This window comes from Tenacibaculum ovolyticum DSM 18103, assembly GCF_000430545.1.
Taxonomy (GTDB): domain Bacteria; phylum Bacteroidota; class Bacteroidia; order Flavobacteriales; family Flavobacteriaceae; genus Polaribacter; species Polaribacter ovolyticus.
In genome coordinates this window covers 1-230,686 of the sequence record NZ_AUMF01000010.1, presented here as the reverse complement: position 1 = coordinate 230,686, position 230,686 = coordinate 1, and the positions used below count along the sequence as shown (strand labels likewise).

General features: G+C 28.7%; 221 protein-coding genes, 7 tRNA genes and 3 pseudogenes (1 of these 231 cut by a window edge). 119 read left to right on the top strand and 112 right to left on the bottom strand.

The genetic code is table 11. The features are described 5' to 3' along the window. Positions 1 to 173, bottom strand: the 5' portion of a protein-coding gene (locus H518_RS0103505) for a Smr/MutS family protein (RefSeq protein WP_028887785.1). 376 nt of this gene lie to the left of the window's left edge; 173 of the gene's 549 nt are visible here — the first part of the coding sequence; the start codon lies at positions 171 to 173; its stop codon lies off the left edge, out of view. An 82-nt stretch (positions 174 to 255) separates the two neighbouring features. On the opposite strand from H518_RS0103505, the gene H518_RS0103500 reads away from it, so the two are divergent. After that, on the top strand, positions 256 to 888 hold the full coding sequence (locus H518_RS0103500) for a low molecular weight phosphatase family protein (RefSeq protein WP_028887784.1): 633 nt from the start codon (positions 256 to 258) through the stop codon (positions 886 to 888). A 9-nt stretch (positions 889 to 897) separates the two neighbouring features. Here H518_RS0103500 and ppk2 (H518_RS0103495) read toward each other — a convergent pair whose 3' ends face one another. Both ppk2 (H518_RS0103495) and ppk2 (H518_RS0103490) read right to left on the bottom strand, forming a co-directional pair. Next, positions 898 to 1,677, bottom strand: a complete 780-nt coding sequence (ppk2, locus tag H518_RS0103495; RefSeq protein WP_028887783.1) for a polyphosphate kinase 2 — start codon at positions 1,675 to 1,677, stop codon at positions 898 to 900. 1 nt (position 1,678) lies between these two features. Further along, positions 1,679 to 2,536 (bottom strand): polyphosphate kinase 2, encoded by an 858-nt coding sequence (gene ppk2 / locus H518_RS0103490; protein WP_028887782.1) that lies wholly within the window; start codon positions 2,534 to 2,536, stop codon positions 1,679 to 1,681. A gap of 66 nt (positions 2,537 to 2,602) precedes the next feature. On the opposite strand from ppk2 (H518_RS0103490), the gene H518_RS0103485 reads away from it, so the two are divergent. Together H518_RS0103485 and dnaN are read left to right on the top strand one after the other, a co-directional pair. Then, the gene (locus tag H518_RS0103485; protein ID WP_028887781.1) at positions 2,603 to 3,553 is read left to right on the top strand and encodes a lipid A deacylase LpxR family protein; all 951 of its coding nucleotides are present in this window, start codon (positions 2,603 to 2,605) and stop codon (positions 3,551 to 3,553) included. An 84-nt stretch (positions 3,554 to 3,637) separates the two neighbouring features. Next, positions 3,638 to 4,756, top strand: coding sequence for a DNA polymerase III subunit beta (dnaN, locus tag H518_RS0103480; protein ID WP_028887780.1), 1,119 nt, complete (start codon positions 3,638 to 3,640; stop codon positions 4,754 to 4,756). 75 nt (positions 4,757 to 4,831) lie between these two features. Here dnaN and H518_RS0103475 read toward each other — a convergent pair whose 3' ends face one another. Then, positions 4,832 to 5,794 (bottom strand): hypothetical protein, encoded by a 963-nt coding sequence (locus tag H518_RS0103475; RefSeq protein WP_155995147.1) that lies wholly within the window; start codon positions 5,792 to 5,794, stop codon positions 4,832 to 4,834. A 343-nt stretch (positions 5,795 to 6,137) separates the two neighbouring features. Between H518_RS0103475 and H518_RS0103470 the strand changes: the two genes are divergently transcribed. The 8 genes from H518_RS0103470 (at position 6,138) to H518_RS0103435 (ending at position 12,871) form a co-directional block, all read left to right on the top strand. After that, positions 6,138 to 6,902 carry a ParA family protein gene (locus H518_RS0103470; RefSeq protein ID WP_028887778.1) on the top strand — a complete coding sequence of 255 codons (765 nt, stop codon included), beginning with the start codon at positions 6,138 to 6,140 and terminating at the stop codon, positions 6,900 to 6,902. A 9-nt stretch (positions 6,903 to 6,911) separates the two neighbouring features. After that, positions 6,912 to 7,799: a ParB/RepB/Spo0J family partition protein gene (locus H518_RS0103465; protein ID WP_028887777.1), complete on the top strand. Its 888-nt coding sequence runs from the start codon at positions 6,912 to 6,914 to the stop codon at positions 7,797 to 7,799. 42 nt (positions 7,800 to 7,841) lie between these two features. After that, positions 7,842 to 8,378 carry a DUF5683 domain-containing protein gene (locus tag H518_RS0103460; protein WP_231891970.1) on the top strand — a complete coding sequence of 179 codons (537 nt, stop codon included), beginning with the start codon at positions 7,842 to 7,844 and terminating at the stop codon, positions 8,376 to 8,378. Between the two features lies 1 nt (position 8,379). Continuing rightward, on the top strand, positions 8,380 to 9,081 hold the full coding sequence (gene dapB, locus H518_RS0103455; protein ID WP_028887775.1) for a 4-hydroxy-tetrahydrodipicolinate reductase: 702 nt from the start codon (positions 8,380 to 8,382) through the stop codon (positions 9,079 to 9,081). A gap of 80 nt (positions 9,082 to 9,161) precedes the next feature. Continuing rightward, entirely contained in the window at positions 9,162 to 10,742 is a 1,581-nt protein-coding gene (gene lepB / locus H518_RS0103450) for a signal peptidase I (RefSeq protein ID WP_028887774.1), read from the top strand. 7 nt (positions 10,743 to 10,749) lie between these two features. After that, positions 10,750 to 11,361, top strand: coding sequence for a WbqC family protein (locus H518_RS0103445; RefSeq protein WP_028887773.1), 612 nt, complete (start codon positions 10,750 to 10,752; stop codon positions 11,359 to 11,361). Between the two features lie 129 nt (positions 11,362 to 11,490). Then, positions 11,491 to 12,063, top strand: coding sequence for a Crp/Fnr family transcriptional regulator (locus tag H518_RS20360; RefSeq protein WP_051263650.1), 573 nt, complete (start codon positions 11,491 to 11,493; stop codon positions 12,061 to 12,063). A 220-nt stretch (positions 12,064 to 12,283) separates the two neighbouring features. Continuing rightward, positions 12,284 to 12,871 carry a Crp/Fnr family transcriptional regulator gene (locus H518_RS0103435; protein WP_028887772.1) on the top strand — a complete coding sequence of 196 codons (588 nt, stop codon included), beginning with the start codon at positions 12,284 to 12,286 and terminating at the stop codon, positions 12,869 to 12,871. 42 nt (positions 12,872 to 12,913) lie between these two features. Here the strand turns inward: H518_RS0103435 and H518_RS0103430 are convergent, their stop codons facing one another. Genes H518_RS0103430 through H518_RS0103405 form a run of 6 tightly spaced genes read right to left on the bottom strand, consistent with a single transcriptional unit; the run spans position 12,914 to position 19,602 of the window. Then, on the bottom strand, positions 12,914 to 14,416 hold the full coding sequence (locus tag H518_RS0103430; RefSeq protein ID WP_028887771.1) for a lipopolysaccharide biosynthesis protein: 1,503 nt from the start codon (positions 14,414 to 14,416) through the stop codon (positions 12,914 to 12,916). A gap of 1 nt (position 14,417) precedes the next feature. Beyond that, on the bottom strand, positions 14,418 to 15,503 hold the full coding sequence (gene wecB / locus H518_RS0103425) for a non-hydrolyzing UDP-N-acetylglucosamine 2-epimerase (RefSeq protein WP_028887770.1): 1,086 nt from the start codon (positions 15,501 to 15,503) through the stop codon (positions 14,418 to 14,420). Beyond that, complete coding sequence (locus H518_RS0103420) at positions 15,500 to 16,780, bottom strand: glycosyltransferase family 4 protein (protein WP_043706408.1); 1,281 nt, start codon at positions 16,778 to 16,780, stop codon at positions 15,500 to 15,502. The genes wecB (H518_RS0103425) and H518_RS0103420 overlap by 4 nt, the downstream gene beginning before the upstream one ends. A 1-nt stretch (position 16,781) precedes the next feature. Beyond that, the gene (locus H518_RS0103415; RefSeq protein ID WP_028887768.1) at positions 16,782 to 17,996 is read right to left on the bottom strand and encodes a glycosyltransferase; all 1,215 of its coding nucleotides are present in this window, start codon (positions 17,994 to 17,996) and stop codon (positions 16,782 to 16,784) included. Then, a complete protein-coding gene (gene wecB / locus H518_RS0103410) occupies positions 17,993 to 19,081 on the bottom strand; it encodes a non-hydrolyzing UDP-N-acetylglucosamine 2-epimerase (RefSeq protein WP_043706407.1) in 1,089 nt (362 codons plus the stop codon). The genes H518_RS0103415 and wecB (H518_RS0103410) overlap by 4 nt, the downstream gene beginning before the upstream one ends. Positions 19,082 to 19,083: 2 nt before the next feature. Next, positions 19,084 to 19,602 (bottom strand): class I SAM-dependent methyltransferase, encoded by a 519-nt coding sequence (locus H518_RS0103405; RefSeq protein ID WP_028887766.1) that lies wholly within the window; start codon positions 19,600 to 19,602, stop codon positions 19,084 to 19,086. 323 nt (positions 19,603 to 19,925) lie between these two features. Here H518_RS0103405 and H518_RS0103400 point away from each other — a divergent pair, with 323 nt between their 5' ends. Beyond that, positions 19,926 to 21,611 carry a helix-turn-helix domain-containing protein gene (locus H518_RS0103400; RefSeq protein WP_028887765.1) on the top strand — a complete coding sequence of 562 codons (1,686 nt, stop codon included), beginning with the start codon at positions 19,926 to 19,928 and terminating at the stop codon, positions 21,609 to 21,611. Positions 21,612 to 21,613: 2 nt separating this feature from the next. Here H518_RS0103400 and H518_RS0103395 read toward each other — a convergent pair whose 3' ends face one another. Next, complete coding sequence (locus H518_RS0103395; RefSeq protein ID WP_028887764.1) at positions 21,614 to 24,019, bottom strand: YfhO family protein; 2,406 nt, start codon at positions 24,017 to 24,019, stop codon at positions 21,614 to 21,616. Between the two features lie 2 nt (positions 24,020 to 24,021). Then, positions 24,022 to 24,303, bottom strand: a complete 282-nt coding sequence (locus tag H518_RS0103390) for a DUF4834 family protein (protein ID WP_231891984.1) — start codon at positions 24,301 to 24,303, stop codon at positions 24,022 to 24,024. A gap of 137 nt (positions 24,304 to 24,440) precedes the next feature. On the opposite strand from H518_RS0103390, the gene H518_RS20355 reads away from it, so the two are divergent. From H518_RS20355 to H518_RS0103355, 7 genes are all read left to right on the top strand, one after another. Continuing rightward, a complete protein-coding gene (locus H518_RS20355; protein WP_051263649.1) occupies positions 24,441 to 25,835 on the top strand; it encodes a transporter in 1,395 nt (464 codons plus the stop codon). Between the two features lie 18 nt (positions 25,836 to 25,853). Beyond that, the gene (locus tag H518_RS0103380) at positions 25,854 to 26,972 is read left to right on the top strand and encodes a GNAT family N-acetyltransferase (protein ID WP_028887762.1); all 1,119 of its coding nucleotides are present in this window, start codon (positions 25,854 to 25,856) and stop codon (positions 26,970 to 26,972) included. Continuing rightward, positions 26,972 to 27,682: a 16S rRNA (uracil(1498)-N(3))-methyltransferase gene (locus tag H518_RS0103375; protein ID WP_028887761.1), complete on the top strand. Its 711-nt coding sequence runs from the start codon at positions 26,972 to 26,974 to the stop codon at positions 27,680 to 27,682. The genes H518_RS0103380 and H518_RS0103375 overlap by 1 nt, the downstream gene beginning before the upstream one ends. 40 nt (positions 27,683 to 27,722) lie before the next feature. Next, positions 27,723 to 28,883, top strand: coding sequence for a helix-turn-helix domain-containing protein (locus H518_RS0103370; protein WP_028887760.1), 1,161 nt, complete (start codon positions 27,723 to 27,725; stop codon positions 28,881 to 28,883). A gap of 260 nt (positions 28,884 to 29,143) precedes the next feature. Further along, a complete protein-coding gene (locus H518_RS0103365) occupies positions 29,144 to 29,785 on the top strand; it encodes a DUF4159 domain-containing protein (protein WP_028887759.1) in 642 nt (213 codons plus the stop codon). Further along, positions 29,769 to 30,686 carry a bile acid:sodium symporter family protein gene (locus tag H518_RS0103360; RefSeq protein ID WP_028887758.1) on the top strand — a complete coding sequence of 306 codons (918 nt, stop codon included), beginning with the start codon at positions 29,769 to 29,771 and terminating at the stop codon, positions 30,684 to 30,686. Before H518_RS0103365 ends, H518_RS0103360 begins: the two co-directional genes overlap by 17 nt. Continuing rightward, positions 30,686 to 31,732, top strand: a complete 1,047-nt coding sequence (locus H518_RS0103355; protein WP_051263648.1) for a lysophospholipid acyltransferase family protein — start codon at positions 30,686 to 30,688, stop codon at positions 31,730 to 31,732. Before H518_RS0103360 ends, H518_RS0103355 begins: the two co-directional genes overlap by 1 nt. A 42-nt stretch (positions 31,733 to 31,774) precedes the next feature. Here H518_RS0103355 and H518_RS0103350 read toward each other — a convergent pair whose 3' ends face one another. The 4 genes from H518_RS0103350 to H518_RS0103335 all read right to left on the bottom strand — a co-directional run bounded on the left by H518_RS0103350 (position 31,775) and on the right by H518_RS0103335 (position 36,981). Continuing rightward, positions 31,775 to 34,693, bottom strand: a complete 2,919-nt coding sequence (locus H518_RS0103350; protein WP_028887756.1) for a glycoside hydrolase family 3 N-terminal domain-containing protein — start codon at positions 34,691 to 34,693, stop codon at positions 31,775 to 31,777. A gap of 35 nt (positions 34,694 to 34,728) precedes the next feature. After that, on the bottom strand, positions 34,729 to 35,214 hold the full coding sequence (locus H518_RS0103345) for a hypothetical protein (RefSeq protein WP_028887755.1): 486 nt from the start codon (positions 35,212 to 35,214) through the stop codon (positions 34,729 to 34,731). A 71-nt stretch (positions 35,215 to 35,285) separates the two neighbouring features. Then, a complete protein-coding gene (locus tag H518_RS0103340) occupies positions 35,286 to 36,113 on the bottom strand; it encodes a 3'-5' exonuclease (RefSeq protein ID WP_028887754.1) in 828 nt (275 codons plus the stop codon). A 13-nt stretch (positions 36,114 to 36,126) separates the two neighbouring features. Next, positions 36,127 to 36,981 carry a PPK2 family polyphosphate kinase gene (locus H518_RS0103335; RefSeq protein ID WP_028887753.1) on the bottom strand — a complete coding sequence of 285 codons (855 nt, stop codon included), beginning with the start codon at positions 36,979 to 36,981 and terminating at the stop codon, positions 36,127 to 36,129. Positions 36,982 to 37,128: 147 nt separating this feature from the next. On the opposite strand from H518_RS0103335, the gene H518_RS0103330 reads away from it, so the two are divergent. Next, positions 37,129 to 37,638, top strand: coding sequence for a flavodoxin family protein (locus H518_RS0103330; protein WP_028887752.1), 510 nt, complete (start codon positions 37,129 to 37,131; stop codon positions 37,636 to 37,638). A 39-nt stretch (positions 37,639 to 37,677) separates the two neighbouring features. Here H518_RS0103330 and H518_RS0103325 read toward each other — a convergent pair whose 3' ends face one another. From H518_RS0103325 to H518_RS19140, 7 genes are all read right to left on the bottom strand, one after another. Further along, positions 37,678 to 38,601 (bottom strand): AraC family transcriptional regulator, encoded by a 924-nt coding sequence (locus H518_RS0103325; protein ID WP_028887751.1) that lies wholly within the window; start codon positions 38,599 to 38,601, stop codon positions 37,678 to 37,680. Between the two features lie 129 nt (positions 38,602 to 38,730). Then, on the bottom strand, positions 38,731 to 39,732 hold the full coding sequence (locus H518_RS0103320; RefSeq protein ID WP_028887750.1) for an NADP-dependent oxidoreductase: 1,002 nt from the start codon (positions 39,730 to 39,732) through the stop codon (positions 38,731 to 38,733). A 93-nt stretch (positions 39,733 to 39,825) separates the two neighbouring features. Next, positions 39,826 to 40,563, bottom strand: a complete 738-nt coding sequence (locus tag H518_RS0103315; RefSeq protein ID WP_028887749.1) for a helix-turn-helix domain-containing protein — start codon at positions 40,561 to 40,563, stop codon at positions 39,826 to 39,828. A gap of 248 nt (positions 40,564 to 40,811) precedes the next feature. After that, positions 40,812 to 41,228, bottom strand: a complete 417-nt coding sequence (locus H518_RS0103310; RefSeq protein ID WP_028887748.1) for a DUF2147 domain-containing protein — start codon at positions 41,226 to 41,228, stop codon at positions 40,812 to 40,814. A gap of 290 nt (positions 41,229 to 41,518) precedes the next feature. Then, positions 41,519 to 43,537, bottom strand: coding sequence for a T9SS type A sorting domain-containing protein (locus tag H518_RS0103305; RefSeq protein WP_028887747.1), 2,019 nt, complete (start codon positions 43,535 to 43,537; stop codon positions 41,519 to 41,521). A gap of 347 nt (positions 43,538 to 43,884) precedes the next feature. Continuing rightward, positions 43,885 to 44,568 carry a nucleoside/nucleotide kinase family protein gene (locus H518_RS0103300; RefSeq protein WP_028887746.1) on the bottom strand — a complete coding sequence of 228 codons (684 nt, stop codon included), beginning with the start codon at positions 44,566 to 44,568 and terminating at the stop codon, positions 43,885 to 43,887. 159 nt (positions 44,569 to 44,727) lie between these two features. Further along, positions 44,728 to 45,375, bottom strand: a complete 648-nt coding sequence (locus tag H518_RS19140; protein WP_081411147.1) for a LysR family transcriptional regulator — start codon at positions 45,373 to 45,375, stop codon at positions 44,728 to 44,730. A gap of 108 nt (positions 45,376 to 45,483) precedes the next feature. On the opposite strand from H518_RS19140, the gene H518_RS0103290 reads away from it, so the two are divergent. Together H518_RS0103290 and H518_RS21590 are read left to right on the top strand one after the other, a co-directional pair. After that, a complete protein-coding gene (locus H518_RS0103290; RefSeq protein WP_051263647.1) occupies positions 45,484 to 46,113 on the top strand; it encodes a LysE family translocator in 630 nt (209 codons plus the stop codon). Positions 46,114 to 46,196: 83 nt separating this feature from the next. Then, a pseudogene (locus H518_RS21590) lies at positions 46,197 to 46,318 on the top strand (IS110 family transposase); the annotation flags it as partial. Between the two features lie 11 nt (positions 46,319 to 46,329). Here H518_RS21590 and H518_RS0103285 read toward each other — a convergent pair. The 16 genes from H518_RS0103285 to H518_RS0103205 all read right to left on the bottom strand — a co-directional run bounded on the left by H518_RS0103285 (position 46,330) and on the right by H518_RS0103205 (position 56,215). Continuing rightward, positions 46,330 to 46,773, bottom strand: a complete 444-nt coding sequence (locus tag H518_RS0103285) for a hypothetical protein (protein ID WP_028887744.1) — start codon at positions 46,771 to 46,773, stop codon at positions 46,330 to 46,332. Continuing rightward, positions 46,773 to 46,991: a hypothetical protein gene (locus H518_RS0103280; protein WP_028887743.1), complete on the bottom strand. Its 219-nt coding sequence runs from the start codon at positions 46,989 to 46,991 to the stop codon at positions 46,773 to 46,775. Before H518_RS0103280 ends, H518_RS0103285 begins: the two co-directional genes overlap by 1 nt. 273 nt (positions 46,992 to 47,264) lie before the next feature. Beyond that, positions 47,265 to 47,462 carry a carboxypeptidase regulatory-like domain-containing protein gene (locus tag H518_RS0103275; protein ID WP_028887742.1) on the bottom strand — a complete coding sequence of 66 codons (198 nt, stop codon included), beginning with the start codon at positions 47,460 to 47,462 and terminating at the stop codon, positions 47,265 to 47,267. Then, positions 47,462 to 47,692, bottom strand: coding sequence for a hypothetical protein (locus tag H518_RS0103270; RefSeq protein WP_028887741.1), 231 nt, complete (start codon positions 47,690 to 47,692; stop codon positions 47,462 to 47,464). The genes H518_RS0103275 and H518_RS0103270 overlap by 1 nt, the downstream gene beginning before the upstream one ends. A gap of 424 nt (positions 47,693 to 48,116) precedes the next feature. After that, positions 48,117 to 48,278 (bottom strand): hypothetical protein, encoded by a 162-nt coding sequence (locus H518_RS21025; protein WP_155995145.1) that lies wholly within the window; start codon positions 48,276 to 48,278, stop codon positions 48,117 to 48,119. Positions 48,279 to 48,445: 167 nt separating this feature from the next. Beyond that, complete coding sequence (locus H518_RS0103255) at positions 48,446 to 48,799, bottom strand: hypothetical protein (protein WP_028887739.1); 354 nt, start codon at positions 48,797 to 48,799, stop codon at positions 48,446 to 48,448. Further along, positions 48,796 to 49,188, bottom strand: a complete 393-nt coding sequence (locus tag H518_RS0103250; RefSeq protein WP_028887738.1) for a hypothetical protein — start codon at positions 49,186 to 49,188, stop codon at positions 48,796 to 48,798. The genes H518_RS0103255 and H518_RS0103250 overlap by 4 nt, the downstream gene beginning before the upstream one ends. A gap of 24 nt (positions 49,189 to 49,212) precedes the next feature. After that, a complete protein-coding gene (locus H518_RS0103245) occupies positions 49,213 to 50,631 on the bottom strand; it encodes a hypothetical protein (RefSeq protein WP_028887737.1) in 1,419 nt (472 codons plus the stop codon). 652 nt (positions 50,632 to 51,283) lie between these two features. Then, a complete protein-coding gene (locus H518_RS0103240) occupies positions 51,284 to 51,859 on the bottom strand; it encodes an SUKH-4 family immunity protein (protein ID WP_028887736.1) in 576 nt (191 codons plus the stop codon). 172 nt (positions 51,860 to 52,031) lie between these two features. Beyond that, a complete protein-coding gene (locus H518_RS21020) occupies positions 52,032 to 52,169 on the bottom strand; it encodes a hypothetical protein (RefSeq protein WP_155995143.1) in 138 nt (45 codons plus the stop codon). 22 nt (positions 52,170 to 52,191) lie between these two features. Further along, positions 52,192 to 52,683 (bottom strand): hypothetical protein, encoded by a 492-nt coding sequence (locus tag H518_RS0103230; protein WP_028887735.1) that lies wholly within the window; start codon positions 52,681 to 52,683, stop codon positions 52,192 to 52,194. A gap of 211 nt (positions 52,684 to 52,894) precedes the next feature. Beyond that, the gene (locus H518_RS0103225; protein ID WP_028887734.1) at positions 52,895 to 53,389 is read right to left on the bottom strand and encodes a hypothetical protein; all 495 of its coding nucleotides are present in this window, start codon (positions 53,387 to 53,389) and stop codon (positions 52,895 to 52,897) included. A gap of 339 nt (positions 53,390 to 53,728) precedes the next feature. After that, positions 53,729 to 54,250 (bottom strand): hypothetical protein, encoded by a 522-nt coding sequence (locus H518_RS0103220; protein WP_028887733.1) that lies wholly within the window; start codon positions 54,248 to 54,250, stop codon positions 53,729 to 53,731. Beyond that, the gene (locus tag H518_RS0103215; RefSeq protein ID WP_028887732.1) at positions 54,247 to 54,606 is read right to left on the bottom strand and encodes a hypothetical protein; all 360 of its coding nucleotides are present in this window, start codon (positions 54,604 to 54,606) and stop codon (positions 54,247 to 54,249) included. The genes H518_RS0103220 and H518_RS0103215 overlap by 4 nt, the downstream gene beginning before the upstream one ends. A gap of 1 nt (position 54,607) precedes the next feature. Beyond that, positions 54,608 to 54,916 (bottom strand): hypothetical protein, encoded by a 309-nt coding sequence (locus H518_RS0103210; protein ID WP_028887731.1) that lies wholly within the window; start codon positions 54,914 to 54,916, stop codon positions 54,608 to 54,610. Between the two features lie 3 nt (positions 54,917 to 54,919). Further along, positions 54,920 to 56,215 (bottom strand): NAD(P)/FAD-dependent oxidoreductase, encoded by a 1,296-nt coding sequence (locus H518_RS0103205; RefSeq protein WP_028887730.1) that lies wholly within the window; start codon positions 56,213 to 56,215, stop codon positions 54,920 to 54,922. A 110-nt stretch (positions 56,216 to 56,325) separates the two neighbouring features. On the opposite strand from H518_RS0103205, the gene H518_RS0103200 reads away from it, so the two are divergent. After that, complete coding sequence (locus H518_RS0103200) at positions 56,326 to 56,757, top strand: DUF7738 domain-containing protein (protein WP_028887729.1); 432 nt, start codon at positions 56,326 to 56,328, stop codon at positions 56,755 to 56,757. On the opposite strand, the gene H518_RS0103195 is transcribed toward H518_RS0103200, so the two are convergent. Both H518_RS0103195 and H518_RS0103190 read right to left on the bottom strand, forming a co-directional pair. Next, complete coding sequence (locus H518_RS0103195) at positions 56,752 to 57,282, bottom strand: hypothetical protein (RefSeq protein WP_028887728.1); 531 nt, start codon at positions 57,280 to 57,282, stop codon at positions 56,752 to 56,754. The two genes, H518_RS0103200 and H518_RS0103195, sit on opposite strands and share 6 nt — an antisense overlap. After that, on the bottom strand, positions 57,283 to 58,038 hold the full coding sequence (locus H518_RS0103190) for a helix-turn-helix domain-containing protein (protein WP_028887727.1): 756 nt from the start codon (positions 58,036 to 58,038) through the stop codon (positions 57,283 to 57,285). A gap of 237 nt (positions 58,039 to 58,275) precedes the next feature. Between H518_RS0103190 and H518_RS0103185 the strand changes: the two genes are divergently transcribed. The 5 genes from H518_RS0103185 (at position 58,276) to H518_RS0103165 (ending at position 67,213) form a co-directional block, all read left to right on the top strand. Next, positions 58,276 to 58,671 carry a type III secretion system chaperone family protein gene (locus H518_RS0103185; protein ID WP_028887726.1) on the top strand — a complete coding sequence of 132 codons (396 nt, stop codon included), beginning with the start codon at positions 58,276 to 58,278 and terminating at the stop codon, positions 58,669 to 58,671. A 4-nt stretch (positions 58,672 to 58,675) separates the two neighbouring features. Beyond that, positions 58,676 to 59,389: a PspA/IM30 family protein gene (locus tag H518_RS0103180; RefSeq protein ID WP_028887725.1), complete on the top strand. Its 714-nt coding sequence runs from the start codon at positions 58,676 to 58,678 to the stop codon at positions 59,387 to 59,389. Positions 59,390 to 59,391: 2 nt separating this feature from the next. Continuing rightward, on the top strand, positions 59,392 to 60,114 hold the full coding sequence (locus tag H518_RS0103175) for a hypothetical protein (RefSeq protein WP_028887724.1): 723 nt from the start codon (positions 59,392 to 59,394) through the stop codon (positions 60,112 to 60,114). Positions 60,115 to 60,135: 21 nt separating this feature from the next. Next, positions 60,136 to 62,202 (top strand): flotillin family protein, encoded by a 2,067-nt coding sequence (locus H518_RS0103170; RefSeq protein ID WP_028887723.1) that lies wholly within the window; start codon positions 60,136 to 60,138, stop codon positions 62,200 to 62,202. 154 nt (positions 62,203 to 62,356) lie between these two features. Further along, positions 62,357 to 67,213 (top strand): DNA repair ATPase, encoded by a 4,857-nt coding sequence (locus H518_RS0103165; protein ID WP_028887722.1) that lies wholly within the window; start codon positions 62,357 to 62,359, stop codon positions 67,211 to 67,213. A gap of 81 nt (positions 67,214 to 67,294) precedes the next feature. On the opposite strand, the gene H518_RS0103160 is transcribed toward H518_RS0103165, so the two are convergent. The 6 genes from H518_RS0103160 to H518_RS0103135 all read right to left on the bottom strand — a co-directional run bounded on the left by H518_RS0103160 (position 67,295) and on the right by H518_RS0103135 (position 75,468). Further along, positions 67,295 to 67,612: a hypothetical protein gene (locus tag H518_RS0103160; RefSeq protein WP_028887721.1), complete on the bottom strand. Its 318-nt coding sequence runs from the start codon at positions 67,610 to 67,612 to the stop codon at positions 67,295 to 67,297. Positions 67,613 to 67,737: 125 nt separating this feature from the next. Continuing rightward, positions 67,738 to 68,478 carry a LytR/AlgR family response regulator transcription factor gene (locus H518_RS0103155; RefSeq protein ID WP_043706404.1) on the bottom strand — a complete coding sequence of 247 codons (741 nt, stop codon included), beginning with the start codon at positions 68,476 to 68,478 and terminating at the stop codon, positions 67,738 to 67,740. Continuing rightward, positions 68,471 to 69,700 (bottom strand): sensor histidine kinase, encoded by a 1,230-nt coding sequence (locus H518_RS0103150; protein ID WP_028887719.1) that lies wholly within the window; start codon positions 69,698 to 69,700, stop codon positions 68,471 to 68,473. Before H518_RS0103150 ends, H518_RS0103155 begins: the two co-directional genes overlap by 8 nt. Before the next feature lie 130 nt (positions 69,701 to 69,830). Then, complete coding sequence (locus H518_RS0103145) at positions 69,831 to 72,716, bottom strand: sensor histidine kinase (protein WP_155995141.1); 2,886 nt, start codon at positions 72,714 to 72,716, stop codon at positions 69,831 to 69,833. Positions 72,717 to 72,827: 111 nt separating this feature from the next. Continuing rightward, on the bottom strand, positions 72,828 to 74,723 hold the full coding sequence (dnaK, locus tag H518_RS0103140) for a molecular chaperone DnaK (RefSeq protein ID WP_028887717.1): 1,896 nt from the start codon (positions 74,721 to 74,723) through the stop codon (positions 72,828 to 72,830). A 130-nt stretch (positions 74,724 to 74,853) separates the two neighbouring features. After that, the gene (locus H518_RS0103135) at positions 74,854 to 75,468 is read right to left on the bottom strand and encodes an NUDIX hydrolase (RefSeq protein ID WP_028887716.1); all 615 of its coding nucleotides are present in this window, start codon (positions 75,466 to 75,468) and stop codon (positions 74,854 to 74,856) included. 2 nt (positions 75,469 to 75,470) lie between these two features. Here H518_RS0103135 and pyrE point away from each other — a divergent pair, with 2 nt between their 5' ends. Together pyrE and H518_RS0103125 are read left to right on the top strand one after the other, a co-directional pair. Next, a complete protein-coding gene (gene pyrE, locus H518_RS0103130; protein WP_028887715.1) occupies positions 75,471 to 76,112 on the top strand; it encodes an orotate phosphoribosyltransferase in 642 nt (213 codons plus the stop codon). A gap of 15 nt (positions 76,113 to 76,127) precedes the next feature. Then, a complete protein-coding gene (locus H518_RS0103125; protein ID WP_028887714.1) occupies positions 76,128 to 76,517 on the top strand; it encodes an orotate phosphoribosyltransferase in 390 nt (129 codons plus the stop codon). Position 76,518: 1 nt separating this feature from the next. On the opposite strand, the gene H518_RS0103120 is transcribed toward H518_RS0103125, so the two are convergent. Then, positions 76,519 to 77,250 (bottom strand): biotin--[acetyl-CoA-carboxylase] ligase, encoded by a 732-nt coding sequence (locus H518_RS0103120; RefSeq protein WP_028887713.1) that lies wholly within the window; start codon positions 77,248 to 77,250, stop codon positions 76,519 to 76,521. A gap of 85 nt (positions 77,251 to 77,335) precedes the next feature. Here H518_RS0103120 and rsfS point away from each other — a divergent pair, with 85 nt between their 5' ends. Genes rsfS through H518_RS0103090 form a run of 6 tightly spaced genes read left to right on the top strand, consistent with a single transcriptional unit; the run spans position 77,336 to position 81,984 of the window. After that, positions 77,336 to 77,704, top strand: a complete 369-nt coding sequence (rsfS, locus tag H518_RS0103115; RefSeq protein ID WP_028887712.1) for a ribosome silencing factor — start codon at positions 77,336 to 77,338, stop codon at positions 77,702 to 77,704. A 28-nt stretch (positions 77,705 to 77,732) separates the two neighbouring features. Next, complete coding sequence (ftsH, locus tag H518_RS19135; protein WP_043706423.1) at positions 77,733 to 79,661, top strand: ATP-dependent zinc metalloprotease FtsH; 1,929 nt, start codon at positions 77,733 to 77,735, stop codon at positions 79,659 to 79,661. Positions 79,662 to 79,670: 9 nt separating this feature from the next. After that, entirely contained in the window at positions 79,671 to 80,261 is a 591-nt protein-coding gene (locus H518_RS0103105; protein ID WP_028887711.1) for an LUD domain-containing protein, read from the top strand. 3 nt (positions 80,262 to 80,264) lie between these two features. Next, positions 80,265 to 81,059 (top strand): phosphatidate cytidylyltransferase, encoded by a 795-nt coding sequence (locus H518_RS0103100; RefSeq protein WP_028887710.1) that lies wholly within the window; start codon positions 80,265 to 80,267, stop codon positions 81,057 to 81,059. A 29-nt stretch (positions 81,060 to 81,088) separates the two neighbouring features. Then, entirely contained in the window at positions 81,089 to 81,346 is a 258-nt protein-coding gene (locus tag H518_RS0103095) for an acyl-CoA-binding protein (protein ID WP_028887709.1), read from the top strand. Between the two features lie 5 nt (positions 81,347 to 81,351). Next, positions 81,352 to 81,984 (top strand): YceI family protein, encoded by a 633-nt coding sequence (locus H518_RS0103090; protein WP_028887708.1) that lies wholly within the window; start codon positions 81,352 to 81,354, stop codon positions 81,982 to 81,984. A 226-nt stretch (positions 81,985 to 82,210) separates the two neighbouring features. Here H518_RS0103090 and H518_RS0103085 read toward each other — a convergent pair whose 3' ends face one another. The 3 genes from H518_RS0103085 to H518_RS0103075 form a co-directional block, all read right to left on the bottom strand. Then, a complete protein-coding gene (locus tag H518_RS0103085) occupies positions 82,211 to 82,582 on the bottom strand; it encodes a hypothetical protein (protein WP_028887707.1) in 372 nt (123 codons plus the stop codon). 160 nt (positions 82,583 to 82,742) lie between these two features. Beyond that, the gene (locus H518_RS0103080; protein WP_028887706.1) at positions 82,743 to 83,543 is read right to left on the bottom strand and encodes a class I SAM-dependent methyltransferase; all 801 of its coding nucleotides are present in this window, start codon (positions 83,541 to 83,543) and stop codon (positions 82,743 to 82,745) included. Between the two features lie 69 nt (positions 83,544 to 83,612). Beyond that, the gene (locus H518_RS0103075) at positions 83,613 to 85,160 is read right to left on the bottom strand and encodes a peptide MFS transporter (RefSeq protein WP_028887705.1); all 1,548 of its coding nucleotides are present in this window, start codon (positions 85,158 to 85,160) and stop codon (positions 83,613 to 83,615) included. Positions 85,161 to 85,349: 189 nt separating this feature from the next. On the opposite strand from H518_RS0103075, the gene H518_RS0103070 reads away from it, so the two are divergent. From H518_RS0103070 to H518_RS0103040, 7 genes are all read left to right on the top strand, one after another. Continuing rightward, on the top strand, positions 85,350 to 86,033 hold the full coding sequence (locus tag H518_RS0103070) for a TetR/AcrR family transcriptional regulator (protein WP_028887704.1): 684 nt from the start codon (positions 85,350 to 85,352) through the stop codon (positions 86,031 to 86,033). Beyond that, a complete protein-coding gene (locus H518_RS0103065) occupies positions 86,020 to 87,684 on the top strand; it encodes a peptidase domain-containing ABC transporter (protein ID WP_205618003.1) in 1,665 nt (554 codons plus the stop codon). Before H518_RS0103070 ends, H518_RS0103065 begins: the two co-directional genes overlap by 14 nt. Positions 87,685 to 87,697: 13 nt before the next feature. After that, complete coding sequence (locus H518_RS0103060; RefSeq protein WP_028887702.1) at positions 87,698 to 89,053, top strand: HlyD family secretion protein; 1,356 nt, start codon at positions 87,698 to 87,700, stop codon at positions 89,051 to 89,053. Then, positions 89,053 to 90,450 carry a TolC family protein gene (locus tag H518_RS0103055; RefSeq protein WP_028887701.1) on the top strand — a complete coding sequence of 466 codons (1,398 nt, stop codon included), beginning with the start codon at positions 89,053 to 89,055 and terminating at the stop codon, positions 90,448 to 90,450. The genes H518_RS0103060 and H518_RS0103055 overlap by 1 nt, the downstream gene beginning before the upstream one ends. A gap of 621 nt (positions 90,451 to 91,071) precedes the next feature. Beyond that, on the top strand, positions 91,072 to 92,226 hold the full coding sequence (locus H518_RS0103050; RefSeq protein WP_028887700.1) for a N(5)-(carboxyethyl)ornithine synthase: 1,155 nt from the start codon (positions 91,072 to 91,074) through the stop codon (positions 92,224 to 92,226). A gap of 87 nt (positions 92,227 to 92,313) precedes the next feature. Continuing rightward, entirely contained in the window at positions 92,314 to 93,381 is a 1,068-nt protein-coding gene (locus H518_RS0103045) for a methyltransferase (RefSeq protein WP_028887699.1), read from the top strand. A 90-nt stretch (positions 93,382 to 93,471) separates the two neighbouring features. Then, entirely contained in the window at positions 93,472 to 94,089 is a 618-nt protein-coding gene (locus H518_RS0103040; protein ID WP_028887698.1) for a 2OG-Fe(II) oxygenase, read from the top strand. 284 nt (positions 94,090 to 94,373) lie between these two features. Here the strand turns inward: H518_RS0103040 and H518_RS0103035 are convergent, their stop codons facing one another. The 18 genes from H518_RS0103035 to kynU form a co-directional block, all read right to left on the bottom strand. Continuing rightward, positions 94,374 to 94,787, bottom strand: coding sequence for a hypothetical protein (locus H518_RS0103035; RefSeq protein WP_155995139.1), 414 nt, complete (start codon positions 94,785 to 94,787; stop codon positions 94,374 to 94,376). A gap of 88 nt (positions 94,788 to 94,875) precedes the next feature. Further along, positions 94,876 to 95,310 (bottom strand): hypothetical protein, encoded by a 435-nt coding sequence (locus tag H518_RS0103030; protein WP_155995137.1) that lies wholly within the window; start codon positions 95,308 to 95,310, stop codon positions 94,876 to 94,878. Between the two features lie 368 nt (positions 95,311 to 95,678). Then, complete coding sequence (locus tag H518_RS19130) at positions 95,679 to 96,779, bottom strand: hypothetical protein (RefSeq protein ID WP_043706401.1); 1,101 nt, start codon at positions 96,777 to 96,779, stop codon at positions 95,679 to 95,681. An 84-nt stretch (positions 96,780 to 96,863) separates the two neighbouring features. Next, on the bottom strand, positions 96,864 to 97,493 hold the full coding sequence (locus H518_RS0103020) for a hypothetical protein (protein ID WP_043706400.1): 630 nt from the start codon (positions 97,491 to 97,493) through the stop codon (positions 96,864 to 96,866). A 47-nt stretch (positions 97,494 to 97,540) separates the two neighbouring features. Then, a complete protein-coding gene (locus H518_RS0103015; RefSeq protein ID WP_028887694.1) occupies positions 97,541 to 98,626 on the bottom strand; it encodes an amidohydrolase family protein in 1,086 nt (361 codons plus the stop codon). A gap of 138 nt (positions 98,627 to 98,764) precedes the next feature. Then, positions 98,765 to 99,295 (bottom strand): 3-hydroxyanthranilate 3,4-dioxygenase, encoded by a 531-nt coding sequence (locus H518_RS0103010; protein WP_028887693.1) that lies wholly within the window; start codon positions 99,293 to 99,295, stop codon positions 98,765 to 98,767. 186 nt (positions 99,296 to 99,481) lie between these two features. Continuing rightward, complete coding sequence (locus H518_RS0103005; RefSeq protein WP_028887692.1) at positions 99,482 to 100,051, bottom strand: hypothetical protein; 570 nt, start codon at positions 100,049 to 100,051, stop codon at positions 99,482 to 99,484. 68 nt (positions 100,052 to 100,119) lie between these two features. Further along, positions 100,120 to 100,896 (bottom strand): SDR family oxidoreductase, encoded by a 777-nt coding sequence (locus H518_RS0103000; protein WP_028887691.1) that lies wholly within the window; start codon positions 100,894 to 100,896, stop codon positions 100,120 to 100,122. Positions 100,897 to 100,906: 10 nt separating this feature from the next. Beyond that, positions 100,907 to 101,464, bottom strand: a complete 558-nt coding sequence (locus H518_RS0102995; protein WP_028887690.1) for a cysteine hydrolase family protein — start codon at positions 101,462 to 101,464, stop codon at positions 100,907 to 100,909. 12 nt (positions 101,465 to 101,476) lie between these two features. Beyond that, entirely contained in the window at positions 101,477 to 101,692 is a 216-nt protein-coding gene (locus H518_RS21015) for a DUF6500 family protein (RefSeq protein WP_028887689.1), read from the bottom strand. Positions 101,693 to 101,789: 97 nt separating this feature from the next. Next, positions 101,790 to 103,232 carry an aldehyde dehydrogenase gene (locus H518_RS0102985; protein ID WP_028887688.1) on the bottom strand — a complete coding sequence of 481 codons (1,443 nt, stop codon included), beginning with the start codon at positions 103,230 to 103,232 and terminating at the stop codon, positions 101,790 to 101,792. Between the two features lies 1 nt (position 103,233). Then, complete coding sequence (locus H518_RS0102980; RefSeq protein ID WP_028887687.1) at positions 103,234 to 103,887, bottom strand: hypothetical protein; 654 nt, start codon at positions 103,885 to 103,887, stop codon at positions 103,234 to 103,236. Further along, the gene (locus tag H518_RS0102975; RefSeq protein WP_028887686.1) at positions 103,888 to 104,301 is read right to left on the bottom strand and encodes a RidA family protein; all 414 of its coding nucleotides are present in this window, start codon (positions 104,299 to 104,301) and stop codon (positions 103,888 to 103,890) included. A gap of 49 nt (positions 104,302 to 104,350) precedes the next feature. Continuing rightward, positions 104,351 to 104,872: a DUF1697 domain-containing protein gene (locus H518_RS0102970; protein ID WP_028887685.1), complete on the bottom strand. Its 522-nt coding sequence runs from the start codon at positions 104,870 to 104,872 to the stop codon at positions 104,351 to 104,353. 77 nt (positions 104,873 to 104,949) lie between these two features. After that, entirely contained in the window at positions 104,950 to 105,267 is a 318-nt protein-coding gene (locus H518_RS0102965) for a GIY-YIG nuclease family protein (protein WP_028887684.1), read from the bottom strand. 135 nt (positions 105,268 to 105,402) lie between these two features. After that, a complete protein-coding gene (locus tag H518_RS0102960) occupies positions 105,403 to 106,797 on the bottom strand; it encodes an FAD-dependent oxidoreductase (RefSeq protein WP_028887683.1) in 1,395 nt (464 codons plus the stop codon). Then, positions 106,790 to 107,617 carry a class D beta-lactamase gene (blaOXA, locus tag H518_RS0102955; protein WP_407635130.1) on the bottom strand — a complete coding sequence of 276 codons (828 nt, stop codon included), beginning with the start codon at positions 107,615 to 107,617 and terminating at the stop codon, positions 106,790 to 106,792. The genes H518_RS0102960 and blaOXA overlap by 8 nt, the downstream gene beginning before the upstream one ends. A 32-nt stretch (positions 107,618 to 107,649) precedes the next feature. Continuing rightward, the gene (kynU, locus tag H518_RS0102950) at positions 107,650 to 108,909 is read right to left on the bottom strand and encodes a kynureninase (protein ID WP_028887681.1); all 1,260 of its coding nucleotides are present in this window, start codon (positions 108,907 to 108,909) and stop codon (positions 107,650 to 107,652) included. A gap of 154 nt (positions 108,910 to 109,063) precedes the next feature. Between kynU and H518_RS19125 the strand changes: the two genes are divergently transcribed. Beyond that, positions 109,064 to 109,837: an IclR family transcriptional regulator gene (locus tag H518_RS19125; RefSeq protein ID WP_155995135.1), complete on the top strand. Its 774-nt coding sequence runs from the start codon at positions 109,064 to 109,066 to the stop codon at positions 109,835 to 109,837. 50 nt (positions 109,838 to 109,887) lie between these two features. On the opposite strand, the gene serA is transcribed toward H518_RS19125, so the two are convergent. Further along, entirely contained in the window at positions 109,888 to 111,780 is a 1,893-nt protein-coding gene (gene serA / locus H518_RS0102940) for a phosphoglycerate dehydrogenase (RefSeq protein ID WP_028887680.1), read from the bottom strand. A gap of 213 nt (positions 111,781 to 111,993) precedes the next feature. Next, positions 111,994 to 112,809 (bottom strand): membrane protein, encoded by an 816-nt coding sequence (locus tag H518_RS0102935; RefSeq protein WP_028887679.1) that lies wholly within the window; start codon positions 112,807 to 112,809, stop codon positions 111,994 to 111,996. A 131-nt stretch (positions 112,810 to 112,940) separates the two neighbouring features. On the opposite strand from H518_RS0102935, the gene gcvP reads away from it, so the two are divergent. Further along, positions 112,941 to 115,769 carry an aminomethyl-transferring glycine dehydrogenase gene (gene gcvP / locus H518_RS0102930; protein WP_028887678.1) on the top strand — a complete coding sequence of 943 codons (2,829 nt, stop codon included), beginning with the start codon at positions 112,941 to 112,943 and terminating at the stop codon, positions 115,767 to 115,769. Positions 115,770 to 115,840: 71 nt separating this feature from the next. Here gcvP and H518_RS0102925 read toward each other — a convergent pair whose 3' ends face one another. After that, complete coding sequence (locus H518_RS0102925) at positions 115,841 to 116,626, bottom strand: DUF2541 family protein (protein ID WP_155995133.1); 786 nt, start codon at positions 116,624 to 116,626, stop codon at positions 115,841 to 115,843. Positions 116,627 to 117,028: 402 nt separating this feature from the next. Between H518_RS0102925 and H518_RS0102920 the strand changes: the two are divergent. The 4 genes and pseudogenes from H518_RS0102920 to H518_RS0102905 all read left to right on the top strand — a co-directional run. Continuing rightward, positions 117,029 to 117,441: pseudogene (locus tag H518_RS0102920) on the top strand (aminomethyl-transferring glycine dehydrogenase); the annotation flags it as partial. A 110-nt stretch (positions 117,442 to 117,551) separates the two neighbouring features. After that, positions 117,552 to 117,692 (top strand): annotated as a pseudogene (locus H518_RS20735) (tyrosine-type recombinase/integrase); the annotation flags it as partial. A 58-nt stretch (positions 117,693 to 117,750) separates the two neighbouring features. After that, positions 117,751 to 118,500: a hypothetical protein gene (locus H518_RS0102915; protein ID WP_028887675.1), complete on the top strand. Its 750-nt coding sequence runs from the start codon at positions 117,751 to 117,753 to the stop codon at positions 118,498 to 118,500. 215 nt (positions 118,501 to 118,715) lie between these two features. Beyond that, positions 118,716 to 119,375: a hypothetical protein gene (locus tag H518_RS0102905; RefSeq protein ID WP_028887674.1), complete on the top strand. Its 660-nt coding sequence runs from the start codon at positions 118,716 to 118,718 to the stop codon at positions 119,373 to 119,375. 206 nt (positions 119,376 to 119,581) lie between these two features. Here H518_RS0102905 and H518_RS0102900 read toward each other — a convergent pair whose 3' ends face one another. The 3 genes from H518_RS0102900 to H518_RS0102890 form a co-directional block, all read right to left on the bottom strand. Beyond that, positions 119,582 to 120,427 carry an AraC family transcriptional regulator gene (locus tag H518_RS0102900; protein WP_028887673.1) on the bottom strand — a complete coding sequence of 282 codons (846 nt, stop codon included), beginning with the start codon at positions 120,425 to 120,427 and terminating at the stop codon, positions 119,582 to 119,584. Positions 120,428 to 120,705: 278 nt separating this feature from the next. After that, positions 120,706 to 121,551 (bottom strand): AraC family transcriptional regulator, encoded by an 846-nt coding sequence (locus H518_RS0102895; RefSeq protein WP_028887672.1) that lies wholly within the window; start codon positions 121,549 to 121,551, stop codon positions 120,706 to 120,708. 104 nt (positions 121,552 to 121,655) lie between these two features. Continuing rightward, positions 121,656 to 122,501: an AraC family transcriptional regulator gene (locus H518_RS0102890; protein WP_028887671.1), complete on the bottom strand. Its 846-nt coding sequence runs from the start codon at positions 122,499 to 122,501 to the stop codon at positions 121,656 to 121,658. Between the two features lie 95 nt (positions 122,502 to 122,596). Between H518_RS0102890 and H518_RS0102885 the strand changes: the two genes are divergently transcribed. From H518_RS0102885 to H518_RS0102780, 22 genes are all read left to right on the top strand, one after another. Continuing rightward, on the top strand, positions 122,597 to 123,256 hold the full coding sequence (locus H518_RS0102885; protein WP_028887670.1) for an NAD(P)H-dependent oxidoreductase: 660 nt from the start codon (positions 122,597 to 122,599) through the stop codon (positions 123,254 to 123,256). Between the two features lie 8 nt (positions 123,257 to 123,264). Beyond that, positions 123,265 to 125,037 (top strand): polysaccharide deacetylase family protein, encoded by a 1,773-nt coding sequence (locus H518_RS21370; RefSeq protein WP_081411144.1) that lies wholly within the window; start codon positions 123,265 to 123,267, stop codon positions 125,035 to 125,037. Between the two features lie 4 nt (positions 125,038 to 125,041). Continuing rightward, positions 125,042 to 125,461: a DoxX family membrane protein gene (locus H518_RS0102875; protein WP_028887669.1), complete on the top strand. Its 420-nt coding sequence runs from the start codon at positions 125,042 to 125,044 to the stop codon at positions 125,459 to 125,461. Beyond that, entirely contained in the window at positions 125,451 to 125,834 is a 384-nt protein-coding gene (locus tag H518_RS0102870; protein WP_051263646.1) for a cupin domain-containing protein, read from the top strand. The genes H518_RS0102875 and H518_RS0102870 overlap by 11 nt, the downstream gene beginning before the upstream one ends. A gap of 1 nt (position 125,835) precedes the next feature. Beyond that, positions 125,836 to 126,327, top strand: coding sequence for a DUF1097 domain-containing protein (locus H518_RS0102865; protein WP_028887667.1), 492 nt, complete (start codon positions 125,836 to 125,838; stop codon positions 126,325 to 126,327). Positions 126,328 to 126,339: 12 nt separating this feature from the next. Further along, the gene (locus H518_RS0102860) at positions 126,340 to 127,443 is read left to right on the top strand and encodes an alkene reductase (RefSeq protein WP_028887666.1); all 1,104 of its coding nucleotides are present in this window, start codon (positions 126,340 to 126,342) and stop codon (positions 127,441 to 127,443) included. Between the two features lie 842 nt (positions 127,444 to 128,285). Beyond that, positions 128,286 to 129,806, top strand: coding sequence for an SGNH/GDSL hydrolase family protein (locus tag H518_RS0102855; protein ID WP_028887665.1), 1,521 nt, complete (start codon positions 128,286 to 128,288; stop codon positions 129,804 to 129,806). 126 nt (positions 129,807 to 129,932) lie between these two features. Further along, entirely contained in the window at positions 129,933 to 131,393 is a 1,461-nt protein-coding gene (locus H518_RS0102850; RefSeq protein WP_028887664.1) for a hypothetical protein, read from the top strand. 126 nt (positions 131,394 to 131,519) lie between these two features. After that, positions 131,520 to 132,242: a hypothetical protein gene (locus H518_RS0102845; protein WP_028887663.1), complete on the top strand. Its 723-nt coding sequence runs from the start codon at positions 131,520 to 131,522 to the stop codon at positions 132,240 to 132,242. A gap of 13 nt (positions 132,243 to 132,255) precedes the next feature. After that, positions 132,256 to 133,017 (top strand): hypothetical protein, encoded by a 762-nt coding sequence (locus H518_RS0102840; RefSeq protein WP_162143102.1) that lies wholly within the window; start codon positions 132,256 to 132,258, stop codon positions 133,015 to 133,017. Positions 133,018 to 133,209: 192 nt separating this feature from the next. Continuing rightward, entirely contained in the window at positions 133,210 to 134,211 is a 1,002-nt protein-coding gene (locus H518_RS0102835) for a ligand-gated ion channel (protein WP_028887661.1), read from the top strand. 310 nt (positions 134,212 to 134,521) lie between these two features. Next, positions 134,522 to 135,655 carry a hypothetical protein gene (locus tag H518_RS19115; protein WP_051263645.1) on the top strand — a complete coding sequence of 378 codons (1,134 nt, stop codon included), beginning with the start codon at positions 134,522 to 134,524 and terminating at the stop codon, positions 135,653 to 135,655. Between the two features lie 218 nt (positions 135,656 to 135,873). After that, a complete protein-coding gene (locus tag H518_RS0102825; RefSeq protein WP_028887660.1) occupies positions 135,874 to 136,803 on the top strand; it encodes a hypothetical protein in 930 nt (309 codons plus the stop codon). An 816-nt stretch (positions 136,804 to 137,619) separates the two neighbouring features. After that, complete coding sequence (locus H518_RS21005) at positions 137,620 to 137,826, top strand: hypothetical protein (protein WP_155995131.1); 207 nt, start codon at positions 137,620 to 137,622, stop codon at positions 137,824 to 137,826. A gap of 718 nt (positions 137,827 to 138,544) precedes the next feature. After that, complete coding sequence (locus tag H518_RS0102815; RefSeq protein ID WP_028887658.1) at positions 138,545 to 139,450, top strand: bifunctional helix-turn-helix transcriptional regulator/GNAT family N-acetyltransferase; 906 nt, start codon at positions 138,545 to 138,547, stop codon at positions 139,448 to 139,450. A 241-nt stretch (positions 139,451 to 139,691) separates the two neighbouring features. Next, positions 139,692 to 140,177 (top strand): tetratricopeptide repeat protein, encoded by a 486-nt coding sequence (locus H518_RS0102810; protein ID WP_028887657.1) that lies wholly within the window; start codon positions 139,692 to 139,694, stop codon positions 140,175 to 140,177. Positions 140,178 to 140,976: 799 nt separating this feature from the next. Next, a complete protein-coding gene (locus H518_RS0102805) occupies positions 140,977 to 141,522 on the top strand; it encodes a TetR/AcrR family transcriptional regulator (RefSeq protein ID WP_028887656.1) in 546 nt (181 codons plus the stop codon). Positions 141,523 to 141,643: 121 nt separating this feature from the next. Then, entirely contained in the window at positions 141,644 to 142,561 is a 918-nt protein-coding gene (locus H518_RS0102800) for an NAD(P)/FAD-dependent oxidoreductase (protein WP_028887655.1), read from the top strand. Next, a complete protein-coding gene (locus H518_RS21000) occupies positions 142,561 to 142,728 on the top strand; it encodes a hypothetical protein (RefSeq protein ID WP_155995129.1) in 168 nt (55 codons plus the stop codon). Before H518_RS0102800 ends, H518_RS21000 begins: the two co-directional genes overlap by 1 nt. A 378-nt stretch (positions 142,729 to 143,106) precedes the next feature. Continuing rightward, on the top strand, positions 143,107 to 143,769 hold the full coding sequence (ribB, locus tag H518_RS0102790) for a 3,4-dihydroxy-2-butanone-4-phosphate synthase (RefSeq protein ID WP_028887654.1): 663 nt from the start codon (positions 143,107 to 143,109) through the stop codon (positions 143,767 to 143,769). Beyond that, on the top strand, positions 143,770 to 144,360 hold the full coding sequence (locus H518_RS0102785) for a Crp/Fnr family transcriptional regulator (protein ID WP_028887653.1): 591 nt from the start codon (positions 143,770 to 143,772) through the stop codon (positions 144,358 to 144,360). A gap of 216 nt (positions 144,361 to 144,576) precedes the next feature. Then, positions 144,577 to 145,728, top strand: a complete 1,152-nt coding sequence (locus H518_RS0102780; RefSeq protein ID WP_028887652.1) for a serine hydrolase domain-containing protein — start codon at positions 144,577 to 144,579, stop codon at positions 145,726 to 145,728. Positions 145,729 to 146,105: 377 nt separating this feature from the next. Here the strand turns inward: H518_RS0102780 and H518_RS19110 are convergent, their stop codons facing one another. Next, entirely contained in the window at positions 146,106 to 146,720 is a 615-nt protein-coding gene (locus H518_RS19110; protein ID WP_051263644.1) for an FMN-dependent NADH-azoreductase, read from the bottom strand. A 118-nt stretch (positions 146,721 to 146,838) separates the two neighbouring features. Between H518_RS19110 and H518_RS0102770 the strand changes: the two genes are divergently transcribed. From H518_RS0102770 to H518_RS0102650, 24 genes are all read left to right on the top strand, one after another. Beyond that, positions 146,839 to 147,204 (top strand): winged helix-turn-helix transcriptional regulator, encoded by a 366-nt coding sequence (locus tag H518_RS0102770; protein ID WP_028887651.1) that lies wholly within the window; start codon positions 146,839 to 146,841, stop codon positions 147,202 to 147,204. A gap of 374 nt (positions 147,205 to 147,578) precedes the next feature. Then, on the top strand, positions 147,579 to 148,163 hold the full coding sequence (locus H518_RS0102765) for a Crp/Fnr family transcriptional regulator (RefSeq protein ID WP_028887650.1): 585 nt from the start codon (positions 147,579 to 147,581) through the stop codon (positions 148,161 to 148,163). A 96-nt stretch (positions 148,164 to 148,259) separates the two neighbouring features. Then, positions 148,260 to 148,613: a nuclear transport factor 2 family protein gene (locus tag H518_RS0102760; RefSeq protein ID WP_028887649.1), complete on the top strand. Its 354-nt coding sequence runs from the start codon at positions 148,260 to 148,262 to the stop codon at positions 148,611 to 148,613. Positions 148,614 to 148,654: 41 nt separating this feature from the next. Continuing rightward, positions 148,655 to 149,230, top strand: coding sequence for a YceI family protein (locus tag H518_RS0102755; RefSeq protein ID WP_028887648.1), 576 nt, complete (start codon positions 148,655 to 148,657; stop codon positions 149,228 to 149,230). Between the two features lie 163 nt (positions 149,231 to 149,393). Next, on the top strand, positions 149,394 to 149,978 hold the full coding sequence (locus H518_RS0102750) for a hypothetical protein (RefSeq protein WP_028887647.1): 585 nt from the start codon (positions 149,394 to 149,396) through the stop codon (positions 149,976 to 149,978). Positions 149,979 to 149,989: 11 nt separating this feature from the next. After that, on the top strand, positions 149,990 to 150,778 hold the full coding sequence (locus H518_RS0102745; protein WP_051263643.1) for a YegJ family protein: 789 nt from the start codon (positions 149,990 to 149,992) through the stop codon (positions 150,776 to 150,778). Between the two features lie 190 nt (positions 150,779 to 150,968). Continuing rightward, entirely contained in the window at positions 150,969 to 151,565 is a 597-nt protein-coding gene (locus H518_RS0102740; protein WP_231891986.1) for a Crp/Fnr family transcriptional regulator, read from the top strand. Positions 151,566 to 151,642: 77 nt separating this feature from the next. Further along, the gene (locus tag H518_RS0102735; protein ID WP_028887644.1) at positions 151,643 to 152,266 is read left to right on the top strand and encodes an NAD(P)H-dependent oxidoreductase; all 624 of its coding nucleotides are present in this window, start codon (positions 151,643 to 151,645) and stop codon (positions 152,264 to 152,266) included. A 178-nt stretch (positions 152,267 to 152,444) separates the two neighbouring features. Continuing rightward, positions 152,445 to 152,897, top strand: a complete 453-nt coding sequence (locus H518_RS0102730; RefSeq protein WP_043706398.1) for a DMT family transporter — start codon at positions 152,445 to 152,447, stop codon at positions 152,895 to 152,897. Then, positions 152,894 to 153,637, top strand: a complete 744-nt coding sequence (locus tag H518_RS0102725) for a GNAT family N-acetyltransferase (protein ID WP_028887642.1) — start codon at positions 152,894 to 152,896, stop codon at positions 153,635 to 153,637. The genes H518_RS0102730 and H518_RS0102725 overlap by 4 nt, the downstream gene beginning before the upstream one ends. A gap of 265 nt (positions 153,638 to 153,902) precedes the next feature. Further along, positions 153,903 to 154,598, top strand: coding sequence for a hypothetical protein (locus H518_RS0102720; RefSeq protein ID WP_028887641.1), 696 nt, complete (start codon positions 153,903 to 153,905; stop codon positions 154,596 to 154,598). A gap of 93 nt (positions 154,599 to 154,691) precedes the next feature. Continuing rightward, positions 154,692 to 155,426: a hypothetical protein gene (locus H518_RS0102715; protein WP_028887640.1), complete on the top strand. Its 735-nt coding sequence runs from the start codon at positions 154,692 to 154,694 to the stop codon at positions 155,424 to 155,426. 142 nt (positions 155,427 to 155,568) lie between these two features. Then, entirely contained in the window at positions 155,569 to 156,711 is a 1,143-nt protein-coding gene (locus tag H518_RS0102710) for a sterol desaturase family protein (protein ID WP_028887639.1), read from the top strand. Between the two features lie 180 nt (positions 156,712 to 156,891). Beyond that, entirely contained in the window at positions 156,892 to 157,833 is a 942-nt protein-coding gene (locus H518_RS0102705) for an MBL fold metallo-hydrolase (RefSeq protein WP_028887638.1), read from the top strand. A gap of 121 nt (positions 157,834 to 157,954) precedes the next feature. After that, positions 157,955 to 158,764 (top strand): subclass B1 metallo-beta-lactamase, encoded by an 810-nt coding sequence (gene bla / locus H518_RS0102700; protein WP_028887637.1) that lies wholly within the window; start codon positions 157,955 to 157,957, stop codon positions 158,762 to 158,764. A 124-nt stretch (positions 158,765 to 158,888) separates the two neighbouring features. After that, positions 158,889 to 159,470 (top strand): Crp/Fnr family transcriptional regulator, encoded by a 582-nt coding sequence (locus H518_RS19105; RefSeq protein ID WP_043706394.1) that lies wholly within the window; start codon positions 158,889 to 158,891, stop codon positions 159,468 to 159,470. Between the two features lie 70 nt (positions 159,471 to 159,540). Continuing rightward, entirely contained in the window at positions 159,541 to 159,981 is a 441-nt protein-coding gene (locus H518_RS0102690; protein WP_028887636.1) for a DUF6463 family protein, read from the top strand. A 134-nt stretch (positions 159,982 to 160,115) separates the two neighbouring features. Beyond that, positions 160,116 to 160,277: a hypothetical protein gene (locus H518_RS0102685; RefSeq protein ID WP_155995127.1), complete on the top strand. Its 162-nt coding sequence runs from the start codon at positions 160,116 to 160,118 to the stop codon at positions 160,275 to 160,277. 2,379 nt (positions 160,278 to 162,656) lie between these two features. After that, the gene (locus H518_RS0102675) at positions 162,657 to 162,872 is read left to right on the top strand and encodes a hypothetical protein (RefSeq protein WP_028887634.1); all 216 of its coding nucleotides are present in this window, start codon (positions 162,657 to 162,659) and stop codon (positions 162,870 to 162,872) included. Positions 162,873 to 162,902: 30 nt separating this feature from the next. After that, positions 162,903 to 163,988 carry a hypothetical protein gene (locus H518_RS0102670; RefSeq protein ID WP_028887633.1) on the top strand — a complete coding sequence of 362 codons (1,086 nt, stop codon included), beginning with the start codon at positions 162,903 to 162,905 and terminating at the stop codon, positions 163,986 to 163,988. Positions 163,989 to 164,087: 99 nt separating this feature from the next. Beyond that, the gene (locus tag H518_RS0102665; protein WP_162143101.1) at positions 164,088 to 166,076 is read left to right on the top strand and encodes a sensor histidine kinase; all 1,989 of its coding nucleotides are present in this window, start codon (positions 164,088 to 164,090) and stop codon (positions 166,074 to 166,076) included. A 5-nt stretch (positions 166,077 to 166,081) separates the two neighbouring features. Beyond that, the gene (locus H518_RS0102660) at positions 166,082 to 166,933 is read left to right on the top strand and encodes a metallophosphoesterase (protein ID WP_028887631.1); all 852 of its coding nucleotides are present in this window, start codon (positions 166,082 to 166,084) and stop codon (positions 166,931 to 166,933) included. Further along, positions 166,926 to 167,675 carry a LytR/AlgR family response regulator transcription factor gene (locus H518_RS0102655; protein WP_028887630.1) on the top strand — a complete coding sequence of 250 codons (750 nt, stop codon included), beginning with the start codon at positions 166,926 to 166,928 and terminating at the stop codon, positions 167,673 to 167,675. The genes H518_RS0102660 and H518_RS0102655 overlap by 8 nt, the downstream gene beginning before the upstream one ends. A gap of 91 nt (positions 167,676 to 167,766) precedes the next feature. Next, positions 167,767 to 168,324 carry a YqgE/AlgH family protein gene (locus H518_RS0102650; protein WP_028887629.1) on the top strand — a complete coding sequence of 186 codons (558 nt, stop codon included), beginning with the start codon at positions 167,767 to 167,769 and terminating at the stop codon, positions 168,322 to 168,324. Here the strand turns inward: H518_RS0102650 and H518_RS0102645 are convergent. Beyond that, complete coding sequence (locus tag H518_RS0102645) at positions 168,321 to 169,151, bottom strand: aminotransferase class IV (RefSeq protein ID WP_028887628.1); 831 nt, start codon at positions 169,149 to 169,151, stop codon at positions 168,321 to 168,323. The two genes, H518_RS0102650 and H518_RS0102645, sit on opposite strands and share 4 nt — an antisense overlap. A 97-nt stretch (positions 169,152 to 169,248) precedes the next feature. Further along, positions 169,249 to 169,632, bottom strand: coding sequence for an START-like domain-containing protein (locus H518_RS0102640; RefSeq protein WP_028887627.1), 384 nt, complete (start codon positions 169,630 to 169,632; stop codon positions 169,249 to 169,251). Positions 169,633 to 169,737: 105 nt separating this feature from the next. Here H518_RS0102640 and H518_RS0102635 point away from each other — a divergent pair. Then, positions 169,738 to 169,811, top strand: a tRNA-Met gene (locus tag H518_RS0102635). A gap of 358 nt (positions 169,812 to 170,169) precedes the next feature. After that, positions 170,170 to 171,495 (top strand): hypothetical protein, encoded by a 1,326-nt coding sequence (locus H518_RS21325; RefSeq protein ID WP_051263642.1) that lies wholly within the window; start codon positions 170,170 to 170,172, stop codon positions 171,493 to 171,495. A gap of 200 nt (positions 171,496 to 171,695) precedes the next feature. On the opposite strand, the gene H518_RS0102625 is transcribed toward H518_RS21325, so the two are convergent. The 3 genes from H518_RS0102625 to H518_RS0102615 form a co-directional block, all read right to left on the bottom strand. After that, positions 171,696 to 172,337 (bottom strand): hypothetical protein, encoded by a 642-nt coding sequence (locus H518_RS0102625; RefSeq protein ID WP_028887626.1) that lies wholly within the window; start codon positions 172,335 to 172,337, stop codon positions 171,696 to 171,698. A 19-nt stretch (positions 172,338 to 172,356) separates the two neighbouring features. Next, complete coding sequence (locus tag H518_RS20990) at positions 172,357 to 172,530, bottom strand: hypothetical protein (protein WP_155995125.1); 174 nt, start codon at positions 172,528 to 172,530, stop codon at positions 172,357 to 172,359. 68 nt (positions 172,531 to 172,598) lie between these two features. Further along, the gene (locus H518_RS0102615; RefSeq protein WP_028887625.1) at positions 172,599 to 173,240 is read right to left on the bottom strand and encodes a response regulator transcription factor; all 642 of its coding nucleotides are present in this window, start codon (positions 173,238 to 173,240) and stop codon (positions 172,599 to 172,601) included. Between the two features lie 2,785 nt (positions 173,241 to 176,025). Here H518_RS0102615 and H518_RS20985 point away from each other — a divergent pair. The 6 genes from H518_RS20985 to H518_RS0102580 all read left to right on the top strand — a co-directional run bounded on the left by H518_RS20985 (position 176,026) and on the right by H518_RS0102580 (position 180,763). Further along, the gene (locus H518_RS20985) at positions 176,026 to 176,178 is read left to right on the top strand and encodes a hypothetical protein (protein ID WP_155995123.1); all 153 of its coding nucleotides are present in this window, start codon (positions 176,026 to 176,028) and stop codon (positions 176,176 to 176,178) included. A 2,114-nt stretch (positions 176,179 to 178,292) separates the two neighbouring features. Continuing rightward, positions 178,293 to 178,520, top strand: coding sequence for a hypothetical protein (locus H518_RS0102600; protein WP_028887624.1), 228 nt, complete (start codon positions 178,293 to 178,295; stop codon positions 178,518 to 178,520). Between the two features lie 1,082 nt (positions 178,521 to 179,602). Next, positions 179,603 to 179,767, top strand: coding sequence for a hypothetical protein (locus H518_RS20980; RefSeq protein ID WP_155995121.1), 165 nt, complete (start codon positions 179,603 to 179,605; stop codon positions 179,765 to 179,767). Between the two features lie 263 nt (positions 179,768 to 180,030). Then, positions 180,031 to 180,477 carry a GNAT family N-acetyltransferase gene (locus H518_RS0102590; protein WP_028887623.1) on the top strand — a complete coding sequence of 149 codons (447 nt, stop codon included), beginning with the start codon at positions 180,031 to 180,033 and terminating at the stop codon, positions 180,475 to 180,477. Between the two features lie 98 nt (positions 180,478 to 180,575). Then, positions 180,576 to 180,648: transfer RNA gene (locus tag H518_RS0102585), tRNA-Gly, on the top strand. Positions 180,649 to 180,690: 42 nt separating this feature from the next. Next, positions 180,691 to 180,763, top strand: a tRNA-Gly gene (locus tag H518_RS0102580). Between the two features lie 44 nt (positions 180,764 to 180,807). Here the strand turns inward: H518_RS0102580 and H518_RS0102575 are convergent. Further along, positions 180,808 to 181,455, bottom strand: coding sequence for a rhomboid family intramembrane serine protease (locus tag H518_RS0102575; protein WP_043706392.1), 648 nt, complete (start codon positions 181,453 to 181,455; stop codon positions 180,808 to 180,810). A gap of 90 nt (positions 181,456 to 181,545) precedes the next feature. Between H518_RS0102575 and H518_RS0102570 the strand changes: the two genes are divergently transcribed. Both H518_RS0102570 and H518_RS20975 read left to right on the top strand, forming a co-directional pair. Further along, positions 181,546 to 182,457, top strand: coding sequence for a lysophospholipid acyltransferase family protein (locus H518_RS0102570; RefSeq protein WP_028887621.1), 912 nt, complete (start codon positions 181,546 to 181,548; stop codon positions 182,455 to 182,457). Positions 182,458 to 182,585: 128 nt separating this feature from the next. Next, positions 182,586 to 182,723: a hypothetical protein gene (locus tag H518_RS20975; RefSeq protein ID WP_155995119.1), complete on the top strand. Its 138-nt coding sequence runs from the start codon at positions 182,586 to 182,588 to the stop codon at positions 182,721 to 182,723. A 1,046-nt stretch (positions 182,724 to 183,769) separates the two neighbouring features. Here the strand turns inward: H518_RS20975 and H518_RS0102560 are convergent. From H518_RS0102560 to H518_RS0102515, 10 genes are all read right to left on the bottom strand, one after another. Next, on the bottom strand, positions 183,770 to 183,955 hold the full coding sequence (locus tag H518_RS0102560) for a hypothetical protein (RefSeq protein ID WP_162143100.1): 186 nt from the start codon (positions 183,953 to 183,955) through the stop codon (positions 183,770 to 183,772). Between the two features lie 141 nt (positions 183,956 to 184,096). Continuing rightward, the gene (locus H518_RS0102555) at positions 184,097 to 184,801 is read right to left on the bottom strand and encodes a hypothetical protein (protein WP_155995117.1); all 705 of its coding nucleotides are present in this window, start codon (positions 184,799 to 184,801) and stop codon (positions 184,097 to 184,099) included. Then, a complete protein-coding gene (locus H518_RS20970; RefSeq protein ID WP_155995115.1) occupies positions 184,758 to 184,919 on the bottom strand; it encodes a hypothetical protein in 162 nt (53 codons plus the stop codon). The genes H518_RS0102555 and H518_RS20970 overlap by 44 nt, the downstream gene beginning before the upstream one ends. Positions 184,920 to 184,988: 69 nt before the next feature. Further along, positions 184,989 to 185,690 carry a response regulator transcription factor gene (locus H518_RS0102545; RefSeq protein WP_162143099.1) on the bottom strand — a complete coding sequence of 234 codons (702 nt, stop codon included), beginning with the start codon at positions 185,688 to 185,690 and terminating at the stop codon, positions 184,989 to 184,991. A 309-nt stretch (positions 185,691 to 185,999) separates the two neighbouring features. Continuing rightward, positions 186,000 to 186,788 carry a DNA/RNA non-specific endonuclease gene (locus H518_RS20345; protein WP_051263641.1) on the bottom strand — a complete coding sequence of 263 codons (789 nt, stop codon included), beginning with the start codon at positions 186,786 to 186,788 and terminating at the stop codon, positions 186,000 to 186,002. Positions 186,789 to 186,792: 4 nt separating this feature from the next. Further along, positions 186,793 to 187,167, bottom strand: coding sequence for a hypothetical protein (locus H518_RS0102535; protein ID WP_028887617.1), 375 nt, complete (start codon positions 187,165 to 187,167; stop codon positions 186,793 to 186,795). A gap of 211 nt (positions 187,168 to 187,378) precedes the next feature. After that, entirely contained in the window at positions 187,379 to 188,617 is a 1,239-nt protein-coding gene (locus tag H518_RS0102530) for a tyrosine-type recombinase/integrase (protein ID WP_028887616.1), read from the bottom strand. A gap of 109 nt (positions 188,618 to 188,726) precedes the next feature. Continuing rightward, positions 188,727 to 188,802, bottom strand: a tRNA-His gene (locus H518_RS0102525). A 55-nt stretch (positions 188,803 to 188,857) separates the two neighbouring features. Then, positions 188,858 to 189,574, bottom strand: coding sequence for a bacillithiol biosynthesis deacetylase BshB1 (gene bshB1, locus H518_RS0102520; protein WP_028887615.1), 717 nt, complete (start codon positions 189,572 to 189,574; stop codon positions 188,858 to 188,860). Positions 189,575 to 189,613: 39 nt separating this feature from the next. Beyond that, positions 189,614 to 191,023 (bottom strand): MATE family efflux transporter, encoded by a 1,410-nt coding sequence (locus H518_RS0102515; protein WP_028887614.1) that lies wholly within the window; start codon positions 191,021 to 191,023, stop codon positions 189,614 to 189,616. A gap of 171 nt (positions 191,024 to 191,194) precedes the next feature. Between H518_RS0102515 and H518_RS0102510 the strand changes: the two genes are divergently transcribed. From H518_RS0102510 to H518_RS0102495, 4 genes are all read left to right on the top strand, one after another. Then, positions 191,195 to 191,953, top strand: a complete 759-nt coding sequence (locus H518_RS0102510) for a Rossmann-like and DUF2520 domain-containing protein (protein WP_028887613.1) — start codon at positions 191,195 to 191,197, stop codon at positions 191,951 to 191,953. After that, complete coding sequence (locus H518_RS0102505) at positions 191,937 to 192,464, top strand: KdsC family phosphatase (protein WP_028887612.1); 528 nt, start codon at positions 191,937 to 191,939, stop codon at positions 192,462 to 192,464. Before H518_RS0102510 ends, H518_RS0102505 begins: the two co-directional genes overlap by 17 nt. 44 nt (positions 192,465 to 192,508) lie before the next feature. Then, complete coding sequence (locus H518_RS0102500; protein WP_028887611.1) at positions 192,509 to 192,931, top strand: DUF2147 domain-containing protein; 423 nt, start codon at positions 192,509 to 192,511, stop codon at positions 192,929 to 192,931. Positions 192,932 to 193,241: 310 nt separating this feature from the next. Beyond that, a complete protein-coding gene (locus H518_RS0102495; RefSeq protein ID WP_162143098.1) occupies positions 193,242 to 193,796 on the top strand; it encodes a sugar transferase in 555 nt (184 codons plus the stop codon). 179 nt (positions 193,797 to 193,975) lie between these two features. Here H518_RS0102495 and H518_RS0102490 read toward each other — a convergent pair whose 3' ends face one another. The 3 genes from H518_RS0102490 to H518_RS0102480 form a co-directional block, all read right to left on the bottom strand. After that, the gene (locus tag H518_RS0102490; RefSeq protein WP_240472485.1) at positions 193,976 to 194,533 is read right to left on the bottom strand and encodes a methyltransferase; all 558 of its coding nucleotides are present in this window, start codon (positions 194,531 to 194,533) and stop codon (positions 193,976 to 193,978) included. Positions 194,534 to 194,639: 106 nt separating this feature from the next. After that, positions 194,640 to 196,178: a B12-binding domain-containing radical SAM protein gene (locus H518_RS0102485; protein ID WP_028887608.1), complete on the bottom strand. Its 1,539-nt coding sequence runs from the start codon at positions 196,176 to 196,178 to the stop codon at positions 194,640 to 194,642. A 2-nt stretch (positions 196,179 to 196,180) separates the two neighbouring features. Beyond that, a complete protein-coding gene (locus tag H518_RS0102480) occupies positions 196,181 to 197,257 on the bottom strand; it encodes a radical SAM protein (protein ID WP_028887607.1) in 1,077 nt (358 codons plus the stop codon). Between the two features lie 126 nt (positions 197,258 to 197,383). Between H518_RS0102480 and H518_RS0102475 the strand changes: the two genes are divergently transcribed. Further along, positions 197,384 to 198,487 (top strand): glycosyltransferase family 4 protein, encoded by a 1,104-nt coding sequence (locus H518_RS0102475; protein WP_028887606.1) that lies wholly within the window; start codon positions 197,384 to 197,386, stop codon positions 198,485 to 198,487. Here the strand turns inward: H518_RS0102475 and H518_RS0102470 are convergent. The 9 genes from H518_RS0102470 to H518_RS0102430 form a co-directional block, all read right to left on the bottom strand. After that, positions 198,470 to 200,149, bottom strand: a complete 1,680-nt coding sequence (locus H518_RS0102470) for an ATP-binding cassette domain-containing protein (RefSeq protein ID WP_081411142.1) — start codon at positions 200,147 to 200,149, stop codon at positions 198,470 to 198,472. The two genes, H518_RS0102475 and H518_RS0102470, sit on opposite strands and share 18 nt — an antisense overlap. 1 nt (position 200,150) lies before the next feature. Continuing rightward, complete coding sequence (locus tag H518_RS0102465) at positions 200,151 to 201,206, bottom strand: glycosyltransferase (protein ID WP_028887604.1); 1,056 nt, start codon at positions 201,204 to 201,206, stop codon at positions 200,151 to 200,153. Positions 201,207 to 201,369: 163 nt separating this feature from the next. Beyond that, a complete protein-coding gene (locus H518_RS0102460; protein ID WP_028887603.1) occupies positions 201,370 to 202,128 on the bottom strand; it encodes a methyltransferase domain-containing protein in 759 nt (252 codons plus the stop codon). Then, positions 202,125 to 203,516 carry a B12-binding domain-containing radical SAM protein gene (locus tag H518_RS0102455; RefSeq protein WP_028887602.1) on the bottom strand — a complete coding sequence of 464 codons (1,392 nt, stop codon included), beginning with the start codon at positions 203,514 to 203,516 and terminating at the stop codon, positions 202,125 to 202,127. Before H518_RS0102455 ends, H518_RS0102460 begins: the two co-directional genes overlap by 4 nt. Then, on the bottom strand, positions 203,513 to 204,295 hold the full coding sequence (locus tag H518_RS0102450) for a class I SAM-dependent methyltransferase (RefSeq protein WP_028887601.1): 783 nt from the start codon (positions 204,293 to 204,295) through the stop codon (positions 203,513 to 203,515). The genes H518_RS0102455 and H518_RS0102450 overlap by 4 nt, the downstream gene beginning before the upstream one ends. Beyond that, positions 204,288 to 205,754, bottom strand: coding sequence for a B12-binding domain-containing radical SAM protein (locus tag H518_RS0102445; protein WP_028887600.1), 1,467 nt, complete (start codon positions 205,752 to 205,754; stop codon positions 204,288 to 204,290). Before H518_RS0102445 ends, H518_RS0102450 begins: the two co-directional genes overlap by 8 nt. Further along, positions 205,747 to 206,649, bottom strand: coding sequence for a nucleotidyltransferase domain-containing protein (locus tag H518_RS0102440; protein WP_028887599.1), 903 nt, complete (start codon positions 206,647 to 206,649; stop codon positions 205,747 to 205,749). The genes H518_RS0102445 and H518_RS0102440 overlap by 8 nt, the downstream gene beginning before the upstream one ends. Beyond that, complete coding sequence (locus H518_RS0102435; RefSeq protein WP_028887598.1) at positions 206,646 to 207,467, bottom strand: glycosyltransferase family protein; 822 nt, start codon at positions 207,465 to 207,467, stop codon at positions 206,646 to 206,648. The genes H518_RS0102440 and H518_RS0102435 overlap by 4 nt, the downstream gene beginning before the upstream one ends. A gap of 1,618 nt (positions 207,468 to 209,085) precedes the next feature. Further along, positions 209,086 to 209,274, bottom strand: a complete 189-nt coding sequence (locus H518_RS0102430) for a hypothetical protein (RefSeq protein WP_028887597.1) — start codon at positions 209,272 to 209,274, stop codon at positions 209,086 to 209,088. A 63-nt stretch (positions 209,275 to 209,337) separates the two neighbouring features. Between H518_RS0102430 and H518_RS20340 the strand changes: the two genes are divergently transcribed. Beyond that, positions 209,338 to 209,775 (top strand): hypothetical protein, encoded by a 438-nt coding sequence (locus H518_RS20340; RefSeq protein WP_051263640.1) that lies wholly within the window; start codon positions 209,338 to 209,340, stop codon positions 209,773 to 209,775. A 434-nt stretch (positions 209,776 to 210,209) separates the two neighbouring features. Beyond that, the gene (locus tag H518_RS20335; RefSeq protein WP_155995113.1) at positions 210,210 to 210,644 is read left to right on the top strand and encodes a hypothetical protein; all 435 of its coding nucleotides are present in this window, start codon (positions 210,210 to 210,212) and stop codon (positions 210,642 to 210,644) included. Between the two features lie 110 nt (positions 210,645 to 210,754). On the opposite strand, the gene H518_RS0102415 is transcribed toward H518_RS20335, so the two are convergent. Further along, positions 210,755 to 211,213: a hypothetical protein gene (locus H518_RS0102415; RefSeq protein WP_155995111.1), complete on the bottom strand. Its 459-nt coding sequence runs from the start codon at positions 211,211 to 211,213 to the stop codon at positions 210,755 to 210,757. A 115-nt stretch (positions 211,214 to 211,328) separates the two neighbouring features. After that, positions 211,329 to 215,117, bottom strand: coding sequence for a transglutaminase domain-containing protein (locus H518_RS0102410; protein ID WP_081411141.1), 3,789 nt, complete (start codon positions 215,115 to 215,117; stop codon positions 211,329 to 211,331). 347 nt (positions 215,118 to 215,464) lie between these two features. On the opposite strand from H518_RS0102410, the gene cas1 reads away from it, so the two are divergent. Then, the gene (cas1, locus tag H518_RS19080) at positions 215,465 to 216,097 is read left to right on the top strand and encodes a type II CRISPR-associated endonuclease Cas1 (protein WP_081411149.1); all 633 of its coding nucleotides are present in this window, start codon (positions 215,465 to 215,467) and stop codon (positions 216,095 to 216,097) included. Between the two features lie 36 nt (positions 216,098 to 216,133). Here the strand turns inward: cas1 and H518_RS0102400 are convergent. The 4 genes from H518_RS0102400 to H518_RS0102385 all read right to left on the bottom strand — a co-directional run bounded on the left by H518_RS0102400 (position 216,134) and on the right by H518_RS0102385 (position 218,559). Next, positions 216,134 to 216,207 (bottom strand) — tRNA-Arg (locus H518_RS0102400). A gap of 29 nt (positions 216,208 to 216,236) precedes the next feature. Beyond that, a tRNA-Pro gene (locus H518_RS0102395) sits at positions 216,237 to 216,311 on the bottom strand. A gap of 15 nt (positions 216,312 to 216,326) precedes the next feature. Further along, a tRNA-Ser gene (locus H518_RS0102390) sits at positions 216,327 to 216,410 on the bottom strand. Positions 216,411 to 216,510: 100 nt separating this feature from the next. Then, a complete protein-coding gene (locus tag H518_RS0102385) occupies positions 216,511 to 218,559 on the bottom strand; it encodes an HD family phosphohydrolase (RefSeq protein WP_028887594.1) in 2,049 nt (682 codons plus the stop codon). Between the two features lie 105 nt (positions 218,560 to 218,664). Here H518_RS0102385 and H518_RS0102380 point away from each other — a divergent pair, with 105 nt between their 5' ends. Together H518_RS0102380 and H518_RS0102375 are read left to right on the top strand one after the other, a co-directional pair. Beyond that, a complete protein-coding gene (locus H518_RS0102380; protein WP_028887593.1) occupies positions 218,665 to 219,840 on the top strand; it encodes an acetyl-CoA C-acyltransferase in 1,176 nt (391 codons plus the stop codon). Positions 219,841 to 219,858: 18 nt separating this feature from the next. Next, positions 219,859 to 220,632, top strand: coding sequence for a C40 family peptidase (locus tag H518_RS0102375; protein WP_028887592.1), 774 nt, complete (start codon positions 219,859 to 219,861; stop codon positions 220,630 to 220,632). A gap of 95 nt (positions 220,633 to 220,727) precedes the next feature. On the opposite strand, the gene H518_RS0102370 is transcribed toward H518_RS0102375, so the two are convergent. Together H518_RS0102370 and gyrA are read right to left on the bottom strand one after the other, a co-directional pair. Next, on the bottom strand, positions 220,728 to 221,963 hold the full coding sequence (locus H518_RS0102370; protein ID WP_028887591.1) for a tetratricopeptide repeat protein: 1,236 nt from the start codon (positions 221,961 to 221,963) through the stop codon (positions 220,728 to 220,730). A gap of 22 nt (positions 221,964 to 221,985) precedes the next feature. After that, complete coding sequence (gene gyrA, locus H518_RS0102365; RefSeq protein ID WP_028887590.1) at positions 221,986 to 224,505, bottom strand: DNA gyrase subunit A; 2,520 nt, start codon at positions 224,503 to 224,505, stop codon at positions 221,986 to 221,988. Positions 224,506 to 224,813: 308 nt separating this feature from the next. On the opposite strand from gyrA, the gene H518_RS0102360 reads away from it, so the two are divergent. From H518_RS0102360 to H518_RS21550, 4 genes are all read left to right on the top strand, one after another. After that, positions 224,814 to 227,369 (top strand): ATP-dependent Clp protease ATP-binding subunit, encoded by a 2,556-nt coding sequence (locus tag H518_RS0102360; RefSeq protein ID WP_028887589.1) that lies wholly within the window; start codon positions 224,814 to 224,816, stop codon positions 227,367 to 227,369. 212 nt (positions 227,370 to 227,581) lie between these two features. Then, positions 227,582 to 228,961 carry a TlpA family protein disulfide reductase gene (locus H518_RS0102355; protein ID WP_028887588.1) on the top strand — a complete coding sequence of 460 codons (1,380 nt, stop codon included), beginning with the start codon at positions 227,582 to 227,584 and terminating at the stop codon, positions 228,959 to 228,961. 118 nt (positions 228,962 to 229,079) lie between these two features. Further along, positions 229,080 to 230,465, top strand: a complete 1,386-nt coding sequence (locus H518_RS0102350; RefSeq protein WP_028887587.1) for a TlpA family protein disulfide reductase — start codon at positions 229,080 to 229,082, stop codon at positions 230,463 to 230,465. A 76-nt stretch (positions 230,466 to 230,541) separates the two neighbouring features. Continuing rightward, positions 230,542 to 230,686: transposase (locus H518_RS21550; protein WP_043706388.1), on the top strand; the 145-nt coding region annotated here is incomplete at its 3' end.

The following is a 230,686-nucleotide window of genomic DNA, read 5'->3' as shown; positions in this document are numbered from 1 at the left end:
TATCTACTCAACTCATTCTGATCTACCTTAATCTTTACTAATTCGTGTGAAAAAAAAGAATACACCATTCCATCTACATCTTTAACAAAAAACAGACTATCTTCTTTTCTTATTATAATCCCCCTAATATCAGCATCTAAAACCGCTACTTTATTACCTATTTCTAAACACATTCTTAACCTTTACTTAATTAACCAAAAGAGTTTTACAGCGTATTTTTGCAGCAAATACACGCTGCAAAAGAACTGTAAAAAAATGATAAACACTAAAAATATTAGCACAAAAATATTCTTTGAAGAAGCTAAAAGAGAAATAATTATCAGCAATGATCGTAAAGAACTACTTACGGATATTGCCGATGTAATTATTAGCGAATATCTAGACCGTGAAAAAATTAACTTAAACTTTATTTGCACACACAATTCTAGAAGAAGTCAATTTGCACAAGCTTGGAGTTTTTTTGCTGTTGAATATTTTGAATTGAATAATATCTTCACCTATTCTGGAGGTACAGAAACCACTGCTTTTCACAGAAATACTGTAAAATCTTTACAAAAAACAGGTTTTACTTTTAATGTTATCGATTTTTCTCATCAAAATCCACGATACCTAATTTCATTCAAAGATTCTAAAAAATCTATTTTAGGTTTTTCTAAAACATACGACAACCCTGACAATAGCTATCCGTATATTGCCATTACAACTTGTGATAGCGCTGATGAAAACTGCCCATTTATACCTGATGCTATCAGCAGATTCCACTTACCTTACTCAGACCCTAAAAGCGCTGATAATACCGATTTAGTTTCTGAGACTTATTTAAACACAAGTAAACAAATTGCAGGTGAGATTCATTTTATTTTCGATATTATAAAAGACAATATATAAACTGTATAATTACACTACCGTATCCTTATCATAAGGAATACTATCTAATACATGATTTATAACATTAATACGTGCTATTGTTTTTCGATTAGCACGTATTACTTTCCATGGTGATATTTCGGTATTTGTTTTCGAAAACATCTCTCTCTTATACCCTGTATAATCATCCCAAAGTTCTTGTGCCTTTTTATCAACAGCAGTCATCTTCCATTGTTTTAAAGGATTGTCTTTAATATCTCTAAATCGTTTTGCCTGTTCTTTTTTATTAATAGACATATATATTTTAACCAATCGAATACCCGATTCTAAAATCATTCTTTCAAAATCATTAACCTGATTCATAAACACTTGATACTCTTCTTGAGTACAAAACCCATTTACAGGCTCAACAACCGCTCTATTATACCAACTTCTATCAAAAAAAACAATTTCACCAGCTTTAGGAAACTGCTCTACATATCTTTGAAAATACCATTGTGTTTTCTCATCTTCATTAGGTTTCGGTAAAGCTATAATTCGCATATGACGCGGATTAATTCTTTCTGTAATTCGACGAATTGCACCACCTTTCCCTGCTGCATCTCTACCTTCAAAAATAATAATAATGCGTTCGTTTTGGTTTATAGCCCAAGTTTGTAAACGAATTAACTCTACTTGTAATTTTTTTAATTTACGTTCATAATCAACATACCTAACCGCTCTCTCTAAATTAAAAGGCTTAGATAAAATTGCTTTCAATCCTTTATTTGAATTAAGCTTATTTACATCTTTTTTTGTTAATTTCTCCATATTAATCTAAATGTTTTACTGAACGATAATAACGCATTACAATATTAGGGTCAGGATTTGTCATTATTTTATGCGTTTCACCTTCTTGATAATCAAACTGCGACAACACATGACGTATACACTCTATTCTAGCCTTCTTTTTATCATTTGTTTTTACAACTATCCAAGGACTGTATGTGGTATGTGTTTTACTAAACATTTCATCCCTATAAAAAGTATAATCACGCCACAATTCTTGCCCTTTTTTATCAACTGGACTAAACTTCCACCTTTTTAAAGGATCATCGTTTCGAGCATCGAATCTACGCATTTGCTCATCTTTAGATATCGATAACCAAAACTTAATAATAATTACACCATCTTCATATAACATATGTTCAAATTCTGGCACCTGTACTAAAAACTTCTTATATTCTTCTTTCGTACAGAATCCCATTACTGGCTCAACAACAGCCCTATTATACCAACTTCTATCAAAAAAAACAATTTCACCAGGATTTGGCAATTCTTTAATATATCGCTGAAAATACCATTGCCCTTTCTCTATCACAGTAGGTTTATTTAACGCCACCAAACGCATAGAACGAGGGTTTAAATGCTCCATAAATCGACGAATATTCCCTCCTTTTCCTGCTGCATCTCTCCCTTCAAAAACAACAGCGACACGTTTATTCTTTTTAGCCACCCATTGCTGAAGCTTCACCAACTCAACCTGAAGTTCTTTTAACTCCTTTTCGTATGCTATTTTATCTCTAACTTTATCAATAGAGACTCCTTTTTTATCAATCAACGTCAACAATTCTTCATTTGTTGAAACGCTTTCAAAATCATCAATTGTAAGTTTTGGTTTATTCCCCATGTAATTTAAGTTGCATTACTAATAATTTAAGCTTAACATTGCTAAAATAAGACGATATTAACTGCTATGAAACAAAAAATATTATTTTTATTTATCATACTATTCACCTCTATCAATATTTTCTCTCAACGAAAATACAGTAAAGAGTTTAGTTTTTTAAATGATAATGATTTATATATATCTACATCTCAGGATAGATATTACACTAACGGAATGTTTTTTACGTATCGATATTTAAGTACAAAAAACGCTAAAAATATAGAAAAAAAAACATTTAATATTCAAATTGGTCATCATATGTACACTCCTTTTAAAGCAACTGTGCAACAACATGATAATCACGACAGGCCTTTTGCGGGATACGCTTTTGGAAGCTTCGGTATAAATTATTTTTATAAAAATGAATCAATCTTAAAAATAGCAATGCAAGTAGGTACTCTTGGCCCTTCTGCGGTTAGTAAAGAATTACAAGATTTTATTCATGATATCTATGGATACAAAAAAGCTATTGGTTGGAAATATCAGATTGCAGATGCTTTTGCTCTAAACTTAAACATTGACTACACAAAAAGCTTAACAAAAGATAACTACCTAGATCTAAACTGGGTAAACAATCTAAAAATAGGAACCGTATATAGTGACTTTTCTACAGGTTTTTATGGGCGCATTGGATTAAAACCATTGCAAAAAATAATAAACTCTATTGCTTTTAATGGTAATTTAAATAGTAAAACCACAAATTTCAATAACGAAATTGAATCTTTTATATACATAAAACCGATGCTAAGCTATACAGCTTACGATGCTACTATTCAAGGAAGTTTCTTAAACAACAACAGCCCTATTACTTTTGAAATTGAACCTTTTAAATTTACTACTGAGATAGGTATACGTTTTACTTTAAATAGATTCAATTTTGGTTACGCTATAAATTATCATACAAAAAAATTAAAAAGCATACGTGTACCTAAAGGTAATTTTTATGGTACAATACAGTTAAATTATCAATTTAATTAATTATTTATTATGGTTAAAAAAATAATTTTTAAAACCATCAAATTAAGATATATTTGTAAATATAATAAACAGAAACTATACTAAATGAAATTTATCGTATCTAGCTCTCAGTTATTAAAACAACTACAAGTTTTAGGAGGAGTTATAAACAGCAACAATACATTACCTATTTTAGACAATTTCTTGTTTGAATTAGCGAACAACGAACTTCAAATATCTTCATCTGATCTTGAAACTACCATGACTTCGGTTGTAGAAGTAGAAAGTACAGATTCGGGGTCGATTGCTATTAATGCTCGTTTATTATTAGACACCTTAAAAACATTCCCTGAGCAGCCTCTTACTTTTAAAGCTGAAAGTGATAGTACTATTGAAATTATTTCGGAACAAGGTAAATACGACATGGCGTATTTTAGTGGAGAAGAATTCCCTAAAGCTGTTGAATTACCTTCGCCTAGCAGTACTGAAATTCCATCACAAATTTTAGCTACAGCTATTTCTAAAACAATTTTCGCAGCTGGTAATGATGATTTAAGACCAGTAATGAGCGGAGTATTTTTTCAATTCAATTCAAAAGAATTAACTTTTGTTGCTACCGATGCTCATAAATTAGTTAAATATACACGTACAGATGTTACTGCTGATAAGTCAGCGGAATTTATCATGCCAAAAAAACCTTTAAACTTATTAAAAGGTATTTTAAATGGTTCTGACGAAAATGTTACTATTGAATACAATGACACCAATGCTAAGTTTAACTTTGGAAATGTTGTTTTAGTTTGTCGTTTAATTGATGGTAAATACCCAAATTACGAAGCTGTAATACCTAAAGAGAATCCAAATAAATTAACTGTTGATAGAGCTTCATTTTTAAACTCAGTTAAACGTGTTTCTATTTTCTCTAGCAAAACAACACATCAAATTCGTTTAAAAATGGCAGGAACAGAATTAAATATTTCTGCTGAAGACTTAGACTACTCTAATAAAGCTGACGAACGTTTACAATGCGACTATCAAGGAGATGATATGCAAATTGGGTTTAACTCACGTTTTTTAAGCGAAATGTTAAATAACTTAAGCGCTAACGACGTTTTAATTGAAATGTCTTTACCAAACCGTGCAGGAATTTTAACTCCTATTGATGGTACCGATGAAGGTGAACAAGTTACAATGTTAGTAATGCCGGTAATGCTGAATAGCTAAACCTTAAAAACATAAACAAGAAAGACCGTTTAAATTATATTTAAACGGTCTTTTTCATTAAAAAAAATGCCTTTTCTAGTAGTTTACAACCTTAAAAGCAGTATTTCCATACCATTCTGCCCAATGCTCAGTATAGCCATCTACTGCTGTATAATGAAATAAGGCAGGAGTACCTACACAGAATTCATAAATTTTCATCACTTCATTTGTATGATTTGATATATTATCAAATAAAGGACTCCTGTTCATTCTGATATTAGTCCCAACAATTTTTGCCTGATAAGCTACTCCAAACTTTAACCTATTGTTTGTTTTAACGGTTACCCAAGTATTCCAAAACCACACCTTTCTATATTGTTCTGTTTTGGTTTTTGCACCAATAGAACTATAAAAATACCAATGCTGATCAAATTGTTCAAGTCTCATTTTCACACTTCTATCATTTGAAAACGACTCATGACGAACAATTCCTCTTGAGGAATATTCTTTTTTATTATTACCATGCTTATATACTTTTAAGAATTTATTATATATAATCGTTTTTTGATCAGAAACTTTAATCTTTCCTACTTTGTAATCTAACAAAAATGATTCAATTTCATTTTCATTACCATGTTTGTAAGTATAAACAAACTCTCCATCTATTCTATAAATAGCCCCTTCAATACTAATTTCTCCATTTTTATTTAATAGATATAACAGCATACTATCACTAGAATTTACTTCTACAACTTCTTTTTTATTTAATTGATATTTTTCAGCTTCATCTGCCTCAATATTATACGCTAACAATAAAGAAACCCTACCACTTCTATCAAAATCTGATTTAGACAACTCTATCAAATCTTGACCAGACTCAATTGATTCTTTAATAAAAATTTCTAATTCTTTAAACGATGAAAAAGAGAGTATTCTTCCATCCTCTCTGAAAAGAACTTCATTAGTTAACTTTTCTTTTTCTACAATATTTTCATCTTCGTTGCTTTGACATGCTACAGTTACAATACTTAACATTAATAATAATAAATACCTATTCATAATAATTGATTTTTAATTTAAATCCCCCTACTCTTTCGCTTTTCGGTTTACGCGATACATTCTTACCTTTTTTTTAGCAGATAAAACTATATTCACTTCTTTTAACTAGTATTAAAAAGAATTTCCACAAAACTACTTTCTTCTTAACATAAAATAGTGGTATAAAAAATGGAGATTAACAGGTGGTAAAGACGGAGATTAATAGGGGAAAAAAACATAACAGATTTGTTTTTTCTGTAAAATTTAAACACTAATAATTAAATTATAGTTTTTGTTAACATCTTTAGCTTTAAAAAATGATAAATAATTGTAAATTTACCTCTTTCAAACTTTTTAAATTACAATGGGTAAAATAATAGCAATTGCAAATCAAAAAGGTGGTGTAGGTAAAACTACGACTACTGTAAATTTAGCAGCATCATTAGGTGTTTTAGAAAAGAGAGTCTTATTAATTGATGCCGACCCACAAGCAAACGCTACTTCTGGTTTAGGTTTAGATGTAGATAGTGTTGAGTTCGGAACGTATCAAGTTTTAGAACACACCATATCGGCTAAAGAAACTATTCTAAAAACAGAATCTCCAAATGTTGATTTAATTCCAGCACATATTGATCTTGTTGCTATTGAAATAGAATTAGTAGACAAACAAGAAAGAGAGTTTATGTTAAAAAAAGCATTAAACGAACTTAAAGATGACTATGATTATATTTTAATTGATTGCGCACCTTCTTTAGGTTTAATCACCTTAAACTCTTTAGTTGCTGCAGATTCAGTTATAATACCTATTCAATGTGAATATTTTGCTTTAGAAGGTTTAGGTAAATTATTAAACACGATTAAAAGTGTTCAAAAAATACATAACCCCGATTTAGACATAGAAGGTTTATTGCTTACTATGTTTGATTCTCGTTTACGTCTTTCTAATCAGGTCGTAGAAGAAGTAAAAAAACACTTCAGTTCAATGGTTTTTGAAACAATTGTTCATAGAAATATTCGTTTAAGTGAAGCACCAAGTTACGGTGAAAGTATAATTTCATACGATGCAACCAGTAAAGGTGCTGTAAATTACTTAAATTTGGCAAACGAAATCTTAACAAAAAACGCATAATTACTGTAAATGGCAAAAGCAACTAAAAAACGAGCTTTAGGAAGAGGTTTATCAGCTTTATTAACAGAAACTGCTGAAGTAAATTCAGCGGAAGATAAAAACGCAGATAAGCTAGTAGGAAATATTATTGAAATCGAATTGAGTTCTATAGAAGTAAACCCTTTTCAACCTAGAACTTATTTTGATGAAGAAGCCTTACGAGAATTAGCAAACTCGATAGAACAATTAGGTGTTATACAACCTATTACAGTTAGAAAACTAGCAAACAACTCGTTTCAATTAGTTTCTGGAGAACGTCGTTTTAGGGCTTCTAAATTAATCGGTAATAAAACCGTTCCTGCTTACATTCGTTTAGCAAATGATCAAGAAATGCTAGAAATGGCATTAGTTGAAAATATTCAACGTAAAAATCTTGATCCTATTGAAGTAGCACTTTCTTACCAACGTTTAATTGATGAAATTCAATTAACCCAAGAAGAGCTAAGTACTAGAGTAGGAAAAAAACGTTCGACTGTTACCAATTATTTACGTTTATTAAAATTAGATCCTATTATTCAAACAGGAATGCGTGATAGTTTTATATCTATGGGACATGGTCGTGCACTTATTAGTGTTGATAGTAATTCTGATCAATTAAATATTTACGAAAAAATAGTTCGAGACAAATTATCGGTTCGCCAAACTGAAGAATTAGTTAAAAATATAAAAGCAGGTACTGTTGCTAAAACAGCAAAAAAGAAAACACTACCTAACTTTGTTTCTGAAGGAGTAAAAGATATTAGCAACTATTTTGGTAATAAAATAGATGTTAGTGTTAACAATCGTGGTAAAGGAAAAATCTCTATCCCTTTTGACTCTGAAGAAGATTTTAATCGCATTAAAAACTTATTAAAATAAGTGAATAATCGTACTATCATACTTTTTTTATTTAGTTTTTTTTTGAGTCAAATTTTATTTGCTCAAAAAGATTCTACAGCTATAAAAGTAAAACAATTACAAATAGTAAGTAATAAATACAACCCTTTGTCGCCAAGTAAAGCAGCATTTTACTCTGCTATTTTTCCTGGTGGAGGGCAAATTTATAATAAAAAATACTGGAAAGCTCCAATTGTTTGGGCTGCTATGGGTACTAGTGCTTATTATTATATAAATAACAGCAACGAATACGATAGATACAGAACGGCCTTTAGACTTAGAAAACAAGGGTTAAAAGATGAATTTACCGATGTAGACGGAAATACTTTAATATCTACACCTGGTTTAGAAAACGCACAAAAAGTACTTCGTAAGAACAGAGATTTATCGCTTTTAACAGGTATCTTATTATATGTTTTACAAATTGTTGAGGCTAGTGTAAATGCACACCTATTACAATTTGATACTACTGATAATTTATCTTTAAAGCCAATGGTATATCCAGACCCGCTTTTTATAGAATCTCCTAAAGTAGGTTTAACACTTAAATATTCTTTTTAAAATGAAAATAGCCTTACTTGGTTATGGTAGAATGGGTAAAGAAATTGAAAAAATTGCTTTACAAAGAGGCCATGAAATTATAATAAAAACTTCTGAAAAAGAAGGTTACGACATTACTGAAGCTGATGTAGCAATTGATTTTAGCGTTCCTTCTTCTGCTTTTGATAATATTAGTAACTGTATAAACAATCAAATTCCTGTAATTTCAGGAACAACAGGTTGGCTTGATAAATATGATTCTATAGTTGAATTGTGTAATCAGAAAAAAGGTGCTTTTATTTACGCTTCTAATTTTAGCTTAGGTGTAAATGTTTTCTTTGAGCTAAATAAACAATTAGCTAAAATGATGAATGCATTAGAGCAGTATAATGTTTCTATTGAAGAAATTCATCACACAAAAAAACTAGATGCCCCAAGCGGAACAGCAATTACATTAGCTGAAGGTATTATAGAAAACACGAACAAAAATAATTGGGAATTAGAGACTTTAACTTCTGAAAAAAACATCCCTATTACTGCTATTAGAACTCCAGATGTACCTGGTACGCATACTACCACATACAAATCAGTTGTTGATACTATTGACATTAAGCACACAGCTCATAATAGACAAGGATTTGCTTTAGGTGCAGTTATTGCCGCTGAATGGTTAGTTAATAAAACTGGTGTTTACACCATGAGAGATGTGTTAAACTTAGGTTAATTACGTAACAATCTTAAAAAAAAAGACACTAATAATATTGAATTTCATTCCTTAATACAGGAAAACAAAATATACGCATTATGACATTTACCGAATGGTTTATATTCTTTTTAATAATACAAGTAATTCATTTTTTAGGAACTTGGAAATTATATATTAAAGCAGGAAGACAAGCTTGGGAAGCTGCTATACCTGTTTACAATGCCATTGTTTTAATGCAAATAATAAACCGTTCGAAATGGTGGGTTATTTTATTATTTGTTCCAATAGTTAATTTATTAATGTTTCCTATTATTTGGATAGAAACCTGTAGAAGCTTTGGCTTTAACAAGCGAAAAGACACCTTATTAGCAGTCTTTACATTAGGTTTATACATATACTACATCAATTACATTACAGATACAGCGTATATTGAAAACAGAAGTTTACAACCAAGATCTCCTTTAGGTGAATGGGTAAGTTCTATTGCTTTTGCTATTATCGCTGCAACCATAGTACACACCTACTTTATGCAGCCTTATACCATACCTACTTCTTCTTTAGAAAAAACATTATTAGTTGGTGATTATTTATTTGTTAGTAAATTTCATTACGGTGCTCGTATACCTAGTACAACAGTAGCTGCGCCAATGGCACACGACACAGTACCTCTTTTAGGAACAAAATCGTTCTTATCTGACAACAAAAATAAAGATGGTTTTTTAAATAAACTCTCTTTACCATACATGCGTTTACCAGGTTTTCAAAACATTAAGCGTAATGACATTGTTGTTTTTAGCTGGCCTGCAGACACTTTAAAAACAATGTGGGGTGATCGCTCGGGAGAAGCAACTTATAAACCTATTGATAAACGAACAAATTATGTAAAAAGAGCAACAGGTATTGCTGGTGATACACTAGAGGTTCGTGACGGTTATGTATTTATAAACGGAAAAAAAACAGTTTTACCAGATAGGGCAAAGCCACAGTGGTATTTTATAGTTGATACTGATGGAAAACAATTACCGCAAACTGTAATAAGAGAATATAATAAAAATAGAGAAGGTAAAATGTCAAACGACGGCCTTTACTACTTTAATCTTACAGATAAAGAAGCAGCGACATTAGCTAAGAACCCTTTAGTAAAAAGTATAGAAAAACGCTTACAACCAAGTGGAAATTACGATAAATCTGTTTTTCCACATAACCCAAAATACGCTTGGTCTCATGATAATTTTGGACCTATTTACATCCCTAAAAAAGGAACTACTGTTGCATTAAATGAGAATACAATACCTTTTTATGAGCAAATCATTAGAAGATACGAAAATAATGATTTAACAATTTTTGGTGATGTTATTTTTATCAACGGTAAAAAAGCTGAAAGCTACACTTTTAAGCAAGATTACTATTGGATGATGGGAGACAATCGCCAGAACTCATTAGATGCAAGAAACTGGGGATATGTACCTTTTGACCATGTAGTTGGTAAACCTGTATTAATCTGGTTAAGTTGGGATCCTAATGCACCAAGTTTTATAGCTAAAATAAAATCTATTCGTTGGGATAGAATGTTCACCACTGTAGGTGGTAGCGGTAAACCGACTTCTTATTTATGGTTAGCATTACTTCTAATTATTGGATATACTGCTTATAGTTTTTATAAAGGCAAAAAGAAATAGATTTATAATGTCACTTTTTATACCAACATATTTTGCTCCTATTTCACAATATGCTGCAATCTACAAAACAGATGCTGTTATTTTTGAATTTGAAGATAATTACCAAAAGCAAACTTATAGAAATAGGTGCTATATTTATGGAGCTAACGGAAAGTTAACCTTAAATATACCTGTAAAGCATGTATTAAATGAAGGTAGAAAGAAAACGAAAGACACTTTAGTTGAAAATGATATTCAATGGCAGCAACAACACTTTAAATCATTATTATCAGCATATCGTACATCTCCTTTTTTTGAGTTCTTTGAAGATGATATCTCTAAAATATTTAGCAAGAAATACAAATACTTGCAAGATGTAAATATAGATACGCATCTATTTATTACTGACGCATTGCAATTAAACACTTCTTTTTCTAAAACAACAGCGTATGATGTAACGCCTAGTATTACTGATTATAGAAACTTAGCACTTGCTAAAAAAGGAGTTGAGATTGAAGTCGATACTTATATTCAAATGTTTGATGATAAACATGGCTTCATCCCTAACTTATCTATTTTAGACTTACTTTTTATGGAAGGTCCAAACGCTATTAGTTTTTTAGAAAAAATTAATTTTTAATAAAAAAATAGTTTTTTTGCTCTCCTATTAAATTTAACTTAATAAAAACTTAAATTTAATCCATTTTAATTTATTTTTTATTTTTCAGTAAAAAATGTAAATTTGAGAGAACTACAATACTCTCTCATTATGAACTTTTTCAGAAATTTTGTTTTTAATATTCATCACGTTTCAGAAAGTTCTTTTACCAAGCTTAATAAATTAACACAACCAAAAAAGCTTCTTAAAAATCAAGAGCTTGTTCGTTTAGGACAAATACCAACTAATTTTTATATTTTAAGAAAAGGAATAATTAGAGCTTATATTATAGATGAAAAAGGAAAAGAACATACTAAAACCATATACACCCCTGTAATTACTTCAGGTAACTTAGGAGCTTTAATTAAACAAGAACCCTCTAATTTAATTTATGAATGCCTCACCGAGTGTGATGTTTTAGAATGTAATTATGCCTCCTTTTATAACTTAACATTGTTACATCATGATTTATCAATTTTTCACCATAGAGTTTTAGAAGCAATACACATTAGAGAAGAAAAGAAAATATTAGAGCTTTTAATGTTAAACGCTACACAACGATATGAAAAACTAAAAGAAAGATTTCCTAAAATTGATAATCTAATTAATCAATACCATATTGCCTCCTATTTAAATATAACGCCAGTTCAATTAAGTAGAGTTCGAAAAAATTACAGAAATTAGTTTTTATAAACACATGTTAATGTAAAACCTACAAATATCAAATATATTTGTAATGTAATTAACAAGTTACATTTATCACTTTTATGTGATTTTCTTAAAACATTCAGACAAGCCCAAAATGAGCATGTCTGACTTTTCATGTCTTTCATTTTATTTTTTATAAAAAAAACCTTAAATTTAGCTACCTTATTTAAGGTTAACTTGTTAATTCCATTTTTTTATGAATAGTGATATTGAAAATTTTCTTTCTCAGTATATTGATTTGTCTGAAAACATGATTTCACTTTTCAAAGAAATAATTACCTATATAGAGTTAGAGCCTTTTGATTTCCTAACTAGAACAAATGAAAATTCTACTTCATTTTTTATTGTAAAAACAGGTATCGTTAGATCTTATTTACAAAGTGAATCTGGAAAAGAAATTACTAGAACTTTTTTTCTTCCTGGTCAACTAACGGGAAACATAGCTGCCTTAATAAAGAAGGCTCCTTCAAATTTAAACTACCAAGCTTTAACAAAGATTACTGCTTATAAAGGTGATTTTTTTAAGTTTAAAGAACTAGTTTTAAAACACCATAAGCTTAGTTTATTATATGTAAAAACCCTCGAAAGTACTTATTTAAAAACCGAAAGTTTAATTCTAGAAATCTCTACCTATAGTGCTACTGAGAGGTATTTAATGTTAAAAAAAATAGTTCCAGATATAGATAATATAATTGCGCAACGCTACATAGCTTCTTACCTTAATGTTTCACCTGTACAATTAAGTCGAATTAAAAAAAATCTTAGCATACTTCAATTAAAATAATTCTTAAAAACTAGTTTAAGAGGCTCTAATTAAAGACTAATTTTATTTTATAAATCTATTCACTAAACTATTTATTTGATCAGAAATAGTCAATTTGAACACTACAAATAGATATACAGGAATAATTATAAGACTCTTTAAAATAATGTTTACAATCGGATCTATTCTAAAGCTTCTAATTGAAAATTCTGGTACCGAGAAATTCCAAAAATAAGAACCTAAAAATAATACAATAATAATTAAAACCATTTGTAAAGTTTTCAGGGTATATGGAAACATTTTTAACTTCTTATTTACAAACCAAAGTTTAAAGGCATTAAAAGTTACCACAGATAATAAGGTTGCTAAAGCTAAACCCTCTGTTCCCATACCTATATCATTGTAGAGAAAAATATTTAAATAGGTAACCATAAACGCCATTCCAACGCCAATTGGCATGGTAATTCTATAAAATTTTGAGTTTTGAATAATTGCACCATTATTTCCTAAAGACATCATAAATAATTTCCCTCCAGAAATTAATAAAACCACTAAACCACCTCCTGCATAATTTTTATTTGGCATTATTTTAAACAACTCATCAACATTACAGTTAACCAATATAAAAAACAAACCACCAACCAATAATAAATTAATAGCACTTTTATGATACAAACTATTAGTTTCTTTATCATTATTTTCATTAATAGCCTTTGAAGTTAATGGCTGTAAGATTTGCCCCATTGCTCTACTTGGTGCTTCAATAAAACTTCCTATAAACAAAGCTACCGCATAATATGCAGCTGTTGCAAAACCATCTTTACCAGGTATCATTATTTTATCGATATCTAAAACAAGTGCCCCTGCACTCCCTGCCAAAAGAATGTAAAAAGAGTAACGTAATACTTCTTTAAAATTATTAGGTATTGAAAAACTTAATTTAGGAGTATATAATTTAAAAGCATAAACTAACATTAATAATGTTCGTACTACATAGGCAAAAGCCATATAATATAAAAATTCTTGTTTGCTAATAAATTCAAAATGCACAGCAAATAATAATACCATAATAACTGCTCTATTATAAAGCTCTTTTAAAACAGTACCAAAAACAGATTGCATTTGCACTTTTGCCCACGAATAAAAAACTTCGAAATAAGCACAGCAAACAGCAATAATGTAAATATAAATAGTGTAATTTTCTATAATTAAATTGCCTTCAACATTACTTTTTGAAATATAACTCATAATTAAATTATGAAAAACATCCCAACAAAAACCAATAGGTAATGCTATTAATAAGGGTAAAAAAAGTACGGAACTTAAAAAGCTGTCTTTTTCTTTTTTAGTTTTATAGGCTGTGAAAAACTTAACAATAGTAAATTGAATTCCTAACGCCATTATTGGCATTAATAAATTTGATGCAGAAAATACGTAAGTTGCTAAACCGTAATATTCATCTTTTAAAAACCTTGAATATAAAACGATAGTGTTTATTCCTCCAATTAAAAATCCTAAATAGATAATTATGGTATTTTTAAGTGATTGCTTTAATACGATTCCCAATTTACGCGTTTATTAATTTGATGATTGATTGATATATTTTTTCGCCAACATTATTACCGTATAATGCTTCTTTAAAGTTTTTTGTTTCTTTTAAAAACTCAGCATATGCATTACTTATTTCTTGCGGGTTTGTTGCGGTTATTTTAGCATAACCATTCGTTACAAGCTCTGTCCATTCAGTTTCTTCTCTTGCTATAATACAGTGTTTTTTATTAAAAAAGGCCTCTTTTTGTAGTCCGCCACTATCGGTGACAACCAAAGCACAATTTTTTAAAAGCTCTAACATATCAAAATAACCAACAGGGTTTATAAATGTAATTTTCGGCTTTAAACCATATAAATCAAGCATTTTTTTTGTTCGAGGATGCAACGGCATTACTACTTGCTTAGTTTTATGTATTTCTTCTAATCCTAAAAAAACATTGGCTAACTTTTCTTTATCATCCGTATTTTCCTGACGATGAATAGTAGCTAATACAAACTCATTTACTGTTAAGTTTAATGATTTAATAACACTTGATTTCTCTTCAGAAAAAGCCCCGTAAAACTCCACTGCATCTTTCATGATGTCTCCATGTTGCTCAACCTTAATCTCTAAGTTTTCAAAACCTTCTTGCTTTAAATTAGCAACAGCAACTTCTGTTGGACAGCTTAATAAATCTGCAATCCTGTCAGTTACAATACGATTTATTTCTTCTGGCATTTGCATATTAAATGATCGCAAACCAGCCTCAATATGTATTACTTTAATATGTAGTTTCTTCGCAGCTAAAGCACCTGCAATAGTAGAATTTGTATCTCCATAAACAACAATTGCATCAGGTTTTTCTGTTAGCAAAATCTCTTCAATTTTTTCTAACATCTGCCCTGTCATAGCTCCATGATTTAAACCATTTATGTTTAAATTATATTTTGGCTTAGGTATTTGCATTTCATCAAAAAAAACTGCGCTCATATTAGCATCAAAATGCTGTCCTGTATGTACAATAACCTCTTCAATTTCCTTGTGACTATTTATCACTCTACTTAGCACTGCTCCTTTTACAAATTGAGGTCGAGCTCCTAATATGGTAACTATTTTTTTCAAGAATTTACTACTTGTTTTAGTATTACTGATAATTGTTTGGTTAACTCCTTACGATGATATTGTTCAATATCTTTTGAAGACACCTGCAATGTATTTTCTTTATAACTTTTATATAAACTTAAAACCGTTCTTTTAATTGTTTCTTTATCGTTAAAATCAACAATAGTTCCCGAATTTGTATTTTTTAAAATTACTGCTAAATCTCCATCTTCAGGTCCAATCGCTAAGATAGGTCGTTTTGCTTGTAAATACTCAAAAATTTTACCTGTTATGATTCCTTTAGCACTTGGCACATTATTTACAGCAAGCAATAATACTTGTGAATTACGCTGATATTGTTGTACTTCTTTATGTGGTACGTAATTTATTTTTTCAACGCTTTTAAATTCATATTTATCTAAATCAGTTACTACATCATCAGATAATTCCCCTATTAACTTTATCTCTAAATCGTTTTTAAAAGCATTATTTTCTTCAGATAATTCAGACAATGCCTTCCACAATATTTTCGGATTTCTATCCGAATTCATTAAACCAATATGTGTTATCGAGAATTTTGTATCTAAAGCAGGTACAATTTTCTCATTTTCTTCCGAATCATACCCATTAGTTACCACATGAATATTATTTGAAAACGTTTTATAATTCGCTTTCATTGTTTCACCAACAACCAAAGATGCATCTGCATTTGCTAAAACTTCTTGCTCTAATTGATGATGTTTTTTTATTGATTTTTTTGTTAATGGTAATTGATGGAAATAATCAATAGCTGTCCACGGATCACGAAAATCAGCAATCCACTTTACATTTGTTTTTTTCTTTAACGCTAAACCTATTAAGTGTAAACTATGCGGTGGCCCTGTAGTTATAATTGCATCAATTTTATTTTCTTTCAGGTATTTTTCTAAATATTTCACAGAAGGTTTTATCCAAAATTTTCTAGCATCTGGAATAAAATAATTTGCTCTAACGTATTGTAATATTTTCCCAAAAAAGGTAGGATTAGGATTTAAAAAACCAGCACTTGTTTTAGTTTCTTTCTTTTTAAAGATTGATAAAAAATTATTAGGTTCCCAAATAGTTTTCTTTAAAACTTCTATATTTTTTGGTATATCACTTTTTAACGATTCATCAATAATAGGGTACTTAGCTTCATCAACCGTATACACAACTGGTTCTATATTAAAATCACGTAAATATTTTACAAATTTTAACCAACGCTGCACTCCTGAACCACCTGCGGGTACCCAATAATAAGTTATTATTAATACTTTCAAATTAAATATGTGTATATAAACTATGTAATTTCAAGCTTTCCTCTTCCCAGTTTTCTCCTTGATTCATTACTGCATCAAAAGCGTTATCTTTCTTATAATTTAGTAAATTACCTTTTTGATGAATCATAACAACCTTATCAGTAAAATCATTAACATCATCTGCTTTAAAAACTACTCCACAATCGTATTTCTCAACAATTCTTTTTAAAGGTTTACAAGAACTTACTAATAACAAACTCTTACTCATCATTATTTGAAATAATTTATGAGGTATCGTATTGTCGGTATGCTCGTTTGATTTATGAGGAATTATATTGATGTTAGATTCTTGCATAATGGTTGAAACTTCGTTAAAAGGTCGGTAACCAACAAATTTCACATTATTCTCAACTTTATATTCTCTAGTAATTTCTTTTAATTTTGTTTCGACAGCAAAACTTCCTTTACCTATTAGAAAAAGAGTAGCATTAGGTATTTTAGCTACAATTTGAGGCATTGCTTTAATAGCCGTATCAATTCCTCTGTGAGGTCCAAACCCACCTACGTATGTTATTGAAAAATCTTTGGGATTGATTATATTTTGTGCTACTGAATTTAAAAAATTGCTAGCAAATTCTTTTTTCTCAAAATTAGAAATAACCACTAACTTATTAGGGTTAATATTAAAATTAGTAATTAATTTTTGTTTCATTTCTTCTACTACACAAATAATAGTATCGTACTTTTTACAATATTTTCTTTCTTTATAAGACCATAAAATAGGGTTCATAAAAATAAAATTCTTTAGTTTTATTATTGGATTTTTTTTCCATAAAAACCAAGTTTTTAAAGCCTCTGGATAATTTTCATGCATATCTAAAATTACTTTTTTAACTTTAGATTTAAACAGATAACCTGTACCCGCTAATGGTAAATCATGAATATGAAGATATTCAATACTATATTGCTTCATTGCCTTCTTTATTCCGAAGAAAAAAAGAAGATTTATATTAAAAATGCTTTCAAAGATATCATGTAAACCTTTTTTAGAATTCGAATAATTAGTACCTATTCTAAAAACATTTACTCCATTAATCTTTTCAGTTTTATCATCGTTTTTTTTACGTGGACAAATAACCACCACTTTATTACCGCTATTAACTAACGATTCAGCTTCTTTTCTTACCCTTATATCATTAGGATAAGAAGCATCTACAACCATAGCTATATAACTCATGATAAAAAATCAATACATTTTTTTAAGATACGCCCCGTTGCATACCCATCCCATAAATCTGGAACTTGACCTTCTTTAAATAATTTGTTTTCTATACTATTTAAATGACTTACAATCTTTTCATTATCAAAAGACATTAAAACATTTGTTCCTTTTGTTATTGTACTAGGTCTTTCTGTATTTTCCCTCAAAGTAATACATGGTATTTTTTGAAAAGTAGTTTCTTCTTGAATTCCTCCACTATCTGTAACTACACAAAAAGCATATTTCACTAATTTTTGAAATGCAAAATAGTTTTGTGGCGGAATAATTTTTAACCCTTTAATAGTTTCTAAAGAATCGAATAATTTGTTTTTAATAAAACTATTTTCTGTTCTAGGATGTAATGAAAATACTACATTATAATTTTCAGTAATATTCTTTAACAGACTTATTATTTTATGAAGACTTTCTTCACCATCTACATTTCTTGGTCTGTGCATGGTTATTAGAATATATTTTTTATATTCAATTTCCTCTAGTATTGTTGATGCTTCAATTTGCTCTTCAAAATGAACAAGTGTATCAATCATCGTGTTACCAACATAAGCTATTTGGTTGTCTGATTTCCCTATATTTTTTAAATTTTCAATACCACTTTCTTCAGTTACAAAACAAATATCAGAAATTTCATCAGTTATAATTCTATTAATTTCCTCTGGCATTTCTCTATCTAAACTTCTTAGTCCACTTTCTACATGTCCTAATTTCACATTTAGTTTATTAGCAGTAATTGAAGCTGCTAAAGTTGAATTTACATCTCCTACAGATAGTAATAAATGAGGTTTAAAATTATTTATTACTTCTTCTAGTTTAATCATAATCTCTCCGATTAAACTATTAGGTGTTTTTCCATTTATATTTAAAAAATAATCTACTTCTATATTAAATTGTTTTAAAAAAATAGCTGACATTTTTTCATCATAATGTTGACCAGTATGTACTATTTTTAGGTCAATATTCTGTAGTGCTGCTTGTTTTTTAAATTGCGTAATTTTCACAAAATTGGGTCTTGTACCCACAACAATCAAAATTCTCTTTCTCATTTCTATTTCTTTTTAGCGTATACTGCGTAATACCTTGGTGTATATCTTCTTAAAATGGGTCTAAAACCTATTTGATTAATTGGGCTTGTCCATTTTTCGGTATCTTCAATTTCCCAACCAGACTTTTCTAATAACCAATCATACTGCCAATCTTCAAATTCATGATAATGTCTATCCCACATATCTGTCTTGCTTCTATAAGCACTTTTAAACCATAACTTTAATGGAACCGTAGTTATAATTTTAGTTGCCTCAATTGCTTTTAACACATTAAAAGGAGCTAATAAATGTTCAAAAATTTCAAAAGCTGTTACTACATCTATCTTATGTTTTTTCACTAACTCAGGCATTAAATCTAAATCCTCACCGTTAGTATTATAAACAGTATAACCGTGTTTCTCCATAATTTCAGTAAAAGGGTTTCTAACGCCTAAATCTAAAATTACAGCAGGGGCTGGAATGTTTTTTTGCAAAAACTCAATAGTATGCTTATATCTTTTTATTGGAAGTTTATTATACATTTATCCATTTTTAAGCAAATGTATTACTATTTCAGTATTACTAACAAAAAAAAGGATAAAGAGTTATATAGGTCAGTAGTTATTTAAAATTATATCGTTATTTATATCTCTTTTAATTTTCTTAATGTTAAAAATCTACAAACTAAAAAACAAAAAACTCCAAACATTATTTACTCACCTTTTTCATGAAAACCTTTTTAAAAAGAAGAATCACTTTTTAAATAATATTTTAAGAATAGCGTAAAACACATCTTAATTTGAGTATCTAAAGCTTAATATTTATAGTATATTTGGGTCTTGGATACAAAAAAATCAAAATTTTAATGAATTTAAGGATCTACGTACTTTTATTATTTTCATTAATTAGCTTAGAAGTTTTTTCTCAAGAAGTCGACTTAGATTCGTTTTACTTAGAAAAAATGATTTTTTATAGAAACACAAATATCGACAGCTCTTTTTTTTACAGTAAAAAGCTTAGTGAATCAAATGATTTATGTTATAAAACAAAAGCAATTTCAGGTAAATTTTATGGCTTATATAGATTAAAAAAATACAAAGAATCTGAAAAACTTGTTAAACAAGTAATTAGTATAATCGACTCTTTAGACAAAAAAGACATTTGTTTTATTGACTTAAAGAAATCTGCTTTAAACAGATTGTTTTGGATTAAAAAAAATCAAGAAAAATACGATGAAGCTTATAATGTACTTATAAAATTTGAAGACTTAATAGTAAATTACCCTTTAAAAAATAAAAAAAGCATTAGAGATAATTTAGGTTTAATTTTAAACAAAGCAACTATTAAAAACAAACTCGACTTACCTGAAGATGCTCTAAAAGTATTACGCAACACTTGTTCAAAAATTAATACACCTATTACAAAGGATCTAAAAAATGATTCTTATTATAAAGAATGGAAAGCTAATATTTTAAATTGCTTGGGTAATACATTTATGAAATTAAATGTTAAGACTAATCAACCTAGACACCTTGATTCTGCTGCTTATTATTTTAACAAATCTTTTCTCGTAACAAAGTCATTTGTGCCTCTACATAAAGATTCTGAAATCTTTTATAGCTTAAGGAAAACCAAGGTTTTAATTGCTAAAAAAAACTATCAAAAAGCTCTTGCTGAAATTAATAATTATTCAAAAATAAGCAACGGATATAAATATAAACATCGAGAATATTTTCAAAAATCAGTATGTTATCATAACCTTAAAATAGCAGATTCAGCTATTTTTTATGCCAAAAAATTAATTAACGATCAAAATGAAAAGTGCAGACGAAGTAAACTAATTACTGTATCTACTATTTTATCTAATCAATACAATAAACTAAATAAAATAGATAGTGCATATAAATATTCTCAACTTACTTTAAATCAATATAATTTAGCTAGAGCTGATAAAGAAAAAACATTTAATTCTTTATATAAAAATGATTACAATAAAGCACAGCAATTAAATACCGAGATAAAAAAAAGAGAATCTAACAAGTACAAAAAATTAATAATTTATTTTATTAGTTTTCTAATCATCCTCTTTGTTCTTCTTTTTGTATTTTTAAGAAAGGAAAAAAAACAAAAAGAAGAGCTCTTAGCTAAAATTAAGGATAGAAAACTTAATGAAGCAGAGAAAAAAGAATATAATATTGATCAAATATTAGAAACTAAAATTATTAATAAGGTTGAAGAAATAAACAAAGATTTGTCTTTTTTAAAATCAGATTTTTCAATATCAACTATTGCTGATAGTTTAAAAACAAACACTACTTATATTTCTTTTGTTTTTAATAAACATAACGAAGAATCTTTTTCTCAATACTATACCAAACGTAAAATCGAATATATTATTAATCAATTAAAAACCAATGCGACCTATAGAAAATATTCTATTCAAGCTTTAGCTGAAGAGATTGGTTATACAAATGCCTCTGCTTTTACTAGGGCTTTTAAAAAACAAATAGGAGTAACTCCTTCAGTATTTCTTAAAAGCCTAGATAACTAATCTTATTGTTTGTTCTTTCTACTACGAATAACAAACCAACCTATTGGTATTAGTAATAATAAAACATAAGAAAACAGTGTAACTATATTACCTACGCTTATTACAGTAGGTTCATATTTGTATTCTAATACGTGTTTACCTTTTGGTATCTCCATACCTCTTAAAACATAATTCACGTTATAATGCGGTACTAATTCCCCATTTAAATAAGCATTCCAACCATCTTTATAATATATTTCTGAAAATACAGCAAATTGATTTTCTTTCGCATTAACATCATAAGTTAACGTTGTTATATCATTTTTCACTAAATTAATATATGATGTAGTATCTTTTATATATGTTAATGAAGGTAATTTTGTTGTTAACTTTTTTGAATTTAAAACTGCCTCCCTTTTTGTATTTAAACTATCTAAAGCTTTTATCTCTTTATTTGCCGTATTAACAATCTTTAATCGATCTATAAACCAAGCATTACCGTTTGCATCTCTGTTTTCTTGAAATTTATCTTCACCTACAATGAAATACTTTGCATTTAACATGTTTAGTACCTCTATATTATTTTTTGAAATTTGATACTCAAATAACTCTTGATAACGTTTCATTTTTGCCGCATGATACCCTCCAATCGAATTATGAAAATATGATGTTCGACCATCTTGCATAGGATTCACACTAAAGTTTACTACACGATAGTAACTCTTATCTTTTAAAATTTCTTTATCAATTTTTGTAGCTGTAAATGGTTTTAATACTTTTCTTGCTGATGTAAAATCTTCTTTATTTACATATTTAATATCTACTGATACTAAATCAAAAACAATAAGCCCACCTAAAACAATTAAAACCGGAACTTGTTTTAATTTCCCTTTTAAATAAAACCACAATAATGCTGCTGAACCTAAAACTAATAAAAACGAACGAACACTATCGTTAAATAACATTGCTTTTCTATCAGTAATTAATGCCCCTATTAACTCTGGTAATTGTTGATATTGTGAATCTCTTAGTCCTTCAAAAGCAAATAAACTAGATCCAAACAATACGAATACTAATGTAATTCCACCTAAAACATAAAAAGCTTTTTTTAACGCTTCTTGTTTTTCCTCTGATGAAATTTTTGATGAAAAGAAATCTCGTAAAGCTATCACTCCTAATAACGGAACACATAACTCTGCGATTACTTGAATAGAAGAAACTGCTCTAAACTTATTATATAATGGTACATAATCAATAAAAAAATTAGTTACACCTGCAAAATTTTTCCCCCAACTTAATACAATAGAAAAAATAGTAGCAGACACCAACCAATACTTCAACTTTCCTTTTACCAAGAAAATTCCTAAAAAGAATAAAAAGAATAAAATAGCACCAATATACGCAGGTGCTTCTACAATAGGTTGCGTACCCCAATAAGTTAATACACTCTTAGAATAATCTTTCGCAACACTTTTACCTGCATTTTGCTCTAAAACTTGATAAAAATTAGAATCTTCCCCTAACTTCTCAACAGTTCCTCCTCCCATAAAACGAGGAATTATTAAATTAAATGTTTCAACAATACCATAACTATATTCAGTTATGTAAGACTTATCCAATCCTGTTGATTTTTCTTTTGGTAAACCATCAGAATTAATTGTTAATTCTGATTTACCTCTTGTACTAAAATCAGCATACTGCTTCATTGATAATAGTCTGGTAGAGTTTACCCCTAAACCAATAAACATAGCTCCAAGTAATATAGCTGCTTGTTTTGCGAAAGCAGGTAATAATTTAGTCTTAAAAGCTTCAATAAATTCTACAATTACTAATATGAACAAACAAAAACCAAGATAATAAGTCATCTGGGGGTGGTTTGTGTATACCTCTAAAGCCATTGCTAAGGCAGTAATTATAAAACCTACTAAATATCTTTTTCTAAAAATATATAAAACCCCAGCGATTACCAATGGCATATAACCAATAGCATGTGCTTTTGCGTTGTGTCCTGCTCCGAAAATAATTATTAAATAGGTAGAAAAACCGAAGGACAAACTTCCTAAAATGGCTAATTTCCAATCAACTTTTAAAGCTGTTAATAATAAGAAAAAACCTAAGAAATATAAAAATAAATAATCTGCTGGCCTTGGTAAAAAACGTATTGCTTTATCAATATATCTTACAAAATCATTCGGATAATAAGCACTAACCTGATAAGCTGGCATACCACTAAAAGCATTTCCTAACCAATAAGGCTCTTCATTTTTTTCAATTCTATAATCTTTAACTTGCTTAGACATCCCTATAAATTGGGTAATATCATTCTGTTTTATTTGCTTACCACTTAAAACTGGGTTAAAATACAACAGTGATATAATTGCAAAAACAGCAATCGCAATTGCATGCGGAATATATTTTTTAAAATTCATAGTTAATCTATTTCTTCAAAATCAACATATTCTCCTACCGAATTATTGCTTTGCTTAGTGTTTTTAGGGGTTTTATCTACTACCGTTTTTCCTTCTTCTACAGTAGTTTCTCTTTGTTGATTTTTATATTGTTGCTCAGCTTTTTTCTGAACTTTATCTACTGCTTTTTTCAATAAATATGGAGCAAACAGCTTAACAAAAAATTTTACTATATAATAGATTAGTACTATTATAAAAATAGTTTTTAAAAAATTCATAGGTCCAGCTTCATTTATATGTGTCATTGTAACTTTTAATAAAAAATTAATCAAAAATAACAATTTGAACTAAAAATAAGCGTTAAGACTTTACAAAACTTATATTATATAATAATTTGTATTTTATGTATGTTTGTACTAATTCTATAATTTGAATTTATAACATGACTAAGAAACTTATTTTGTTTTTTGCTTTTTTCTCAACTTTCGTTGTAAATGCTCAGTATACTACGGTGATAAACTCAAATCGCCCAGGGTTTTCTGAAAGCCCATACAGTGTTGGTTCAGGCGTTTATCAATTTGAGAGCAGTTTGTTTTTTAGAAAAGCAAGTGCAACTCCTACTTTTAGCAACCCACAAGCTTTAGGTTTAAATCTGTTATTTAGAACTAGTTTCTTTTCTGAAAAGTTAGAATTTAATCTTAATACATCACTTCAAAACGATAAAATTGCATTCAAAAATGTTTTTGAGTCTTCTTACAGCAAAACAGGATTAAGTAAATTTACATTAGGTGCTAAGTATTTAGTTTATGCACCTAAATACAATGATAAAAAAGAAGAAATAAGAAGCTGGAAAGCAAGACACTCCTTTGATTATAAAAGACTCATACCCCATGTAGGTGTTTATGTCGGTGCAAATTTTGGTAGTTTTTTAACTGATTATCATCAAAAAGGAGGTATTAGTACAAAAGTTGGCCTTTTACTTCAAAATGAAATTTCAAATAAACTATATGTAATTACGAACTTATATTATGATAATATTGGTAGTGATTTTTCAGAATACTCATATATAATTACTGGTACTTATAATTATAATGATTATTGGTCTGGTTTTGCAGAGATACAAGGAACCTTCGAAAAATATCAAAAGAAAACAAATATTGGCGTAGGTGCTGCATATTTATTTAACGAAAACCTTCAATTTAATGCAACACTTAGAGGAACATTACAACAAAAAGAAGCTGGTCTTTACACAGGGCTTGGTGTTTCTTACAGATTAAATAGGCATCAAGATAAATTTGTTGAACTAGATGAGTTTGGAAATAAAATTGAAGAACAAGAGGCGGTTAAATACGACGAAAACAAAGGTTTCTTTGGACGTCTGTTTAGTAAAGTAAAAGGTTTATTTAAAAAGAAAGATAAACAAACCGTTGTTGTAAAAGAAGGTGATACAGAAGAAGAAATAACAGTTAGTAAACCAAAAAGAGAACGTTCTAAGTCGTTAGTTGATGTTATAATTAAAGAAGATAAAAAAGAGAAGAAGAAAACGACAAAAGCTGAAAAGAAAGCTGCTAAAAAAGCAAAAAAGAAAGCTGAAAAGGATATTAAAAACAAAGAAAAAGAACGTTTAAAACTTGAGAAGAACATAAAAAAAGAAGAAGAGAAGGAACAAAAACGTAAAGAAAAAGAACGTTTAAAACTCGAGAAAAACATACAGAAAGAAAAAGAGAACGAAGCTAAACAGAAAGAAAAAGAACGCTTAAAGCTCGAGAAAGAAATAAAAAAACTTGAAGAAGATTTAAAAAAGGAAGAAGAAAAAGAACAAAAGAAGGATAATTAAAAATCTTACATTTGCTGTATGATTAAAATTAAAGAAATAACCTCTAAAAAGGAAATGAAACAATTTGTTAAATTTCCTTTTTCTCTTTATAAAAATAATAAATACTGGGTTCCTCCTATTATAAAAGATGAAGTTAATAACTTCGATAAAAATAAAAATCCTGTTTTTGAACACGCTAAAGCAAATTTTTTTATTGCTTTAAAAAACGAGCAAATTGTAGGAAGAGTCGTTGCTATTATTAATACCTATGAAGTAGAGAAACAACAGATAAAAAAAATACGTTTTGGATGGTTTGATGTTATTGATGATATAAAAGTAACCGAAGCTTTACTTAATAAAGTTAAAGAAATAGGTAAACAAAATAACTTAGAATATATTGAAGGCCCTGTAGGTTTTAATAACCTAGACAAAACTGGCGTATTAGTTGAAGGGTTTGATCATATAGGTACTATGATTACTTGGTACAATCACCCATATTATTCAAAACATCTTGAACAATTAGGCTTTAAAAAAGAAAAAGAGTATTTAGAAAATAAATTTCTTTTTAAAAATGTTGATGCCGTAAAATATGGAAAAGCTAGTAATTTAATTCAAAGAAGATATGGATTAAAACCTTTAGACTTTACTTCAACAAAAGAAATAATGCCATATGTAGATGAAATGTTTGAATTATTTAGCCATACTTATTCAAAACTTTCAACATATGTACCTATTTCTGATGCTCAGATAGAACATTTTAAAGAAAAATACATTAGCTTTATTAATCCTGAATACATAAAATTTGTTGTAGACAAGAATAATAAACTAGTAGCTTTTGCTATTGTAATGCCTTCTTTTTCTAAAGCTTTACAAAAAGGAAAAGGAAAACTTTTCCCCTTCGGATTATTTCACCTACTTAATGCTAGAAAAAACTCTAAAGATGTAACGTTTTATTTAATAGGTGTACATCCTGAGTATCAAAACAAAGGTGTTATTGCTATAATTTTCAAACAATATTGTAATACTTTTTCTGAAAGAGGAATAATTAACTGCATTAGAACTCCAGAATTAGAAGATAATGAAGCTATACATAAAGTATGGAAAGACTTTGATCCGACAACACACAAACGAAGAAGAACATATAAACTTGATTTATAATGCAATTATTTTTCAATCAAAATATTACAACAGAAACAAAGCAAATAACTTTTGAAAAAGAAGAAAGTAGACATATTGTTAGAGTTTTAAGAAAAAAAGAAGGCGACATATTACATATTACAAACGGTAAAGGCTTTTTATTTTCTGTAGAAATTTCTATTGCAAACGATAAAAGGTGTCTTGCTACAATTATAAAACAAGAAGAAAAACTAAACAATAGAGATTATTACTTACATGTTGCTATAGCTCCTACAAAGAATAACGATAGATTGGAATGGTTTTTAGAAAAAGCTACCGAAATTGGGATTGATGAAATCACCCCAATTATCTGTGACAACTCTGAAAGAAAAGTAGTTAAGATTGAACGATTATCTAAGATTGTGCAATCTGCCATGAAGCAATCATTACAATTTACACTTCCTAAACTTAACAACCCTGTAAAATTTTCTGAGTTTATTAAACAAGATTTTATTAAGGAAACATATATCGCACATTGTGAAGAAGGATTAGAAAAAAAGCTTTTAAAAAATATAGCAGTACCAAACTCTAAATACACAATTCTAATAGGACCTGAAGGTGATTTTTCTACAAAAGAAATTGAAAAATCATTAGCTTCTAAATTCATTCCTATTTCATTAGGTGAAAATCGACTCCGTACAGAAACAGCAGGAATTAATGTTGTACAAAGTATTGCTTTTATAAATCAGTAAGTCATTTTTTGTATATTTATCTTTTTTAACTAACTAACTTTTGGATATACCTGTTTTATTTAATTTCTTCTTGCTTTTAAGCGCCTTACATGGTTTTACTTTTAGTATTATTCTTTTTTTTTCAAAAAATGGAAAAGAGAAAAGTATGCGCTATTTAAATCTATTAATAGTAGCTATTTCTTTAAACAATATTCAATCATGGGCATTAGAAAAACATTTACTTCAGCATAAATTTGCGTTAGAATACTTACAAATACCTTGGCATTTTTTAGCAATGCCTTTTTTGTATATGTTTTTAATTCATTATTTAAACTTAGCTAAAAAGTCATATAACCTCTTAAAAATAATAACCCCTTTATTTATAGTAATTGTTCTTACTCAAATAATTTTTGTTTATAACTATAGTGGTTCTCCATCTCAACATAAACTAGACTATATATATGAAAGGTATACTTCTTTTGAAGAGATTTTCAGCCTAATTATATCATTAAGTATTTTCATTTACTCTTTTTATATACTCTATAAAAAAGAGAAACTTTTCCCTAAAATACTATCTTTTGATAATTTAAAATGGATTCATAGCTTTTTTAAACTAACCGCTATCGGGTATGCATTGTGGATAATAGCCTTGGCTGTAAAAGTAAAAATGAATTTTACAGGTTTTTTATTCTCATACTACCCTCTTAGAATATACACAACTGTACTTATATATTGGTTAGGATACCAAGGACTAAGACAAATAAGAATTTTTAAAGAACGTAAACAAATAAGGGAATCTTTATTAATTGATTTAAATGGTGATTTTAGTCTTGAAACAATTAATTTAAATTCACAAGAAACATCTTCTGAAAAACACAAAGAACAATTCATTGAAATAAATAACTTTATTAAAAAAAATAAAAAATTTTTAGTTCCAAAATACACCTTACAAAGCTTATCTAAAGACACAAAATTAAGCTCAAGTACGCTTTCTTTAATCATTAACAACATAGCTAATAAATCTTTTACAGATTATCTTAATGAAATGAGGGTAGATCAAGCAAAATTACTTTTACTCGACCCTAATTATTCTAACTACACCATTACTTCAATAGGACTAGAATCTGGATTCAATTCTAAATCAACATTTTACACTGTATTTAAAAAACACTCTTCGTGTACGCCCGTTCAGTTTAAAAATACATCTATTGCAATAAATTAAGGCATCTTTTTATAAATAGTGGACTAAAAACACCCTATTTGGACGATTCCGAACCCTTGTTCTTTTATTTGAAACTATATTTGTTCATATATCGACAACTTTTGAAGACTTATTTGTTTTTCAAAATATGATATTGAAAATATTTATTGAAATTGTTTTTCAATAATGAAAAAGGAGAAGCCACAAAAAACATCAATAATCTTATTGGTGTTTTTTATTGTTCTTTTACTATCTTGCTTTTACAAAAAGTATTTTTTTTAATGAAGAGCGTTGTCCTGTTTTTATTTGTCCTTAGTTTTCATTCTATTTTCTCACAACAAATTGCTGTTTTAAAATACAAAGGCGGAGGTGATTGGTATGCTAACCCAACTGCTTTACCTAATTTAATACAATTTAGCAACGCTAATACCAATACATCTATTAATAAAGATATTCAAACCATTACGCTTAACGACGATACGGTTAATAACTACCCTATTGTATTTGCAACTGGGCATGGTAATATTTTTTTTACTACTGAAGAAGCTAATAATTTAAAAAACTATTTAATTTCTGGAGGTTTCTTACATGTTTCAGATAATTACGGTTTAGATAAATATATAAGAAGAGAATTAAAAAAAGTTTTTCCTGATATTCAACTTCAAAAAATACCAAATAACCACCCCATTTATCACCAAACTTTTTCTTTTCCTAAAGGGCTACCAAAAATACATGAACACGATAAAAAACCAGCGCAAGGTTTTGGGCTCTTTTATAAAAACCGCTTGATTGTTTTTTATGATTATGAAAGCGATTTAAATGATGGATGGGAAGATGCAGCTGTACATAACAACCCAAAAGAAACAAGAGTAAAAGCTTTAAAAATGGGAGCCAATATTATAGAATATGCTTTTAAACATTAACGATATACAGATTGACAGTATTAAAATAAATTTTAATACTGATGCTTTATGGATGCTAAACATTGCTTTAGCAATTATAATGTTTGGAATTGCTTTAGATATTAAAGTTTCTGATTTTAAAATTCTTTTAAAAAAACCAAAGGCAATTTTAGTGGGTATCTTATCTCAATTTATTTTACTCCCTTTTTTAACTTTTGTTGCTATCTGCATAATTAATCCCTACCCTAGCTTTGCTCTAGCAATGATATTAGTTGCTGCATGCCCTGGTGGTAATGTATCTAATTTCTTTAGTAAAATGGCAAACGGAAATACTGCTTTATCTGTAAGCTTAACAGCTTTTGCTACCTTAATTTGCTTAGTAATGACTCCTTTAAATTTACATTTTTGGGGTAGTTTATACGAACCTACAAATGTTATTTTAAAAAGTGTTTCCTTAAATCCGTTTGAATTATTTAAGCTTGTTTTACTTATTTTAGGAATTCCTATAGTATTAGGAATGACTGTGAACCATTTTCATACTGAAATGGCACAAAAAATTAATAAAATACTCCGTCCTTTTTCAATTATATTTTTTGTGCTACTAATTGTAATTGCTTTATATGACAATGCCAGCATTTTTAAAAACTACATCCATTTAGTTTTGTTTTTAGTTATATTTCATAACATATATGCTTTCATTATAGGTTACGCTACAGCAAGAGCTTTTAAATTAAATAAAAAAGATACCAGAACTATTTCAATGGAAACTGGAATTCAAAATAGTGGTTTAGGTTTACTCCTAGTTTTTAGTTTTTTCGATGGACTTGGAGGAATGGCTTTACTTGCTGCTTTTTGGGGGATTTGGGATATGTTTTCAGGAATGATATTAGCTACTTTTTGGGGCAATAAAAAAAATAATTAATGAGCGCATTATTATATTTTATTTTTAAGATTTACTTAAAAATAGGGTTATTTTTTTATTCAAAAAAAATAACCCTATTAGGCAAAGAAAATGTTCCTAAGAAAGGAGCTATATTATTTACCGCAAATCATCCGAATGCATTAATAGATCCTCTTTTAATAGCTACAAACACAACAAGAAAAACCTACTTTTTAGTTCGTGCTGCTGTTTTTAAGAAAAGGGTAGTTGCTAGTTTTCTAAATTTATTAGGTATGATGCCTATATATCGGATTAGAGATGGAGTAAAACAGTTATCAAAAAATGAAGAAATTTTTAACAATTGTCAAAAATTATTAAAGAACAATAAATCTTTACTGATTTTTCCAGAAGGAAGTCATAGTAAGAAAAGAACTATTAGACCTATTAGCAAAGGATTTACAAGAATAGTTTACAGAACATTAGATAAATACCCTGATTTAAAGATATATATTATCCCTGTTGGTATAACCTATCAAAACTCTTCTAAATACCCTTCAGAGGTTACTGTTGCATTTGGTAAGCCTATAATTGCAAATGACTTTTACAATACAAACGACTTAAACTCTTCGGTAAAGAGTTTAAAAAACCAAGTTCACATCCAATTAAAAAAATTAACTGTTCATATTGAAGATGATGAAAATTACAGCACTATTTTAACTAAGTTAAATAATGCTAGAACAGACTTTACAGCTATAGATACTGTAAACTTAAATATAAAAAAAGAAAATTATTCTATTAAACCAAATCCCTCTAAAACAAGGAAATCCCCTTTATTTTATCTAATAATTTTAAATAGTTTTTTTCCTTATTTAATTTGGAAATTGATACGTAAAAAAATAGATGAAATTGAATTTATTGATACTTTCCGTTTCGGATTAGGTATGGTTTTGTTTCCTTTATTTTATTCCTTACAAGGTTGGACTATTTACTTATTCTTTAATTTTAAAATAGCTTTACTTTACACTATAACTTCATTTCTACTAGTACTTATTTACACAAAAACATCAAATACAAAAGGCAGCAACTAATTTAATAGTTACTGCCTTTTAGTTATGCTTTGTAATTGTTTTTTACTGAATTATAGCATTCTGAATATCTTTTTGAATTTTGGTTCGCATATTACTTTTAACCAAACCTCTATTTCTCATTGTAGGATATACTCTGTTTGATAAAAACACATATAAAATACCCGATTCTGGGTCTGCCCACGTATAAGTTCCTGTAAATCCACTATGCCCAAAACTTTCGTCTGATACACAACCACAAGTAGCTTTAACTTTAGGGTTTAGTTGTGGTTTATCAAAACCTAAACCTCTACGTACTCTTCTTTTTTTATAATACCTATGATTAAATTTATCAAGCGTTTCAGGGTTTAAATATTTTTTCCCTCCATACTCACCTTTTTGTAAATACATCTGCATTATTTTTGCTACATCATTTGCGTTTGCAAATAAACCAGCATGACCTCCTACTCCACCTAACATAGCTGCTCCCATATCATGTACATAACCATGCACTAATTGGTTTCTATAGTAACTATCTCTTTCAGTAGGTACTATTTCAGACCTATCAAATTTTCTAAGTGGCAAATAAGTCATTCTATCAGCTCCTAAAGATTTATAAAACTCCTCATCAACTAGCTTATTCAAAGGTGTTTTATATTTTTTCTCAAGAATTTCTTTAAAAATATAATACCCTAAATCACTATATTTATATCCTACTCTTTTTCGCTGATCAATTTCTACGATATGTTTATATATTGTATCTCTATAATCTTTACTTAAATATAAGTTCCTTGCTACTTTAATATTATACTTTTTTGTTCTTTTTTTTCGATAATACTTAATTGAATTTTTCCCTGTTTCTTCATCTCTTGTATTCATATAAAAAGGTATCCATGAAGGAAGACGAGCTGTATGTGATAAAATTTCTTTTAACATTAAGGTATCTTTATTAGAGTCATAAAATCTTGGTAAGATATCTCCTAAGCTAGAAAACAAACTAATTCTTCTATCCTCCTCGGCTTTCATTATCATAGGTAAAGAAGCTAAAATTTTGGTTAAAGAAGCTAAATCATAAATATCAGTTTTTTTTACTTTTCTTTTTTTTAAACCTGTGTGATACCCAAAACTTTTATTGATAAAAACTTTTCCGTTTCTAGCAACAAATATTTGCCCACCAGGAGTCATTTTTTGCTTTAAAATAGTATCAATTCTTTTATTTATTATTAATAATTTCTCAGAAGAAATACCTGCCTCTTCAGGTATTGTATATTCAAATACATGAAGTCCTTTAATTAAAAGACCTTCGCCTTCTTTAAACTCATTATTAATTGATACTGGTAATTTTCCTTTTAAGTCAAAAGCTCCAAAAAGAGCTTGCGCAGAAAGTTCTTGTGCTAATTTACTATTTTGATAAGAAACGACGACCCCTTCTATATTCTCAAACGATTTAAGTTTTAATAAACTATACGGACTTGCAAATACATCTAAAATAACCTTTTTTGTTCTTGCTATTTCTTGTAACCAAACTAAATCTTTGTTAGAAAACTTATAACCTTTCCACGGATGTTTGTTAGATTTATGAAATCCAACAATAACTAAATCATATTTTTCTAATTTCTGTATTAAAACACTTAAGTGTTTGTCTGAAATTACATCTATTTTTTTATAATTTCTAAGCATTTTTAAAAACTCTTTCCCTTTAGAACTACCTAAAGAAACATATGCTATTTTCTTATCTTTAAGATTTTTAATAGGTAAAATGCTATCTTTATTCTTTACAACAGTAATAGAGTTTTTAATTAATTTTCTATGTAAAACCTCATCGTAAGGTGAGTTTAAATCTTGCTGTAAATTCTCAGTAGCAATTGGTACGTATTTATTTAAACCTACTAAATACTTTGCTTTTAATATTTTTTTAACCGAAAAATTTAATCGTTCTTCTGTTAAACTTCCCTTTAAAATAGCATCTTTTAATAACTTAACAGATCCCGGAATATCTTGTGGGATTAACAATATATCATTTCCTGCAAGAATTGCAGCTAAATCAATTTCTGCTGGAGTTGAATAATTTGCTGCTCCTTTCATGTTTAACCCATCTGTTACAATTAAACCTTGAAATCCTAATTTGTTTTGCAATAAATTAGTAACTACATTTCTTGACAATGAAGTAGGTAACTTAGCATTTGGCTCTAATGAAGGAACACTTAAATGTGCTGTCATAACACTTGCAACACCTGCATTAAATATTTTCTTAAAAGGGTACAACTCTATTGAATCTATTCTTTGTTCACTAAAATTTATTGTTGGTAAGGTGTGATGTGAATCTGTAGCAGTATCTCCATGACCTGGGAAATGCTTTGCGTTTGCCAAAACACCAACGCTTTGCATTCCTTCACTAAAAGCGATTGCTTTTTCGGTAACGTTCTCTTTACGCTCTCCGAACGAACGATTCCCTATAATTGGATTGTTTGGATTTGTATTAATATCAACCACAGGTGCAAAATTCATATGAATTCCAACTCTTTTACAATGTTCTCCTATTCTCTTTCCTGTTTCCTTTAATAACTCTTTATCACTAATTGCTCCTAAAGCCATATTCCAAGGAAAACGATATGTATTTTTAAGACGCATATCTAATCCCCATTCTCCATCAAAACCAATCATTAACGGAACTTTTGCTAATGCTTGATATTTATTATTTAAAACAACCTGCTTACCAGGTGTTCCTTGCATAAAAATTAAGTTACCAACATGATATTTCTCTATCATATTCTTTATAACTTGTTCATGCTTTTTATCTTTGTTTGAATACGCTTGTATCATAAACAGTTGCCCTATTTTTTCATCGACAGACATCGAATTCATAAGACTATCTACCCAAACAGCTTGAGCTTTTTCGTCTTTTGCTAAAAGAGGATCAACCTGTTGTGCATTTGCTAATTGAACAAAAGCAACTATTAAAAAAACTACTATCTTTTTCATCATATTTTCATCAACTATAGTTAAATAGAAATCAATTGTTATACCAAAAATCGTTTATGCCAACTTTTATCGGCTGTTACCTCCCAATTAGTTTCAAAATCTTCTTTTGTATTTATCATATTATTAAATACAATAGTTTCTGATGTTATTTTTTTATCTTTTGCAAATTGTTGAAAATCTGATAATTTAACAACATTAATATCCTCTCCTTCTTTAAACGAGACGTTCATTTTATTCATTAAATCAACTTTTAACTCATTTTCTAATTCTTTTACAAAACGAACTGAAGAATCTATAGAGCAACCTGAAACGTTATTAAAACCTTCATCAACTCCTAACACTAAAAACTGATTATATTTAACAGTAAACGATCCTTTTAAATCATCTCCATGACGCGTCCAACTATCAATAAAAAGTATGGCTTTTGCACAAATATATTCTATCTCTTCTATAGTAAATTCTCTATCTGCTTGGTACACCCAAACTCTTGAGTTGTTTGGTAAATTATTATATTCTGTAAACATTATTCTTTCTTATTTTATAATCTCTAAATTAAAAATTAATACAGTTTTTTCTCTTAAACCGATGTTAAAGATTATCTTAAATTAAACTTTTGCTGTAAAGCTTCTAACTTTTCTTTATCTGTCATCTTCTTTTTAGGCACTGTCATTCGCTCTTTAATTTCGCGTAATACTTTTTTTGTATATAACGGAAAATCTGCATTTTGAATCCAAGCATTATATCCTGGGTTTTCTTTAAATACTTCCTCTACTGTACGTCCTTTATATTTTCCGAAAGAAAAAATTTCTTGATCTTTATCATTTACTAAAATAAAGCCTGCAAAATCTGCTCTTTTACCGTGTGTTGAATATTCACTCAAAGCATCAACAGTATTTTCTATATCAGTATACTTATCTAGTTGTGCTAATAAAATTTCATACGTAGCATTTGTATCTGCTTCTGCACCGTGAGCTCCTACTAATTCTTTTCCGCAATAAAATTGATATCCTGCACTTAATGTACGCTGCTCTTTTTTATGAAAAATAACTTGAACATCTACCGCTTTACGATTATTCATATCAAAATCGATACCAGCACGCATTAATTCTTCAGCTAAAACCGGAATATCAAATCGATTAGAATTAAACCCTGCCAAATCGCAACCTGCAATCATTTCATTAATACTAACAGCTAACTCTTTAAAAGTAGGCTCATTTGCTACTTTCTCATCAGTAATTCCATGGATTTCTGATGATTCTTTCGGTATTTTTACTTCAGGGTTTACCAACCATGTTTTACTTTCTTTGTTTCCGTTTGGAAATACTTTTAATATTGATATTTCTACAACTCTATCTTTTGCGATATTGATTCCTGTTGTTTCTAAATCGAAAAATATAATTGGTTTTGTTAAGTTTAATTCCATTTTTTTTTTGCAATTATTCGTTGTTTAACTGAGCTTTAAACTCATCTAATTTATCTAAATCTTTTTGTGCGAGTGATGGTTCTTTAAAACCATACTTTTTTAACTCTTCACTAATTGTTTTTGCTACAATATGTCTTGCTGTTGGTTTATCATCAGCAGGCACTACATACCAAGGTGCATGATTTGTTGATGTTCTATTTAATAAATCTTGATAACAGTCTTGATATTTATCCCATAACTTACGTTCTTTTAAATCTCCTGAAGAAAATTTCCAATTTTTCTCTGGAATATTTAAACGACGTAATAACCGATTCTTTTGCTCGTCTTTTGATACGTTTAAAAAGAATTTTAAAATAATAGTACCTGTATCTGATATATGCTTTTCAAATTTATTGATTCTATCCATTCTAGCGTGATAAAAATCATCATTTAAATCATCTAAACTTTTAATTGTAGGAATATTTTCTCCAAAAACATATTCAGGGTGTACTCTTGTTACCAATACATTTTCATAATGCGTTCTGTTAAAAACACCAATCTTTCCTTTTGCTGGCAATGCAATGTAATGACGCCATAAAAAATCGTGTTTTAACTCTAATTCTGTTGGTACTTTAAAACTATGCACCACTACACCACGTGCGTTTACATCTTTAAATACCTCACGAATTAAACTATCTTTTCCTGAAGTATCCATTCCTTGCAAGCAAATAAGCATACTGTATTTGCCCTCTGCATACATGGTATCTTGTAAACCACTAATTTCTTTTCTTAGTTTTTTAAGCTTCTTTTTAGCGTCTTCATCAACTTCTTTTGTCTCAAAATTACTCAACGCTTCTCCCGATGAAAACTTATAGCTATCTATATTCATTTGCATTACTTAATTAATAGTATAAAAATACAAAAAATATCCCCTTTTCTTATTGATTTTCTCTTGGGAATTATCAATTTTTACAATCAAAGATTAAATACACTTATAATTTAATTTCCGAAGTTTATAATCTAAACAAAATGACACATGAAAAAAACTGTTATCATACAAGCCAGCTCTAAAAGTAACGGAAACACAAACACTATTATTAACTATTTAAATACTGATAATCGTTTTGACATTATCGATTTAAAAACTAAGAATATTGGTTCTTTTGAATATGATTTTAGCAATGCTGATGACGATTTTATTCCTTTAATGGAAATGATTATTGAGAAATACGATACTATTGTTTTTGCCACGCCTGTATATTGGTATGCCATGAGTGGAATTTTAAAAACTTTTTTTGATAGAATGTCTGACCTTTTGCATTATAAGAAAGAATTAGGTAGAAAATTACGAGGAAAAAATATGGCTATGATAAGTAACTCTGGCACCAACGATTTAAAAAACGGATTTGAAATGCCTTTTATTGAGAGCGCAAAATACTTAGGTATGAATTACCTAGGAGCTACACATACTTGGTTTACAGATAATGGTGAAGATATTAATTCGGAAGCTAAAAAAAATATTGCTGATTTTAGTAAGTTAATTTAAATAAAAAGGTCTTTCATAGGTTGTGAAAGACCTTTTTATTTATTCTACAGGTATACAAATATCTACAACACACTTTCCTTCTGGATGCTCTTGCGGATTGTTATAATAAATTTCAAAAGGGTCTTGATCTGCTTTTTTATAACCATGCTCACTCATCCACACAAAGCTCCTTTCCCATGCCTCTTGAAAATCTTTTGATGCTATTTCTAATCGAGAAACAATACACTTCGTTTTTGGTAATGTTTTTAAATTTACCTCTCCTGCTGTTTTTATACCTTCTAATAAAGTAACACAAGCACTCATTCTTATCTTCTCTGGATCTGTAATTTTTGGACTGTCATGATAAATAGTTAACATTCGTAAATTTTCTTGTGCCATTATTCCTTTCGGATGTGCCCATCTCATTAACTTATTATAAACATTATCAATTGCATCCATTTTCCCTTGATGACTGATATATGCTAATTTTAATGCTGGCATTATTTTAACTTCAGTTTTTGCATTCATTTTTAACCAATTTAAGTTGTTATTTACATTACAAATGTATTGCTCAAATGAAGTTAGCACTTGTCCGTTATTGCTTTCTGTTTTACAAATCTTGCTAAATTTATGTTTACTTTCTTTTTTAAACTCAACGGCACTCATACCATAGAATTTTTTAAATACTCTTGAAAAGGATGATAAGTTTGTAAATCCTACTTTTTCTGAAACCTCTGTAACCGACATTTCTTTTTTGTGTAACAAAAATGATGCTGATTTTTCTATTCTTTTTCTTGTTATAAAGTTGTTTAATGTTTCGCCTGTTACACTCGAAAAAAGACGATGAAAATGAAATGGAGAAAAATGAGCTTTTGAAGCAATGTCATTTAGTAGTAATTTTTCATGTAAATGTTCTTCAATATAAGTAATTGCCTTACCTATTCTTATTACTGTTTTTGGTGTTACTTGTTTTGAAGATTTCATTTAGTTTACTAATTTTAAAAACTTTTATTTAATTACTACTACTTTTTTGCCACGCAAGTAGCCGCATTACGTTTTCCGCTAAGTCATAAATTTTTCTCAAAATTTCATCTCTGCTCTTTTTTGCGGTAGTTATTTTATTTTAATTATTACTTTTCCTTTTACACGTCCAGATTTTTGATAAACTAATGCATCTATTGATTCTGAGAATGGAAATGTTTTATCAATTACAGGTTTAATTAAGCTTGCTTCTACAAGTTTTTTAATCTCTATTAACTGTTTTCTATCTGGCTGCATCAAAATAAGTTTGTAAAATGCTGATTTACTCTTGATTTTCTTCGTTATCTTTCTCCTTTTAATAGACAATACAAAACGAATTATTCCATTAAGTTTCAATTCTATTGCAGTTTCTTTATCTACTTCTCCAATAGTACTAATTACTTTACCTCCTCTCTTTATAACATCAAATGCTTCGACGGTATAATTACCTCCTAATGTATCATAAACAATGTCAACATCTTTTACAATATCTAAATAGTTCTCAGTTTTATAATCAATAACTCTATCTGCACCTAACTCTTTAACCCAAGAAACATTTTTAGTACTCGTTGTTGTATAAACATATGCACCTTTACTTTTTGCATATTGAATAGCAAAAGTTCCTACACCACCAGAACCTGCATGAATTAATACTTTATCACCTGTTTTTAAATTAGCTTTATTAAAAGACTGAATTGTAGTCAGCCCTACTAAAGGTAAACTAGAAGATTTATTAAAGTCTAAGTTTGATGGTTTAAGACTAACTACATTAGCGTTTACCGCAATAAATTCAGCGAATGCACCTGGAAATTCTCTAGGTACTCTAGAGTAAACTTCATCTCCAACTTTTAAGCCTTCAACCTTAATACCTTTTTTTATAATAACCCCTGAAACATCAAAGCCAATAGAAGCTGGAAATGTTAATTTGTGGATTCTTTTCAAGGCTCCTTCAGTGATTTTATAATCAATCGGATTCACACCAGCTGCATGTATTTCAAGAAGTACTTGATTATCTCCTATTGTTGGTATTTTTATTTCATTAAAAGATAAATTAGTCTCAATATCTCCGTATCCTTTTATTTGCAAAGCCTTCATAAATTGTTATTTTTTAGCTCGTTATTACTCCCTCTACTCTTATTTAAAACACAAAAGTACCCACGAATTAAATAACAAATTTGTATCAACTGGCTAACTTTTCTGAATCAATTTAGGATTAAATCCAAATGTCTCCTTAAATACCTTCGAATAATGTGAACTATCTGTAAATCCGAATTGATGCGCCGTTTCTGTCAAGTTTTGTTTTCTTAACATACTAAAAGATTTACTTACCTTATTCCATTGTTGGACCTTCCGAAAGGTAATCCCTGTATTTTCTTTAAAAAGGTGTAAAAATCTACTTTCGGATAAAAAACAAATTTTGGCTATTTCTTTTAACGATATTACTCGATTAAAATTGGCTTCTAAATATTTAATCGCCTTTTTAATTCTCTCATCTTTATAAAAATTTTCTGTTTCGCACTCCCCTTTAAATACGTCTAATAAACTGCTAATTTGTAAAACAACATTTTCAAAATTTATTTTTTCATTTAGAAAATCTATACCGCATTTTCTTAACTCTTTCAAAATTGGATGCTTGAATTCTGAAATTTCATTATTTGATAATTGATTTAAATAATGTCCAATTGGAGAAGTTGGATAAAATAAAAGTAATAAGTGCTCTTTTTCACATGACAATTGATGAGTAACGTTGCTTTTTATTAGAAAGCTTTTAAACTCAGCTATTTCATTATTCTTTTTTGTTAAAATTATTTCGGTATTTAGCGAGATGTTTATTTGAATAGCATAATGTTTATGCAGCAAATTATCTTCAAATTGTCCGATTGAGAAACCCCAGTTATTTCCAAAATATATTTTGTTTTTTTTCATTGTTTCTTCAGGGTTTCATCTTCTATATAAGAAAAGTAATCTTTTAAATTTTGGTTAAAAATCATGATGCTATTTTAGCTCTCTAATACAAGTTTTAAGAAGTATAAATACCATAACATTTATCTATAAACAGGTTTCTTTTATATCAACTCTTTTTCTATAATAACAAAACTATAAAAAAAGCACATACTAATTATGATTTGCACTTTTTCATCCATTATTTATGCACGTTATTCTATACCATTTTATTATTTTCTGTTCCAATATTGAGTTCTTCCCAAAATCGACATACCAATAAAACCTCTAACTTTCAATTTATTATTCTTAATTAATTCTAGATAACAACTATATATTTTTCCCGTTTGTGGGTCAAGAATAGTTCCTCCCTCATATCTAGTGCCAGTATTATTAAGGTTTTCAATAATAATTAATCCAAGTATTGGTTTGTCTTTTTTATCCCCTTTACATTCTTTACAGATTGTATTTTTCTCTCCTCCATATTTTTTGACAATTTTTGCGAAATAGAGATTGTTCGTTTTATAAATTTTTACGACTCCTTTTTTTTCATTCGTTTTATCATCATAAGTTTCCCATTGCCCCACAATATTTTGTCCTTTCGCTGTTGTACTTAATGCTAATATTGCTAACAAAAATAGATATTTCATTATTTTAAGTTGTTTTAGCTGATTATTTTTTTATTCTCATTAGGAACACAAAAATAGCTACTACTTAAACAATAAAATTGTATCAACTAGCTAACTTGTCTGCATCAACTTAGAATTTAACTCAAAAATTTCCTTAAACACTTTAGTATAATATGAACTATCTATAAAATCCGAATTGATTTCTATTTTTTATTCTTTTAAAACTGTACAGGCTATGTATAGTTTTTTACTATTATGAATTTGTAAAGCTTATTATTCTGCGACAGTTAAAAGAGCTAATGAAGATTTTTCTAATGAATTTGAATCTTTTCTACAATTAGTCTTTTGCCTACTTTAATTTTCACTAAATAAATTCCCCGTGTTAAAAAACGTATATCAATAGTGGATTGATTATTTTGAAAGGTTTTAATATGCTGCCCTTGAAGGTTGTAAAATGTCCATTCTATAGACTCATTGAATTGTGTTTTTCCTTTCAAATTAAAATGCAAAAGATCGCTCGTAGGATTAGGAAAAACACTATAAGCTTTTTCAGTATTATGATATGGAGGAGTTGCTTTATCAAAATTAACGCCAAAAAGAGGATAGGGTTGCCCAAACTCATAAGCTCCTCTGTCGGCTCGTCCATCAAAAACAAATGGCAAATTGAGGTTATCAATAGCTACCCCAGAATTGATCGCTGCTGAACCATCAGTTAGCTCTAGATCTCGTTGACCAGGAACAACACCTAGCACATAATTGTTTGGTAAATTCGCATCCTTTAAATCAGACATTGTAATAGCAATTCCATTCGATTCTATATCAGTTCCTGCCTGTAAAGCACCAATATTCTCATAACGAATATTAGACCATTTAAACCATTCGCTCTGGTTAGTTCCGCTTCTTTCTGAAAAATAAGCATTATAATCCCAATCATCTATACTACCCGATACTAACCCGAATTCCTCAAATACGTATTCTGTACCCATAATAATATTGTTTCTTAAATAAGTGTTCTGCCAACCACTTGGAGAAGATAAACCATTACCATTCTTATTACTTGTATTATGTACAATAATAAGACCTGCTGGGCTTCTATTCATTTTATGGGCAGAAAAACCGTCTTCTATGTTAAAAAACTCATTCCTAAAAATATAACAAGGACCTCCTAAAACTGGCGCTAAACTCGTACCTGTTCTACTATTATATACTCGATTCCTATATACTCGACTGTTAGCTATAGTAAAGTCTATTTCAATACCATCATCTACACAATATGCAATATCATTATAGTAAATATCCATGCTGTAAGAAACATCAACAGCTCTTCCGTCAGTAGAAATTCCGTCTCCAAAGTATTGAATCGTATTGTATCTTACCACATTATTATTCCCTCGAATATCAATACATCTTTCAGATGGAATTCCAGATTGTGGCCAAGATGTAGTTCCTGTAAATTCATTATTTTCAATAGTTTGATCATGTTCCCATCCATTCTCTCTTCTGTTGTAATAACCATAACCTACATCTTTAATTTTGTTATTTTTAATAGTTACAAAAGCAGTATTTTCTGCATTAATTGCCCAATGCCCATTTTGAATAACAAAACCATCAACAATAAGGTATTCGGTAGTTTTTGAAAAATCACCAATATTAACAATCCCTGCACTTGTATTAGCCCCATCAATAATAGCCCCATGAAGGTTTTTACTTTTAAATACAATTGGGTTACCTACTGTACCATCAGCGGTAATGGTAAATGGTTTGTACAAACCATCTAATATTAAAAATAAATCGCCTGCCACAGCGTTATCAGCTGCCATTTGCAATCCTAAAAAAGGAGTACTCTTTGTTCCATTTCCGCCACCGCTTCCAGGTGCTACATAATAGATAGAACCAGTAGAAGAATGTTTTAGTGGCGTTTTAGTAGATATGGTTCTAATTTCTGTTATGCTTCCGCCATCTGGATCAGTTATACTTAACTTCAATTCATATGCTGTACCAGGTTCTAAAAAAAGAACACTCCCGGCAAGATAATTTTTATTTAAACTAGTATTATTTACTTTCATCTCTGGGTAAGCTCTCAACGTTTTCGCTCCTTGTAAATACGTCGCCGTTCCCAATACTCGATACGCTATTTCAAGATTGCTATTATGATTATTATCATCATTAATTTCCCACAATACACTAATATGTTCATATGTAGCATCTAAACGAATGTCTTTTGGTGTAATTTTATTCTGAGAAAAAACAGTTCCTATCACAAACATTAAACTTGTAACAGTTATAAGTTTTATGTTTTTAAAATTGATAGTTTTCAGCTTTTCATTCATCTTGTTTATTTTTTAGTGAAAAATATGTCTAATCTTAAAACGACTACCAACAATAATTATTTTACTATTAAATGTGCGTAATTAGGTATTTTAAAGATAAATGCAATATCTTGTTATTATATAATATAACAGCACTTTCCCTTGCTGTTTTTTCACTTTAAAAGTCAATCAAAACGATCATAATTACGAGAAATAAATTACCTATCAAAGAAACAATTAGAAATCCAATTGCTTCGATAATCAACTATAAATTGTTTAATTCTATTTTTTAGTGTTTTTTACTTACTTACAAGGCTACTTTCTCTAAAAACTAAAGTTTAATAGACTAATTTTGTTTATTTTTTACATTATTCGTTATTAATAATAGTATTTTTTATCACTTTTAAATTATTAAAATCAGAATTATCAATTACTATATCTGCAATTTTTTCTGGTTCATTTTCTGCTAAATACATTCTCGAAGATTCGTGATAACGCTTTTCATATTTTTCTTTCGTTAATTCAACTCCTCCAAGAGAATCTTTATCCCTTTCAACTCCTCTTTTTATCGCTATTTCAAAACTTGTTTTTAGATAAATTTTTAAGTCCCAATGATTTCTATAATTTGGCTTAAATAAATAAGCTCCATCAGTTATTAAAATCGAATTATTTTCTAATTTTATAGGCTCTAAACTCAAGTATTCATCAGTTTCTAAATTGTGTGTAGCAGTTGTATAATTTGGAAAATCAGTTTGAGAAGATTTTAATACTTTTTCTACAAACACTATTTCGTCGTATGAGTCTTCGTAATAGCCTTTTGCTGAATTTCGACCCTGCTTATATCGAACTTCTTTATTAAAATGAAATCCATCAATTGAAACTTGAATTGCGTTCAAATTTTCTGAATTCAGATATTTAATCAATTTTTCAGCCAAAACAGTTTTTCCTGTTCCCTCAATCCCGTTTATTGCAATTCGAATTGGTTTATCTTTTTTTTCTTGAATAGATAAAATACTCATTCTTATTAACTCAAATGTTTCTTTCTCGTTCATATCATTATATATTACTACTGATGTTAAATATATGACTAGTTTGACAGAAAATAAATGATTTTTTGGGGGTAAAGGGCAAATCAAAACTTTTTACTTTCTTTTATCTTTTCATTTTAGATCTAAATCAAAAAATTTGATAGACCTATTTAAAATTCTGGGTTAAGTACCAAAACCTGTATTAACATTTCTCAAAAGTGAAGAAAAGAAAGTTTTTTGATGCAAACCTGAAATAATAAACTTCTCATCTCTTAACTCGTTTAGGTTATTTAACGATTTTTTACATAACCAATGGTTATTCGGAACAACTAAACAAATTGGCTCTGAAGATAACTTTAACGAATCAATGCTTATATTTTTTATTTCATCTCTACTAAATGCAATATCTGTTTGATAGTTAAGTAATAATTTTTCATGATTCTCATCTACTGGCTCAGTTAGTTCTAATTTAAGTTCTGGTAAATTAGTATTTAAAGTTTCCAAAAAAGTTGGTAAAAATTTAAAAGCAATAGACCCCGGATAAGTTATTGAAACTTGACCAGTTATTCCTTTATCAATTTTTTTTGCTTGTCTATGAACCTGATCTAACTCATTTATAATAACGGTCCATTTATCTTGAAGAAATTTACCTGCATCGGTAAGCTTTACATTTCTTTTATCTCTTTCAAAAAGTTTAACACCTAATTCATCTTCTAGAGATTGAATTTGCCTACTTAAAGTAGATTGGGATATAAATATTTTTTCAGCAGTTCTCCAAAAATGTAATTCACTAGCAAGTGTTAAAAAATATTTAATTTGTAGAACATTCATGATTAATGCGTTTTATGCATTAGTATAGCTAAAATATGTATTTTTCAATTTGAATCAAACAATTTTCTTTGTTCCCTAGTTTTATTTAATTCTTAAAAGAAAATAATTATGGGAATAGAAAATTTTATCACTTTTATATTAACTGCGCTACTTTTTGTTATGACACCAGGGATTGATACATTTTTTGTATTAAACAAATCTATTGATCAAGGACGAAAATCAGAGATTAATGCAACACTAGGCATAAGTACAGGTGTTTTAACTCATTCTTTATTGGGAGCCTTGGGGCTATCTTTTTTTATTGCTAAATCTGCTTTTGCTTTTACAATTATTAAGTATGTAGGCGCTGTTTATTTAATTTATTTAGGTTTCTTAAAGCTTAAAACTAAAAGTGAATTTTTACCTAAATCAGTTACAAGTAAAAAGAAACAGAAAAATAAAAGTGACTTTTGGGCTGGTTTTTTAACTAACACATTAAATCCGAAAGTTGCATTATTCTTTTTAGCTTTTTTTCCTCAATTTATTAATCCAGCTCAAATTCATAATCCTATTCCGTTTATAATCCTTGGTTTAACATTTGCAATAATCGGAATAGTTTGGTACTTAAGCCTCACTTTATTGGCTAGTGTATTTTTTGAGAAAATTAAAAATAACCCAAAGCTTGGTTTACGACTACATAAATTTAGTGGTTTCGCTTTTATATTAATGGGACTTAAAATAGGTTTAACTAAAAATTGAAGTTGTAGTTAACTCCTAGTTGGTTGTTTTACTATGCATATTTTAGGATGGGACAAAGTCAGGTAATAGTGTAATAATTAAAGAATAGAAAATTACGAAATCTTATGTTTTTATGTTCCTTTAACACATGTAAACATAATAAACATTTAGAGATATTTATGAGTGTATTATAAACAATGGAAAGAGTAAAAAACTAGCTTTAATAACAGCCTCTTCTTAATACTTTTCATACATTCTTGGCAGTAGTTTCTTCCCTATTATATTCTGAAAGAAATTCACTAAAACAGAAATTATCAATAAAGGAATTATCGTTTCTAAAATTGCATCTTTAATACTTATAAATAAATTAAATATTTTAAACTGAACGGTAGTACTATTATTTATAAATAATACATATTTAAAAGTAGTGATTATTAAAAATAATAAAAAATTAATAAAAACAAAATAAAAATAGTGTGTTCTATATTTTTTGTTTTTATAAATGATAAAAGTAGCCAACCAAGAAAAAACAAGGATAGAATAAGCAAAATAAGAATCGAAATATTGACCTTTTTTAACAAAATAACCAGCATCTAAAAATGTTACAAAGAAAGAATATAAATGCATTATACCAAATACTAGTATAATGTTTACAAGAATAGCTGTTATATGGAATTTCATTAGATATAAAAATATGTATTGTTATTATTTTCTAACTCTCTTGTGCCAATCGAGAAGAAAGAATCGCATTTAATGTTTCCATCTCCATCAATTGTTTCTGGGCTAGTTCCTCTTCCTGCTCCAATAGAATAAAAGCTATCATTTGCATCATAGAAAACAATTTTTCCATCATCAATAGGATATCCTCGTTTATAAAGTTCATAATTAACAGTAGTCATCCGTTCTAAGAAACAAAAATTTGCTTCGAAATCGAAAACAAACAATTCTTAAATTAAACTAATAAATGCAATACTTTTAAATATAAACAATTACTTATTCCCATTGTTAGGAATATCTATTTTTTTAACTTCTCGCATACGAACCGTATCAGACCACTCCATTAAGAAACGAGTTTTATTCCCAAATCTGCTTTCTGAAAAAGAAAAAACAGTGTCTGTAACATACCCTTCTTTTTCAAGAAGTAAATTACTAACAAAATTTGAACTTTCTTTTTAAAAAAAAAAGTAACCCTTTTTATCTGTGTAAGTATATTTAACTAACTTATAATCCATTTCATGAATCCTTACATTTTCTAAAGGTTCATTTTTCGAATCATAAATATAGCCTCTGTAATTATCAACTAGTTTGTAAGACGGATGCCAACAACCTGTAAATAGCAATAAAACAAGAATACTCATTAATTTTTTCATTAGTTTAATTTTAATTTAGTTAACCATATAAGCCCTAATAGATCTTTTTCAGAAAGTACTCTTCTTTTAAAATAGTCATAGGGACGAAAATCATCTGCATATTTCATTAGGTCAATTTCTTTCCCTCCCGCAGGGTACCTAGTTCCTTTAACAGGGCTTTGTATAATCACACTTGGGTGCGAAGTTCCTTTATGGGTATATGAATGGTATTTACCCTTTAATTGATCCAATAATTGATGCCCTATTTCATGAACGGCAGTTACTTTAAATTCTATTACTTATTCCCATTGTTAGGAATATCTATTTTTTTAACTTCTCGCATACGAACCGTATCAGACCATTCCATTAAGAAAAGAGTTTCTCGTTCTCCACTATGACTTACTGAAAAAGAATTAATAGTATCTGTAATATACCCTTCTTTTTCAAGAAGTAAATCATCAACAAAAGTTGAACTTCCTGGTTTTTAAAAAAAATAACCTTTTTTATCTGTATAGGTATATTTCGCAGACTTAAGGTTCATTTCATGAATCCTTACATTTTCTAAAGGTTCATTTTTCGAATCATAAATATAGCCTCTGTAATTATCAACTAGTTTGTGGGACTTACGCCAACAACTTGTAAGTATTAGCAAAACTAGAATACTCATTATTTTTTTCATTTTTTTATTTTTAATTTAGTGAGCCATATTAAACCTATTAAATCTTCTTTACTTGCAACTCTTCTTTCATAAAAATCTACAGGCTTTTTACCATTATAATATTTCATTAAATCGATCTCATTACCTTTTGAAGGAAAGTTTTCCCCATTTGAATCCATAAAATCCAAGTGAGTAATTTTATCAGAAAATGATTCTTCTACTGGTTTTGTGTCTTGTGGTAAGTAATAAGAGCTACCTTTATGCTGCCATGAATAAGTCGTGCCTTTTAAGGCTTGTAATATTTCATGCCCTATTTCATGGGCTGTAATATCTGAAAAATTATATTTTATTTCTTTTTTAAATATATTGTATCTAAATCAATTATTTTATTCTTCCTTATATCTATAAATCTATACTCATCTTTATATCCTTGTTTTTTAAAAATAATAGCAAAACTATTATCTCCTTCCATTTCATTTCTTTTTATATTAAACTCAAATTCTCCATTAGTTTTTAAAATCAAATTTTCCCTTTTAGCATAATTAGAATGCATGGGTGAATAAGTAATTTTTGATCCAATTTCTATATTTAGAGCAGGAAGGTTTTGTGTAGTGTAAACAAAACCTTTTATTTTTGTGTCTATTTTATTTTTACAACAAAAGAATGAAATAGAAATTGTTATGAATATTATATACTTCATTTTATTTTTAGTTTAGTTAACCAAAGTAGACCTAGAATATCCTTTTCATGAGCAACTATTCTTTTGTAGTCATATCTTGTTGGGTCATTATTATAATATTTCATTAAATCTATATTCCTTGAATATAGATAGTTTTCTCCTTTAGTGTTCTCCATAAAATCTCTATTGATATATTCTTCTTTAAAAGATTCTTTACTTGTTGGCTTAGTATCTTGTGGTAAGTAATAAGAACTGCCCTTATGCTGCCAAGAGTATACCGTCCCTCCAAAAGATTGTAGTATTTCATGCCCTATTTCGTGTGCAGCAGTATATTTGAACTCTTTTTCTTCATCTCTTTCTTGATAGTATTGCCAACCATTTAATTTATATAACCGATGTGTTTTATCCAAATTTTTCCAATTAGTATAATTTATTTAACCTACATTATAAGAAATACGCTGAACAATACCGTCAGGAAGGACTCTTGCAAGTTCATCCATCTTATTACCATCACCTAAAGTACTTGTTCCAGGGTTTCCAGAACGAGACCAGGGATTATTTGTATTATAAATTAAAGGAATATCATTTAAACTAATATTTGAATTTTCTGTATTTATGGCTGTTACTATTATTTCCCAATTCATGCCATTAATTATTGTTCCTTCCGTATTAGAGTGTCGTCTGCTCCAATGAATATTTACACCTTCTAGAACCATTTTTTTTAATTCTTCAAATTTTTTTGTTCTATTTTTTATTATAGGTTTTCTATAGTAAGATAACGCTTCCTTAGGTATTTCATCCCAAGGACATTCTGATATAGTAATAGGATCAGGAGCTATTATTTCATCAACACATTCAACACCTCTTTCTCCTCCATCTTTAAGATTCACACGAAGTGTAACATCAATACGTTTGGTCTTTTTATTAATTTTAGTATCTACCCAATTTACCTCTTTATACTCAAAAGAAAACTCGCTGCTTTCTGCTATTTTTTCTATACCATTTCGTTTCCCTTTTATACGTGCTTTTAGTTTACCTGTGGTAAAAATAGTACTATCGTAAATACCATTCTTATCAAAACCATCCCACTTAACATGGTATTTTCCTTTTGGGTAATTACTTTGCGTGTTTTGGCTATTGGTAGTAGAATTAGACGAATTACCCGAACCTTTTGCGGTTACAACAACTTCATCTAATGTTTGTTCGCCTGAATAATACGACTGAATAATTTTATTATTGTGTAAAAACTCTACTTGAAAATCGTCAATACCATTTTCAGTAATATCTATTTCAAATTCAATATTTTGATTTTCTGACGATTTATTAAACGCAGGAATTCCTAGCGGAACTAGTGTTTTCTTATCGGTTAAATGTTGTATACTTAAATAAAAATTCTCCTTCTTCTCAGCAGCCTGCACAGGCGATTTGTAAGTTTCCTCTTCAATAGGTGTTATGTGCCAGCTTCTATGAATTTTGCTACCATAGTTTTGTATAGCAGGAGAAATTATCATTTCTACCCTCATTCCGCCACCGTTAGCATCAAATTTAAACTGATAATAAACAACAGGCGCATCTTTAAAGATCCATACCTTTAGTTGATCGCCATTCGCATCATAGAAAACAATTTTCCCATCATCAATGGGATAGCCTCGTTTATAAAGTTTGTAATTAACAGTCTTCATGCGTTTTAAAAAACGAAAGTTAGCTTCGAAATCGAAAACAAATTTAAGTAAGCCGCCTTTATTATAGAATATAGGAACACCCTTATATTTGTTAAAATCTTTAGTGTAAACGGTTTCTACTGTTAATAAGCCTACTACATGTCCCAAAAAATGTAATTGTGATTTTGCCATAATTTTTTTCTTTACAATTAATAAATGTGTAAATCATAAGTATTTGGTCTGGGAGTTGTTGTTCTTTGTAAAAAGAACATTGCTTTTTTTTACAAATGTATTTTATGAAAAAGAGAAAAGGCATTAAAAAGCCGTAAAAAAAGTAAGGTAAAACCATCTTTTTTTGGTTGTGTAGTTATTCTTTACAATCGATACGCTAACAATTGCAGCTAGAGAGTTGCTCTTTGCAGGCGGTACGCTAACAATTACAACGAGGGAGTTGCTCTCTGCAATCGGTACGCTAACAATTACAACAAAGGGGTTGCTCTTTGCGGGCAGTACGCTAACAATTACAGTAAAGTTTTTATTGTTTTAACTTTAAGTTGTTAAAAATCTCTATTGAATCAATAGCTAAAACAATTAAAAATAACTCATCAGCTCTCAGCTTAGTAATTTCATTTAAGGTTAATTGGGATAATCTAGCTTAACTATCATTTTTACATATTTTATCTAAATATGTCTTAAAAAACAAACAAATTTCTGTTTTAAGCTCACTTAATTTTAGTTTTCAGAAAGCCTGCGCGAAAAATAAAAGCCCTAAAAAGGGCTTATTTTGTAGTTGTTTCTTAAAATTATGATTCATGAAGCTATTACTAATGTTGCAAACCATTTTTCATTCAATTTCTGCTCTTAAATTTTCGATTTCAGAATCCCAAAAACTCGATTGAATATAATAATCTGGATTTAGTTTTTTAAAACCATTTTCTAATTCGACTAAATGATTTTCAGTGAATTTTGAGTCAAAAAAACCATCTTTTCCTAGCTCTGAATTTACCTTTTCAATGAAGTTTCTAAACAACAACATTGAGGAGGCCAATTCCGATATATTTTTATTCATCGTCTGGATAATTTCAAAATCTTGTTCGTGGTCAAGTAAAATTAATTTGTCATTATCTGATGAATCTATACAAATTGGATTTCCACTTCCGTCTGAGCCAAATATCCAATAGTTTTTGGCCTTTTCATTTAAGTCATAATCATCATAGTAACCTTGAATTGTATTAAACTCCCAATCATAGCTTCTTAATCCAAAGCTTAAAAAAGGTGCAGAATCTTCAGGTAATCCCACTTTTAGAAATCCTTTTGTTTCATTATTCAGATTTGATTTTTCTACTTGCTCGGAAGGAAATTCAATCCATTTTTCTGAATCATCTCTCATCCAGATTTCCTTAAATTCAATTGGACTCATTTGTTTTTCTCAAATTTATTACAAAATATTCAGCTATAATAAGCTATTAAACACTTAGTCAAAACTTTTTATTTTGTTTTAATTTTTAATTATCTAAAGCCAAATCAGAAGATTTAGCGAACTCTATAAAATACAGTAAATTTTGGATTAAGCACCGAACCCTGTATTAATTCTATCCCTTGCTACCTGTAGGTTTTTCTTTTCCAGAACCAAATGTGTCTTTTATTTCAGATATTGGCATAAATACACTGTCCAAACTCCTAGAGGTATTAAAATCACCACTTCCATCTGCAAGAGTAGCAGAAGCCATAGCTATTCCAGTAATTACAATATCAGCTGTTAATACTCCATATTTTGCCCAAAAACCCTTCAGACCTATATTTTACTTGTACTATAGAATTTTTAATAAATTCGTTTTTTAAATCAAAAATATTAGCCCAATTACTGATATGTAGCCTACCTATTAATTTACTTTTTAATGCTTTTTTAAGTTTAATCTCTATTTCTGTTTTATCTTTTTCAAATTTTTCCTCTCTAATCGAAAATCTCAGTTTATCCAATGATACTACAGTTTGATTATTTTTTAGATGTGTGCAAATTACTTTTCCATCTTTAAACTGTATATTTTTAATAAAGTTCTGTTGTCTATTTAAACATCTTTTGTTTGAGTAGATATCCAGAAGTAATATTGAGAAAGCAAGAAGAAGAATAAACCAATTAATATTAAAGTAGAATAAAGCAATTATTGCCAATATCTCAATTAGTATTAAAACCCTATAATAGTTTTGTTTGTTATTCAGATTGTCTCTTTCGAATGTTTTCATTTTTTTGCGTTTTCAGGTAACGAGCGCGTGTATGAAACGTAGCGCAAGAATTCACTTGCTTTTGGGTTTTACACAGAGCCAATTTTTAATTTCTATGTTTAGTTTTCTATAAATATAGCCAAATTAAAATTTGGCGGTCACGGCAGAAAAACCAAATCTTTCGATTCATCACAGACCAGCTATGTTTTCATACATTGTGTTGTGAGGAGTTTTAACTTTTTTCAAAGTCAAGTATTCCTTTTTTCTTAAGGTCATTGAGTTTCGATATTTCAAAGAAATCAGATATCCAAGTACAAGCTCTATGTAAATTGTCAAATGAGGTCAAATAACAATGATTTTCGGAGAATATGTTTTGATGAATGAAATTTGCGTCAAAATCCCATTCCATTATATTTTCTAAGACTTTACTTCGAGCTTCATTAGTCAGTTTTACTTCAAAGAAATTGTGTTTAGGCCATACAGTATATTTAGTTTTTTTCTTTTCATCTAAGATTATAAAATCAGAAATAGTGTCATAAATTCCTTTATCAAACATACCTTCAATTGACCATATGCAATTCTCAGGTAGACAATCAAGAATTTCTTTAATGAATTTGTTTTTGTTTGGAATCTCAGTTATAATCCAACAATTATCATAATCAATTTCCCTTTCAGACTCAGTCGAGTCATCGTTAGGTTTAAATAATCTTTTGATAATTTTTAGCATTTATTATGTTGATTTAATTCCTCACAACAACTGGATAAACACACTAGTGTGTTTATTTTTACTATATAGCTACTCAAATATACATAAATCTTTAATCTTCGTAAATAATTTAAGAGGACACATATCTAATCGTTTTAATTTTAATTAAAGCACAATTTACAACATACTATAAACACTATATTTTAACAGAGTAAAGGATTTCAAAAAAATCATAATACCCTTTAAACTATATATCATCACCCTATTTAATTCCATTATCTTGTATAAAATAACCGTATCTTAAACGAATAACATCCATCTAACATAACATTTCTTAAGTTGAAAAGAAAAAACCACAGGTTAATTCACCAATTTTAAACATACCTTATTAATTATCGCTACTTCCTTATACATGGTATGATTTTTATTTAAAATTAATTGATAATCAAGATCCTTAAAACTATCAAACCATGCTTTTTGGGGCTTAAAATCATCTAATTCGCCATAATACAACATAATATCACAAAAAGGTTGCGCTACCTCGTATCGTAATCTTGTAGATGAAACTGCTATAAAATGAGTAACGTTAATTCCTTTTAAGGCTGCCTTCCACCCTATTACTCCACCAACACTAAAAGCAAGTATTGTAACTGCTGTTTTTTCTAATTCTAATAAATTAGTTACAGCTTCATTAATTCCTTTTTCAACAAAATGCAAATGCCTTTCTTCTTCTGATAGATTTACGTTTACTATGCCTGCCAATAAACAACTATCATAAAACTTTACTTCATATTTTACCGATAACTTTTTTATATATAAAGAAAGCCATTCAATATTCTCACTTCCCCACAAATCTGATAAAATTAACAATCTAGGTTTCATAAACTTTTGTTGTTTTTTTGAAGTATAAAAAAAACAAAACCGCTAACAAAATATAAAACTACATCTATTACATCTGCAGTATATCGAATATTAACTTTAGGCAAAATATATTCATATAACAAAGCATACATGCTACATATGTATAAAATAACCCAAATAGGAATTTCATAGCCTTTACTCCCCTTACTCCACCTTAAAACAACTAAACTAACTGTTAATAGTATAGGGATAATTAAAAAATCATTTAGGTAAAACTGAACAATACCTGGGAGTTTAACATTAAGTTTCTGAGCAATATAAACACTTGTTCCTGTTATTAATGATAGTATAAAGTAAACAGGCAACACTCCTCTCATTTTACCCTGCTGCTACCATTGTTATAAACCAAGCCAAAGCACCTCCTATTAAACTAACTAGCAAAAAGGCTGAGTATAAAACCCACCCTACAACTCTATAAAGAAAAAAAGGATGTTTTTTTAAACGCTCTGTTAAGTTTGGGTTATCTATTTTATGTTTTGCTTTTTTTACTTCAGACTTCTTAAAAGCCTCCTGCTTTAAAGCTCGTTTTTTTTCATGAGAAATTAACGTATTACAATTTTCACAATACTCTTTATTGGTATTAAACAATCCACATTCTAGGCATTTAATATTTCTTGTAACACTCATCTCTTACGCTTTAAAACTGTATTTATTTTTGTTTTTATAAGGACGAATGATCAACCTTGTTTCTCTGTCAAAACGAATATAATTGTACATCCAATTCATAAACACAATTACCTTATTTCTAAAACCTATTAATGAAAATAAGTGTACAAACATCCAAACAAACCAAGCAAAAACACCTTGAAACCTCCATTTAGGTAAATCTACCACAGCTTTATTTCGCCCAATAGTAGCCATAGAACCTTTATCGTTGTACTTAAAAACCTTTTGTTTTTTACCTTTAAATTTTGCTAAAATGTTTTTTGCTAACAAACTTCCTTGCTGAATTGCAGGTTGTGCCATCATAGGATGCCCGTATTCATATTCTTTAGTTTGCATACAAGCTACATCACCAACAGCATACACATTATCATAGCCTATTACCTTATTATATTCATCAACCTTAAATCGGTTTGCTCTTTCAACCAAACACTGTTGCTGTAAACCATCAATAACTTTCCCTTTTACACCAGCAGCCCAAATAACTGTTTCAGCATTAAAATGATCATGACCGTTTGTTGTTACCGTTGTTCCATCATAATCTAAAACTCGAAGATCTTTCCAAACATCAACACCTAGTTTTATTAAAAAGTCTTCAGCTTTTTCTGATGCTTTACTACTCATCCCTTTCAGTAACTCTCCTGAACTCTGAATAAGATTTATTTTCATCTGACGAATATCTAAATCAGGGTAATCCTTTGGTAAAATCCCTTTTTTCATCTCTGCCAAAGCACCTGCTAATTCAACCCCTGTAGGACCTCCCCCAACAATTACAAAATTCATTAAAGCCCTACGCTTATCTAAATCCGTTTCGAGTAACGCTTCTTCAAAGTTTTCTAAAACTAAACTTCTAATATTTAATGCCTGCGGAACCGATTTCATTTCCATTGCATATTTTTCAATATTAGTGTTTCCGAAAAAATTAGTGGTTGATCCTGTAGCAATAATTAATTCATCATACTCTAAATCACCAATAGTTGTTTTAATCGTATTACTTTGTTCATCCACATTAACAACCTCAGCCAAGCGAAAATAAAAATTCTCAACATCGTTAAAACGCTTACGTAATGGAAAAGCAATACTATCTGGCTCTAAACCACCTGTTGCTACCTGATATAATAAAGGTTGAAATGTATGATAATTATGTTTATCTATTAATACAACTTGAAGCTCTTGTTCTTCTAATCCTCTTGCTGCCGCTAGTCCAGCAAACCCTCCTCCAATAATTACTATTCGCGGAAAACTTGTTTGAGGTATATTCATATTTAAATGATTTTGTTACAGAATAGCAAATTTAATTAAAAGTTGAATTTTATTCTTTAAATTTGCCAATAACTTAACAAAGTTATTTAGCTACCCAAAAACGCACTGCTATGTTTAAATTTTTCAGAAAAAAGAAAGTAATCGATTTAATTATTAAATGCGACACCGACCTTGTTGTTATTAACGAGAAACCAATTACTTTTCCTACAAATTACAATAGCTTAATTAGTATTTTAGGTAATCCAGATAGAGAACTTCAAAAAACAAATCATTATATGATTTGGGATAACTATGGTGTATTTTGTGGTTACACAGACAAAGACAAGATATTATCTTTAAACGTATATCAAAACAAAAAAGATAAAAGCGAATACAACACCAAGAAACAATTTAAAGGTAAATTGTTATTAAACGAAGAAGAAATTACCAATAGTGAATTTAGCAAAATTCCTTTAGGAAAAATTGCTATTCATAGATTAGGTAGTGAAAATGAAATTCGTTTTGGTTTTAGTTTAGGAATTAATAAAGTTTATAATTTATAATTCCCTTTTTAACTGTTGCATTGATTTATTGGTTGTTATTAAACTAGTAATCAACTCTTTTCTTAACACCTCAATATCTTCATCAAAATACCTTGCCCATTTATACTCTTTAAACAATGTTTGAATTTGCTTTAAACGTTGGTGTGCAAACTCTGATGTCATTAAAAACAAATCGCTTGTCTTTTCAGCTTTTAAACGTTTAATTTTTGCTTGTTTAGCTAAAAAATCTACGACTACATAAAACACCTTATCAGTATCATTCAGCTGATAAAAAGTATCCCAATTAGCAAAGCCTACATAATAGTTTTGACTTTGATACACCTCTATACCTTTAATTTTCCAGCGACAATTAGCAACTCGTCCCCAATGATTTGAATACCGATACACCCCTTTTTCTGTGTAAAAATATAAACTTCCTGATTTACTTTGGTAATGCGCCGATTTACCTTCAAAAAAATCTATAGGCAGCGATTCAAACTCACAATAAGTATGCTTAAAAAAATTAAATTTATGATAAGTTTTCAATTATAATCTATTTTTAAGTTTTGTGAATTCTTGTTCTAAAAACAACATTTTTTCCTCTAATAAATCATTAAACTCTGGTAATCGTTTAAAAAACACATATCGTATTCTCCACAACTCTTTAACATCTTTTAATTCATACTTTTTATCTTCTATATTCTTATGATCAGCTCTTAAAACAACCTCTTTTTTAGTAACATATAAGCGCCTAAGAATTAACGCATCTTCAACCAAAACCAACACAACAATTCCGTTGTTTAGTTTTTTTATTACCTCTTTAGGTACAAACTCTCCAACAACAATATCTTTTGGGTACAAACCCTTATCATGGTTTGTCATTTCTAAACTAGAAACAGTATAACCTCTAAACACCTTGTCTTTATTTATTGGCAACTGCAACACAGGCATATCATTTACAAAATTTTTCTTATCATAAAACTGAATATATTCTTTTATATTTTTTTCAGTAACACAAGGAACTGCAGTAAACTCTTCTTTTTTTACAACCTCATCAGCAACTGTTAAATCTCCTTTAAAACGCAAAAGCTCATTTACAGTTAATTCAGAAGTTAACATACTACCGATAGAAATGCTAAAATAATTAGCAATCTTAATAATAGTATCTATCTTAGGCTCACTTCTACCCTCTTCATAAGCTCCTAAAGTAGCCCTCTTCAAGTCAAAAACCTCAGCAAAAGCTTGCTGACTCAACCCCTTAACTCCTCTAATTTTTTTTATATTTTTCCCAAAAAAAGACATAATTGCTAATTTTATTTGCAAACAATAAATTTATTCGTATATTTACACTAACAATATTAGCAAATAAATTCATCTGTTGCTAATATTTTTAGATGAAATTGAAAAAAATTAATAACTAACCAAAAAAAACACCTATGATCCTATTTACACTTTACATTACAAGCGTAGTTTTCAAAACTTTTTCGTAATATTAGCATCGCTAAAAGAAGAACATATTAACTACTTAATTAATTGCTAATGAACCCACATTTCACAAAAACTAAAGATTTTTTACTTCAGTTAAAATTCAACATCACTAAAGAAAGTGAACAAGATGGAATTTTAGTTATAGAAAAAGAAAATTTCGGAATTAAAAACTTAATTATTGGCGTAGCAAACCCAATAATTATTTTAGAACAATTTATTTTTAAAGTAAACCAACCTAGCGAAGAAGTATTTAAAAGTTTACTTAAAAAAAATAGAGATATTATTCACGGCGCCTTTGTTTTAGACGAATCGGGCGAACGAGTAATTTTCAGAGACACTTTACAACTAGAAAACTTAGATTTAAACGAACTAGAAGCTAGTTTAAACTCATTAAGTTTATTGTTGAGTGAATATTCTGAACAGATAATAACATTTTCAAAATATTAAAAATATGAACATATTTAAAAGACTATTTAAAATAGGACAATCTGAAACTAATTCTGCTATTGATAATATGGAAGATCCTATTAAAATGACAGAACAAGGAATAAGAGATTTACGTGATGATTTAAAAGAAGGTTTAGAGTCTTTAGCGCAAATAAAGGCCTTAGCAATTAGAGCAAAAAATGATTTAGATGAACTAACCTCTAAAGCTGAAGATTATCAACAAAAAGCAATCTTAATATTACAAAAAGCCAAAACAGGTAGCTTAGATACTAACGAAGCCGATCGTTTAGCTAAAGAAGCACTTATTAAAAAAGAAGAAGCTAGTAAACAAGTAAGTAATTCGCAATTAGAAGCCGAAAAACTGAACACCTCTGTTTCTCAATTAGAGCATAATGTTGATGAAATTAAAAACAACATTAATAAATGGGAGAATGAATTAAAAACATTAAAAGCTCGTGTAAAAGTATCGAAAGCAACCAAAAACTTAAATAAGCAAATGGCTGAAATAGATAATTCGAGTACAGTAGCTATGTTAGAAAGAATGAAAGACAAAGTAAACCAAGAAGAAGCATTAGCTGAGGCTTACGGAGACATTGCAAAATCTTCTAAGTCTATCGACGACGAATTAAATGACGCCATTGATTTTACTGAAAACAATGCTGATAATGATTTAGCTAAATTAAAAGAACAATTAGGTTTAAATAATAAAGACGCATAATATTGAATTCTATTACAGACATAATATTTTCGAGTGTAAATAGTACACTAACCATATTAGTAATCATATTACTTCTTTACTGGATAGTTACTATGGTTTCAGGAATTGATTTTGACTTAGATATTGACGTTGATATCGATGTAGACATTGATATTGATGCAGATATCGATATTGATACAGGTATTGAAGGAGGAAATGTTGATTTTCACGATATAGCCAATGCAGAAGTTAATAAAGAAGATGTTCTTGGTAAAAGAAGAAAACCTTTAAAATGGTGGCAAATAGTATTAATATATTTCAACTTTGTTGGATTGCCATTTATGTTTACGTTTACTTGCTGGATTTTTATTTGGTGGATTTGCACCGCTGCCAGTACAGTAATAACACATAGCTTTAATAACAGCTTTGGTTTTGTTTTAATGTTAGCAGGCTTCTTTCCTTCATTAATTATCACCAAAATATTTACAACACCCTTTAAAAGCTTCTTTAAAAACTTAAATCAAGATGGAGATAAACCAACTGATATAATTGGAAGAACCGGTACTTGCTTATCTAATATTTCAGATAAAAAACTAGGTTCTGCTGAAGTTTCTGCTGACGGAAATCACCTCTCAATAAATATTAAATCCTTAAATGGAGAATCTATAAAATTTAGAGAATCTATTTTAATTATCAAACAAAGTCAAGATAAAACATTTTATTACGTACAAAAATACAATAACTAAAAAAACTAATTAATTACTATGATGGATAACTTACTACAAATTGTTGGAATGGGAATTGGACTATTATTATTCTTAGTCGTTTTATACTTTGCCATTGTTGCAATGTTTTACAAAAAAGTACCACAAGGGCAAGCCTTGGTACGTACAGGTTTTAAAGGTACAAAAGTTGCTACCGATAGAGGAATGTATGTTGTTCCTGTTTTTCACCGTGTTGAGATTATGGATATTTCTGTAAAGAAAATTCAAATTGAACGTTTAGGAAATGATGGTCTTCTTTGTAAAGACAATATGCGAGCAGATATTAAAGTTGCTTTTTTTGTTCGCGTAAATAATGAAGTAGAATTTATTAAAAAAGTAGCACAAACTATTGGTTGCGAAAGAGCATCACACCACACTACTTTAGAAGAGTTATTTGAAGCTAAATTTTCTGAAGCTTTAAAAACTGTTGGTAAGAAATTTCAATTTATCGAACTATACGAAGCTCGTCGTGAGTTTAGAGATGAGATTGTAGATATTATTGGTACCGATTTAAATGGATATACGCTAGAAGATTGTGCTATTGACTATTTAGAACAAACTCCGGTTTCTTTCTTAAAAGCTGATAATATTTTAGATGCTGAAGGTATTAAAAAAATTACTGAATTAACCGCTGCGCAAAACATTAAGTCTAACTTAATTATGCGTGATGAGCAAAAAGTAATTCGTAAACAAGATGTTGAAGCACGTGAAGCTATCTTAGAATTAGACAAGCAATTGGCTGAAAAAGAAGAACAACAAAAACGTGAAATTGCAAACATTAAAGCTCGTGAAGAAGCTGAAACTTTAAAGGTTAGTGAAGAAGAACGTTTAAAATCTGAATCTGCTCGAATTATTACTGAAGAAAAAGTACAGGTTGCTGAAGAAAACATGGCACGTCAAATTATTGTTGCTGCCAAAAACAAAGAAAGAACTGAAGCTGTTGAAATAGAGCGTGTAGAAAAAGACCGTATGCTAGAAGCAACTGAACGTGAAAGAATTGTAACCTTAGCTCAAATAGAAAAAGAAAAAGTAGTTGAAGTAGAAAAGAAAAACATTCAAGATGTAATTAGAGATCGTGTAATGTTAGAAAAGGGGGTTGTAGAAGAGCAAGAAAACATGAAAGATATTCAAGCTTTTAAAACTGCCGATCGAGACAAACAAGTAAAAATAACAGTCGCTGAAGGGCAAGCTGAAGAATCTTTAATTAAAACAATTAAAGCTGCTGAAGCACAAAAAGAAGCTGCTAAACAAAAAGCTGAGGAAATTAACATTGAAGCACAGGCACAAAAAGAAGCTAGTATTAAAGAAGCAGATGCCCGTAAAACATTAGCAGAAGCAACAGCAAAAGAAGAAGCTACAATTGGTATATCTGAAGCACAAGTACTACATGCTAAAGCAGATGCTCATGAAAGACAAGGTATAGTTGACGCTATAATTATTGAGAAAAAAGCAAAAGCCGAAGCCGCTGGTATTGAAGCAAAAGCTGAAGCAATTAAAAAAGAAGGTTTAGCTGAAGCTGAAGTTATTAAAGAAAAAGCAATTGCTGATGCTGCTGGTATTGAAGAGAAGGCTGAAGCAATGAAAAAACTTGACGGTGTTGGTAAAGAACACGAAGAGTTTAAATTACGCTTAGATAAAGAATTACAAGTAGATATTGCTGAAATAAATGTTCAGAAAGATATTGCAGATGCGCAAGCACAAGTAATTGGAGATGCATTAAGAGCTGCTAATATTGATATTGTTGGAGGTGAAACTATGTTCTTCGATCAAATTATTGGTCAAATTACTAAATCTAAAGGAATTGACAGATTAGTAAAACACAGTGATAACATTCAAGATGTAAAAGATGCTATTTTAGGAAGTGACGATGTAAAAGGTAATTTATTAGAAAAAGTAAAAGGTTTTGCTACCAAATACGGTATTTCATCTGAAGACATTAAAAATCTAACGATCGCTAATTTATTAATGGATTTAAAAAATAAGTCAGCCGATACAGACGAACAAAATCTATTCGGCAACCTATTTAACCTTGCAAAAGGCTTAGGATTATCTGATAAAAAATTATCATAATCATTATAAAAAAGCGCTTGAGTAAACCTTAAGCGCTTATTTTTTATCTTCATTTATTTGAAAATTCTCTTAACTAGATTACTCAAGAAACAATTTCATTCTTCTATTTTAAATGTTTTTGTTGCTTGATTAAAAATCTTGACTAAAAAAAAGCATGGAAAACCAAAATACTTCTCAACAATTAGACGGCGGAACCTATGAAATTATTCAAAGTAGATTGCAAAAACAAAAGCAAGAACTACAAGAACGATTACAACAACTAAACGATGCCAGAAAACATGTTTTTGGTACAATAGAAACCAAACTTATTTCTAATGACCGTATTAATACAGACAACAACTGTATTGCCAGAGACATTATTTCTTTAAGTAACATTTCTATTTTTGGCTACAATGTACATTTTGGTTTACGTACCGATATAAAACTATCTGATGTATTTAGTATTTACGAATACAAAGACAATCATTTTCAATCAAAAGATCTTGAGTTATTAAATGACCCTATCTTTTTAGACGATTTTACAAACCTATATAAATATTACAGAAACACTATATTTTCAAAGTTTGCTGTTATCGATAATTACTTACATATGGTTTTTCAACTAAGTGAGAGTAATAGCGATATAAAAACCTTTAAATGGTTAATTAATGACAACCAACTAAAATATATTGACAATAGAAGTGAACATGAGTACAAATACCCTACCCAGCATGAATTTCAATGGAAAGAAGCTACTCGCGACATGCATCGTTACGGTAAACACTCACACATTTCTATTTTAGATAAAATTTTTGTTGAAACCACTGGAGGTGATTTAACTATTAAAATTGAAGATAATACAGACGATGGAAAGGGAATACTTTCTGAACCTGTAACCCAAATAGATCAAACATTAGACGATGGTCAGTTTAGATACGCCAACCTAGGTAATTTAGTTGCACTTGAAGTGAAACCTTTTCAAGAAGAATCTCGTTATTTTGTTTACAACCATAAACTAAAAGAAGTAAAAAAAATAGACAGTATTAAAGATACTGCTGTTCAATTACCAGATGATCAAGGTATCATATTTCCTAACGGATATTATTTACAAACTGGCGAATACAAACTGTTTGAAAACGATGCTAAAAATGTTAAATTCCAACAAAAAATAAGCTCCCCAAATGGTGAAGATTATTTATATGTTTTTTATGCAACCATACGTGGTTTATACATATTAATGTCTTACAACATTATTGAGCAAGAGGTAAAAACACCTATTATTTGTAATGGTTTTACCGTTTTAGAAAATGGTGAATTGTGTTATTTTAAAACTGAAAACGAGCAAACAAAACATCATGTAGTCCAGATTTGGCAAACTCCCTACTTAAAAGGAGATCTTATGCCATCTCAACACCAAGATACCTTACTCTATAAGATAGGGAACAAAGATATTGTAAAAGCCATGGCCGAATGCCATGAGTTAATTACACTTCTTAATAAAGATGACAATTACAATGGGCTTTACGACGATATAGCAAAGCAATCTAAAGATATAAATGACACCTATTACTGGTTACCCGAAAAAGAAACACATCAATTAAACCTTCCTGTTTTAGAAATAAATCAGGCGGCAAATTCGGCTATTGATGAATTTGAAAAAGTTGTACAATTAAAAAAACAAGCAACTAAAGAAACTGAAAACATTAATAAAAAATCAGATGCGCTGTTTAGTAAAATACGAAGCACTTCTTTTAAAACTATTGATGATTTTGTAGAACTCTTAAACCTACTTCGTACTTTAAGAGGTGAAGTAATCAGCTTACATGATATTCGCTATGTAAACCCTGAACAGTTAAAGGCTCTAGAAGAACAAATTACCGAACAAAACACATTAATATCTAAGCGTTGTGTTCAATTTTTATTAAATGACAAAGCTTTACAACCTTACCATAAAAGAGCTGAAGAAAAAAAAGAAGAACTTCTTGCTATTAAAAAAGTAATTGAGGTAAAAAAATTAGAAAAAGAAGTACATAAAATAACATCTGATTTAGAGTTATTGATTGAAATTGTTTCTAATTTAGAAATTGAAGACACTTCACAATCAACTAAAATAATTGACAATATTTCGTTGATTTTCGCAACACTTAATCAACTAAAATCAGGAATAAAAAATAAAATAAAAACACTTGGTAGTACAGAAGCCAAAGCTGATTTTATTGCCCAATTAAAATTAATAGATCAAAGTATCATCAATTACATAGACATGGCTACAACGCCAGAAAAATGTGATGAATACCTTACCAAAACTTCTATTCAACTTGAAGAGTTGGAAGGTAAATTTGCAGATTACGATGAATTTATCACTCAAATAATAGAAAAACGTGAAGAAATTCACAATGCTTTTGATGCTCGTAAAAACGCTTTAATAGAAAAGCGAAATAAAAAAACCACCGCTTTACAAACAGCCTCAGAACGTATTTTAAAAGGGGTTGCTAAAAAAGCACAAACATTTAACTCTAATGAAGAAATCAACGGTTATTTTGCTGCTGATTTAATGATTAACAAAGTAAGAGATATTGTTAATCAGTTAAAAGAATTAGATGATATTGGTAAAGCAGAATCAATACAAACACAACTAAAAGTTGCCAAAGAAAACGCCATTAGAAAGTTAAAAGACAAACAAGAACTTTACGAAGATGGTGAAAACATCATAAAATTCGGTAAACATAAATTTGGTGTAAACAGACAAGTATTAGATTTAACGATTGTTTATAAAGACAACGATTTATACTACCATTTAACTGGAACTAATTTTTATGAGAAAATAAATAATGAAATACTTATAAACTCTAAAAAATACTGGGACCAGGAATTAGTTTCTGAAAATAAAACTATTTATCGTGCAGCATATTTAGCTTATAAAATATTTAAGAACCTCCCAGAAAAAGAATTAATCAATAAAACAGAAAAGGAGTTATTGATTATAATTCAAAAAGAAAGTAGTAATTTGTATTCAGAAGGCTATATTAAAGGTGTTCATGATATAGATGCTAGTAAAATATTACACACACTCGTACATAAACACAACGAACTTGGGTTATTAACTTACACACCCAACACAAGAGCTTATGCTCAATATTTTTGGCATCACTTAAAACAAGAGGAACAAGATAATTATAATATTGCTATAAAAACTTCTGGTGAAGTACTTAAAGTTTTCCCAGAAAGCAAGGAATATGATTTTATCATAGATGAGTTAACTAGTAAAATTATTACTTTTTCTGAAACATCTCTTTTATATGAAAAGAGTGAAAGTAAAGAAATTTCAAGCTACTTATTTAATGAGCTTCAACAAGACAATTCTTTTCACGTTAGTACCAATGCCTCAAATATAAAAGACAACTTTATAAAAGCGCTACAAAAACAAGATGCTTTACATACTTTTAAATCTGGTTTTGAAAAGTTAAATAATTATGTTGCTAAAATTCAATTAATAAAACAATGGGTGAGCTCATATATATCAGCAACAAACCTCGATAACGAAACATATATTCATGAAGTTGTCTGTCTTTTATTCTTTGAAGACACTTCTGTTTCAAAAATTAATAACATTAATCCTATTGTAATTTTAAAAGATGTAATAGGAGAACACACAACATTAAACAATAGTGAGTTCACCTTTAATTACCATCAATTTACAGAAAACTTAAAGCACTTTACAAATACCGAGGTTCCTAACTATCTAAATTTTAAAGAAACAAAGCAATTAGTTACCGATGATTTAAAAAATGATTTAAAGTTAGAAGAGTTTAAACCTCGTGTATTATCATCGTTTGTAAGAAATAAATTAATAGATCAGGTTTACTTTCCTTTAATTGGAGATAATTTAGCAAAACAATTAGGTACTGTTGGTGATAATAAGCGTACTGACAGAATGGGAATGCTTTTATTAATATCACCTCCTGGTTATGGTAAAACTACTTTAATGGAATATATTTCAAACCGATTAGGATTGGTGTTTATGAAAATAAACGGCCCCGCAATTGGTCATGAAGTAACCTCTGTTGATCCAATGGCTGCGAATAATTCAGCTTCTAGAGAAGAATTAAAAAAATTAAACTTAGCGCTTGAAATGGGAGATAATGTAATGTTATATCTAGATGATATACAACATTGTAATCCTGAATTTCTTCAAAAATTTATTTCTCTTTCTGATGGAACTCGTAAAATTGAAGGTGTTTATAAAGGAAAACCAAAAACATACGATTTACGTGGCAAAAAGTTTTGCGTAATTATGGCTGGTAATCCCTATACCGAAAGTGGTGATAAGTTTCAAATACCAGACATGTTAGCCAACAGAGCAGATATTTATAATTTAGGAGACATTATTGGTGATACCGCTCATTTATTTAAATTAAGTTTAATCGAAAACTCTTTAACAGCAAACCCAGTATTACATCAATTAAGTAGCAAAGCTTTTGAGGATATTTATACTTTAATTGATAAAATTGAAAACAATACACAAGATGTTAATTTAAAAGGAAACCACACAAAGCAAGAAGTGCAAGATTATGTAGCTGTATTGGAAAAAGTAATTATTGTTAGAAATACGATAATGAAAGTAAATCAAGCCTACATAAAATCTGCCGCCATGGATGACTCTTATAGGGTCGAGCCTTCTTTTAAACTGCAAGGCTCTTATCGTGACATGAACAAATTGGTTGCTAAAATAGTACCTATAATGAATGATGATGAATTAAATAGTTTAATATTATCTCATTACGAAAGCGAATCTCAAACTTTAACATCAGCAGCTGAAGCAAATCTTTTAAAATACAAAGAGTTAATTGGGGTTTTATCTACTGAAGAAGAAACACGTTGGAACTCAATAAAAAAAGTCTTTGTTAAAAACAATAAGCTTAAAGGCTTTGGTAACGAAAACGAAATGGCTCAAGTACTAAGTCAAATGATGGCTTTTACTGAAAACCTTGAAGGTATTAAAGAAGTTTTACAGAAAGGGTTAGATAAATAAAAAACTACCCTTAACCTATCTCTAAAAAAAGCCAAAACTAATATTCAGTTTTGGCTTTTAATAAAATTTTAAAAATATCGTTTAGAAATTAGACAGCATTAGTGATATACCACAATGACTACTATCTATTGTAAAAATAACATCTCCTTGTACACCACCATTGTCAAAACGTATTTCTTTACCTATTACACAAGAAATAAGAGCTCTTGATCCCCTTTTTAAAACTACAGGGTCTGCACCTACGTAAACAGGCACATCACTTGCAGTATTATTAATTAAAAAAAAGATACCATCTAAAGCCATTTCTTTTTTAGTATTTTCTTTAACCGTAACTTCACTTGATACGCTACTAAAAGATAGTAAACCTATCACTCCAATTAACACAATTACTTTTTTCATCTTTCATTAATTTAAATTATTATTACTTTAATCTTTAAGACTCACCACAAAACTAAAACGATTATATTAAATAGTAATGAAGCAATATTCTTTCCTTTTTTCCTACTAAAATTAAAGAAAAATTTCTACATATAAAAAAGTTTTTCAAAATTCTCTTTAAAACTTTTACTTACAGGTACTTTAAATTTAGTCTTTAAAACAATTTTTTTCTCTTTTTTTGAGTAAGTATCTATCTGGTTTATATTAACAATCCATGATCTATGAACCCTAATAAACACACCCTTTTCAGAAAAAAGAGCTTCATAATAATTCAGTTTTTTTGCAACCACAAACTCTTTTCCTTTAACTGTATAAATTACAGAGTACATTCTATCAGCTTCAATAAATAATATATCATTGACATTTACAATAGCATAATCGCTTTTATAAGGAATTGCAATTTTTGTTATTTCTTTTTTATTTTCTTGCAACAAGTTAATTCTTGAACCTTGATTACTATTTTCTATATATTTCTCTGCTTTTTTAATTGCTTTTTCTAACAAAGAAATATCTATAGGCTTTAAAAGATAATCTATCGCAGAAACTTGAAATGCTTTTATAGCATAACTATCATATGCAGTTACAAAAATTACGTGAAATTTTATTTCATCAAACTCCTCTAACAATTGAAAACCATTTTTCTGAGGCATCTCTATATCTAAAAATACTATTTGCGGCTGATATTTTCTTATTGCAAATACCGCTTCATCAACATTCGTTGCTTCCCCTAAAATATTTACATTACTACAAAAATTATTTAATAAAATCCTTAAATTTTCTCTTGCGTTAATTTCGTCATCTACTAATATTGCACTTATTTTATTCATGTGAAAAAGTATATGGTATTTTTACTGTTACTTTAGTACCCAACGGTATTACTATGTACTCAAAACCAATATCTGTTTTATAATATTCTTTTAAGAGTACAAGTCTTTTTTCTAGTATTTTTCTTGATGATATCTCTTGTTTCTTTTCTTTAGATAAATTGCTAATTCCATTATCAAATACCTCACAAACCAACACTTTGTCTTCTAAATAAAATCGGACTGTAATCTTTTTATCACCTTCTTTTAAATGCAATAATCGACATCTAATTGCCTCCTCTATGTAAGGTTGAATTATCATTGAAGGAATTTCAATTTCTTCATCAAAATTTAACTCTTCTATAATAAACTTAAATTCTGAACCAAATCTAAGTTTTTCTAACTCTAAATAACTTTTAATAATAGACAGCTCTGTTCTTAACCTCACAAAACTATCACCACTTGTTTTTAAATTTTCTCTCATTAAGGACGAAAATTTTATAAAGAAATCATATGCTTCTATTTTATTATCTTTTAAAATTAAATTCTGAATAGAATTCATTGTATTAAACATAAAATGAGGATTCATCTGTGCCTTTAATGTTTGCAACCTTAAAAGGGTTAATTCGCTTTCTTTTTGTTTTTCTAATTTAAAATACGCTTCTTCTAATGCCAATTTACGCTTTAACAGTTTTTTTTCTTGTTTTTTATTTAACTGTTCTGAATAATTTAAAATAACAAATATTCCTAAAAAAACACAAAAAACCAATACAGGTAAAATCATATTTTCTGGATATATATTAAGAAAAATATTTGGTAAGAAATACAAGCAAAAACAAAGAAGTAAAAACGAAACATTTATTACTTTTTTATCTATAAACAATATACCTATTAAAGGGTACACAAAGTAAAAATTTTCTATTAGTGACTGCGGTGTGATAAAATTGGCAAAAATAAATGTAACACTAATAATAGCTGTTATAAATAGAACTCTAGCCAATGTATATTTTTTCTTTCTTTGAAAATAAAAAATAAAACCAATAATAAAATAAGAAATCGTATGTAAGATTAAGCTTTCTTCAATCTCTCTGTTAAATATTAGATCGAATATTGTTATAATAACAATCATTACCGACCATGTCATGCAAAAAGCATTTAAAAGTCTTATTTTTTTATACTCATTATTCTTTTTAGAAGTAACTCCTATGTTTAATAAATAATGATATATTTTTAAAAACTTATTCATTCACCCAAAAGAATCGTAGACAGAACTATTTATAATTTAGTAAACCTAATTTTTAAAGATGCTACTTTTATTTTTAAAAAGGTAAATAAATTTTTCGAATGCTTTAAAATACTTTCCGAAAGAATTTATTTTAATGCTTAAATGGTATTTTAAGAATCACTTTAGTCCCTTTTTCTGTACTTACATATTCAAAACCAATATCTGTCTTATAAAATTCTTTCAATATTTTAAGCTTATCATTTATCGCTTTTGTTGAAAAGGATACAGATTTATTTTTTGTTCTTTTGTTTATTTCAGCCGCTGCTTTAAAACCGATTCCATTATCTGTTATTATACACTTAAAGAGATTTTCTTGAGAAAATTCAATTTTTATTTTTCTAAGACCTTTTATTTTATGATGTAAGCCATGCTTTATTGCGTTTTCAATAAATGGTTGAATAATCATCGTTGGTATCTTAATATCATCAATAAACTCCTCTCCTTTTATTTCATACACAAAATTATCTCTAAACCTAAGTTTTTCTAATTCTAAATATTTTTTAATTAGCGATAATTCTTCATCAAAATACACAAAACTTTTAGTACTCAATAATAGGTTTTCCCTTAACAGTAATGAAAATTTAGTTAGGTAATTATATGCTTCTTGTTTATTTCCTTTCAATACTAAATTTTGAATTGAATTTAATGCATTAAAGGTAAAATGCGGATTCATTTGAGATTGTAGTGTTTCTAATTTTGACGCAACTAACGCCCTTTGCATTCGCTCTTTTTCAATGGCTTGCCTTTGACTTTTTTCGAGTTCATCAAATCTTTTTGTAAAAAAAAACCAGATTAAAATGAATAAAAACGTTATTATCGTTAATAAAAACCACCATTCTTTATAAAATGGTAATTTTACTTCTAAAACAATTAGTTTTTCAGTTGTTTCTTTTTTTCCATTTAATTCTATTGCTTTTAGTTTTAAACTATACCTCCCAGCAGCAAGATTATTAAATGTAACTTGGTTTACTCCTTTATCAATTGTACTCCATTTACCTACATCTAAATCACTTATTAACTTATACTTAAACACAATGTTATCTTCAGCCAAAAAACCATTCGTATGAAATCCGAACTTTATCTTCTTTTCTTTAGAAGATAACACATACTTTTCTTTTTCAACAACCTCCTTATCATTTATCAAGACAGAGGTGAAATAAAAATCTAAAATATTTCTAACTTTAAAAACCTTCTCCTTATTTATTTTAAATAACCCCTTATTTGAACTAAAAAACAACACTTTTTTAAAAGGTAAAATTTCAGAAATATTAAAAGAATTTATACCATCCTTTTTAGTTAAATTTTTAATCTCACCAGTCCTAACATTTAGTGCTTGCAATCCTTTATCCGAAGCTATCCAAAGTAATTCTCCATCCCCTTTTATCTTACCTGTCTGATTAGACAACAAGCCGTTATTTACTGTATAATTAAGTACTGCTTTACCATTCTTAACACCAATTAATCCATCCTTAAAGGTTGATATCCAAATAGTGCCATCTGCTGTTTCAGTAATATCTATTGCAAAAATTGGCTTGTTATTAAATAGTATTTTTGAAGCTATTTTTTGTTTATCATACTTCTCTACCCCATCAACATACCCTACATATATCTCTTTTTTAGTACTATAATATGTAGTGTAGGCTCTAGCTTTTTTTAAAAGACAAACACTTTTATTTTCAATATTTATAATTGTTGCCGAATTATGAGATGCATATAATATATTACTTTCATCAATTAACGATAAATCTTTAGCGTTTGCACAAAATCTATCTTCATAAATTATTTTTCTATTTTTATCATATATAGAAGAGCTTACTCCTAAACTTAAATAAACCTTATTCTTACTATCACGAATAGAATACACCTTATCATTATATTCTTTTCTAAAAAATGTTAATTCATTTTTTTTCTTGTTTAAAATTCCTAAATGCCCTTTTGTTGAACCGATGATTAATGAATCTTTACCAATACGACTCATTGCACTAATATTCATTTTTTTATCATCTATATCATACCTTTCTATATATAAATTAGGAATTATGTATATTCCATTTCTTAAAGTGGTAATCCAATAATTATTATTTCGATCTCTTAAAACTCCACTAACCAACTTACCTTTAAAATAAGTTCTCTTATATATTAATCTACCTTTGTTTAATTCATAAATAAACAACCCTCCGTCTGTACAAAGCCAAAGCTCTTCATTTTGCTCATAAAATGTAATAATTACATTATTTTGTATTTTTTCAGGTAAAACAACCTCTTTTAACTGATCTTTTTGTTCGTAAAATAATTTTGGTTTTACTTTTAAGTCATTCGTATTATGAGCATAGATTAAATCTTTATTCTTAAATGACGTAATTTGCCATTTATTAAATTCATATTTCTTATATGTCCCTAGATCATACTTTACAACTGATTTTTGCTTCTTTTTTGTAACCATTACTTCATGGTCATACAAACTAATTAAACTATTTTTTTTAACATTAAAAGGATAGAAACCAGCCTTTTTATCAAACAATCTATTCTGCAACAAATTATCCACATTGATGTTATACATTCCTGTTTCTGTACTTGTTATTAAGTCATTTTGATAAAAAGAGAACACCGCTAACTGTCCTTTTACCTCTTCTTTTAAATCTTTAAAAAGAATTAACTCGTCATTTTCTACATAAAAAAATTGTCCAGAAATATTATTACACCAAATTCTCCCCTTTGAATCTATCTCTAAACCAAAAACAGATAATCCTCTTTTTTTTGGATGTGTATAGTTTTTAAATTCTTTACCATCATAACGAAAAAGACCTTTATCAGCTCCTAACCATATAAAACCTTTACTATCTTCTACAATACTATAAAACTCTATATCAGGCAAACCATCTTTCTCAGTTAAGTGAGTAAAAAAAGGGTGCTGAGCTGTTACTTTAATTGTAAAAATTAAAAGAATAAAAAACAAGTATATATAAATTCTCTTCAAAACTATTTATCGTATCTATATAGCCAAATGTAGTTATTATTAAAATAATGAAAATAAAAAATCCCATTACAATTTCTTGCAATGGGATCTTAACATGTATAATTTAATGTATTACTTCACTTCTTCGAAATCTACATCTTCAACATTATCTTCTTGAGCGTTTGCTTCTGGTTGAGCTTGTTGTTGCGCTCCTGCATCAGCACCACCTTGCGCTGCATACATTTCTTCAGATGCTACTTTCCAAGCTTCATTAATCGTTGCCATAGCTGCATCAATCTGAGCTAAGTCTTTAGATTCGTGAGCAGCTTTTAATTCAACCAAAGCAGTTTCAATTGGAGCTTTTTTATCATCAGATAATTTCTCTCCAAATTCTTTTAATTGCTTTTCTGTTTGAAAAATCATAGAATCAGCTTCGTTGATTTTTTCTGCAGTTTCTTTTGCTTTTGCATCAGCATCAGCATTTGCTTCAGCTTCAGCTTTCATTTTCTCGATTTCTTCTTCTGATAAACCTGAAGAAGCTTCGATTTTAATATCTTGAGTTTTACCTGTAGCTTTATCAGATGCAGATACTTTAATGATTCCGTTTGCATCAATATCAAAAGTTACTTCAATTTGAGGAACTCCTCTTTGTGCTGGAGGAATATCTGTTAATTGAAAACGTCCAATTGTATTGTTATCTGCTGCCATTGCTCTTTCACCTTGTAAAACATGAATATCTACAGATGGTTGATTATCTACTGCTGTAGAAAATACTTGAGATTTTTTTGTTGGAATAGTAGTATTTGCATCGATTAACTTTGTAAATACGTTACCCATAGTTTCAATTCCTAAAGATAAAGGCGTAACGTCTAATAACAATACATCTTTAACATCTCCAGTTAAAACTCCTCCTTGAATTGCAGCTCCTAAAGAAACTACTTCATCAGGATTTACTCCTTTACTTGGTGATTTTTTAAAGAAATTCTCAACAGCTTCTTGAATTGCAGGAATACGAGTTGAACCACCTACTAATACGATTTCATCGATTTCATCAATCGTTAAATCAGCATTTTTTAATGCAGTAGCACAAGGCTCAATAGTTCTTTTAATTAAATCATCAATTAAAGCCTCAAATTTAGCTCTTGTTAATGTTCTAACTAAGTGCTTTGGTCCTGAAGCAGTAGCAGTAATATATGGTAAATTAATTTCAGATGAAGTTGTACTAGATAATTCAATCTTCGCTTTTTCAGCAGCTTCTTTTAAACGCTGTAAAGACATTGGATCTTTACGTAAATCCATCGCTTCTTCAGCTTGAAACTCTTCAGCTAACCAGTTAATGATTCTTTCATCTACATCATCTCCTCCTAAGTGAGTATCACCATCAGTAGCTAATACTTCAAATACACCGTCTCCTAATTCTAAGATAGAAACATCATGAGTTCCTCCTCCAAAATCAAAAACAACTATTTTTTTATCATCGTGAGATTTATCTAAACCATAAGCTAAAGCAGCTGCAGTTGGTTCGTTAATAATACGACGTACTTTTAATCCTGCAATTTCACCAGCTTCTTTTGTAGCTTGACGTTGTGCATCGTTAAAATATGCTGGTACAGTAATTACAGCTTCAGAAACATCTTGACCTAAATAGTCTTCAGCTGTTTTCTTCATTTTTTGTAATACCATTGCAGAAATTTCTTGAGGTGTATATAAACGACCATCAATATCTACACGTGGAGTATCATTATCTCCTTTTACAACACTATAAGGTACTCTTCCTGCTTCTTTTGAAGATTCAGAAAACTTGTTACCCATAAAACGTTTAATAGAATAAACTGTTTTTGTTGGGTTAGTTACTGCCTGACGCTTTGCTGGATCACCAACTTTACGCTCTCCTCCTTCTACGAATGCTACGATAGATGGTGTAGTTCTTTTCCCTTCAGCATTAGGAATAACAACTGGTTCATTTCCTTCCATTACAGAAACACATGAATTTGTGGTTCCTAAATCAATTCCTATAATTTTACTCATAATTAACTATTTTATCTTAATTTTTTGATTCAATTTTACGAGTAGTAATAGTCAAAGTGTGTGCCAACAAGTTTTTACTTTTATTTTGGCAGAAAACTTATTGTAATAGCATATATATAATGACATAGTGTCACAAATCAATGAAGTTTTCCTGAGTTTTAAAAACCATAATAATGTTATAAAACGTATTTCTCAAAGCTTTTCTTGTATCTTCAAGGTTTTTAAACATTACTTTGGTTATGCCTTCTTCAAGTTGTGGAGTTAATTCTTTATCACATGAAGAATGCATTAAATACCAATGTGTTTCTTTTAACCTATACTTTCCTTTATCAATAAAAAAATGATAAGTTTCTATAAGTTTTCTTTTAATAGTTAAACTCGATACACCACATTCTTCTTCAACTTCTCTAAGAGCAGTTTCTTCTAGCTCTTCACCCTTTTCTCTCTTCCCTTTAGGTAAATCCCATTTTTTACCTCTAAAAATAAACAAAAACTCTTTTTTATCATTTATAACAAGTCCACCAGCTGAAACAATAATTTTAAATTTATTTTTAAATCCTTCCCAATCTCTCACAATGTTAGTTGTATAAATATATACACCTTCTAGTTTATTTAATTTTAATTTATAAATAAGTTCACTCATTATTATATTTTTGTAAATAAAAACGACATAATCTTCTTCATTTTTTATAGAAGTTGTAAAGATTATTGGTTTATCATTAACAAAAACTTTATACATTTGCATTTATGGATTTTAACAAAGATACAGGAAAAAAAACTGCCGAACTTCTTCTGCAAATAAAAGCTATTAAACTAAGCCCTAACGAACCTTTCACATGGGCTTCTGGCTGGAAATCACCTATATACTGTGACAATAGAGTTACATTATCATATCCGCCAGTTAGAAATTTTTTAAAAGAAGAAATAGCTAAGTTAGTTGAACAAAAACATGGTAAACCTGATGTAATTGCAGGTGTTGCTACTGGCGCAATTGCTATTGGAATGTTAGTTGCTCAAGAATTAGGAGTTCCTTTCGTATATGTACGACCTGAACCTAAAAAACATGGTCGAAAAAACCAAATAGAAGGTCATTTAGAAAGCGGGCAAAATGTAGTGGTTATTGAAGATTTAATAAGCACAGGTAAGAGTAGTTTAAATGCAGTAAAAGCTTTAAAAGAAGCAAATGCAAATGTTAAAGGTATGATTGCTATATTTTCATATGGTTTTGAAATTGCTTCTGAAAATTTTAAAAATGATAATATAGAGCTTACTACATTAAGTAATTATGAATATTTACTTGAACAAGCTTTAGATAGCAAATACATTACCAACCAAGAATTAAATACTTTAAAAGACTGGAGAATGGCACCTAGTCAGTGGAAACAATAAAGAAAAACAAAGCAAATGAATATTGAAGGAAACAAAGTAGTTGTAAAAAAATCTACAGAAGAAGTTTTTAACTTTTTAATAAAATTAGATAACTTTGAACAATTAATGCCAGAAAATACTCAAAAATTTGAGGTAGATGGAGATAGTTTTATTTTTGGATTAAAAGGAATGCCAGAAATAAGATTAGTAATGAAAGAAAAAACTGCACATTCTAATGTTACATTAGGTGCAGCAAGCAGTAAATTACCTTTTACTTTATCTGCTGATATTTCTGAAATTTCTAAAGAAGAGAGTGAAGTTATTTTAAACTTTAATGGTGAGTTTAATGCAATGATGGCAATGATGGTTAAAAAACCTTTAACTAAGTTTATTGATACTTTAACTGAAAATATTGCAAAAATATAATTTAAACAAACGAAATTTCTTTAAGACCAAAATCTTTTACAGTTTCGTTATCTAATTCTATTTGAATATTTCCATTATCGGATATTCCAATAATTTTACCCATAAATAAAATGTTCTGATTGTTTTTAAACATACTCGGAACATTTTTTTTATATAAAACACTTAAGTACTCTCTTTCTAAAAGTGAATATTCTTTTGCTTTTAGTATTTTTATTTTTTCTTTAAAAATTTCTAAAAAGCTATTCATCAAAAAATCTAAATCTGTTTCTTTTTTTAAAATCATTTTTAATGAAGACGCATTCGGTAATTCATCAGAAAAATTATCCTGGTTAACATTAATACCAATACCTATAACTGAAGAAGTTATTTTATTAAGATTCAACGTGTTTTCAATTAAAATACCTACTATTTTTTTATTAACTGCCATAATGTCGTTAGGCCATTTAATAGCTAACCTAGGTATTTTCAAACATTTAATAGTCTCATAAACACTTAAAGAAACACAATAGTTTAAATACTTATAGTCTGTAATACTTAAATCAGAAAACCTACAAAAAACACTAAAAGTCAAACTCTTACCCGCCTCAGCGTCCCAATGAGCATCCATTTGTCCTCTCCCCGAAGTTTGTTTTCTTGCTACTACAACAGTAAAGTCATCTACAACTGTTTTTACTGCCATATTCTTCAAAAAAGAATTGGTTGAATCAATGGCATCAAGTTTGATTATTTTCATATAGATTTTGTGAGTAAAACAAGTGCCAATATTAAGCAATATACTCGCAAAAAAATAATAACTTTGCTAAAAATTATTTTTTTTGATGACAAAAAAACAAGCAAGCACAGATGATTTAATTTCTGTGATTATAAAAGGGATTGACGAGGTAAAAGGAGAAAACATCCAATTACTAGATTTAAGAGAGATTGAGAACACCGTTTGTGATTATTTTGTAATCTGTTCGGGTAATTCAAATACGCAAGTTAATGCTATTTCAGGATCTGTTCAAAAAATGGTTAGTAAAGAACTTAAGGATAAACCTTGGCATATTGAAGGACAAGGAAATTCTGAATGGGTTTTAATGGACTATGTAAATGTTGTTGTTCATATTTTCCAGAAACAAGTTCGTGATTATTATGATATTGAAAGTCTTTGGGGTGATGCTAAAATCACTGAAATTAACCCATCATAATTGCTAATAATTTAGACACATTAATTGTATGAGTGATAAGAAAAAAAACACACCAAAATTTACTTTTAATTCATTTTGGCTATATATACCTATAATAGTAGTACTATTAGGGTTAAGCTTTTTTAATTCAAGTAATTTAGGTTCTCGTAATATTACAGAAAACGAATTCTCTAAAATTTTACTAAAAAACGATATTAAAAAAATCGTTATTGAGAATAATAACCTTGCTCAAATTTTCTTAAAGAGTGAGGCTGAGAAAAAAGAAGAGCATAAAAAATTAACAGATTCTCCTTTTTACAGAAAAGGATCACCTTTATACACATATAATTTTGGTGATTTACAAAATTTCGAAAATGAAATTAAAAAAGAAAGAACTGATAATAATCTTGATTTTGACATAAATAATGTAGAGCCAACAAGTTTAATGAAAACATTGTTTGACTTTCTTCCTTTTATCTTACTAATAGGTATTTGGCTTTTCTTTATGAAAAGAATGTCTGGTGGTGGATCTGGAGCTGGCGGTGGTGGTCAAATTTTTAATATCGGTAAATCTAAAGCTAAGCTTTTTGATCAAGATACAAAAGTTAAAACAACATTTAAAGATGTAGCTGGTTTAGAAGGTGCTAAAGAAGAAATTCAAGAAATTGTTGACTTCTTAAAAACACCTGAAAAATACACTAAACTTGGTGGTAAAATACCTAAAGGAGCTTTACTAGTAGGACCTCCTGGAACAGGTAAAACCTTATTAGCAAAAGCTGTTGCTGGTGAAGCAGGAGTTCCTTTCTTCTCTTTATCTGGTTCTGATTTTGTAGAAATGTTTGTTGGTGTAGGTGCATCTCGTGTTAGAGATTTATTTAAACAAGCTCAACAAAAGTCTCCTTCAATTATATTTATTGATGAAATTGATGCAATTGGTCGTGCAAGAGGTAAAAATAGTATGACTGGGGGTAACGATGAGCGTGAAAACACGTTAAATCAACTTTTAACAGAAATGGATGGTTTTGGAACTGATACAAATGTTATTGTATTAGCTGCAACAAACCGTGCTGATGTATTAGATAAAGCTTTAATGCGTGCTGGTCGTTTTGATCGTCAAATTTATGTTGACTTACCAGATTTACATGAACGTAGAGAAATTTTTGAAGTACATATAAAACCTTTAAAATTAGCTGAAAACGCTAATTTAGAATTATTAGCACAACAAACTCCTGGTTTTTCTGGAGCTGACATTGCTAATTTATGTAACGAAGCTGCTTTAATTGCCGCGAGAAACAATAAAGAAGCTATTGAGCATCAAGATTTCTTAGATGCTGTAGATAGAATTGTTGGTGGTTTAGAAAAGAAAAATAAAGTAATTACACCAAAAGAAAAGAAAGTTATTGCTTTTCATGAAGCTGGTCATGCTACTGTTAGTTGGATGTTAGAACATGCAGCTCCTTTAGTTAAGGTAACAATTGTTCCTCGTGGTCAATCATTAGGTGCAGCTTGGTACCTTCCTGAAGAAAGAAAAATTATTCAAACCGAACAAATGCTTGATGAAATGTGTGCTACTATGGGTGGTAGAGCTGCGGAAAAGTTGATGTTTAATAAAATTTCTACAGGTGCTTTAAGTGACTTAGAAAAAGTTACGAAACAAGCCAGAGCAATGGTTACTGTTTATGGTTTAAACGATAAAGTAGGTAATGTTACTTATTATGATTCATCAGGAAATGATTCTTTTGTAAAGCCATATAGTGATGATACTGCTAAAACTATTGATGAAGAAATCTCTAAAATGATTGAAAATCAATACCAAAGAGCTATTGAACTTTTAAGTGAACATAAAGATAAACTTAGCCAACTTGCAGAGTTATTACTTGAAAAGGAAGTTATGTTTAAAGATGACTTAGTGAAAGTGTTTGGAGAAAGACCTTTTGATAAAAAAGAAGAAAAAACAAATACTGTAACTGAAGAATAGTTTATTTGAATGAATATTTTCAAGAAAATATATAAATCATACAAAAAATCATCTACAGAAAGACAAATTAACGAACAAGAAGTTAATTTGTCTTTAGATGATTCTTTTGTCCATAATTTCATCAGTAAAGGAGGTCGATTTTTATACTGTACATCTATAAATGAAGTAGCGAGTAATTTAAAAGAAATTTTAAAAGAAAACAACTGGAACAAAATTACTTGTTCTGATTTCGATTTACTAAAGATTACAGATAAACTAGATATTAATATTCAAAAAAAAACTTCTGAAAACACCCCTTATTTCACTTCTTGTGAGCATTTAATTGCTAACAAAGGAGATATTTTGTTTTCTTCTAATCAAATTGGAAGCGATAAACTATCCTCTCTTTCAAAACATTTTGTGGTATATGCTACTACAAGCCAGTTGGTGAAAAATATGGGAGAAGGATTAACGGGTATTAAAACAAACTTTCAAGGTAATATACCTACAAATATTAGCTCTATAACTAATTATAAAATTGACGTTGACGATGATAGTTTTTTAACTTACGGTAACAGTAATTCAAAAAACTTATATTTGCTACTCTTTGAAGATTTATAAACTATGCGCAACCTTATAACAAGAAGTATTTCTGGACTTGTTTATGCTATAATTTTTATTTCTGCTATTCTTTTTTCTGCAGAATCCTACATCGGCTTAATTAGTGTTTTTTCCGCTATATGTGTTTTTGAATTTTCAAGAATGCTAAAACTAAAAAACATTATTCCATATTTAATTTTAGCAGGTATTATCATTTTATGTATTATCACAGTACCCTCTTCTGTAGATAGTTTCCTTATTGGTTTTTCTTTTGTTGGTTTACTAGTACTACTTTATTACCTAATAAGTACAAAACCAATAAAAACGGCTACTATTACTCAAAAAATAACTTTACATATTACCTACCTAATTTTGCCTTTTTATTTTTTAATAAAATTGCCTTTTATTGAAAACGATTACAATCCTAATATAATTATTTTTATAATTTTAATGATTTGGACAAATGATAGTTTTGCTTTCTTAGTAGGAAAAAATTTTGGGAAACATAAATTATTTGAATCTGTATCTCCTAAAAAAACGATTGAAGGTTTTATTGGAGGATTATTATTCGCAGTTATTGCTGGCTTTATCATTGGAAAATACTCTACTTATTTTTCTATTTCAAATTGGATAATCATTGCTGTTATTGTAGCTATTTTTGGGTCTTTGGGTGATTTAGTAGAATCTAAATTTAAAAGACAAGCAAAAGTTAAAGATAGTGGCACAATAATGCCTGGACATGGAGGTTTATTAGATAGGCTAGACAGTTTGTTTTTCCTAGCTCCCTTCGTATATTTGTATATACACTATATAATGTAAAAATATAATTATATACCTTATTAGTATTTATGGTAAATGATTTAGACATACAATTTCAAAAAGCATACAAGGAGGCCTCTAAACTAAAAGAAAGGCTTCCTCCTGATGTTATGCTTAAATTATATGCTTATTACAAACAAGCTGTTAAAGGAGATCATTTTTCCTTTAACACAAATAATGGCTTAAGAAATGCTTTTAAATTTAATGCTTGGATGCAATTAAAAGGAATGAGCGAAGACCAAGCAAAACAAGAATACATCAACTTAGTCAATTCAATTATAAAATAACTATCATGAAAAAAATCATTCGTTTAGCTGCAATTTTTATTGCAATTAGTAGTATTGTTTCTTGTAAATCAGAAGCAAAAAAAGAAACACCTGTTAAAAAAGAAGCAATAAAAGTTGAAAAGAAAACTGCTTTTGTATTACAGGATGCCGATAATAAAATAAACTGGACTGCATATAAGACAACTGAAAAACTACCTGTTAACGGACAATTTCAAAAAGTAACTATTACTTCTAATGGAGAAGGTAACACCCTTAAAGAAGCTATTAATAATGCTGAATTCTCTATTCCAGTAAGTAGTGTTTTTACTAAAGATACAAGTAGAGATTTTAAGATTAAAAAGTTCTTCTTTGGTATTATGGATAAAACAGAATTACTTTCTGGTAAATTAGTTTTAGAAAATGATTCTATTGGATTTTCTGATATTACCATGAATGGAGTTACAAAGAAACTTCCTTTTAAATATACTATAAGCGGAAAGGTTTTTAATTTAACAGGAAGCCTAAAGATTACAGATTGGAATGCACAAAAAGCTTTAACATCTTTAAATGAAGCTTGTAAAGATTTACATAAAGGAGCTGATGGTGTTTCTAAAACTTGGGATGAGGTAGCAATAAACATCACTTCAACGTTTAAATAACAGTAAACTTATCAAAATAATAAAACCATAGGAGCTTTCCTATGGTTTTTTATTTTGGTAGTAATATTAAACTTCAAATATTATGGTTTCTATTTTTTCTAAACTAATATGAATTCAATATACAATTGACCCTATTCGCAAAAATATTGAGGTAATTTACCTCTTTAAAGTATTAGCAAAAGATAAAATCTACAACTTATAAAGAACATAAAATTAATAGACCTACTTATGCTTGATCATTAACAGCTACCTCAAAAATAAATTTACAATATAGATAATATGCAATATAAATAATTGTTGTTTTTAATAGCCCGGATGAAAATATTAATAAAAACACGGATAAAATTATTATACAAATTATAAGACTAAGCTTATCCTTTATTTTCCTATTTACATTAAATATTCCCAAAAGTTCTTGAACGAAAGCTTTAATAAGCACAGGAGGCATAAGCATTAGAAAAGCAGTAAAAGTAAAAGAGTTTGATAATTCTACTAATACAAAAAACATTACAAAGGCAGTTACTAAAAAAAGCGGTATAATCAAGAAAATACTTATTCTTTTACCAAATACAGTGGTGTATAGACTATCGTTTTTCATTTATTTTTTTTTGTAAATGTAATAAAATAAACTTTCCTTATTTGGTCTTTTAAACAACATAACAACTCGCTAACTTCAAATACCTAACTTATTGCATTATCAATACCGTACAAAAATTACAAATATCTTTTTCATATAACAAAACCATAAGATCTCTATCTTATGGTTTTGTTGCTTTAAGTGTATAAATTAAAGGATAAAGTTTATCTTTTGTTGCAAACATTCCGTTCTCTTCTTCTTCTAAATCTGGTAATACATTGTATGGACACTCGTCATATTCTCTTAAAAATTCAATCTGTAAACCTTCAGAAACTAGAGCAGTAACCACATCACCCAAACCATGATTCCAACCATATTCTTTGGTTAGCATTTCATCATTAATATCAGCATAAGTTCCTGAATACTCTTCGTAAATAACTTCTTTTTGATTGTATTTATAACGCATCACGGTTTTGTTATCTTGATAATCGAACATCCATACAATCGGATGAAATTCTGCCATAAAAAAGGTTCCTCCAGTTTTCAAACTAGCTGTAATTACTTTTGCCCAAGGTTTTAAATCAGGCAGCCAACCAATAACACCATAACTTGTATATACAATATCAAAAGTTTCTAATACATATTTATTGGTATCATATACATTACAACATATAAATTTTGCGTCTAAACTTAATTCTTTATTTAACGCTTTTGCCAATTTAATTCCTTCATCAGACAAATCTATCCCGGTGCACTTAGCTCCCATCCTTGATAAACTTAACGTGTCTTGCCCAAAATGACATTGCAAATGCAATAATGATTTACCAGAAACATCACCTAAGGCATCTAACTCATATTTATTTAATGAACTCTTACCTTTTTTGAATACATCTAAATCATACATATCACTTTTAGCATGTACCGCAACCTTTTTATTCCAAGTTTCTTTATTAATTACAAAATATTGTTCGTTATTTTCCATAATACCAAGATATTAAAAATGCTTAGATTATCATATTCCTTATTTTTTACACTACTAAAGCATTTAAAATTAATGAATTTCACCCATCATATTTTTTATTGGATTTGAGAATAACACAACTAAAACTCCAATGAATGAAGCAATTAGACCTAAATTAGCATATACCGAAACGTAAGAATACAGCTGCTGAAAAACGATTCCTTTTTCTAAAACGATGGTATTTGATAGCCCAGTTACAAACTGTGCAATCTCTCCAAAAAAGCCTGCTGAAAAAACGCCCAAATCTCCTTCTGATACAGTTGTTAATTTTGCTATTTTACCTGCAAAATAATGTCCATAAAAATTAGCAGAAAACCAAACTCCCATTATAAAAGCCACATATTTCATGGGTGATAGTTCTGTCATTTTAGACAATCCTATTGGAGATAAAAATAATTCTCCAATAGTTAACACTAAATAACCTACAATAAGATATAGCATTGGTGTTTTTGCAAACTCATCTACTTGGTTTGCTGACATTCCGAAAATAACAAATCCTAAACCTAAGAATAACAACCCTAATCCGAATTTAATTACTGAATTTGGATTTCTATTTATTTTATTTAAAAATGTCCATAGCATAGAAAACGGAATTGCTAACAGAATTATAAACCCCGAGTTAATACTATTGGTTCCTGCGGCATTCATACCTATTAAGTTTACATTCCTATCGGCAAAAAGAGTTAAAGAACTTCCTGCTTGTTCGAAAATAGCCGAAAACAATGTGTATAAAACCGTAAAATAAACAGCAACTAATAAACGTTGCTTTTCTGATTTGCTTACCTGCTTTAAAATATATGCTATATAGCCTATTAAAAACATAGAAACTACCCAAACTAGATAATGTTCAAACTGATGAAAGCGTACAATCAATGCAAAAATTGGTACCGATAAGAAAGCTCCTATAATAATAGCCGTACCCTTTTTAATTCCAAAAATTGTTTCGTTATATAATATTGAATTTGTGATTAAACCTTTATCCTCAAAAGTATTGTTTTTAAGACCTCTTTGAAAAACTAATAAACCTAACAACATACCAATACCTGCTAACACAAAACCATAATGCCAACCATAAACTTCAGCAAACCATGCACAAGCTAATGGAGCAACTGCCCCACCAATATTTATTCCCATATAAAAAACAGTAAAGCCTGCATCTCTACGAACATCTCCTTGTTTATATAAATTACCTACAAAAGAAGAAATATTTGGTTTAAAAAAACCATTACCTACAATAATTAAAGCTAGGGAACCATAGAAAAATATTGGCTGTTCAAAGGTTAGTAAAAAATGACCTAATGACATTAATATTCCACCTAATAAAATTGCTTTTCTGAACCCTAAAATTTTATCAGCAAGAATACCTCCAATCATTGGAGTTACATATACTAAAGACATATAGGCTGCGTAAACACCAAATGACATCTCATCAGAATACAATAAATGCTTTGTCATGTATAAAACAAGTAACGCACGCATTCCGTAAAAAGAGAATCGTTCCCATAGTTCTGCAAAAAATAAATAAAGTAATCCTTTAGGATGCCCTAAAAAGTCCCCCGTTGATGTATGTGTTTTCATAATATTATTTTATTTACACAAATCTAATTTCACATACCTTTTATATGAAGCGTTGTAGTAAAATGTATAAAAAAATAAGTGTTTGTGAGTTTTTGTAATCCCTAAAAAAACTAATTTATTATTAAATTAACACATTTACTTTCTTTATTAATAGTAATACTATTACATTTGCACATATAATATTTATTTATGAAAAATTTTTTATCAAATATTAAGATTGAAATTCCTTCTGGCATCTATCTCAAAGACCCTGAAACTTCAGATTTAGGTAAAAGAATTGTAGAAAACAGTATTAAATTAATTGAAATTATTGGGTTTGAAAGCTTCAATTTTAAAAAACTTGGTAAATTAATAGGCTCTAACGAAAGTTCGGTTTACAGGTATTTTGAAAGCAAACATAAATTACTAATTTATTTAACCTCTTGGTATTGGGGGTGGATACAATATCAATTAGTTATAGAAACATATAGCATTCATGATGCTAAAGAAAAATTAACAAAAGCCATTCAAATAGTAACGAAAACAACCGAGCAAGACAGTAATTTCTCACATATTAATGAGATTTTATTAAACTTAATTGTAATTAATGAAAATTCTAAATCGTATTCTACAAAAGAAGTAGATACCGAAAATAAAGATGGTTTTTTTAAATTATATAAAGAAGTAGTAAAGCGTTTAGCCGACATTATATCTAATTATAATAATACCTACCAACACCCTCTTACATTAGCGAGTACTATTATTGAAGGAGCATTGCACCAGCAATTTATTAAACAACATTTTAAATCATTAACTAATTGTAATGATTCGATATCTCCAACATCATTTTTTCTTGATTTAACTTTAAATAGTCTTGCAAATGACAAAAAATAATACATTAACACCTTGGCAACGTTTTCTTGGTCTTTTAAGTCTTGAAAAGAAAGATGTTTTACAAATATCTTATTATGCAATTTTTGAAGGTATCGTTGCCCTATCGCTGCCATTAGGTATTCAAGCAATTATAAATTTGCTACAAGGAGCTGAAATTTCAGCCTCATGGATTGTTCTGGTTATATTGGTTACCGCTGGTGTTGCCTTTAGCGGGGTTTTAAAACTAATGCAAATAAGAATTATTGAAACGATACAGCAACGTATTTTTACAAAAGCTTCTTTAGAGCTTAGTTATCGTTTTCCTAAAATAAAAATGAGCGAATTAAGAAACTATTATCCGCCTGAACTAGCAAATAGATTTTTTGATACACTAACTATTCAAAAAGGAATTTCTAAAATATTAATAGATGTTCCTTCTGCATTGTTACAAATTATTTTTGCTTTGTTATTACTTTCTTTTTACCATCCTTTTTTCATCTTATTTGGGGTTTTACTATTAGTTTTAATTTTTGTAGTATTTAAATACACTGCCAAGATTGGTTTAGAAACAAGTTTAAAAGAATCTAAAAACAAATACAAAGTAGCTCACTGGTTACAAGAAATTGCTAGAACAATTATTAGTTTTAAATTGTCTGGTAAAACAAAACTAGCAGTAGATAAAAGTGATATTCTTGTAAATGATTATTTAGATTCAAGAGAAAATCATTTTAAAATTTTAATTATTCAGTACATTCAAATGATTAGTTTTAAAGTAATTATTACTGCAGGGCTGTTATTAATGGGTGGGTTTTTAGTTTTAAACCAAAAAATGAACATTGGTCAATTTGTTGCTGCTGAAATAATTATACTGTTAGTAATCGCTTCTGTTGAAAAATTAATTTTAGGTTTAGAGTCTTTTTACGATGTACTTACATCTATTGAAAAGCTAGGTCAGGTTATTGACAAACCAATTGAAAATCAAAAAGGGAATAACATTAACATAACAAACTCGTTTAAAGTTGAACTTCAAAACGTTTCTTATTATGTTAGTAATAGAAACAACCCCATTTTAAGTGATATTTCTTTTGAGATAGCGGCAAAAGATAGAATTTTAATTCAAGGAGAAAGTGGTTCTGGAAAATCTAGCTTAGCTCAATTAATATCTGGTCTGGTAGAACCAACTTCTGGTGGAATTTTTATAAATGACTTATCTTTAAGTAGCTTATATCTTAATAATTACAGAGCTAATTTGGGGTTGTCTTTATCAGAAGAAACTCCTTTTAAAGGTACTATAAGAGAAAATGTAACTTTTGGAGATACCACTATTACAGATGATGATATTTATCAAATTTTTAATACTGTTGGTTTAACCGAATTCTTAAAACATCAACCTAATGGTTTAGATACTTATTTAAAACCTGAAGGAAAACATATTGGCTACACTATTTCTAAAAAAATAATTTTAGCTAGGGCTATTATAAGAAAGCCAAAATTATTAATACTAGAAGACCCTCTTGATCAATTAGATAAAAAAGAGGCTAAGAGTATTATCGATTTTATTACAAAGCCTTCACAACCTTGGAGCTTAATTATTATTAGTAGTAATGATAATTGGAAAGAGAAATGCAACAAACAAATTACGCTTAAGAAAGGAGCAATTGTTAACTTATAATTCATAGAAATAAATGTTAAACATATCTAACAATACCATTTCTGATCAAGTCAATTTATCAACTTTTAAATCAGGTGATAGAATTTTTAAAAAAGCACATCATAAATTATTTAAAAAATTTTTACTTTTCTTTTTATTAATGGTTATCGTTACCATGTTTTTACCGTGGACTCAAAATGTAACTAGCACAGGTAACGTAACTACGTTAAAACCAAACCAACGTCCTCAAACTATACAATCTCAAATACCTGGTCGTATTGAAGAGTGGTTTATTAAAGAAGGTGATTTTGTAAAAAAAGGTGATACTATATTAAGAATTTCAGAAATAAAAAGTAATTATTTCGATACAAAACTAGCTGAAAGAACAGCGAATCAAATTGACTCGAAAAGTCTTTCTGAAAAATCTTATGGTAATAAAATAAATGCTTTAAAAAGGCAAATTATCGCTATAGGAAATGAACAAAGTTTAAAATCACAACAAGCAAAAAATAAATTACAACAAGCATACCTAAAAGTTAAAAGTGATAGTATTGATTTAGAGACTATTATTATAAAAAAAGATATAGCAAAAACTCAATACGACAGAACTTATACTTTACAACAAGAAGGATTAAAGGCAGTAAAACATGTTGAGGAAAAGAAAGCAAAACTTCAAGAACTTTCTGCTAAAGTAATTTCTCAAAGAAACAAACTTTTAACCTCTAAGAACAACATTATTAACGCTAAACTAACTATTTCTAGCATTAAAGCTTCTTATATTGATAAATTATCTAAAGCGCAAAGTACGTTGCATTCAGCAGAATCTGGTGCTTATGAAACAGCAATACAAGTATCTAAGTTAGAAACAAATTTGGCTAATTATAACAAAAGAAGTTCTTTATTATACATTACAGCCCCACAAGATGGCTATATAAATAAAGCTATAAAGGCTGGTATTGGAGAAACCTTTAAGGAGGGGGAGCAATTAATAAATATAATGCCTGCTGTATATGATTTAGCAGTTGAAATGTTTATAAGACCTATTGATTTACCACTTATACATGTTAACGAAAAAGTTCGTGTTCAATTTGATGGTTGGCCTGCTATAATCTTTAGTGGTTGGCCCAATATGTCTACAGGTACTTATGAAGCTAAAATTATTGCTATCGAAAATTTCATTAGCAATAATGGCAAATATAGAGTTCTAATAGCTCCTAATAACGTAAATCAACCTTGGCCAGAAGCAATTAGAGTAGGTTCTGGAGCAAAAACAATTGCTTTATTAGAAAATGTACCTATTTGGTATGAGTTATGGAGACAAATTAATAGTTTTCCTCCTAATTTTTACCAACCTAAAACAAAAGAAACTAAATCAAAGAAAAAGAAATAATGAAAAAAATACCTTTTTTATATCTACTCATAAGTTTTGCTTCTTTTTCTCAAAATAAACAAACAAACATACTTTCGTTAGAAGAGAGTTTAGGATATGTAAAAAAATACCACCCTGTTATAAAACAGGCTAAACTTATTACCAACACCAACGAAGCAAAATTAATGAAAGCGCGTGGTGCTTTTGATCCTAAAATTGAAGTTGATTACAATAGAAAAGAGTTTAAAAACACTGATTATTATAAAAAATTAATCTCAACTTTTAAGATTCCTACTTGGTATGGTATTGAATTAAAAGCTAGTTACGAGAATAACTCAGGTCAATATTTAAACCCACAGTTTAAAACCCCTAAAAATGGTTTATACAATGTAGGTGTTTCTATTCCGTTAGCAAGAAATTTATTTATTAATAAAAGAATGGCTACGTTAAAACAGGCTAAATTATACACTAAACAAGGTGAGTTAGAACAACAATTACTTGTAAATACTGTTTTATTTAATGCAATTTCTTCTTACTTAAACTGGATTCAATATTACCAACAATATGCAGTTTATAAAAATTACTATACGAATGCAGCTATTCGGTTAAAAAATGTTGTTAAAAATTTTAAAGCTGGTGACAAAGCTGCTGTAGATACATTAGAAGCAAGTATAAATTTAAAAAACAGAAAATTAGATTTAGAAAAAGCTTTCATTAAACAGGTAAAATCAAAATTAGAATTTTCTAACTATTTGTGGATTAATAATAACATACCTATGGAATTAAAAGACGAAATGATTCCAGATACAAGTACTTTCTCTAAAATTGACTCAATATTAAAAACGTCTACAAATCATATCGTTCAAAGTAATTTCGATAAGCACCCTAAATTAAAATTACTCGAATTAAAGAAGAAAAATTTACAAATAAACAAACGACTAAAAGTTAATAATTTATTACCAAAAATAGATTTTCAACACAATTTCTTGGCTTCAAAAGTTAATAATCTAGATGCTTTTAATGTTGCTAATTATAAAAATTCTTTACAGGTTAGTGTTCCGTTATTTCTAAGAAAATCTAGAGGAGATTTAAAACTTGCTAAACTAAAGTTACAAGATTTAGACTTTGAAATCAATGCCACAAAAATAGTTTTACAAAATAAAATTAATGCTACTAAGCAAGAAATCACTTCGTACCAAAAACAAAATACTATTTTAAAAAACTTAGTAAGTGATTATAAAATAATTGTTAAAAGTGAAGAGCGAAAATTTTATCTAGGAGAAAGTTCGTTGTTCTTAATTAATTACAGAGAGGTTAAATTAATTGAAAGTAATTTAAAAGAGATAAAAAGCCAATATGAGTATGCAAAAACAAAAAGTAAGCTTGTTCAGTTACTAGGAAAGCTAAATAACTTATAACAGTTTCTTAAATCCACCTAACAACGCTTTATCTAACTTCACAAAGTCTCCCGACTCTGAGTTATTATTATTTTATACTACTTTTCTTAGGGTCTTTTACTGTTTCTTTCCACTCCTCATTGTTGACCGAACAGAACGCTTTTCGCTAAGTTAGGAGGCTTTACGAAGTGGAGTTTAAATATTATTTATTTCTCTTCATTAACACTTACTCACAAACGATACTAGTTAAAAACTAGCACTAGCAATTACGTGACATACTAGCGATATTAAGGGCAGAAAATCCGCAAATTTTCGTATCGCCACAAGCCATAAGCTTTTTGTTTTGTTTTTAATTTAAACTTAGTTACATCAAAACCCTCCAAATGAATATACCTTATAAACTGATGAGTATTACTTTGAAAACGTAGTGCCATTGCGTTTTAATAAAGTACCTTTACGAAGTATTATTTATCACTTCGCGTCACTTCTGCGAATAGCTGGCTTCTTCTTAAGCCCTTAATTTGATCAATGAAACTCTAGTAGCAACTTAATGCCTTATTACTGGAAATTAACTATTTAATAGTAATTTAATCTAACGCTTTGCTAATTTCATTAGTCTGCAACTTGTTTCAAATCAAAAAAATGGCTTTATTAAAAATGGGGGTTATTGGAACCTCTAAAAAAGAAGATGAAAGACGCGTACCTATTCATCCAGAACACCTAAACAGACTTCCAGAACATATTCGTAGACAGCTTATTTTTGAGAAAGGTTATGGAGCTCCTTTTAATATAGAAGATAAAGTGATTAGTGAATTAACGGGAGGTATAGCAACACGGAGTGAAATATTATCTGATATTGGTTCTGTTATTATTGCTAAACCGATTTTATCCGATTTAGAAGAGTTGAAAGAAGGTGGCATTATTTGGGGGTATCCGCATTGTGCTCAACAGATGCAAATTACGCAAACAGCAATAGATAAAAAATTGACTTTAATTGCTTTTGAAGATATGTATACTTGGAGAGAAAATGGGCAAATGGGTAGACATACCTTTTATAAGAATAATGAAATGGCGGGTTATAGCGCTGTGATACATGCACTTCAATTAAAAGGAATAGATGGTCATTATGGAAATCAAAGAAAAGTCTTAGTCTTTAGTTTCGGTGCAGTAAGTAAAGGAGCTATTTATGCGTTAAAAGCACATGGGTTTAGAGATATTACTATTTGTATTCAAAGATCAAATCATGAGGTTGTAGAAGAGATATTAGATGTACATTATATGACACTTAGAAAAGGGAATAAAGATGAACCTAGGCTCGTTGTTGTTGAACATAATGGTTATGAAAGACCATTATCAGATTTAATAAATGAATCTGAAATAATTATTAATGGAACATATCAGAATACCGATAACCCAATTAACTACGTAAACAAAGAAGAAAAATCGATACTTAAACCAGACACATTAATTATTGATGTGAGTTGTGATGAAGGTATGGGGTTTTACTTTGCAAAACCTACAACTTTTAAAACCCCGATTATAGCAATTGATAAAATTGATTATTATGCAGTAGATCATACACCAAGTTATTTTTGGGAAAGCGCTTCCAGATCTATTTCTGCAGCACTACTAGTTCATCTTCCTTCTGTAATATTCGGTCGTGAAAGCTGGGGTAAAAATAAAACAATTAAAAATGCTATAAATGTGGATAAAGGTGTGGTAGTAAAAGATACAATTCTTCGATTTCAAAACCGAAATGTGAATTATCCACATGACGTTAATCAGCTAGTGAATTAAAAAAAATTATTTTTATTATTAATAAACTAGCATGAGTTTCAAGAGCCAGTAAAAAAAAGACAGGCTTATTATATAAAAAATCAATCTATGATTACAAGTATAGAAGTAAATAAACCAGAAGTCTTTGTGTCTGGAAATGAGTTAGCTTTATTTGATCGAACTACAGATATAAAACTTACAATTAATACATTAGAATCTGGAGTCCCTGTATTGATAACAGCGTTTTATAATAATGGATTAATACTTCTTAATGCGTTGAAAATACATCTAAAAAATAAATTCCCTAACAAATCTTTTCAGGAACAACGCGAGTATCGTTCAGTATATCAAAAATTATCAAATCTTATTTTAATAGAAATTATTGGTCATAAATTAGCGGTAAAAAAAGCCCCTTATATTGGTTGGTTAGAAAAGTTGTATCCAGAAACCAGTAATATGTTATTATCATTTCCGCAAATTCAAGGATTAAATAGTGCTTGGCAATGGTACAAAAATGGAATATCTATTCCTGTATTGCGAAATAAAATACATCCATATTACGGTACATATTTCCCAACTCGTTTTGATCATTTACTACTCTTCGACAATTGGTTGAAACGTTATATGGGGCCTAAAAAATCTGCAATAGATGTAGGTGTAGGTAGTGGCGTGCTTTCTTTTCAAATGATAAAACATGGTTTCCAGAAGATTTTTGGTACAGATACAAATCCTAATGCGATTGTTGGATTAACAGAGTTTATAGCAGATACGAAATTATCTAGAAAGATAGAATTAGATTTTGGACATCTTTTTAGCAAATGGGAAAAGCAGACTGAATTGATTGTTTTTAATCCTCCTTGGTTACCAGGGTCTCATAATTTAGATAGTAATGATAATGCCATTTATTACAATGACAATCTATTTCCTAATTTTTTTGAAGAAGCTAAAAAAAGACTATTACCTGAAGGAAAACTTGTTATTATATTTTCAAATTTAGCTCAAATTACTAATGTAACAAATGAACATCCCATAGAAAAAGAACTAGTAGAAGGCGGGAGATTTCAATTAGAAAAATGTTTAAAAAAAACAGTGAAAGTTGCTTCTAAAAAAACAAAAAGAGATCAACATTGGCGTGATTATGAAGAAGTAGAGCTTTGGGTGCTGACTAATATGTAATTTACATTTTCAAAATAACTACGCGCAATCTTAAGGTTTTGATCTACAGATAAATTAATATAAAATCAGAGGTTTCTTAAAAAAGCAGATATGGGAAAAAATGATATTCAAGAGGAAAATCAATTTGAAAAGTTAATTCAAGGACTCATTAATGAAAAACATGGTAGTTGTAATGATTTTTTATCTCCTATAACTATGGCAGCATTAAGGGAAAACATGGTAATTCTGAATGATTCTGGAAAAATGATAGCTGCAGGTATTGGAAATAAATTGAATTTTCATAAAAACGATTCCATTAGAAAAGATAAAGTTAATTGGATTTCGGAACAAAGTATAAATAAACACGAAAAGGTTTATTTGAACAAAATATGGAGGTTTATTGATTATTTAAATAAAACATGTTTTACTTCAATAAGGAATTTTGAAAGTCATTATTCAAGTTATGAAAAGGGAAGTTTTTATAGAAAGCATATAGACCAGTTTAAAAGCGAAAAAGGTAGGGAGTACTCTATAGTTTTGTACTTAAATCAGAATTGGAAGGATGAAGACGACGGTCAATTATCTTTATATCCTTTAAATAGAGAACAAATAAATATTTCACCACTAGAAGGTCGTCTGGTGTTCTTTAGAAGTGATGAAATGGAGCATGAAGTGCATTCTTCCTCAACTCGCGAAAGAAGAAGTATAGCAGGGTGGTTAAAAAAATAAGACCTCAGAGAATCCTGTATTTGTTTTTTTTAAAGATAGCCCTCCGAATATTAAAGTTACAAAAATAGGTTTTTAGACAGTCTGACGTCTCGGCTATGGTTAGTACGGGATTAATAAGCGATTATTTTCGGTTTAACCACAAGCCAAATCTTTTGTATTTTGTTTTAATTTTTCTCTTTTAAGACCAAATCAAAAGATTTGGCGACTTTGCAAATAGACAATAACCTTTGAATTAAACACTAATCGCCCTATTTGCTATATATAGTGTTGTGTAGAGTTTTAACTTATAAATTTTTAAATGTAGAAGTTGATACAAGCTCTCCGCTCTCATACAATTCGATTATCATTTCATTTACATTACCTTCAAAAATATTAGATATAAGTTTACTTTCTTTTTCAGGCATTCCTTTCCTAGTAAAACTTGAACCTGTATATAATTCAAAACATTTTTTTGTGTTATCAGTATGTCCATAAATAACCGTTTCTGTTTCAAATTCAGTTCCGTCATTTAGTTTGTTTTTAAATTTTAATAGGTAAGAACTATAACCAATTTCTTTTTCAAGACAAAGGTTTATCCGATTATTCATACCAGCTTTATTTCCGAGAATTTTCAACGTTTCAACTTTATGATTCTTTGAACAAGAAGTAATCAATAATAAAAATAATATTGCTAAAATTTCTTTTATAATTTTTGTCATATCCATTTTTTTGTAATTCTACACAACGTTTCGGCTAAGCTGCGTTTTAATGCAGTTTAGGTTGTGTTAGCAAATGTTTTTTTTCATTTCAAGGTATTGTTATCATTCCAGTAAATAAATATTTCCCGTCAGATTTATCAAACATATAAATCATACTTGACGATTCGCTTCCAAATAATTTTTTGAAACTATAACTTATTCTAATAATAGAATCTGTTTTATAATTTGAATATTTCATTCCTCCTATAAGTTCAGGGTTATACAATTTTCCAATATGATTTTTAAATATCAGTTCACTCGCTTGTAATTTTTCATTCTCCGATGGAATGCAATCAACACATATAATTGAGTCTTTTGAATTGCTAACTAAATATACTAAATCTTTTTTCTCAATTCCTGTTTTGAATTTTTCCCAAATTGTACTTTTTTCGGTCAAATTATTAGATCGCCGCTTACAAGAAAACACTAGGAATATAAATATTATTAGAATTGAAAAATTGTAATTTACTGTTCTTATTTTCATTTGGAGTTCTTTCGACTAATATTTGCTAACAATTAAATAAGAGTACCTTTTACAATAAAAGGTGCTCTTATTTCTGTTTTATAGACACTAATATATTTAATCTAAAGGACTTTTAATTGTTTTTAAATTGTTAATTGCAACATGCATATAAAATTCTGTAGTTTTACTGCTATAATGTACTAATAATACCTGCGCTAAACAGAGTCTCCGACTTTGAGTTATCATTATTTACACTACTTTTCTTAAGATCTTTTACTATTTATTTTTACTCCCCATTGTTAACCGAACAGAACACTTTTCCCTAAGTCAGGAAACTTTGCAGTGCGTAAAAACTTATTCAATTGCTAGAAAGGTTAAATAACTTGGAATTATCGATTAAATTCATCTAACAAAGCTTTATCGATAAATATATGTTCTGGTAAAACTCGTAAACGATACTTACTTTCTCCAATAAATGTAATTAAATCTTTTCGTTCTAATCGATCGTTTTCTTTTAACTGAAGTATTGAGTTTATATTATCAACTATTCTAGTTAAATAGGTTTGGCTTTTTATTTCTCCTCCAGAGTTTACAACAATTGATTGTTTTGAAGCTTCAGAAAACTTCCTTTTACATGCAAAGTTTAATAAGTTTTTATATTGCGTTGTTTTCGATCCAAAATCAACTTTCTGATCATAAATTCCTTTAGAAGGTACACTTAACTGTATTAAAGACCAGTCTAAAAACTTAATTCTAATTTCATTAGGTTTTGGTGTGTTTGCTAATTGAATTACCCAACTTGTTGCTAAAACTAAGAACACCGACACCAAAGAAGTTTTTGCTACAATCCGAATCATATGGTTTGCAAAGTCGTTATCTAAACCAATAAACACATCGTACAATTGCGATAAGAATAATAAGAATATTGCAATTACAGATATAATAGCCACCAATTTTAAATCTCTGTGCATAAAAGTCCTAAAAAATGAAACAGCCATTAAATAACATAAAAAAGTAGTTAATAACACATCAGGAACTGCTGCTATTTTTACGCCAAAAAACACTTCATTTCCAACAAACAAAGATAAAAACACCGTTAATGATGCTACTATAAGTATAATAACCCCAATAATCTTTACGTTTTTTTCATTCTGATAAATAAATTTTGGTGCATCATAAACATAATATAAAGCTAATAACCAAAACAAATTATTTATTGTAGATAATGTGTTTACTCCTATTTGATAAGCACTTATTTCTGTAAAATTAAAATAACCTGCAATATATGCCCAAACACCAGAAACAACCCACACTAACATCCCAAAACTAAAGTATAGTAAACCTTTATCTACTCGCTTACTACTGCTACCTTCTTCTAATACTTGTTTAAATCGCTTTCTAATATTATAATAGATAGCAAGTAATAATATAGCTCCAATAAAAGAAATACAGATGTGTAATAAATTATGAAATTGGGTTATTTCGTTCATTTTACATCAAAATTTATATGTTTTTTCATTATAGCTAACGAACATACTATATTATTTTTAAAAAATTAAAATAGTACCCTAAATTTATAATACTCGCTTTGATAAATTCTCAAACAAAAAAATGGTAGCTGCAAAAAACCATAACATAAACCAGTAATAAGGAAATACAGAAAAAAACTGAATATACATACCAAGAATAGCAAATAGAACACCTATAATTCCTGTTAGTTTTAAAAGTATAAAACCAATACCTTTCATTTTGGGCATTATAAAAACCAACATAAAAGATGCTACCATTGGAAGCCAAAAACTTATATCTCTTACAATTGAATGTATAAATAAAACACCCTCAACATTTTTATTATTTCCTATTAATAATGAAAAACTTATTGAGTTTTCAGTAATATCTAATAAAGCTCCCAAAAAACTCAATCCAAAGCAAACATCTATTAAATTTGTCTTTAATGATTTAAAATGCAAAAAAATTCCAATCCAAGATCCTATCCATGAAAAAATAAATACGGTATCTAAAGCATAATTAATCCCTATTGATTTAATTAAACTTTCTTTCTCTAAACCAGAAATACTCACATTATTCAATAACACATCATTCAACGAATACTCTGTTAAAGGCCATGTATAATTCATAATCAACAACAAGGTAAACGCCAATAAAGACGCTATACCTGTATTTAAATACATGTTTTTATTCATTGCTTAAAATGCTAGTAATATTGATGAAAGTATGTTTTACAGCTATTTTAGCCTAAAATCTTTGATATTAAGTCTTGTTTTGCTTTTTCATCATCACCAAATAACCAGCGTAAGGTGTTATCTTCCCAAATCTCATCATACTGTTTCTGATTAATAAGATCTCTATCGATTGCTAAATCTAATAATTTCCCAGGATATGAAGATTGTGCATCACTTTCCATTTCTCCTAACGGATATGGATCGTCTAACCCCATAATTATTTGATTAGATCCTTGGCGATCTATCATTAACTTTAAAGAATCTGTATCATGAACCAATGTATCAAAAAAGATATTTGGATGCCCTACTGCTTTCCTTGGATGCGTTTTCCCTTCAAACAAATCTGGTCTTCCGTCAAATCCTTGAATACGACGCCCCAAGTTCATTTGAGCTAATTGCCCTCCATGTGCAAAACAGGTTCTAATATTCGGAAAACGTTCTTGCATTCCGTTTAAAGTATAAAAATGATAGGCGTCACCACATTGTGCTAACATCCATATTAAATGAAAACGCCAATTGGTATTTTCTAACTTAATCATCTTATCACCATCGTACGGATGAATTTCAATTGCTAATTTATATTTATTTGCTAATTCGAAAATAGGATCATTTTCTTTATCAAAAACACAACGCCACTGCCCTATCGAATCCATAAAATGTGTTGGCAAACACAATACTTTCAATCCTAATTCTTCTACACAACGCTCTATTTCATATAATGCTCCATAAATAAAACCAGGATGCACCACAAAACCACAAGTAAATTTACCTGGATGATCGTGCTGTACCTTTGCATTAAAATCATTTTGAAAACGCAATGCTTTTTTCATTTCTTCTAAACGCAACCCGTTTCCATACAACTGAGAAAGGTTTAAAACTACGGCATGGTCTAACTTGTTTTTCTCCATCCAAAGTAACTTTTCATCTAAAAAGAAACTCGAATCTGTAACAGGTCGCTTCCATCCTTTTTGCAACATATGTTTTCGCTCATCATCTACCCAAAATATTTCTTTTTCCTTCATAAAACTAGGAATTTGCTCTGGGTATGGTAATAAATGTGAATGTCCGTTTATACGTAGTTTGCGTTTTTCCATTTTAATCTTATCATTGCAAGGCTTTAACCATGGCAATTTTTTAATTTATTAGAGATTACTTCGTCATTATTCCTCGTAATGACGTTAATTTTTTAAACTGCTAATTCTAGATTAACAGTCATATAGTAATGACAATACTTATTTAATTTTCATAGGTGCTTGCATTACAGTTCCGCAATTAGAACAAGTACATTTCTTAGTATCTGAATAATAGGTGTCAAAAATAATAGGCATATCCGTTTCAATATTATCTAAAGCAAACTCCTCTCTATACAATTGATTTCCACAATTCTCACAATACCATTCTAATGCATCTAACATTCCTTCATCTCGTGGATATTCAATTACCAACCCAACTGTATTTGCTTTTCGTTCTGGCGAATGCGGTATTTTACCTGGTAATAAATAAATATCTCCTTCGTTAATTTCCACATCAATCATTTCACCTTTATCATCAATAATTTTTAAAACCATATCTCCCTCTACCTGATAAAAAAACTCTGGTGTTTCGTTGTAATGGTAGTCTTTTCTATTATTTGGACCTCCAACAACCATTACAATATACTCACCATTATCCCACACTTGCTTATTACCAACTGGCGGTTTTAATAAATGACGGTTTTCATCAATCCATTTTTTAAAATTTAAAGGCTGTACTAGTTTACTCATTTTAAAAGTTTTTTATTAACTAAAAATAGTGCACATTAAAAAAGTACATGCACCATCGTTTCTTCAGTTTTCAACTTGTAAAAGCAATCTTTAAATTGCTTAATTTCAATTTAAGGATTGCTTTAATGTATTTGGTATAAAAAGGTTTTAAACAACCTTTTTAAGACATAATCGTTACTATTATAATTAACAGATTATAGCTCTACTCTTTTTTCTACTACTTTTTAAAATAATAGTATTGTTTAATTTGTTCTTATAAGAAAAAACACTTTCTTTTCCTTTTTTAGCTTCTTCAACTTTTACAGGAAAAGCAAATTCTGCTACATCATAGTCAAAACCATTAGCATTCATATTAATACTATAGTTTTCAATTAGCATATTAAACTCATCAGCTAATTTTTCTTCTAAAATATAATGTTTACTTGTTGTTTCTCCTTCTACAAGTAAAGCTAATTCATTACTCTTAAATCCTAAAAGCGATTTTTTTTGTACAGGAATTGCATAGCATTTACTATTTAATTTAATTGCTTCATTTAAATTACAGATATAGCCTTCTTCATTAAGACTAATCATTAAATTTTGATGTGCTTTTGCAAAACTAGAAGGTAAATCATTTAATGAAATACATCCTTGACTCATTACTTTGTTTAAACTAGACAAAGTATTCGTATTCGTGTTTCCTAAAGTTGATGTTGGAAACATTGATAATGCTCCAGCCCCCATAGCTGAAGATAAAATAAATTTTCTACGATTCATCTTTATATTATTTAGTAGGTTAATATTATTTATAAAGTTAATACATTTATTTATGTATAACCAATTAATTACAAACTCTTAGTTCTTCCCCCGTCAACAGGAACATTAATCCCATTAATAAAGCTTGCACTTTCACTTGCTAAAAAAACCACTGCATTAGCAATCTCTTCTGGTTTTGCAAAACGTTTTGCTGGCGAAGCATTCATCATATTTGTTGAAACCTCATCTACAGAAAGTCCCGTTTTAGCAGCCTTATTGTTTATAATTTCTTTTAACCTTTCTGTTCCTGTAGCTCCTGGTAATACATTGTTTACTGTAATGTTAAACTGACCTAGTTCATTTGCTAATGTTTTAGACCAACTTGCAACTGCTCCACGAATCGTATTAGAAACTCCAAGACCATCTAAAGGTTGTTTTACCGAAGTAGAAATTACATTAATAACTCTACCAAATCCTGCTTCTTTCATAAACGGAACAACTGCTTGTACCAAAACATGGTTACATTTTAAATGCTGTGTAAAAGCGCGTTCAAACTCATCTATTTCGGCATTAAAAATAGGACCTCCCGCAGGACCTCCTGTATTATTAATTAGAATATGAAAGTTTAATTTTGATGCTTCAATTTTTTCTTTTAGTTCCTTCGGATTCGAAAAATCAGCAACGATATAACTATGATTTTGATTGTTATTTGGTAATGCTACTAAAACTTTTTTAAGCTTTTCTTCATTACGAGCAATCAACGTTACATTTACACCTTCTGATGCTAAACCAAATGCTGATGCTTTTCCTATTCCTTGTGTACTACCGCAAACTAAGGCGTTTTTATTTTGTATATTTAAATTCATTTATTTCAATTTAAAACATTGATATTACTTCTTCTGTATTAATAACTGTAGCAAATTCTTTATGCAAATTTGCAAGTGTAGTTTGATGTATTATTTCAGCAGGAAAAACTTCTCCATTAACTCCTACTCTATCAAAAGTTGCTGTTGCATCTGAAATTAAATACACATCATATCCGTAATTACCTGCCATTCTTGTAGAAGTGGATACGCAATGGTTTGTTGTTAATCCTACAATGACTAGCTTTTTAATTTCTTGATTATCCAATCTTTCTTTTAAATCGGTACCAATAAATGCACTATTAACATTCTTTTTTATAACAGGCTCTCCGTCTATTGGCTTTACTAAATCTTTTATTTCATACCCTTTATTTGATTCATGCAATTTAGATGCAGGGTCTTGAGAACTATGAACAATATGAAAAACAGGTTGTTTAAGGGCTCTCCAAATATCTAGTATTTTCTTACAATTCTGTTCCGCTTTTTTATTATTTCTATTCCCTCCCCAGTGCTCTTCTTCATCAAATCCTTTTTGAATATCAATTAATATTAATCCTATATTGTTTGTCATAATTTTATATCATTAACTATTCTGAATCATTGCTTTAATCTTTACTGCTTTTTCAAAATGATCTAATTGATGAGTTTCAATCCACCATTTTGCGACTTCCATTAACAGCTTTGGATTGTCATTTTTATTCTTGAAAAATGCATAAAAAGACAAACCTACATTATCTCCTTTTTTTGCAATCTTCTCGTTACAAACTTCAATAATTTTTTGTTGTATTTCTTTATTCATCATTTTTATTTAGTTCTCGATACAATTTTTCGTTCTTCAAAATCACTCGAACTGACATTATTTATTCACTATGTATTAAAACGCAAAACTAATTTTTTTAATATTTAATACAAATATTTTTAGGTTCGGTAAAAAAGCGCAATGCTTCAAAACCTCCTTCGCGCCCTACACCACTTTCTTTTTGTCCTCCAAACGGAGTTCTTAAATCTCTTAATAACCATGTATTTACCCAAACAATTCCTGCATGAACTTGTTTTGATATTTGCATAGTTCTGTTTAGATTATTTGTCCAAAGTGTTGCTGACAATCCGTATTTTACATCATTTGCTAATGCTAATGCTTCTTCATCAGTTTTAAAAGGCATAATTGTAACAACAGGTCCAAAAATCTCTTCTTGATTCAATCGACATTTATTATCCGTTACTTCAATTATTGTAGGTTGTAAATAATATCCGTTTTCACTGTTGGTAACAGTCACAGTTTCGCCTCCAAAAAGAATCTTACCTCCTTCTTCCTCAGCTATATCAATATATGATTTTACTTTTTCTAAATGCTGTTTAGATACTAAAGCTCCAATATTTGTATCGCTATTTGCTGGATTCCCTACTTTTAATTCAGATACTTTTTGAACGAAATCTTTTTTAAATCGTTCATATATTTTTTCTTCCACAAAAATTCTACTTCCGCATAAACAAATCTGACCTTGATTTGCAAATGAAGATCTAACTGTGGTTGCTAACATTTTATCGTAATCGCAATCTGCAAAAATTAAATTCGGATTCTTTCCTCCTAACTCTAAAGATAATTTCTTAAACATTGGCGCTGCTACTCGTGCAATATGTGCTCCAGTTGTTGTTCCTCCAGTAAATGAAATTGCTTTAATATTCGGATGTGCTACAATTGCTTGTCCTGTTGAACCTCCTAAACCGTGGACAATATTTAAAACTCCTTTTGGTAAACCTGCCTCATTACAGATTTCTCCTAATAAATATGCTGTCATTGGTGTTACTTCACTTGGTTTTGCTACCACACAGTTTCCTGCTGCAATTGCCGGAGCAATTTTCCATGTAAATAAATACAGCGGTAAATTCCATGGAGAAATACAACCTACCACACCAATTGGTTGTCGCAAAGTGAAATTCATCGCATTTAAACCAATACTTTCATGCGCTTCTGATGAGAACTGCGTAATAGCATTTGCAAAAAACTGAAAATTACTTGCTGCTCTTGGTATATCAATCTGTTTAGCTAAACTAATTGGCTTTCCGTTGTCTTTAGATTCTGCTTCTGCTAAAAAAGATAATTTCTCTTTTATTAATTCCGCAATCTTCGATAATATTTTACTTCTTTGGTCTAAGGTTGTTTCTGACCACTGCCTAAAGGCAGATTTGGCAGAATTATATGCCAACTCAACATCTTCTTTTGTTGAGTTTGGTATTTGACCATACACTTCTCCTATTGAAGGATTGTAATTATCAATGTAATTTCCATTTATTGGATTTACAAATTCGCCGTCTATGTAGTTTTTTATATTATTCATTTTATAAAGGTGTACAAACAGAAATTAAAAGAATTTTTTTATTTAAAAGCTCTTCTCGTAATTGATTATAGTAACCGTAATACTTATCTCCATTTTCGATTTCTATATTACTTAAACTCTTAATTTTATTACTTAAATTTCCTTTAATCTTCTTTTTTATCCTATTTAAATCATCAACTTTCAAAGTACTACTTACTATTAAATCAGAACAAATTTCATTAAAATTAGTTTCTCCTTCATAAAACACATATTTATAATTTATTTTATTACAATTTATTACTTTAAACTCTTTATTAGTTAGCATTATTAATCTATCTCCAACGGGAAAAACTAAAGTTTCTAATACTCTTATTTCACCTAATTCTTTTAATTCAAAACTTAAATTAGAATCGATTAGAGCAAAGTCATAATTTTTATTAAGATTAATTGTAACTATCTCTTTAAAAATCTTAATATCTCGATTAGGAATTGTCTTTTTTAAATACTCATAAAAACTTCCTGCTTCATCAAACTTATCATAGCTATAATGATAAAAATATCCTTTAACTTCTTTTCCTTTTACCTCGGCCTTTATATAAAAACGATAAGCGTATCCAGCATCAGCAAAAGTTTTAATTGATGAAAAAAAGATAACTAAAAACAACATTTTCTTCATCTAACTCTTTTTATAAGCCACTACTTTAATTTCTATCAATAAATGTGGATGTGGTAATTGATGTACCGCCACTGTTGTACGTGTTGGTCCCGTAAAATCAAAATACTCTGCATAAACTTGGTTATATCCTCCAAAGTCATTCATATTTACTAAAAAGGAAGACACATCTACAATATCTTCTAAATCAGCACCTACTTCTTGCAAAATACTTCTGATGTTTTCAATAACAGCTTTTGTTTGCTTTTTAATATCCAAATTTGTTGTTCCTAATTCATCTACCTCAACCCCTTCAAAACTATTATCAGGTCTACGTGAACTCGTACCAGAAACATAAATAAAATCACCAACTTGTTTAACGTGTGGAAACTTACCTCTTGGCACTGCTTTTCCTTTAATTACTTTACTTGTATTCATTCTATTTATTTTAATCTTTCTTTATGAAAAAGGTGTTTCGATTTTAAAACTATAATTTTACCAACTCTAATAACTTTAAAGTTGTTTTATAATTTCTTGTTGTTGCTATTAGATTTAATTTTTTCTCTATTGTATTGTTTGTCAATTTTGTTTTTCCGAAACCTGATGGGCAGTTTAAATAAACTACATCACCCGTTATTTTATATTGATCTTCTTTAATTCCTTTTATTTCAATTTCAGTTTCACTTGTTGTTTTATCTAAAAAAGTAAAAGCAACTATTTTTTCATTCTCTATTGAAAAAGGGTATTTATCAATTACCGCTGTCCATTCTTGTGGTGTTCTTACTAGCACAGGAATATCATAACCAAATTTATCAGCAATTCCTTTATTTACTTTTTTACAAACCTCAACTTTTGTTTTATCTGAACTTAAAATAATATTACCACTCTGAATATAGGTTTCAACATTTTTAAAACCTAAATTATTTAATAATTCACGTAGCTCAACCATCGGAAGTTTATTTTTTCCCGACACATTAATTCCGCGTAATAAAACAATGTATGTTTTCATATTTTCTTCTGTCTGTTCGAGCGCAGTTGAGAACTATTTAGTTTATTAACCTCTCGACTGCGCTCGAGGTGACAATTCTATTCTTTAGGTTTATATTTATGATGCGTAGCGTTTCTACATTCTGATAATATTGTTAACATATCAAAATCCCCTTTTGACAATGCCCACTTCTTTTTGCTACTCCATTTCTTTATTTTCTTCTCAAAATAAATAGCTTGTTCAATATCGTTAAAAACTTGACTAAATATAAGTTTTAATGGTCTTCTTTTAAATGTAAAACAGTTTTTATTCAATCCTTTTTCATGCTCTAAAAATCTTCTTTCTACATTATTTGTTACTCCAGTATATAATAGATCATCTGAACATTTTAATATATAAACAAAATACGTTTTCATCTCTCTTTGTCTGGTCGAGCGCAGTCGAGACCTCTTTTTTCTCTTAATATTAAAAACCTCTAATTAAACTACGTTTACTACTTTCAATTAAAATACATTTTAATTTCAGTAATGCTCGAGGTGACATTTTAATTATTACATCCCTGCAATTTTATCCTCTTCTAAAATTTCGTTTGTTTCTTCCTGTACTTTTTTAAGCACTTCTTTTAAATCAGTAATTGCATCTAAATCATGATGCGCAACCATATTTAATAACGCTTTATCTTGTGCTCTTCCTTTTTTCATTGCTTCAGCATACGGAATATTTTCATTGAAAGTTACCATCGAGTATTTTGAAAAATATGCCGAAGGAAAATTCTCTTCCAAAGTCATTTCTAACTTTCTTTTTTCTTTAAAAATCTGATTTGCAACATGATCTTTCATCTCATGAAAATTATCAATTGCTAAATCTGCAATAGCATCTGTATCTTCTTTTCTTACCTTCTCGTACCTTTTAAAAACTGTTTCCCAATCTTCTAAATTTTCATTTAAAATCTCATCAAAAACAGTTATATCTTCAAACGAAGCATTCATTCCTTGTCCGTAAAACGGAACAATAGCGTGTGACGCATCTCCCATTAAAATGGTTTTGTTTTGATAATGCCATGGCGAACACTTTACAGTACCTAATGCTCCTGTTGGATTATTTAAAAACTCATTTTTTATACTCGGAATTAACGCTAAAGCATCCGGAAATTGTGTTTCAAAAAATGAAGTTATCTTTTCTTCAGATGTTAAATTATTAAAGTTGTATTCTCCTTCATCATAACTTAAAAATAAGGTTACGGTAAAGCTTCCATCCATATTTGGTAATGCTATTAACATATACTCGCCACGAGGCCAAATATGTAAATGCTCTTTACTTATTTGATGGTTTCCTAAGGCATCTGCAGGAATTTCTAGCTCTTTATAGCCGTGTGATAAATAATTTTGTGAGTAACTAAATAAGAATTTTCTTTCTAAGTAGTAACTTTTTCTCAATATCGAACCAGCGCCATCTGTTCCGAAAATTACATCCGCATTTATAGAAAACTCTTCTTTGGTTTTATAATCTTTAAAATGTGCAATGGTATTTTCTATGTCTACCGAACTACACTTCTTATTAAAATGAATAGTTACATTCTCATGTTTTTCTGCTTCAGTTAACAAAATACCATTTAAATCGCCACGAGAAATTGAGTTTATGTATTCTCCTTCTCTTCCTGAATAATTAGAAGCGAAAGTGTTTCCTACACTATCATGAATTAAACGACCATACATCGGAATACATATTTCACGTGCTTTTTCTTCTACACCACATAAACGTAAGGCTTTAAATCCACGGTCAGACAGTGCTAAGTTTATTGATCTTCCTGCCGAAATATCAGTAGTTCTTAAATCGGGTCTACTTTCATATACGGCAACTTTATATCCTCTTTGTGCTAATCGTAAAGCTAATAAACTTCCACATAAACCAGCTCCGATAATTAATATGTTATCTTTTTTATTCATTTATTATTTTTAGTTCCTTTAAAGCCAAAATTGTTGTTTTTTGCCTCATAGGAGTAAATTCACTTCTTGTCATTTTATCGACTGGAGTAATTCTTGTAGCAAAATAAAATACATTTTTATTAACTTCTACATATCCTACAAACCAACCTATCTCTTTTCCTTCTCTAATAGCTAATCCTGTTTTACCACTAAAAACATACGCATCATTAACGTCAACTTTCATAATGTTCTTAACGATTTCTGTTGTTCTTTTTGATATTGATAATTTATCCTGATAAAATCGAGTTAAAAAATCTATCTGCTCAAAAGGAGTTATTTTTGACTTTCCTAAAAGCCAAAAATCATCGATGTTTTCAGCATTAACATCCATATTTCCAAATTGGAATTTATCAAGATACTTATTCATTTCCTTTTCTCCTGTTTTCCTTGCTAATTCTTGATAACATGGTACACATGATCTTTGAAATGCTTCTTTTAATACCAAATCTTTTTCCCACATAGAAAAAGCTCTTGGTTTTCCATTCCATTTAAAAACAGATGTCTCCCCCTTTATTCTTTGTGTTTCTAAACCTATAATTGAATTAGGTATTTTAAATGTTGATGCAGGGATATAACCTTTTCGTGCACTAGTAAAATTATTTGAATAATATTTATCCTCTTTACTGTTATAAATAAGAATTACCCCATTAACTTTAGCTGAATCTAAAATAACTTGTATTTCCTTACTTGTAATAATTTCACTTTTTCTTACTTCTTTTTTCACCTTACTGGAACAAGATGTAAGTATCAAGACAAACAACAATAATATGTAAACTTTAATTTTCATTTTTTATATACTAAGTCTTCTTTGTTTTATAACAATCCTTTTAAAACTGAAACCATTTTATACACATCTTCAAAACTAGTATACATTGGCACTGGTGCGCAACGAATAACATCTGGCTCTCTCCAATCGGTAATAATATTATTTTCTGTTAGTTTTTTATGCAAGCTTTTATCTGCGTTCTTTACTTGAATAGATAATTGACAACCTCTTTCTTTTGGATTAGACGGTGTAATAATCTTAATACTATCAGAACCTATTTGATTGATTAAGAACTCGAAATACCCTGTTAGCTTTTCTGATTTTTCTCGTAAAGCTTCCATTCCTACCTCAGCAAACATATCTAAAGAAGCTTTAATAGCTGCCATAGATAATATTGGTGGGTTACTTAATTGCCAACCTTCTGCCCCTGCCATTACATCGAACGGTTGACGCATATTAAATCGCGTTTCTTTATTATGATTCCACCAACCAGAAAAACGTGGTAACTCTTTATTATGTGCATGTTTTTCATGCACAAACAATCCTCCTAAACTACCTGGGCCTGAATTTAAATATTTATAAGTACACCAAGCTGCAAAATCTACTCCTGAATCGTGTAATTCTGGTGATATATTACCTGCTCCGTGTGCCAAATCAATCCCTACAAAACATTCTTTTGAATGTCCTATTTCAGCAATACGTTTTAAATCTAAATATTGACCGGTATAATAATTAACACCACCTATCAATAGCAATGCTATTTCATCTCCTTGCTCAGCAACAATCGCCTCTAAATCTTCAATATTTAATAATTCTTCTCCTGCTCTTGGTTTCCATTCAATCAATCCATCTGCTACATCAAACCCATGGAATTTTAATTGAGATTGTACGGCATATCTATCTGAAGGAAATGCATCAGATTCTATTACAATTTTATATTTCTTTTTTGTTGGTTGATAAAAAGACACCATTAACAAATGTAAGTTGGTTGTTAGAGTATTCATCACCACAACTTCTAGCGGTTTTGCTCCTACAATTTTCGCCATACTCTCCGTTAAAAACTCATGGTAAGGCAACCAGGGTGTGTTTCCTTCAAAATGCCCTTCTACTCCGTAATTAGCCCAATCATCTAATTCTTGTTGAATGTATTTTTGAGTATTTTTAGGTTGTAACCCAAGCGAATTACCTGTAAAATACAACCATTCATTACCTTCTTTATCTTTTGGTATATGAAATTGATTGCGCAAGTGCGCTAATTTATCTTCTTTATCTTGTTGTTGTGCGTAATCGAGTGTTGCTTTGTACATGCTTCTTTTTATTTCAAAAAAACCTTTCTTTTTAAACACTAAAGATACTTGATTTATAAACAAATCAAAAAACAAAAGTGTTTCACTAAATGAAACGGTGTTTTATAAATTTACACTTTTTTATTATATTAGCAAAAATGATTTTCAAAAAATAATGATTGACAACAAAAATTTAAACCAATCAATTATAAAAGCGTTTACCGTTTTAGATGCTTTTACAAATGATAAAAAAGAATGGGGTGTTCGTGAGTTAGCTAATAAAACAGGCTACAATAAAAGCACTACCTATAGATTATTAAGCACCTTGGTTTCTTTAAATGTTATACATCAGAATGAAAATGAAAAATATTGTTTAGGTAGTAAACTTTTTGAACTAGGTAATCGTGTTTCTTTATACCAATCTTTAATTACAGCCACTAATTCACCTATAAAGAGTGTCGCTTTAGAAATACAAGAAACAGTACTTCTTGGAATTTTAAAAGAAGAGAAAGTTTTTTACGTAAATAAAGCAGATAGCTTACAGGGTTTAAAAATAAGCACCTCTATTGGTTCTTATCAACCAATTCATGCAACTGCTTCAGGAAAATTATTATTAGCTTTTTCTTCTATTGAAAAGCAAGAAAATTATCTAAAAAACAACTCTTTAACTAAATACACGCAAAAAACAATTACCAAAAAACTCGAATTAAAAGAAAAATTAAATAGCATAAGAGATCAAGGTTATTCTTTAGATTTAGAAGAGTTTGAATTAGGTTTAATATGTATAGCTATTCCTATTTTTAATAAAAAAGGAAATGCGATTGCCTGCATAAGTGCTTCTGGCCCTTCTAGTCGCTTTAAATTAGAAAACGTACAAGGTTACATTTCTATTTTACAAAAAGGAGCTACTTTAATTGAAACTTCATTACAAGATTTTAATTCTTTATAAAAAAAGCCTTGTAAAATTTACAAGGCTTTCTCTACATAATTGTTTTATTTTTAATACAATACTCTAAATTTAATAGTACCGTCAATTTCACGAAGTTTTGTAATCACTTCTTGATTGTACTCCTTATCAATATCTGTTATTACATATCCTACTTTAGAATCTGTAGATAAATATTGTCCTGTAATATTAAGTGTGTATTTTGCTAATACTTTATTAATCTCTGCCATTACACCAGGAACATTCTTGTGTATATGTAAAAACCTGTGTGCATTTGTATGACGAGGTAATCTTATATTCGGAAAGTTTACTGCATCTACCGTATTACCTGAATTAATATATGCCATTATTTTCCCTGGTACAAAATCTGCAATATCTCTTTGCGCCTCTTCTGTGCTTCCACCAACATGAGGTGTTAAAATAACATTATCTAACCCTTTTAACTGTGTAATAAAGTCTCCATTTTTTCTTGGTTCTTCTGGATATACATCTACTGCTGCACCAGCTAATTTACCTGACTTTAATGCTTCAACCAAAGCCTCAATTTCTACCACAAATCCCCTAGAAAGATTCACTAAATGTGCCCCGTCTTTCATTTGAGCTATTTCTTCTTTACCTATGTAGTTTTTATTTGCTGAATTATCATCTATATGCAAGGTAACAACATCAGAAATATTTAATAATTCTTTTAATGTATTAATTCTTGTTGCGTTTCCTAAAGCTAACTTATCTTCAACATCATAATAATACACATCCATCCCTAAAGCCTCAGCTAAAACAGATAATTGTTTTCCGATGTTACCATAACCAACAATACCTAATTTTTTACCTCTAACTTCTCTCGACCCTTGTGCTGTTTTATTCCATTCACCATTGTGTAACTCCGTACTACGTTGAAATACACTTCGCATTAGCATAATAATTTCTCCGATAGCTAATTCAACTACAGAACGCGTATTACTATAAGGTGCGTTAAAAACTACCACTCCATTTTCTTTACAAGAATCTAAATCAATTTGTTTAGTACCTATACAGAATGCTGAAACAACCATTAATTTTTCTGCTGCTTCAATCACCTTTTTAGTCACCTGAGTTTTAGATCGAATACCTAAAACATGTACATCTTTAATCTTTTCAATTAATTCGTCTTCTGATAAACTTTTTGATACTGTTTCAACAGCAAAACCATCTGCTGTTAATTTTGTAAAAGCATCAGCATGTACGTTTTCTAATAATAATATTTTAATTCTGTTTTTTGGGTATGATATATTTCTTGGCAAATCGTTTAGGTATAAAAATTCATCTAAATTAGGTGTAACATGGTCGGCATTGGCAATTGTTTTCTCCCTGGACACATTTTCTGTATACGCAAAAAAGGTATCAGCAACACCTGCTTTTTTTGTTACAGCATCACTGTAACCATCACCAATTACTTGTATTTCTCCTTCTAAATTTAAGTTCTGTAAACATTCTATTTTACCATTATGTTTTGATAATGAATTCTCTTCATCAAAACCAACAATAACACCTTCGTTATTAAATTCAAAAGTATTTGCAAATACTCTTTCCGAAGGAATATTATACTCAGCAACAATCGGATCTATAAATTCTTTGAATCCTGCTGAAATCACATAAATATCGTCAGAAAAATCTTCAAAAAACTCTCTATTGCCTTGTATAGATCGTGATACTTTTTGTTTTAATTCTTTAATTAATAAAGGTAAATCTGCTTCTTTAGCTTTTAATAATTTAATGCGTTTTTCTAAGGATTCTGGAAAGGATATTTCCCCATCGATCCCTTGGTTTGTAATATTTACAATTTCTTTAATAATTTCATCCTTTTTCGGATTTCCCGCTAAGGTGATTTCTGCTAAAACATCTAATGCTTCTACCTTTGTTAAGGTACTGTCGAAATCGAAAACGAAACTTCGTTTTACTAAATTCATGTTAGATTTAATCTTTTGTGTTGTTGTTGTTGTTGTTGTTGTTTTGTTAAGCAAACGAAAATACAATTGTTTTTATAAAAACTTACTATTAATGTTTTTTTGTTACGAAATTTAAACAATTGTAAATCTGACACTTCTTATAATAACTAGACTATAATCAGCATAAAAACTATTTTAACAACCAACTATTTTACGAAATTCAAAAACTATTATTTACACTATTATTAATAATAAAGCCCACCATATAATTGGCATCGATTCAACCAAAAATGAGCTATAATATTTTGACTTTTCTTCTGAAGATTTCATTAATAAAATTAAGGTAATAACTATAAAAAGTAAAAACACCGCTATAAACTCATCATTCGATTTTATAACAAGTTCTAGTAGTAAACAAAAGGCTAACAACGAATAGCCTAATTTTTTTGTTTTTTTAATTCCTATTTTTTTTGGAATTGTTTGTAGTAAAACCGCATCGTACTGTACATCTCTAATATCAAAAGGAAGTATTAAAACAACTACTAACAAAAAACGCTGTAAAGTTATTAGATACAATGATTTTGTGAAAATTATTTCGGAATATAAAGCTGGTAGAAATACTGTAATTCCTGCCCAAACAATAGCCACAATTACTATTTTTAAATACCCAACGCTTCTTAAATTTTTTTGAAACCCACTAAGAAAAGGAATTGCATATAAAAAAGTAAGTAATCCTAATGGGGCAAGAAATAATAATATTTTTACACTTAACTTACTCATATAAAAGCACATTAAAAGAAAACAAACTAAAGAGAAAATTTGAATTATTTTTAGATGTGTTGTTAAACTTCTGTGATGCAATTTTGCAACGCCCGCATATTTCACAAAATTATAGGCTGTAATGGTTGCATAAAAAACGAAATAACCTAAAGATTCACTGCCTGTTACCCCTAAATAAAACTCGGTTATTTTAACAAAATAAAATACAGCTAATGCTACGTGAATACTAGCATTTATATAAAAATCAATTATTATTTTAAAGAGTTTCATTACACAAAAATAGTTTTTATGTTTATAACCTATCCTTTTGGTTAATAAAATATCTGTTTTAAAGCAAAAATATACCATATAGAATGATACAATTTTATTATTTTTGGACGACTTAAAAACAACAACAGACAATGAACACTAATTCATTTCAACTAAGACATATTGGTCCTCGTAAAAAAGACCATCAACAAATGTTTACTACTATTGGTGTAGATAGTTTAGACCAATTAATTTTTGAAACTGTTCCTGATGATATTCGTTTAGATTCAGCATTAGATTTAGCTCCTGCAATGAGTGAATATGAGTATTTAAATCATATTACCGAATTAGGTGCAAAAAACAGTGTTTTTAAAACTTATATTGGTTTAGGGTATCACGAGGCAATTGTGCCTAGTGTTATTCAAAGAAACATATTAGAAAACCCGGGATGGTATACAGCATATACACCATACCAGGCTGAAATTGCTCAAGGGCGTTTAGAGGCTTTATTAAATTACCAAACAATGGTTTGTGATTTAACTGGAATGGAGTTAGCTAATGCTTCTTTATTAGATGAAGGTACTGCTGCAGCTGAAGCAATGGCTTTATTATTTGATGTTCGTGAGCGTGCTCAGAAAAAAGCAGGTGTAAATAAATTCTTTATTTCTGAAGATATTTTACCACAAACATTATCAATTTTACAAACTCGTGCTATTCCTATCGGAATTGAGTTAGTTATTGGAAACCATGAAAAATTTGATTTTTCTGAAGAGTTTTTTGGTGCTATCGTTCAATATCCAGGAAAGCATGGTTTAGTTTATGATTATACTGAGTTTGTTGCTAACTGTAATGCAAAAAACATAAAAGTAGCTGTTGCGGCTGATATTTTATCATTAGTAAAATTAAAGGCTCCGGGTGAATTTGGTGCCGATGTAGTTGTAGGAACTACACAACGTTTCGGAATTCCGTTAGGTTATGGTGGGCCTCATGCTGGTTATTTTGCAACTAAAGAAGCTTACAAACGTAGTCTTCCTGGTCGTGTAATTGGTGTTACTAAAGATGTTGATGGTGGTCGTGCTTTACGTATGGCTTTACAAACTCGTGAACAACACATTAAACGTGAAAAAGCAACTTCTAATATTTGTACTGCACAGGTTTTATTAGCTGTTATGGCAGGTATGTATGCTGTGTACCACGGTAAAGATGGTTTACAATATATTGCTGATAGGGTTCATTCATCAACAAATACGTTAGCTACTGCTTTAGAGACTTTAGGTTTCAAGCAAAAAAATGCTGCTTATTTTGATACTATATTAATTGAGGTTGAAGCTAAAAAGTTACGTACTGTTGCCGAGAAAAACGGAATTAACTTTAATTATATTGATGATAACCATGTTTCTATTTCAGTAAACGAAACTGTTAGCTTAAAAGAAATTAATGCTATTGTTGATTGTTTTGAACAAGCTTTTAATGTTCAAGACATTACTGTTACCGAATTTACATCATCAGATGTAATTCCTGCAAATATTCAAAGAAATACTTCTTTCTTAGATAACGAAATATTTAATACGTATCAATCAGAATCTGAAATGATGCGTTATATTAAAAAATTAGAGCGTAAAGATTTATCATTAAATCATTCAATGATTTCTTTAGGTTCTTGTACTATGAAGCTAAATGCTGCTTCAGAGATGCTACCATTAAGTAATCCTCAATGGGGAAATATTCACCCTTTTGTACCAATTGATCAAGCTCAAGGATACCAAGAGGTTTTAACTAACTTAGAAAACCAACTAAACGTAGTTACCGGTTTTGCTGGTACTTCTTTACAACCAAATTCTGGTGCGCAAGGAGAATTTGCTGGTTTAATGGTTATTCGTGCTTATCATAAATCAAACGATGATGCTCACAGAAACATTTGTTTAATTCCTGCTTCTGCTCACGGAACAAATCCTGCTTCAGCAGTTATGGCTGGTATGAAGGTAGTTGTTACCAAAACTGATGAGAGAGGAAATATTGATGTTGAAGATTTACGTGCAAAGGCTGAAAAGCATAAAGATAATTTAGCTGCTTTAATGGTAACGTATCCATCTACACACGGTGTTTACGAAAAAGCAATTAAAGAAATTACCCAAATTATTCATGATAATGGTGGTCAGGTTTATATGGACGGTGCAAACATGAATGCACAAGTAGGTTTAACAAATCCTGCAACTATTGGTGCAGATGTTTGTCACTTAAACTTACACAAAACATTTGCCATTCCTCACGGAGGTGGTGGCCCTGGTGTTGGACCAATTTGTGTTGCTCCTCAACTAGTACCTTTTTTACCTACCAATCCTTTAATAAAAACTGGCGGAGAAAATGCAATTACAGCTATTTCTGCAGCGCCTTGGGGTTCTGCTTTAGCTTGTTTAATTTCTTACGGTTACATAACAATGTTAGGTGCTAACGGATTAACAGACTCTACTAAGTTAGCTATTTTAAATGCTAACTATATTAAAGAGCGTTTAAATGGTCATTACGACACATTATATTCTGGTGAAATGAATCGTGCTGCGCATGAAATGATTTTAGATTGTCGTTCTTTTAAACAAAACGGAATTGAAGTTGTTGATATCGCTAAGCGTTTAATGGATTATGGTTTTCATGCACCTACAGTTTCTTTTCCTGTTGCTGGTACCATTATGGTAGAGCCTACAGAATCTGAAAATGTTGCTGAGTTAGATCGTTTTTGTGATGCAATGATTTCTATTAGAAAGGAAATTGCTGAAGCAACTAAAGAGAACACCAACAATCCTTTAAAAAATGCACCGCATACACAAGGTATGTTAACTGCCGATGAATGGTCTTTACCATACACTCGTAAGCAAGCTGCTTTTCCTTTAGAGTATATTGCTGATAATAAATTTTGGCCTTCAGTACGTCGTGTTGATGATGCTTTTGGAGTTGAAATGGGGTTTAAAAAACTCTCTTTATAAAACGAAAAACTCACCTATTTGGTGAGTTTTTTTGTTATGTACTAAAATTCTAATTTATTAGAAATATTTCTTTATTTACCTATAAGCGCAACAATAGGAACTTTATTAATCCAACTTCCTTTTTTATACCAAAAAATAACTTTTTTAACAATTCTTTTATTTCCTTTAAGATCTATTGCTCTTGATTCCTGTCCTTTAGAAAAACGATTCTTTAACCAAACATCTTGTTTGCTACCGTCACCAAAATGTACAATCATTTTTTTCATTTCTAACGAAGAATTTCTTACTTTAATTTTAAGGTGTGTAAACATACCTTTACTAGCAGTAACTCTTACTTCATCTCTATCTACACTTCTTTTTACTGTTGTAATACCTAACAACTTCCATTTTCCTACAAGCTTAGCTGGATTATTATTACTCGATTTATTTTGACCTATAAGCGCAACAATAGGAGCTTTATTGCTCCAGTTTCCTTTTTTATACAAAAAAACAACTTTTTTAATGAGTCGTTTATCCCCTTTCAAATCTATTTCTCTTGACTCCTGTCCTTTAGAAAAACGATTCTTTAACCAAACATCTTGCGTACTACCATTTCCAAAATAAACTACCATTTTCTTCATTTCTAAAGAAGCATTTCTCACCTTAATTTTAAGGTGTGTAAACATACCTTTACTACTAGTAACTTTTACTTCATCTCTATCTAAACTCCCTTTTACTGTTGTGATACCTAATAATATCCATTTATCATTTTTTTTAGAAGTATCTTCTATAGAACTCGCTAAAAGAGAAAATGATTTACAAAATAAGAGAATTGTTACTAATATTATTGCCTTAAAAATCGTTTTGTTATTCATCATTTTATTTATTAAATTAATTTATTAAAAATCTATTAGTTAAATCCCTACCACACCAATAACACCTATATATCAAAGCATTACTTCTTATTCATGGTACAAACATACAGTAAGGGACTAATCTAAATTATTATTTATAAGTGAAGCGTCTAAATTGAGATGTGAAGTATTCTAAAATAATAGTCAACTAAAATTCCTATTGTTTAATAGTAAAATAAGGTGGTGAAAAAAAAAAAATCAGAAATTAAACACCCTTAAATAACGACTAACTATTACACGTGATAACTTTTTAGGATATCCTGTTTCGAAAGATCTTGATTATTCCTCCTTAAATGAGTTTTTTCAATTTCCTACCAATAATTTAAGTTACCCCTTTAAAAAAGGAACTTATCGTATACAATCACACAAAACGGAATTGAAGTTCTTGATATCGCTAAGCGTTTAATGGATTATGATTTTCATGCGCCTACAGTTTTTTTCCTGTTGCTGGTACCATTATGGTAGAGCCTACAGAATCTGAAAATGTTGCTGAGTTAGATCGTTTTTGTGATGCAATGATTTCTATTAGAAAAGAAATTGCTGAAGCAACTAAAGAGAACACTAACAATCCTTTAAAAAATGCACCGCATACACAAGGTATGTTAACTACCGATGAATGGTCTTTACCATACACTCGTAATCAAGCTGTTTTTCCTTTAGAGTATATTGCTGATAATAAATTTTGGCCTTCAGTACGTCGTGTTGATGATGCTTTTGGAGATCGTAATTTAATTTGTTCTTGTAATCCTATTGAAGATTATATAGATGATGAAGTTTAAAAAACTCTCTTTATAAAAACAAAAAGCTCACCTATTTGGTGAGCTTTTTGTTTTTATAATACTCTTGAATAATACTACTTTAATTAGTCTGAAATTATAAAAAAGTAACTCCTCATATGTTACGCCATTCTTTTGCTACCTATCTTTTAGAAAATGACATTAATCTGCTCTATATTCAAAACTTACTCGGACACAGTACACATGTTGCTTCTCACAACTTTGAATTAATTAAAAATCCCTTAGATTTGTAAAAAACATAATGGAAATATATGTACCAGTACATATATCCCGTTGTTGTAAATCATTAGAATGAAAAAAATATTACTCATATTAATTTCCATCTCTTTCATTGCTTGTAATCAATCCAAAAAAAAGCAACCTGATGAAAAAAAAATAGTAAAATCGAACAATTCTGAGGAAACAAAGTTTAATAAAACTATAGAGTGCAATTATATTAACTTTTTTAAAGACTTGGGGAATACTAAAATAGATACTCTTAGAATCGAACGAAGATTAATAGACCCAATTGATGATTCAATCTCATTTAAAGCTTCTATATTCGATTTTGTAACAAAAGGAAACAAGGTTTTTAAAAAATCTAAAACACATAGAAGATGTGACGGGAAATTTATTGATGTCGAATATTATCAGGAATTCACAAACCGAATAGAATTAGCATCATACAAAAAATATAATGACAGATTTTTTACTACTAAAAACAGAGTGAATTTTTGGTGGGCAAATTCGGATGGACATTTAATAATTCCTATAAATAATGCAGACCCAAAAACTTTTAAGCCTTTTGAAAATATTTGTGGTGGTACTGATATGAAAGGTGTTTATTACGGATGCCCAAATTTTGGTGTTTATAAATTGGATATACCTGTGTCTTCAAAATTTGAATTTATACCTAAAAAAGATAACTATTGGAATTCCCCAAAACACTATGTAATTGTTGACAACAAAGTATATGACATAAAACGAAATTTAAAGAAAGGTTATTTTTGCGAGTTAGATATGGCAATATCAGCCGAGGAAATTAAAAAAAATAAAAGCTAAAAAAACGGTTTACAACAATGGCTATAATTAATACGGGTTCTGGTGATTAACCCAAAGTTTAGGCATATTTACTAAGCCCGTCAAATCTTTTGATTTGGCTTTATAAAGAAAAAGATAAAACAAAATAAAAAGTTTTGGCTAAGTGCTTAATCGAAAGTTCACTACTTTTAATTCCCGTACTAATCATAGCCGAAACGTTAGCAAAAATTAAAAAAATGACTAAACAAATTTTAACTCTTTTAATTTTTATCATATGCCAAAAATTTTACTCACAAGAAAAAACTTGGATGCTCGCATATGAATATGAAAAGAATAATGAAAAGGCATACAACAATTCTAATGAAATTTTAATTAGACAAACTAAAGATTCAATATTTCATTATGTACTTAATAAAGATTATAAGAAACCTATCTCTGCTTTTAATTATAACATTGACAAAGACACTTTAAACATAAAACTCGACATAGAAGAATATCTAAAAGGAGTTATCAATAAGGATACTTTAAAAGTATATAAAAATGGTAAAATCAAAGGAGTATTTACTAAACTCAAAAACAATAAAATTAAACTTAAAAAACTTAAAAAAACACTTTACAAAAATAAGTTTATAATAGAACCAACAGAATTATATAATCCATATAATGACAAATCTATTCCGGAAATTTTAAAATTTACGCAAAATAATGCTATAGCCCCTAATGAAATAAAAACAGAAGTAATTGATATTAATGGCTATATTTTCTTAAAACTATATGCAGGAAATCAGAAAAAGTGTCTTCCAGTTTTAAAAGTAACTAAGAAGTGTATTAAGGTTTTTACTCCTGAAATTAAAAAAACTTTTTCCCTATTTAAAGTGAGTGAAATTAAAAAATAACTTTTGCTAACAAAGAACTGAGGTGAAAATCAAAAAATTCTTCATTAATTTTACACAATACTACACTAATCTAAAAGTAATATTATTCAGTATTTTGAGCTTATCTCTTTCATGTAATCACTACTTATTTTGGTAATACAGAAACTAAAACCAACCGCACAATCAAACATATTTCATTTTTCCAATGCTCACTCATAGCAAATTTATTATCGTAGCGTACTTGGATTATTGCCGGTGTATTTTTTAAAAATTTTATTAAAATGACTAGAGTCTAAAAAACCTGTTTTATCAGCTATTTCTGAAATATTTAAGTTCGTTTGTTTTAAAAGACGCGCTGCCATTTCTATTTTAGTTTTCAATACATATTGCTGAATAGAAACACCTGCGTGCCTTTTTATAAAAACACTTACATAATTGGGAGACATATAAAAAACCTCAGCAATCGACTTTATTTTAATCAGTTCTTTATCAAGTACATTTTGTCTTATGTAAGTTAATATTGAATCAATTTTTTCTTTTTCAGAGTTATATGTTTTTTCCGTTTTTATAACATTTGACTTTAAGTTTCTTAAAACCACTACCAATAAAGCATCAAAAAAATTGAGCAAAACATCTCGATTATAAACTATAGGATTTTCTATCTCATTCTTTATCAATTCATACAAATAAAATAATTGAATTCTATCAACATCATTAGCAACAATACTTTTAGGAATATTATTAGCATAAAATATAACGGTCTCTAAATTTTTTCGCCAATGTGTATTTGAAGCAAAATTTGCCTTTTCTGAAAATAGCTGTTCTGTAAATTGTATAAGCCCAAAAGTTGTAGGTGCCTCAACTACAAATTCGTGTTCATCTTTAGGGGTTAAAAAAAATAAATCCCCTTTTTGGTAATCAATACTACTTTCATTTAAAAGATGTTGCCCGCTACCCTTTAAAATATAAGTTAACTCAAAAAAATTATGCTTATGCCGTGGGTATCCCCATTCGTTGATTGCTTCAAATTCAAGGGTATCTAAATTTTTAGTAATGTAAAATCGTTGCGACATTGTGAAGGTGTATTCATGCAAAAATACTGTCCACTCCTACTAAATTTTCAGAAAGTGCTCTAAAGCCTTAATTTTAGGGTATAAGAAGAAGTTATTTGGGTACAAAAAAAGCATAATAAAGCATAAGCGTAATAGCAATTCAGTTCTTTAAATTCTATATACAATCGTTTCCTACAAGTTAAAAAACTAAACCAACAATCATGTGAGTTTCATTTTTCCCGCACCTTAAAAAGTAAAAATAGCTCGTCATTATCCAAGGCTCACTAATCGCAAATTCATTATCGAAAAGCACTAGGATTATCACCTGTATATTTTTTAAAAATCTTATTAAAATGACTAGAATCCAAAAAACCTGTCTTATCTGCTATTTCTGAAATATTTAAATTAGTCTGCTTCAAAAGACGTCCTGCCATTTCTATTTTTGTTTTCAATACATATTGCTGAATAGAAACACCTGCGTGCTTTTTTATAAAAACACTTACGTAATTGGGAGACATATAAAAAGTCTCAGCAATCGACTTTATTTTAATCAATTCTTTATCGAGCACATTTTGCCTTATGTAAGTTAACATTGAATCTGTTTTTTCCTTCTCAGAGTTGTATGGTTTTTCTTTTTTTACAAGGCTTGATTTTAAGTTTCTTGAAACCAATACCAATAAAGCATCAAATAAATTAAGTAGAACATCTCGACCATAAGTCATCGGACTTTCTATTTCGTTTTTTATCAATTCATACAAATAAAATAATTGAATTCTATCAACATCATTAGCAACAATACTCTTAGGAATATTGTTCGCATAAAATATAACAGTATCTAAGTTTTTTCGCCAATGCGTACTTGAAGTAAAATTTGCCTTCTCTAAAAATAATTGTTCTGTAAATTGTATAAGTCCAAAAGTTGTAGGTTCGTCAACCACAAATTCGTGTTCATCTTTAGGGGTTAAAAAAAATAAATCTCCTTTTTGATAGTTAATAACACTTTCATTTAAAAGATGCTGTCCACTACCTTTTAAAATATAAGTAAACTCAAAGAAGTTATGCTTGTGCCGTGGATATCCCCATTCGTTGATTGCTTCAAATTCTTGGGTATCTAAATTTTTAGTAATGTAAAATCGTTGCGACATTGTGAAGGTTTATTTATACAAAAATACTATGCATTCGTACTAAAGAAACACTTGTTACACACTCTAAACCTGTACTATATTACCAAAAATCAATACTAAATTAATCACCTAAAAGTACTAGGATTATGGCCTGTATATTTTTTAAAAATCTTATTAAAATGACTAGAATCTAAAAAACCTGTCTTATCTGCTACTTCTGAAATATTTAAGTTCGTTTGCTTCAAAAGGCGCGCTGCCATTTCTATCTTGGTTTTCAATACATATTGCTGAATAGAAATACCTGCGTGCTTTTTTATAAAAATACTTACATAGTTGGGAGACATATAAAAAACCTTAGCAATCGACTTTATTTTAATCAATTCTTTATCAAGTACGTTTTGTCTTATATAAGTTAACATTGAATCTATTTTTTCCTTCTCAGAGTTATATGGTCCTTCTGTTTTTGTAAGGCTTAACTTTAAGTTTCTTGAAACCAGCACCAATAAAGCACCAAATAAATTAAGCAGAACATCTCTACCATAAATTAAAGGATTTCCTATCTCATTCTTTATCAATTCATACAAATAAAATAATTGAATTTTATCAGCATCATAACTAATAATACTTTTAGGAATGTTATTGGCATGAAATATAACGGTATCTAAATTTTTTCGCCAGTGTGTGCTTGAAGTTAAATTTGCCTTCTCTAAAAACAACTGTTCTGTAAATTTTATAATACCAAAGGTTGTAGGCTCGTCAACTACAAATTCGTGTTCATCTTTAGGGGTTAAAAAAAATAAATCCCCTTTTTTGTAGTCAATAGCACTTTCATTTAAAAGATGCTGTCCACTACCTTTTAAAATAAAGGTAAGCTCAAAAAAATTATGCTTGTGCCGTGGATATCCCCATTCATTGGCTGCTTCAAATTCAAGAACATCCAAGTTTTTAGTAATGTAAAAGCGTTGCGACATTATAAAGATGTATTTATACAAATATACAATGTATTTATACATCAAAAACACGTACTACACTTTCTAATTTTGTCGTATCAAAAAGCAGCACTAGAATGATAGACAAACAAAAAATACTGGACGCATATAATAATAGACACGCTTGTAAATTATTCGATACCGAAAAAAAAATACCCGATGAAGATATCAACTTCATTTTACAAACCGCAAGACTTTCTCCAAGCTCTTTTGGCTTTGAACCTTGGCACTTTGTACTTGTTCAAAATAAAGGTTTACGCAAAAAATTAAAAGACAGCGCTTGGGGAGCAACAGCAAAACTAGATACAGCAAGCCACTTTATACTTGGTTTAGCAATGAAAAGTGAAATGACTAAATACAACAGTGCTTACATTAAAGACTTTATGAAAAACGTACAAGAGCTACCTGAAGATGTTGTTGACAATAAAGGAAAAATGTACAAGACATTTCAAAAATCTGATTTTGATTTAACTGATGATAGAAAGCTTTTTGATTGGGCTTCAAAACAAAGCTACATACCATTAGCTAATATGATGACAAGCGCTGCAATGATTGGTATTGACTCCTGCCCTATTGAAGGATTTAAGCGAAAAGAAATAACAACAATTTTAAAAAATGAATTAGGCATTAACACAAAAAAATATGGTTTATCCTATATGATAGCATTTGGCTATAGTGTAAATAAGCCAAGACCAAAAACACGTAGAAATTTAAACGAAATAATAACTTTTAAATAAAATACAATATGAAAAATGCAGTCCTATTAACAATTCTACTATTCACTGCAACGATTATAGTTGTAGCACAAAAAAACGACACAAAAAGTTATTGGCCAAATGATGCGCAATTGGTTATCTCTTTTTCAATGCAATTTGAAACAGGTGGACAACCAGAAGGAGCAGAAAGTCCGTTTTCAGGAAACCCTTTACCTAAAGGACAACCCGATTTACCAGCCGAAAGTTGGTTTCGTTACGGAGCTAAAGAAGGAATTTACAGAATGCTAAACCTTTGGAAGAAACACGAGATTCATGTAACCTCTCATGTAGTTGGAGAAGCCGCCATAAAATACCCAAAAGTTGCCAAAGCTATTGTAAATGGTAGACACGAAATTGCAGCACATGGAATTGCTTGGAGCGATCAATGGAACTTATCTTATGATAACGAATTGGCATTTGTAAAAAAAGGAATTGATACTGTAGAAACCATTACTGGCCAAAGAGGCGTTGGTTATAATTCCAATTGGTTACGTAGAAGCCCAAACACTTTAAAAGTGTTGCAAGAACTTGGTTTTTTATACCACATTGATGATTTAAGTAGAGACGAGCCTTTTGTTACCAAAGTAAGAGGTAAAAACTTTGTAGTAATGCCATATACATTACGTAATAATGACATTGTAAATATAGCTGGTAAAAATTGGAGTCCAGATCAGTTTTTAGCCCAATTAAAGTTCGAGTTTGACCAATTATATGTTGAAGGTGCTACAAAAAGAAGAATGATGAGTATAAGTTTACACGATCGTATTGGTGGTAGTCCTGCAATAGTACAGGTTGTTGATAAATTTATACAGTACGCAAAACAACATAAAGGAGTTGTTTTTATGCGAAAAGATGAAATTGCAAATATGATTAAAGATGATCCAAATACACCAGTTGATAATTCAGAAATTGAGTATAACACAACAATTGTGAAGACCAAATTACCATTTAAACTCGAAAAAAATTGGGAAGTTTTAGGCTTAAAAAATCCTGAAAGTGTCGTTTTAGACACAAAAAACAATGCTTTATATGTGTCTAATATAAATGGGAATCCAACCGAAAAAAATGGGAATGGTTATATTTCTAAAGTAGGTTTAGATGGAAAAATAATTCAACAAAAGTGGATAACAGGATTAAACGCACCAAAAGGGTTAGTTATTTATAATGATAAATTATATGTTACAGACATTGATAAAATTATAGAAATAGATATTAAAACTCAACGTGTTTTAACCTTTAAGGCAAAAAATGCTACTTTTTTAAATGACATTACTGTAGATAAAAAAGGAAATGTATATGCCAGTAATACTTTTGGCTTTAGTGGAATTTATAAATTACCCAAAAAAGGAAAAAGAAAAATTGAATTATGGCTAAAAGATGAAAATCTAAATATGCCAAACGGGCTTTATATTTCAAAAAACCAGTTGTTTGTAGCAAATTGGGGAAAAGAGATTAACCCTAAAACCTACGAAACTAAAATAGTAGGTACGTTACAAAAAGTTGATTTCAAAACTAAAACCATAGAAAACATAACCAAGCCTATTGGAAATTTAGATGGTTTAAGCGAAACGCTTCACGGTTTCTTATTATCTGATTGGTTAGCAGGTAAATTATTATACTATACAAACAAAACAGGTACTACAACCGAGCTACTAAATTTACCTAAAGGAACTGCTGACATTTATTTTGATAAAAACACAAAATCGGTCTTCATCCCTTTAATGTTAAATAATAAACTGATAAAATATCACTTTAAAAAATAAATTTATGAGTAAAGCAAGACCACAACAAACAGCATTTGCTCTTTTACGAATAACAATGGGCATTAATTTTTTGGGACACGGCTTAGTTCGTTTCTCAAAATTGAACGGATTTAGAGATTGGATGGTAACAACTTTTCAAGACAGCCTAATGCCTTCTTTTGCAGTTTTTGCTTGGGGAACTGTGTTACCCTTTGCAGAGTTTGGAATTGGGTTATTATTAATCTTGGGATTATTCACCTATCGTGCAAGTATTACAGGAGCAATAGTAATTATTTTCCTCTTATTTGGTTCAACATTAATTGAAAATTGGGATTGGGCTGGTATGCAAATGATTTATGGCTTATTCTTTTATTTTTTAATCTCTAATACAGAAAAAAATTGTTGGTCAATTGATAATTTAATCAGAAATAAAAATGAAAATTAAAACAATCAATAAAAAAGGAGATTGGAGTTTCCCTTGGACAGTAGCATTAAAAAATGCTATACAAAATGGTAGTAATAATACAGTTGTAGGTGAGCACTTATTACTAGAAACAGGCAAATTTAAAGTTTGGAGCATTCATTTACCAATAGGTCAATCATTACCATTTCATAAGCACAATAAATCGTATTTCTATACTATTAAAAGTGAGGGAAAATCACGTTCATTTTATACTGATGGAACAGTAATCGAAACCAAATACGAAAAAAATGATATCAAACATTTTAATGATTTGAATGAAGAAAATTTCTTCATTCATAATTTAGAAAATATTGGAAATACCACATTGATATTTACAACAGTAGAATTTAAATAAAATGAAATATAAAAACGCACTTATACATTCCCTTTTAGTTGGCCTTATTGCTGCCTTTGTAATATTAGTTTCAGGATGGTTGGCAGTAAAAGCTTGGGTAGTCTTTTTTGGGTGGGCAAACTACTTTTTACATGCTTGCAATATGAAAAAATCATTTAAAATGCTATTGGCTTTTTTTGTAGGAATTTTTATTGCATTAATAGGTACTTATGCTATTACCTATTTAAACACTATAGCATCTGAAAATTATGAATTATATGTTACCGCATTTATTGTTTTTTGGATAGCAACTATTTTAATTTTTTTAGAAATCATTGAAGATTGGGGAGAATTTGTACCTGCAACATTTTTGGGAACAGTGCTGTTTTTTGCTTCAGGAGTTTCATTAAAGAGCATAATACCCGAATTATTCATTCCACTATTAATTGGAATATTTGCAGGCTTTACAACCCTATTTAGTCGCGATAAATTAACAATCTATTTAAACAAATAAAATAATACAATTATGAAAAACACACTATTTACACCCTATAATATGAACGGAATTTCATTAGAAAACCGTTTTCTAATGGCACCTATGACACGCTCAAGAACCACACAACCAAATGACGTTCCTAATGCTTTAATGGCAGAATATTATGGACAAAGAGCATCTGCAGGAATTATTATAACAGAAGCAACCCAAATTTCTTTACAAGGAAAAGGGTATGCTAAAACACCTGGTATTTATACGCAAGAACAAATTGAAGGTTGGAAGCTAGTAACTGATGAAGTTCATAAAAAAGGAAGTAAAATATTCTTACAACTATGGCACGTTGGTCGTGTTTCAAGTTCACAAGTAAACGGTTTACAACCGTTAGCACCATCAGCTAAGATAGCTAAAGAAACTACGGTTTATATATTTGATGGAGCACCAAATGGGGATGCAACTTTTGTACCTGTCGATGAGCCAAAAGAAATGACAAAAAACGACATTAATCAGGTTATTGAAGAGTTTAGAATCGCTGCAAAAAATGCAATTGAAGCAGGCTTTGATGGTGTAGAAATTCACGGTGCAAATGGTTACTTAATAGACCAATTTTTAAGAAGTAACTCAAATATAAGAAAAGATGAGTATGGCGGATCCAAAGAAAATAGAATTCGAATATTAACCGAAATTACTCAAGTAGTAGTTAATGAAATTGGCACTGAAAAAACAGGAGTTCGTTTGTCACCTTTTATCAGTTTTAAAGACATGAATGATCCTGAAATTTTAGATACAATTATGCTAGCTTCTAAAAAGTTAGAAAAACTAGGCGTTACTTATATTCATTTATGTGAAGCTGATTGGGATGATGCTCCTGAGATTCCAACTGATTTTAGAGTTCAATTAAGAAAAGTATTTAGCAAAACAATAATAGCAACAGGTAATAAAACACCTCAACAAGCAAACGGGTTGTTAGTAAATAATTTGGTTGATTTAGTTGGTTTTGGTAGAAAATTTTTAACCAACCCTGATTATCCAAAACGTGTGAAAATAGATGCAAAAATGAATCAAATTAGCGACAACCATACTTTATTTGGAGGTGGCACTGCAAGAGGCTATACGGATTATTCATTTATAGATTAAAATTCAAAAACATTTAAATATTTCGTAGTATAAAAACACTTTGCTACAATTAGCATAATTATACAAATATGTAATGTATTTATACAATTTAATTGCTTTTCATGCAGCATATCTTTGCAGCATAATTAAAAGCTATAATAATTGATATATGAAGATAAGTATTAGAATCTTTTCATTAAAGACACGCTTACAGACTATTTGATACCGAAAAACTATTTCAACTAACGTTCTCAATTTTATTTTGGGTTTAACAATCAAAAAATCCATTAATAAAGTTATGATAGTCGATGTATTAAAGAGTTTATAAGAATTTCCTAAAATGTAGTAGAAAGAAAAATAAAATGTTTGATAATTTTCCAAAAATCAGGTTTTGATTTAACAGGTAATAGAAAAACGCTTTCATTCTGCTACAAAACAATGTTACCTTTCTTTAACTAACATGATGATATTTACCGCTATAATTGGTATAAAATCATGTCTAGTTATAAGGATTCAAGCAACACAAAATTGAAAAAAATTAAAAGAAGGTTTAAAAATTAATGCCTAAAAATTGAGGTTATTATATATCGTAATATTCGGTTACAGTGTGAATAAATCTATAACAAAAAATCGTAAACCATTAAACGAAATAATAATTTTTAAGTAAAAAAATAAAACGCAAATCTTTGTTTATAATAATGATATAACAAATTAGCTCCTTTGCAAAAAGGTTAAATGCAAGTTGAGTTAAAATGTGATCTTGGTCAAATTGTGACATTAGTCAAACTGTGATTATCATCAAATTGAAATACATTATTACATATAGTTTTGCGCTACAATAAATAATTCTAAAATAAATAAAAATGAAAAAAGTAGAAAGAATCGTTATTTTCGGAGATAGTCTTTCTGATATTGGTGTAAAAGCAAATACAGCAACTGGTATTCTTGGTCGATTAATTGGTGAAGTAAGAGTAAACAAGATTAAAAGGTTTAGTGACAACAAAAACTGGACAGATTTTATATGGGAATGGTCAGGTGGTAATAGTTTAGTTGACGGGCTTTCTCCTGAACAAACAAATGAACTTACATCTAATCATTTATCTTTAAAAAACTCTAGAACAGGTTCAAAAAACAATAGTTTATCGTATTGTAATTATGCTACTGGTGGAGCTGTTGCTGATACTCCAAAAGGTTTAGTACACAAATTTGCTCTTACAACTTTTGAAGAACAAGTTAACGATTATAAAAAAGATTTAGAAAAAACAGAAAATGATAAACCGAATAACAACTTATTTGTAGTTTGGTTTGGTTTAAATGATATTGTAACAAACAAAAAAGGTATTGAGTTAATGCAAGAAACGGTACAACGTTTAACTGCATTATGTCATGAGGTTGACGAAATTACTAAAGCTCATAATAGCGCTAGCGAAAACTCTTTTATAATTGTTAACAATCCTGATCCTTCAGGTGCAGTAAGGTATATCGAAAATCCAAAATCTGAAGAAGTTGTAAGCTTACGCAACGCAACAATAGAGTTTAACAGCCTTCTTAAAGATGCTTTTCAAACAAAAAATGATAGTAGATTTACGGTACTTGATGCATTCACCTTTTTAAAACAAAACTTATATAGTTTAGATGTTATTAAAATAGATCAAGCAGCTGGAGTTCCTGTTCAGTATTATTCTGATTCTCATGAACCTGTATCATTATCAAAAGCTTTAAGAGATTTTTTAAATTCAATAGATTTATCAAAAGAAAAAGAAGCTACCCTATTAAAAGAATTTATAGATGCTATTAATAACCAGATAAAATCAGCTTTAAAAACGGATAATGAAATCGTTTTACATAAAGATGTTTCAAAAATGTTATTAGATCTTTTACCTAAAATTAAAAAGACAAATAAGAAGTTTACAAAAGCATTAAAGTTAATTCTTTTAACATCAGGATTATTTATAAATCGTGTAGAATTTGCTATTAAATATTACTCGACACAAAAGAATAAACATGCTGATGATATTCATAAAATTCAAACTGTAATTGATCAAATTTCTTCAAAAAACTTACTAACGTCTTTAACTAGTGATTTATACAATAGAGATGTAGCACTATATAATACTTTATCTGATGTATTAACAAGGGTAAATAAAAATAGTTCATTTAAAGAATTATTAACGTTAGTTATTGCTCAAAAATTTGGCTTTTTTGCAACATCAGATAAAGCACATCCTACAGAAGCTGCATACAAACTTCTTGCTACATTAATTGCTGTTGAGTTTGCTAAAAAATTCCCTAATCTTTCTTTAGGTGAATCATTTATTTCAAATGCGTTTGAACATGGTGTAGCAGAAACTTCTTTTACTGAAGAATCAATTCTTAGTGTTTAGAACACTTTTCTTAATAAATACATACCAAAATTAGTAGCACTTTAAATTCTTAAATACAAGTTTTTATAATGTGTCTTAGTAAAACAAAATTCAAAATTATTTAACCAATAAATAAAAATAACTACTATGGATTATAAACCAGAACAAGTCGTTCAATCTTTATTATCAAAAATTTTTAATACCATAACGGCAGGAACAGATCAATTATCTTCAGATGATTTTGCAGTCTCTTGGGTTATGCCAGGAATACCTTTTTCTTTTGAAGATCTAGACTTTAATCTTTATGGGTTTGGAAGTCAACAAGGATTAGGAAACCGAGAAGGAAGAGAAAAAGCCGATATCGTTAGAGAGCGATATATTGCTGCTGAAAACTTCTCTAACTTAGTAAATGCTATTCCTACTGCTGGTAAATTTATAGACGACGCAAAAACTCAATTAATATACTCACCTAAAAGTGAAAGTATTAATGATATTTATGATATCTTTTTAAGATTTTCTGAAGTTGCACATGAAGAGTTAACAGAAGATCAACAGAGTAAAATAAATAGATTTAGAAAACTACTTTCTGAAACAGTTGAATATGAAGATATAATTACTGGCGAGAAAAAGACAAAAGTTGTTGATGGTAAATTAAAAAAAGCGTACTTAGAATACGAAAGTGTTTACAGAGATGCCTTAATTGCTTTTAACGCATTAAAATTAGATGCTTTAAATAGTAATGATGCTAGGGCTGTACAAGAATTTGCTTTAAATGGTAAAGTTCTTCGTCAAAAAATGGGAGCTGCTTATGATGCTTGGGTATCTCAAGGATTTAAAAATGAATACCAACAAATTGTTGCTACAATTGATTCTATAACACGACGAAATTTAGAGGTTTATAAAAAAGATTTATTAACCAAATTTGAAAGTGCAAGAATAACCAATCCTACCTCTGGAACCGATTTTTATCAAACAACCTTGTACCCTGCTACTTTTCTTACTGAAAATAACTGGACAAAATTCACCTATAATAAAGAAGAGGTAGATAAACATGAAAATAAAGTTTCACAGTCTTTAGAAGTTGGAGTAAAAGCACGTTGGGGGTTTTATTCAGGGTCAAACGAAACTAATTACTCTTCTGAAAATTCTTCATTAGATCTTAAAGAAGAAAAATTTAAAATTACATTTTCACTAGCTCAGGCGCCAATTTCTAGGCCTTGGTTTTCATCTGAATTCCTTAGAAGTTCTGGTTGGAAATTTTCTAATAACTCACCAGTAACATTATTTTCAGATGGGCAAACACCACCTAAAGGTCAATTTCCTTTTCTTTCAAGATCAGCTGTTTTTATTAAAGATGTTACCATAGAATCTTCTTCTCTTGCCAAGGCAGTAAAAGAAAGTTCTAGCAAGTTAGATACCAAAACCCAAGGAGGATTTGGTCCAATATCTATATCAGCAAATTATGGTAGAGAAGAATCTGACAGCAAGTTAAAAATGAATATTAGTGAAGGTGCAATCGAAATTAAAGGAATGCAGTTAATTGGATTTGTGTGTGAAAAAAATCCTCCTATTCCTAATACGAATCCTGATATTTCTGATTTTACATAAATATTATTTTTCACCAATTAAAGAATGCAATAATCATTTGACTAAAAATTCTAAAACTATATGCACAGTATTGCTTTAGGTTTTCGAATAAGTCATTATAAGAAATACTATAAAAGCTATTAATAAATGTCAATAGATACAAATAAAAGATATAGAAACTTTTTAATAAAGCGTATTAACCGTATATTTTCTAGAGCAATAAAAATTAAAAGTGTTGAACTACCTAATGAAATAGTAGAAGATGTTCAAGCTTTAAATGTAGGAGAATCATTTCCTTTAAATAAATTAATTTTTATAAAAGGAAAATTAGAAGCCATCGTTGCTAGTAATAGGAAATCTATTTTTGGTAATGTTAATGGTTTATTTAAAACAGAAGAAACCACCAAAGCTTCTATAATTGCTGCTATATTTTTAGTTTTATTTGTTTCTTTAGCTGTTTTAGATAGTATTAATGAAAAAAGTAGCCAAGTAACTATTTTAGATAGTTCTGGTTATATGCTACTTTATAACTTAATGTTTTCTATTGTTATTGCTGGTTTAGGTACATCTTTTAGATTGTTACATTCTTTAATTAGTGAAAAAATAAAGTTTTTTAGAGTGGAGTATTTAATTGAAGGAATATTTTCTGGATTTATACTTTCTGAAATTCTATATATTAATATTCCAGAAATTCAAACCTCTAAAATATATTTTGGAAAGTTTCTTTTTGCCTTTTTTGGAGGCATGATTTCTGGAATACTTTATAGTGTTATCGAGCGAATTACCTCATCATTAGGTATTTTAATTACAGGGTCAGATATACAGGAAGATCAGTATAAAGAGAAAAATAAAGATACCCAAAAACAATAGAATATACCGTTATATGCACCTCTTAAAACGTTTAAATGCTAAAGTATATATACTAGTAGTAATAATTTACGGTATGTTACTTTGTACCGGTTGTAAAGCAAATCATATTGTTAAAAACAACCGTATATATAATGACACACCTATCTGTTCTGAAGTTCTATCACGTATCGCTGATCTTGAACTGTCTGATTATGAGAAAGAACATTTATTTTATGAGCGCGTATTTTTTAATATTGATTCTAACTCACTATCATTCTTATCTTCAAAATCGATGAATGCCGATTCTGTAAGAACACAGTTAAATAAGTTATATTCTTTTAATAAAATATTTAATACAATTTATAAAAAAGATAAGGCTAAATTTTATCCATTAACTCAAAGTCTAGATGATTTTTATTCTAATCAATTAGTTCTTTATGATTGTAAAACAAATTCTTTTGAGGTTAATTTAAAATGTAGCCTTATTAAAAAAGTACTTGCCAACCAATCGTTAAATAAAATAGAAACATTCGTTGGAGAAACTAATATTACCTTATTAAGTAACTATTCGATTAAAACCGACACTAAACTATTTCGTCATAAAAATAGTACTGTAGAGTATTCTATTTTAAAGGTTGTTCGTCCTTGGTTTGAATACGGAATCTTATCTAAGATTTATAATTCACCTAAGAATAAAACGAACCAAGAAAAAAAGTTTCTAATTAACCAAGTAATTTTAATGCATCAAAACGATAATAAAACGCTGATACTTGGTTATGTATTACAACCTATTTAAAATTGCAATCATTATAATTTAGGGTTGACAATTTAATACCATCACCCAATTAGTAGTTTTAACTAAAATACACCTACCTCCTACTTTAATTATTTGAGCTATAAACTTAGCAACAAACTCATAGTAGGCTTATTTAAACTAAGTGTATTTACCTACCTAAAAAATCAACAATATTAAACCTAACTAAATAGTATGAAAATTAGAAATGTATTTTTTATTGGTTTTTATTTCTTTTTTTTAAACTTATTACTTGCTCAATCAAAACAAGTAACGATTGAACTTTATGTAAATAAAATATATGATATAGAGACTATCAATTCGACTTTTCAAGTTGATGGATATTTAATTCTAAAATGGAAAGCTAGAAAAGCTGATATTAAAGACATTAATTTTATAAATGGTAGTGCCATATATTATGATAATCAAATTGAAGAGCTAAAAAAACATTTTTTTTGGATGCCTGGTATAGAATTCATGAATAAACTAGATAATGTTATTATCGATAATAAAGTTTTAACAATTCGCGAAGATGGATTCGTAGTATCTAGAAAACGTTTTAATTGTCATTTTCATTCTAAGATGAATTTAATTACGTTTCCTTTTGACACACAGTTTTTTGAAATAAATTTCGAATCCTTTTTGTATAAAAAAGACGAGCTTATTTTTATTAATCCTGACTTATTTTACGACAAGTCTTTTAGTGGTATCGATCCTGAGTGGAAAATTAAAGATCAGTACGCAAAAATAAAGGTTATGAAATATAAGGGAGGCTTTTTTGAAGGTACAAACAACAAAGAAGATATGTACTCGAGGGCATCTTTTGTAATTAAATTTAAAAGAAAAGCAGGCTATTATTTATGGCAAGTTCTTTTTCCCCTGTTTTTAATAGTTTTTTCTTCTTGGGTTATTTTTTGGATTAAATCCTATACAGATCAATTAAATATAGGATTCACCTTACTTTTAACCGTGGTAGCATTTAATTTTTTCTCTAATTCTCTTTTACCTAAACTACCATATAATACATTCTTAGAATCTGTTATTATTCTTAGTTATATATCTATTACCAGCTCAATTATATTACTCGTATACCGAAAAACTGTAAAGAAAAAAAAGCTATTGATTTATTTTAAACTCGGGTTTCCGTTAGTTTTTATTACCGCTATTATAGTTCTTGTAGTTCTTTATTTTATGTAAGTAAAGTTTTAACTATTAATCTAAATAGTTTCTAAAGGTTTGGTTAGATAGTTCTATACATATTGATTTCAATAATAAAACAGCGTTTTGGTTTATGCTACCTTTTAACAATACAAATGGTAATTACAACTGTGTCAACTTATTAAAAATTTCAGGTCTGAAAAACAATAAATCTAAATAAAGTAAGAAACAAATACAGACTCGCTATCAACAAGGTATCAGTCGTCAAAATTAGTATTAAAAAACACATTTATAACTGGGAAGCTGAAAACAGGTATAGAGTAAGCGAAACAATTAAAGTTAAAAAATTATGTCAGTATTTACTATATTTTTTTGCGGAACAGGCTCAAACAACTGGGATGCAAATTATAACAAAAATTACCATGCAGGAGAACTTATTTCCAAACTAGCAACAAATCATGAAGGAAAGGAGTTCGTAGATTGGATTGTTGTAGATGGTCCAGGTAGTGGAAATCTTCTAGAGGACGAAAAATGGACTCAACCAGGTAATTATGCTGATTTTAGAGGAAAAGCTTTTGGTGCAGGATGGGAAGAAAATGTAGCACATGCCGTTGCAGTAATTAAAGGAAAGTATGAATGGAGTCGAAAAAATATGACAAAAGAAGAATACGAAATTCTAAAAAAATCTGAAGTAGAAGTTCCAGATGCAAAAAATATTGGTTGGATACGAAATATTTATGAATATCCAAATCGTAAAACAACCCCTCAAGAATTGCAAGCAAAAAAAGCTGAAATCTTTAGAAACGGAAAACTTCCGTCAGTTGTAAATATTATTGGATGGAGCCGAGGTGGTGTTACCTGCCATATGTTAGCTAATGCTATGGCAAAAGACCCTTCTTTAAAAAAAATACCTGTAAACATTTTTGCGGTAGATCCTGTTCCTGGTTCAGGTCAATTTAGAGATGATCGTATTAAGCTTGCAGCTAATGTGAAAGAATATTTTGCTGTATATGCACATGATGAAAGAAGTATTGGATTTGCACCTGTAATTCCTGAGCTTGATAAAATGATTAAAGCTACTGTTTTGCCAATTCGAGGAAGACACGCTACTGTAGTAGGAAATGCAGCGATTGATGGAGGAGATGGAAACGATGAATTATTTGCTCCTGGAAAGATTGTTAGAGATCTTGCTGAAAAGTGTTTAACAAATTGGGGAACCCCTTTAAAAGAAAAACTTAGCTTAAGTAAAAGTGATATTGCGACTGCTTATAACGAAATTGTTAGAGATGCCTCTAAGTATGATGCTATGCAATCTGTAGTATATACAAAAAACCAAAATACAGAGGGAGAACGTTCTGTTTCTAAAGGAAGTAGATGGGCTAAATACTCAGATATTAAAGGAGAAGAATATATCCATCCAGAAGGATTAATCGTTGTAAAAAATAAAAGAAGTTGGTACCACGAGAAGAATAGTGATGACTAGGATAGTTCCTGAATAAAACAAAACATCATCAATAATGTAAAAATTAGGTGATATGCTATTGCTTAAAAATAGGGAGACTAAAAAAAGGTATGCAAAGACTAGCTGACTGCCTATCTAAAATGAATACTGAATATAATATGTGGAGTCCAGAGACCACAAAATAAACGGGGCGTTTTCCAAAAAGCCTTACGAGTAGGGAAAATTAAAATAATAAGAACATGGCGTGTAGAACTCCAAGTGTAGAGCGTGTAGCCGATAAAACCGTTAACGCTAAACAACAAATTGATAAGCTTGAAGCGATGATAAAAGACCAAGAAGCATCCAACAAAGCAACGTTTTATCATCAAATTGACAGTCACTTAGAAAGTGCTAAGATTGATGATGCTAGAGAAACTCAATATCAAGCCAACATCAAAACAGAATACACAAGTGAATTTAGTTTAGACAAGATTGCTGGTGTAGTAACTTCTGCTTTAAAAGCTGCGAAAGTAGCTACAGACCCAAAAAACCCACAAGCATCCACAAGCCCAGAGGCAATTGATGCATATTCTGATATGGTAGTTTCAGTTGCCGAAGCTGCTAAGTCTTCTTCTACAGCTGCAGCTAGTTTAGCATTTTCTATGAGTCGATTAGCACCTGGTACAATTGCTTTTCTGTATGCATCATCTATCAACATTCAAGATAACGAGACTTTTGGTGAAGAAGCTGTTACAACAACAGCTATTTATTACCGACTCATTCAAAGTGAAAAAGATATAGAGCTACAAGGAGCTTTTGACGCAACAAGAATACGAGTGGCTGCAGATTTAGAAACCTTTCGTAGGTTTGTTGCCTTGCAAGCAGATTTAGTTAATCAATTAGCTGATGGAAAATTATCATTTGATGCATATATTGTTTTGGACGATAAATATGCAAAAAAAGCCACTGAACTTCAAAAAAGGGTTAAAGATGGAACACCTGTTGAGAAGACTGCAACTGCTAAGGTAAATTTTGTTCCTACTCATAAAACTATGAGCAGAAATGCTGTACCTACAAATGCTAACTATGAACTTGTTAAAGCAGCTATCAAAAAAATGTCAACCATGGGTAGTAGTTACAAGAAAATTATTGAGAAAGCTCAAGCCCGCCTAGAGAATAATTATTTTTAGTAGCTTAGTGTAAAAGTCCACAACATTTTATATAAGTGATAGCAGTGAGAAGACAAGAATATGATCGGAAAATATCATACTTATTTGACTTTGATATTTTGAACTTGAATCTGATTGAGAAAATATAGAATGGATTATAATAAAGGCTATACAGAGTAAAAAAACAACAAATGATTATGTTAATAATATTTTAGCAGACAAAAAAGCTTAGTGGAAATTTTGGTGCTTAACCTAAGTTTTATTGTATTTTTATTTGGCTTTACAAGAAAAATCTTTAGATAAGCGCTTAATAAGAATTAATCATTTTTTCATATGTGTCGAATTAAACGTTTAATTCGACACATATTTTATTTATCCCTAAAATGTTTATTTACCTTTCCTCTTTAAAATACTGTGCTACAAATACTATTTAACATATTTTAAATTTAGTATTCATTATCATAAACTCTATCAATTGTATTTAATTTGTTTTAAAACATAATGGAAATATATGTACTGGTACATACAGCTCGTTGTTGTACGTAAGCAAGAATTTGAATGAAGACAAAAACAATAATAGGACTGGTGTTCTTTTTGATAGGGACTGGACTTTCAATATTTCTTGAATCATTTTTGAGAAGTACAGTACTGGATTTATATCAATGGACAACTAATAATCGAATCCGATTCGTTGGAAAGAACTTTTATTTATTTGCTTCTCCAGTTTACTATCCTAGTTTCGGAATTACCTTATTATTACTTGCTTTAGACTTATTTACTAAGCCAATCAGCAAGATTACTATCAATTCCGTAATAGCGATTTTGATCTTTGTGGTAATGTTGACAGGAGTTTGCACTATTGATGCGAACTTGAAAGTAGTTGAATGTACTGCATGTGATGATGGAATTCGAAGACTCAGATATAATGAAGTCAATTACGGATTGATTCTAGGTATTTCTCTAATAACGGCTGTAATTCCAAGTTTAATAAGAATAATAAAAAATAGAAAATCTAGCGTACAACAAGGTGTAAGTATGCACTAAAACGCATTTTACACTAAACTTTATGCTTCATTATCAAAAAAAATAGAATTTCAGAAAAACATTCTCATATTATTTTCATTTCTACTATTAATTAGCTGTGATAACGGAGTAAATTACGTTTTTCAGAATGACGGAAAAAGTCGCTTGAACGATTCAGGTGAAATGATAGTTAATAATGCGTCAGATATAGAAGCGTTATTCAGGTATCCAGATCAAACAAATCATACAGTATTTTTACCAAAAGCAATACAATAAACAGTTACAATAGGTATTACAGAAGAACTTCTTTTTCTACAATGCTATGATGAACTAAAGAGTAAAAGACAAAACATAGTAGATATTTCTGATAATAAAATTGATCGTATGATTTTATTCCTCCTTCAAAATAAAGGAAAACTTGCAAGTAGAAAGCGAAAACTCTACAAAGAGCTATATGATGGCGAAATAGAACAAATGAAAAAAGCCTATACACAAATATTTGAAAAATAATAGTCAAATATATAATTATGATATCTAACCAAATTAAAAATAAAGTATAGACGAAACCTAAATTACATTAAAACAAAGCTTTGCAAAACGTTGCTATTCATTGCCCAAAATTTATCAAGAGTAGAAATTTAAACTTCAAGACAACCAATAGAATATAAAATTACCTAGAAGAGTTAATAAGATTAAATTAATTTCACTATATTTGACAAAGTCAATTAAATAAATGTTTATGTCAAATAAAATAGAACTAATAAGAAAATTTAATCGAGATTATTTTAACAGATTAAAAGTTTTTGATTCGAATTACAATAATAATTTTTCTGTTACCGAAACTCGTATTTTGTATGAATTAAGCATTCACAACAAATTAACATTAAAAGAACTATCTGAAACATTACATATTGATACTGGTTATGCTTCTAGAATAATAAAAAAATACACAACTAAGGGTTACATAAGCAAAATATCAGATAACAATGATAAAAGGTCTAACTATTTAAGCTTAACAGCCGTAGGTGAAAAAATTACAGATGAAATAAACAAATTTGAAAACCAAAGAATTAATAGTATACTTGAAAAACTTGACAATGATTCTCAGTCCAAACTAATAAATGCTATTGATACAGCTTACTCTTGTTTAAATCCTAAAAAAGAAAACTTACCAATAATTAGAACACATCAACCTGGTGATTTAGGAACTGTTACTCACTTTCATGGAAAATATTATGCTGACATTTATGGTTATACCGAAATTTTCGAAGCATATGTAGCTAAAGATTTTTCTGAATTTATGCTAAATTTTGATACAAAAAAAGATGTATTTTATGTCGTTGAAAAAAATGGAAAAGTTGAAGGTTCAATAGCTTTACAGCATCGTTCTAATGACTCAGCGCAACTACGTTTTTTCTTTTTATCACCGGCTCTAAGAGGGTTTGGAATTGGTAGAGTTTTAATGAATAAACTAATAGATTTTGCTAAAAAAACAAAATATAAGCATATTTTTCTTTGGACTCACATAGGTTTAGATAATGCGCACACAATTTATGAAAAAAATGGTTTTATCATGACTGAAACTAAAACTCATTCACTTTGGAAAGAAAATTTAGAAGAGCAAATGTGGGAGTTAAACCTTTAGTATGATTATAACTATAGCTAATTACAACGAAATAGAAAGTTGTATAAAAAAACTAGGGGTTCGTGCTAAATCGAAAGGTTTGTGAGTATTAACAAATACAGCCAAATATAAAATTGAGTTTTCTACAAAAAAGGAAAATATTACATTTGGCTTAGTACCTAACCGAAACGACAATACTTAGCCCCCCTACCCTACGTTTCTTATACATAAAAGTTAACAGTAATTAGAACTGCTAAAAAAAATGACTGAAAAATTAAACAAAGCGATAGAGTTAAGAAGTCAAAAAAATTATTCTAATTCAGAAAAAATATTCATTGAATTAATTAATGATTACCCGAAGAATGCTAAAATCTACTATCATTATGCTTGGCTTTGCGATAATATGGAACGAGAAATTGAAGCTCGACCAAAATATGAAAAAGCACTTGAATTAGGATTAAACGGTGAAGATTTAAAAGGTTGTTATCTTGGATTAGGGAGTACTTATAGATGCATTGGGGAGTATGAAAAATCCATAACTCTTTTTAACATAGCAATAAAAAAATTTCCATTAAACAATGAATATAAAGTTTTTAAAGCTATGGCCCTGTATAATGTCGAAAACCATCAAGAAGCAATGAATTTACTATTGAATGTTGTTGCAAAAACAAGTATCGATAAGGGCATACAAGAATATCAAAAAGCAATTGAATATTATTCAGATAAATTAGAAAAAAAATTCATATAAAATCGTTTACACTTTATATTAAAATGGATTTATGAGGTCGTCCTAAACTTTTCAAAGTACATTGTTTAATATCTATTCTGAAAATATACTTCTCGAATGCCTATCATTTTATGAATTATCTATAAGTCTTTGAACAATCATTAAATATTCAACCAACAGAAACCTAAAAACATATGGGTTATTTTTTGGTTTACAATACAGAGTAACAAATACGAAAAATTAAAATTAATAGATAAATCTTAATTCAATCAAAGTTACTATAACTAATAAAGGAAAAAAATGATGTTGTATCTAGGTATTTTACAACGTAAGTATCCTTTTTAAAAACGCTCAAAGGAGTACAATTTCAGCTCTTCTTACTAGCTTAATAACTGTAACGTTTATTAACCAAAACGTTAGCTTTAATATGAGAAAATTAAAAATATATAAATAACTACTCTTATTAAGTTTCTAATTAGTTAGAAAAAAGAGAACATAAAGCTATAAAAACTAACTTTAAAACTTATAACCAATAAAAGGGTTTATAAACTAGCTAAAAACATTTAGCAAAGTTGATCTAATGAAGAATATAAATTCATTTAGAAAAAACTTAAAAAAAAATTACTTAAATAAAGAAATGATACTTTCTATTATACAGACCAGGTAAAATCTAAATTAAGGTTCCTTCTTTTTGTTAACTATGATCGTTTTTTCAATTGGTTTTATATAAATAGTAAATATCAAAACCTAATTAGAAAAAACACAATAAACTTGTCTCATTAATGTGACAACTGTATATTTGTCTCATAATTGAGACATAATGAATAATACTAAAATAAAAATTATATCAGCAGCGATTAAAGTATTTAGCAAAAACCCTACTGCTTCAATTGAAGATATTGCAGAATCAATAAACTTAAATAGAAGAACTCTTCATAGACACTTTAATGGAAAGTCAGCACTTATTGAGGAAATAATTACCTATGCAAGTAGCCTTTGTTTAAAGAAAACTGAAGATTCAATTAAATCTTCTAGCGATTCTGTATATCAACTTAAATCAATGTTTTTTAGTGATATTGAAAGTGGATGTCAATTCCGTTTCTTATATACCTATAGAAACGGGTATCAAGGGATGGAAGAAGAATCATTAGACTTTCGAAAAATGATGCAAATTTTTAGAGATTTATTAGAAACACTAAAAAACAATAGTTCATTCAACCCTCGATTAACATTAGATTGGATAGAAAGTCTATATTTTTCAACAATTGATGCCGCTATAAATTTAATTCTTGAAGATGAATCAAAATTACAAGAAATTGTTGAAATGGCTTGGGTATCATACTTCAATGCTATTACAAATCATTAAAATAAATGAAACGTAAAAATTTTATAAAACAAGGGGCTTTAATATTAAGTGGAATTCTAATAGTCCCAGAATTAGTAGTTTTTAATAATTTACAATTAAAACAAATAAAAAAACAATAAATATGAATTATGAAGTAATAATTATTGGAGGTGGTCCAGCAGGAATGAGTGCTGGATTGGTTTTAGGTAGAAGTAGAATAAAAACATTAATATTAAATACTGAAAACCCAAGAAACATTGTAACAACACATTCACATGGTTTTTTAACTCAAGATGGAAAACACCCTTCCGAAATATTCAAAATAGCAAAGCAACAATTATCAAAATATAAATCTGTTAATTACAAAAAAGAAAAAGCTATATATGTAAAGCATAGAAATAATACGTTTTCTGTTGAAACAAAACAGAACATATATTCAGCTAAAAGAGTTATTGTTGCAACAGGACATAAAGATAACATCGAAGAAATTGGAATTGAAGGTTTATTAGAAGTATATGGTAAATCTGTTTATCCTTGCCCATTTTGTGATGGTTTTGAAATGGCTGACAAAAAATTGGCTGTTTTTGGTGATGCTATAATGGCACCTATGTTTTCAAAAACAATTTCTCATTGGTCAAAAAATATTATTGTCTTTACAAACGGAGAAAAAGTTACGGACTACGAATTAATATCTAATCTTAACAAAAATGGAATACAAATCGTTGAAAAGAAAATTAAAAAACTTATTTCAAACAAAGGTCAACTAATAGCTATTAAACTTATAGATGATTCAATCATTGAAAGAGATGGTGGTTTTTTACCCGATACTAAATCAACTGAAAGTACTGATTTCGTTAAAAAGATGAATATACCGACTGAAATTGGTCACTTTGGAATGGAACTTTATAAAGTTGATGACAATAAAGAAACAGAAATTAAAGGTTTTTATATTATTGGTGATGCTAGAACTGGCTGGAGCGGTGTAACTTCTTCAATTGCTGAAGGTAGTGAAGTTGCTTCTGTAATTACACATCAAATAATAAATGAAAATTGGAAATAATGATAAATTCATTAATTGAAATAACTGAATTACAACATATAAAAATTGAACTCATTAATCAAGAATATGTTGCAACATTAATAGACTCGAGTGGTTTTGAAATAATAAAAGGCTATGGTTCTTCTAATATTAAAGCCATCAATGATTTACATAAAGGTATAATATGACTAAATTAATTTAATGGTAAAGACAAATGTTTATATAGATTTTAACTTTAATACAAAACGATTATCTATATAAAATTTTATTGAAATACATTTGATAAAAAACATCACTAAAATATTAACATCTAATGTTACAAAGTCATTGCCCAATGAATGGTAAAACATTAATACAGTATCTATTGCTAAAGAATGGGATGAGAAAAGGAATGAAGAAAATATTTACGGATTTTCTATTGGTTTAAATTAGGTAATTAAACATATAACAAACAATATAAAGAATACTTTAGGTAACAATCGAAAAGATTGATTTATTGACTTACGTCAAATAATTTGACTGATAACAACATTAGTTTTGTACTTGAAAAATTAAAATAATTTAAAATGGTAATAACAGAACTAGATACATTAAAACTATTTGGAAACAACAGTCAAGAAAGGATAGAAAAAGCATTGATAAATCTTCAAAATGGAAATGGAGTTATATTAATTGATGATATCCATAGAGAAAATGAAGGTGATTTAATATTCTCTGCTCATAACATGACTATTAATCAAATGGCATTAATGATTAGAAAGTGTAGTGGTATCGTTTGTTTGTGCTTAACCAACGAAAAAGCTGACCTACTTAATTTACCTTATATGATGAAGGAAAACACAAGTAGTTTTCAAACACCTTTTACAATTACTATAGAAGCAAAAGAAGGTGTAACTACAGGAGTTTCTGCTAAAGACCGATTAAAAACGATCCAAGTAGCCTGCAATGAAAATACTAAAAGTAGTGATTTAGCCAAACCTGGTCATATTTTTCCCTTAAGGGCGAATGATAATGGCGTACTAGAAAGAAAAGGTCATACAGAAGGAAGCATCGATTTAATGAAATTAGCTGGTTTAAAACCTGAAGCTGTACTGTGTGAATTAATGAATGACGATGGTACAATGGCTAAAAATGATACGATTATACAGTTTGCAGAGGAGCATAATTTGGTTGTTTTATCTATTCAAGATATTATTCAATATCGTAAATTTGTGAGAGACTATAAATAAATGACAAACTATAACGAACTCATAAATTACATAAAAAAGAATATTGATATTGATGACGACGATTTAAAAATAGTATTATCTCATTTTAAAAAAATAAAAAAAAGTAAAAATGAAACTTTACTTTCAAATGGAAAAAATAGTCAAGTTAGTTACTTTGTAAACAAAGGTTGTTTAAGATTATTCTATTTAGATGAGTTAGGCAAAGATATTACACGCTATATTGCTTTTGAAAATCAATTTGCTACAGAATTCGTTAGTTTTATAACTAATCAACCTGCTCAAGAATCTATTCAAGTAATTGAAAATAGTGAGCTTTTATATATTACTCACAAAGATTTTAGACATCTTATGAAAATTATTCCCAAATGGAAAGATTTTTATAATACATACTTAGAAAAGGCATATGTGAATAATTCTAAAAGATTAATTTCATTTACTACTCTAAACGCATCTGAAAGGTATAAACAATTGTTTCAAATTAATCCTAATATTGTAAAACGCCTACCAAACAAAATTGTAGCTTCCTATATTAATATATCACAAGAAACATTAAGTAGAATCAAATCTAAATTTTATTGCAAAGAAAAATAAGTTAAGGTCGATTATCTAAAATTATAGTAAAGTATATTGTGAAATAAAAAGCACTAGACACTAACAGTTTATTAGATTAATTGCGAGTATTTGCTTTCTTATCAATTCTTTTACAATCACAACAGTAAGTTTTATTTTAGTAAATTAGTCGCTTAATTACTCAACTAATCTTTACCAAAAAAATCTAAATAATAAAATTGAAACTTGATAGTTACTATGAAACATCTATTTTTATTAATAACCTGCATTACAATAATTTCGTGTTCTAAAAAAAACACAAACGACACTTTAAATCTTCAACTAAATAATTTATTTGAAAATGAATTCTCTAAAGATGAACCTGGAGGTTCTATATTAATAAAAAAGGGAAAGAACATAGCTTTTTTGAAGAGTTATGGACTTGCTGATATTGTTACTAAAGAAAAAATCACCGAAAATACCATTTTCAATACTGGCTCAATTTCAAAAACATTTGTATCGAACGGAATCTTAATTCTTAATGAAAGAGATTCTCTTTCATTAGATGATGATCTATCTAAATATTTCAATGATTTCAACAACATAAACCTTGCTAAAAAAGTAACTATAAAACATATGTTATCACATACATCTGGATTGCCTGATAATAGAAAAGTAAGGGATAACTATGATTTTTATCTCACCGCAAAAGATAAAGAAAACTTTGCCCCGTTAAAAAAAGCAGATAGTTTAAATTTTGATCCGGGAACAAAATACCAATATTCAAATCCATCGTATAACGGATTAGCATTAATCATTGAACAGTTAGCCAATGAACCTTGGCAAAAGTTTATTGAAAAAAACATATTTGAGCCATCTGGAATGAAACATAGTAAAATAACCAATGGTTCTTACCCTGAATCTGGAGTTGCACACGGGTATGATAACTATTATCAAAAAGGAGACAGTATTTATTATGGTGATTATTATGAATATGATTATGGTGAAGTACCTACTTTTGCAGCTGCAGGTAATGGAGGTATTTGGTCCTCTGTATTAGACCTTCTTAAATATAAAGAAGCTATTCAAAAAAATGTCTTCCTAAGTAAAAAAATGGTTGTTGAATCTAGAAAAGTATTTCATCCTAAAAACTGGTCAGATACATTAAATCCTTTTGTTGGATATAGTTGGTTTACAGGTGAACAAAACCTATTTAGATCTAAAAATAATTTTGAAGTTAATTTTGTTTATCATACTGGTTCTCAAGGAGGATTTAGAGCGTTTTACATTGAAATACCAGAAAAAGACATTCTTTTTGTGGGGCTTTTTAATAGACCCTTGAAAGATTTCAGCAAATTATTACTAAAATCGATCAATATATTAGAGCAAAATAATTGGTTAGAAAGTTAAAGAAATAACTTATAATGATAACCTTGTAAAAGCTTATTATTTTATAAAAAAAGTAACATAAAAGCCCTAAAAAGGGCTTTTATGTTTTATTCAACTTTCTAAAAGCTAAAATTAAGTGAACTTAAAACTAACACCTGTTTGTTTTTAAAAACATATCTAGAAAACATATGTAAGATGTTACTTTCTTATTTTATAAAGAAACCTAAATGATTAATCATTATACTAATTTAAAAAGTTTAAAAAAACTCAATTACTAAACGTAACTATAATCCTTCCCACCAGAACCGAATAAAATACTTTTAAATAAAAAAACAAACTGAAGAGGGAGAATACTTAACGAACCATTAATATTTATATAAAAGTTAAACTAACTAGAATTAATACCATTTCTCACTTACTACTTTAATTTCTTCTTTTGCTTCCTCTATCATTTGTTCAGACCTATCTGCATATTGTATCATACCAAACTTATTAATAGCTTGAGCTGAAATACCAAGAAAATCAAAACTTGTAATTAAAAGAGGCGTTGCAAAATTAACACTCTTATAAGGTTCCATTCCAAAATCACTCCCACTTGTCATTAAAATTAAAGCTTTTGTGTTTTCACATAACCCTTTAATACCAGTTTCGGTATATGTAAATGTTTTCCCAGCTTGTATAACGGCGTCAAACCAAGCTTTTACTGGTGCAGGAATTGAAAAGTTATACATAGGACTCGCTAAAACAACAAAATCTGCAGCTAATAATTGCTGCATCATCTCATCATTTTTAGCTAAAACTTTCTCTTGCTCATCACTAAGTTCTACTCCACCAAAATTTCTATTTACATAAAGATTTAAATTTTCTTTCAACAATAAATCTGGAGCCTCTTCAGCTAAATCAACAAATGTTATTTTTGTTTTCTTCTTATTACTCTCTGTAAAGAAGTCAAGCATTTTTTTTGTGTTCGAGTTATCTCTTGGTGTATAACTTATTATTAATGTTTTCGTCATTTTTAATATCCTTTTATTATTGAGTAACAAATTTATATTAAATTTGATATACAAAGTATACCACTATACTAAAGTATACTGATATACTTTAGTATAGTAACTATTGAAATAAGTTAAAATGAAGACAAAAAAAGATAAAACTGATATTTACACACCAACCGAATGTAAAAAATTTATTCTTCCTGTTCGAGATGTTATAGACATAATTGGTGGAAAATGGAGGTTACCTATTATTATAGCGCTTTCTTTTAAAATTCATAGATTTAAAGAATTAGAACGTCAAATTGAAGGAATTACTCCAAGAATGCTCTCTAAGGAGTTAAAGGAATTAGAAATAAACGGATTAATAAATAGAGAAGTATTTAACACAATACCCGTTTCTGTTCAATACAGCCTTACTGATTATGGAAAATCACTAGATAAAGTAATTGAAACAATGCGAGATTGGGGCTTAACGCATCGTAATAAAATTATTAATAAATAATGATGCATAACAAAAAAATGAAATAAAAAACTAAGAGAATTTTTCATTAATTATACTCAATGCTAAGCTAAATGTAATATCATTAGCATTTTTAATTTACCTTTTTTACAACTATTATTTATTTTTATAATATCAAAACCAGTATTTCATCATACACTAATTATCGTTTTTCAATTGTAAAAATTTGTTTTTAGTAATTAAAATATTAATCTTAATTCTCTTATTTATTCTTTCTAATTTATAGGTATTAAATTTAACCTTTTTATTAAATTGCTAACTTAAGCCATATATAATTTATTACTAGTTATAGCCTACTTACGAAAGTAAGTACGTAAAACATATACAAACAAGTTAGGTACAAGCTAAAATTTTCTATGAATAATAAACCGTTATTAGAATACATAAACAAATTCATTACGCTAACTGATGAAGAAGAAACCTTTTTACTTTCTAAAATAGTTCATAGAAATTATCTTAAAGATCAATACATAGCACAGCAAGGAGATGTCTGTAAAACTGTAAATTTTATTATTTCTGGGTGTACAAAAACATTTTATATGGATCTAGATGGTCAAGAACATATTGTAATGTTCTCAATTGAAGATTGGTGGACATCAGATTTAGGTAGTTTTACATCTCAAACTCCAGCAGATTATAATGTTCAATGTGTTGAAGCTACACAGCTTATTCAATTTACCTACTCGAATCTTGAAGAACTATATAAAGAGATTCCCAAACTAGAACGCCTTTTTAGAAAAATTGTAGAACGTGCATTTGTTGCATCACAAAAAAGAATTACTAGAAACTTTAGTCTTACAGCTAAAGAGCGCTATCACGTTTTTAAAGACAGTTACCCAACCATTAATCAACGTGTTCCTCAATACATGATTGCTTCTTATCTTGGTATTACTAAAGAGTTTTTAAGTAAAATTAAAAGCCAAATCATACAAAACCAATAAATGTTAATCTAGTTTAACATCATTTCATAATCTACATCATTTTCTGTCATCTCATTGTTTTAGACATTTGTACCATAGTATTTAAAACAATAAAAAATGAACATACTTTTAGAAAAAATTAGTACCGTTAATGACATGATTCTTCAAGGAAAAGCCTTAGAGGCTTTTGATCAATTTTATCATGACGATGTGGTTATGCAAGAAAATAACAATCCTGTTATTGAAGGAAAAGCAGCCAATAGACAACGTGAAGAAGAGTTTTTTGGTGCTATTACAGAATTTAGAGGTGCTCAACCTTTAAAAGTAACCATTGGTGAAAACACAACTATGGTAGAATGGCATTTCGATTACACGCATAAAGATTGGGGAATTAGAAATTACAATCAAATTGCTGTGCAAGAATGGAAAGACGGAAAAATAATTAAAGAAAAATTTTACTACGGAGCATAATTAAACGAAATAAAAATTTAAAAATATTAAAAATATTAAAAATGAAAAATTTAACTAAAAATACAGTACTTATTGCAATACTTGCATTTATTACATTCTCATTTACTACAATTAACAGTAAAAAAGAAATTAAAATAAAAAACAGCAATGTTGTTTGGAAAGGTTATAAAGTTACTGGTGCTCATCAAGGAACAATCGCAATTAAATCTGGTCACTTAAACTTTAATGATGATAAATTAACCGGTGGAGAGTTTACTATAGATATGTCTTCAATTTCGAGTACAGACTTACAAGGTGAATACAAAGGTAAACTAGAGGGGCATCTAAAATCTGATGATTTCTTTGGTGTTACAAAATATCCAACAGCATCTCTAGTTTTCAAAAAAGTAAAATCTGTTAGCAAAAACGCATACAAAATAACAGCAGACATTACTATTAAGGGTAAAACTGAAAAGGTTTCGTTTAATTTTTCTGTTTATGGTAATAAAGCAAATGCATCGTTAAAAATTGATAGAACAAAATTCGATGTAAAATATGGCTCTACAAGTTTCTTTGATGGATTAAAAGACAAGGCCATTTATGATGAATTTGATTTAATTTTTGATTTAGAATTTTAATAAAATTCACTGATTACAAGAAAAAGTCAATACCTAATAACATATATAAAAGTAGTAAGATTAGCGCAAGCCATTATTAGGTTTGCGCTTTTTTAGTATCTTTAATCCATCAGAAATAGATAAATATTAACCTGCAAATTCGTATGCCTTTAAAAATCTAAGTTTGAAAATAAAAATAGCATTATATATCGGGGTTTTAATTTTTCAAAGTTGTGCATCATTTCAAAAGAACGTTTCAAATCCTACCCTTTTGAATGAAAAAAATATAACGGAATTAAATGGGAAATATAAAATTCTAAATATTGAGGCTGACTCTATTCAAAAAAAATACTGGACTCACAATAACTTCTTCAGAGAAATTGATAGTAAAAAATTAAAAAACACGCTGAAATTAGATAATTTAAAAACTTATGAGTTTGAATTAAAAATAATAGATAACAAAAGCATAAATTTTAAGTTTCTTGAAAACGGAAAAGTTTTTAAAAAAGTACCACTGAAAGGAAAATTAAAAAAAGATGGATATTTTTACCTAAAAAATAAGAATCTTTCCTTTTGGGGAGTTCCTTATTTAGCAGGATCTATTCATATTAACAAAAGTCGCTTAAGTAAAACAAAAGAAGGTAATCTAATCTTTGATTTAGCACATCATCAATCTGGAGCATTTTTTTTAGTTGTTTTTCTTGATGGAACAACTTGGAAGTATCGAAAAATATATGAAAGAATTAATAAGAAAAATAACACTAATTGATATAAAAAGAAATGGGAATATTTAGAAAAAAAAATGATAAAAGTGAATCCAATAATGAAGACATTTTTTACGCGCAACAAGATGATAAAATGAAAAATGCCTATACACAGGCACAACAGAGTTTTAAATATTTTTGGAGAGAACTGTCTTGGGAATATAGAAGAATAGTTCCTGCACATGACTTTGCAATGGTAAAAATTCCTTTCGAACAGATAATACTTGAACAAACAGTACCACTAGTTGAACATATGTGGATTAATAACATCAATTTTAATGGTGAATTTATTACTGGTGAATTAGTAAACACCCCAAATGAATTAACAAATGTTACGAAAGGAGATTTAATATCAAAAAAAATCAACGAAATAGATGATTGGATGCTATCTATTCAAGGAAAAACATATGGCGGTTTTACAATTCAAGCAATGCGATCTGAGATGAACGAAGAAGAAAGAAAAAGTCATGATGAAGCTTGGGGGTTAGATTTTGGAGATTACAATGAAGTTTTATTGGTTTACAAACAAAAAGAGAACCCAGAAAACTTACTAGAACATCCAATGAGTAAAAACATGGCTGAAAACATACATGCCTTTTTTAAAGAAAACCCAAATGAAATAGCTACAAAAGATGAGCACGGACTCACCTTTTTACATAAAGAAACAATTGCTGGTAATAAAATAAATGTTGAAATATTACTAGAGTTGGGTGCTGATAAAACAAATAAATCTAAATCAAATAAAACAGCTTTAGAATATGGAAAGTTAATGAATTGGAAGGCTATAACAGAACTATTAAATTAAACAACTACAATTAACAAAAGTTTTTACAAATTTATATAATGTTCTAAAATAACCAAGCCCTTAAAAGGGGCTGGTTTTACTTTAGTTTCATGAAAAATAAATTTACGCTCTACTCCCCTGTCCAAAAACTGTAAATAATCTATAAAAAAACGTAAGATTACATGTATCTTTATATTAGAAAAAAATAAGATTGACAAGAGAAAAATACATTTCAGAATTACGGTTAAAGTTTGAAGGTTACGCTCCAATTTCAAACGAATCTTGGTTATTAATTAAATCGATAATTTCATTTAAACAATTAGAAAAAGATGAAATTTTACTAAGAAACGGACAGGTTGCTAAAAATGTGTATTTTATTTGCAAAGGGGCTATGCGAGCATATGTAACAGATTATGAAGGAAATATTTATAATAAAAATATTTTTCTTGAAAATGACTTTGCTGGTTCTACTGTTTCATATTTATTAAACACTCCATCAAACTTCACATTAGAAGCGCTTGAAAAAACGATTCTTATTAGCCTTGATTATAAAAAGTACAGACAGTTTATTGAGCTAAATATCGATTTAAAAAATTTCTATATTGCTTATCTAGAAAATAATTGGATTATTGAAAAAGAACAACGAGAAGTTTCTTTAGTAATGGAAAACGCGACTGAAAGATATCTAAAACTACTTCAAAAACATCCAAATATCGATCAACGAATACAAAAACTACATATCGCTTCGCATTTAGGTATTACACCTACACAATTAAGTAGAATAAGAAAAAATATAAATAAAATTTAGTGAATCAACATATGTAAAGGCACAACTTTATTTCCCATTTTATCTTTGCCCTATTAATTAATCATAAAAAAGATATAATGGATTTAATAAACAATCTTGAATGGAGATATGCTACTAAAAAATTTGATTCTTCTAAAAAAGTTTCAAAAGAAGATTTAGAAAAACTAAAGAAAGTCATTCAATTATCAGCCTCTTCTTATGGTCTTCAATTGTATAAAGTATTAATTATTGAAAATAATATATTAAGAGAAAAGTTAAAAAATGCTTCTTATAATCAAAACCAAATAACTGAAGCATCTCATTTAATTGTTTTTTGTAATTACGCTACGGTTAGTGAATCACATATAGACGAATACTTCGATCTAAAAGCTAAAACAACACAAGTTGATATAGACAGTTTTAAAGAGTACTCAGACTTTATAAAAAAAGATATTAGAAGTAAATCAAAAATAGAAAAAGATAAATGGACTTCTAACCAAACTTATATTGCTTTAGGAAATTTATTAAATGCTTGTGCAGCACTTAAAATTGATGCTTGCCCGATGGAAGGTTTTAATACCGAAAAGTACAACGAAATATTAAACCTAACTAAACAAGGCTTAAGTGCTGCTGTTATAGCAACTATAGGTTATCGTTCAGATAAGGATTCTTCTCAGTATTCGAAAAAGATTAGAAAACCTATCGAAAATCTATTTATATAATGAAATTAGTAAAACAACTATTTATCTTAAAAATGATTAGCATCATAGTATTCTTTACAACTCCCTATTCTCTATTAGCGACTTGTATTTTATTTATAACCTGGTTAAATTATGTTTTTCATTGTACAAACATAAACTTAGGTAAATCAACTAAACTAAAACATCAATAATTATAAACATGGCAAATAAATATATTTTATTGATTTTAGCTTTTATTGGTGGTGTCTTTTTAGCTATGCAAGGTGGTTTAAATACACGATTGGGTATTCTTTTAAAGAATCCTGTATTGGCTAGTCTAATCGCTTTTTTTGGTAGTACTGTATTTGCTCTAATATTTGTACTATTCAATTTTAAAGCTATACCATCAATTTCTCAAATAAAAGAAATACCTTTTTATCTGTGGTTTACAGGTGGCTTTTTTAGTGTTTTAGGAATAAGTTTATACTACTACACGATTCCAAAATTAGGAATTTCTACAATGATTTCTATTGGGCTTTTTGGTCAATTAATCTTTGCTGTAATTGCAGGAAACTACGGTTGGTTAAATTTACCTTTAGAACCGATAACTTTAAAAAAAACAATTGGGATTTCATCAATGATTATTGGAATCTTATTAATTAATATAAAATGAAAAATATACTAGCTAATATTGAAAACCTAACCTCACTCTGGCAAACAATATGCAAACCTTTTAACTCTAATTTTAAAGAAGAATGTTTTAATTATAGTTTAATAAAAAACTCTGAGTGGCCAAATAAATTGTGGTTTACTAAAGATATAGATTTAAACGCTATATTATTAGCTAAAGAAAAACTAATATCGCTATCAACAGATTTAACGGTACCATATTGGGATATTTACAATAGTAATTCTTTTAAAATATTAGAAAAAAATGGATTTAACCTTAAGTTTGAACAAGTAGGAATGTCTTTAAAAAAAGACTCCCTGTTTACAGAATTAGATACTATAAGTTTAAAAAAAGTATCATTTGAAAATGAGACTCTTTTATGGTCAGAATTATTCTCTAAATCTTTCGGGTACTTTATAAATCCAATATTACTTACCAAACCTCAAAAAAACACCACTTTTTATATTGCTTATCATAAAAATGAAGCTATAGGAACAGGCGTTTTACATACAACAAACAATGTTTCAGGTATTCATTCTGTAGGAGTTACTCCTGAACAAAGAAGAAAAGGTTATGCTGAGCAAATAATGAAACTTTTAATAAATGAATCAATTAAAACAAATAGCAACTATATTACTTTACAATCATCTAATATGGGAAAAGGGTTGTATTTAAAACTAGGTTTTGAAGAACAGTTTACAATAAAAAACTACAGTTTACAACGAAATTTAGAGAACTATTAGCTAGTTAAAAATAAGTTTCGACTGTACTCGACTAAACACTTTAAAGATAATTAAGATTAGCTTATACCTTTACTAAAATTGATATAGAAAACAAAGTATTTTATAATTAAAAGAAAAATAATAGTAAAATTGTTAATTTTGACTAAGTACTGAAACGGAAAAGTAAGTACTTTTTTACACTATTCTTATATAAATTGTTGTGCTTCATTAAACAATCAACTTTAAAACACAAAACTTTTACACAACTTAAAAAAACAAAAATTGAATGAATAAGATACTACCCTTTATATTTTTACCTTTTATGTTTTTTTCTTGTATATCTAACAACTATAAAAAGCAAAAAACTGAAAAAACAAATAATTTAAAAAAAATTGAAATTTCAACTAAATCGAAAAATATAAAAACCGATACTGAACATAAAACAACAACTCAAAAAGAAGTAACTGTTGTTGTTAAAAACAAACATGACTATAGCGAAAACTTTATAAAGGGATTAAAAAAAATAGTTGGATTTGGAGATTTTGAATTGACCGACAACTTTTTAATATTAAAAGACAAAGACACTGTTGAGTTTCCTGACAAACCTAAAATAAACAAACAAATAGTTTTAACTGCTGAAAAAGATAATTTTGCAATAACTCTAAAAATTAAAAGAATTAATCAAGTCTCAATTGAATATATAATTGACATGGCTCAATTTGGTAAATCAACATTTAAAAGTAATGGGATTGCTGAAATAAGTCCAGGTTTCTTTTTAGGATCAGAGAGTGATACCGATAATGCAACAGATATTTCATACTTTTCAACATCATATGAAAATGTAAATAACAAATGCTTTACCTATATCCGATTAGGAACTCAAGAAGAATCTCCTCTTCTACTAGGTAAATTAATAAAAAATTGCAACGACCAAATAAAAGAAATAAACCTCGAAAACTTTCCTACATTACGTGAAAAATAAAGGTGACTAAAAATACTTTAGCTAGGTACTACATTTAAAATCTAATGCTACAACTCTAGCATTAAAAACAACTTAGAAAAAAATCAGAAGAAAATGAACTTATTTAAAAGACTATTCGGTTCGAAAGCTGAAAAAGAAGATACAGAAAAAACAACATTATCTACAACAACAAGAACAATATCTAAATCTGAATTAGATAAATTAAAGGTTGGAGATACTATAACTTTAGGAAACGACAATAAAATCACCTACGAATCTAAATGGATTAAAGCAAGTGAAAACCCATATCAAAAAGACATATTTGATTGTAGAGAATATGCAGTAAATATGCTTTCTTCAACTCAAAATTCAGAAATAGCAAATAAATTTTTACAACTTAGAAAAAGCGACGGTAAAGAATATATTGGTCAATTTCCTAACAATGGAACAAAGTGTGAAGTTGAGTTGAACTTTAATAATAATGGAGAACAACTTTCTGATGGAATAATTTTTAAAGCGCAAACGATGGAAGAAAAATGGGATATTTATAAATATGCAAATTTTCTTTTTTTTGTTAGAAGCTGGACAGGTGATTTAGTTTACTTTTCAAATTACATACCTACAGAAAGTGGTTTTAAAGTTGACCTTATTGTTTTAGATGGCGATAAAATTGACCAGAAAGACCCGTTTTTTGAATTTAAAGTTGTTGAATTTTTAATTCATAGCCATATTTTAAATTATAAATTACCACATCCTCTACCTAAAAGTTTAGAAAATAAAGTTGACAACATTTTAGCGTATTCATTTTCTATGTTTGGAAACAGAGGACATTACGCTTCTTATGAGTAAAGCTAATTATTTTAAAGAAATAGCAGCAGTTTTGTGTATAGTAAAACCTTTTTTCTATTTTTACTAAGTTTATAAAGTATGATAATAGCCTGAATATTGGTAATCATATTTATATATAAACATCTTAAAAATTGCAAAAAAAATGAAAGATCAGATTAAACGAATGCGAGTCGGTGAAGGACGAATTAGCGGGGCTATTTCGATATTCCTTGGTAGCCTATCTTTAGTAGGAATATTATGTTTTAAATTCCCAGAACAACTAACAACACCTGAATTTCGAGAGGTTTATACCGCTGAAATTGTTGAAAACCTTATGCTAGGAGGAATCATTGCTACATTTCTTTTTGCACTGGTTAGTATACTACTTAATAAAAACAAACAAAATGCAGTAATTGGTACTTGCCTAGGCGTACTAGCAATAGTTTTTGGTGGAATTACAGCTGAAGGTAGAGCTGTGCAAGATATTAGCTGGAGCATAGGCCTTGATTGGCTTATTTTAGATTTATTAATAATGGCATTATTGTTTGTTCCAATAGAATTAGCTTTTCCTAAAAATAAGCGACAGTCTAAATTTCATGAAGAATGGAGAACTGATCTTATTTATTTCGGAATAAGTCATTTAGCAATTCAATTATTTGGCGTTATAACAAAAAAACCTGCAGTTGCCTTTTTTGGTTGGATGAATTTAGATCAGATTAATGTTTTTATTTCAGAACTACCTTTTCTGGTTGAGTTATTCCTAGCTTTATTTATAACAGATATATTTCAATATTGGGCACATCGTTTTTTCCATTCACACCATTACTTATGGAGATTTCATTCAATTCACCATTCAACACAAAATATGGACTGGCTTGCTGGTTCACGAACTCATTTTATAGATATATTTTTTACCCGCAGTGTATCGTATATACCTCTTTACGTATTAGGTTTTTCTACGCTAACATTTAATGTTTATATTTTATTTATTGCAATTCATGCTGTTTTAATTCATGCTAATACCAGAATTAATTTCGGGTTTCTAAAGTACATTATAACAACACCTCAGTACCATCATTGGCATCATTGTGAAGAACCTGAACATTATGGAAATAATTTTGCTGTTGTGTTTCCTTTTATAGATAAAATTTTTGGAACTTATCATTTACCTGGAAAAGAATGGCCAAAGGGAACAGGGTTAATTGACGCAACATTCCCTAAGGGTTTTGTAAAACAACTTTTCTTTCCCTTTACAAAAAACCCTTTTAAAAACGATTTATTACCTGAAGAAAAGAGTAATCGATAATTAAACAAATTCTTTTTTAAGATTTCTTTTTTTATGTTCGAAAATAGAAAAACAATAAAACTATTTAATTACGATAAATCGAGTTAATAATTTCATTTTTTTATAGTGATTACATCTTTAAGGAAAATTAAAATATAAAAAGGTTGCATATTTATTTACCCTATAAAATTAAAAAAAAGAATGTTTAAAGTAGCTATTAAAAGCAAGGAAGATGAAGACATTTCTATTTTAATAAAAATAGCGAATCATTCATATAATTATTTATGTGATTGTGGTGAAGCTAAGGAGTTAACGGTAAAAGAGTGTCAAAATATAAATGCAATTTTCATAAGCCATACGCATATAGATCATTTTGTGAATTTTGATACTATTCTAAGACATCAAATTGGCATTAAACGAAAAGTAGTTATTTGCGGACCTAGAGGTATAATTGACCAAGTTCAAAACCGTATTAAAAGTTATTGTTGGAATCTTATTGAGAAAGATGCTATCTCATATGAAGTTAGAGAAATTCTAACAAAAAATAAAATTAAAACAACTATTTTAAATCCACCTTTTTGGGAAAAAGAAGAAATTAGTGAAACCAATAGTTCTATACTATTTAAAGGAAAAGATTTTATAGTAAATTTTGATATTCTTGATCATAAAACAGCTTCTATCTGTTATTTATTTAAAGAAAATGATAAAACTAAAATTGAACTTAACAAGAATTTTAAAGGAGGTAAGTGGGTTTCTGAACTAAAAAAGGCCTTTGAAACAAACAATGAAGATTTAATAATTACTGTTAATGATAAAAATTATTCAGCAAAAGAATTATTTCACATGGTAACCACCCAAAAAGGAAAAAAAGTTGGAGTTATTATGGATCATAGTGCAAATACAGAAAATCATAAGAAAATAAAAGAACTTTTTCTTAATACTGATGAAGTATACATTGAATGTTTTTATAAAGATGAAGACAAAGAATTTGCTGTGAAAAATTACCACAGTTATGCTTCTATGTCAGGAAACATAATGAAGGAAACAAATGTAAAAAATGCAATTCCTGTTCATTTTTCTCGTAAGTATAATAAAGAAGAAATTTTACAGTTAATTAAACAATTTGAAGGCGCAAAAAAATGATTTTAAATAGTATTAATAATCTAAGAATAATTTTATCTCTCTTATAATTAATGATAACTTTGTTGTTCTTACAATGCACTTACCCAGTGTTATCAATACTAAAAAACAAACACAAAAAATAATGAGAAAATTATTACTAGTTGTTTTTATACTTATAACGACAGCCTTTATTTCATGTAAAAAAACTTTAGCAAAACACAATAAGGTAAAACAAGAAACTAGTGATAAGAAAACTAAAAAAAAACCTGTTGACAGTTTAACTATTTATCAATCGAAAAATTTGATAATTAAAAAGCTTTCTAATCATGTTTATGAACATGTTTCTTTTTTAAATACTGATACTTTTGGAAAAGTAGCCTGTAATGGTATGTTAGTTATAAATGAAAACAAAGGAGTAATTTTTGATACGCCAACTGACAATAAAAGCTCATTAGAATTAATAAACTTTGCTACCAACAAACTTAAAAGTAAAATAATTGCACTTATTCCCTCTCATTTTCACAAAGATTGTATTGGCGGAATACAAATATTTGAAGAAAATAATATACCAACATATGCATCAAACCTAACTATAGCCTTATTAAAAACTAAAGGCGAAATATTTACGAAGCCAGTAAATAAATTTAATACGAATCTCACATTAGAAATTGGAAGCAAAAAAGTTTATGCAACATATATAGGAGAAGGTCACACTAAAGATAACATTATAGGTTATTTTGCTGAAGACAAAGTTCTATTTGGAGGATGTTTAATTAAAAAAGTAAATGCTAGTAAAGGAAATTTAGAAGATGCAAACACAAACGATTGGTCAGAGACCGTTCGTAACATAAAAATAAAGTACCCTGATACTAAAATTGTTATTCCTGGACATGGAAAACATGGAGGAACTGAATTATTAGACTATACAATAAATCTTTTTGACAAAAAGTAGGTTATTAATTACGATGCACATACAAACTTTAACTATTAAATAAGGAAACATTACCAACGCTGTAAAAATACTTTTCAACCTTAAAACTTTAGTACAAAAAAACAACCTCTTTAAAATTTAACAATTGATTAAAAACTTATCCGAAATTGCATCTCAAGTAACTGTAAATTATAGCAATTTAAAAGAAAACACACTAGCTAATTGGGGTACTAAGTTTACGATTTCTAAATACAAAAAAGGAACTCATTTAATTAATATAGGGCAAAGTAATCATAAATTATATTTTGTATTAGAAGGATCACTAAAAGCATATTATCTAAATGATGGCAAACGAATTAGCGACTGGTTTGCTTTTAAGAATGAATTTATCACCTCTAGTAGTAGCTATTTTACAGATACTCCTAGCCTTCATGATATTGAAACCATAGAAGATGCTATTATTTTAGAAACAAATAAAGAAGATGTTGAAACATTGTGTAGTGAGCATCATGATTTTGAGCATTTATTTAGAGTTGTATTATCTAAAGTAATTGTACAATATAGACATCGAATGTTTTCGCTTCAGTTTAAAACCGTTAAACAACGCTACCAAAGCTTACTTCAACAATACCCAAAAATAGAGCTTACTGTACCTTTGGGTGATATTGCTTCCTTTTTAGGAATCACACAAGAAACCTTAAGTAGAATAAGAGCTTCGAAAGCATAATTTGATCTAGGTCAAAAGAAAATACTGTGTAAAAAAGTAGCTTTGCCCTACTACTTAAAACAAATACAGTATGAAAATTCTTAAAAAAATTACAAACGGAATATTGCTTATAATAATTGGTCTTTTACACACACAATTTACATTTTCAGCAGGTGGTTTTCAAAAACAAATACTTCATTTCTCAAAATCTTATTTCTACAAAATTAGTGATGGTATGAATGAACTACCAGCTGCTTTAGGTTACACTAATTTCGAATATTTTGCAACATTTTGGTTTCTATATTTCGGTATTATACTCATTCCATTAGGCTTATTAGTACATTTTATTGAAAAACAGCAACAGGTTTTACCGCAATATTTTACTATAACCTATCTTTTAATAGTATTACTTGGTTGCTATATGGTACCAAATTCAGGTATTACTTTTTTTATGCTACCTCAAGCAGTTTACATGTTAATTAGCAACAATATTAAAGCTAAGAAAAATAGTAAAACAAACTCGCACATATAAATCACAACACTACCTTGTAATCTTATTAATTGTTAATTTTAGTTAAGTAAGGTTATCCCTTACTTTTTTTACGGTTTTTTCATACTAATCTTATTTTAAACTATCTAAATTTGAGTAATTTAAAAACTCAAATTATGTTAAAGAACATTTCAAATTTAGGTTCAGTATTGAACAAATCAGAACAACAATCTGTTAATGGAGGGATAAAAACAACTGGATGTATTAATATTCCACATCCTTGTGATGACGATTATGTTTTTGATGAAAATTGTAGATGTATCCCTAAGCCGGTATAACCAAAATTAATTAGCGAACTTCGGTTCGCTTTTTTACATTTTAAATAACTTCCTGAAAATCTCAACCAGTTAATTTCTTTTTTTTAGTATTTGAAATAAAATCCCAAAAAGCATAATATTTCACCTATCATGCTACAGGTTTTTAAATATTGCGTAATTGTTATTCCAAACATAAAGCCGTCTATATCTCCAAAATTCTAATTGAGGATGTATCTAGCCTTCTTCTGTTACTATTTTTTATTTTTTGGTAACATTACCAGTACTTATTATTCACTCAAATTTTAAATAAAATCAAGAAAACAAAATCTTACAACCATAAAACATATAGCACAAAAGAAAACACCTATTATTACTTCTGAAACACTTTAACAAAAGGTTCATTAAATTAGAGATTTCTTAATCTTTTACTTTATGATTATCCTACAAAAGCTAATATTTTAAAGCAAAAGTCTTTTAAAATTATTTATCTACCCTCTCTTTTTAATTTTTAATCGATACATAAACGTCACTTATCTAACATTTAAAAATTAAATTATCTTCTTAAACTATCTTTACTATATAGTTTAAGTTTGAGTTATATATATATAGAAAAGAAGTTATCCCGGGGGACAGCTTCTTTTCGCTTTTATTAATATACATTTTACGTTTTTACCTTACTTATTTTATGTTTTTTTTACTCCCAACTTATTCTTAATTATTTAATTTTGAAAATATTAAATGTAAATAGCTTTCTTTATGGGGAAAAAAGCTTTTATGAATAAAGAGTTCAGAAATGAACTCTTTTTTCATTTTATTTGTGACTTATCATAAATAGCTGTGTCACAATAGTGTAGGAATTATTTTATCCCCTTTTAATAATTCCCTCTAAATAAAATCCCTATATTATTTGAATTGATTGTAAAGCTCCTTTTGGAGCTTTTTTTCATGCCTTTTAACTACAATTATTTTTAAAAAGTACTACTTTTTCACAACCAAGAGAAGTACAAAACTTAATATCAAATTAAAATTTAGAGAAAAGCTAAATAACCATTATATATTAATAGACTTTTATAAAACAATTACCTTAAACAATAAAACTTAATTTAATAACCACCTAACTTCAACTATATCAAAACATTAAAACTCATCTATTTATTCTATTTCACTTATTAATTTTCATGAGTATCTAGAAAACGGTTAAGCCTCTTAAATGCTACGTTTTATTAGTTAATTTTTTACGGTTTAACCATACTTTTTTTACGTCTTTTTTTCATAATTATTCTTTTTGAGTATGTATTTTTGTCACTTCATAATTTGGAAGGGTTATGATTAGTAATTTAGATTAATGTAGAACTCCTTCGGGGGTTCTACTTTTTTTATTTGTTGATTTTTTCTACAATTTCACAATTCAAGTTTCAACTTTTTTGAACAAATAGACTATTCATCTATACTTATCTTCAATTAGTCTATTTTTTTTAATTAATCCTACACATGATACTATCTTTAACATATAAATTTGAATTAAAAATTTTCATTGTAATTTTTATTTAATTAGTTTTCAGAAAAGAAGTATCCTTTATAAAAGATTACTTCTTTTCTTTTTAATTATGCTAATTTTCATTTTACCTTTTTTCATAAGTATTATTCCCTTTTTAATAACTTTAATCTTTCTTATTTTAAATATTTTTGCATGATTATTGCTATCACAACCCTTCAAGTAAAGTCCCTTCGGAAAAAAAATCCGTGAGGGACTTCTTTTCTTTTTTATCTGCTTTTTTATTGATTAATATTTTACGGTTTTACCTTACTTTTTTTATGGTTTTTTACTACAATTATTCTTTCTAATTGTATATTTTTGCCGCTTCATAATTTGGAAGGGTTATGATTAGTAATTTAGATTAATGTAGAGCTCCTTCGGGAGTTCTACTTTTCTATTCTTCCCCCTACTATTTCCTCAATATTAAATCCATTTGTGACTTTTCACAAAACACTGTGTCACAATAATGTAACCCAAAACGGGTGAAACACTTTTATTTTCTAAGCTTCTAAATGAAACATAAAGTAAATCTCGCCAGATAAAAAGAGGTCACTAAAAAGAAACATTTAGACACTTTTAATTTAATTACACAGAAAAGAAGTTACCCCAAAAGGACAACTTCTTTTCTTTTTAATGACTATCCTAATAAATATACTATCCAAAATATTTAATGATTGATACATAGTAACTTTATGTTATATATTAAAACTATATATATATTTTTTATAAATCATTAATTTTCTTCCACAAAACATTTATAACGCTTCTTTTTTAACGAATTCTAATTTATTGACTACGAATTCTAATTAACTTAAAATTATACCTTACTTCTCCCCTAATTTTGACTGCATAAAACAAGTATTATGTGGTTAGACAATAATTATTCATCGATAATAAAAATGTATTTAAATAAATACAATAGCTTAAAGCTAGAAGTAAACAACAACGGATTAATTGATTCTGTTAAAAAGCAAGAAAATGGAAAGTGGATTAACGACAGAAACCTACCTAATATTTTAAATAAAATATCAAACTGCTACTGTTTAGAAAAAAATATAACAATCATTTTAAAACAATAATAATATATAATAACCTTAAAATTTAAACCTATGAAACAACACATTTTAAAAGTAGGAATGGTAATGGGATTACTACTACTAATCGGAACATTTACAAACTGTAAAAAAACAAAAGAAAACAATAATATAGAGTCGGGAAACATTGCTAAAAAAGAAAAAACTACAAATAACACTAACGCAACTTCAAGAAATCCAATTGTATTTATTGCTGGATATGATAAAAACGATAGTAAGTTTTACGATAGTGCTAGAGCTTATTTTAAAGAAAAAAACTATCAAATTATAAATGAAGAATATTCGTTAGAAGAAATTATTTCTTGGATGAATAAAAATGTTTCTAAAAACCCGTATGGCGAAATTCATATTGTTAATTACAATGCCCCTTTTAAAGGTATGAACCTTGAAACAGTTATAAACGGAGAAAAAATCACCTCAGAATCTTTACAAAGAAGTATTGCTAAAAAAACATTACCTAATTTAAAAGCAGGAATTAACACAAATACTAAAATTGTATTTCACTCTAACGGTTTAGGTAAAAACACTGAGCTTTTAAAAAACTTAAAACAAGTATTCTCTACTAATCAGGTTCCACAAATTGTTGCCTCACCATACTTTAATATATTCGATGGAGAATTTACTAATCATTATTTAGCACAACCATATTATGTATTTTACCCAACTGCAAATTCACCTGGAAAGGTAGATTTATCTAAAGAAATTGCAAAAAAATACCCTGAAGAAAAAGAAATAGACTGGTTTTCAGCTTTAACAAATGAAAGAGAACGTTATATAGGCGAACCATACACACAACAATATAACGTACCTGTTAAATTAGAGGTAGATTATATTAATGCAGATTATGAAATTCCAACATTTATAATGCAAGAAGAGATTATGGATTTTATAGCTGCTGATGAAGATTTAATGGAAAAAATGAATAAGCTAAAAATCCCTGTAGATAAATTCAGATGGACCTATACAATAAAAGATACGAAATTAATAATTAAAGGAAAAACATCAGTTTTATGTGTACTAAAGCCCTTAATAAAACCTTATGGCGATTTAAAACACGTAAAACCAGATACAAACAATAAGCGTTTGTATGCCATGAAATAATTAAATATTTTTAGGGAAACGTCATTGCGAATAACATTAAGTAATTTATAGTAAGATTACTTTATCGCAATGACGTTTAAATTAGTTAAGTTTGTTTTTATGAAGTTTCTTCGATGTTTATTTTTTCTTGTTTTTATATTTTCTACATGTAATGTTGTTGCGCAAATTAATGCGTTTAAAAACTACAACACAAACAGTGGTTTACCAAGTGCTACTATAACTAATATTACACAAGATAACACTGGCTATATATGGCTTACAACTAACAAAGGACTATCTCGTTTTGATGGAAACGAATTTCTTAACTACACAAATAAAGATGGTTTAACTTCTAATAAAACAACAGTTGTCTCTTCAGAAAACAATCTTTTAATAGGTACAGATAAAGGTTTAAGTATTAAAACCAGTACTAAATTCACTAATTTTGAAGAAAAAAAAATAAATTGCATTGTTACAACAAGTACTGGTACTTTTCTAGGAACTAATAAAGGTATTTTAAGAGTTCGAGAAGATTTTCTTTCAAACATTAGAACAAATTTTCAAATAGATTTAAATATTATAAATGATCTAAAATTTGATGGCAGGTTTTACTGGATAGCAACCAATAAAAGTCTTTGGAAATTAGATAAATTAATTAATCCAACACTTTTAAAAAGAGTTGGATTAGGGAATTACACCGCCATTCTTATTAATAATAAGAACTGTATTGCAACTACTTATAATAACGGAATTAAACTAATTAGAAACAATATTGCTGAAACAATTAGTACCACTCCAAATAAAATAACCGGCATCAAAAAAATTGATAATCAATTTTGGATTATTACAAAAAATGAAGGAATTGTTGTGCTTGACGAAAATTTCTCTTTTGAAAGAAGCATTAATAAATACAATACTATAAATACCAATAAAATAAATACCGTTTACCAAGATAAACAAAAAAATATTTGGATAGCGACTAATAACAAAGGAGTTTATAAACTAAAAGGAAAAACAACTTTAAAGGAAAAGCCAGTAATTACTTTTCAAAACATCGAAGTTGTTTACAAAGCACTAGATACTATAGATATTAATAATTACCCTAAAAAATTACAATTAAAGCCAACTAAAAACCATATTTCATTCACCTATAAAACTGTTAATATAAATACCCCTAAAAAGGTTTTGTATCGCTATAAGCTAAATAATCAATTTAGTAGCTGGACGAGCAAAAACACTGTTGACTTAGCTTATTTAAATGCAGGTAATTATACTTTTATAGCACAATCTAAAATTGAGGAAATAGAAAGTACCCCTATTAAATTTAATTTCTTTATCGATACACCAATCTATCAAAAAAGTTGGTTTCAATCGCTTCTTATTACTTTAGGTATTCTATTACTAAGTGGTACAATTTTATTTTATATTAAAAAGATAAAAGCCAAAAACAGAGCGAAAGTAAAAAAGTTAGAGTTAAAAAATCATTTATTATCACTCGAACAAAAAGCATTGCAATTACAAATGAATCCTCATTTTATCTTTAATGTTTTAAATGGAATTAAAGCCTTAGGAAATTCAGGAAAATCTGCAGAATTAAATACTACCATAAGTAAATTTGCAGTTCTTTTACGTAGCGTTTTAAATAACTCTAGGCAAGATGAAATTAGTTTAGCAGAAGAGATATCGGCTCTTAAAAACTACATAGAATTAGAACAACAAATGAGTTCGAACCCGTTTAACTACCAAATAAACACAAATTTAAATTTAGATTCTGAAGAAATTTTAATTCCCCCAATGCTTATACAACCTTTTGTAGAAAATAGTATTAAACACGGTATTAAAACAAAAAAAGAAGGAAAAATAACATTAGATTTTTCTACTAAAAACAATTATTTACGCTGTACTATTATTGATAATGGTATTGGAATACTTCAATCTAAAAAAAATAAAAAAGTAAGTTCTCACAATTCAGTAGCTATTAAAGTTACTAAAGAGCGTATTAAAACATTAACTAAAAAAAATGCATTTCGTATTAAAGAGCTTGTTGATAAAAGTATTACCACAGGAACAAAAGTATCTTTTAAGATCCCTTTAAAAACTGATTTTTAAAAAAAATGAAAAGAAGAAAATTTATAAAAAAAACAATTGCAGGATTACTTGGAACAGGACTTTTAAGTGGAATATATAGCTGGCAAATAGAACCTTTTTGGTTAGAATTTGTTCAGCAAAAAATGCCTATAAATAACCTACCCACAAATCTTATCGGAAAAAATTTAATGCAACTTAGTGATTTACATGTAGGCGATCGTTTTGACTATACCTATATTATAGATTCATTTAAAAAAGCACAAAAATTAAATCCCGACTATGTTGTATACACAGGTGATTTTGTTAGCTATGATAGTAAAAAACAACTTAAGCAATTAGAAGAAGTATTAAAACATGCTGTTAAAGGTAATATTGCTACAGTTGCTATTTTAGGAAATCATGACTATGGTAAAAACTGGACTGAAGCAAATGTTGCTAATACGATTACCAGTTTATTAGAACAAGCAGGCATAACCGTATTAAGAAATACCCAAAAAAATTTTAATGGTTTAAATATTATTGGCCTTGATGATTATTGGGGATTAAATTTTAACCCTAAACCAATTATGCAGCAACATAATTCTAAAAAAGCAAATTTAGTATTATGCCATAATCCTGATGTATGTGATTTAGATGTTTGGAATAATTACAAAGGTTGGATTTTATCTGGACACACTCATGGAGGGCAAGTAAAGCCGCCTTTTTTGCCAGCACCCATACTACCAGTTAAAAATAAAAATTATAGTGCTGGTAAAATAGATTTAGATGATGGGAGAACTTTATATATAAACAGAGCTTTAGGTCATTTATGGCAAGTTCGATTTAATGTAAGACCCGAAATAACATTGTTCAAATTAACCAATGCAACGCATGAATAAACTTACAGCCATTTTAGTTGAAGATCAATCAGCTGCTTTAGAAATGCTACAAAACGACATTTTAAACCATCATAAAGAAATTGAGATTATTGGCACAGCAAAAAGCGTTGTTGAAGCTTCAATTTTATTAAGAAAAAAACAACCTGATGTTTTATTTTTAGATATTATGCTTGGTGATGGCACTGGATTTGATGTTCTTGAAATACACCCTAACCTATCATCAAAAGTTGTTTTTATTACTGCAAGTGATGAGTTTGCTATTAAAGCTTTTAAATTTGCCGCAATAGATTATGTTTTAAAGCCTTATTCTAATGAAGATTTAGCAAATGCTATTAATAAAGTTAAAGAGCAAATAACCCCAAACAAAGAACAATTAAATGTTTTACAAGAATCTATAAAAAAACCGAATCAACGCCCTCAAAAAATTTCATTAAACACTTCTGATAAGATAATCATTGTAAATTTAGACGATATTATTCGTTGTAAGTCTGATAATAACTATACTGAATTTTATTTAATCAATGATCAAAAAATATTAGTAGGTAAGACGCTTAAATATTTTGCAGACATATTAAAAGAGTTTGATTTTTTAAGGGTTCATCAAAGCCACCTAGTTAATATACAGTATATCAAAGAGTTTATTAAATCTGATGGAGGTTATTTAGTTTTAAAAAATAAAAAAACAATTCCGGTATCCGTTAGAAAAAGAAATGAAGTAATCAATACTTTAGAAAAAATATAACATTTTTAACTCCCTTTAATAAAATTTTTAACAATTATGTTAAATTTTTACTAATATTTTGCCTATTTTAGTAATATAAATACTAAAAAACATGATTGCACTTACCCCCGAAAAAGGCAGGTTATTAATTGCAAAGCCAGCTATTTTAAACGATAGCTGTTTTAAACGAACCATTATTCTATTAACAGAACACACCTCTAGAAATGCGGTTGGTTTTATTTTAAATAGACCTTCTAATCATGTTTTAAATGATTTAGTTCCTGAGATTGATTGTGATTTTACTGTATACCAAGGAGGTCCTGTAGAACAAGACAACTTATATTTTATACACAAAGTACCACTATTAATTCCTAATAGCATTGAAGTTGCTAATGGTATTTATTGGGGAGGAAATTTTGAACTTTTAAAAGACCTTTTAACTGAAGGGCAATTAAAACCTACCGATATTCGGTTTTTCTTAGGGTATTCTGGCTGGGAAACAACACAATTAGAAGATGAATTAAACACAGATTCTTGGTTTATTTCTGAAAATGATTACGAGAATATCTTAAACACCAAAAATGAGAGTTTTTGGAAAAACAAATTACTTCAAAAGGGTGGTGAATATAAGATTTGGGCCAATGCCCCTAGTGATATTCAAATGAATTAACCTGTTATCATTACTAATTTAAGACTACTTTTTATTTTATTAGTAACTTCTGATGTAAATACTTTTTTTCGATAATTTGATACAGATTGAATACCTACAATTGCATTTGTTATAAAAACCTCATCTGCTTTTTGTAGTTCAAATGGTGAAATAGCTGTTTCTTCAATAGAATAATTAGGGTTTTTCTCTAAAATTTCAATAACCTTTTTTCTAATAATTCCTTTTATACAACCCTCAGTTAAAGCTGGCGTTTTTACAACAGTACCTTTTACAACAAAAATATTTCCGTTTGTTGCCTCAACAACACCTTTACGTTCGTTAAGTAATACACAATTATCTAAATCATTCTCATCAGCAAAAACAGCAGACAAGGTGTTTATCATTCTATTTGTGGTTTTTATTGTAGATAGCAATCCAGAATAATTATAAAAGTCTTTAAATAAATCTATCGTATAGCTCTTTTTTTCAACTTCACTAAACTCATTTGCTTCAATTAAATAATCAATTTCATTTGTTGTTGGTTTATAAAGCCCACCATCTTTTCTATAAACAGTTAATCGAACTCTATAATTTTGAGATTTAGGAAGTTCTCTTACTATTTTTAAAATTTCCTCTTGTAAAAATTCAAGCGTAAATTTCATTGGAATTTTCATACGTAACATTCGCATTGAAGCCATTAATCTAAAATAATGATCTTCAATAAAAACAACCTTACTATTAAACACCCTTATCGTTTCAAAAATAGCGTCACCATATTTAAAAGCCCTATTTTCATTAGATAATTGCAGTTCTTTCTCTGAAATTATTTTTCCGTTAAAATTTATCATTCTTCAAAAAATTTGACTGCAAATTTACTGTTTCGCTAATAAGAATCCATAAAAAAACTCGACAAAATGTCGAGTTTTTAATTATCTAGCATAAAATCTATGCCCCTATGCTATTTTTTAAACTATCTATTTGGCTTTCCCATAACATTTTTGCTTCTTCTACCTCGTCTTCATCATCAGCAAAATCGGTAATAATTACCACTACATCTTTCGTTAATGGGTCTACTTCTATCTTAAATTCAAAATAACTTTCATCATTTTCACTCTCTACCCACTTAAATTTTATACGCTCATTAGCTTTTTTTGCTAAAATTTTAGCTTCCTCCTCCGAGTCGTCCCAGGTAAAAGTGATTAGTTTTCCGCGAGAATTTACTCTATCTGCAAACCATTCTTCTAATCCTGAAGGAGTTGCCAAACTATTATATAACATACTTGGTGAAGCATGTATAGGGAACTCTAATTCGAACTTTACTTTTGTCATTTTGTTTTTTCTTAAGGTGGCAATATATATCTTTATTTTTTCAAAAAAAAATTACATTTTATTGTTGCGCATAAGTAAATAAGTTCTATATTTGCACCCGCAAACGGCGAGATAGCTCAGTTGGTTAGAGCGCAGGATTCATAACCCTGAGGTCGGCAGTTCAAATCTGCTTCTCGCTACATATAAACAAAAAGCCCTTTTTTCATAAAAGGGCTTTTTTGGTTTTTTACTATAAACACAACAGGATTGACTTTTTAATAAACCAAAACACAAGTTAAGCAAAAGTGAAATAAAAATTAATTAACAGCTTAATTAACATCAAAGAAAATGATTCTGAATACTTAATTGAATTACTAAAGCCTCTGTAAATAAAGTTAAAATGCATGAATATAACTTTACAGAATTATTAAAAAAAGATATCTTTCACTCCCTACAAAATAAAAAGCCTCTTTTATTACCCTATTAAAAAAAATATAGACGCAAGAAATAAACACACTCATACAAAAAGCTATAAACCATAGAATTAAATCTAAAAAAATGAAAAAAAATGCTCTAATTACAACAATACTATTTTTCACTTTAACATTACAAGCTCAATGGGATACAAGTAGTACAAACAAGCTAACCACTTTAAAAAAAGTAGGTATTGGAACAAACACGCCAAGTTCATCTGTTTTAGGAACAATATTAGAGGTAAATGCTAATGGAGATATTTTTCCTACTATTAGACTAGGAAGAGAAAATGGTACTGAAAAAGAAAACACAAACTATGACTTTCTTGTTTCTTCTTCTGGTGATTTAGCCATCAGAAATAAAGGACAAGGTTATCCAATTCTGATAAAAGACGGCACACCAACAGGAACATACGGATTAACAATAAATAACGAGGGAAATATTGGTATTGGAACAACGAATCCAAATGCTAAATTGGATATTCAAAATGGAGGTCAACGATTAACTTTTCTCCAAGGAAATAACACTAGTGGTTATAAATTAGATATTGGCCTAAATGATGACGGAGTCAATTTCACAAATAATTCAGCATCAAGAGGGTTTAATTTAGTAAATACTAAACAAAGAATAGAATTTTTAACAGGAAACAACACCAGTCATTACAAATTAAGTGTAGGTGTAAATGATGACGGAGTCAATTTCTCAAACAACTCAGCATCAAGAGGATTTAATTTAGTAAACACTAAACAAAGAATAGAATTTTTAACAGGAAATAACACTAGTCTTTATAAATTAAGTGTAGGTGTAAATGATGACGGAGTCAATTTCTCAAACAACTCAGCATCAAGAGGATTTAATTTAGTAAACACTAAACAAAGAATAGAATTTTTAACAGGAAACAACACCAGTCATTATAAATTAAGTGTAGGTGTAAATGATGACGGAGTCAATTTCACAAACAACTCCGCATCAAGAGGGTTTAATTTCCAGAACATAAATGGAAATTTATTAAAAATATCGAACAAAGGTAACGCTGCTCTAAATGGTAAATTTGAGGCAAAAGAAATTAAAGTAACTAATACCCCAACAGCAGATTTTGTATTTGAAAAGAATTATAATTTACCTTCTTTAAAATCAATTGAAAAACACATCAAAGAAAAAAAACACCTCCCTGAAATAGCATCAGCAAGAGAAATGAAAAAAGACGGCGTTAATATTGGTGATTTTCAAATTCAGCTACTACAAAAGATTGAGGAGCTAACACTGTACACTATTGAGCAAGAGAAAAAGATAAAATCTCTAGAAAAACAAAATTACAAAATTGAGAAGCAAGAAAAAAAAATAGAAAGACTTGAATCTTTGTTAGAGAAATTATTAGAAAATAAAAATAGCAACAAAGAATCAAATTAAAAACTCACACCTCTTTTATTATTTTTATTTTTCAAACCAAACAATAAAAAATACCCTGATTTTTTCAGGGTATTTTTTTTTCTTAACACCTCTAAATAAACTACTTATAACTTTATTGAATCCAACTCACTCATTTAAACACATCGTAATTCAAACGAGCAAGCTTCATAGTATTAAAAAAAGAAAATGTAAAAGAATATTTATTTATTTGCAGCAATTTCTTTAATTAAATCGAGCATTTCTTCTCTTTTTTCGGGCTTTGTATTTTTAAAAGTAAATTTAGCTACCTCCATTAAATTAGCACGTAAACGCTCTTCTTTTGTCTTCTTGTTTTTAAATAATAAATGCATGGCTAAAAACACGAAATAAGCAGCTGCAAGGGTCATTAAAAAGTACATGGGCTTACTAAAGTCTTGAAATTGTTGAAAGATCCAAAAAAAATAAAAGACACATACCGAAATAATAAATGAATGGTAAATTTTAATACCTATACTAAAACGTTCGTACCTAAATGAACGATAAAGATTAAATAAAGCATAGAAAAAGAACCCCAGAAAAATCCCAAACTCTTTTAAGAATATTTTAAGGGTTTTAAAACCAAAAATTTGTTCGCTTTCTTTGGCTTCATTAAATTTATTGACTGCAATTTTTTTATTCTTATTTGCTGCCATATACTTTTTATAAACAGCTGATCCTTTTGCAAATTTCTTTACCGATTTTAAGGTAGCAATATTTGCTTTATTTGCTTTTATAACAAGTTCTTTTGTTAAATTATATTCCTCTGAATGTGGTTTTACAAATTCAAAAGAGTAGAAAACAATCCCGAAAAAAACAGTTAACAATATAAATTTAGATATTTTTTTAATCCTCTGTAAGATCAGGGTCATCCCCTCCGCTTCCTGGCGCTGTAATATCTTCTTTGTTGACTGCTTGTAATTCTGTTCTTTCATTCTCTGGTACTATATTATCGTTATCTGTACAAGAAATAAAACCTAAAACAAAGATTAATGCTATTACTTTAAATGCTACTTTCATATTTTATATTTTTAAAAATTAAACCTTAAAAATACAGTTAAAATACTAGCTATTAATAAATGTAAATTTTACTTCTTTAAGAACAATTCGGTTTTATGCTTCATAGCCATTATAACTAACTGTATGTTTGTTTTAACACCTAAAGTTTTACGTAAACGCTCGGTATAACTTCTAAATGTTGTTGGTTTTATTTGCATTTTTTCACAAATAACATCACTCTCAAAACCTTCAACTAAAAATTTTAAAACTTCAGTTTCTTTTTTAGACAACATATCGGTTATTAATAACTGATCAGGGTTATCTAATTTAGTATTAATAATAGTATCTCTAGCTAAGTCTGAAAAATATGTTTTACCATTATACACAGCTTTTACAGCATCTACAATAGCATATGCCGATTCTTCTTTTAAAACATAGCCTTTCGCTCCTAAATCTATAGAAGTACTTATAGATGCAGAATCGCAATAAGAAGTTACCATAATTGTTTTTACAGGACTGTTATTTTTCTGAAGATGTTTTAAAACATCAAATCCATTATAAAAAGGCATTGAAATATCTAACAATAAAACATCACAATAATTATTATCTAACCAATCTATTAAACCATAACCGTTAGTAGAAGAACCTACAACGCTAATCCCTTCGGCATTCATCATAGCTTTATATCCCTCAATAACTACCGGATGATCATCTACTAAAAATATTTTCATTTCCTTTTTACTAATTTCTACAAATGTATATGATTCAATCTATTAAAATTGTGGACGTATGTCGCAAATGATAAAAAAAATGCTATCCCGATGATAATAAATTGATATTATGTAGGTTATTAAGCAATTTAATTATCTATTTTTTAATTAAATCGCTTAATTTTTAACAAATGAATATATTTTAAATACACTACAACCTTTGTTTTCGATTTTCTTTTGAGTTCCTCCATTTCAATAGTTTATTATTACAATCAGTATTTAACGAAAAAACACTGCAAAACACCAACTAACAGCATTAAATAACTTTGATAAATAGTTTAGTGTAATTTACGTCTCGCTACTTAAATAGTAAAAACTTAATTAAAAGTAAATAATTATTTACACTTAATAAACAACTTTTAATTTCACTTTATTACCTGCTAAACAATCAAATATAATTTCTTTTAATTTCTCCTATCACTTAAACAAACAACACCTTACCTTTTATTACATTATTTTTTCATCCTTAATTCCACTTTTATGTGACTTATAAAAAATTAGTGTGTCTTACTTAATAACTAGAATTATAAAATCTGGGGGGATTTATAGTTTTTAAAAAAAAGAAACCACAACTGGTTTCTTTTTTTATACCTCTATTACAAGACAATATAAATTATAAAACCTCAAAAACACTTCTTGTAATAATATATTCCCCTTACCTATATACTAATACACATTATCTTACTTACAGACCAACCACAAAACACAATACACACTACCTACTGTTTTACAGTAACTTAAACCAAATTTAAATTACTATTATTCTAAACTTTTACTTCTTATTTTTTATTTTAAAAAATATTTATAAAATTATTCTTGGTTATACTATTATTTTTCATATATTTGTAGGGTATTAGAAGACGTTCTAATACATTCTTTTTCATAGCAATTTTCCCACCTCTCAAAGAAGTGGGTTTTTTTTTACTCTTTATTTTCCCACAACCTATATTTATTTTACGGTTTTACCTTACTTATTTTACGGTTTTATCTTCCCTTTTATAATTATAACTCTTTAAATTTGAAAAGTTTAAAACATTACAAAGTTTTTTTATGGGGATAAAATCTTTGTCAGCAAGAGTTCAGAAATGGACTCTTTTTTTTACCTACCCTCTCACCCTATCTTTCTTTTTTATTTTTACATCGATACTTTAACGCCATTCGTCTAACTAATAAAAATAAAACTATAAGCTTTAATTATATTTACGATATAATTAAAGCTTATAGTTTTTTACAGCTACAATTTAATTAGTTAATTATTAAAAAAGAAGCATTACTTGAAGGGGTGCTTCTTTTTACGTTACTCGTATTTTAGCATCACCTTTTCCTGAAGTATTCATATCAAAAAAAAAGACTCCCCACCTAAACTAATATTCATTTTTTTATTTTACTTCCCTATAGGGTAAAGTCATTATAATTTGTTTTAATAGTCAACTCATAGCTTTAAAAGGTTCTGATTAATTGTTTTATAGTGATTAAAAGCTCTTTCGAGAGCTTTTTTATTTTTAACAACCTATATTTTCAACCTACCACCTTTCTTCTAATATCTAATCATAGCTCTATTAATATTTTATTCACAAGACATTAAAACAACTATAAAAGCTATTTAATTAATCGCTTACTTTCCTTATTTCATCTAAACAAACTCTTTCTCTTATCTAAAACCATATAATTAACCTAGCTTTATTAACTACCTTCAAGAATAAATCAATAATTATGAAATCAAAACCCACCCCTACCCTAGTAAAACTTATTAAGTCATATGGCAATGAGTATCTTATTAAATTCCCAAAACTCAAAATAGAGATAACAGTAAGTAAGTATTATTATAATAAAATTTCTAACAGTCCTAATGAATACCAATTCATATAGCCGAAATTTTAGATACACTTACTCCCTATGATTAAAAATCTTAAAAGAAGATTTCCTTAAATCAGTAAATAATTGATATCCCTACAAATTGAAAAAAAACGAACAGGTATAAATTTTTAATTTATACCTGTTCGTTTTTTTTCAAATATAATCAGCTTAACTACACTCTTTAAAATCAAATTTAAGACACCATTAACAACTGCTTTACCCCTCTTTTAAAATCTCACCATATCAACTATACTTTTAAAAAATAATCTTATCAATTTCTCTATTATTTTAATGTTAATATATCTAATTTCCTTTTGATGTTTTAGTAACTTTAAAACTATTAAATTTCCTTTAATCTATTATACATTTGGAGTATTAATTCATAATTGTGAAGGGTTGTGATTAATTAATTTAAATCGATGTAGAACTCCTTAAAAGAGTTCTACATTTTTATTTTACACACTCCTATTTTCATATTTACAACTAACTTATCTTTATTCTTTTACTTTTAAACGATACTTAAATGCCATTTACCTAATTTTAAAAAACTCAACTACCTTCTTATATTATATTTACTGTATAGTTTAAAATTTAATTTTCATTTTTATAGTTTAATTAGTTATTAAAAAAGAAGCATTACTTGAAGGGGTGCTTCTTTTTATTTCATGAAGCTTAACTACTTTTTTAATCACCTTAAGCATAAATCCTCATAACAACATTTAATAATTTTATTAGAAGCATACAATTAAGACACTCTTAACTTTCTTTAGCTAGCTACTTTTATTTGTTAATTTTAGTTAAGTAAGGTTTTACCTTACTTTTATTACGGTTTTTTACCACTAATCTTACCTTAAACTATCTAAATTCGAAAAATTTAAAAACTTAAATCATGTTAAAGAACATTTCAAAACTAGGAACTACCTTAAAACAAAGTGAGCAAAAGACAATTAATGGCGGACAGGATGCTATAAAATGTAAAGATGATTGGTGTGCTAAATCCCCTTACCATGCCGCTCAAAAATGCTGTTGGCATTTTTCATAGTAGAATCTTACAATTAAGCGAACTTCGGTTCGCTTTTTTACATCCTACATAATTTTAAAAATTCCTTATATTTTATTAAGCATTAACACTCTCAATAAATCCATTTATTTTATTACTCTACATATCTTAAGTTACCGTTTTTAGCAAATCCTTATTTTAAACAACGCTAACAACTTTCACAAATCCAATCATCTTCTACTAACAATTCATATACGAGATATTTATACTTAATTTTTCTACATTTTTTATTTCTACAACTACAGAATTAATGTTTTTTAAAATTTAAATTTTATGGTTAAACCTTACCTTTTTTACGGTTTATTAACCTCATTACAGTTCTATTTTATATATGTTTGCCATAAGTTTATTAAGCTTACTATAGTTTTATTTAGATTTACTATTTTAGTCTTAATTTTCTTATTTCTAATTACACAGCTCCTTCGGGAGCTTTTTTTATATTCAGCCTACTACAGTACGTTTTATTCAGTTTTAAAATCGCAACCTAGTTCTCATTTACATATCACTCCTCTTCTCCCTACTAATGAAGATAAATGACATGTTTAAAGTCATCTTTTTTATTTTCTTAGTTTCAAAACACATCAACCAGCCCAATCATTTTTATTATGTATCATATATCGATACGCATTAACATTCTTGAATGTTAAAAATGATTCGCTAACAAAAGACAAAGACAAGGGCTAACTTATGTTTATTTACCCACATTTTTTGATTTTTAATCGATACTTCAATGCCATTTATCCAACACTTAAAAGCTCAACCTCTATCTTAAGTTATCTTTACTACATAGTTTAAGTTAGTTATACAGAAAAGAAGTTATCCGGGGGGACGGCTTCTTTTCTTTTTTCATTAAAGAAACGTATAAAAACTAGCTAAAACACTTCTTAAGCCATCATACCAATTAACATTCTCATTAACAGTACACTTCACAGACACTTATTTTAATCTTTATTTTACGGTTTTACCTTACTTTTTTTACGGTTTATCCGTGTCGATTTCATTTTTATCTACTTAAATTTGAGAAACTTAAACTTACATCATGTTAAAAAAAATTTCAAATCTAGGTACTAATCTTGACAAAAAAGAACAACAATCTATTAACGGTGGAGGACCAGGATGGACTACTAGATGCCGTACAGCCAAAGATTGTCCACCTTGGGGTGCTTATTGTGATAATGGGTATTGCCAATATTTTTAATCTATCAGCGAACTTTGGTTCGCTTTTTTTATATTCTTCATACTACAGTTATCCTTAGCTTTCGCTAAGTAAAATTTAACCCTACCTTACTTACCACACTCCCCTTAATTACTTTGCGTGAAATAAATTCATTTCCCACTCTATTTATAATTATATGTATTATACTAAAAACTCACATCAGTCGCAGTTTTCACCATCACTTCTCCCTCTCTTTTAAACCCCTTCCCTCTATACACTTTAAAAACAACATTGTATATTTTACTATTATTTTAATGTTAATATACCTAGTTTTCTTTTGATGTTTTGATAACTTTCAATCAGTTAAAATTCCTTGAATCTATTATACATTTGTAGCATTAATTCATAATTGTGAAGGGTTGTGATTAATTAATTTAGATCGATGTAGAACTCCTTAAAAGAGTTCTACATTTTTATTTTTCTCTACAATTACTTAACAGATTATTGATTTAAAATACTCGAACAAACTTCTTAAGTCAGATCATTTTAAATAAACATTTCAATTCTACATTCTACTATCTTTACTTTTATAATTCACCCATCATTATTCTTCTACCTTTAAACGACACTTCAATACTACTTATCTAACTTAAAAAAAACCAACCACCTTCTTAGGTTATATTTACGGTATAGTTTAAAATTTATTTTTCGTTTTTATATAGTTTGATTAGTTATTAAAAAGAAGCATTACTTGAAGGGGTGCTTCTTTTTATTTTACACCACAATCTCATTACTCTTTTTATTTCACCTACCTAACCTACTTTTTAGTAAGTCATTTTACACTTAACTTTATTATAACTATCACTTTAATAATTTTTAATTGCTATTTTATTTTGTAACATTTTAACTTAATTAATGACTCATAGTTAAACTCCAAACTATGAAACAAAAAAAAGAAAAAAGAATTTCCAATTACGACACTACAGGAGGGTTAGGTTTTGATGAAATGTTTGGTGCAATTTTTTACATGCTATTAGGCGGCTTAAAAAAAGAATACGAATATTACCACCAGATAGAATTCCAGAGAAAAAATATTATTACAGGATACTTATTAAAGCTTTTTTTTGTTTTTGGATCTATTGCTTTACTCTATTTTTTGTTTTCTTAAGTATAATTAAGAATAGCTCTCAAGCTTTTACCTTTTAATTTTACACCGGTCTTATACATAGATTAAACAACAATAATAACATCAATTAAAATTTTACGGTTTTACCCTACTTTTTTTACGGTTTTTTATTCATTATTTCATTTAATTCTATTTAATTTAGCAGCTCTTAAGAGACGTCTTAAGTTCTTTTTCATAGCAATTTTTCCCACTCATTTCTTTGAGTGGGTTCTTTTTTTCTACTAATTCCGCTACATATCAAGTTTTAAAATTATTTTATTTTTCAAACCTTAAACAATCTTATAACTTATAACCCCTTTAAATATTTATATAGTATTTTTCACAGTAATCAGTTTTTATTAAATTTTTAAAATTCAATTAAAATTTACATATCACTACCTAAACCAACAAACTTAACTCATCAAATATTTTCATTTCTTCCTACTTATGATTAATTCTAGTTATTACAATCACCCCACCTATATATAGTTTATAAATTATCTCTTTCATTTTAATGATTACCACAATAAAAACATCTTTTCATTAAATAAACACTAAAAAAACATCCATTTTTTTAATACAACTACTAATTTACACTATTGTAAATTTTACGCTTTTACCGTACTTATATTACGGTTTTTTTCATTCTTTCTAACTTTATCTTACATAGTTTTGTCTTAGATTCTAATCTTATTAGTTATTTAAATTTAAGATAGAGAAATGGGTTAATTGGAGTTCTTTTTAGAACTCCAATTTTTTTTAATCAAACAGATAATTCTATTAACGATATCTTTTTATTATTTATCTATACTTTCATTCCACTCATCTATTTTTCAAAATTTTAACTAGGTTCTTAAACTATCTTTACCATGTAGTTAAAAATTAATTTTCATTTTTAATAATTTTAGTTATTTATATTAAAAGAAGTTATCCGGGGGGACAACTTCTTTTTTTATTACCTTTTTTTAATCATCAACAGTTTATCGTTTATTTTCTTTACTTCACCTAAACAAAACACTCAACCAACTAAAAAACAAATAATTAAGAAAACTTATAAGCTACCTTGCATAACAAATACTATAATTATGAAATCTAAACCAACCTTAGTAAGACTTATCAAATCATTTGAAAATAAATACGTTATTAAATTTACACAATGTAAACTTCAAATAACAGTAGGTCAAGATTATTATACTAAAATATCTAATACACCAAATAAATATAAATTTCTTGTATATCCTTATAACTAATTATATAAGTTAGAAAAATTAAAAAATTACTCCCTCACTAAAGAGTTATTAATTAATTATTTAGTAAAAAATCCCCTTTGTATTTAGCCTCTCATTATTAGGGAGGCTTTTTTTACACCTTACATTACTATAACATTTATCAAAACCACAATCTTCATTTCTTAACATATAATATGCTTTAGAGATGATAAAAATAATTATCATTTCAAAAAACACACTATAAGGAATTGTTCAATTTTATATCTTTATCCTAAATTTAAAAAATGAAAATAATTTTTAGAACCATAAAAAAAGAAGACATGCTAACAGTTCTTCCGCTTTTAAGAAAATTAAACACTACAACTCCTGATGCTATTTTAAAAGAGCGTCTTTTAGAAATGACTACTTACAATACTTATGAATGTATAGGGGCTTTTGATAATGATAAATTAATTGGTATTTCTGGTCTTTGGTATAGTTTGCGTCATTACTCAGGCAAAAGTGTTGAGCCTGATCATGTAATTATAGATGAAAGTTACCGAGGTAAAAACATTGGTAAACAACTCTTTAATTGGATTTATGAATACACCAAACAAAAAGGGTGTGAAGTAATTGAATTAAACACTTATACAGGAAACAGAAAATCTCATAAATTTTATTACAATGAAGGTTTTGAGATCTATGGCTTTCACTTTGTGAAGGTTATGAGAAAAGATCAAAAACTTTATTAAATTTATTAAAAAAACACTTGTAAATACTAGAAACTATTTTATATTTGCAACCGCTTAACAGTAGCAACATCTACTTAAAGCACAAAAACTTTACCAATGCGAAAGTAGCTCAGTTGGTAGAGCGTCAGCCTTCCAAGCTGAATGTCGCCAGTTCGAACCTGGTCTTTCGCTCAAGTCTTTAGAAGATAGACTTTAAAATCTTTATTTACCAATGCGAAAGTAGCTCAGTTGGTAGAGCGTCAGCCTTCCAAGCTGAATGTCGCCAGTTCGAACCTGGTCTTTCGCTCAAAAAGCCGAAACATTTGTTTCGGCTTTTTTATTTCCACTCACTTACTTATTCAACTTTAGCTTATCTCCAAATAAAAACAAACCAACTATAATAATACCAATACCTCCTATCATTAAAGGATTATTTGCTAAAACACTCGGCCTTAAAACTAACGTTAACAAGTAACCACCAACAGCACCTCCTAAATGTGCAGAATGTCCAACATTACCTACTTGCTTTTTCATTCCGTAAATTGAATACAACAAGTAACCGATTCCGAAAATATAACCTGGCAAAGGAATTGGAATTGGCAACATCATTAACCTCATCTCTGGATATAACATTATCGCAGAAAAAATAACTCCCGACACTGCTCCTGATGCTCCAATAGCACTATAATAAAGATCTTCTTTATGCTGATATAAAGAATACATACTCCCTGCCAATAAACTTCCAAAATAAATTAACAAAAAATAAACAGTTCCAAAATTAGCAACCCCTACTTTTCCAAAAAGATACAACGCATACATATTAAAACCTAGATGCACCCAATCTGCATGTAAAAAGCCCGACGATATCATTCTCAACTTATCACCTCCGAGTATTTTTTGAACCTGAAATTTATATCGATCAAAAAAAACAGCATCATTAAACCCTTTATAAGAAACTAATGCATTCACTACTATTAACACTAAAATAACTTGACTCATATTATCTATTTATAACCACAAACATAATCAAAAGTTAATAAAGTAAATGGTTCATAATTTAATCCGATATTTGCACCTTAAATTTAAAATATGAAGTTTTTAACATTCGCAATCATCTACCCACTCATCTGGTTATTATCTAGATTACCAATGAGAGTTTTATATATTATTTCAGATTTCTTCTTCTTTATAATGTTTCACTTTGTTGGTTACAGAAAAAAAGTAGTTGAATCTAATTTAAAAACAGCCTTCCCTAATAAAAACGAAACTGAAATAAAAAAAATAAGTAAAAAATTCTTTAAACACTTTGTTGATTTAATTTTCGAGAGTGTAAAATCATTTTCTATCAGCGAAAAAGAAATAAACAAACGCTACAAATACACAAACCCAGAGCTTATTAATAAGTACGCCGACCAAGGGAGAAGCATTGCTTTAATAGGTGCCCACCAAGCAAATTGGGAATGGGCTTTCGCTTTACCATTACAATTAAACATTAATTGTTACGGCGCATACACAAGGATACAGAACCCTTATTTTGAAAAAGTAATTAAAGACTCTAGAACAAAATATGGTTTTGATGGAGTACCTACTACATTATTTAATAAAAAAATTAATGAACGTCAATCAAAAGAAATTAAAAGCTTATATATTTTATTAAGCGACCAATCTCCTCAAGTTCATAAAACAAGGCATTGGGCTAATTTTTTAAACACAAATATACCTGTGCATACAGGTGCCGAAACTTTAGCTAAAAAATTTAATTTAGTTGTTATAAACATGAATACAACAAAAGTTAAGAGAGGGTATTTTGAAACTACTTTCGAACTAATAACTGACACCCCAAAAGACTACGAAGACTACCAAATAGCTGACAAGTTTTTAAAGATAACCGAAGAACATATAAAAGCACAACCTGAATGTTATTTATGGACACACAAACGCTTTAAACACAAAGATAAATACCAGGAATGGTTAAAAATCAGAAAAACTTCTCAAAAATAATTGAGAAGTTTTTTTTGCTTTAAATTAAAAAAGTCTTCTCAAATGAGAAGACTTTTTCTGGGTGGAATACGGGATTCGAACCCGCGACTCTAGGCTTAGAACTAGATCTTAAAAGAAAAGATTTTGAAATGAAAGGCATCCAGCTTGAGTTTCAAGAAATAAAAGAAGATATTGAACTATTGAAGAAAATTGCTTCACTTATAGAAAAACATATTGATACTGTTGAGAAAAAATTAGACAAAGCTATAGAGTTTAAAAAAGAGTAGTTTTTATTGTTGTTACCAAGACTTAAATAATAAATGTCACAAAAAAATTAAGGTTTTTGCGAGAACTTTTATAATTCCTTAAATTTGTAGTGCTAGATGAAAGCTTTGTACTATTCAAGAAAAAATTACTAATAAAGTTTATACTATATTAAAAATCTACTCTAAGTTACTAACAATAGATATAAAAAACAATAAATTTTTTCTATATTTGTAACACCCTAAGCAATATACTTCAATGCAAGTAATTGCCTCCCCCTCTAAAATCCCACATTTTACAGAATATACTGTACTATTATTTACATGGTAGATATATTTTACTATAAATAGTATTATACATTGTTATATTAAAAAAAGATATACCTGTTTACAAACTATATATTTTTTTTTAAAAGTTGTGATGGAGCGCAACTTTAAAATTGACTCCAAAAAAGAAATTTTAATAAACCCTATGACAGAACACAACAAGTATCAGCTTTAAAGCTACAATTAGTTAATAACTTATTAGTATAATTTTTAAAAGCTTCATTAGTCTTAAGTAATGAAAATTTAAATTTGTAACAACAAAAAAAAAGACATACTCTATTATCAAAACTAAGTGTATATCTTTTTTTATTTTTTTAATCTTTAAAACCATAAAAAATGGCAAAGAAAAACAAAAGTAAGCCTAAGGCTTTATTCAAATTAACGAAACTAAGAATTAAATTCTTAAAAATTTTATTTCAAATTCTCAAAGTTCTTAAAGACTTATACCTATTAACATAACTTTCCTACGAGTTGTTTAATTAGGTTTACTTTAAGTATAAGGGTTATTAGTTTAAAAACTAATAACCTTTTTACTTGTGCAAATATACATATTATATACAAAATATTTCGTTTTATATACAAAATATTTCGTTCTAGGAGATATAAAAGGTTATTTTTAACATACTACAACATTACATACAAGATGTAATATTGTAGTATTTAACAAACCTTTAAGTAAAACATTATTAAAAAAGGTATTAATAGTATATACAATAATAAGTTCTAAGTTGTTTAAAACACCTTTAGTTTAAACAATACCATTTTAAAGTACTCTTTCGACTATCTTTAACACTCTTTTTAATATTTATTAATTCATTTTTAAGAATTGTAAGGTGGTAAAGTTTCTCTATATCACTAAGAGTATCACAAGTTTTAATTCTCTCAACTTCTTTATCTATTTCATTAACCTTTTTTAAATACATTGCCATATTTTTTTTTATAAATGTATCTATAATCAATATGACTGCTTGTAAACAAAACCAATAAATTACCGTAAACAAAACCCTAAATTTACTATAAACAAAACCCCGAGCATATACTCGGGGTTTGTTATATTTATGTAGTTACTATTATTTTGATTTTAACAACTTATTAAACAAGTTAAACATTTCTTTTTGTTTACCTGGTTTAGTATTTAAAACTGTAAAGCGTGATATTTCTCTAATGTCACCTTTTAAACTGTTAATATAACTTTGTTTGAATTTTGTAAAAAAATACACACCAACCGCTAAAAAAGAAGCAGAAACAAGTGTTATTAAAAAGTATGTTGCTTTGCTAAAATCTTGGAATTTATTGAATACCCAAAAAAAGTAAAAAAATCCTACAGATATAACAAAAACATGAAATAGTTTACTTGAGAAGTTTTTCCTATCATAATAAAAGGAGCGTACTAAATTAAACACTCCATAAATAAAAATAAAACAAGCTAATCCAAATCTTTCTAAAAAATCGTGTAAAGAACTAAATCCAATAAATTTTTGAGCCTTCTTTGATTTCTTTAATGTACTCCACGCAATATCAGCCTCACTCTTAGCTGCTAAATATTTCATTACAGCTAAAGAGTTAGCTGGATTATTTTTCATTTCCTTATAAGCTAAATCTCTAGTTTTTTTTAAAGAAATATGTTCTTTTCTATTATCAACTACCTCTTGACTATAAGGCTCTATAAATTTATGCATATAAAAAGAGGTTGCAGCTAACACTAAAATCAAATAAACAGCGATGTTGTATTTATTCGTTATCGTCGTCATCACTACCATGATCTGTGGTAACATTCTTTCCTTTATCAATACTTTGAGTTGCTTTAATAAGTTCTTCATGTTCTTCTGTATCATCGGTACAAGAAATAAATGCAAAGCTTACCACGAATATTGCTAATAATATTTTTTTCATAATCATTGAGTTTAAGTTAAAACCCAAAGATACAAAAGCTTACATTTTACAACTTATACTTAATTAATATTAGTTAAAATCACTTTTAAGCGCCAACTTAACTAAGCCAACATTTGTTTTTAGTTCTAGTTTTTCTCGCATTCTAAATAAGTGACCTCTTATTGTAGTTTCTTTAATGCTAATTAGTTTACTAATTTCTTCGTTTGAATACCCCTCTAAAACTAGCTTTAAAATAGCTACCTGTGTACCCGAAAGAATATCTTCTAAATTTACATTTTCACTAACGCTACTAGGCGGTTTACTCTCATGCTCAATAATAATATTTTGCACTTCTGGCGAATAATATAAAAACCCATCATTTACTAGTTTTAACGCTTTAACGATGCTTTCAGTATTCTCTGATTTTAATAAAAAACCTCTAGCTCCTTTAACCATGGAGTTTTTAATAAAATCGTAATCTACATAACCCGAAAACATTAAAATTTTTTGATCAATATTATTATCTAAAAAATACTGCAACACATCATTACCATCCATATTAGGCATACTATAATCAACAATCAAAACATCAGCTGTATTCGTTTTGAGATATTTTAATAACTCAAAACCATTACTACTCCAACCATCAACTGTAATTCCTGATGCTTCTAACAACACCTTAAAACCTTCGTAAATTACCTTGTGATTATCAACGATATGCACCTTCATTCTTCCATTTTTCTTAAACTCATTACAAATGTAATAAGATAATTTGTAAGCTTCTGTAAACAAATCCCTAGTAGTATTTAAAGAAAATCTTTATAAAACTTGGTTTGTTTGTTGAGGCTTGGGTTTTTGGTATAAAAAAACACCTCGTTAAAGGTGCTTTGTGGTAAGTTGTATTTTATAGGGTAACGTTTAACTATGGTTAGTGCGGGAATCGAAAGTCAGCAGACTTTCGGTTTAGCACTTAGCTAAAACTTTTTGTTTTATTGTATTTAAAAGCTAAATCAAAAAAGGTTTAACGGACTTAGTAAAAATACACAAACTTTTGGGTTAAACACTAAACCCGCATTAATTGTAGGTCTTGTTAGTTAAAGCTTATTCTATCTTTAATATTCTATTTTCATTTTTAAATACTTTAGTTATTTTCTCACCTTTGAATTCATAACTCATAATCATTTCTTTAGGTCTCTTAGCCCCACTACTATTATATAATAAGTTAATTTTATAGTTTTTAATAAACCTTTTGTTTTCTAAAATAAAATTTTCTTGTATTTTCCAAGCTCTCCTATTTAAAATTTTATTTTGAGGAACTATGTTTATTATTTCTGAAATGCCACCTAGTTGATTAGCAAATAAATGCCCGCCATCATCAACATCTAAAATTCCATTTTTTTCATAATTACCTTTACTTTGTCTATAACTTGACCTTGGTTTTTTCATGATAGATTTAGGAAACACAGAAGTACTCGCTTCTGTTACTCTACCAAATTTATCAGTCTTATAAATAAAATTTTCTATTTTATAAATGGAATTAGGTAATAAATTTCTTTGGTCTAAAAATTTATTCATAGACTTTCTATTGTAACCAGGAGTTGATGTTACTATGTTACCTCTTATTTCAGCTAATAAATTATTGTCTTTTGAGAAAACTTTTAAAACATTTTTTTTAGTTACCTCGGTATCAAAACCTAACTTTATTATATGCTGTTCTTTTGATTTAATAACCTTCGGAAATATGTTTTTTACTGTTTCTTTTGAAATTACTTTAACTTCTTTTTCTATAGAGTTTTCTGATATTTCCTTTATAGCAGTTTTAATAACTTTCCTACAACCCAGCAAAGTAAGTAAACCGCAAATAAATATATTTTTAATAATTAGTTTCATAACTTTAAAAATCTATTATTATTGATATAATTGTAAATAGAATAAAGACACTTACTTCTGTTATATTTGTCCATAATTTCATTTTTCGATTGAATTCCTCTTGTTTATTATTTATAACAGCATCAGAAATAAATCCTATTAAACAGTCAACTAATCCATTCTTTTTTTTGTCTTTAAAAAAATAGTTGTTTAATAAATTACCAACGTTAGCATATCCATTTACATTAGCAATTGCTTCAGCAATTTTTCTCTTGAATATTTCACCAATTATATATGTTAAAACACCAATAATAAATAATTCTATAAGACCAAGAGTTCCGTCAAAAAAAGCAAATATTATAGCTATTATTAATCCAATATGTCTTTTTAACTTCTCCATCACTTTTTTTAATTACAACTAACAAGCATATATAATTAACTATACATCTATTATAAACACACCTGTATCTATTTCTTTGTTCAAACATACTAATTAATTTTAAGCGTAAAGCATTTAAACCCCAACAGCTTCTCTTAATTTTAATAGCTTTTAACTTGGTAAATACAAATTATAAATTCGTACTAATTTATTAGCTAACCGAATATTATTATTAATCTGATTGATTTCCATCATAAAAAGAAGCATCCACGTTCTTTAATCTATTAATGGTACGTTGTTTTTCATTTACCGCATAATGCTCTTTCATCATCCTATCAGAAGTATGAGAGTTTAATTTTTGGGCGTGTGCAATATCTAACTGTTCAGAAATTTTATCACTATACAAATGCTTTAAAGAATAAAAATCGGCTGTTATTCCAAGCTTCTCCTTAACATGTACTCTCCACCTTCTTGTTATTTGTTCATACCTTATAGATTTTTCGCCTTTTGAAAGCCCTCTTGAAAAGATATAATGGTTTGGATTCGCTTCAATACTATTAGTATTTTGTTCATTTATTACTTCAGCCCATAAATAAAAAAAGTTTTTATTTATAGGTTTAATAACTTCTTTATGTAGTTGCCCTTTTTTAATAAACACCTTATACTCTAGCTTACTTAAATTAACATCTTTAACTTGTACTTGTAATATTTCTGTAATTCTTGCCCCACTTGAATAAAAAATCATCATAAATCGCCAAAAGGTGTAAAAATTAGATTTTAAATGATAGTGAATTCTTTTTCTATCTTCTTCAGTTAAAATTTCACGTAATCGGCTATCTACAATTAGTTTTTTTATTCCGTATGTAGGGTTATGCTCTATTACTTCATCTTCTACCATTTCAACAAACAACGAACTCATCTGAGATTTAATTTTATTATACCTGTAGTTAGATATATCTCTTGTTTCTTGTTGATGCCTTAAAATTGCTTTTATATCTTTTCTAGTTACAGTATTTACACTTTTATATTGAAGTTGTAGCGCATAAATAGAAACTTCAACAAAACCAATCATAGATTTTATATTTTCCCTGTAGCTTTTAGATGCTTTTTTAATTTTTGAGTAATACTTTAATGAGTCTAGCAGCGATTTATTACCATCAATAGCATCATTATTTTGCATATAATTTTTAGAAATAGGGTTCCAGTGATTATTTACCAACTTATCTACAATTCCTTGTAAAAGAATTTCGGTTGCCTCCCTTCTTTCTCCTAAAGTTTTAAACTCGTTCATACCTTTCGTACGAATTCGTTTTCCTTTTGGATATTGCTTTTTGTGCAATGGATCTTCAAAATAATAATAAATTGTCCAGTCTTTTAAAAGTGAATCTTTACCGGCTGTTTTCCAATTTTTAGGAATAACCGAAGGATAAGTAGCCGAACAGCCACTTGAAAGTGAAATAATTTTCTTCATTTTTTACTTACATTTTTGTCCCGTTAGCTGTCACGCTAATTTAAAATGTAAATCTTGCAGGATTGTAAAAAACAAAAAAGTCCCTGTAAAAACAGGGACTTAAGCTTTTGGGTGGAAGACGGGATTCGAACCCGCGACCCTCGGTACCACAAACCGATACTCTAACCAACTGAGCTACAACCACCATGTAACTTGCGGGTGCAAATATACAACTGTTTCTCTTATCTGCAAAACTTTTTTTTAAATTAATTTACTTAAATTTTCAACAGCCACGTAACGTTCTGACGTAAAGCCCTCTGCATAATCAACCCCAATTAACCTACCTAAGTCTTTTGCCCTATAATTTACACTTTCGGTAAAATTCTTACTTGTAATTGGTGTTTCTGGTGCATTACTATTCGGATCAAAGAACTGAGAACTGTATGCTAAAACCGATGCCTCCTTCTTATCCATAAATCCTGTTACATCAACAACAAAATCTGGTTCAATATTTTTCCACTGTATATAATGGTACACTAATTTAGGTCTCCACTTTTCCTGCAACTCACCATCTAATGTTGTTTCAATTTTTAACAAACCACTTAAAAAACAAGCATCAGAAACCAATTTACTTCCTTTTGGATGATCAATATGCCTATCATCAATAGCGTTACATAACACAATTTCTGGTTGATACTTACGAATCATTTTTATAACTGCTAATTGATGCTCTTTATCATTCTTAAAAAAACCATCAGCAAAGCCTAAGTTTTCACGTACCGAAACTCCTAATATGTCAGCTGCCACAGCCGCTTCTTTATCACGTAACTCTGCAGAACCACGTGTACCTAATTCACCCCTTGTTAAATCTACAATACCTACTTTATTTCCTAAAGAAATTTCTTTAGCAATGGTACCTGCACAACCTAACTCTACATCATCTGGATGCGCTCCAAACGCTAATATATCTAGTTTCATATTTGTTTATTTTTAATAAGCCAATTTACAAAATAGCCTTTAAACCTTTATCGTTTTCCATTTTCCTTTTTTAAACAGCCAAATTCCTAAAATGGCAATTAGTACCTCAGCTAATGTTATTGCTAAAAAAACACCTATTGGTCCAAAATTTAATGTAATAGCCATTAGATATGCAAATGGTAATTGAAATAACCAAAAACACACAAAATTTATATATGTTGGCGTTTTAGTATCTCCTGATCCGTTAAATGATTGAATTACCACCATACCATAAGCATACGCAATGTAACCAGCTGCAATAATCTGCAAACATAAAGCTCCGTTTTTAACCACACTCGGGTTTTCAGAAAACCAACTTAAAAAAGTAGGTGCAAAAAAGATATAAATTACAGATACTATTCCCATAAAGTACGCACAGTACTTACTGGTTATCCAAACCGATTTTTCTGCTCTCTTTGGTTGATTGGCTCCTAAATTTTGACCTACCAAAGTAGCCGCTGCATTACTCATACCCCAAGCAGGCATTAAAGTAAACATCATAATACGTATGGCAATTGTATAACCTGCCAATACTTCGCTACCAAATTCTGAAATAATACGCATTAAAAACACCCAACTAGAGGTACCTATTAAAAACTGCCCAATTCCACCTAAAGAAACCTTTATTAAATTTAGCATTACCGCTACTTTAATACCTAAATCTTTTACTACTATTTTTATTTTTCCGGCGCCATAAAACAATACCAATAATTGCGAAACTACAGCAACACCTCTACCAATTGTTGTTGCAATAGCTGCCCCTTCTACTCCGTAAGCAGGAATTGGCCCTAAACCAAAAATAAAAATAGGATCGAGAATAATATTTAAACCGTTCGATAAAATTAATGTCCACATTGCAATAGAAGCATTTCCGGCTCCTCTAAAAATGGCATTAATTAAAAAAAGTAGCATTACCGTTATGTTTCCTCCTAATAAAACTTGAGTATACCCATAGCCTTCAGCTATTAAATCAGGTTCCCCACCCATTAATCCTAAAATTTCTTTCGGAAATAGTACTCCTACAATACTAATTAGTATCGAAATAAAAACACCTAAAATTATAACCTGTACTGCATTCTCATTTGCACCCTTAGCATCTTTCTCTCCTGTTCTTCGAGCAATTAAAGCCGTTGCCGCCATACTTAAACCAATGGCTACTGCATACACCAAGGTTAAAACAGACTCTGTTAAACCAACCGTTGCTACTGCATTTACACTCACTCTAGATACATAAATAATATCTACCAAAGCAAAGATAGATTCCATTAGCATTTCTAAAATCATCGGTATTGCCAACATAAAAACAGCCTTACGTAGGCTTCCCTGTGTAAAATCTTGTTGCTTACCTAAAATAGCATCTTTAAAAAGTGAAAATATTGTTTGTTTTGAAGTTTTATTGTAATCAGTCATTATAAATTATTAAAATATAGGGATTTACTCGAAAAAGATATCGAGTATTATTTGGAGTTGTATCGTGTACAACTAAGCTATATAAGTGGACTTAAACAAACATAAGGCTGCAAAGATGCAAAAAATATTTTTAACGAATCACTATAACATAAATTCAATATCTTCGTACCTATGATTAGAGTAGCCATCATTGGAGGCGGTAACGTAGCAACACACCTAGCAAAAGCTTTTAGTAAAACTAAAGATGTTTCTTTAGTACAAATGTATGCTCGGAATAATCAGCAAATTAAACATTTAAAACAACTCGTTGATACTACTGATAATTTAGATTTATTAGTAACTGCCGATGTTTATATTATTGCTATTTCTGACGATGCTATTGCTAAAGTTTCTGCAAAAATTGACAAAAAAAATGGTTTCATTGTACACACTTCTGGTAGCGCTTCATTAAGTACCTTAAAAAACAACGGAAGAAAAGGTGTCTTTTATCCATTACAAAGTTTTTCGAAAGACAAAGAAGTTGATTTTAATGAAATTCCGTTTTGTTTAGAAGCAGAAAATAAGGAAGATTTTAAAACTTTAGAAAAACTAGCAAAATCAATCGGAAAAAATATTTACGCGATTAATTCTGAACAACGAAAAAGCTTGCATGCAGCTGCCGTTTTTGTAAATAACTTTACCAATCACATGTATAAAATGGGTGCCGATATTTGTGAAAAATATCAAGTACCTTTTGAAGTTTTACATCCGTTAATTAAAGAAACAGCACAAAAAATAACAACGTTAAGTCCAGAAGAATCACAAACGGGTCCTGCAAAAAGAAACGACCAAGAAACGATTCAAAATCACTTAACATTACTTACGAAAGAACAACAAAGAATTTATCAACTCATTACAAAATCAATCCAAAATAATGGAAAAAAGTTATAAAGAAATACTACCACAAATAGATACTTTTATTTTTGATGTAGACGGTGTTTTAACAAACGGAATTGTTACCGTTTTTCCGAATGGCGAATTAGTCCGTCAAATGAATATTAAAGATGGTTACGCTTTAAAAGCCGCAGTAAAAGCTGGTTTTAGAGTTTGTATTATTTCTGGCGGAAAAAATGAAGGTGTTCGTACTCGTTTAGCTAATTTAGGTATTACCGATATTTACTTAGGGGCTCATAATAAAATTAAACAATTTAACGAAATCATAGAAAATTACAACTTAAACCCAGAAAACATTGCATATATGGGTGATGATATTCCTGATTATCCTGTAATGAAATTAGTTGGTATGCCTTGTTGCCCTAACGATGCTGTTAGAGAAATTCAGCAAGCATCTAAATATATTTCTGATAAAAATGGTGGTGAAGGTTGTGCTCGCGATATTTTAGAACAGGTAATGCGTGTTCAAGGAAAATGGAATGGCAATTTTGATGCTAAATATGATTAACTGGAACGATTTTTGAAAATTACCTTTTATTAAATTCTACAAACATGAAAAAACCACTTTTTATTCTTTTACTTATTATTAGTACTTCTATTAGCGCTCAAACCATTTTTGGAAAATGGGAAAATCGCGATGAAGAAACCAATAAAGTAGATTCTGTTATTGAAGTTTATAAAAAAAACGGAAAAGCCTACGCTAAAATTATTGAAATTACTGATAAAAGCAGACAAGAAGCCTTGTGTGATAAATGCAAAGGTAACCGTAAAAACAATCTTATTTTAGGTATGAATATTTTAACAGGACTAAAAAAAGATGGTAAAGAATGGAATGGTGGCAAAATTTTAGATCCTAAAAACGGAAAAGAATACAAGTGTTATATTCAACTTGAAAATAGTAATAAATTAAAAATTAGAGGCTACTACGGTATTGCTGCCTTTGGTAGAACTGCCTATTGGTTTCGCAAAAAGTAATTTCCCTCTAATAAAATATTAATAACCTTATAATTATTATTTTTTAAAACAAACTAGATTATTAAAATCCATAAAAGAAACCTACTCTTAAAACATAAGTTAAAATACCAGATGTTTAATGTATTACGGAATCGATAATTAAACTTAAGGTAATAATATATCTCTACACTAATCTGATAAGTAATCTATTGTGTTTAACAATATACAAATTCATTCATGATTACATGAATGAATTTGTATATTGGTCTATTCTATTTATTAATTTGATAAGTATATATTAATGATAATTCTATCAATAAATAAAAACTCTATGAAAAGAGTTTTTGATATATTTTTTGTTATTACCACACTACCAATATCGCTTCCTTTGTTTTTTGTTGGCTGTTTACTAAGTCGTTTTAATTTAAATGAACCTATAATATATTCTCAAATAAGAGTTGGTCAAGATGGAAGCTTTTTTTTAATATATAAAATAAGAACAATTAGTAATAATTTAGAAAAAAATCAGACAAACTCTAGTGCCGAAATTTCAACTTTAGGAAGTTTTTTAAGATTATCTAAAATAGATGAACTACCTCAGCTATTCAATGTTCTTAAAGGAAATATGAGTATAATTGGACCAAGACCAGAACAACCTCATTATGTTGAAGAATATTTAAAATTAAATCCTTCTTTTAACTTAAGACATGTTATAAAACCTGGAATTACTGGCTGGTCACAAGTTAATATGCCTAAAGCAACCCCAAAAGATAATCTAAAGAAACTAGAATATGATTTATACTATATAAAGCAATATTCATGGAAACTTGATTTTATCATTTTAATAAAAACTGTTAAAATAATTTTAACCTTTGATAGCAATTAACACGTAACAACATTTAACGACCTTTCTAATGAAATTTATTTTTCTTAAAGATAGCCCCCATCTTATCTAAGATGATTTAAATAAATACTTTTAAAATATTTACCACTACTAAATACTTAATATGTATACAACAAAAATGCCTTAGATTTAGTATATTATTAAAAAAATGTATTAACTCCTTAAGTTTTAATAACTCTGAAAATAAAATTTTTTTCTTCTAAAACTTTCTTTTCTACAACTATTTCTAACTTAAAATAATGATTTAAAGCAATATCTTTAATCTTAGTTAAATCACAATCTTCCGAAAGAATCATATACACCGTTTCTGTTTTTTTTCTTTTAGACAATTCATCAAACAATTGTTTAAAATACTCAAAATCTACCCCACAAAACCAAGCTTGTTCTTTTTGATTTTGTGGATCTTTAGGATAATAAGGAGGATTGATAAATATCAAATCGAAATACGAATCTTTCAATTCAGAAAACAAATCTGAATATATAACAGTAATCGATAAGTTATTTTTTAAAGCCGATTTTTTTAAATACTCGATAGCCTTTACGTTTATATCTACTGCTGTAACGTTTGCTTTTTTCGACGCCGCATATAAAGAAATGATTCCTGAACCGCAACCTAACTCTAAAAACTCTTGTTTAGAAACATTTAATGTGCTAATAAAATCTAATAAGATTTTAGTGCTTATTGTATAATGCGGAGGAAATACTTCTGGATGTACCATTACACTTACTTTTTTATAAGAATATCTCCTTGGTTTAGAAAACCAAAATTTTGTTATAACTTTAAGAAAAGGGTGTATTATTATTTTTATAAATTCTCGCATACTTCTATTCGGAGTAAAACCCCTCTACTTCTGGTTGACGGTATTTCCAAACTTTATGTAATAATTTTATTTCATAAGGGTATTTGTAAAAACCTGTTTTGTAACGCCAATTAGAAACTAAACCTAATATTTTTTTCTTATATCCATGGATTCTAAAATCAGATACTGTTGGATATTTTCCGTTCAATACCGTTTCAAAATCTTTAATAGTATCAATCATGTATGGTTTTAACCAAGGTGTTAATGGATTTTTACGTAAATCAAAATTTTCCCAACTTGGCAAAACCCACTCTTCTAAAGTCTCTGGAAAAGAAAAACCTGCATCTAAAATTTGCTTATATAACTCTGATCCTTTTGTTGGGGTTGGACTATATAAATAAATAATAATTTCTGTATTTGGATTTATTTGTTTAATTTCTTTAATAAAATTGATATCCCAAAGAATCTGCTTATACACTTGTTCCTCTGTATCTGCAGGCATTCCTAAAACAAATGACATTTCAGGAATAATCCCTGCTTTTCCCATACGTAAAGCAAAGTCTTTAATCATTTTCCCAGATTGTGTACCTCCTTTATTCATTTGTTTTAACACTTCATCATTCCCTGTTTCTGCGCCTAAAAAAATCATTTCACAACCTGCCTTTTTCATCAACTTTAGCTCTTCATCAGAATATTTATTAAGTGTATCAATCCTTCCTTCTCCCCAGTATTTAATATTACCCTCTAAAATTAAATTAGAAAATTCTAAAACTCGTTTTTTTGAGGTAAAAAAATTATTGTCATGAAATTCAATTGCATCAACATTGTATTTCTCTTTAAAATATTTTACATCTTGATACATCCCTTCAGCTGATTTACCTTTCCATCTACCACTAAAAATAGGTACAATTCCACAAAATGAACATGTAAATGGGCACCCCATACTCGAATGATAAGCTAAAGTTCTTTTTCCCATAAAAGTTTTTCCTAAATAACTTTCAAGTGGGTAAAAAGTATCTAAATAAGTATAAGGTAAATTGGGTAATGCATCCTGATCTAACAATTTTTCTTTTTTAGTCTTAACGATTTTTCCATCACCGTTTCTAAAAATCAAATTATCTATATTACTTAACGTTTTTTCAAATACTATTTCACCTAATTTTTCTCCTTCTAAGACACCTAATAAAGAAGGGAAAGTTACATCTCCAGGCCCATTTACAATATAATCTACTAAATGAGAATCCATACAAACCTCATATTGATTAGAGGCAAAATAACCTCCCCAAATTACAGTAACATTAGAAAACGTTTCTTTTATTTTTTTTGTAAAAGGAATTGCTTGTCTAAGTTGTGGTCCTGGCATAACAGTTGAACAAAAATACTTATACTCACCTGTTTCTAAATATTTAAAAATTTCTTGAAGTGGATCTTTTTCTAAATTCCCATCTACCAAAACATATTCAAACTCTCCATGAATAGATGCTCCAACCTGCAAAATAGAGTTCGGTATTCTATGTTTTGCATTTCCACTTTTAGGATTAAATATTATTACTTTATTTTTCATAATTAAAAAGCACTACAGCATCTACTACAGGCCGGGAACAACCCTCCTGATTCATTTAAGTCATTACGTAATTTTTTCAATACTTTAGAGTTCCAAACCTCTTTCAAAGATTCCTTATACATATTTCCTAACTCTAAATTATAACATCTTCCATGAGCAGGAATTACACTACCATCGGATTTTATCATTATGTTTCCAAAAACATCATTACATCCTTTCCCTATAATTTCTTGAGGTTTATGATAAAAAACATCTAATCCTTCTTTTGTAGATATATCTGGCGAAAAACTTACATTAAAATTTAATTTGGTAGTTTTTATTTTTTTTATTTCTTTTAAAAGAGTATCAAGATTAAAATTATCTATATTTATTTCATCCATATTTGATGAAGTAGCTAAATAGTGCTGACTCCATTTTTCATTATGGGATTGAGCAACATATTCTGGGGTAAAGTTAGTATGCATAAAACCAACTTCTTTTAAAGGCAAATGTTTAATTTCATTAAGAAATTCAGTTAAATAACCGATATTCCATTCTGTAATTACGCAAAAAACAGAAATAGATTGTTTAGAATTAATTTTAATAAGCTCCTCAATACCTTCTAATGCCTTTTGAAAAGATTTTTTATGACCTCTAATCTCATTGTGAATGTCTTTTGGACCATCTAAAGATATATAAACTTCATTAATCCCTACATCTACAAGTTGTTCAGCTTTATGTTTTAAGGTTAGAGCATTTGTTGTTATAGTTGTATACAACCCCTTTTTATTTGCGTAAGCTAAAGACTCTATCAAATGAGGATACACCAGGGGTTCAGTAAAAGCATAACCTAATTTAGCCTTAGGGTAATTTTTTTTTACTTGATTAATAATGTTTTTAATTAATTCTATTGGCATATTTATAGGATGAGTACCTACTAAATTTTGAGCAAAATTACTCTCTAAATTTTTGGTTCCTACATCACACATTTTACAATGTAAATTACATACATTATTTACCCCTAAAACAATCCATTCTGGTGTGAATAAATATTTTTTTGGAAAATAATGTTTATTGATAGATTTTAATACTTTGTACATATTTAATAAGTTCTCTTAAGCTATAAATTAATTGAAAACTAAATAAGAAAAATATAAGTTTTCAGCTTTAAAACCTAATTATTTTTCATTAATATTACGAAAATTTTTTAATAACCAATTAAAAAAATGAAGAGTAAACATGTTTTATTTTTAAATTATCATTCTTTACCTAAAATTCTAGACCCAAATGAAAAGCTTATAAAATTTCATTTCGTATATGACGTTCTTTTAGAACTTAAAAAAAAACATAAAATTAGTGTCTTAGAATTTATTGGCGTAAAAAACTTTTTTATTAAAAATAATATTTTTTATTATTTCCAGAAAAAAACAAAGAACAAGAAGTTTTTAATTGATTTAAAAACTCATTTTTTAATTAATAAAATTTCTCCTGATGTTGTTTACATTCATGGTTTTAGTAAAATATATCAAGTTATCTTCCTTAAATTTTATTTAAAGAAAAACATCAAAATTATTATTCAACATCATGCTGAAAAACCACCCCATAATTGGCTTAAAAAAAATATTTTAAGTAAGCTAGATAAATTTGTTGATGCTTATATTTTTACATCTATTGATATGGCTGATAAATGGATTTCAAAAGGTTTAATATCTTCTAGATTTAAAATTTTCACCCAACCTGAATTATCTACTCACTTTTCTTATAATAGCACTATCAAAAAAGATGCTAATTTATTTATTTGGGTTGGTAGACTCAATAAAAACAAAGACCCTATAACCGTAATAGAAGCATTTATATCTTATCTCAAAATCAATTCAAAAGCCAAATTAGTCTTATTTTACTCAGAGAAAGAACTAGAAAAAAACATTATTCACATTCTAAATTTAAGAGGAATAACAAATGAAATTAAACTAATGGGAGTTATTGTTAATTCAGAGTTAGAAGAATGGTATCAAAAAAGCACTTATTTTTTATTAGGATCATATTATGAAGGTGGATCAGCAGCTCTTATAGAATCGATGGCTTGTGGATGCATCCCTATAGTAACTAATATTGCTTCAAATAGAGCAATAACAGAGAATGGTAAATATGCAAAACTTTTTAAACCAGGAGACAAAGAAGACCTTTTAGAAAAATTAAAATCTTTAGATAATTTTAATTCTAAATCACTATCATTAAAAATTAAAAAACATTTTAATAATAAACTTTCTTTTAAGGCTCTTTCATCTGGCTTAGAACAATTAATTGAAATTTTATTTAACCATGACTAATTTTCTATTTTTTAGAACATAATATTTATCGCTAATTTCTTTCATTTTGGGGTTGTGCGAAATCATTATAATTGTTTTACCTTCTTTTTTTAATTCAGCAAGATAATTAAGTATTCTTTCTTCTAACTTTTCATCTAATTGATTTGTCGCTTCATCTAATATTAAAATATCAAAATTATGATAAAGTGAACGTAATAATGCAATTCGTTGTTTTTGACCTCCAGATATTTTTAAAGAGTTAATGTCTAAATATAGTTTTTCTTCAGATTTTATAATACTATCTAATTCTAGAATTTTTGAAAGTTTATGAATTTTTTTAAAATCAGTATTCTTTTCGTCCTCACCTAAAATGATATTATCAATAACAGACCCTTCAAATATAAAAGAATTTTGAGGTAAATAATTAATTATACCAAATAAATTATGCTCATTACAAATTTTAAAACCATCAATAAAAACAGCTCCTTTCTGAGGCTTTTGAAGGTTCATAATAATATTTACAAAGGTTGTTTTACCTGTTCCAGAATTCCCAGATATCCCAATAATCTCCCCCTTAAGAATAGTTAAATTTACATTCTCTATAATACGTTTTTTAGAACTGTACTGAAATGAAACATCCTTTAAAATAAAATTCTTTTTTAAAGGATTATTAATTATAACCGTATTTTTATTTAACTCAACAACTTCTCTTAAAATATCTATCGTATACTTGAATGATTGAAAATTAGTATAAGACACTATTATTTTATTCATTGACGGTAGCAACTTTAAAGCAGAACCTGCAATAAATGAAATTACGAAAACATTTGAAATTGTTGAATTTTGTGCTTGAATAAAAAAAAGAACAACAAAAGTCAATCCTACCACCATTAAAATTTCCAAATACTTGTTATTAGACTTCTTGTAGATTTCTAACTTTGCATATTGGTTATTAAAATGATGAACGCTTTTATTAAACTTTCTATAAAAATGTAATTCTTTATTTAAACTTTTTAACTCCAAAAAACCTTGAATTATATTTATCAATTGTGACGTAACCTCATGATAACTATTCTTTAAGGAATCATTTATCGCTATAATTTTTTTTTTTCTTTGAAATATTAAAAAAATAAAAGCTAAAGAAAAAATTCCTAAAACTATTAGTGTTAGCTTTAAATAAAAGTAAATACCTATTCCTAATATAATAAGAACAATAACTCCTTCTGTAAGAAATGTATTAATTGATAACAAAATATGGTTTGAAAAATCTAATCCAACTATTTTAATATTCTGAATACTTTTTGCTGTATTTTTTTTTTGAAAATCAAGATAGTTTTTTGTCAAAAAATCATTTAAAAACTTTGAAGATAATTTCGTCGCAATATCAAAAATAAAATGAGATTGGTAGGTATTAATTCTTATCTGTATTAAATTTTTAACAATAAAACTGACAATAAATAAAACAACAATCAAAGGAATATTAGACTCACTAATTTGTATAAACTCCGAGGCTTTTTCTAAAGCCATCTTATGATCTATTAACAACAAAAAAACAGGTATTAAATAAGCTATTGAAATTAAATCCAACAAAAGATTTAAAAAAGATAGAGATACAAAAAAGGGTAGTTTTTCCCTAAATTTTTCAGGAATAATGGATAAGATTATTTTTAGTTGATTTATCATTTTATTCTGTTAATTGATATAAATTCAAATAAGATTTTATTGTGTTATCTATTGAATATAAATGTATTCTTTTTTTATTAACAGCAGTAAACAGGAGAAAATCATCACAATAACTTGCTAAATCCTTTGCATTATCTCCGATTTTCCAAAACATTGATCTAGAAGCACAACCAACATTAGTAGAAACTATTCTCATTCCTGAGTAAAGAGCTTCTGGGAAAACAAAACCAAAAGATTCATACCTACTTGTATGTAAAAGAATATTAGACTTAGACATTTTTAATAAAACTTCACTTCTCGGTAATAACCCCGTTAATTTTATATTTTCATTAAGGTTTAATTTTTTTATCTCTTCTTTTAAAGAGGTGTAGTTTTTTCCTTCTCCAATAACTTCTGCTTTAATATCAGGGTGTTTCTTTACTAAAAAAGCTATCACTTTAATAAAAAAAGAATAGTTTTTTACATCATTTAAAAAACCAACACCTAAAATATCAATTGAACTCAACTCTAAATCAGGAAAACTTAAAGGGGATATTCCCCAAGGAATTATTTGAGAACTAATGTTTAATTTATTTTTTAAATCTTCAGAATTATTTTTAGAAAGAGATACAATTTTTGACTTTTTCTCATTAATAAATTTCACAAATCTATTTCTAACTACGCTTTCTTGCCCCATAACTGTAACAACATGGTTTATATTGTTCTTAAACGAAAACCTTTGCCCTATAAAAGAACAATCACCAATCCAAAAACTATGAACACAACTAATTGATTGTTCTTCATTCAATTGCTTAAGCTTCATTTTTGCTTTATAAAATATAAAAGGTTTTTTTATTCTTTTATTAGATCCATTTAAAGGTATTACATTAATATCAAACCATTTATATTGTTCAATAAATTTAGGGTATTGAAATGCAATAACAGTTAAACGAGCTTTTGGAATAGTTTTTTTTAATTCCTTTAAATAAATAGCTAATGCTGGTATTACTGTTGAATCTTCTTCAGAAGAAGCAAAACCTGGTGTTAAAAAAACAATATGTAGTTTTTTATTCTTCATGTTAAAAAATAAATTTCAGTTATTCTAATTAAAAATTCAGAGCAAAGTTTAAAAATCTAAAGTCAAAAACTAAAAAAACTCTTTTGAGTCTTTTTCTATTAGTTCAATGACTCTAAATAAAATCTACGAAATAAAAATACTCTAATTTTCTCTTTGAGATTACTTATTTTTTCACAAAACGTAACCATGGAAACGGAGAGTCATTTCTTTTTAAGATTTTATGAAAGATACTTCTATTTTGCATATATAAAATTTCAAAATCTTTTACCTTTGTAATTTCATGATGAAAGTAATTTAATGTCATTTGAGGAAAACCTAAATTTTCGTAATATTTATCTGTTCTATCTTTCGCTTTAAAAAGTTCTTCTTTCTTATAAAAAGGACTATCTATAATATGTATCTCTCCTTCTAACTTTAAAAAGGACTTCAAAAGCAAGAATAACTCATTAAAATCTGAAAAATACTGAACAGAAGCATTCAAAATAATGATATCAAATTGTTCTTCAAAATTATCTAATTTAAATATATCTCCATAGCAATAACAAGTTTTTTCTTTTCCAAACAAACGTACAGCTTGCTCTAACTCCTCTGTATTTACATCTAAACCTATAATTTTATTTTCTTTAGAAATACTTGCTAATTTATTAGTAAACCAACCGTTTCCACAACCTATATCTAAAATAGATAAACCTCCATTTTTACTCTCTAAATATTTTAAAATTCTTTTAGTTGATTTTTCTCGTAACTCCCACTCTTTTTTATTGGGGTTTTCTATAAATGTTTTAGGTAATATAGAAACTTCATTATCTATCAAAATTCTATTTTCTTTCTCACGAGCTCTAATATAATCTAATTCGAATTTTTCTTTTTCTTCGGTTAAGTAACCTACTCCATTTCGTGTATAAAGAAGATTTAAAATCATATATTCTTATAATATTTCATTGCCAAATATGCCAAAATTGATTTCGTTTTTATTTTCATCAAATAAAGAAAATTCTTCCTCTCTCCTTTTAAAACCTCCTTATTAGAATTTACTTCATTTACAATATACTTAACTGCATAATCGTAATACTTTCGAGAATATGTTCTTTTAAAATCGATATCTCTATCGGTTGTGGTTTTCCAATCAGGCTGCATCGTAATATTTTGCTCTATTTCATTATATAATGAAGTTCCTTTTATAGGATAAGCAACAGTAATTGTAAAATGTGTTGGATTTGCAGCTTTTAAATATCTAACCGTTTCGTAGATATCTTTTTCATCCTCTCCAGGATACCCAACCATAATAAAAGTACCTGTTTCTACCCCTAAGGCGTTTGTTTTTTGAATTGCAGATTTTACTACATTAATATCTACACGTCTATCCATAGCGTCAACAATTTTTTGCGAACCACTTTCTGCTCCAATCCAAATTCTAGAACACCCTGCTTCTTTTAAAAGTTGTAAAACCTCATCGGTTAATCTCTCTGCACGTGTAATACATTCAAAAGGAATAATAGCATCTTGTTTTATAACTTCTTCATGAAAACTTTTAATCCATTTATGGCTTACTGTAAAAACATCGTCAACAAACCAAATAGAATCCGGCTGATACTTATTTTTTAATAATTTTAATTCTTGAGCAACTAAGTTTGCAGACCTTCTACGATAACTTTGTCCATAAACGGCAGTACTACACCATTTACATGTATATGGGCAACCACGCTGTGTACTTACAGTCATAGAGCTTTGTCCATGGTGTTTTTTCCAAGTTTCTAAATACTTATAAACGGGTATTGCTTCTCTATTAGGCAATGGTAAATCAGTTAAATCTTTTATTTTTACTCTCGGGGCTGTTTTAATAACTTTTTCATCAAGTAAAAAAGCGATTCCTTGAATCGTGTTATAACTTTCATTATTAAAAATTGCTGAACATAAATCTAAAGTTGTTTGCTCTCCTTCTCCTATAACCAAAAAATCAGCGCCTGCCTTTAGGTAATTCTCACAATTATAGGTTACATCTGGCCCTCCAAGTATAATTTTAACACCTCTTAGCTTAACATTTGTTTTAAGTTTTTTCATCAACTTAATGACATTAATTTTTGTCATTAAATTAGTATAAATAGCTATCGCCTTAGGTTTTTTCTCTTCAATAAATTCTAACTGTTCTTCAAATGAATAAAAAGTACTATCATATACATCATTTTCAATTTTATTTTTATTGAGATAACTCGATATATACAATAATCCTAAAGGAGCATAAGGACGCATAATTTTTTGCTCCTTATCATCTTCATATAAATAATATGCATGGGTTAAAACTACATTCATTTTTTTATTAATTCAATTATAAAATGATCTGCATATTTCGCTAAAAAACGATTTGACAATCTTTTTTCGATTATTTTTAAAATATTCCAAATAGGCTTTTTAGTTAAAAACGACTTTTCTAAATAAGAAGGTGGAATTACGATTCCTACAGGAGAATAATTAATTACCGTATAAATTACCTTAGACATTTCAATTATTTCTTTTGGGTTAAAATACCAGGTTGGTACTTGTACACCATTAACATTCACCAATAAAGCTTCATTTACTTTTCTTCTTTGAGCTTTTTTAAAACTCCCTTTAATAAAAAAATAAAGTTGTTCCCAAATACAATTTTTAGGCATCAATACCATTACTAGTTTTCCTTTAGATACTAATAATTCTGAAGCCATTTTCAAGAACTCTCTTAACTCTTCATGAGAGAGGCAATTCAATCCTCCAAAATTTGAAAAAATAACATCAAATTCTTTTTTAAAAGAATCTTTTGAAAGTTTTTTACAATCTAAAACTTCAAAATTTAAATTATTATAGCTATTCTTTTTATTTGCTACTTTAATCATTTCTTCTGAAATATCTGTAGCTATTATATTATGTCCTTTTTTTGCAAGAGCAATTGCATCTACACCTGTCCCACAATTTAATTCTAAAACATTTACTTTTTTTTCTGATGAAAATATATGTTCAATATTTTTATAAACTTTTTTACGCTGTTCCCTACCTATTTTAGTGTTCGTAAAGGTATCATCGTATGTTTTTGCTGCAATATCAAAAAAACTAGTCATTAATATTCTCTAATTTATTTAATTGCAATTTATTTATTATTGAGGTAGTTATATAATATGGTAATAAAAAAACTAAGCGCCACTCATACATTTTTAAACTAAAAGGGTTTCTAATCATTTTTTTTAAATTAAAAACTCCTTGAGTTTTCCTAAAAACTTTGTGAACATATCGCTGCAGTTTTTTATAAAATTTAGAATTAAATGATCCTTGAAACATCATTGCTAAATCATCAGAGTCTGTCCAATTAGCTTTTAGCTTTAAATCATCTTTTACTTTTTCGTAAAATACTGTTTCAGGTAATGGATAAGATACCGAAACGCCTATATTGTCAGGCAACAATTTTTGTATCATTTTAATTGTTAAATCGATATCTTCTTTAGTTTCGTTTAAATATCCAAACTGAATAAAAAAAGCAACTTTTATATTTTTTTCTTTTAGTAAATGAGTAGCTTTTTCTATTTGAACTATGGTAGTTCCTTTATCCATAGCGTCAAGAATTTTTTGAGACCCACTTTCAGCACCAATCCAAACTTCAGATAATCCACTTTCGGCTAATGCTTCTATATTTTCTTCTTTTAATAATAAATCTGCTCTACTTTGTATATAATAACTAATATTTAAGTTTTCTTTCTTCAATAAAGTATTAAACTCTTGCACCCATTGTGATTTTAAACCAAAAATATCATCGCACATCCAAAACTTTTTAACTCCAAAAGTTTTCTGTAAATAACTAATATGTGCAACAATATATTCTGGAGAATGTGAATTGTATCTATTTCCATAAATTGGTTTAGCACACCAATTACATTTAAACGGACATCCTCTAGTAGTAACCATATTTAAACTAAACTCTTTCCCTCCTTCTTCCCAAATCTTTTTGTAATCATTAATATTTATTAAATCCCAAGCAGGCATTGGAAAACTATCAAGTTCTTTATAAACAGGTCTTTTTGGATTTTTAATAATTATCCCTTTATCATTAACATAAACAACTCCATCAATTACTGTGGCATCTCCTTTATTCTGAAACTTATCTACTAATTCTTTTAACGTTACCTCTCCTTCCCCTTGAATTATAAAATCTGCTCCAGCATCCAAATATTTTTCATAATGATCAGTAGCGTCAGAACTACAAACTACTATTTTACAATTATTCCCTTTTGCTTTTAAAATCATTTCAAATGCTGCTTCTCTCATATTGGTTAAGCACATCTTAGTGAGGTAATTAAAACCATCATCATAAATTACAAAAACATCAGGTTTATTAATTTCTAAAAACGAATGTAAAGGGTCAATATTTTTAAGCAAACATGTATCAAATAAACTAACAGCATACCCTTTCTCTCTTAAAAAAGATGCAGCATACATAGTTCCAAGCGGTGGAAAAGGAGTTTTATTATTCCACTGTTTTTCGTCAAACGGATAAAAATAAGAATGTGAAAAAGCAATGTTAAGCATGTTCTTGCGCAAGTTTTATATTATGTTTTTTTTCGATCTCTTCGTATTTTTCATTTAATAAAGATAGTACCTTTTTTTGAAAATTACTTGGATGGTGTTTTGAAACATTCTCTGAAGACTTAAAAGCTATTTCAAAATCTTCTTTAGATAAATGATTAAATTTATCTCTCCATTTTTTTATAGTTATTTTCATAAAAACCTTTTCTATATAATCTCCTACCTTATAATTCAATAGTTCTTCAACCATTTTAGTAAAAGCACTTTTAGAGATTGTTTTAATATTTTTTTCTTTTCTAATTAAATTTGGAAAAAAACCATACACCCATTTATTTTCTTTAAGAAATTGTTTAAATGTAATTTCTCCGTATAAAGGAATTAGCGTAGCGACTTCTGTAGCAGTAAATCTATTTTTTTCATCTACACTTAAATAACCGCTGCTCATAAAGTAATTTACACAAAAATATTTTTTAGAATTTAGCAAGAATATTTTCTTATACAGTATCAGTAAAGTTCTGGCAATCCAAATTCTATTTTTTCTGGTAATAATAAAAAAATCAATATCACTCTTCTCATCAAAATAACCTTTTGATAATGATCCAGAAATACAAACACTATCTATGTATGGAAAATTGGATATAAACTTAGCTATCTTCCAAGCTTTAGGCATTATATTTTCAGCATTTTTATTTCCTTCTAGCCTTCTATCTAAAATGTTTTTATCATTAAGTATAGAATAGTACCCATTGTTATTATAGATAACCCCTCGTTGCTCTAAACTTAATATTTTTTTAACTACCTCCTCTTTTTCTTTAGAATCTGAGAAACGAAAAACCTCCTCAAGCGTTAAAGGGTAGTTAAAAATAGAAAAATATAATATGCTTTTTAAAATATTCATTTTTTAATATCTATTTGAAGAAGTGTTCTTTTATTTATTTGCTTTCTTTTTTTATCAAAAACCCACCCCCATTTATTAAAATATTTAATTGACGATACTAAATGATATAAAAAAACTTTGTTTTTTTTATATGATTCTTTATTATAAACGTGATAAACAAATGCTTCGGAAAAAAAAACTGTTCTACATAGCTCATTTACTCTCCTTGTTAAATCTAAGTCCTCAAAATAAAGAAAAAAACGTTCATCGAATCCATTAACTTTTTTTAATATACTTGTTCTAAAAAACATAAAACAACCCGATACATATGGTATTTCTATATTACTATTGTAATCGAAATTTCTTAACTCATACTTTTCATCTCTCTTTTTAACAATCTTTTCAACTCGCAAAAAACGTCTAATAATTAAATCTTTTGGAGTGGGTATTAACTTACACAAAAATTGTAATTTACCTGATGGGTATAATACTTTAGGAGCACTTAAACCAATTTCCTTATTTCTATCCATAAAAAGAGTTAGCTGACCTACCAGGTTCTTACCTAATCTTATGTCAGGATTAACAACTGCATGATATTTAGATTTTAGTTCAATTCCTTTTCTTATAGCTATATTATGTGCTTTTCCATACCCTAAATTTTCATTATTATAAATATATTCTAGGTTTTTATATTCTTTAAAAGAGTTGCAATTATTTTCATGCGAATTATCTATAATAAAAACATATAAATCAATAGTTGATGAAAAAAAATCAGAAAGTAATTTCTTAATATCACTAATTTCATTATTAAATAAGACTATTGAAACTGTTAAAATCATTAAATCCTTTTTTAGCTAAGTTATTCAATTTTATAATGAAAAGGGAAATCTATAAAAATTAACTAAAAAAATAAAATTTTTGAAGACATCATTAAGGTTTATTATTTAATAATAAATACTACATTAAAAAAAGAGATTCCTAAATCTTTATTACTCATTTTAGTTTTAAATAAAAAAACATGCTAATTTTACTATTGATTATTTAAAACGTCATTACGGTACCACAAACTGTTAAGCTCCTCAAACCAAAAATTAGTTTATAACACGTAATGACGAAAAAAAAACTTCTTTTTTATATAAAACAAAGCAAGCCTTTACTGCATTGCTATCTTTTTTAAATGTCATTACGAGGAGACATGGGGTAGCAATCTCACAACTCTAAAACGGTACCGAAAAAGATTGCTTTTTACCTCGCAATGACTACATTTAAAAAAATTAACAACTACTTTAGTCATCTATATAGCAAACAATTATTTAAAACGTCATTGCGGTATTACAATTTGATATCCTCCCCGATACCAATAACAAACCTATAACTCATTACCTTTGATACCCCCCAGTATCTCAATAATAAGCCACAACTAGTTACCAAGCAACACGCAATGACGATAATTAAAGCTTCTTTTTTAACACAAAAACAAATTAGTTTTATTATAATTCTATTTTTTTAAACATCATTACAGTATTACAATCTGATACCCTCCCCGATACCAATAACAAAGCTATAATTCATTACCGTTTGATACCCCTCAGCACCCCAATAACAAACCTATAACTGGTTACTAAGTAACACGCAATGACCATAATTAAAAGTTAAAATCTTTTTTTAACATAAAAACAAATTAATTTTATTATAATTCTATTTTTTTTAAACATCATTGCGGTATTACAATTTGATACCCTCCCCGATACCAATAACGAACCTATAACTCATTACCGTTTGATACTCCCTCAGCACCCCCAATAATAAAACTATAACTAGTTACTAAGCAACACGCAATGACGATAATTAAAAATTAAAGCCTTTTTTTTAACACAAATACAATGTAACTTAATTGTATGTGCCGCTATTTTTTAAATGCCATTACGAGGAGACATGGGGTAACAATCTTATAATTCTAAAACGGTACCGTAAAAGATCGCTTTTTACCTCGCAATGACTACATTTAAAAAACTATATTAATTATTTATTTAAAACGCCATTGCGGTGCTACTACTCGATAGCCCTTCATCCCGATACCAAGAATGAATCTATAATAGATTACATCGTGACTCGCAATGACGATAATTAAATATTCTTTTCTATTAAGACAATACAACTTCTTTAAGTTAAACCTCCATCAAACATTTTAAATCTAACAAACACAATTGATTGTATATTGGCAATACTACTTTAGCCCAAGCATGCTTATATTTTTAATGGTTATGTTACCTAGCAATTGCAATTTTTATTTTTAAATATATAACTGATGTAGTTTGCGTATAAGTTTTAATGTTACTTTTTTACTACTTATTACGCTATTAAAAAGAATATCGTTTTTAATACAATTATCTGCGTATTTTATGTCTTCATGATTTTTATTTTAGGAGACAAAATATTTTATTAAGCTAATTTTTCTTACTCTAATACTGCTTTTACTTGTTTTACTAAGCTTTTGTATTCTTTTTTTAATTTCTCTGCCGTTTCGCTTTCTCTGTCTGCTCGTAAACTCATGGTTACAAAACGTGTTGTAACACCCCACTTCTTCGCTAACCGCATCACAACTAACGTGTTGTACTTATTTCTTTTATTCGTAGATTTGTTCATAATTTTTCTTATTCTTTATCGCACAACAAGTATACAAACAAAAGATGATAAAACAAACAAAAGATGATAAATTTTATTAACATCTCAGACAGAATACAATATATCATTAATACTCAACACAATGGAACTCGTGCAAGGTTTGCTAAGAGCATTGGGTTTTCAGCCCAGGTTATAGCAAATATAGTTTCTGGAAGAAAGACAAAACCTAGTTTTGGTGTTTTAAACGCCATACTATCCACAAATGATGACATTAATGCATATTGGCTGTTAACAGGTAAGGGAGAAATATTAAAATCTACTATTTCTAGCACTAAAAACACAGTTGATTATAAAGAAAAGTGTATTGAGTTGTTAGAAGAAAACAGAAAGTTGTCGGCCGACAACATAGCACTTCAAAAAAAGGCTTTTTATTTACAATTAGAAAGTTTAAATTCTGATGATACTGATATTGCCAAACCAGATACTGCCATTACTTATCCTAAAAAAAAGAAAACTAAATAGCGTTTCGTTACTTTCATTTAGTTCTCGTCATTACGAAACACAAAGTAATCTGACATTAAATACCTACCTCATCATTTAAAAGATTGCCGTGTCGTACTTTCTCGCAATTACGTTTGCTAAAAGTGCTCGTTAACTACCGTCATTAAGAGGCACGAAGTAATCTGATATTAGATACCTACCTCGATATTTAAAAGATTATAGTGTCATACCTTCCGCAATGGCCGTTGCTAAAAAATGTTGGTTAACTACCGTAATCTTATGCTTACAAAGTAATCTTTTGTTGGTTCGATTACACATTGCTTTATTCCAACATCTATTTACTAACCGCACTACACACTAATACATTGTATTTGTTTTATTTATTCGTAGCTTTGTTCATTGACATGTTTGTTCCTTATTTAGGAACAAAATATAAACAATTGATTGTAAAAAGAATGGACTTAAACTTTGTTAACATAGCTGAACGCATACAGTATATTATTAATACTAGATTCAATGGCAACAAGAGAAAATTTGCAAATAGCATTGGTTTTGTTCCACAGGTTATCTCAAATATTGTTGCTGGTAGAAAATCGAAACCTAGTTTTGATGTTTTAAAGGCCATAATAGAAACTAATAGTGATATTAACACTCATTGGCTTTTAACAGGTAAAGGAGAAATTTTAAATAACAATGTGAGTTCTGACACCAATGTTAAAAAAATAGTTGACTACAAAGAAAAGTATATTGAATTACTTGAAGAAAATAGAGCGTTATCGGCTGACAACATCGAGCTTCAGAAAAAGGTATTTTATTTACAAGGTGGTTTAAATTCCGATCAGCCTGTTGCTGCCGAACCTAATGAATTTGATAGCTATCCTAAAAAATAAAACACAAAATAACGTTTAGCTTTTATTAATTACTACTTCTTTTCTTTAAGAAAGTTGATTCATTTTTTACACTTCAAGTTACCTCGTAAATTTATTGACTGTTTAATAAATCAATTAAAAAGGTTTAGTAATATTAAAGATAAAATCCCCCCACCAAGAATTATCAATACCAACAACCCCATTAAAGGTAAAATGGTGTCATCTACTTTGTTTATCGTTACTTTATTAGGATTATTATTTCTTGGAACATAAACATCTATCTTACCTCCTATTTTAGGTAAAGATCTAAAATACATTTTATTAAATTTAAAATGAATATCTAACTCCGTTTTCTCATACATATCATCACCTAAAACAAACCTGAAAGTAACTTCTAATTGCTCTTTAGGAAACAAATAACTTAACCTTGCTGGTGGTGCTTTTACCCACGAAAAACTCATTACCTCAGCTTTTAAACTTTTTCCTTTTTTATAATTGTAAATACTTGAAATTCCACTTACCAACTTATATATAAAAAGAACATTTAAAAGGGTTAAAAAAAATATAAAAATGTAGATGTCGTTGCTCATAATTTAATTTTCAAAATCCACTTCTTATAATATTACCAACTATAAAGAAATAGCACCTAGGTAATTAAATAATTACCTAGGTGCTATATATGTTGTTTTAGTAAATATTTTTTCACTAATCTACATTACTTATAACCTTATACGACACAAGATGACTTCTCGAATCTAATACTTTAGTTACATGTGCTTTAAACTCTACATATTCTTTAACTTCAATTAACTTAGAACTAACATTTGCCTTAATACCAACCTGTAATTTATTAGGGCCAACTAATTTATAATTAATTGAAAATTCATGATTTTTGAATCTACTCTCAAGATCTTTAGGCACATCAACAAATTCTTCATTATTTTTTAAATTAATAGTGATACTCTCATTATAAACATCTGTATTTTCATATTTTCTATAGTCTATAGGGTAATTTCTTTCACTTAATTGAACTATTGACTCATTATATGGATTTAAAAAATAAGGGATATTAAACGTAAATAAATCACCTATCTTGTTCGTTTTAATATCAGCTGACAAATTGGTAACATATTTTATTTGTCCTTTATCCTTTTCTAAATCGACTTCTTCCAAATTCAAAAGCTTTATTGTTTCACTACATCTATTAGATATTTCTTCCTGAACTTCATCTGTTAGTATTTTCCCCTTTTTATTTTTAAAGAGATCTATATAATAAGACGCCAAATGTCCTGATACTATGGTTGTTAATTTTATTTCAGAATTTTTACTATTTAAATTTAGTTCTGTGTTACTAACAAATTTCGATTTTTGTCTAGCTACATCTACAAGTTTAAATAATTTAGAAGTTAATTCACTAGAGGTATCATAAGGAATCTCTAACGCTGTTGCGCCTCTTAAAGACATAGGAATCGACCTAAAAGGTAAATTTTTATCTGTAAGTTCAAGAAATTGATCTTTTCCATCTAATTTAACTTTTACAATACAGTGATTAAAATCAGTACTTGGAAGAATCATTTCATTTTTAGCATAATCAGCGGTAAGAATTAAAACGAGCCTAGTATCTAAATCAGCTAATTTAGATAGTACTAAAAATAGCGATGAAAAGTCTTTACAATCTCCTAATTTAGTTTTAATAGTTTTAGATGGCTTTTGAGGAACATAACCTCCCTGTCTAAAACTAACATAACTATAATTAAAATTATCAGTAATATAATAATATATAAGTTTTGCTCTTTCTTTTTCTGACAATTGCTTGTACCCCTTCGGAAATATTTCTTTGAAACTCTCTTTTACTGTTTTATCTACTTTTAATTGTTTTCTTACTACATCTGAATACCAAACAGCAATATCATTCCAAGAATTAATAGAACTTACGTGTAATCTCGTTACAATATCATTAAAGTTTGGCATATAATCTTCTGTAACCAAAATACCAGAAGAGTTCTTTAACGACCACTCATGAACATAATAATCTCCTTTTTTAGATTTCGTATAGTTAACTTTTCCATTTTTAACAATATTATTAACTTTCTTATCCAATGTTAAAAACCTATAAATATTATTAACTGATGGATGATAGTCATTAAAACTATGATTAAAAATATAATCTTTATAAAACCTTCCTGATTTTGAGTAAAAAGCTTGATAAGAAATATAAATAACATCTCCTATTACTAGATCTTCAAAAACAAGCTTTGAACCATTACGATCTGCAGGAATAGTTTCTCCATTTGACTTAATAATTTCAGATTTACTAATTAAATAATCACCAGATAACCCCAAATCATACTCCTTAAAAATACCAATTCCATTCTGAGAAGTAATTTCATAAATAAAAGTTGTTCTATACTCTCCTCCTCCTCTTTTAAAGTTTAAAATATTTGTTTGATTTAAAAGTGTATTTAATCCATAATTATTTTTCTTAATGACATTTCTATTCTTATTTATATATTCATAAGGAGCCTTAAGATCAAAATCTGCTAATAAATTTTTATTTTTATTTAAATCATTAATCTTATTTCTTAGCTTCTTATCTGAAGGGCTTCTATTTAATGCTTTTTCATAAAGAGCTATTGCTTCTGTTTTTCTATTAACCTGAACATAGGCATCTCCTTTTAACTTCGTAAACAAATACGAATTCGGGTAATTTTTAAGTGCGTTTTCTATATAAGGCAAAGATCGTTTAAACTGCCCTGTATCGTGTAGTAATTGAATTAAGTTGAGATGAAAATTATTATCATCATTAAACTTTTTTAACACATCTAAATATAAGTTAACAACATCTTCAATTCTATTCTGTTTTTTATAATAATAAGCCAAATATTTAACTGCCTCAGAATTAAACTCCGTTTGGTTATATTTTTCTAATTTATTAATTGTTTCATTATCATCATTAAAAAAAGTGGCATATAATTCAAAAAATGTAGGTTTAGTTTTTGATGGCAACATCTTATCTTTCAGTAATTCGTCTAACTTTTTACGTACTTCAACTCTTTTTTGTTGACGTAGAAGAATCATCAAATCTGAAACCGTTTTTATATAAGAATAATCTGTTGCTTTTCTTATTTTTTCAAATTTAGAATTATAAGTTTCAATATCTAATTTCATCAACTCTTTAAAATTCTCAAATTCAAGTATTGATGATAAATAATAATCATTATCCTCTCTTTTTAAATTATTCTGTAGTTTTTTTAAAGAAGACTGATCTCCTTTTGCCTTGTAACAATATATTAAGCAAGATTTTAAAAATGAGCTTTTAGGGTTTTGTTTTACCCAATCATCTAAAACAGAAATTGCTTCATTAACACGTCCATTCCTATAATAAGTAAGGAAAAGACAAAATTTAGTTAAGTTATGGTCACTATTTGAGTCTTGTAACTTATTTATAAAAAAAGTTTCTATACTATGAGGTATTAGTTTAGCGTTTACATCTTTTACGCCTCTCTTTATATATTTCTTATTACCGAACGAAACCTGGTAATTATTAAGAGGCTTTCCTTCTAAGTTTTCTAAGCGCAGTATAAAATAAGGAACACTTCCACCTGTTGCTAATTTTATTAAAACTCTATTAACTCCTTTATGTAGGTTTACTTCAAGCGTATAAGCATCTAATTCTGTCATATGACTTTCATCACTTTCAAGTATCAACACATCATTAAGCCAAGTACGCATTAACCCGTTTTTACCTATTCTTAACCGAACCCTTTGATTAATTTTTGAATTAATAAATGTTTGAGCATAATGAACCCCTGAACCAAACTCTAAATGATTGCTAAAAAAATTATACACTTCAGCTTTATTGGTTGACTTGTACCACTGAGCATCTCCTTTACTTTGAGCATCAAAAACATAATTTTTTAACACCTTTTCTTCAGGTAGATAAGGCATATCAATACCACTAGAATTTAAATTTTCAAATACACCACAAAATTCCCAATCTCTAATTGCATTTACTTTATTCATTAGGTTAGTGTATTCTTTCCAATTTCTTTGATGTCTATTAGTTACTGCTTGTAAATAATACAGTCCATTTTTAACTGTTGAATTTTTTATATCAGAAGCATTTAATAACAGCGGCATCTTATAGGTCATTAAACTAAAACCTTCATTTATATAATCATTAAAGAAATAAGTTAAAAACCAATTTGAAAATAAATAGTTTTCATAATTCTCATATTTAACTACTCTTGACAGAAAATTAGGATCACTCTTCATTAATCCATTTTCCATTTGAACAACCTTCTTTAAAATTAAATTCTCAATATCTTCATCGATATTTAGATTATTAACCAATCTAAGAGCCTCTTTTCTATTATTATCAAATAAAGCCTCCCATATTTTGGCATTTTTTTGAGCATTTATAGTTAATGAAAACAAAGAAAATAGAAGAAGTAACAGTAAATTTTTAATCTTAGGACAATAAAAACAAATCATAATTTTATAGCTTTTTTTTTAAGATTCAAACCTACACAATTCAAATGAAATTGTCTAATTATTAAATAAAATTCGAATAATAATAAAATTTAATTTATGACATCTTCAAAGACAAAAAAAAACATTAACACACTAAAAACACAACACTTACAATGTTGTTTTTTACTTTCGGAAACCAAACAAGCATAAATTCATACACTTTTTTAAATAATCATTACAAATGAATACAACATCCAAATACTTTAGTTAGACCACTTCGCACCTTACAATGAACTTTACTTTAAAAACATGCTTTTAAGGTTATCCGTGATTTTTTGATGATTAAAATAGTTAGTTTTAATAAAAAAATGATAAAAAGAACGCTTTTCTTTGGCAACAAATGCTCCTTAACAACTAAAAATGAGCAATTAGTAATAAAAACAAGCACTAAAAACACTTCGGTTCCTATTGAGGATATTGGTTTTATTGTTATCGAAAATCAAGAAACATACCTTTCTATTCCTGCATTATCAAAACTAAGCGCTAATAACGTTAGTGTTATTTTTTGCGATGGTAAATACATGCCCCAGAGTATGCTTTTAAATCTTGAAAGTCATCATATACAGCACGAGCATTTTAAAAATCAGATTAACGCTTCCGAGCCTTTAAAAAAACAACTTTGGCAACAGGTTGTAAAGGCTAAAATTACAAATCAAGCATTTGCATTAGCGCGTATTTCTAAAAATAAAAATCCGTTAAAACATTATGCTACTACTGTTTTAAATGGCGATAGTGACAATAGAGAAGCTGTTGCCGCTGCTTATTACTGGAAACATTTGTTTGGTTTTAATTTTAAACGCGAGCGTTATGGTTGCTACCCTAATATTTTTTTAAATTACGGGTACATTGTATTGCGTGCCGCTGTTACTAGAGCTCTTTCGAGTAGTGTTTTATTAAATACCTTAGGTATTCATCATCGTAATAAATACCAAAGTTTATAACAACAAAAAAGCCTCACATTTCTGTGAAGCTTTAAGTGAGCCCTGGAGGATTCGAACCTCCGACCGCCTCCTTAGAAGGGAGGTGCTCTATCCAGCTGAGCTAAGAGCCCGTAGTTTTTATGTTTCTACGAAAACAGTGTCGGGGTGGCAGGATTCGAACCTGCGACCTCCTCGTCCCAAACGAGGCGCGATGACCGGGCTACGCTACACCCCGAGTGCAATCTTGTTGCGGAGAGACAGGGACTCGAACCCTGGAACCAGTTACCCGGTTACAGATTAGCAATCTGCTGCATTACCACTCTGCCATCTCTCCGTTGAAATAATTAAATCCTTGTAATTAGGACTTCAAAATTGCGAGTGCAAATCTACGAAGAGATATCTGTTTTCACAAGTTTTTTTAAAGAAATTTTATCCTAATCTGGATACTCAACACGTAAGTGGTAGATATTCATTAACTTATTCTTAATAATTTTTTTTATTTTTTCTATTTCTCTAAACGTAATATCAGAATTTGTGAACTGATTATCGTTTTTTTGCTTGTCAATAATTTTATCAATTAAGTTGTCGATTGATTGCGCTGTTGGATTTTTTAAACTTTTTGATGCTGCTTCTGCCGAATCACACATCATTAAAATTGCTGTTTCTTTTGAAAACGGAATTGGGCCTTGGTATTGAAACTTTTTAATATCAACTTCCTTATCGGGGTTATTCTCTAATTCTTGCTTATAAAAATAATACGTTACACTTGTACCATGATGTGTTCTTATAAAATCGATAATTCTATCTGGCAACTTGTTTTTCTTCGCTATTTCAATACCATTAATAACATGATCTAAAATTATCTTGGCACTATCTTTAGGCTGTAAAACATTGTGTGGGTTTACTCCTGTTGATTGGTTTTCTGTAAAATACATTGGTTTTGCCATCTTACCAATATCATGATACAAGGCGCCTGTTCTTACCAACATTGAGTTTGCTCCTATTTCATTTGCTGCCGCTTCTGCTAAATTTGCGACTTGCATTGAGTGTTGAAAGGTTCCTGGTGCTTTTTCATTTAATTCTCTTAATAATTTTGAATTGGTATTTGATAGTTCTAATAAAGTTACATCTGAAACCAACCCAAATAATTTTTCATAAAAATAAATGAAGAATACGGCAAGGAAAGACATTAATCCATTTGCGGCAAACAAACCGAAATACTTCCAATTTATAGTATCTGCCCCCCCTTCTTTTAAAATAGAAAAAGCAAAATAGGTAATCATATAAATTAAAGTAATTTGACCTATTGCAACGAACAAACTAGCTCTTTTATATAGCTCTGAAACAGTTAATATAGTTACGATACCTGCAATAATATGCAAGTATATAAACTCAAAACTATTAGGTACTATAAACCCTAATAACAATACTGTTAATACATGGGTAAACAACCCTAATCTTGCATCGAAAAAAGCTTTTAATACAATTGGCAAAATACTTAACGGTACCACATACAAATATTCTGCATTGTATTTTACCACCAGTGTTTGCACAAAAATCATTAAAAAAATATTAAAGAAAATAAAAGTAACTTTATTGTTGTTATTAAAAATATCTAATCGATATTTATGAAGAAAAAGTAGCTGCATTAATAAGGCTAAAGCTACTAAAATGGTATATCCGAATATAATCCAATAAGAGTTTACTTTTGTCCATTTTTGAGAACCTGAAGCAGTTTCGTACGACTTTAAAACATTAAAATTTTTCCCTTCTACAATATCTCCTTTTAAAATTATTAACTCTCCCTTAGAAACTTTTCCTTTAGCGTAAGAGATGCTTTTTAAAGCTTCTTTTAACTCCTTATCGCTGTATTTAACATCAAAGATTACATTAGCTCTAAGAACCTCTGATAAATGATCTAAAAGCAGCCCTTTTTTATATACACCAATACCTTTTAAATTATTTGAAAGAAACTTTAATACATCTTTAGATTGAATTAGTTTAGAAAAAGAAATGTCTTCTATAGAATTACCTTTTCTTAAAATTACAAGTTCTCCTTTCTTTGCTTTATTTACACTTGTATCATCTAAAAAACCATATTTATATATTTTTTTTATGGTACGTTTTCCTATTTTCTTTAAAGTATTTATTTCTTTTTCGGTTAAAGAATCTGTTGGAATTATTTTATCGTTATAAGATGCTAAAACTTGACTTTCAATTTTTTTATCATAAACAAAGTACTTTTTAACATTGCTTCTAATTTCTCTAGTTTCTTTAGCTATTTCATCATCCGTTTTTTGAATTGCAAAGTCAAATGGAGCATACAAATTATCGTACTGCCAAGGTTTTCCCTGAGGAAAATCATACTTAAATTGCCCACCTTTAGGAAACAAATATACTATTGCCACAACAGCAATTAAAAATAATAATACCTTATAAATAATTGCATTATTCTTATATAACTTGTTTATGAAATTGCTCATATTTTTTGTTTAAAAATGTAAATATAACCTTTCTCTATTATTTGAGTACTTATTATAAAATGGTTATTTTCGCAGAACAAATCTTAACACAATACACCCAAATATATGAAAGAAGTAGTTATTGTATCAGTTGCAAGAACACCAATAGGTAGTTTCTTAGGATCTTTATCAAAAATACCAGCACCAAAATTAGGCGCTGTAGCAATTAAAGGTGCCCTAGATAAAATAAACTTAAAACCAGAAATGGTTGAAGAAGTTTTTATGGGAAATGTAGTTTCTGCCGGATTAGGACAAGCTCCTGCTCGTCAAGCAGCTATTTTTGCTGGAATTCCGAATACTGTACCTTGTACTACTGTTAATAAAGTTTGTTCTTCAGGTATGAAATCTATCATGTTAGCTGCACAAGCAATTGCTTTAGGTGATGCTGAAGTTGTTGTTGCTGGTGGTATGGAAAACATGAGTATGATTCCTCATTACCAACATGCAAGATCTGGTTCTAAATTTGGACCGATTAAGATGGAAGATGGTATGCAAAAAGATGGTTTAGTTGATGCTTATGAACAAGTAGCAATGGGAGTTTGTGCTGATGAATGTGCTACCGAATATGAATTTTCTAGAGAAGATCAAGACGCTTTTGCTATTGAGTCTTATACGCGTTCTGCAAATGCATGGAAAGAAGGTAAGTATGCTGATGAAATTGTACCAGTAGAAATACCTCAACGTCGTGGTGAACCTGTTATTTTTTCTGAAGATGAAGAATATAAAAATGTAAAAATGGAGAAAATTCCTGCTTTACGTGCTGCTTTCACAAAAGAAGGAACTGTAACTGCTGCAAATGCATCAACGATTAATGATGGTGGTGCTGCATTAGTTTTAATGTCTGCTGATAAAGCGTTAGAATTAGGTTTAACTCCTCTTGCTAAAATTAAAGGATATGCTGATGCTGCTCACGAACCTAAATGGTTTACAACCGCTCCTGCAAAAGCTTTACCAAAAGCATTAGCTAAAGCTGGTGTTGCTATTGATGATGTAGATTACTTTGAATTAAACGAAGCATTCTCTATTGTTGGTTTAGCAAACATGAAAATACTAGGTTTATCTGCCGATAAAGTAAATGTAAATGGTGGTGCTGTTTCTTTAGGACATCCATTAGGAGTTTCTGGAGCAAGAATAATTATTGCTTTAACATCAATACTTAAACAAAACGATGCAAAAATTGGAGCTGCTGGTATTTGTAACGGTGGTGGTGGTGCCAGTGCAATGATAATCGAAAGAGTTTAACTTTTAATAAACGAATAAATGTCTTTCGGAATTTGTAATTTAAGTATTGTACCACTTCGACTTGAACCAACTGACACGTCAGAAATGGTAAATCAAGTAGTTTTTGGCGAACCTTTTAAAATTTTAGAAAAAGCTAAAAAGTGGAGTAAAATTCGGTTAAGCTTCGATAATTATGAGGGCTTTATCGATAATAAACAATATGAAGAAATCACCGAAGAGGTATATATTTCTTTATCCGAAGAAAACAAAAGTTATGCCGGTGAGTTAATTGATTTTATTACTGATAGCAATCATAATTTAACAACTATTCCACTAGGAGCAAGACTTCCGTTTTTAAAAAATAAAAGTATCAACATAAATACTACTTCTTATTTTTATGAAGGAAAGGTATGTGCTGAAAAATTATCTAAGACAGCAATTATTGATACTTCATTTTTATTTTTAAATGTCCCCTATTTATGGGGAGGAAAATCTCCTTTTGGCATTGACTGTTCTGGCTTTACCCAAACAGTTTATAAACTATGTGGTTATAATTTATTACGCGATGCTAAACAACAAGCTACACAAGGTGAAGTTTTAAGTTTTATTGAAGAAAGTGAGCCAGGAGATTTAGCTTTTTTTGATAATGACGAAGGTGTTATTACGCACGTAGGTATTATTATGAATGATTATAACATTATTCATGCACATGGTAAGGTTAGAATAGATAAGCTTGATCATAGTGGTATTTACAATGTAGATACAAATAAACACACGCATAAGTTAAGAGTTATTAAACGCTTAATTAAATAACATTTTGGAGTAACATTATTTTAATATAAGACATTATAAAACAAAAAAAACCGAAACTTTTAAGTTTCGGTTTTTTTTGTTTTATGAAATAAAATCTATTTCATTGACTTATATAAATCTCTATATTTCGTTGCTTCTGTTTCCATTTCTAAAACCTCATATAAATTCATAAGTGTTTTAACAGTATCAACACTTCTTTTTAAACCATCAGCTTTTTCTAAGAAAGGTAATGCTTCTTTATAAACTTCTTTTTGTTGTAAAGCTAATGCATCATACTTTTTAAAGTTGTTTAAATTTTGATTCATCTCTTCAACAATCTTCTTATCCTTATCTAAAACTACTACTGCTAAATTCATATAAGCATCAGCATAATCAGGTTTTAAGTCAACTGCTTTTTGGTAATACTTCCTAGCATCTTCCATTCTTCCTTCATTAAAATTAACAACACCTAAGTTGTAATATAATGTAGGGTTTTTTGGGTCTAAAGCAATAGCTTCACTCATTAATGCACCAAACTTATCCATATCTCCCATATCAATATACAACTGAGATTCGTTTAAGATTAAGTTTAAATCTTTCGGGTTTGAAGCACGAGCATCTTTAAAAGCTGCAATAGCTTCATCTGTTTTACCTTGTTGTTGTAAAAGCAATGCTATATTTTTAACAATAACAGCTGTTTTAGGTTCAGATGTTTTATCTTCAGGCTTAATGTATTTTTTAGATTTTAACATTAAATTTCTTTGATCTTTCGACCCTAAGTTTTCTACCTTACCTGTTAATTTGTTCGTTGCTAAATATTGAGTTTCAACACCTGTATAACCAACTTTTCTTAATTCTTTATAATACTTAATAGCAGTATCATACTCTTTTGCTTGTGTTGCAGAAATAGCAGCATTATAAACAAAAGAAGTATCTGTAGGACTTAAAACATATGTTAAATAAAAATTATCAGCTGCTGCTTTAAAGTCTTTTTTACTATTATATAAATCAATAGCTTTTTTAGATACATCTTGAATCATTTTATTCAAAATAGGCTTCGCTTCTTCTGAGTATTTATTATTACTCATAGCTAACAATTCTTTAAAAGCTGCTCCAGAAGCTTTATAATCTTTTTTAGCCGCTAAAGCTTTCCCCTTTAAAAAGAAAAACTTAGACTTATATTTATCTTCATCACTCATCATCACTGCTCCTTCTACTGAATTTAAAGTAGTAATAGCACTTGTAAAATCTTGTTTCTTTATAGCTTTCTCTGCTGCTTTTAATTCAGATTTCTGTGCCATTAAACCTAATGTCATCAACCCTAAAGACAGCGTTAATAATTGTTTCTTCATTTTAGTTCTTATTTATTTATTGTTATTCTTGACCTTCGTTAGTTTCATTTTCAATTTCCGTGCCATTATTTTCTTCTCCTTCAATACCTTCTTCTTCTTCATCGTCTTCTCGCATAACTTTAGCTACTGCTGCTATACTATCAGAATCTTTAATATTAATTAAACGAACACCTTGTGTTGCACGCCCCATTACACGTAAATCTTCAACAGCCATACGAATTGTAAGACCAGATTTATTAATAATCATTAAGTCATTTGAATCGTCTACATTTTTAATAGCTACTAACTCACCTGTTTTCTCAGAAATATTTAATGTTTTAACACCTTTACCTCCTCGGTTAGTTACACGATAATCTTCTAGCTTAGATCGTTTACCATACCCTTTTTCAGAAACTACCAAAATATTGCTTTCCATATCATTTACAGCAATCATACCAATAACCTCATCTTTGTCGTGTTGTAAAGTTATACCACGAACTCCTGAAGCAGTTCTTCCCATAGGACGGGTTTTTGCTTCTTCAAAACGAATAGATTTACCTGATTTTAATGCTAACATCACTTGGCTATCACCAGTCGTTAATTTTGCTTCTAAAAGCTCATCTCCTTCTTTAATAGTTATCGCATTAATACCATTAGTTCTTGGTCGAGAATACTGCTCTAATGGTGTTTTTTTAACTTGTCCTTTTTTAGTAGCCATAATAACATAATGACTATTAATGTAAGCTTCGTCTTTTAAATCTTGGGTTACTAAGAATGCTTTTACTTTATCATCTGGTTCGATATTGATTAAGTTTTGCATTGCTCTTCCTTTCGTATTCTTTCCTCCTTCTGGAATTTCATACACTCGCATCCAGAATACTTTTCCTTTCTGGGTAAAGAACATCATATATTGATGATTTGTTCCTACAAATAAATGTTCTAAGAAATCTTCATTACGTGTTGTTGCTCCTTTTTGTCCACGTCCTCCTCTATTCTGAACTTTATATTCGTCAAGATTTGTACGCTTTACATATCCTGCATGAGAAATAGTTACTACAACTTTAGAGTTAGGTATCATATCTTCGATACGCATATCTCCTCCTGCATAATGAATTACAGAACGACGCTCATCTCCATATTTATCTCTAATATGAATTAATTCATCTGTAATTATTTGGTAACGTCTTGATTCGTTTGCTAAAATATCTTTTAAGTCAGCGATTGTTAACATTATTTCATCAAACTCTGCACGTAACTTATCTTGCTCTAGTCCTGTTAACTGACGCAAACGCATTTCTACAATTGCTTTTGCTTGAATTTCTGTCAGTTCAAAACGTTCTATTAATTTTTCTCGTGCTTCATCACCATTTTTAGAAGCTCTAATTATCTTAATTACTTCGTCAATATTATCTGAAGCAATAATTAATCCTTCTAAAATATGTGCTCTCGCTTCAGCTTTCTTTAATTCAAACTCCGTTCTACGCACAACAACTTCATGTCTATGCTCAACAAAATATTGAATTAATTGCTTTAAGTTTAACTGCTCTGGTCGTCCTTTTACTAACGCAATATTATTTACACTAAAAGACGTTTGTAATTGAGTATATTTATATAGTTTGTTTAAAACGATATTTGGAATTGCATCACGTTTTAAAATGTAAACGACACGCATTCCGTTTCTATCAGACTCATCACGAATATTTGCTATTCCTTCAAGTTTTTTATCATTTACTAACTCCGCAGTTTTTTTAATCATTTCTGCTTTGTTAACCTGATAAGGAATTTCAGTAACAATAATACATTCTCTTCCTTTTACTTCTTCAAAAGAAGTTTTTGCACGCATTACAATACGTCCACGACCTGTATGAAAAGCATCACGAACACCTTCGTAACCATAAATGGTTCCTCCTGTAGGAAAATCTGGTGCTTTGATGTGTTGCATTAACTCATCAATTTCTATATCTCTATTTTCAATATAAGCAAGGGTACCATTAACAACTTCAGTTAAGTTATGTGGCGCCATGTTTGTTGCCATACCTACTGCAATACCAGAAGCTCCGTTTACTAATAAATTAGGTATACGTGTTGGTAATACTGTTGGTTCTTGTAAAGTATCATCAAAGTTTAAACGATGATCTACAGTATCTTTTTCAATATCAGCTAACATGTCTTCTGATATTTTTTGCATTCTAACCTCAGTATAACGCATTGCTGCCGGTGAATCACCATCAACAGAACCAAAGTTACCCTGACCATCAACCATCATATAACGTACGCTCCAATTCTGTGCCATACGCACCATAGAATCGTATACAGATGTATCTCCATGCGGGTGATACTTACCCAATACTTCCCCTACAATTCTTGCAGACTTTTTATATGACCCCGTTGCTTTAATTCCTAATTCATGCATACCGAACAATACTCTTCGATGAACAGGTTTTAAACCATCTCTTACATCTGGTAATGCTCTTGATACAATAACCGACATTGAATAATCAATGTATGCTGATTTCATTTGCTCTTCAATGTTGATAGGAATCAACTTTTCGCCATCTGCCATATATATTTCTTTAAAATATTAGTTCTCATTTTCGTCAAAAAAGTGAATTTTACACTTGATAAAACTCACTTTTAAAATACACTAAAATTAGCTGTATTTCTTAAAACATTGCAAGATACTACAATGACTCGTTTTACACAAAAAATTTATTTATTGTTTTAGCTATACTTATCAACAATTTTAGCTGTTTTTAAACATTAATATCTTATATTTAGCTTGTCATAATGACTGCAAAAAAAGTATTGGCACCTTTTTTGTTATTTTTAAGAAAAAAACTTACTAACTTTACACATATACAAATTAAATTTATGGACGATAATTTTTCACCACAAGTTAGAGATGTAATTACTTACAGTAAAGAAGAAGCCTTACGATTAGGGCATGATTTTATTGGTACAGAACATCTTTTATTAGGTTTAATAAAAAAGAGAGATGGAAAAGCCATTGAAATACTAACTACTTTTGATGTAGATTTAGATTTGATGCGCAATAAATTAGAAAAATTAAACCCTAGCACCCCATCAATAGCAAATATTGAAAAAAAGAGTTTACATCTTACAAGACAAGCAGAAAAAGCTATAAAAACCACGTTTTTAGAAGCTAAATTATATCAAAGTAATTCAATTGATACTGCTCATTTATTATTATGTATTTTACGTAATGAAAATGACCCTACAACGAAATTGCTTCAAAAATACGATGTAGGTTACGAACAAGCAAAAACGCTATATAAAGAGCTTCACGTAGATGACCCTTACGCTTCTCCTACGGCAGAAACACCTTCTGATGACGATTTTAAAGAAGGAAAAACAAACCCTTACGGGCAACAAAGCCCTAAAGACAAACAATCAAAAAAATCTAAAACACCTGTTTTAGACAATTTTGGACGTGATTTAACTGCTTTAGCTATCGCAGGAAGATTAGACCCAGTTGTTGGTAGGATAAAGGAAATTGAGCGTGTTTCTCAAATTTTAAGTAGAAGAAAAAAGAACAATCCAATGTTAATTGGAGAACCTGGGGTAGGTAAATCTGCTATTGCAGAAGGGCTTGCTCTAAGAATTATTGAAAGAAAAGTTTCAAGAATTTTATTTGACAAACGAATTGTTTCTTTAGATTTAGCAAGTTTAGTTGCCGGAACAAAATATAGAGGGCAATTTGAAGAGCGTATGAAAGCGTTAATGAACGAGTTAGAAAAAAATGATGATATTATTTTATTCATTGACGAAATTCACACCATTGTTGGTGCAGGTGGAGCAACTGGTTCTTTAGATGCTTCAAACATGTTAAAACCAGCCCTAGCACGTGGTGAAATTCAATGTATTGGAGCTACTACATTAGATGAGTTTAGAACGAACATCGAAAAAGATGGTGCTTTAGAGCGTCGTTTTCAAAAAGTAATTGTAGAGCCAACAACCGTAGAACAAACAATACAAATTTTACATAACATTAAAAACAAATACGAAGCCCATCACCAAGTTTCGTTTACTGATGAAGCTATAGAGGCTTGTGTAAAATTAACGAACCGTTACATGACAGATCGTTTTTTACCTGACAAAGCTATTGACGCTTTAGATGAAGCTGGATCTCGAATTCATATTACAAATATTGTTGTACCTCAACAAGTGCTTGAATTAGAAGCTAAATTAGAAGAAATTCGCGAACACAAAACAAAGGCTGTAAGCGGTCAAAAATACGAAGAGGCTGCAAAGCTTCGAGATGACGAAAAGAACATTGAAACCGCTTTAGAATCTGCCCAAAACCAATGGGAAGAAGATTCTAAATTAAATAGAGAAATTGTTACCGAAGATAATGTAGCAGAAGTTGTTTCTATGATGACAGGAATACCTGTTAATCGTGTAGCTGAAGCTGAAAATAATAGACTTGCTGACCTTCCGAAATTAATTAAAGGAAAGGTAATTGGTCAAGACGAAGCTGTTGTTAAAGTAGTAAAAGCAATACAACGTAACCGTGTTGGTTTAAAAGACCCTAACAAACCTATTGGTTCTTTTATTTTCTTAGGATCTACAGGTGTTGGTAAAACGCAGTTAGCAAAAGTATTAGCGCAAGAGTTATTTGACTCAACCGATTCTTTAATTAGAATAGATATGAGTGAGTATATGGAGAAGTTTGCAATTTCTCGTTTAATTGGAGCACCTCCAGGATACGTAGGTTATGAAGAAGGTGGTCAATTAACAGAAAAAGTAAGAAGAAAACCATATTCAGTAATTCTTTTAGATGAAATTGAAAAAGCACACCCAGATGTTTTTAACATGCTTTTACAAGTATTAGATGATGGTCATATTACAGATAGTCTTGGTAGAAAAATAGACTTTAGAAATACTATTATTATAATGACATCTAACATAGGTGCTCGTAAAGTAAAAGATTTTGGTGGAGGTGTTGGTTTTGGTACTTCCTCTAAAAAAGAACAAGAAGATGCACATGCGAAAAGTATTATAGAAGGAGCTTTAAAGAAATCATTTGCTCCTGAATTTTTAAATCGTATTGATGATATCATTATTTTTAACGCCTTAGAACGTGAAGATATTCATAAAATCATTGATATTGAATTAGATAAGCTTTTAAGTCGTATCGACGACCTAGGGTATAAATTAATGCTTAGTGAAAAAGCTAAGGATTATATTGCCGACAAAGGGTTTGATAAAAAATATGGAGCAAGACCTTTAAAAAGAGCTATTCAAAAATACATTGAAGATGCTTTAGCTGAAGAAATTGTAAACTCAAAACTAGATGAAGGTGATACTATTTTTATGGATTTAGATGAAAAAGACAGTAAACTTATCATTAAAATCGAAAAAGGAGAAAAGCCAAAAGAATCTCGTACTGAAATAGACAAAGAATAGATTTAACACCTTAAAATAGCAGTACAAAACATAAAAATAAAAGGTAATGATGTAAAATCATTACCTTTTTTATTACTCCTTTACAAACTCATAAATGTTAATATTTACAAAAAAAACAGGTAAATAGCTAAATATATTACTAAATTCTTTGATAAAAATCCTAAAAAAAGTAACTTGGGCGCCTTAACCCCATTAACATAAACATTAAATAGATGAAAAGACTAATACTTTTAGCCCTCATTGGGATTGTCATTATCTCTTGTGACAAAGAAAAACCAGTAAAAGATTATCTTATTTTATCAGGTAAAATTCAAAACTTCAAGAAGAAAGATGTTACCTTAGAAGGTTTTGATTTTAATAAAAAAATAAAATTCGATAAAAAAACTGGTTCTTTTTCAGACACCTTAAGAATTACTAAAAACGGATATTATAAATTAGTCGTAAATAAAAAACGCTTTGATTTATACTTAACAGATACTGTTAATACCGCAATAATTCTTGATTATAAAAAACCTGAAAAAGTAGCTTTTAAAGGTACTAACGCTAACATTAACAATTACTTTATTGAAAAAAAGAAAGCGTGGAAAGAATTTATTATTAGCGCAAATCAATTTTTCTCTTTACCAGAAGAAGATTTTTTAAATAAAGCTAATGAATATAAAGATGCCTTAACAGAGCTATCAATATCAAACAAGTTACCTGCTAATTTTCTTAAAAGCGAAGTTAAAAATATTGATTACGAATATTTAAGAAACCTAAGTAACTATCAAGATTACTTTAGTACTTTAACAGGTGATGAAGAATTTACTCCTTCAGAAGATTTCCCAAATCCACTTGAAAATTTTAACTATAGTAGTAACGAAGATTATGTTAATTCGTACTCTTATCGTGTAATGTTACAAACCCAGTTAAAAACTATTACTCAAGATAAGGAAGCTGACGATTATTATTTAGCATACTTAACAACCGTTAATAATAAAGTTAATGATAGTTTAGTTAAAAATGACCTATTATACAAGGATTCTAAGTTAGGTATAACTCGTACAGATAACTTAAAAGAATACTATAATAAATTCATGGCATACTCTACTAACAAAGAGCATAAAGATGAGTTATCTAAAAGTTATAACATTTTAAAAACTACCGCAAAAGGGCAACCTGCTCCTAAATTTAAGGATTTTGAAAATTATGCAGGAGGAACAACATCTTTAGATGACTTATTAGGTAAAGGAAAATATTTATATATTGATGTTTGGGCTACTTGGTGTGCTTATTGTAAAAGAGAAATTCCTTTATTAAAAAAATTAGAAGAAGAGTATCACGGAAAAGACATAGAGTTTGTAAGTATTAGTGTTGATGATAAAAAACAACACGAAAAATGGAAACAAACAATTATTGACCGTGAAATGACAGGTGTACAGTTATTTAGTGGTAAAAAACAAGGAGATTTAGAATGGGCTCAAAAATTCTTAATTAAAGGATTGCCTAAATTCATTATTATTGATCCTGATGGAAACATTGTAAACCCTAATGCGCCACCACCATCACAAGGGGAAAAATTACTTGATATATTTGATGGTTTAGGAATATAAACATTTACTATACTAAAAATAAAAAAACCGCACTTTCGCGGTTTTTTTTATGCTAAATAATTTTACTTTTAACTTTAAAATAAAAAAGGTATATTTATTTTAAATTAAAGTAAAAAGAATGAAAAAGACACTACTCTTAACAATTATTAGTATAGTATTATTTTCTTGTAATAAAGAAAAACCAATTAAAAATTACCTTATCATATCTGGTAAAATAGAAAACTTCAAAAAGAAAGAAATAACTTTAACTGGGTTTGATTTTAATAAAAAAATTAAATTTAATAAAAAAACAAAATCCTTTTCTGATACTATAAAAATTAATAGAGACGGTTATTACACACTCATTCTTCAATCAAAAAAAGTAGAAGTAAAACTATACCTTAAAGACACCGTTAATACAAATATAACTATTGACTACAAAAAACCTGACGCTGTTAAGTTTAAAGGAACTAATGCAAATATTAATAACTACTTTATTCAAAAAAGAAGTTTCTGGAAAAAACAATTAGTAAGCGCCAATAAATACTTTGCTTTAGAGGAGACTGTTTTTTTAGATAAAGTTGAAAAATATAAAGATGCTTTAACTGAACTATTAATTGCTAAAAACTTACCTACTGATTTCCTTAAAAAAGAAATTAAAAATATTGATTACGACTATTTAAGAAATTTAAGTAACTACGAAGATTATTACAGATATTTAAATGACGATAAAGATTTTGTTGTTTCAGAAAATTTCCCTGACCCTTTTCATAATTTTAATTACAATAGCAACAAAGATTATGTAAATTCATTTTCTTATCGTGTTATGCTAGGAACACAACTAGAAACTATTACCAAGAATAAAGAAGCAGACGACTATTATTTAACATACTTAACAACCGTTAATAATAAAGTTACTGATAGCTTAGTTAAAAATGACTTACTATACAAAGATTCTAAACTTGGTATAACTCGTACAGATAATTTAAAAGAATATTATGATAAATTCATAACATATTCAACAAACAAAGAACATAAAGACCTACTATCTAAAAGCTATAACTTATTAAAAGTAATTGCCAAAGGACAACCTAGTCCTAAATTTAAAGGCTTTGAAAATTATGCAGGAGGAACAACTTCTTTAGATGATTTATTAGGTAAAGGAAAATACCTATATATAGATGTTTGGGCTACCTGGTGTAGTTCATGTAAAAGAGAGACACCTTTGTTAAAAAAATTAGAAGAAGATTATCATGGTAAAAATATTGAATTTGTAAGCATTAATGTTGATTCTAAAAATCTGCACGAAAAATGGAAACAAACAATTGTAGATCGAGAAATGACAGGTGTACAATTATTTAGTGGTAAAAAACCAAAAGATTTAGAATGGGCTCAGAAATTCTTAATTAAAGGACTCCCTAAATTTATTATTATTGACACCGATGGAAACATTGTAAATCCTAATGCTCCAGCACCTTCACAAGGAGATCGATTAATCAATGTATTTGACGATTTAAATATATAAATACCTATCCTAAAATAAAAAAAAACCGCAAATTACACTGCCCCCAAAAAGTTAGACACTATTTGGGGGTATTTTTATGGGCAGAAAAGTCAAGTATGATTATGCATTTAAACTTGAATGTGTAAAATTAGTTTTAGAATCACACTATTCAGCAGCAGCTGTTTCTAAACAAAAAGGTCTAAATGAATCTAACATTCGTAAATGGGTTGGTTTTTACAAAG

Bases quoted from the DNA above. Each gene is read 5' to 3' on its own strand.
- H518_RS0103500 (WP_028887784.1), top strand. From the start codon at position 256: ATGATAAACACTAAAAATATTAGCACAAAAATATTCTTTGAAGAAGCT.
- ppk2 (WP_028887783.1), bottom strand. From the start codon at position 1,677: ATGGAGAAATTAACAAAAAAAGATGTAAATAAGCTTAATTCAAATAAA.
- ppk2 (WP_028887782.1), bottom strand. From the start codon at position 2,536: ATGGGGAATAAACCAAAACTTACAATTGATGATTTTGAAAGCGTTTCA.
- H518_RS0103485 (WP_028887781.1), top strand. From the start codon at position 2,603: ATGAAACAAAAAATATTATTTTTATTTATCATACTATTCACCTCTATC.
- dnaN (WP_028887780.1), top strand. From the start codon at position 3,638: ATGAAATTTATCGTATCTAGCTCTCAGTTATTAAAACAACTACAAGTT.
- H518_RS0103475 (WP_155995147.1), bottom strand. From the start codon at position 5,794: ATGAATAGGTATTTATTATTATTAATGTTAAGTATTGTAACTGTAGCA.
- H518_RS0103470 (WP_028887778.1), top strand. From the start codon at position 6,138: ATGGGTAAAATAATAGCAATTGCAAATCAAAAAGGTGGTGTAGGTAAA.
- H518_RS0103465 (WP_028887777.1), top strand. From the start codon at position 6,912: ATGGCAAAAGCAACTAAAAAACGAGCTTTAGGAAGAGGTTTATCAGCT.
- dapB (WP_028887775.1), top strand. From the start codon at position 8,380: ATGAAAATAGCCTTACTTGGTTATGGTAGAATGGGTAAAGAAATTGAA.
- lepB (WP_028887774.1), top strand. From the start codon at position 9,162: ATGACATTTACCGAATGGTTTATATTCTTTTTAATAATACAAGTAATT.
- H518_RS0103445 (WP_028887773.1), top strand. From the start codon at position 10,750: ATGTCACTTTTTATACCAACATATTTTGCTCCTATTTCACAATATGCT.
- H518_RS20360 (WP_051263650.1), top strand. From the start codon at position 11,491: ATGAACTTTTTCAGAAATTTTGTTTTTAATATTCATCACGTTTCAGAA.
- H518_RS0103435 (WP_028887772.1), top strand. From the start codon at position 12,284: ATGAATAGTGATATTGAAAATTTTCTTTCTCAGTATATTGATTTGTCT.
- H518_RS0103415 (WP_028887768.1), bottom strand. From the start codon at position 17,996: ATGAGTTATATAGCTATGGTTGTAGATGCTTCTTATCCTAATGATATA.
- wecB (WP_043706407.1), bottom strand. From the start codon at position 19,081: ATGAGAAAGAGAATTTTGATTGTTGTGGGTACAAGACCCAATTTTGTG.
- H518_RS0103405 (WP_028887766.1), bottom strand. From the start codon at position 19,602: ATGTATAATAAACTTCCAATAAAAAGATATAAGCATACTATTGAGTTT.
- H518_RS0103400 (WP_028887765.1), top strand. From the start codon at position 19,926: ATGAATTTAAGGATCTACGTACTTTTATTATTTTCATTAATTAGCTTA.
- H518_RS0103395 (WP_028887764.1), bottom strand. From the start codon at position 24,019: ATGAATTTTAAAAAATATATTCCGCATGCAATTGCGATTGCTGTTTTT.
- H518_RS0103390 (WP_231891984.1), bottom strand. From the start codon at position 24,303: ATGACACATATAAATGAAGCTGGACCTATGAATTTTTTAAAAACTATT.
- H518_RS20355 (WP_051263649.1), top strand. From the start codon at position 24,441: ATGACTAAGAAACTTATTTTGTTTTTTGCTTTTTTCTCAACTTTCGTT.
- H518_RS0103380 (WP_028887762.1), top strand. From the start codon at position 25,854: ATGATTAAAATTAAAGAAATAACCTCTAAAAAGGAAATGAAACAATTT.
- H518_RS0103375 (WP_028887761.1), top strand. From the start codon at position 26,972: ATGCAATTATTTTTCAATCAAAATATTACAACAGAAACAAAGCAAATA.
- H518_RS0103365 (WP_028887759.1), top strand. From the start codon at position 29,144: ATGAAGAGCGTTGTCCTGTTTTTATTTGTCCTTAGTTTTCATTCTATT.
- H518_RS0103360 (WP_028887758.1), top strand. From the start codon at position 29,769: ATGCTTTTAAACATTAACGATATACAGATTGACAGTATTAAAATAAAT.
- H518_RS0103355 (WP_051263648.1), top strand. From the start codon at position 30,686: ATGAGCGCATTATTATATTTTATTTTTAAGATTTACTTAAAAATAGGG.
- H518_RS0103350 (WP_028887756.1), bottom strand. From the start codon at position 34,693: ATGATGAAAAAGATAGTAGTTTTTTTAATAGTTGCTTTTGTTCAATTA.
- H518_RS0103345 (WP_028887755.1), bottom strand. From the start codon at position 35,214: ATGTTTACAGAATATAATAATTTACCAAACAACTCAAGAGTTTGGGTG.
- H518_RS0103340 (WP_028887754.1), bottom strand. From the start codon at position 36,113: ATGGAATTAAACTTAACAAAACCAATTATATTTTTCGATTTAGAAACA.
- H518_RS0103335 (WP_028887753.1), bottom strand. From the start codon at position 36,981: ATGAATATAGATAGCTATAAGTTTTCATCGGGAGAAGCGTTGAGTAAT.
- H518_RS0103330 (WP_028887752.1), top strand. From the start codon at position 37,129: ATGAAAAAAACTGTTATCATACAAGCCAGCTCTAAAAGTAACGGAAAC.
- H518_RS0103325 (WP_028887751.1), bottom strand. From the start codon at position 38,601: ATGAAATCTTCAAAACAAGTAACACCAAAAACAGTAATAAGAATAGGT.
- H518_RS0103320 (WP_028887750.1), bottom strand. From the start codon at position 39,732: ATGAAGGCTTTGCAAATAAAAGGATACGGAGATATTGAGACTAATTTA.
- H518_RS0103315 (WP_028887749.1), bottom strand. From the start codon at position 40,563: ATGAAAAAAAACAAAATATATTTTGGAAATAACTGGGGTTTCTCAATC.
- H518_RS0103310 (WP_028887748.1), bottom strand. From the start codon at position 41,228: ATGAAATATCTATTTTTGTTAGCAATATTAGCATTAAGTACAACAGCG.
- H518_RS0103305 (WP_028887747.1), bottom strand. From the start codon at position 43,537: ATGAATGAAAAGCTGAAAACTATCAATTTTAAAAACATAAAACTTATA.
- H518_RS0103300 (WP_028887746.1), bottom strand. From the start codon at position 44,568: ATGAACGAGAAAGAAACATTTGAGTTAATAAGAATGAGTATTTTATCT.
- H518_RS19140 (WP_081411147.1), bottom strand. From the start codon at position 45,375: ATGAATGTTCTACAAATTAAATATTTTTTAACACTTGCTAGTGAATTA.
- H518_RS0103290 (WP_051263647.1), top strand. From the start codon at position 45,484: ATGGGAATAGAAAATTTTATCACTTTTATATTAACTGCGCTACTTTTT.
- H518_RS0103285 (WP_028887744.1), bottom strand. From the start codon at position 46,773: ATGAAATTCCATATAACAGCTATTCTTGTAAACATTATACTAGTATTT.
- H518_RS0103280 (WP_028887743.1), bottom strand. From the start codon at position 46,991: ATGACTACTGTTAATTATGAACTTTATAAACGAGGATATCCTATTGAT.
- H518_RS0103275 (WP_028887742.1), bottom strand. From the start codon at position 47,462: ATGAAAAAATTAATGAGTATTCTTGTTTTATTGCTATTTACAGGTTGT.
- H518_RS21025 (WP_155995145.1), bottom strand. From the start codon at position 48,278: ATGGATTCAAATGGGGAAAACTTTCCTTCAAAAGGTAATGAGATCGAT.
- H518_RS0103255 (WP_028887739.1), bottom strand. From the start codon at position 48,799: ATGAAGTATATAATATTCATAACAATTTCTATTTCATTCTTTTGTTGT.
- H518_RS0103245 (WP_028887737.1), bottom strand. From the start codon at position 50,631: ATGGCAAAATCACAATTACATTTTTTGGGACATGTAGTAGGCTTATTA.
- H518_RS0103240 (WP_028887736.1), bottom strand. From the start codon at position 51,859: ATGAGTCCAATTGAATTTAAGGAAATCTGGATGAGAGATGATTCAGAA.
- H518_RS21020 (WP_155995143.1), bottom strand. From the start codon at position 52,169: ATGGCTTCTGCTACTCTTGCAGATGGAAGTGGTGATTTTAATACCTCT.
- H518_RS0103230 (WP_028887735.1), bottom strand. From the start codon at position 52,683: ATGAAAACATTCGAAAGAGACAATCTGAATAACAAACAAAACTATTAT.
- H518_RS0103225 (WP_028887734.1), bottom strand. From the start codon at position 53,389: ATGCTAAAAATTATCAAAAGATTATTTAAACCTAACGATGACTCGACT.
- H518_RS0103220 (WP_028887733.1), bottom strand. From the start codon at position 54,250: ATGAAACCTAGATTGTTAATTTTATCAGATTTGTGGGGAAGTGAGAAT.
- H518_RS0103215 (WP_028887732.1), bottom strand. From the start codon at position 54,606: ATGAGAGGAGTGTTGCCTGTTTACTTTATACTATCATTAATAACAGGA.
- H518_RS0103210 (WP_028887731.1), bottom strand. From the start codon at position 54,916: ATGAGTGTTACAAGAAATATTAAATGCCTAGAATGTGGATTGTTTAAT.
- H518_RS0103205 (WP_028887730.1), bottom strand. From the start codon at position 56,215: ATGAATATACCTCAAACAAGTTTTCCGCGAATAGTAATTATTGGAGGA.
- H518_RS0103200 (WP_028887729.1), top strand. From the start codon at position 56,326: ATGTTTAAATTTTTCAGAAAAAAGAAAGTAATCGATTTAATTATTAAA.
- H518_RS0103190 (WP_028887727.1), bottom strand. From the start codon at position 58,038: ATGTCTTTTTTTGGGAAAAATATAAAAAAAATTAGAGGAGTTAAGGGG.
- H518_RS0103185 (WP_028887726.1), top strand. From the start codon at position 58,276: ATGAACCCACATTTCACAAAAACTAAAGATTTTTTACTTCAGTTAAAA.
- H518_RS0103180 (WP_028887725.1), top strand. From the start codon at position 58,676: ATGAACATATTTAAAAGACTATTTAAAATAGGACAATCTGAAACTAAT.
- H518_RS0103170 (WP_028887723.1), top strand. From the start codon at position 60,136: ATGGATAACTTACTACAAATTGTTGGAATGGGAATTGGACTATTATTA.
- H518_RS0103165 (WP_028887722.1), top strand. From the start codon at position 62,357: ATGGAAAACCAAAATACTTCTCAACAATTAGACGGCGGAACCTATGAA.
- H518_RS0103160 (WP_028887721.1), bottom strand. From the start codon at position 67,612: ATGAAAAAAGTAATTGTGTTAATTGGAGTGATAGGTTTACTATCTTTT.
- H518_RS0103155 (WP_043706404.1), bottom strand. From the start codon at position 68,478: ATGAATAAAATAAGTGCAATATTAGTAGATGACGAAATTAACGCAAGA.
- H518_RS0103150 (WP_028887719.1), bottom strand. From the start codon at position 69,700: ATGAATAAGTTTTTAAAAATATATCATTATTTATTAAACATAGGAGTT.
- dnaK (WP_028887717.1), bottom strand. From the start codon at position 74,723: ATGAGTAAAATTATAGGAATTGATTTAGGAACCACAAATTCATGTGTT.
- H518_RS0103135 (WP_028887716.1), bottom strand. From the start codon at position 75,468: ATGCAAATGTATAAAGTTTTTGTTAATGATAAACCAATAATCTTTACA.
- pyrE (WP_028887715.1), top strand. From the start codon at position 75,471: ATGGATTTTAACAAAGATACAGGAAAAAAAACTGCCGAACTTCTTCTG.
- H518_RS0103125 (WP_028887714.1), top strand. From the start codon at position 76,128: ATGAATATTGAAGGAAACAAAGTAGTTGTAAAAAAATCTACAGAAGAA.
- H518_RS0103120 (WP_028887713.1), bottom strand. From the start codon at position 77,250: ATGAAAATAATCAAACTTGATGCCATTGATTCAACCAATTCTTTTTTG.
- rsfS (WP_028887712.1), top strand. From the start codon at position 77,336: ATGACAAAAAAACAAGCAAGCACAGATGATTTAATTTCTGTGATTATA.
- ftsH (WP_043706423.1), top strand. From the start codon at position 77,733: ATGAGTGATAAGAAAAAAAACACACCAAAATTTACTTTTAATTCATTT.
- H518_RS0103105 (WP_028887711.1), top strand. From the start codon at position 79,671: ATGAATATTTTCAAGAAAATATATAAATCATACAAAAAATCATCTACA.
- H518_RS0103100 (WP_028887710.1), top strand. From the start codon at position 80,265: ATGCGCAACCTTATAACAAGAAGTATTTCTGGACTTGTTTATGCTATA.
- H518_RS0103095 (WP_028887709.1), top strand. From the start codon at position 81,089: ATGGTAAATGATTTAGACATACAATTTCAAAAAGCATACAAGGAGGCC.
- H518_RS0103090 (WP_028887708.1), top strand. From the start codon at position 81,352: ATGAAAAAAATCATTCGTTTAGCTGCAATTTTTATTGCAATTAGTAGT.
- H518_RS0103085 (WP_028887707.1), bottom strand. From the start codon at position 82,582: ATGAAAAACGATAGTCTATACACCACTGTATTTGGTAAAAGAATAAGT.
- H518_RS0103080 (WP_028887706.1), bottom strand. From the start codon at position 83,543: ATGGAAAATAACGAACAATATTTTGTAATTAATAAAGAAACTTGGAAT.
- H518_RS0103075 (WP_028887705.1), bottom strand. From the start codon at position 85,160: ATGAAAACACATACATCAACGGGGGACTTTTTAGGGCATCCTAAAGGA.
- H518_RS0103070 (WP_028887704.1), top strand. From the start codon at position 85,350: ATGAAAAATTTTTTATCAAATATTAAGATTGAAATTCCTTCTGGCATC.
- H518_RS0103065 (WP_205618003.1), top strand. From the start codon at position 86,020: ATGACAAAAAATAATACATTAACACCTTGGCAACGTTTTCTTGGTCTT.
- H518_RS0103060 (WP_028887702.1), top strand. From the start codon at position 87,698: ATGTTAAACATATCTAACAATACCATTTCTGATCAAGTCAATTTATCA.
- H518_RS0103055 (WP_028887701.1), top strand. From the start codon at position 89,053: ATGAAAAAAATACCTTTTTTATATCTACTCATAAGTTTTGCTTCTTTT.
- H518_RS0103050 (WP_028887700.1), top strand. From the start codon at position 91,072: ATGGCTTTATTAAAAATGGGGGTTATTGGAACCTCTAAAAAAGAAGAT.
- H518_RS0103045 (WP_028887699.1), top strand. From the start codon at position 92,314: ATGATTACAAGTATAGAAGTAAATAAACCAGAAGTCTTTGTGTCTGGA.
- H518_RS0103040 (WP_028887698.1), top strand. From the start codon at position 93,472: ATGGGAAAAAATGATATTCAAGAGGAAAATCAATTTGAAAAGTTAATT.
- H518_RS0103035 (WP_155995139.1), bottom strand. From the start codon at position 94,787: ATGACAAAAATTATAAAAGAAATTTTAGCAATATTATTTTTATTATTG.
- H518_RS0103030 (WP_155995137.1), bottom strand. From the start codon at position 95,310: ATGAAAATAAGAACAGTAAATTACAATTTTTCAATTCTAATAATATTT.
- H518_RS19130 (WP_043706401.1), bottom strand. From the start codon at position 96,779: ATGAACGAAATAACCCAATTTCATAATTTATTACACATCTGTATTTCT.
- H518_RS0103020 (WP_043706400.1), bottom strand. From the start codon at position 97,493: ATGAATAAAAACATGTATTTAAATACAGGTATAGCGTCTTTATTGGCG.
- H518_RS0103015 (WP_028887694.1), bottom strand. From the start codon at position 98,626: ATGGAAAAACGCAAACTACGTATAAACGGACATTCACATTTATTACCA.
- H518_RS0103010 (WP_028887693.1), bottom strand. From the start codon at position 99,295: ATGAGTAAACTAGTACAGCCTTTAAATTTTAAAAAATGGATTGATGAA.
- H518_RS0103005 (WP_028887692.1), bottom strand. From the start codon at position 100,051: ATGAATCGTAGAAAATTTATTTTATCTTCAGCTATGGGGGCTGGAGCA.
- H518_RS0103000 (WP_028887691.1), bottom strand. From the start codon at position 100,896: ATGAATTTAAATATACAAAATAAAAACGCCTTAGTTTGCGGTAGTACA.
- H518_RS0102995 (WP_028887690.1), bottom strand. From the start codon at position 101,464: ATGACAAACAATATAGGATTAATATTAATTGATATTCAAAAAGGATTT.
- H518_RS21015 (WP_028887689.1), bottom strand. From the start codon at position 101,692: ATGAATAAAGAAATACAACAAAAAATTATTGAAGTTTGTAACGAGAAG.
- H518_RS0102985 (WP_028887688.1), bottom strand. From the start codon at position 103,232: ATGAATAATATAAAAAACTACATAGACGGCGAATTTGTAAATCCAATA.
- H518_RS0102980 (WP_028887687.1), bottom strand. From the start codon at position 103,887: ATGAAGAAAATGTTGTTTTTAGTTATCTTTTTTTCATCAATTAAAACT.
- H518_RS0102975 (WP_028887686.1), bottom strand. From the start codon at position 104,301: ATGAATACAAGTAAAGTAATTAAAGGAAAAGCAGTGCCAAGAGGTAAG.
- H518_RS0102970 (WP_028887685.1), bottom strand. From the start codon at position 104,872: ATGAAAACATACATTGTTTTATTACGCGGAATTAATGTGTCGGGAAAA.
- H518_RS0102965 (WP_028887684.1), bottom strand. From the start codon at position 105,267: ATGAAAACGTATTTTGTTTATATATTAAAATGTTCAGATGATCTATTA.
- H518_RS0102960 (WP_028887683.1), bottom strand. From the start codon at position 106,797: ATGAATAAAAAAGATAACATATTAATTATCGGAGCTGGTTTATGTGGA.
- kynU (WP_028887681.1), bottom strand. From the start codon at position 108,909: ATGTACAAAGCAACACTCGATTACGCACAACAACAAGATAAAGAAGAT.
- H518_RS19125 (WP_155995135.1), top strand. From the start codon at position 109,064: ATGATTGACAACAAAAATTTAAACCAATCAATTATAAAAGCGTTTACC.
- serA (WP_028887680.1), bottom strand. From the start codon at position 111,780: ATGAATTTAGTAAAACGAAGTTTCGTTTTCGATTTCGACAGTACCTTA.
- H518_RS0102935 (WP_028887679.1), bottom strand. From the start codon at position 112,809: ATGAAACTCTTTAAAATAATAATTGATTTTTATATAAATGCTAGTATT.
- gcvP (WP_028887678.1), top strand. From the start codon at position 112,941: ATGAACACTAATTCATTTCAACTAAGACATATTGGTCCTCGTAAAAAA.
- H518_RS0102925 (WP_155995133.1), bottom strand. From the start codon at position 116,626: ATGATGAATAACAAAACGATTTTTAAGGCAATAATATTAGTAACAATT.
- H518_RS0102915 (WP_028887675.1), top strand. From the start codon at position 117,751: ATGAAAAAAATATTACTCATATTAATTTCCATCTCTTTCATTGCTTGT.
- H518_RS0102905 (WP_028887674.1), top strand. From the start codon at position 118,716: ATGACTAAACAAATTTTAACTCTTTTAATTTTTATCATATGCCAAAAA.
- H518_RS0102900 (WP_028887673.1), bottom strand. From the start codon at position 120,427: ATGTCGCAACGATTTTACATTACTAAAAATTTAGATACCCTTGAATTT.
- H518_RS0102895 (WP_028887672.1), bottom strand. From the start codon at position 121,551: ATGTCGCAACGATTTTACATTACTAAAAATTTAGATACCCAAGAATTT.
- H518_RS0102890 (WP_028887671.1), bottom strand. From the start codon at position 122,501: ATGTCGCAACGCTTTTACATTACTAAAAACTTGGATGTTCTTGAATTT.
- H518_RS0102885 (WP_028887670.1), top strand. From the start codon at position 122,597: ATGATAGACAAACAAAAAATACTGGACGCATATAATAATAGACACGCT.
- H518_RS21370 (WP_081411144.1), top strand. From the start codon at position 123,265: ATGAAAAATGCAGTCCTATTAACAATTCTACTATTCACTGCAACGATT.
- H518_RS0102875 (WP_028887669.1), top strand. From the start codon at position 125,042: ATGAGTAAAGCAAGACCACAACAAACAGCATTTGCTCTTTTACGAATA.
- H518_RS0102870 (WP_051263646.1), top strand. From the start codon at position 125,451: ATGAAAATTAAAACAATCAATAAAAAAGGAGATTGGAGTTTCCCTTGG.
- H518_RS0102865 (WP_028887667.1), top strand. From the start codon at position 125,836: ATGAAATATAAAAACGCACTTATACATTCCCTTTTAGTTGGCCTTATT.
- H518_RS0102860 (WP_028887666.1), top strand. From the start codon at position 126,340: ATGAAAAACACACTATTTACACCCTATAATATGAACGGAATTTCATTA.
- H518_RS0102855 (WP_028887665.1), top strand. From the start codon at position 128,286: ATGAAAAAAGTAGAAAGAATCGTTATTTTCGGAGATAGTCTTTCTGAT.
- H518_RS0102850 (WP_028887664.1), top strand. From the start codon at position 129,933: ATGGATTATAAACCAGAACAAGTCGTTCAATCTTTATTATCAAAAATT.
- H518_RS0102845 (WP_028887663.1), top strand. From the start codon at position 131,520: ATGTCAATAGATACAAATAAAAGATATAGAAACTTTTTAATAAAGCGT.
- H518_RS0102840 (WP_162143102.1), top strand. From the start codon at position 132,256: ATGCACCTCTTAAAACGTTTAAATGCTAAAGTATATATACTAGTAGTA.
- H518_RS0102835 (WP_028887661.1), top strand. From the start codon at position 133,210: ATGAAAATTAGAAATGTATTTTTTATTGGTTTTTATTTCTTTTTTTTA.
- H518_RS19115 (WP_051263645.1), top strand. From the start codon at position 134,522: ATGTCAGTATTTACTATATTTTTTTGCGGAACAGGCTCAAACAACTGG.
- H518_RS0102825 (WP_028887660.1), top strand. From the start codon at position 135,874: ATGGCGTGTAGAACTCCAAGTGTAGAGCGTGTAGCCGATAAAACCGTT.
- H518_RS21005 (WP_155995131.1), top strand. From the start codon at position 137,620: ATGTTGACAGGAGTTTGCACTATTGATGCGAACTTGAAAGTAGTTGAA.
- H518_RS0102815 (WP_028887658.1), top strand. From the start codon at position 138,545: ATGTCAAATAAAATAGAACTAATAAGAAAATTTAATCGAGATTATTTT.
- H518_RS0102810 (WP_028887657.1), top strand. From the start codon at position 139,692: ATGACTGAAAAATTAAACAAAGCGATAGAGTTAAGAAGTCAAAAAAAT.
- H518_RS0102805 (WP_028887656.1), top strand. From the start codon at position 140,977: ATGAATAATACTAAAATAAAAATTATATCAGCAGCGATTAAAGTATTT.
- H518_RS0102800 (WP_028887655.1), top strand. From the start codon at position 141,644: ATGAATTATGAAGTAATAATTATTGGAGGTGGTCCAGCAGGAATGAGT.
- H518_RS21000 (WP_155995129.1), top strand. From the start codon at position 142,561: ATGATAAATTCATTAATTGAAATAACTGAATTACAACATATAAAAATT.
- ribB (WP_028887654.1), top strand. From the start codon at position 143,107: ATGGTAATAACAGAACTAGATACATTAAAACTATTTGGAAACAACAGT.
- H518_RS0102785 (WP_028887653.1), top strand. From the start codon at position 143,770: ATGACAAACTATAACGAACTCATAAATTACATAAAAAAGAATATTGAT.
- H518_RS0102780 (WP_028887652.1), top strand. From the start codon at position 144,577: ATGAAACATCTATTTTTATTAATAACCTGCATTACAATAATTTCGTGT.
- H518_RS19110 (WP_051263644.1), bottom strand. From the start codon at position 146,720: ATGACGAAAACATTAATAATAAGTTATACACCAAGAGATAACTCGAAC.
- H518_RS0102770 (WP_028887651.1), top strand. From the start codon at position 146,839: ATGAAGACAAAAAAAGATAAAACTGATATTTACACACCAACCGAATGT.
- H518_RS0102765 (WP_028887650.1), top strand. From the start codon at position 147,579: ATGAATAATAAACCGTTATTAGAATACATAAACAAATTCATTACGCTA.
- H518_RS0102760 (WP_028887649.1), top strand. From the start codon at position 148,260: ATGAACATACTTTTAGAAAAAATTAGTACCGTTAATGACATGATTCTT.
- H518_RS0102755 (WP_028887648.1), top strand. From the start codon at position 148,655: ATGAAAAATTTAACTAAAAATACAGTACTTATTGCAATACTTGCATTT.
- H518_RS0102745 (WP_051263643.1), top strand. From the start codon at position 149,990: ATGGGAATATTTAGAAAAAAAAATGATAAAAGTGAATCCAATAATGAA.
- H518_RS0102735 (WP_028887644.1), top strand. From the start codon at position 151,643: ATGGATTTAATAAACAATCTTGAATGGAGATATGCTACTAAAAAATTT.
- H518_RS0102730 (WP_043706398.1), top strand. From the start codon at position 152,445: ATGGCAAATAAATATATTTTATTGATTTTAGCTTTTATTGGTGGTGTC.
- H518_RS0102725 (WP_028887642.1), top strand. From the start codon at position 152,894: ATGAAAAATATACTAGCTAATATTGAAAACCTAACCTCACTCTGGCAA.
- H518_RS0102720 (WP_028887641.1), top strand. From the start codon at position 153,903: ATGAATAAGATACTACCCTTTATATTTTTACCTTTTATGTTTTTTTCT.
- H518_RS0102715 (WP_028887640.1), top strand. From the start codon at position 154,692: ATGAACTTATTTAAAAGACTATTCGGTTCGAAAGCTGAAAAAGAAGAT.
- H518_RS0102710 (WP_028887639.1), top strand. From the start codon at position 155,569: ATGAAAGATCAGATTAAACGAATGCGAGTCGGTGAAGGACGAATTAGC.
- H518_RS0102705 (WP_028887638.1), top strand. From the start codon at position 156,892: ATGTTTAAAGTAGCTATTAAAAGCAAGGAAGATGAAGACATTTCTATT.
- bla (WP_028887637.1), top strand. From the start codon at position 157,955: ATGAGAAAATTATTACTAGTTGTTTTTATACTTATAACGACAGCCTTT.
- H518_RS0102690 (WP_028887636.1), top strand. From the start codon at position 159,541: ATGAAAATTCTTAAAAAAATTACAAACGGAATATTGCTTATAATAATT.
- H518_RS0102685 (WP_155995127.1), top strand. From the start codon at position 160,116: ATGTTAAAGAACATTTCAAATTTAGGTTCAGTATTGAACAAATCAGAA.
- H518_RS0102675 (WP_028887634.1), top strand. From the start codon at position 162,657: ATGTGGTTAGACAATAATTATTCATCGATAATAAAAATGTATTTAAAT.
- H518_RS0102670 (WP_028887633.1), top strand. From the start codon at position 162,903: ATGAAACAACACATTTTAAAAGTAGGAATGGTAATGGGATTACTACTA.
- H518_RS0102665 (WP_162143101.1), top strand. From the start codon at position 164,088: ATGAAGTTTCTTCGATGTTTATTTTTTCTTGTTTTTATATTTTCTACA.
- H518_RS0102660 (WP_028887631.1), top strand. From the start codon at position 166,082: ATGAAAAGAAGAAAATTTATAAAAAAAACAATTGCAGGATTACTTGGA.
- H518_RS0102655 (WP_028887630.1), top strand. From the start codon at position 166,926: ATGAATAAACTTACAGCCATTTTAGTTGAAGATCAATCAGCTGCTTTA.
- H518_RS0102650 (WP_028887629.1), top strand. From the start codon at position 167,767: ATGATTGCACTTACCCCCGAAAAAGGCAGGTTATTAATTGCAAAGCCA.
- H518_RS0102645 (WP_028887628.1), bottom strand. From the start codon at position 169,151: ATGATAAATTTTAACGGAAAAATAATTTCAGAGAAAGAACTGCAATTA.
- H518_RS0102640 (WP_028887627.1), bottom strand. From the start codon at position 169,632: ATGACAAAAGTAAAGTTCGAATTAGAGTTCCCTATACATGCTTCACCA.
- H518_RS21325 (WP_051263642.1), top strand. From the start codon at position 170,170: ATGAAAAAAAATGCTCTAATTACAACAATACTATTTTTCACTTTAACA.
- H518_RS20990 (WP_155995125.1), bottom strand. From the start codon at position 172,530: ATGAAAGTAGCATTTAAAGTAATAGCATTAATCTTTGTTTTAGGTTTT.
- H518_RS0102615 (WP_028887625.1), bottom strand. From the start codon at position 173,240: ATGAAAATATTTTTAGTAGATGATCATCCGGTAGTTATTGAGGGATAT.
- H518_RS20985 (WP_155995123.1), top strand. From the start codon at position 176,026: ATGTTAAAGAACATTTCAAAACTAGGAACTACCTTAAAACAAAGTGAG.
- H518_RS0102600 (WP_028887624.1), top strand. From the start codon at position 178,293: ATGAAACAAAAAAAAGAAAAAAGAATTTCCAATTACGACACTACAGGA.
- H518_RS20980 (WP_155995121.1), top strand. From the start codon at position 179,603: ATGAAATCTAAACCAACCTTAGTAAGACTTATCAAATCATTTGAAAAT.
- H518_RS0102590 (WP_028887623.1), top strand. From the start codon at position 180,031: ATGAAAATAATTTTTAGAACCATAAAAAAAGAAGACATGCTAACAGTT.
- H518_RS0102575 (WP_043706392.1), bottom strand. From the start codon at position 181,455: ATGAGTCAAGTTATTTTAGTGTTAATAGTAGTGAATGCATTAGTTTCT.
- H518_RS0102570 (WP_028887621.1), top strand. From the start codon at position 181,546: ATGAAGTTTTTAACATTCGCAATCATCTACCCACTCATCTGGTTATTA.
- H518_RS20975 (WP_155995119.1), top strand. From the start codon at position 182,586: ATGAAAGGCATCCAGCTTGAGTTTCAAGAAATAAAAGAAGATATTGAA.
- H518_RS0102560 (WP_162143100.1), bottom strand. From the start codon at position 183,955: ATGGCAATGTATTTAAAAAAGGTTAATGAAATAGATAAAGAAGTTGAG.
- H518_RS0102555 (WP_155995117.1), bottom strand. From the start codon at position 184,801: ATGTTACCACAGATCATGGTAGTGATGACGACGATAACGAATAAATAC.
- H518_RS20970 (WP_155995115.1), bottom strand. From the start codon at position 184,919: ATGAAAAAAATATTATTAGCAATATTCGTGGTAAGCTTTGCATTTATT.
- H518_RS20345 (WP_051263641.1), bottom strand. From the start codon at position 186,788: ATGAAACTAATTATTAAAAATATATTTATTTGCGGTTTACTTACTTTG.
- H518_RS0102535 (WP_028887617.1), bottom strand. From the start codon at position 187,167: ATGGAGAAGTTAAAAAGACATATTGGATTAATAATAGCTATAATATTT.
- H518_RS0102530 (WP_028887616.1), bottom strand. From the start codon at position 188,617: ATGAAGAAAATTATTTCACTTTCAAGTGGCTGTTCGGCTACTTATCCT.
- bshB1 (WP_028887615.1), bottom strand. From the start codon at position 189,574: ATGAAACTAGATATATTAGCGTTTGGAGCGCATCCAGATGATGTAGAG.
- H518_RS0102515 (WP_028887614.1), bottom strand. From the start codon at position 191,023: ATGACTGATTACAATAAAACTTCAAAACAAACAATATTTTCACTTTTT.
- H518_RS0102510 (WP_028887613.1), top strand. From the start codon at position 191,195: ATGATTAGAGTAGCCATCATTGGAGGCGGTAACGTAGCAACACACCTA.
- H518_RS0102505 (WP_028887612.1), top strand. From the start codon at position 191,937: ATGGAAAAAAGTTATAAAGAAATACTACCACAAATAGATACTTTTATT.
- H518_RS0102500 (WP_028887611.1), top strand. From the start codon at position 192,509: ATGAAAAAACCACTTTTTATTCTTTTACTTATTATTAGTACTTCTATT.
- H518_RS0102495 (WP_162143098.1), top strand. From the start codon at position 193,242: ATGAAAAGAGTTTTTGATATATTTTTTGTTATTACCACACTACCAATA.
- H518_RS0102490 (WP_240472485.1), bottom strand. From the start codon at position 194,533: ATGGTACATCCAGAAGTATTTCCTCCGCATTATACAATAAGCACTAAA.
- H518_RS0102485 (WP_028887608.1), bottom strand. From the start codon at position 196,178: ATGAAAAATAAAGTAATAATATTTAATCCTAAAAGTGGAAATGCAAAA.
- H518_RS0102480 (WP_028887607.1), bottom strand. From the start codon at position 197,257: ATGTACAAAGTATTAAAATCTATCAATAAACATTATTTTCCAAAAAAA.
- H518_RS0102475 (WP_028887606.1), top strand. From the start codon at position 197,384: ATGAAGAGTAAACATGTTTTATTTTTAAATTATCATTCTTTACCTAAA.
- H518_RS0102470 (WP_081411142.1), bottom strand. From the start codon at position 200,149: ATGATAAATCAACTAAAAATAATCTTATCCATTATTCCTGAAAAATTT.
- H518_RS0102465 (WP_028887604.1), bottom strand. From the start codon at position 201,206: ATGAAGAATAAAAAACTACATATTGTTTTTTTAACACCAGGTTTTGCT.
- H518_RS0102460 (WP_028887603.1), bottom strand. From the start codon at position 202,128: ATGATTTTAAATCTTCTTTATACACGAAATGGAGTAGGTTACTTAACC.
- H518_RS0102455 (WP_028887602.1), bottom strand. From the start codon at position 203,516: ATGAATGTAGTTTTAACCCATGCATATTATTTATATGAAGATGATAAG.
- H518_RS0102450 (WP_028887601.1), bottom strand. From the start codon at position 204,295: ATGACTAGTTTTTTTGATATTGCAGCAAAAACATACGATGATACCTTT.
- H518_RS0102445 (WP_028887600.1), bottom strand. From the start codon at position 205,754: ATGCTTAACATTGCTTTTTCACATTCTTATTTTTATCCGTTTGACGAA.
- H518_RS0102440 (WP_028887599.1), bottom strand. From the start codon at position 206,649: ATGAATATTTTAAAAAGCATATTATATTTTTCTATTTTTAACTACCCT.
- H518_RS0102435 (WP_028887598.1), bottom strand. From the start codon at position 207,467: ATGATTTTAACAGTTTCAATAGTCTTATTTAATAATGAAATTAGTGAT.
- H518_RS0102430 (WP_028887597.1), bottom strand. From the start codon at position 209,274: ATGAACAAATCTACGAATAAAAGAAATAAGTACAACACGTTAGTTGTG.
- H518_RS20340 (WP_051263640.1), top strand. From the start codon at position 209,338: ATGATAAATTTTATTAACATCTCAGACAGAATACAATATATCATTAAT.
- H518_RS20335 (WP_155995113.1), top strand. From the start codon at position 210,210: ATGGACTTAAACTTTGTTAACATAGCTGAACGCATACAGTATATTATT.
- H518_RS0102415 (WP_155995111.1), bottom strand. From the start codon at position 211,213: ATGAGCAACGACATCTACATTTTTATATTTTTTTTAACCCTTTTAAAT.
- H518_RS0102410 (WP_081411141.1), bottom strand. From the start codon at position 215,117: ATGATTTGTTTTTATTGTCCTAAGATTAAAAATTTACTGTTACTTCTT.
- cas1 (WP_081411149.1), top strand. From the start codon at position 215,465: ATGATAAAAAGAACGCTTTTCTTTGGCAACAAATGCTCCTTAACAACT.
- H518_RS0102385 (WP_028887594.1), bottom strand. From the start codon at position 218,559: ATGAGCAATTTCATAAACAAGTTATATAAGAATAATGCAATTATTTAT.
- H518_RS0102380 (WP_028887593.1), top strand. From the start codon at position 218,665: ATGAAAGAAGTAGTTATTGTATCAGTTGCAAGAACACCAATAGGTAGT.
- H518_RS0102375 (WP_028887592.1), top strand. From the start codon at position 219,859: ATGTCTTTCGGAATTTGTAATTTAAGTATTGTACCACTTCGACTTGAA.
- H518_RS0102370 (WP_028887591.1), bottom strand. From the start codon at position 221,963: ATGAAGAAACAATTATTAACGCTGTCTTTAGGGTTGATGACATTAGGT.
- gyrA (WP_028887590.1), bottom strand. From the start codon at position 224,505: ATGGCAGATGGCGAAAAGTTGATTCCTATCAACATTGAAGAGCAAATG.
- H518_RS0102360 (WP_028887589.1), top strand. From the start codon at position 224,814: ATGGACGATAATTTTTCACCACAAGTTAGAGATGTAATTACTTACAGT.
- H518_RS0102355 (WP_028887588.1), top strand. From the start codon at position 227,582: ATGAAAAGACTAATACTTTTAGCCCTCATTGGGATTGTCATTATCTCT.
- H518_RS0102350 (WP_028887587.1), top strand. From the start codon at position 229,080: ATGAAAAAGACACTACTCTTAACAATTATTAGTATAGTATTATTTTCT.